Annotated in this window: 275 protein-coding genes, 5 tRNA genes and 1 other RNA gene (2 of these 281 running past the window's edge); 140 read left to right on the top strand and 141 right to left on the bottom strand. The window is 33.5% G+C overall.

Features of this window, described 5'->3' with window-relative positions; all coding sequences use genetic code 11:
- A protein-coding gene (locus ACQY2P_RS02425; protein WP_428326825.1) for a hypothetical protein crosses the window boundary here: on the top strand, window positions 1–44 show its 3' end. 163 nt of this gene lie to the left of the window's left edge; 44 of the gene's 207 nt are visible here — the last part of the coding sequence; the start codon falls outside the window, past its left edge; the stop codon is at window positions 42–44.
- Here ACQY2P_RS02425 and ACQY2P_RS02420 read toward each other — a convergent pair.
- Both ACQY2P_RS02420 and ACQY2P_RS02415 read right to left on the bottom strand, forming a co-directional pair.
- A complete protein-coding gene (locus ACQY2P_RS02420; RefSeq protein ID WP_428326824.1) occupies window positions 41–388 on the bottom strand; it encodes a hypothetical protein in 348 nt (115 codons plus the stop codon). The genes ACQY2P_RS02425 and ACQY2P_RS02420 overlap by 4 nt on opposite strands.
- Before the next feature lie 31 nt (window positions 389–419).
- Window positions 420–797: a DUF6659 family protein gene (locus tag ACQY2P_RS02415; RefSeq protein WP_428326823.1), complete on the bottom strand. Its 378-nt coding sequence runs from the start codon at window positions 795–797 to the stop codon at window positions 420–422.
- Between the two features lie 100 nt (window positions 798–897).
- Between ACQY2P_RS02415 and ACQY2P_RS02410 the strand changes: the two genes are divergently transcribed.
- Entirely contained in the window at window positions 898–1515 is a 618-nt protein-coding gene (locus ACQY2P_RS02410; RefSeq protein ID WP_428326822.1) for an O-methyltransferase, read from the top strand.
- Here ACQY2P_RS02410 and ACQY2P_RS02405 read toward each other — a convergent pair.
- Window positions 1507–3012 carry a hypothetical protein gene (locus ACQY2P_RS02405; RefSeq protein ID WP_428326821.1) on the bottom strand — a complete coding sequence of 502 codons (1506 nt, stop codon included), beginning with the start codon at window positions 3010–3012 and terminating at the stop codon, window positions 1507–1509. The genes ACQY2P_RS02410 and ACQY2P_RS02405 overlap by 9 nt on opposite strands.
- Window positions 3013–3144: 132 nt before the next feature.
- On the opposite strand from ACQY2P_RS02405, the gene ACQY2P_RS02400 reads away from it, so the two are divergent.
- Entirely contained in the window at window positions 3145–3357 is a 213-nt protein-coding gene (locus ACQY2P_RS02400) for a hypothetical protein (RefSeq protein ID WP_428326820.1), read from the top strand.
- Between the two features lie 76 nt (window positions 3358–3433).
- Window positions 3434–3859, top strand: a complete 426-nt coding sequence (locus tag ACQY2P_RS02395; protein WP_428326819.1) for a hypothetical protein — start codon at window positions 3434–3436, stop codon at window positions 3857–3859.
- Window positions 3860–3861: 2 nt separating this feature from the next.
- Here ACQY2P_RS02395 and ACQY2P_RS02390 read toward each other — a convergent pair whose 3' ends face one another.
- From ACQY2P_RS02390 to ACQY2P_RS02365, 6 genes are all read right to left on the bottom strand, one after another.
- The gene (locus ACQY2P_RS02390) at window positions 3862–4092 is read right to left on the bottom strand and encodes a hypothetical protein (RefSeq protein WP_428326818.1); all 231 of its coding nucleotides are present in this window, start codon (window positions 4090–4092) and stop codon (window positions 3862–3864) included.
- A gap of 34 nt (window positions 4093–4126) precedes the next feature.
- Entirely contained in the window at window positions 4127–4357 is a 231-nt protein-coding gene (locus ACQY2P_RS02385; RefSeq protein WP_428326817.1) for a hypothetical protein, read from the bottom strand.
- Window positions 4358–4400: 43 nt separating this feature from the next.
- Window positions 4401–4979, bottom strand: coding sequence for a hypothetical protein (locus ACQY2P_RS02380; RefSeq protein ID WP_428326816.1), 579 nt, complete (start codon window positions 4977–4979; stop codon window positions 4401–4403).
- A 120-nt stretch (window positions 4980–5099) separates the two neighbouring features.
- A complete protein-coding gene (locus ACQY2P_RS02375; protein WP_428326815.1) occupies window positions 5100–6134 on the bottom strand; it encodes a hypothetical protein in 1035 nt (344 codons plus the stop codon).
- Between the two features lie 129 nt (window positions 6135–6263).
- A complete protein-coding gene (locus ACQY2P_RS02370; RefSeq protein ID WP_428326814.1) occupies window positions 6264–8456 on the bottom strand; it encodes an elongation factor EF-2 in 2193 nt (730 codons plus the stop codon).
- 49 nt (window positions 8457–8505) lie between these two features.
- Window positions 8506–9411 carry a sugar isomerase gene (locus tag ACQY2P_RS02365; RefSeq protein ID WP_428326813.1) on the bottom strand — a complete coding sequence of 302 codons (906 nt, stop codon included), beginning with the start codon at window positions 9409–9411 and terminating at the stop codon, window positions 8506–8508.
- A gap of 84 nt (window positions 9412–9495) precedes the next feature.
- Between ACQY2P_RS02365 and ACQY2P_RS02360 the strand changes: the two genes are divergently transcribed.
- The 4 genes from ACQY2P_RS02360 to ACQY2P_RS02345 all read left to right on the top strand — a co-directional run bounded on the left by ACQY2P_RS02360 (window position 9496) and on the right by ACQY2P_RS02345 (window position 11429).
- Complete coding sequence (locus tag ACQY2P_RS02360; protein ID WP_428326812.1) at window positions 9496–10323, top strand: MqnA/MqnD/SBP family protein; 828 nt, start codon at window positions 9496–9498, stop codon at window positions 10321–10323.
- 27 nt (window positions 10324–10350) lie between these two features.
- The gene (locus ACQY2P_RS02355; RefSeq protein WP_428326811.1) at window positions 10351–10641 is read left to right on the top strand and encodes a hypothetical protein; all 291 of its coding nucleotides are present in this window, start codon (window positions 10351–10353) and stop codon (window positions 10639–10641) included.
- A 210-nt stretch (window positions 10642–10851) separates the two neighbouring features.
- Window positions 10852–11085 carry a hypothetical protein gene (locus ACQY2P_RS02350; protein WP_428327259.1) on the top strand — a complete coding sequence of 78 codons (234 nt, stop codon included), beginning with the start codon at window positions 10852–10854 and terminating at the stop codon, window positions 11083–11085.
- Window positions 11086–11123: 38 nt separating this feature from the next.
- Window positions 11124–11429, top strand: a complete 306-nt coding sequence (locus ACQY2P_RS02345) for an MTH1187 family thiamine-binding protein (RefSeq protein WP_428326810.1) — start codon at window positions 11124–11126, stop codon at window positions 11427–11429.
- Here the strand turns inward: ACQY2P_RS02345 and ACQY2P_RS02340 are convergent.
- On the bottom strand, window positions 11426–12523 hold the full coding sequence (locus ACQY2P_RS02340; RefSeq protein WP_428326809.1) for a radical SAM protein: 1098 nt from the start codon (window positions 12521–12523) through the stop codon (window positions 11426–11428). The two genes, ACQY2P_RS02345 and ACQY2P_RS02340, sit on opposite strands and share 4 nt — an antisense overlap.
- Before the next feature lie 76 nt (window positions 12524–12599).
- On the opposite strand from ACQY2P_RS02340, the gene ACQY2P_RS02335 reads away from it, so the two are divergent.
- On the top strand, window positions 12600–12773 hold the full coding sequence (locus ACQY2P_RS02335) for a hypothetical protein (RefSeq protein WP_428326808.1): 174 nt from the start codon (window positions 12600–12602) through the stop codon (window positions 12771–12773).
- Here the strand turns inward: ACQY2P_RS02335 and ACQY2P_RS02330 are convergent.
- The gene (locus ACQY2P_RS02330; RefSeq protein WP_428326807.1) at window positions 12760–13254 is read right to left on the bottom strand and encodes a tetratricopeptide repeat protein; all 495 of its coding nucleotides are present in this window, start codon (window positions 13252–13254) and stop codon (window positions 12760–12762) included. The two genes, ACQY2P_RS02335 and ACQY2P_RS02330, sit on opposite strands and share 14 nt — an antisense overlap.
- A 54-nt stretch (window positions 13255–13308) precedes the next feature.
- The gene (locus tag ACQY2P_RS02325; protein WP_428326806.1) at window positions 13309–13536 is read right to left on the bottom strand and encodes a tetratricopeptide repeat protein; all 228 of its coding nucleotides are present in this window, start codon (window positions 13534–13536) and stop codon (window positions 13309–13311) included.
- 123 nt (window positions 13537–13659) lie between these two features.
- Here ACQY2P_RS02325 and ACQY2P_RS02320 point away from each other — a divergent pair, with 123 nt between their 5' ends.
- The gene (locus tag ACQY2P_RS02320) at window positions 13660–14103 is read left to right on the top strand and encodes an Lrp/AsnC family transcriptional regulator (RefSeq protein ID WP_428326805.1); all 444 of its coding nucleotides are present in this window, start codon (window positions 13660–13662) and stop codon (window positions 14101–14103) included.
- 10 nt (window positions 14104–14113) lie between these two features.
- A complete protein-coding gene (locus ACQY2P_RS02315; protein WP_428326804.1) occupies window positions 14114–14662 on the top strand; it encodes a DnaJ domain-containing protein in 549 nt (182 codons plus the stop codon).
- Here the strand turns inward: ACQY2P_RS02315 and ACQY2P_RS02310 are convergent.
- A complete protein-coding gene (locus ACQY2P_RS02310) occupies window positions 14659–15063 on the bottom strand; it encodes a hypothetical protein (RefSeq protein WP_428326803.1) in 405 nt (134 codons plus the stop codon). The two genes, ACQY2P_RS02315 and ACQY2P_RS02310, sit on opposite strands and share 4 nt — an antisense overlap.
- A gap of 94 nt (window positions 15064–15157) precedes the next feature.
- Here ACQY2P_RS02310 and ACQY2P_RS02305 point away from each other — a divergent pair, with 94 nt between their 5' ends.
- From ACQY2P_RS02305 to ACQY2P_RS02290, 4 genes are all read left to right on the top strand, one after another.
- The gene (locus ACQY2P_RS02305) at window positions 15158–16471 is read left to right on the top strand and encodes an HD domain-containing protein (RefSeq protein WP_428326802.1); all 1314 of its coding nucleotides are present in this window, start codon (window positions 15158–15160) and stop codon (window positions 16469–16471) included.
- 9 nt (window positions 16472–16480) lie between these two features.
- Window positions 16481–17923: an FAD-binding oxidoreductase gene (locus tag ACQY2P_RS02300; protein ID WP_428326801.1), complete on the top strand. Its 1443-nt coding sequence runs from the start codon at window positions 16481–16483 to the stop codon at window positions 17921–17923.
- A 63-nt stretch (window positions 17924–17986) separates the two neighbouring features.
- Window positions 17987–18415, top strand: a complete 429-nt coding sequence (locus ACQY2P_RS02295) for a hypothetical protein (RefSeq protein WP_428326800.1) — start codon at window positions 17987–17989, stop codon at window positions 18413–18415.
- 179 nt (window positions 18416–18594) lie between these two features.
- Entirely contained in the window at window positions 18595–18738 is a 144-nt protein-coding gene (locus tag ACQY2P_RS02290; RefSeq protein WP_012215116.1) for a DUF5679 domain-containing protein, read from the top strand.
- Between the two features lie 16 nt (window positions 18739–18754).
- On the opposite strand, the gene ACQY2P_RS02285 is transcribed toward ACQY2P_RS02290, so the two are convergent.
- The 4 genes from ACQY2P_RS02285 to ACQY2P_RS02270 form a co-directional block, all read right to left on the bottom strand.
- Window positions 18755–19006 carry a hypothetical protein gene (locus tag ACQY2P_RS02285; RefSeq protein ID WP_428326799.1) on the bottom strand — a complete coding sequence of 84 codons (252 nt, stop codon included), beginning with the start codon at window positions 19004–19006 and terminating at the stop codon, window positions 18755–18757.
- A gap of 55 nt (window positions 19007–19061) precedes the next feature.
- Window positions 19062–19436, bottom strand: a complete 375-nt coding sequence (locus tag ACQY2P_RS02280; protein ID WP_428326798.1) for a hypothetical protein — start codon at window positions 19434–19436, stop codon at window positions 19062–19064.
- A gap of 108 nt (window positions 19437–19544) precedes the next feature.
- Window positions 19545–20828 carry a DUF7482 domain-containing protein gene (locus tag ACQY2P_RS02275; RefSeq protein ID WP_428326797.1) on the bottom strand — a complete coding sequence of 428 codons (1284 nt, stop codon included), beginning with the start codon at window positions 20826–20828 and terminating at the stop codon, window positions 19545–19547.
- A gap of 51 nt (window positions 20829–20879) precedes the next feature.
- A complete protein-coding gene (locus tag ACQY2P_RS02270; RefSeq protein ID WP_428326796.1) occupies window positions 20880–21503 on the bottom strand; it encodes a superoxide dismutase in 624 nt (207 codons plus the stop codon).
- A gap of 78 nt (window positions 21504–21581) precedes the next feature.
- Here ACQY2P_RS02270 and ACQY2P_RS02265 point away from each other — a divergent pair, with 78 nt between their 5' ends.
- Both ACQY2P_RS02265 and ACQY2P_RS02260 read left to right on the top strand, forming a co-directional pair.
- Complete coding sequence (locus ACQY2P_RS02265) at window positions 21582–22145, top strand: hypothetical protein (RefSeq protein ID WP_428326795.1); 564 nt, start codon at window positions 21582–21584, stop codon at window positions 22143–22145.
- Between the two features lie 34 nt (window positions 22146–22179).
- Window positions 22180–22794: a hypothetical protein gene (locus ACQY2P_RS02260; RefSeq protein WP_428326794.1), complete on the top strand. Its 615-nt coding sequence runs from the start codon at window positions 22180–22182 to the stop codon at window positions 22792–22794.
- On the opposite strand, the gene ACQY2P_RS02255 is transcribed toward ACQY2P_RS02260, so the two are convergent.
- Window positions 22795–24519, bottom strand: coding sequence for a DEAD/DEAH box helicase (locus ACQY2P_RS02255; protein WP_428326793.1), 1725 nt, complete (start codon window positions 24517–24519; stop codon window positions 22795–22797).
- Window positions 24520–24755: 236 nt separating this feature from the next.
- Here ACQY2P_RS02255 and ACQY2P_RS02250 point away from each other — a divergent pair, with 236 nt between their 5' ends.
- Complete coding sequence (locus tag ACQY2P_RS02250; RefSeq protein ID WP_428326792.1) at window positions 24756–25436, top strand: PAC2 family protein; 681 nt, start codon at window positions 24756–24758, stop codon at window positions 25434–25436.
- A gap of 192 nt (window positions 25437–25628) precedes the next feature.
- On the opposite strand, the gene ACQY2P_RS02245 is transcribed toward ACQY2P_RS02250, so the two are convergent.
- On the bottom strand, window positions 25629–26288 hold the full coding sequence (locus tag ACQY2P_RS02245) for a hypothetical protein (RefSeq protein WP_428326791.1): 660 nt from the start codon (window positions 26286–26288) through the stop codon (window positions 25629–25631).
- A 152-nt stretch (window positions 26289–26440) separates the two neighbouring features.
- Here ACQY2P_RS02245 and ACQY2P_RS02240 point away from each other — a divergent pair, with 152 nt between their 5' ends.
- Both ACQY2P_RS02240 and ACQY2P_RS02235 read left to right on the top strand, forming a co-directional pair.
- Complete coding sequence (locus tag ACQY2P_RS02240; RefSeq protein ID WP_428326790.1) at window positions 26441–27397, top strand: carboxypeptidase-like regulatory domain-containing protein; 957 nt, start codon at window positions 26441–26443, stop codon at window positions 27395–27397.
- 268 nt (window positions 27398–27665) lie between these two features.
- Entirely contained in the window at window positions 27666–28001 is a 336-nt protein-coding gene (locus ACQY2P_RS02235; RefSeq protein ID WP_428326789.1) for an arsenate reductase family protein, read from the top strand.
- Between the two features lie 2 nt (window positions 28002–28003).
- Here the strand turns inward: ACQY2P_RS02235 and ACQY2P_RS02230 are convergent, their stop codons facing one another.
- Both ACQY2P_RS02230 and ACQY2P_RS02225 read right to left on the bottom strand, forming a co-directional pair.
- On the bottom strand, window positions 28004–28246 hold the full coding sequence (locus ACQY2P_RS02230; RefSeq protein ID WP_428326788.1) for a hypothetical protein: 243 nt from the start codon (window positions 28244–28246) through the stop codon (window positions 28004–28006).
- A gap of 18 nt (window positions 28247–28264) precedes the next feature.
- Window positions 28265–28573 (bottom strand): hypothetical protein, encoded by a 309-nt coding sequence (locus tag ACQY2P_RS02225; protein ID WP_428326787.1) that lies wholly within the window; start codon window positions 28571–28573, stop codon window positions 28265–28267.
- Window positions 28574–28777: 204 nt separating this feature from the next.
- On the opposite strand from ACQY2P_RS02225, the gene ACQY2P_RS02220 reads away from it, so the two are divergent.
- The gene (locus ACQY2P_RS02220) at window positions 28778–29827 is read left to right on the top strand and encodes an ABC transporter permease (RefSeq protein WP_428326786.1); all 1050 of its coding nucleotides are present in this window, start codon (window positions 28778–28780) and stop codon (window positions 29825–29827) included.
- Window positions 29824–31191 (top strand): ABC transporter permease, encoded by a 1368-nt coding sequence (locus tag ACQY2P_RS02215; protein ID WP_428326785.1) that lies wholly within the window; start codon window positions 29824–29826, stop codon window positions 31189–31191. Before ACQY2P_RS02220 ends, ACQY2P_RS02215 begins: the two co-directional genes overlap by 4 nt.
- On the opposite strand, the gene ACQY2P_RS02210 is transcribed toward ACQY2P_RS02215, so the two are convergent.
- The 4 genes from ACQY2P_RS02210 to ACQY2P_RS02195 form a co-directional block, all read right to left on the bottom strand.
- Window positions 31192–31503, bottom strand: coding sequence for a hypothetical protein (locus ACQY2P_RS02210; protein WP_428326784.1), 312 nt, complete (start codon window positions 31501–31503; stop codon window positions 31192–31194).
- 5 nt (window positions 31504–31508) lie between these two features.
- Window positions 31509–31772 (bottom strand): hypothetical protein, encoded by a 264-nt coding sequence (locus ACQY2P_RS02205; protein WP_428326783.1) that lies wholly within the window; start codon window positions 31770–31772, stop codon window positions 31509–31511.
- A 140-nt stretch (window positions 31773–31912) separates the two neighbouring features.
- Window positions 31913–32311: a Mov34/MPN/PAD-1 family protein gene (locus tag ACQY2P_RS02200; RefSeq protein WP_428326782.1), complete on the bottom strand. Its 399-nt coding sequence runs from the start codon at window positions 32309–32311 to the stop codon at window positions 31913–31915.
- Window positions 32312–32342: 31 nt separating this feature from the next.
- Window positions 32343–33623 carry an exonuclease SbcC gene (locus ACQY2P_RS02195; protein WP_428326781.1) on the bottom strand — a complete coding sequence of 427 codons (1281 nt, stop codon included), beginning with the start codon at window positions 33621–33623 and terminating at the stop codon, window positions 32343–32345.
- A 73-nt stretch (window positions 33624–33696) separates the two neighbouring features.
- Here ACQY2P_RS02195 and ACQY2P_RS02190 point away from each other — a divergent pair, with 73 nt between their 5' ends.
- Both ACQY2P_RS02190 and ACQY2P_RS02185 read left to right on the top strand, forming a co-directional pair.
- Entirely contained in the window at window positions 33697–34158 is a 462-nt protein-coding gene (locus tag ACQY2P_RS02190) for an SRPBCC family protein (protein ID WP_428326780.1), read from the top strand.
- A 63-nt stretch (window positions 34159–34221) separates the two neighbouring features.
- Window positions 34222–34554 carry a hypothetical protein gene (locus ACQY2P_RS02185; RefSeq protein WP_428327258.1) on the top strand — a complete coding sequence of 111 codons (333 nt, stop codon included), beginning with the start codon at window positions 34222–34224 and terminating at the stop codon, window positions 34552–34554.
- Window positions 34555–34702: 148 nt separating this feature from the next.
- On the opposite strand, the gene ACQY2P_RS02180 is transcribed toward ACQY2P_RS02185, so the two are convergent.
- The 9 genes from ACQY2P_RS02180 to ACQY2P_RS02140 form a co-directional block, all read right to left on the bottom strand.
- A complete protein-coding gene (locus ACQY2P_RS02180) occupies window positions 34703–35080 on the bottom strand; it encodes a hypothetical protein (RefSeq protein WP_428326779.1) in 378 nt (125 codons plus the stop codon).
- Between the two features lie 64 nt (window positions 35081–35144).
- Window positions 35145–35321: a hypothetical protein gene (locus ACQY2P_RS02175; protein ID WP_428326778.1), complete on the bottom strand. Its 177-nt coding sequence runs from the start codon at window positions 35319–35321 to the stop codon at window positions 35145–35147.
- 21 nt (window positions 35322–35342) lie between these two features.
- Window positions 35343–35576, bottom strand: coding sequence for an Lrp/AsnC ligand binding domain-containing protein (locus ACQY2P_RS02170; RefSeq protein WP_428326777.1), 234 nt, complete (start codon window positions 35574–35576; stop codon window positions 35343–35345).
- Between the two features lie 52 nt (window positions 35577–35628).
- Complete coding sequence (locus tag ACQY2P_RS02165; RefSeq protein ID WP_428326776.1) at window positions 35629–36276, bottom strand: nitroreductase family protein; 648 nt, start codon at window positions 36274–36276, stop codon at window positions 35629–35631.
- 38 nt (window positions 36277–36314) lie between these two features.
- Window positions 36315–36500, bottom strand: a complete 186-nt coding sequence (locus ACQY2P_RS02160) for a hypothetical protein (protein ID WP_428326775.1) — start codon at window positions 36498–36500, stop codon at window positions 36315–36317.
- A gap of 38 nt (window positions 36501–36538) precedes the next feature.
- A tRNA-Ser gene (locus tag ACQY2P_RS02155) sits at window positions 36539–36620 on the bottom strand.
- A 40-nt stretch (window positions 36621–36660) separates the two neighbouring features.
- Window positions 36661–36924 (bottom strand): hypothetical protein, encoded by a 264-nt coding sequence (locus ACQY2P_RS02150; RefSeq protein ID WP_428326774.1) that lies wholly within the window; start codon window positions 36922–36924, stop codon window positions 36661–36663.
- 6 nt (window positions 36925–36930) lie between these two features.
- Complete coding sequence (locus tag ACQY2P_RS02145) at window positions 36931–37581, bottom strand: response regulator transcription factor (RefSeq protein ID WP_428326773.1); 651 nt, start codon at window positions 37579–37581, stop codon at window positions 36931–36933.
- Complete coding sequence (locus ACQY2P_RS02140; protein ID WP_428326772.1) at window positions 37578–38573, bottom strand: matrixin family metalloprotease; 996 nt, start codon at window positions 38571–38573, stop codon at window positions 37578–37580. Before ACQY2P_RS02140 ends, ACQY2P_RS02145 begins: the two co-directional genes overlap by 4 nt.
- A gap of 189 nt (window positions 38574–38762) precedes the next feature.
- Here ACQY2P_RS02140 and ACQY2P_RS02135 point away from each other — a divergent pair, with 189 nt between their 5' ends.
- From ACQY2P_RS02135 to ACQY2P_RS02120, 4 genes are read left to right on the top strand one after another with little or no spacing between them, the layout of a single operon-like run.
- Window positions 38763–39617, top strand: a complete 855-nt coding sequence (locus tag ACQY2P_RS02135) for a TrmB family transcriptional regulator (RefSeq protein WP_428326771.1) — start codon at window positions 38763–38765, stop codon at window positions 39615–39617.
- Window positions 39607–40410, top strand: coding sequence for a hypothetical protein (locus ACQY2P_RS02130; protein ID WP_428326770.1), 804 nt, complete (start codon window positions 39607–39609; stop codon window positions 40408–40410). The genes ACQY2P_RS02135 and ACQY2P_RS02130 overlap by 11 nt, the downstream gene beginning before the upstream one ends.
- Before the next feature lie 39 nt (window positions 40411–40449).
- On the top strand, window positions 40450–41472 hold the full coding sequence (fen, locus tag ACQY2P_RS02125; RefSeq protein ID WP_428326769.1) for a flap endonuclease-1: 1023 nt from the start codon (window positions 40450–40452) through the stop codon (window positions 41470–41472).
- 41 nt (window positions 41473–41513) lie between these two features.
- Window positions 41514–42038 carry a PAS domain S-box protein gene (locus tag ACQY2P_RS02120; RefSeq protein WP_428326768.1) on the top strand — a complete coding sequence of 175 codons (525 nt, stop codon included), beginning with the start codon at window positions 41514–41516 and terminating at the stop codon, window positions 42036–42038.
- Here the strand turns inward: ACQY2P_RS02120 and acs are convergent.
- Together acs and ACQY2P_RS02110 are read right to left on the bottom strand one after the other, a co-directional pair.
- A complete protein-coding gene (acs, locus tag ACQY2P_RS02115) occupies window positions 42035–43951 on the bottom strand; it encodes an acetate--CoA ligase (protein WP_428326767.1) in 1917 nt (638 codons plus the stop codon). The two genes, ACQY2P_RS02120 and acs, sit on opposite strands and share 4 nt — an antisense overlap.
- A 55-nt stretch (window positions 43952–44006) precedes the next feature.
- Window positions 44007–44885, bottom strand: a complete 879-nt coding sequence (locus tag ACQY2P_RS02110; protein WP_428326766.1) for a CdvA-like protein — start codon at window positions 44883–44885, stop codon at window positions 44007–44009.
- A gap of 133 nt (window positions 44886–45018) precedes the next feature.
- Between ACQY2P_RS02110 and ACQY2P_RS02105 the strand changes: the two genes are divergently transcribed.
- The 5 genes from ACQY2P_RS02105 to ACQY2P_RS02085 all read left to right on the top strand — a co-directional run bounded on the left by ACQY2P_RS02105 (window position 45019) and on the right by ACQY2P_RS02085 (window position 48980).
- On the top strand, window positions 45019–45312 hold the full coding sequence (locus tag ACQY2P_RS02105; protein WP_428326765.1) for a hypothetical protein: 294 nt from the start codon (window positions 45019–45021) through the stop codon (window positions 45310–45312).
- A 32-nt stretch (window positions 45313–45344) separates the two neighbouring features.
- Window positions 45345–46961, top strand: a complete 1617-nt coding sequence (locus ACQY2P_RS02100) for an FAD-dependent thymidylate synthase (RefSeq protein WP_428326764.1) — start codon at window positions 45345–45347, stop codon at window positions 46959–46961.
- Between the two features lie 35 nt (window positions 46962–46996).
- Window positions 46997–47404 carry a peptide-methionine (R)-S-oxide reductase MsrB gene (msrB, locus tag ACQY2P_RS02095; protein WP_428326763.1) on the top strand — a complete coding sequence of 136 codons (408 nt, stop codon included), beginning with the start codon at window positions 46997–46999 and terminating at the stop codon, window positions 47402–47404.
- Window positions 47405–47496: 92 nt separating this feature from the next.
- A complete protein-coding gene (locus ACQY2P_RS02090; protein WP_428326762.1) occupies window positions 47497–48507 on the top strand; it encodes a homoserine dehydrogenase in 1011 nt (336 codons plus the stop codon).
- On the top strand, window positions 48504–48980 hold the full coding sequence (locus ACQY2P_RS02085) for a PUA domain-containing protein (protein WP_428326761.1): 477 nt from the start codon (window positions 48504–48506) through the stop codon (window positions 48978–48980). The genes ACQY2P_RS02090 and ACQY2P_RS02085 overlap by 4 nt, the downstream gene beginning before the upstream one ends.
- Before the next feature lie 4 nt (window positions 48981–48984).
- Here ACQY2P_RS02085 and ACQY2P_RS02080 read toward each other — a convergent pair whose 3' ends face one another.
- A complete protein-coding gene (locus tag ACQY2P_RS02080) occupies window positions 48985–49581 on the bottom strand; it encodes a proteasome subunit beta (protein WP_428326760.1) in 597 nt (198 codons plus the stop codon).
- Between the two features lie 95 nt (window positions 49582–49676).
- Here ACQY2P_RS02080 and ACQY2P_RS02075 point away from each other — a divergent pair, with 95 nt between their 5' ends.
- On the top strand, window positions 49677–50093 hold the full coding sequence (locus tag ACQY2P_RS02075) for a DoxX family protein (protein ID WP_428326759.1): 417 nt from the start codon (window positions 49677–49679) through the stop codon (window positions 50091–50093).
- Here ACQY2P_RS02075 and ACQY2P_RS02070 read toward each other — a convergent pair.
- From ACQY2P_RS02070 to ACQY2P_RS02060, 3 genes are read right to left on the bottom strand one after another with little or no spacing between them, the layout of a single operon-like run.
- Window positions 50090–51442 carry a M20/M25/M40 family metallo-hydrolase gene (locus ACQY2P_RS02070; protein ID WP_428326758.1) on the bottom strand — a complete coding sequence of 451 codons (1353 nt, stop codon included), beginning with the start codon at window positions 51440–51442 and terminating at the stop codon, window positions 50090–50092. The two genes, ACQY2P_RS02075 and ACQY2P_RS02070, sit on opposite strands and share 4 nt — an antisense overlap.
- 4 nt (window positions 51443–51446) lie before the next feature.
- Complete coding sequence (locus tag ACQY2P_RS02065) at window positions 51447–52310, bottom strand: NAD(P)H-hydrate dehydratase (RefSeq protein ID WP_428326757.1); 864 nt, start codon at window positions 52308–52310, stop codon at window positions 51447–51449.
- Between the two features lie 44 nt (window positions 52311–52354).
- Window positions 52355–53224, bottom strand: coding sequence for a tRNA (adenine-N1)-methyltransferase (locus tag ACQY2P_RS02060; RefSeq protein WP_428326756.1), 870 nt, complete (start codon window positions 53222–53224; stop codon window positions 52355–52357).
- A gap of 202 nt (window positions 53225–53426) precedes the next feature.
- On the opposite strand from ACQY2P_RS02060, the gene ACQY2P_RS02055 reads away from it, so the two are divergent.
- The 4 genes from ACQY2P_RS02055 (at window position 53427) to ACQY2P_RS02040 (ending at window position 54933) form a co-directional block, all read left to right on the top strand.
- The gene (locus ACQY2P_RS02055; RefSeq protein ID WP_428326755.1) at window positions 53427–53615 is read left to right on the top strand and encodes a hypothetical protein; all 189 of its coding nucleotides are present in this window, start codon (window positions 53427–53429) and stop codon (window positions 53613–53615) included.
- 223 nt (window positions 53616–53838) lie between these two features.
- Window positions 53839–54180, top strand: a complete 342-nt coding sequence (locus ACQY2P_RS02050) for a hypothetical protein (RefSeq protein WP_428326754.1) — start codon at window positions 53839–53841, stop codon at window positions 54178–54180.
- A gap of 57 nt (window positions 54181–54237) precedes the next feature.
- Window positions 54238–54375, top strand: a complete 138-nt coding sequence (locus tag ACQY2P_RS02045; RefSeq protein ID WP_182126749.1) for a hypothetical protein — start codon at window positions 54238–54240, stop codon at window positions 54373–54375.
- A 48-nt stretch (window positions 54376–54423) separates the two neighbouring features.
- On the top strand, window positions 54424–54933 hold the full coding sequence (locus ACQY2P_RS02040; RefSeq protein WP_428326753.1) for a hypothetical protein: 510 nt from the start codon (window positions 54424–54426) through the stop codon (window positions 54931–54933).
- Window positions 54934–55043: 110 nt separating this feature from the next.
- On the opposite strand, the gene ACQY2P_RS02035 is transcribed toward ACQY2P_RS02040, so the two are convergent.
- Both ACQY2P_RS02035 and ACQY2P_RS02030 read right to left on the bottom strand, forming a co-directional pair.
- Window positions 55044–56930 (bottom strand): arginine--tRNA ligase, encoded by a 1887-nt coding sequence (locus ACQY2P_RS02035; RefSeq protein WP_428326752.1) that lies wholly within the window; start codon window positions 56928–56930, stop codon window positions 55044–55046.
- A 1-nt stretch (window position 56931) separates the two neighbouring features.
- Window positions 56932–57627 carry a phosphoglycolate phosphatase gene (locus tag ACQY2P_RS02030; RefSeq protein ID WP_428326751.1) on the bottom strand — a complete coding sequence of 232 codons (696 nt, stop codon included), beginning with the start codon at window positions 57625–57627 and terminating at the stop codon, window positions 56932–56934.
- A 92-nt stretch (window positions 57628–57719) separates the two neighbouring features.
- Between ACQY2P_RS02030 and ACQY2P_RS02025 the strand changes: the two genes are divergently transcribed.
- The 4 genes from ACQY2P_RS02025 to ACQY2P_RS02010 all read left to right on the top strand — a co-directional run bounded on the left by ACQY2P_RS02025 (window position 57720) and on the right by ACQY2P_RS02010 (window position 59749).
- The gene (locus tag ACQY2P_RS02025; RefSeq protein WP_428326750.1) at window positions 57720–57947 is read left to right on the top strand and encodes a DUF504 domain-containing protein; all 228 of its coding nucleotides are present in this window, start codon (window positions 57720–57722) and stop codon (window positions 57945–57947) included.
- A gap of 2 nt (window positions 57948–57949) precedes the next feature.
- Window positions 57950–59059: an OBG GTPase family GTP-binding protein gene (locus ACQY2P_RS02020; RefSeq protein WP_428326749.1), complete on the top strand. Its 1110-nt coding sequence runs from the start codon at window positions 57950–57952 to the stop codon at window positions 59057–59059.
- A 56-nt stretch (window positions 59060–59115) separates the two neighbouring features.
- Window positions 59116–59253: a hypothetical protein gene (locus ACQY2P_RS02015; RefSeq protein WP_187146586.1), complete on the top strand. Its 138-nt coding sequence runs from the start codon at window positions 59116–59118 to the stop codon at window positions 59251–59253.
- Window positions 59254–59368: 115 nt separating this feature from the next.
- Window positions 59369–59749: a hypothetical protein gene (locus tag ACQY2P_RS02010; protein WP_428326748.1), complete on the top strand. Its 381-nt coding sequence runs from the start codon at window positions 59369–59371 to the stop codon at window positions 59747–59749.
- Window positions 59750–59885: 136 nt separating this feature from the next.
- Here ACQY2P_RS02010 and ACQY2P_RS02005 read toward each other — a convergent pair whose 3' ends face one another.
- Window positions 59886–61517 carry a collagen-like protein gene (locus ACQY2P_RS02005; RefSeq protein ID WP_428327257.1) on the bottom strand — a complete coding sequence of 544 codons (1632 nt, stop codon included), beginning with the start codon at window positions 61515–61517 and terminating at the stop codon, window positions 59886–59888.
- Window positions 61518–61637: 120 nt separating this feature from the next.
- Here ACQY2P_RS02005 and ACQY2P_RS02000 point away from each other — a divergent pair, with 120 nt between their 5' ends.
- Window positions 61638–62759: a tetratricopeptide repeat protein gene (locus tag ACQY2P_RS02000; protein WP_428326747.1), complete on the top strand. Its 1122-nt coding sequence runs from the start codon at window positions 61638–61640 to the stop codon at window positions 62757–62759.
- Here ACQY2P_RS02000 and ACQY2P_RS01995 read toward each other — a convergent pair whose 3' ends face one another.
- On the bottom strand, window positions 62760–63557 hold the full coding sequence (locus ACQY2P_RS01995; RefSeq protein ID WP_428326746.1) for a sulfurtransferase: 798 nt from the start codon (window positions 63555–63557) through the stop codon (window positions 62760–62762).
- Entirely contained in the window at window positions 63554–65362 is a 1809-nt protein-coding gene (locus tag ACQY2P_RS01990; protein WP_428326745.1) for a nitrite/sulfite reductase, read from the bottom strand. The genes ACQY2P_RS01995 and ACQY2P_RS01990 overlap by 4 nt, the downstream gene beginning before the upstream one ends.
- Window positions 65363–65552: 190 nt before the next feature.
- On the opposite strand from ACQY2P_RS01990, the gene ACQY2P_RS01985 reads away from it, so the two are divergent.
- Together ACQY2P_RS01985 and ACQY2P_RS01980 are read left to right on the top strand one after the other, a co-directional pair.
- Window positions 65553–66371 (top strand): sulfide-dependent adenosine diphosphate thiazole synthase, encoded by an 819-nt coding sequence (locus ACQY2P_RS01985; protein ID WP_428326744.1) that lies wholly within the window; start codon window positions 65553–65555, stop codon window positions 66369–66371.
- A gap of 24 nt (window positions 66372–66395) precedes the next feature.
- A complete protein-coding gene (locus ACQY2P_RS01980) occupies window positions 66396–67169 on the top strand; it encodes a DUF6775 family putative metallopeptidase (protein WP_428326743.1) in 774 nt (257 codons plus the stop codon).
- Here ACQY2P_RS01980 and ACQY2P_RS01975 read toward each other — a convergent pair.
- The 3 genes from ACQY2P_RS01975 to ACQY2P_RS01965 are packed head-to-tail and all read right to left on the bottom strand — an operon-like array spanning window position 67160 to window position 68854.
- Complete coding sequence (locus ACQY2P_RS01975) at window positions 67160–68062, bottom strand: malate dehydrogenase (RefSeq protein WP_428326742.1); 903 nt, start codon at window positions 68060–68062, stop codon at window positions 67160–67162. The two genes, ACQY2P_RS01980 and ACQY2P_RS01975, sit on opposite strands and share 10 nt — an antisense overlap.
- A 13-nt stretch (window positions 68063–68075) precedes the next feature.
- Window positions 68076–68507 (bottom strand): universal stress protein, encoded by a 432-nt coding sequence (locus tag ACQY2P_RS01970; protein ID WP_428326741.1) that lies wholly within the window; start codon window positions 68505–68507, stop codon window positions 68076–68078.
- 5 nt (window positions 68508–68512) lie between these two features.
- Window positions 68513–68854, bottom strand: coding sequence for an HPF/RaiA family ribosome-associated protein (locus ACQY2P_RS01965; RefSeq protein WP_428326740.1), 342 nt, complete (start codon window positions 68852–68854; stop codon window positions 68513–68515).
- 112 nt (window positions 68855–68966) lie between these two features.
- Here ACQY2P_RS01965 and ACQY2P_RS01960 point away from each other — a divergent pair, with 112 nt between their 5' ends.
- Entirely contained in the window at window positions 68967–69821 is an 855-nt protein-coding gene (locus ACQY2P_RS01960) for a CBS domain-containing protein (protein WP_428326739.1), read from the top strand.
- A gap of 1 nt (window position 69822) precedes the next feature.
- Here the strand turns inward: ACQY2P_RS01960 and ACQY2P_RS01955 are convergent, their stop codons facing one another.
- On the bottom strand, window positions 69823–70245 hold the full coding sequence (locus tag ACQY2P_RS01955) for a universal stress protein (RefSeq protein ID WP_428326738.1): 423 nt from the start codon (window positions 70243–70245) through the stop codon (window positions 69823–69825).
- The gene (locus tag ACQY2P_RS01950) at window positions 70242–70673 is read right to left on the bottom strand and encodes a universal stress protein (protein ID WP_428326737.1); all 432 of its coding nucleotides are present in this window, start codon (window positions 70671–70673) and stop codon (window positions 70242–70244) included. The genes ACQY2P_RS01955 and ACQY2P_RS01950 overlap by 4 nt, the downstream gene beginning before the upstream one ends.
- A 111-nt stretch (window positions 70674–70784) precedes the next feature.
- Here ACQY2P_RS01950 and ACQY2P_RS01945 point away from each other — a divergent pair, with 111 nt between their 5' ends.
- The 3 genes from ACQY2P_RS01945 to ACQY2P_RS01935 all read left to right on the top strand — a co-directional run bounded on the left by ACQY2P_RS01945 (window position 70785) and on the right by ACQY2P_RS01935 (window position 72997).
- The gene (locus ACQY2P_RS01945; protein WP_428326736.1) at window positions 70785–71222 is read left to right on the top strand and encodes a CBS domain-containing protein; all 438 of its coding nucleotides are present in this window, start codon (window positions 70785–70787) and stop codon (window positions 71220–71222) included.
- A gap of 49 nt (window positions 71223–71271) precedes the next feature.
- Complete coding sequence (gene trxB / locus ACQY2P_RS01940) at window positions 71272–72276, top strand: thioredoxin-disulfide reductase (protein ID WP_428326735.1); 1005 nt, start codon at window positions 71272–71274, stop codon at window positions 72274–72276.
- A 244-nt stretch (window positions 72277–72520) separates the two neighbouring features.
- Entirely contained in the window at window positions 72521–72997 is a 477-nt protein-coding gene (locus tag ACQY2P_RS01935; RefSeq protein ID WP_428326734.1) for a hypothetical protein, read from the top strand.
- Here ACQY2P_RS01935 and ACQY2P_RS01930 read toward each other — a convergent pair.
- The 5 genes from ACQY2P_RS01930 to serB form a co-directional block, all read right to left on the bottom strand.
- Window positions 72994–73986: a cysteine synthase family protein gene (locus tag ACQY2P_RS01930; RefSeq protein ID WP_428326733.1), complete on the bottom strand. Its 993-nt coding sequence runs from the start codon at window positions 73984–73986 to the stop codon at window positions 72994–72996. The two genes, ACQY2P_RS01935 and ACQY2P_RS01930, sit on opposite strands and share 4 nt — an antisense overlap.
- 8 nt (window positions 73987–73994) lie before the next feature.
- Window positions 73995–74231, bottom strand: coding sequence for a sulfurtransferase TusA family protein (locus ACQY2P_RS01925; protein ID WP_048068830.1), 237 nt, complete (start codon window positions 74229–74231; stop codon window positions 73995–73997).
- A gap of 66 nt (window positions 74232–74297) precedes the next feature.
- Window positions 74298–75212 (bottom strand): PHP-associated domain-containing protein, encoded by a 915-nt coding sequence (locus tag ACQY2P_RS01920; RefSeq protein WP_428326732.1) that lies wholly within the window; start codon window positions 75210–75212, stop codon window positions 74298–74300.
- Between the two features lie 56 nt (window positions 75213–75268).
- Window positions 75269–75994, bottom strand: a complete 726-nt coding sequence (cofE, locus tag ACQY2P_RS01915; protein ID WP_428326731.1) for a coenzyme F420-0:L-glutamate ligase — start codon at window positions 75992–75994, stop codon at window positions 75269–75271.
- Between the two features lie 34 nt (window positions 75995–76028).
- Window positions 76029–76679, bottom strand: a complete 651-nt coding sequence (gene serB, locus ACQY2P_RS01910; protein WP_428327256.1) for a phosphoserine phosphatase SerB — start codon at window positions 76677–76679, stop codon at window positions 76029–76031.
- Between the two features lie 103 nt (window positions 76680–76782).
- Here serB and ACQY2P_RS01905 point away from each other — a divergent pair, with 103 nt between their 5' ends.
- Both ACQY2P_RS01905 and proS read left to right on the top strand, forming a co-directional pair.
- Entirely contained in the window at window positions 76783–77067 is a 285-nt protein-coding gene (locus ACQY2P_RS01905) for a hypothetical protein (protein WP_428326730.1), read from the top strand.
- 54 nt (window positions 77068–77121) lie between these two features.
- Window positions 77122–78564: a proline--tRNA ligase gene (gene proS / locus ACQY2P_RS01900; protein WP_428326729.1), complete on the top strand. Its 1443-nt coding sequence runs from the start codon at window positions 77122–77124 to the stop codon at window positions 78562–78564.
- On the opposite strand, the gene ACQY2P_RS01895 is transcribed toward proS, so the two are convergent.
- Entirely contained in the window at window positions 78561–78926 is a 366-nt protein-coding gene (locus ACQY2P_RS01895) for a DUF6659 family protein (RefSeq protein WP_428326728.1), read from the bottom strand. The two genes, proS and ACQY2P_RS01895, sit on opposite strands and share 4 nt — an antisense overlap.
- Window positions 78927–79023: 97 nt before the next feature.
- Here ACQY2P_RS01895 and egtB point away from each other — a divergent pair, with 97 nt between their 5' ends.
- Window positions 79024–80334 (top strand): ergothioneine biosynthesis protein EgtB, encoded by a 1311-nt coding sequence (gene egtB / locus ACQY2P_RS01890; protein ID WP_428326727.1) that lies wholly within the window; start codon window positions 79024–79026, stop codon window positions 80332–80334.
- Here the strand turns inward: egtB and egtD are convergent.
- Window positions 80331–81353, bottom strand: a complete 1023-nt coding sequence (gene egtD / locus ACQY2P_RS01885; protein WP_428326726.1) for an L-histidine N(alpha)-methyltransferase — start codon at window positions 81351–81353, stop codon at window positions 80331–80333. The two genes, egtB and egtD, sit on opposite strands and share 4 nt — an antisense overlap.
- Before the next feature lie 96 nt (window positions 81354–81449).
- On the opposite strand from egtD, the gene ACQY2P_RS01880 reads away from it, so the two are divergent.
- Entirely contained in the window at window positions 81450–82415 is a 966-nt protein-coding gene (locus ACQY2P_RS01880; RefSeq protein WP_428326725.1) for an ABC transporter ATP-binding protein, read from the top strand.
- Here the strand turns inward: ACQY2P_RS01880 and ACQY2P_RS01875 are convergent.
- A complete protein-coding gene (locus tag ACQY2P_RS01875; protein ID WP_428326724.1) occupies window positions 82412–85936 on the bottom strand; it encodes an AAA family ATPase in 3525 nt (1174 codons plus the stop codon). The genes ACQY2P_RS01880 and ACQY2P_RS01875 overlap by 4 nt on opposite strands.
- Before the next feature lie 170 nt (window positions 85937–86106).
- On the opposite strand from ACQY2P_RS01875, the gene ACQY2P_RS01870 reads away from it, so the two are divergent.
- Complete coding sequence (locus ACQY2P_RS01870) at window positions 86107–86844, top strand: carbon-nitrogen hydrolase family protein (protein WP_428326723.1); 738 nt, start codon at window positions 86107–86109, stop codon at window positions 86842–86844.
- On the opposite strand, the gene ACQY2P_RS01865 is transcribed toward ACQY2P_RS01870, so the two are convergent.
- Entirely contained in the window at window positions 86845–87939 is a 1095-nt protein-coding gene (locus tag ACQY2P_RS01865) for an inositol-3-phosphate synthase (RefSeq protein WP_428326722.1), read from the bottom strand. It abuts the gene before it with no gap.
- A 103-nt stretch (window positions 87940–88042) separates the two neighbouring features.
- Between ACQY2P_RS01865 and ACQY2P_RS01860 the strand changes: the two genes are divergently transcribed.
- From ACQY2P_RS01860 to ACQY2P_RS01850, 3 genes are read left to right on the top strand one after another with little or no spacing between them, the layout of a single operon-like run.
- Complete coding sequence (locus ACQY2P_RS01860; protein WP_428326721.1) at window positions 88043–88984, top strand: deoxyhypusine synthase; 942 nt, start codon at window positions 88043–88045, stop codon at window positions 88982–88984.
- Between the two features lie 36 nt (window positions 88985–89020).
- Complete coding sequence (locus ACQY2P_RS01855; protein ID WP_428326720.1) at window positions 89021–89734, top strand: proteasome assembly chaperone family protein; 714 nt, start codon at window positions 89021–89023, stop codon at window positions 89732–89734.
- 51 nt (window positions 89735–89785) lie between these two features.
- Window positions 89786–90406 (top strand): LysE family transporter, encoded by a 621-nt coding sequence (locus tag ACQY2P_RS01850; RefSeq protein ID WP_428326719.1) that lies wholly within the window; start codon window positions 89786–89788, stop codon window positions 90404–90406.
- Here ACQY2P_RS01850 and ACQY2P_RS01845 read toward each other — a convergent pair.
- The 3 genes from ACQY2P_RS01845 to ACQY2P_RS01835 form a co-directional block, all read right to left on the bottom strand.
- The gene (locus tag ACQY2P_RS01845) at window positions 90403–90534 is read right to left on the bottom strand and encodes a hypothetical protein (protein WP_428326718.1); all 132 of its coding nucleotides are present in this window, start codon (window positions 90532–90534) and stop codon (window positions 90403–90405) included. The two genes, ACQY2P_RS01850 and ACQY2P_RS01845, sit on opposite strands and share 4 nt — an antisense overlap.
- An 88-nt stretch (window positions 90535–90622) precedes the next feature.
- Entirely contained in the window at window positions 90623–91378 is a 756-nt protein-coding gene (locus ACQY2P_RS01840) for a DNA-binding protein (RefSeq protein ID WP_428326717.1), read from the bottom strand.
- Between the two features lie 41 nt (window positions 91379–91419).
- Window positions 91420–91668: a hypothetical protein gene (locus ACQY2P_RS01835; RefSeq protein ID WP_428326716.1), complete on the bottom strand. Its 249-nt coding sequence runs from the start codon at window positions 91666–91668 to the stop codon at window positions 91420–91422.
- Between the two features lie 72 nt (window positions 91669–91740).
- Between ACQY2P_RS01835 and dinB the strand changes: the two genes are divergently transcribed.
- The gene (dinB, locus tag ACQY2P_RS01830) at window positions 91741–92835 is read left to right on the top strand and encodes a DNA polymerase IV (RefSeq protein WP_428326715.1); all 1095 of its coding nucleotides are present in this window, start codon (window positions 91741–91743) and stop codon (window positions 92833–92835) included.
- On the opposite strand, the gene artG is transcribed toward dinB, so the two are convergent.
- The 4 genes from artG to ACQY2P_RS01810 all read right to left on the bottom strand — a co-directional run bounded on the left by artG (window position 92819) and on the right by ACQY2P_RS01810 (window position 95376).
- Window positions 92819–93760 carry a thaumarchaeosortase gene (gene artG, locus ACQY2P_RS01825; protein ID WP_428326714.1) on the bottom strand — a complete coding sequence of 314 codons (942 nt, stop codon included), beginning with the start codon at window positions 93758–93760 and terminating at the stop codon, window positions 92819–92821. The two genes, dinB and artG, sit on opposite strands and share 17 nt — an antisense overlap.
- Before the next feature lie 244 nt (window positions 93761–94004).
- A complete protein-coding gene (locus ACQY2P_RS01820; protein WP_428326713.1) occupies window positions 94005–94484 on the bottom strand; it encodes a hypothetical protein in 480 nt (159 codons plus the stop codon).
- Window positions 94485–95147: a DsbA family protein gene (locus ACQY2P_RS01815; protein ID WP_428326712.1), complete on the bottom strand. Its 663-nt coding sequence runs from the start codon at window positions 95145–95147 to the stop codon at window positions 94485–94487.
- A 31-nt stretch (window positions 95148–95178) separates the two neighbouring features.
- Window positions 95179–95376, bottom strand: coding sequence for a hypothetical protein (locus tag ACQY2P_RS01810; protein WP_428326711.1), 198 nt, complete (start codon window positions 95374–95376; stop codon window positions 95179–95181).
- A 50-nt stretch (window positions 95377–95426) separates the two neighbouring features.
- On the opposite strand from ACQY2P_RS01810, the gene ACQY2P_RS01805 reads away from it, so the two are divergent.
- On the top strand, window positions 95427–95720 hold the full coding sequence (locus tag ACQY2P_RS01805; RefSeq protein ID WP_428326710.1) for a hypothetical protein: 294 nt from the start codon (window positions 95427–95429) through the stop codon (window positions 95718–95720).
- Here ACQY2P_RS01805 and ACQY2P_RS01800 read toward each other — a convergent pair.
- Entirely contained in the window at window positions 95711–96079 is a 369-nt protein-coding gene (locus ACQY2P_RS01800; protein ID WP_428326709.1) for a C2H2-type zinc finger protein, read from the bottom strand. The genes ACQY2P_RS01805 and ACQY2P_RS01800 overlap by 10 nt on opposite strands.
- Before the next feature lie 81 nt (window positions 96080–96160).
- Here ACQY2P_RS01800 and ACQY2P_RS01795 point away from each other — a divergent pair, with 81 nt between their 5' ends.
- The 3 genes from ACQY2P_RS01795 to ACQY2P_RS01785 are packed head-to-tail and all read left to right on the top strand — an operon-like array spanning window position 96161 to window position 98244.
- Window positions 96161–96547: a hypothetical protein gene (locus ACQY2P_RS01795; protein WP_428326708.1), complete on the top strand. Its 387-nt coding sequence runs from the start codon at window positions 96161–96163 to the stop codon at window positions 96545–96547.
- A gap of 3 nt (window positions 96548–96550) precedes the next feature.
- Window positions 96551–97429 (top strand): NAD(P)-dependent oxidoreductase, encoded by an 879-nt coding sequence (locus ACQY2P_RS01790; protein WP_428326707.1) that lies wholly within the window; start codon window positions 96551–96553, stop codon window positions 97427–97429.
- A gap of 53 nt (window positions 97430–97482) precedes the next feature.
- Window positions 97483–98244, top strand: coding sequence for an SDR family NAD(P)-dependent oxidoreductase (locus ACQY2P_RS01785; protein WP_428326706.1), 762 nt, complete (start codon window positions 97483–97485; stop codon window positions 98242–98244).
- Here ACQY2P_RS01785 and ACQY2P_RS01780 read toward each other — a convergent pair.
- Window positions 98233–98814, bottom strand: coding sequence for a DUF99 family protein (locus ACQY2P_RS01780; protein WP_428326705.1), 582 nt, complete (start codon window positions 98812–98814; stop codon window positions 98233–98235). The two genes, ACQY2P_RS01785 and ACQY2P_RS01780, sit on opposite strands and share 12 nt — an antisense overlap.
- Before the next feature lie 198 nt (window positions 98815–99012).
- Between ACQY2P_RS01780 and ACQY2P_RS01775 the strand changes: the two genes are divergently transcribed.
- On the top strand, window positions 99013–99219 hold the full coding sequence (locus ACQY2P_RS01775; RefSeq protein ID WP_428326704.1) for a hypothetical protein: 207 nt from the start codon (window positions 99013–99015) through the stop codon (window positions 99217–99219).
- A 51-nt stretch (window positions 99220–99270) separates the two neighbouring features.
- On the top strand, window positions 99271–100479 hold the full coding sequence (locus ACQY2P_RS01770) for an NAD(P)/FAD-dependent oxidoreductase (protein ID WP_428326703.1): 1209 nt from the start codon (window positions 99271–99273) through the stop codon (window positions 100477–100479).
- Here ACQY2P_RS01770 and ACQY2P_RS01765 read toward each other — a convergent pair whose 3' ends face one another.
- On the bottom strand, window positions 100480–103392 hold the full coding sequence (locus ACQY2P_RS01765; RefSeq protein WP_428326702.1) for a hypothetical protein: 2913 nt from the start codon (window positions 103390–103392) through the stop codon (window positions 100480–100482). It lies immediately after the preceding gene.
- Between the two features lie 444 nt (window positions 103393–103836).
- Here ACQY2P_RS01765 and ACQY2P_RS01760 point away from each other — a divergent pair, with 444 nt between their 5' ends.
- Window positions 103837–104460, top strand: a complete 624-nt coding sequence (locus tag ACQY2P_RS01760) for a class I SAM-dependent methyltransferase (protein ID WP_428326701.1) — start codon at window positions 103837–103839, stop codon at window positions 104458–104460.
- A gap of 37 nt (window positions 104461–104497) precedes the next feature.
- An RNA gene (gene rnpB, locus ACQY2P_RS01755) (RNase P RNA component) lies at window positions 104498–104778 on the top strand.
- Window positions 104779–104782: 4 nt separating this feature from the next.
- Here rnpB and ACQY2P_RS01750 read toward each other — a convergent pair.
- Both ACQY2P_RS01750 and ACQY2P_RS01745 read right to left on the bottom strand, forming a co-directional pair.
- A complete protein-coding gene (locus ACQY2P_RS01750) occupies window positions 104783–105082 on the bottom strand; it encodes a hypothetical protein (RefSeq protein ID WP_428326700.1) in 300 nt (99 codons plus the stop codon).
- Between the two features lie 32 nt (window positions 105083–105114).
- Window positions 105115–106500, bottom strand: coding sequence for a hypothetical protein (locus ACQY2P_RS01745; RefSeq protein WP_428326699.1), 1386 nt, complete (start codon window positions 106498–106500; stop codon window positions 105115–105117).
- A gap of 115 nt (window positions 106501–106615) precedes the next feature.
- Here ACQY2P_RS01745 and cofD point away from each other — a divergent pair, with 115 nt between their 5' ends.
- From cofD to ACQY2P_RS01730, 3 genes are all read left to right on the top strand, one after another.
- Entirely contained in the window at window positions 106616–107536 is a 921-nt protein-coding gene (cofD, locus tag ACQY2P_RS01740; RefSeq protein ID WP_428326698.1) for a 2-phospho-L-lactate transferase, read from the top strand.
- Between the two features lies 1 nt (window position 107537).
- Complete coding sequence (cofC, locus tag ACQY2P_RS01735; protein ID WP_428326697.1) at window positions 107538–108176, top strand: 2-phospho-L-lactate guanylyltransferase; 639 nt, start codon at window positions 107538–107540, stop codon at window positions 108174–108176.
- A 118-nt stretch (window positions 108177–108294) separates the two neighbouring features.
- Complete coding sequence (locus ACQY2P_RS01730; protein ID WP_014962921.1) at window positions 108295–109203, top strand: transcription initiation factor IIB; 909 nt, start codon at window positions 108295–108297, stop codon at window positions 109201–109203.
- Here ACQY2P_RS01730 and ACQY2P_RS01725 read toward each other — a convergent pair.
- Complete coding sequence (locus ACQY2P_RS01725) at window positions 109192–110181, bottom strand: CPBP family intramembrane glutamic endopeptidase (RefSeq protein WP_428326696.1); 990 nt, start codon at window positions 110179–110181, stop codon at window positions 109192–109194. The two genes, ACQY2P_RS01730 and ACQY2P_RS01725, sit on opposite strands and share 12 nt — an antisense overlap.
- Window positions 110182–110187: 6 nt before the next feature.
- Window positions 110188–110496 (bottom strand): translation initiation factor, encoded by a 309-nt coding sequence (locus tag ACQY2P_RS01720; RefSeq protein WP_428326695.1) that lies wholly within the window; start codon window positions 110494–110496, stop codon window positions 110188–110190.
- A gap of 102 nt (window positions 110497–110598) precedes the next feature.
- Here ACQY2P_RS01720 and ACQY2P_RS01715 point away from each other — a divergent pair, with 102 nt between their 5' ends.
- From ACQY2P_RS01715 to ACQY2P_RS01705, 3 genes are read left to right on the top strand one after another with little or no spacing between them, the layout of a single operon-like run.
- A complete protein-coding gene (locus tag ACQY2P_RS01715) occupies window positions 110599–110922 on the top strand; it encodes an Sjogren's syndrome/scleroderma autoantigen 1 family protein (RefSeq protein ID WP_428326694.1) in 324 nt (107 codons plus the stop codon).
- A gap of 42 nt (window positions 110923–110964) precedes the next feature.
- The gene (locus ACQY2P_RS01710) at window positions 110965–111129 is read left to right on the top strand and encodes a preprotein translocase subunit Sec61beta (protein WP_141975998.1); all 165 of its coding nucleotides are present in this window, start codon (window positions 110965–110967) and stop codon (window positions 111127–111129) included.
- Between the two features lie 7 nt (window positions 111130–111136).
- Window positions 111137–112882 (top strand): DUF2070 family protein, encoded by a 1746-nt coding sequence (locus ACQY2P_RS01705; protein WP_428326693.1) that lies wholly within the window; start codon window positions 111137–111139, stop codon window positions 112880–112882.
- Here ACQY2P_RS01705 and ACQY2P_RS01700 read toward each other — a convergent pair.
- Window positions 112866–113519: a hypothetical protein gene (locus tag ACQY2P_RS01700; protein ID WP_428326692.1), complete on the bottom strand. Its 654-nt coding sequence runs from the start codon at window positions 113517–113519 to the stop codon at window positions 112866–112868. The two genes, ACQY2P_RS01705 and ACQY2P_RS01700, sit on opposite strands and share 17 nt — an antisense overlap.
- An 80-nt stretch (window positions 113520–113599) precedes the next feature.
- On the opposite strand from ACQY2P_RS01700, the gene ACQY2P_RS01695 reads away from it, so the two are divergent.
- A complete protein-coding gene (locus ACQY2P_RS01695; RefSeq protein WP_428326691.1) occupies window positions 113600–116062 on the top strand; it encodes an ABC transporter substrate-binding protein in 2463 nt (820 codons plus the stop codon).
- Here the strand turns inward: ACQY2P_RS01695 and ACQY2P_RS01690 are convergent.
- From ACQY2P_RS01690 to ACQY2P_RS01675, 4 genes are all read right to left on the bottom strand, one after another.
- Entirely contained in the window at window positions 116047–116538 is a 492-nt protein-coding gene (locus tag ACQY2P_RS01690) for a DUF367 family protein (RefSeq protein ID WP_428326690.1), read from the bottom strand. The genes ACQY2P_RS01695 and ACQY2P_RS01690 overlap by 16 nt on opposite strands.
- A gap of 34 nt (window positions 116539–116572) precedes the next feature.
- Window positions 116573–119860 (bottom strand): lamin tail domain-containing protein, encoded by a 3288-nt coding sequence (locus ACQY2P_RS01685; protein ID WP_428326689.1) that lies wholly within the window; start codon window positions 119858–119860, stop codon window positions 116573–116575.
- A gap of 138 nt (window positions 119861–119998) precedes the next feature.
- Window positions 119999–120244, bottom strand: coding sequence for a hypothetical protein (locus ACQY2P_RS01680; protein WP_428326688.1), 246 nt, complete (start codon window positions 120242–120244; stop codon window positions 119999–120001).
- Between the two features lie 136 nt (window positions 120245–120380).
- Window positions 120381–120457 (bottom strand) — tRNA-Pro (locus tag ACQY2P_RS01675).
- A gap of 72 nt (window positions 120458–120529) precedes the next feature.
- Between ACQY2P_RS01675 and map the strand changes: the two genes are divergently transcribed.
- Window positions 120530–121423: a type II methionyl aminopeptidase gene (gene map / locus ACQY2P_RS01670; protein ID WP_428326687.1), complete on the top strand. Its 894-nt coding sequence runs from the start codon at window positions 120530–120532 to the stop codon at window positions 121421–121423.
- A 1-nt stretch (window position 121424) separates the two neighbouring features.
- Here map and ACQY2P_RS01665 read toward each other — a convergent pair whose 3' ends face one another.
- Window positions 121425–121604 carry a hypothetical protein gene (locus ACQY2P_RS01665; protein ID WP_428326686.1) on the bottom strand — a complete coding sequence of 60 codons (180 nt, stop codon included), beginning with the start codon at window positions 121602–121604 and terminating at the stop codon, window positions 121425–121427.
- Window positions 121604–122725: a DUF1512 domain-containing protein gene (locus ACQY2P_RS01660; protein WP_428326685.1), complete on the bottom strand. Its 1122-nt coding sequence runs from the start codon at window positions 122723–122725 to the stop codon at window positions 121604–121606. The genes ACQY2P_RS01665 and ACQY2P_RS01660 overlap by 1 nt, the downstream gene beginning before the upstream one ends.
- A 137-nt stretch (window positions 122726–122862) precedes the next feature.
- On the opposite strand from ACQY2P_RS01660, the gene ACQY2P_RS01655 reads away from it, so the two are divergent.
- A complete protein-coding gene (locus tag ACQY2P_RS01655; RefSeq protein ID WP_012214981.1) occupies window positions 122863–123423 on the top strand; it encodes a TATA-box-binding protein in 561 nt (186 codons plus the stop codon).
- Between the two features lie 161 nt (window positions 123424–123584).
- On the opposite strand, the gene ACQY2P_RS01650 is transcribed toward ACQY2P_RS01655, so the two are convergent.
- Together ACQY2P_RS01650 and ACQY2P_RS01645 are read right to left on the bottom strand one after the other, a co-directional pair.
- Window positions 123585–123914: a tRNA-binding protein gene (locus ACQY2P_RS01650; protein WP_428326684.1), complete on the bottom strand. Its 330-nt coding sequence runs from the start codon at window positions 123912–123914 to the stop codon at window positions 123585–123587.
- A gap of 38 nt (window positions 123915–123952) precedes the next feature.
- Entirely contained in the window at window positions 123953–124150 is a 198-nt protein-coding gene (locus tag ACQY2P_RS01645) for a hypothetical protein (RefSeq protein WP_428326683.1), read from the bottom strand.
- Window positions 124151–124323: 173 nt separating this feature from the next.
- On the opposite strand from ACQY2P_RS01645, the gene ACQY2P_RS01640 reads away from it, so the two are divergent.
- From ACQY2P_RS01640 to ACQY2P_RS01615, 6 genes are read left to right on the top strand one after another with little or no spacing between them, the layout of a single operon-like run.
- Window positions 124324–124740: a type II toxin-antitoxin system RatA family toxin gene (locus ACQY2P_RS01640; protein WP_428326682.1), complete on the top strand. Its 417-nt coding sequence runs from the start codon at window positions 124324–124326 to the stop codon at window positions 124738–124740.
- A gap of 3 nt (window positions 124741–124743) precedes the next feature.
- Window positions 124744–125952 (top strand): glycosyltransferase, encoded by a 1209-nt coding sequence (locus ACQY2P_RS01635; protein WP_428326681.1) that lies wholly within the window; start codon window positions 124744–124746, stop codon window positions 125950–125952.
- A 37-nt stretch (window positions 125953–125989) separates the two neighbouring features.
- Window positions 125990–127153, top strand: a complete 1164-nt coding sequence (locus tag ACQY2P_RS01630; RefSeq protein ID WP_428326680.1) for a S1C family serine protease — start codon at window positions 125990–125992, stop codon at window positions 127151–127153.
- Window positions 127154–127194: 41 nt separating this feature from the next.
- Entirely contained in the window at window positions 127195–128364 is a 1170-nt protein-coding gene (gene cofG, locus ACQY2P_RS01625; RefSeq protein ID WP_428326679.1) for a 7,8-didemethyl-8-hydroxy-5-deazariboflavin synthase subunit CofG, read from the top strand.
- Window positions 128361–129620 (top strand): 5-amino-6-(D-ribitylamino)uracil--L-tyrosine 4-hydroxyphenyl transferase CofH, encoded by a 1260-nt coding sequence (gene cofH / locus ACQY2P_RS01620; RefSeq protein ID WP_428326678.1) that lies wholly within the window; start codon window positions 128361–128363, stop codon window positions 129618–129620. Before cofG ends, cofH begins: the two co-directional genes overlap by 4 nt.
- Complete coding sequence (locus ACQY2P_RS01615; RefSeq protein ID WP_428326677.1) at window positions 129621–130979, top strand: TldD/PmbA family protein; 1359 nt, start codon at window positions 129621–129623, stop codon at window positions 130977–130979.
- A gap of 16 nt (window positions 130980–130995) precedes the next feature.
- Here the strand turns inward: ACQY2P_RS01615 and ACQY2P_RS01610 are convergent, their stop codons facing one another.
- Window positions 130996–131931: a calcium/sodium antiporter gene (locus tag ACQY2P_RS01610; protein ID WP_428326676.1), complete on the bottom strand. Its 936-nt coding sequence runs from the start codon at window positions 131929–131931 to the stop codon at window positions 130996–130998.
- Between the two features lie 218 nt (window positions 131932–132149).
- Window positions 132150–132455 (bottom strand): hypothetical protein, encoded by a 306-nt coding sequence (locus ACQY2P_RS01605; RefSeq protein WP_428326675.1) that lies wholly within the window; start codon window positions 132453–132455, stop codon window positions 132150–132152.
- A gap of 90 nt (window positions 132456–132545) precedes the next feature.
- On the opposite strand from ACQY2P_RS01605, the gene ACQY2P_RS01600 reads away from it, so the two are divergent.
- The 3 genes from ACQY2P_RS01600 to ACQY2P_RS01590 all read left to right on the top strand — a co-directional run bounded on the left by ACQY2P_RS01600 (window position 132546) and on the right by ACQY2P_RS01590 (window position 133678).
- Window positions 132546–132824 (top strand): hypothetical protein, encoded by a 279-nt coding sequence (locus ACQY2P_RS01600; protein ID WP_428326674.1) that lies wholly within the window; start codon window positions 132546–132548, stop codon window positions 132822–132824.
- 141 nt (window positions 132825–132965) lie between these two features.
- Complete coding sequence (locus ACQY2P_RS01595) at window positions 132966–133109, top strand: hypothetical protein (RefSeq protein WP_428326673.1); 144 nt, start codon at window positions 132966–132968, stop codon at window positions 133107–133109.
- A 5-nt stretch (window positions 133110–133114) separates the two neighbouring features.
- On the top strand, window positions 133115–133678 hold the full coding sequence (locus tag ACQY2P_RS01590) for a DUF6338 family protein (protein WP_428326672.1): 564 nt from the start codon (window positions 133115–133117) through the stop codon (window positions 133676–133678).
- Window positions 133679–134067: 389 nt separating this feature from the next.
- Here ACQY2P_RS01590 and ACQY2P_RS01585 read toward each other — a convergent pair whose 3' ends face one another.
- Both ACQY2P_RS01585 and ACQY2P_RS01580 read right to left on the bottom strand, forming a co-directional pair.
- Window positions 134068–134436 (bottom strand): DUF6659 family protein, encoded by a 369-nt coding sequence (locus tag ACQY2P_RS01585; RefSeq protein WP_428326671.1) that lies wholly within the window; start codon window positions 134434–134436, stop codon window positions 134068–134070.
- Window positions 134437–134451: 15 nt separating this feature from the next.
- Complete coding sequence (locus tag ACQY2P_RS01580; RefSeq protein WP_428326670.1) at window positions 134452–135759, bottom strand: ammonium transporter; 1308 nt, start codon at window positions 135757–135759, stop codon at window positions 134452–134454.
- Window positions 135760–135876: 117 nt separating this feature from the next.
- Between ACQY2P_RS01580 and ACQY2P_RS01575 the strand changes: the two genes are divergently transcribed.
- A complete protein-coding gene (locus ACQY2P_RS01575) occupies window positions 135877–136206 on the top strand; it encodes a P-II family nitrogen regulator (RefSeq protein ID WP_428326669.1) in 330 nt (109 codons plus the stop codon).
- A gap of 231 nt (window positions 136207–136437) precedes the next feature.
- Here ACQY2P_RS01575 and ACQY2P_RS01570 read toward each other — a convergent pair whose 3' ends face one another.
- Window positions 136438–137019 (bottom strand): P-II family nitrogen regulator, encoded by a 582-nt coding sequence (locus ACQY2P_RS01570; protein ID WP_428326668.1) that lies wholly within the window; start codon window positions 137017–137019, stop codon window positions 136438–136440.
- Window positions 137020–137206: 187 nt separating this feature from the next.
- On the opposite strand from ACQY2P_RS01570, the gene ACQY2P_RS01565 reads away from it, so the two are divergent.
- Entirely contained in the window at window positions 137207–137554 is a 348-nt protein-coding gene (locus ACQY2P_RS01565) for a hypothetical protein (RefSeq protein WP_048069940.1), read from the top strand.
- A gap of 7 nt (window positions 137555–137561) precedes the next feature.
- Here ACQY2P_RS01565 and ACQY2P_RS01560 read toward each other — a convergent pair whose 3' ends face one another.
- Window positions 137562–139244 (bottom strand): hypothetical protein, encoded by a 1683-nt coding sequence (locus ACQY2P_RS01560; protein ID WP_428326667.1) that lies wholly within the window; start codon window positions 139242–139244, stop codon window positions 137562–137564.
- 400 nt (window positions 139245–139644) lie between these two features.
- Here ACQY2P_RS01560 and ACQY2P_RS01555 point away from each other — a divergent pair, with 400 nt between their 5' ends.
- The 8 genes from ACQY2P_RS01555 to ACQY2P_RS01520 all read left to right on the top strand — a co-directional run bounded on the left by ACQY2P_RS01555 (window position 139645) and on the right by ACQY2P_RS01520 (window position 147375).
- Window positions 139645–140370, top strand: coding sequence for a proteasome assembly chaperone family protein (locus ACQY2P_RS01555; RefSeq protein WP_428326666.1), 726 nt, complete (start codon window positions 139645–139647; stop codon window positions 140368–140370).
- A gap of 49 nt (window positions 140371–140419) precedes the next feature.
- The gene (gene purM, locus ACQY2P_RS01550; RefSeq protein WP_428326665.1) at window positions 140420–141442 is read left to right on the top strand and encodes a phosphoribosylformylglycinamidine cyclo-ligase; all 1023 of its coding nucleotides are present in this window, start codon (window positions 140420–140422) and stop codon (window positions 141440–141442) included.
- A gap of 74 nt (window positions 141443–141516) precedes the next feature.
- Complete coding sequence (locus tag ACQY2P_RS01545; protein WP_428326664.1) at window positions 141517–142767, top strand: cation:proton antiporter; 1251 nt, start codon at window positions 141517–141519, stop codon at window positions 142765–142767.
- Window positions 142768–142813: 46 nt separating this feature from the next.
- Window positions 142814–143134: a hypothetical protein gene (locus ACQY2P_RS01540; protein ID WP_428326663.1), complete on the top strand. Its 321-nt coding sequence runs from the start codon at window positions 142814–142816 to the stop codon at window positions 143132–143134.
- Between the two features lie 56 nt (window positions 143135–143190).
- Window positions 143191–144774: an elongator complex protein 3 gene (locus tag ACQY2P_RS01535; RefSeq protein ID WP_428326662.1), complete on the top strand. Its 1584-nt coding sequence runs from the start codon at window positions 143191–143193 to the stop codon at window positions 144772–144774.
- 9 nt (window positions 144775–144783) lie between these two features.
- Window positions 144784–146373 (top strand): lysine--tRNA ligase, encoded by a 1590-nt coding sequence (gene lysS, locus ACQY2P_RS01530; RefSeq protein ID WP_428326661.1) that lies wholly within the window; start codon window positions 144784–144786, stop codon window positions 146371–146373.
- Window positions 146374–146376: 3 nt separating this feature from the next.
- Window positions 146377–146577: an LPXTG cell wall anchor domain-containing protein gene (locus tag ACQY2P_RS01525; protein ID WP_428326660.1), complete on the top strand. Its 201-nt coding sequence runs from the start codon at window positions 146377–146379 to the stop codon at window positions 146575–146577.
- A 39-nt stretch (window positions 146578–146616) separates the two neighbouring features.
- Window positions 146617–147375 carry a coiled-coil domain-containing protein gene (locus tag ACQY2P_RS01520; protein ID WP_428326659.1) on the top strand — a complete coding sequence of 253 codons (759 nt, stop codon included), beginning with the start codon at window positions 146617–146619 and terminating at the stop codon, window positions 147373–147375.
- Here the strand turns inward: ACQY2P_RS01520 and ACQY2P_RS01515 are convergent.
- On the bottom strand, window positions 147370–147813 hold the full coding sequence (locus ACQY2P_RS01515) for a pyridoxamine 5'-phosphate oxidase family protein (protein WP_428326658.1): 444 nt from the start codon (window positions 147811–147813) through the stop codon (window positions 147370–147372). The two genes, ACQY2P_RS01520 and ACQY2P_RS01515, sit on opposite strands and share 6 nt — an antisense overlap.
- 224 nt (window positions 147814–148037) lie before the next feature.
- Here ACQY2P_RS01515 and ACQY2P_RS01510 point away from each other — a divergent pair, with 224 nt between their 5' ends.
- The 3 genes from ACQY2P_RS01510 to ACQY2P_RS01500 are packed head-to-tail and all read left to right on the top strand — an operon-like array spanning window position 148038 to window position 148715.
- Window positions 148038–148181 (top strand): hypothetical protein, encoded by a 144-nt coding sequence (locus tag ACQY2P_RS01510; RefSeq protein WP_428326657.1) that lies wholly within the window; start codon window positions 148038–148040, stop codon window positions 148179–148181.
- 26 nt (window positions 148182–148207) lie between these two features.
- Entirely contained in the window at window positions 148208–148510 is a 303-nt protein-coding gene (locus ACQY2P_RS01505; RefSeq protein ID WP_428326656.1) for a hypothetical protein, read from the top strand.
- 31 nt (window positions 148511–148541) lie between these two features.
- On the top strand, window positions 148542–148715 hold the full coding sequence (locus tag ACQY2P_RS01500; protein ID WP_428326655.1) for a hypothetical protein: 174 nt from the start codon (window positions 148542–148544) through the stop codon (window positions 148713–148715).
- A gap of 289 nt (window positions 148716–149004) precedes the next feature.
- Here the strand turns inward: ACQY2P_RS01500 and ACQY2P_RS01495 are convergent, their stop codons facing one another.
- From ACQY2P_RS01495 to ACQY2P_RS01475, 5 genes are all read right to left on the bottom strand, one after another.
- Window positions 149005–149337 carry a hypothetical protein gene (locus tag ACQY2P_RS01495; protein ID WP_428326654.1) on the bottom strand — a complete coding sequence of 111 codons (333 nt, stop codon included), beginning with the start codon at window positions 149335–149337 and terminating at the stop codon, window positions 149005–149007.
- 41 nt (window positions 149338–149378) lie between these two features.
- Entirely contained in the window at window positions 149379–149897 is a 519-nt protein-coding gene (locus ACQY2P_RS01490; RefSeq protein ID WP_428326653.1) for a ferritin, read from the bottom strand.
- Between the two features lie 64 nt (window positions 149898–149961).
- On the bottom strand, window positions 149962–151260 hold the full coding sequence (locus tag ACQY2P_RS01485; protein WP_428326652.1) for an NRAMP family divalent metal transporter: 1299 nt from the start codon (window positions 151258–151260) through the stop codon (window positions 149962–149964).
- Window positions 151232–151603, bottom strand: coding sequence for a carbonic anhydrase (locus ACQY2P_RS01480; RefSeq protein ID WP_428326651.1), 372 nt, complete (start codon window positions 151601–151603; stop codon window positions 151232–151234). The genes ACQY2P_RS01485 and ACQY2P_RS01480 overlap by 29 nt, the downstream gene beginning before the upstream one ends.
- Before the next feature lie 28 nt (window positions 151604–151631).
- On the bottom strand, window positions 151632–152183 hold the full coding sequence (locus tag ACQY2P_RS01475; protein ID WP_428326650.1) for a DNA-3-methyladenine glycosylase I: 552 nt from the start codon (window positions 152181–152183) through the stop codon (window positions 151632–151634).
- A 141-nt stretch (window positions 152184–152324) separates the two neighbouring features.
- Between ACQY2P_RS01475 and ACQY2P_RS01470 the strand changes: the two genes are divergently transcribed.
- Window positions 152325–152660: a hypothetical protein gene (locus ACQY2P_RS01470; protein WP_428326649.1), complete on the top strand. Its 336-nt coding sequence runs from the start codon at window positions 152325–152327 to the stop codon at window positions 152658–152660.
- Here ACQY2P_RS01470 and ACQY2P_RS01465 read toward each other — a convergent pair whose 3' ends face one another.
- The 6 genes from ACQY2P_RS01465 to ACQY2P_RS01440 form a co-directional block, all read right to left on the bottom strand.
- Window positions 152661–153059 (bottom strand): CBS domain-containing protein, encoded by a 399-nt coding sequence (locus tag ACQY2P_RS01465; protein ID WP_428326648.1) that lies wholly within the window; start codon window positions 153057–153059, stop codon window positions 152661–152663.
- Between the two features lie 56 nt (window positions 153060–153115).
- Complete coding sequence (locus ACQY2P_RS01460) at window positions 153116–153751, bottom strand: hypothetical protein (protein ID WP_428326647.1); 636 nt, start codon at window positions 153749–153751, stop codon at window positions 153116–153118.
- Window positions 153752–153899: 148 nt separating this feature from the next.
- Window positions 153900–154232, bottom strand: coding sequence for a hypothetical protein (locus ACQY2P_RS01455; RefSeq protein WP_428326646.1), 333 nt, complete (start codon window positions 154230–154232; stop codon window positions 153900–153902).
- 58 nt (window positions 154233–154290) lie between these two features.
- Window positions 154291–155037, bottom strand: coding sequence for a class I SAM-dependent methyltransferase (locus ACQY2P_RS01450; RefSeq protein ID WP_428326645.1), 747 nt, complete (start codon window positions 155035–155037; stop codon window positions 154291–154293).
- A gap of 41 nt (window positions 155038–155078) precedes the next feature.
- Window positions 155079–156269, bottom strand: a complete 1191-nt coding sequence (locus ACQY2P_RS01445) for a cation:proton antiporter (RefSeq protein ID WP_428326644.1) — start codon at window positions 156267–156269, stop codon at window positions 155079–155081.
- 201 nt (window positions 156270–156470) lie between these two features.
- Window positions 156471–158504, bottom strand: coding sequence for a S8 family serine peptidase (locus ACQY2P_RS01440; RefSeq protein WP_428326643.1), 2034 nt, complete (start codon window positions 158502–158504; stop codon window positions 156471–156473).
- A gap of 159 nt (window positions 158505–158663) precedes the next feature.
- On the opposite strand from ACQY2P_RS01440, the gene ACQY2P_RS01435 reads away from it, so the two are divergent.
- Window positions 158664–160124, top strand: coding sequence for an ATP-binding protein (locus ACQY2P_RS01435; protein WP_428326642.1), 1461 nt, complete (start codon window positions 158664–158666; stop codon window positions 160122–160124).
- A gap of 107 nt (window positions 160125–160231) precedes the next feature.
- On the opposite strand, the gene ACQY2P_RS01430 is transcribed toward ACQY2P_RS01435, so the two are convergent.
- The 3 genes from ACQY2P_RS01430 to ACQY2P_RS01420 all read right to left on the bottom strand — a co-directional run bounded on the left by ACQY2P_RS01430 (window position 160232) and on the right by ACQY2P_RS01420 (window position 163433).
- Complete coding sequence (locus tag ACQY2P_RS01430; protein ID WP_428326641.1) at window positions 160232–161854, bottom strand: hypothetical protein; 1623 nt, start codon at window positions 161852–161854, stop codon at window positions 160232–160234.
- A gap of 111 nt (window positions 161855–161965) precedes the next feature.
- On the bottom strand, window positions 161966–162991 hold the full coding sequence (locus ACQY2P_RS01425) for a hypothetical protein (RefSeq protein ID WP_428326640.1): 1026 nt from the start codon (window positions 162989–162991) through the stop codon (window positions 161966–161968).
- Between the two features lie 76 nt (window positions 162992–163067).
- Complete coding sequence (locus ACQY2P_RS01420) at window positions 163068–163433, bottom strand: response regulator (protein ID WP_428326639.1); 366 nt, start codon at window positions 163431–163433, stop codon at window positions 163068–163070.
- Between the two features lie 101 nt (window positions 163434–163534).
- Between ACQY2P_RS01420 and ACQY2P_RS01415 the strand changes: the two genes are divergently transcribed.
- Window positions 163535–164056, top strand: coding sequence for a hypothetical protein (locus tag ACQY2P_RS01415; RefSeq protein ID WP_428326638.1), 522 nt, complete (start codon window positions 163535–163537; stop codon window positions 164054–164056).
- Between the two features lie 83 nt (window positions 164057–164139).
- Complete coding sequence (locus ACQY2P_RS01410; RefSeq protein WP_428326637.1) at window positions 164140–164349, top strand: YlcI/YnfO family protein; 210 nt, start codon at window positions 164140–164142, stop codon at window positions 164347–164349.
- A gap of 25 nt (window positions 164350–164374) precedes the next feature.
- On the opposite strand, the gene ACQY2P_RS01405 is transcribed toward ACQY2P_RS01410, so the two are convergent.
- The 6 genes from ACQY2P_RS01405 to ACQY2P_RS01380 all read right to left on the bottom strand — a co-directional run bounded on the left by ACQY2P_RS01405 (window position 164375) and on the right by ACQY2P_RS01380 (window position 168762).
- Window positions 164375–165190: a hypothetical protein gene (locus tag ACQY2P_RS01405; protein ID WP_428326636.1), complete on the bottom strand. Its 816-nt coding sequence runs from the start codon at window positions 165188–165190 to the stop codon at window positions 164375–164377.
- Complete coding sequence (locus ACQY2P_RS01400) at window positions 165190–166605, bottom strand: integrase (protein ID WP_428326635.1); 1416 nt, start codon at window positions 166603–166605, stop codon at window positions 165190–165192. The genes ACQY2P_RS01405 and ACQY2P_RS01400 overlap by 1 nt, the downstream gene beginning before the upstream one ends.
- A 51-nt stretch (window positions 166606–166656) precedes the next feature.
- A tRNA-Arg gene (locus ACQY2P_RS01395) sits at window positions 166657–166731 on the bottom strand.
- Between the two features lie 38 nt (window positions 166732–166769).
- Complete coding sequence (locus ACQY2P_RS01390; RefSeq protein WP_428326634.1) at window positions 166770–167588, bottom strand: hypothetical protein; 819 nt, start codon at window positions 167586–167588, stop codon at window positions 166770–166772.
- Window positions 167585–168010, bottom strand: a complete 426-nt coding sequence (locus ACQY2P_RS01385) for a hypothetical protein (protein ID WP_428326633.1) — start codon at window positions 168008–168010, stop codon at window positions 167585–167587. The genes ACQY2P_RS01390 and ACQY2P_RS01385 overlap by 4 nt, the downstream gene beginning before the upstream one ends.
- A 38-nt stretch (window positions 168011–168048) precedes the next feature.
- Window positions 168049–168762, bottom strand: a complete 714-nt coding sequence (locus ACQY2P_RS01380) for an MIP/aquaporin family protein (protein WP_428326632.1) — start codon at window positions 168760–168762, stop codon at window positions 168049–168051.
- A 100-nt stretch (window positions 168763–168862) separates the two neighbouring features.
- Between ACQY2P_RS01380 and bcp the strand changes: the two genes are divergently transcribed.
- The gene (gene bcp / locus ACQY2P_RS01375; RefSeq protein WP_428326631.1) at window positions 168863–169327 is read left to right on the top strand and encodes a thioredoxin-dependent thiol peroxidase; all 465 of its coding nucleotides are present in this window, start codon (window positions 168863–168865) and stop codon (window positions 169325–169327) included.
- Window positions 169328–169349: 22 nt separating this feature from the next.
- Here bcp and ACQY2P_RS01370 read toward each other — a convergent pair whose 3' ends face one another.
- From ACQY2P_RS01370 to ACQY2P_RS01360, 3 genes are all read right to left on the bottom strand, one after another.
- The gene (locus ACQY2P_RS01370) at window positions 169350–170282 is read right to left on the bottom strand and encodes a trans-sialidase (protein WP_428326630.1); all 933 of its coding nucleotides are present in this window, start codon (window positions 170280–170282) and stop codon (window positions 169350–169352) included.
- Between the two features lie 123 nt (window positions 170283–170405).
- Window positions 170406–170597 (bottom strand): hypothetical protein, encoded by a 192-nt coding sequence (locus ACQY2P_RS01365; protein ID WP_428326629.1) that lies wholly within the window; start codon window positions 170595–170597, stop codon window positions 170406–170408.
- Window positions 170598–170665: 68 nt separating this feature from the next.
- A complete protein-coding gene (locus tag ACQY2P_RS01360) occupies window positions 170666–171418 on the bottom strand; it encodes a trans-sialidase (protein WP_428326628.1) in 753 nt (250 codons plus the stop codon).
- A gap of 95 nt (window positions 171419–171513) precedes the next feature.
- Between ACQY2P_RS01360 and ACQY2P_RS01355 the strand changes: the two genes are divergently transcribed.
- Window positions 171514–171888, top strand: a complete 375-nt coding sequence (locus tag ACQY2P_RS01355) for a hypothetical protein (RefSeq protein WP_428326627.1) — start codon at window positions 171514–171516, stop codon at window positions 171886–171888.
- 83 nt (window positions 171889–171971) lie between these two features.
- On the opposite strand, the gene ACQY2P_RS01350 is transcribed toward ACQY2P_RS01355, so the two are convergent.
- Window positions 171972–174182: an ABC transporter substrate-binding protein gene (locus tag ACQY2P_RS01350; RefSeq protein ID WP_428326626.1), complete on the bottom strand. Its 2211-nt coding sequence runs from the start codon at window positions 174180–174182 to the stop codon at window positions 171972–171974.
- Between the two features lie 169 nt (window positions 174183–174351).
- On the opposite strand from ACQY2P_RS01350, the gene ACQY2P_RS01345 reads away from it, so the two are divergent.
- Window positions 174352–175794 (top strand): menaquinone biosynthesis decarboxylase, encoded by a 1443-nt coding sequence (locus tag ACQY2P_RS01345; protein WP_428326625.1) that lies wholly within the window; start codon window positions 174352–174354, stop codon window positions 175792–175794.
- Here the strand turns inward: ACQY2P_RS01345 and ACQY2P_RS01340 are convergent.
- Window positions 175789–176907 (bottom strand): radical SAM protein, encoded by a 1119-nt coding sequence (locus ACQY2P_RS01340; protein WP_428326624.1) that lies wholly within the window; start codon window positions 176905–176907, stop codon window positions 175789–175791. The genes ACQY2P_RS01345 and ACQY2P_RS01340 overlap by 6 nt on opposite strands.
- A 135-nt stretch (window positions 176908–177042) precedes the next feature.
- Here ACQY2P_RS01340 and ACQY2P_RS01335 point away from each other — a divergent pair, with 135 nt between their 5' ends.
- The 10 genes from ACQY2P_RS01335 (at window position 177043) to ACQY2P_RS01290 (ending at window position 186590) form a co-directional block, all read left to right on the top strand.
- Window positions 177043–177825 carry a 2-amino-3,7-dideoxy-D-threo-hept-6-ulosonate synthase gene (locus ACQY2P_RS01335; protein WP_428326623.1) on the top strand — a complete coding sequence of 261 codons (783 nt, stop codon included), beginning with the start codon at window positions 177043–177045 and terminating at the stop codon, window positions 177823–177825.
- Window positions 177818–178879, top strand: a complete 1062-nt coding sequence (locus ACQY2P_RS01330; RefSeq protein WP_428326622.1) for a 3-dehydroquinate synthase II — start codon at window positions 177818–177820, stop codon at window positions 178877–178879. The genes ACQY2P_RS01335 and ACQY2P_RS01330 overlap by 8 nt, the downstream gene beginning before the upstream one ends.
- 1 nt (window position 178880) lies before the next feature.
- Window positions 178881–179552, top strand: a complete 672-nt coding sequence (gene aroD, locus ACQY2P_RS01325; RefSeq protein WP_428326621.1) for a type I 3-dehydroquinate dehydratase — start codon at window positions 178881–178883, stop codon at window positions 179550–179552.
- Between the two features lie 49 nt (window positions 179553–179601).
- Window positions 179602–180423: a shikimate dehydrogenase gene (gene aroE, locus ACQY2P_RS01320; protein WP_428326620.1), complete on the top strand. Its 822-nt coding sequence runs from the start codon at window positions 179602–179604 to the stop codon at window positions 180421–180423.
- A complete protein-coding gene (locus ACQY2P_RS01315; RefSeq protein ID WP_428326619.1) occupies window positions 180423–181277 on the top strand; it encodes a shikimate kinase in 855 nt (284 codons plus the stop codon). Before aroE ends, ACQY2P_RS01315 begins: the two co-directional genes overlap by 1 nt.
- The gene (aroA, locus tag ACQY2P_RS01310) at window positions 181267–182535 is read left to right on the top strand and encodes a 3-phosphoshikimate 1-carboxyvinyltransferase (RefSeq protein WP_428326618.1); all 1269 of its coding nucleotides are present in this window, start codon (window positions 181267–181269) and stop codon (window positions 182533–182535) included. Before ACQY2P_RS01315 ends, aroA begins: the two co-directional genes overlap by 11 nt.
- A 324-nt stretch (window positions 182536–182859) precedes the next feature.
- Window positions 182860–183957 carry a chorismate synthase gene (gene aroC, locus ACQY2P_RS01305; RefSeq protein WP_428326617.1) on the top strand — a complete coding sequence of 366 codons (1098 nt, stop codon included), beginning with the start codon at window positions 182860–182862 and terminating at the stop codon, window positions 183955–183957.
- A gap of 4 nt (window positions 183958–183961) precedes the next feature.
- On the top strand, window positions 183962–185332 hold the full coding sequence (locus ACQY2P_RS01300) for an aminotransferase class I/II-fold pyridoxal phosphate-dependent enzyme (protein WP_428326616.1): 1371 nt from the start codon (window positions 183962–183964) through the stop codon (window positions 185330–185332).
- Window positions 185329–186180 (top strand): prephenate dehydrogenase/arogenate dehydrogenase family protein, encoded by an 852-nt coding sequence (locus ACQY2P_RS01295; RefSeq protein ID WP_428326615.1) that lies wholly within the window; start codon window positions 185329–185331, stop codon window positions 186178–186180. The genes ACQY2P_RS01300 and ACQY2P_RS01295 overlap by 4 nt, the downstream gene beginning before the upstream one ends.
- A 5-nt stretch (window positions 186181–186185) precedes the next feature.
- On the top strand, window positions 186186–186590 hold the full coding sequence (locus ACQY2P_RS01290) for an NUDIX domain-containing protein (RefSeq protein WP_428326614.1): 405 nt from the start codon (window positions 186186–186188) through the stop codon (window positions 186588–186590).
- On the opposite strand, the gene thiC is transcribed toward ACQY2P_RS01290, so the two are convergent.
- The 3 genes from thiC to ACQY2P_RS01275 form a co-directional block, all read right to left on the bottom strand.
- Window positions 186573–187901, bottom strand: coding sequence for a phosphomethylpyrimidine synthase ThiC (gene thiC / locus ACQY2P_RS01285; RefSeq protein WP_428326613.1), 1329 nt, complete (start codon window positions 187899–187901; stop codon window positions 186573–186575). The two genes, ACQY2P_RS01290 and thiC, sit on opposite strands and share 18 nt — an antisense overlap.
- 232 nt (window positions 187902–188133) lie before the next feature.
- Window positions 188134–188352, bottom strand: coding sequence for a hypothetical protein (locus ACQY2P_RS01280; RefSeq protein ID WP_428326612.1), 219 nt, complete (start codon window positions 188350–188352; stop codon window positions 188134–188136).
- A gap of 1 nt (window position 188353) precedes the next feature.
- Window positions 188354–188545 carry a hypothetical protein gene (locus ACQY2P_RS01275; RefSeq protein ID WP_428326611.1) on the bottom strand — a complete coding sequence of 64 codons (192 nt, stop codon included), beginning with the start codon at window positions 188543–188545 and terminating at the stop codon, window positions 188354–188356.
- Between the two features lie 101 nt (window positions 188546–188646).
- On the opposite strand from ACQY2P_RS01275, the gene thiD reads away from it, so the two are divergent.
- From thiD to ACQY2P_RS01260, 3 genes are read left to right on the top strand one after another with little or no spacing between them, the layout of a single operon-like run.
- On the top strand, window positions 188647–189948 hold the full coding sequence (gene thiD, locus ACQY2P_RS01270; protein ID WP_428326610.1) for a bifunctional hydroxymethylpyrimidine kinase/phosphomethylpyrimidine kinase: 1302 nt from the start codon (window positions 188647–188649) through the stop codon (window positions 189946–189948).
- Window positions 189949–190003: 55 nt separating this feature from the next.
- Window positions 190004–190705 carry a nucleotidyltransferase family protein gene (locus ACQY2P_RS01265; protein ID WP_428326609.1) on the top strand — a complete coding sequence of 234 codons (702 nt, stop codon included), beginning with the start codon at window positions 190004–190006 and terminating at the stop codon, window positions 190703–190705.
- Between the two features lie 3 nt (window positions 190706–190708).
- Window positions 190709–191146, top strand: coding sequence for a GNAT family N-acetyltransferase (locus tag ACQY2P_RS01260; protein WP_428326608.1), 438 nt, complete (start codon window positions 190709–190711; stop codon window positions 191144–191146).
- Here ACQY2P_RS01260 and ACQY2P_RS01255 read toward each other — a convergent pair.
- On the bottom strand, window positions 191143–191589 hold the full coding sequence (locus ACQY2P_RS01255; protein WP_428326607.1) for a hypothetical protein: 447 nt from the start codon (window positions 191587–191589) through the stop codon (window positions 191143–191145). The two genes, ACQY2P_RS01260 and ACQY2P_RS01255, sit on opposite strands and share 4 nt — an antisense overlap.
- 39 nt (window positions 191590–191628) lie before the next feature.
- On the bottom strand, window positions 191629–192645 hold the full coding sequence (locus tag ACQY2P_RS01250) for a galactose-1-phosphate uridylyltransferase (protein ID WP_428326606.1): 1017 nt from the start codon (window positions 192643–192645) through the stop codon (window positions 191629–191631).
- 237 nt (window positions 192646–192882) lie between these two features.
- On the opposite strand from ACQY2P_RS01250, the gene ACQY2P_RS01245 reads away from it, so the two are divergent.
- Window positions 192883–194169, top strand: a complete 1287-nt coding sequence (locus tag ACQY2P_RS01245) for an alkaline phosphatase family protein (protein WP_428326605.1) — start codon at window positions 192883–192885, stop codon at window positions 194167–194169.
- Here the strand turns inward: ACQY2P_RS01245 and ACQY2P_RS01240 are convergent.
- On the bottom strand, window positions 194153–194713 hold the full coding sequence (locus ACQY2P_RS01240) for a DUF309 domain-containing protein (protein ID WP_428326604.1): 561 nt from the start codon (window positions 194711–194713) through the stop codon (window positions 194153–194155). The two genes, ACQY2P_RS01245 and ACQY2P_RS01240, sit on opposite strands and share 17 nt — an antisense overlap.
- A gap of 82 nt (window positions 194714–194795) precedes the next feature.
- On the opposite strand from ACQY2P_RS01240, the gene ACQY2P_RS01235 reads away from it, so the two are divergent.
- Together ACQY2P_RS01235 and ACQY2P_RS01230 are read left to right on the top strand one after the other, a co-directional pair.
- Window positions 194796–195218 carry a hypothetical protein gene (locus tag ACQY2P_RS01235; RefSeq protein ID WP_428326603.1) on the top strand — a complete coding sequence of 141 codons (423 nt, stop codon included), beginning with the start codon at window positions 194796–194798 and terminating at the stop codon, window positions 195216–195218.
- The gene (locus tag ACQY2P_RS01230; RefSeq protein WP_014962835.1) at window positions 195218–195391 is read left to right on the top strand and encodes a 30S ribosomal protein S27ae; all 174 of its coding nucleotides are present in this window, start codon (window positions 195218–195220) and stop codon (window positions 195389–195391) included. Before ACQY2P_RS01235 ends, ACQY2P_RS01230 begins: the two co-directional genes overlap by 1 nt.
- Before the next feature lie 12 nt (window positions 195392–195403).
- Here the strand turns inward: ACQY2P_RS01230 and ACQY2P_RS01225 are convergent, their stop codons facing one another.
- The 6 genes from ACQY2P_RS01225 to ACQY2P_RS01200 form a co-directional block, all read right to left on the bottom strand.
- Window positions 195404–196117, bottom strand: coding sequence for a hypothetical protein (locus ACQY2P_RS01225; RefSeq protein ID WP_428326602.1), 714 nt, complete (start codon window positions 196115–196117; stop codon window positions 195404–195406).
- 169 nt (window positions 196118–196286) lie between these two features.
- Window positions 196287–197429 carry a tRNA pseudouridine(54/55) synthase Pus10 gene (locus tag ACQY2P_RS01220; RefSeq protein ID WP_428326601.1) on the bottom strand — a complete coding sequence of 381 codons (1143 nt, stop codon included), beginning with the start codon at window positions 197427–197429 and terminating at the stop codon, window positions 196287–196289.
- A 25-nt stretch (window positions 197430–197454) separates the two neighbouring features.
- Complete coding sequence (locus ACQY2P_RS01215; RefSeq protein ID WP_428326600.1) at window positions 197455–198783, bottom strand: signal recognition particle receptor subunit alpha; 1329 nt, start codon at window positions 198781–198783, stop codon at window positions 197455–197457.
- Window positions 198776–199465: a diphthine--ammonia ligase gene (locus ACQY2P_RS01210; RefSeq protein WP_428326599.1), complete on the bottom strand. Its 690-nt coding sequence runs from the start codon at window positions 199463–199465 to the stop codon at window positions 198776–198778. The genes ACQY2P_RS01215 and ACQY2P_RS01210 overlap by 8 nt, the downstream gene beginning before the upstream one ends.
- A gap of 111 nt (window positions 199466–199576) precedes the next feature.
- A complete protein-coding gene (locus ACQY2P_RS01205) occupies window positions 199577–199987 on the bottom strand; it encodes a translation initiation factor IF-5A (protein WP_012214912.1) in 411 nt (136 codons plus the stop codon).
- A gap of 34 nt (window positions 199988–200021) precedes the next feature.
- Entirely contained in the window at window positions 200022–200630 is a 609-nt protein-coding gene (locus ACQY2P_RS01200) for a hypothetical protein (protein ID WP_428326598.1), read from the bottom strand.
- Window positions 200631–200730: 100 nt separating this feature from the next.
- Here ACQY2P_RS01200 and ACQY2P_RS01195 point away from each other — a divergent pair.
- Window positions 200731–200857, top strand: a tRNA-Tyr gene (locus tag ACQY2P_RS01195).
- Between the two features lie 93 nt (window positions 200858–200950).
- On the opposite strand, the gene ACQY2P_RS01190 is transcribed toward ACQY2P_RS01195, so the two are convergent.
- Both ACQY2P_RS01190 and ACQY2P_RS01185 read right to left on the bottom strand, forming a co-directional pair.
- Window positions 200951–201142, bottom strand: a complete 192-nt coding sequence (locus tag ACQY2P_RS01190) for a cold-shock protein (RefSeq protein ID WP_014962828.1) — start codon at window positions 201140–201142, stop codon at window positions 200951–200953.
- A 44-nt stretch (window positions 201143–201186) separates the two neighbouring features.
- On the bottom strand, window positions 201187–201498 hold the full coding sequence (locus ACQY2P_RS01185; protein ID WP_428324541.1) for a translation initiation factor eIF-1A: 312 nt from the start codon (window positions 201496–201498) through the stop codon (window positions 201187–201189).
- Window positions 201499–201583: 85 nt separating this feature from the next.
- On the opposite strand from ACQY2P_RS01185, the gene ACQY2P_RS01180 reads away from it, so the two are divergent.
- Window positions 201584–202147, top strand: coding sequence for a YkgJ family cysteine cluster protein (locus tag ACQY2P_RS01180; protein WP_428326597.1), 564 nt, complete (start codon window positions 201584–201586; stop codon window positions 202145–202147).
- Between the two features lie 37 nt (window positions 202148–202184).
- Here the strand turns inward: ACQY2P_RS01180 and ACQY2P_RS01175 are convergent, their stop codons facing one another.
- Window positions 202185–203237: an alcohol dehydrogenase gene (locus ACQY2P_RS01175; RefSeq protein ID WP_428326596.1), complete on the bottom strand. Its 1053-nt coding sequence runs from the start codon at window positions 203235–203237 to the stop codon at window positions 202185–202187.
- 94 nt (window positions 203238–203331) lie between these two features.
- Here ACQY2P_RS01175 and ACQY2P_RS01170 point away from each other — a divergent pair, with 94 nt between their 5' ends.
- The 10 genes from ACQY2P_RS01170 to ACQY2P_RS01125 all read left to right on the top strand — a co-directional run bounded on the left by ACQY2P_RS01170 (window position 203332) and on the right by ACQY2P_RS01125 (window position 209726).
- Window positions 203332–204009, top strand: a complete 678-nt coding sequence (locus tag ACQY2P_RS01170) for a chromosome segregation protein ScpA (RefSeq protein ID WP_428326595.1) — start codon at window positions 203332–203334, stop codon at window positions 204007–204009.
- A 53-nt stretch (window positions 204010–204062) separates the two neighbouring features.
- Entirely contained in the window at window positions 204063–204641 is a 579-nt protein-coding gene (gene scpB / locus ACQY2P_RS01165) for an SMC-Scp complex subunit ScpB (protein ID WP_428326594.1), read from the top strand.
- A 67-nt stretch (window positions 204642–204708) separates the two neighbouring features.
- On the top strand, window positions 204709–205092 hold the full coding sequence (locus tag ACQY2P_RS01160; protein ID WP_428326593.1) for a 30S ribosomal protein S8e: 384 nt from the start codon (window positions 204709–204711) through the stop codon (window positions 205090–205092).
- Window position 205093: 1 nt separating this feature from the next.
- Window positions 205094–205393, top strand: a complete 300-nt coding sequence (locus tag ACQY2P_RS01155) for a signal recognition particle subunit SRP19/SEC65 family protein (RefSeq protein WP_014962819.1) — start codon at window positions 205094–205096, stop codon at window positions 205391–205393.
- A gap of 95 nt (window positions 205394–205488) precedes the next feature.
- Entirely contained in the window at window positions 205489–205737 is a 249-nt protein-coding gene (locus ACQY2P_RS01150) for an H/ACA ribonucleoprotein complex subunit GAR1 (RefSeq protein ID WP_255430859.1), read from the top strand.
- Window positions 205734–206690, top strand: a complete 957-nt coding sequence (locus ACQY2P_RS01145) for a transcription initiation factor IIB (protein ID WP_428326592.1) — start codon at window positions 205734–205736, stop codon at window positions 206688–206690. The genes ACQY2P_RS01150 and ACQY2P_RS01145 overlap by 4 nt, the downstream gene beginning before the upstream one ends.
- A 96-nt stretch (window positions 206691–206786) precedes the next feature.
- Complete coding sequence (gene sufC / locus ACQY2P_RS01140; protein WP_428326591.1) at window positions 206787–207557, top strand: Fe-S cluster assembly ATPase SufC; 771 nt, start codon at window positions 206787–206789, stop codon at window positions 207555–207557.
- A 71-nt stretch (window positions 207558–207628) separates the two neighbouring features.
- Window positions 207629–208306 carry a chlorite dismutase family protein gene (locus ACQY2P_RS01135; protein ID WP_428326590.1) on the top strand — a complete coding sequence of 226 codons (678 nt, stop codon included), beginning with the start codon at window positions 207629–207631 and terminating at the stop codon, window positions 208304–208306.
- Window positions 208307–208381: 75 nt separating this feature from the next.
- Window positions 208382–209380 carry an aldo/keto reductase gene (locus ACQY2P_RS01130; RefSeq protein WP_428326589.1) on the top strand — a complete coding sequence of 333 codons (999 nt, stop codon included), beginning with the start codon at window positions 208382–208384 and terminating at the stop codon, window positions 209378–209380.
- Window positions 209381–209387: 7 nt separating this feature from the next.
- On the top strand, window positions 209388–209726 hold the full coding sequence (locus ACQY2P_RS01125) for a hypothetical protein (RefSeq protein ID WP_428326588.1): 339 nt from the start codon (window positions 209388–209390) through the stop codon (window positions 209724–209726).
- Here the strand turns inward: ACQY2P_RS01125 and ACQY2P_RS01120 are convergent.
- Window positions 209723–210739: an Lrp/AsnC family transcriptional regulator gene (locus tag ACQY2P_RS01120; RefSeq protein WP_428327299.1), complete on the bottom strand. Its 1017-nt coding sequence runs from the start codon at window positions 210737–210739 to the stop codon at window positions 209723–209725. The two genes, ACQY2P_RS01125 and ACQY2P_RS01120, sit on opposite strands and share 4 nt — an antisense overlap.
- A 101-nt stretch (window positions 210740–210840) precedes the next feature.
- Between ACQY2P_RS01120 and ACQY2P_RS01115 the strand changes: the two genes are divergently transcribed.
- The 4 genes from ACQY2P_RS01115 to ACQY2P_RS01100 are packed head-to-tail and all read left to right on the top strand — an operon-like array spanning window position 210841 to window position 214076.
- A complete protein-coding gene (locus tag ACQY2P_RS01115; RefSeq protein WP_428326587.1) occupies window positions 210841–211494 on the top strand; it encodes a precorrin-2 dehydrogenase/sirohydrochlorin ferrochelatase family protein in 654 nt (217 codons plus the stop codon).
- Window positions 211491–212756, top strand: coding sequence for a glutamyl-tRNA reductase (hemA, locus tag ACQY2P_RS01110; protein WP_428326586.1), 1266 nt, complete (start codon window positions 211491–211493; stop codon window positions 212754–212756). Before ACQY2P_RS01115 ends, hemA begins: the two co-directional genes overlap by 4 nt.
- 31 nt (window positions 212757–212787) lie before the next feature.
- Window positions 212788–213768: a porphobilinogen synthase gene (gene hemB, locus ACQY2P_RS01105; RefSeq protein WP_428326585.1), complete on the top strand. Its 981-nt coding sequence runs from the start codon at window positions 212788–212790 to the stop codon at window positions 213766–213768.
- On the top strand, window positions 213765–214076 hold the full coding sequence (locus ACQY2P_RS01100; RefSeq protein WP_428326584.1) for a hypothetical protein: 312 nt from the start codon (window positions 213765–213767) through the stop codon (window positions 214074–214076). Before hemB ends, ACQY2P_RS01100 begins: the two co-directional genes overlap by 4 nt.
- On the opposite strand, the gene ACQY2P_RS01095 is transcribed toward ACQY2P_RS01100, so the two are convergent.
- Together ACQY2P_RS01095 and ACQY2P_RS01090 are read right to left on the bottom strand one after the other, a co-directional pair.
- The gene (locus tag ACQY2P_RS01095; protein WP_428326583.1) at window positions 214073–214693 is read right to left on the bottom strand and encodes an HD domain-containing protein; all 621 of its coding nucleotides are present in this window, start codon (window positions 214691–214693) and stop codon (window positions 214073–214075) included. The genes ACQY2P_RS01100 and ACQY2P_RS01095 overlap by 4 nt on opposite strands.
- On the bottom strand, window positions 214694–215314 hold the full coding sequence (locus ACQY2P_RS01090; protein ID WP_428326582.1) for a hypothetical protein: 621 nt from the start codon (window positions 215312–215314) through the stop codon (window positions 214694–214696).
- A 185-nt stretch (window positions 215315–215499) separates the two neighbouring features.
- On the opposite strand from ACQY2P_RS01090, the gene ACQY2P_RS01085 reads away from it, so the two are divergent.
- Window positions 215500–215622 carry a hypothetical protein gene (locus ACQY2P_RS01085; protein ID WP_428326581.1) on the top strand — a complete coding sequence of 41 codons (123 nt, stop codon included), beginning with the start codon at window positions 215500–215502 and terminating at the stop codon, window positions 215620–215622.
- A gap of 33 nt (window positions 215623–215655) precedes the next feature.
- Here ACQY2P_RS01085 and ACQY2P_RS01080 read toward each other — a convergent pair.
- A tRNA-Leu gene (locus tag ACQY2P_RS01080) sits at window positions 215656–215757 on the bottom strand.
- A gap of 121 nt (window positions 215758–215878) precedes the next feature.
- Between ACQY2P_RS01080 and ACQY2P_RS01075 the strand changes: the two genes are divergently transcribed.
- Window positions 215879–216193, top strand: a complete 315-nt coding sequence (locus ACQY2P_RS01075; protein WP_428326580.1) for a DNA-binding protein — start codon at window positions 215879–215881, stop codon at window positions 216191–216193.
- On the opposite strand, the gene ACQY2P_RS01070 is transcribed toward ACQY2P_RS01075, so the two are convergent.
- Together ACQY2P_RS01070 and ACQY2P_RS01065 are read right to left on the bottom strand one after the other, a co-directional pair.
- Window positions 216187–216792 carry a hypothetical protein gene (locus ACQY2P_RS01070; RefSeq protein ID WP_428326579.1) on the bottom strand — a complete coding sequence of 202 codons (606 nt, stop codon included), beginning with the start codon at window positions 216790–216792 and terminating at the stop codon, window positions 216187–216189. The two genes, ACQY2P_RS01075 and ACQY2P_RS01070, sit on opposite strands and share 7 nt — an antisense overlap.
- A gap of 60 nt (window positions 216793–216852) precedes the next feature.
- On the bottom strand, window positions 216853–217824 hold the full coding sequence (locus tag ACQY2P_RS01065) for a histone H1-like repetitive region-containing protein (RefSeq protein WP_428326578.1): 972 nt from the start codon (window positions 217822–217824) through the stop codon (window positions 216853–216855).
- Window positions 217825–217960: 136 nt separating this feature from the next.
- On the opposite strand from ACQY2P_RS01065, the gene ACQY2P_RS01060 reads away from it, so the two are divergent.
- Complete coding sequence (locus ACQY2P_RS01060) at window positions 217961–218272, top strand: hypothetical protein (protein ID WP_428326577.1); 312 nt, start codon at window positions 217961–217963, stop codon at window positions 218270–218272.
- Here ACQY2P_RS01060 and ACQY2P_RS01055 read toward each other — a convergent pair.
- Window positions 218261–218929: a phosphatase PAP2 family protein gene (locus tag ACQY2P_RS01055; RefSeq protein WP_428326576.1), complete on the bottom strand. Its 669-nt coding sequence runs from the start codon at window positions 218927–218929 to the stop codon at window positions 218261–218263. The two genes, ACQY2P_RS01060 and ACQY2P_RS01055, sit on opposite strands and share 12 nt — an antisense overlap.
- A gap of 118 nt (window positions 218930–219047) precedes the next feature.
- Here ACQY2P_RS01055 and ACQY2P_RS01050 point away from each other — a divergent pair, with 118 nt between their 5' ends.
- Window positions 219048–220274 (top strand): phosphoglycerate kinase, encoded by a 1227-nt coding sequence (locus ACQY2P_RS01050; RefSeq protein WP_428326575.1) that lies wholly within the window; start codon window positions 219048–219050, stop codon window positions 220272–220274.
- Here ACQY2P_RS01050 and ACQY2P_RS01045 read toward each other — a convergent pair.
- The 5 genes in view from ACQY2P_RS01045 to sufB are tightly spaced (at most 19 nt apart) and all read right to left on the bottom strand, a layout consistent with a single transcriptional unit that may run on beyond the window.
- Complete coding sequence (locus ACQY2P_RS01045; protein ID WP_428326574.1) at window positions 220267–220611, bottom strand: hypothetical protein; 345 nt, start codon at window positions 220609–220611, stop codon at window positions 220267–220269. The genes ACQY2P_RS01050 and ACQY2P_RS01045 overlap by 8 nt on opposite strands.
- A gap of 1 nt (window position 220612) precedes the next feature.
- Window positions 220613–221056 (bottom strand): iron-sulfur cluster assembly scaffold protein, encoded by a 444-nt coding sequence (locus ACQY2P_RS01040; protein ID WP_141976197.1) that lies wholly within the window; start codon window positions 221054–221056, stop codon window positions 220613–220615.
- Complete coding sequence (locus tag ACQY2P_RS01035; protein WP_428326573.1) at window positions 221053–222297, bottom strand: cysteine desulfurase; 1245 nt, start codon at window positions 222295–222297, stop codon at window positions 221053–221055. The genes ACQY2P_RS01040 and ACQY2P_RS01035 overlap by 4 nt, the downstream gene beginning before the upstream one ends.
- A gap of 16 nt (window positions 222298–222313) precedes the next feature.
- Window positions 222314–223714, bottom strand: coding sequence for a Fe-S cluster assembly protein SufD (gene sufD, locus ACQY2P_RS01030; RefSeq protein WP_428326572.1), 1401 nt, complete (start codon window positions 223712–223714; stop codon window positions 222314–222316).
- A gap of 19 nt (window positions 223715–223733) precedes the next feature.
- Window positions 223734–224907, bottom strand: the 3' portion of a protein-coding gene (gene sufB / locus ACQY2P_RS01025) for a Fe-S cluster assembly protein SufB (protein WP_428326571.1). 227 nt of this gene lie beyond the right edge of the window; the window shows 1174 of its 1401 coding nt (coding positions 228–1401); its start codon lies off the right edge, out of view; the stop codon is at window positions 223734–223736.

Below are 224907 nucleotides of genomic sequence, written 5' to 3'. Positions count from 1 at the left end.
TCAAAGTTATAGACAAAATATTAAAAAACTTGATAAGATTTTAAGAATCTTGAGTTAAATCATAAAGAGAGTTACAAAAAGAATCAAGATTTTTTGTGGAAACACCATCAAACCATGCCAACTCAGAAGTTATGCTAAATCCTTGTAATTCAGGCTCAGAAGTTGACATTAAAAATTCATTTTCATGTTTAACCATTTCTTGTAGTTTTTCTTCGTCATCTTTTGTCAATTTGTAATTGCACGGCATCAAATCAATTTGAACAAAATAATTTCCGTGTTGAGGATTGATTTTTGCTTTGATGAATGGTTTATCAAATTGTTGGCAATCTCTATAATATTTATCATATTCAAACATCTTTGAGTCCCCAAGATATTTTTGAAAAGTCATGTCACATAAAATCTAGAATATCTAAATTTGTTTAAAGACCTACAGTGAGTTTTTTGATTTTTGTGATTAATCTAATCTTTGTGTTGATTGGCATTTCAGGCTCCATCGTGAAATAAATGATATTTCTTTTGGCATAAACTACCATCTGGGAAACTTTCTCTCTTTCAACATGGACGTAACGAACCTTACCAAGAGACCTATCAAACTCTCTTCTCATTGCACGCCTTTGTGCTACCTGCTTGCAAAAATGCTCTTCTTCTTTTTGAGATTTGAGATTAGTTTTTCCTGTTTTCATAATTGCCTCTCTGATGTTACCTTTAGAATCAATTATTGCTGCAAATCTCATTTTAGAATCCAAATTGATGATTTTTTGTACGATTTCAAGCAGATCGATTTTCTTTGCTGCCATTATAATGAAAAAATTATCAGGCAAATATAATCTAATAAAAATAATTCAAGATGCTAGAACCACTAATACAGGAAGAGTTTGTAGATAGGTATAGAATAACATGAAAACATCAATTTTTGAAGTTCTAGAAAAATTAGAAAATCAATCATCATTAGAAAAATCAAGAAAGGTAGATGTGCCTGCGAATGAGAGAATGTTGGCCATAACAAAAGACACAGGTGAACTTCTCAATATGATGATACGACTAGGAAATGCAAAAAATATGCTGGAAGTTGGAATGTCGACAGGATATTCTACCATATGGTGTGCTGAAGCAATCATTGAAAACGGAGGTAAAATCACAACAATAGAACAAAACCCAAAGAAGATCAAAATGGCAAAGAAAAATTTTCAAAATGCAGATGTATCAGATGCCATAACCATCCAAGAAGGAACAGCAATGCAGATTCTAAGAGAATTCAACTTACACGCAAAATACAACAAATTTTTTGATTTTGTGTTGATTGATGCAGATAAAGAAAATGTTATTGAATATTTTGACATGATCGTACCATTAGTATCAGTCAGAGGTGTGATTATCACTGACAATATCCTATATCCTGAAAAATACAGAGAAGATATGAAAAAATATTCAGCACACATACAAGCAAATCCAAATGTCAGAACCATAACATCACCAATAGGAAACGGTGAAGAGATTACTGTAAAATTAAGATGATTTTTTCTTTAGCGTTATTTTTTTAGTTGTTTTTTTTTTGGTTGTCTTTTTAGATGGTTTTTTGGTAGGTTTTTTAGTAGAAGATTTTGTACCTAATGATTTTAATTTTTTGTCTTTAGCAGCAATTTGTTTTTTTAATTTTTGTTGTTTTTCTTTTAATTTTTGATTTTTCAATTTTATTTGTTGTTCTGTCTTTTCACGTTTCTTTTTGAGAGATTCATAGTTTTTTTCTTCTTTTTTGAGTTGTTTTGCTAAATTTTCTTGGGATTTCAAGCGTTCTTTCTCTTCATTTGCTTTTTTGGTGATCAATTCTTTTTCTTTTGAGATGGTGTTTATCAAATTCAGGCGTTCTTCTTTTGCTTTGATCAAGTCAGATTCTTGGGATTTGATTAGATTTTTGAGTTTTTCAGATTCAGCAAATTTTGCCTTTTCTTTATTTACTTGAGAAACAATAAACTCATAATCTTTTTTGGTCTTTTCCAAATCAGCCTGTTTAGATTTAATTTCATTTGCAATTGATGCCTGTTCAAGTAAGCGTGATTTTTGTTCTTCAATCATCTTTGCAAGTAAAGTTTGTTCAGTTTCCACTTGTTTTTCTATTTTCTCTTGTTCTAGTTGTGCTTGAACTAATTGTCTTTTTTGTTGTGCTAATTCTTTGGAAATTTTTGTCTTTTCTGCATTGATGTTTTTGATAATTTTGGCTCGCTCTTTTTTCACTTTATCTAGTTCTTCTTTTTGAGTAATGATTTCTTCAGAAAGTTTTGTTTGAGATTCAATTTTTAGTCGTTCTTCTTTGATTTGTGCTTCTAATGTTGCTTTTTCTTGAGTTACTTTTTGCTCATACTCTTTTCTGTGAGACATTAGTTGGGTTAATTTTGAGCGATGTGCATCAATTTCACTTGAAATTAATTTTTGTTTTTCAATTTTTTCTTCTTCACTACGTATATCTTTTGAAATCTTTTCAACTTCTGCGGAATCAGGTAAGGAATTCCAACCTTTTGGCATTGTTCCTTTAGAAGAAGGTCTTGTTTCAGGAGCAGGTTTAGGAGGGGGTGGAACAAATTCTTTTTGTTTTGGTTCAGTAACAGTCACAGTTTCTGTTTGTTTTGGTTCAACAATAGCTACAGTTTCTTGTGGTTTTGGTGGAACAGGTTCGTTTAGTTTTGATTCCAAATATGAAATATCAGAATGGTACAAAGTTTTGTTATTTGAAATCATATCATAGATGTGTTGTAATCTTCCAGGATCACCATTCCCAGTATTAATTAATTCCTGAATTTTTGGTAAAACATCGCTTTCTCCAGATGGTTGTTCTTTTTCTTCAAGTGTAATTAATGAATCTAGTTTTTTCTCAAGATATTTTTGATCAGAATGATAAAGAGAGCGATTGTTTTTTAGACATTCAAGGATGTGATAGAGTCTTCCAGGATCACCATTCCCAGAGTCAATTAGATCTTGAACATTTTCGATTGTTTGGGAAAGAGTTAGTTGTTGCATGTCAATTCGTCTTTGGTTAATTTTGTTCTAATCTAGTAAAAATAACTTTTTAAAAAAAATTTACCTGTGCATAAATTTTAGGTGATTTATTAATTAGAAAATTTACGCTAAATTGTGAGAGCAGGGATCCTAATGTTCATCATAGGGGGGGCGATGTTTTTAGCAGGATTAGTCATGTTTTATTCAATAGAGTTAGATCCTACTGAGCCCATATGGAATCACATCAAGAATATGGGTACATTTGTAGGTCTTAGTGGAATTGGAGTAATAGTAGCAGGGATCTTACTATATCTAATTAGTAGAAATCAACCTCCAATTCAAGAAAATTTTGAACATAAAGAATAATTTTCAATCATTAAAAACAATTCAAAAATAATTTTGGTGATAACTAAATTATAGCACATTGGTTATGATTTTGTAAATGACTGAAAAAATATGGTTGGGTGCAATCTTTTTAAAAGATGAAGGAGGATATGAGATTCTTTTAAAATCATTAGAGCATTATAGAAAAAGATTAAGAACCATTGGACAAAGTCCAGAGTTAAAAGATTCTGCTGCAATGTTTGCATCCGTGTTAAATCAACAAGCGATGAAAACAGTTCCAAAAATTGATGAGATTATTGAAAAAATAACAAATAGTATTAATGACATTCAAGAAGTCAAAAAACTTAGCGAGGAAGTTCCATTTTTTGAAAAAGCATTGATGTGTTATGAATCAGATATTGATAAAGCACAAAATACAGGACATGAATATTTTGTAAAACTGGTTGGAGATTTGGCTGAGGCCAAAAATGATTTAGATATCATAAAAACAGCATTAAAGAAAATAAAAGAATATTCTGAATAGTTTTAGAGACCTTGCAAATACCAATCCAAATAAGGAGTTAATGCTTTGCATTGTTTCTTTTTTTCAGATTCATCTTCAGCATCTGAGATTTTTTGAATTTTACCACCAAGATATTCAGAGGTCAAATCACTCTTAAACTGAGGCTGAATTTGCTTTAAAACATCAACAATTTCACTTGAAGATGTGTTTTCAAAGTTTTCTAAGATTCTAGAAACCTGCTCATTCAAAGACATAATTGTATTTTTAAAAAAGCCCATTATAATTTTTCTAGTCTAAAATGTCTTCATCATCCCAAGTTAGTCTAAATCTTCCAGTAACTCTAAACATTCGGATTTGTCCACCTTTTTTAAAATGGAGTTTGTAAAAGTTATGTGAAGCATCATCAATTTCTAAAGAGACATTTTCTTTTTTTGTTTGAAAAATTATAGGATCATTTGAAATTTGATTCCAATCACTATCATCAAAATCCATGTAAAATTTTGTGTATAATAATCCCATAGAATAGTCTAAAATGAACCAGAATAAATAACTAAAGAATGTGCTATTTATCTGATGAATTTTTTGGCACTGTAACTCCCAGAAAACTAACAATTGTAGGAAGTAATAATTCAGAATCCTTGTCATTTTGAATTACCTCATAAACTTGGAAAATTAATTGCTGTATTGTCAGATGTTCATCTCGATACAGGGTTTTCTTTGGATTTTTTATAGAATCTAAAATTGTAAAACCATTATCAGTTTGCAATAATCGTCTTAGAAGAGAATTTGCAGTGTGTATCTTTTCATCTACATCCTTGTGAGGAAAATCAGTCTCCAGTCGTTTTATTTGGATTTTTAGATCATGAAAAGAGTTGTTTGTAGTCTGTTCAATATGTTGTGCAGTTTTGTGAGCATAATTTTCAGTAACATGATAAAATTTCATATTTTTTTCAGAATTTACAAAAATGATTTCTTTTTCAATAAGAGAATCACGAGTCTTTTCAAAGGTAGTCTTTGCCATGAATTTTGGAACTACAAGTTTCAGAAGGGCATTATGATGTAACTCAGGATTATCTTTGATATGCTCTAGAATTATCCTTTCACGCTCATACATCATTAGGGTAGGCTCAGAATGACTCATTTTAACTAGGTCAACCTATTATTAGTAGGTCAACTATTAAAAAATTTCGAGGCCACTATTCAAGACACAGTCGCAGGAGAAAATTTAGAAATTTAGGCAGTAATGATTTTTCTAGTACTATCAAACTTGAATTATTCCAGATTTTACAAGAAATTGCAATCCTTTTACAAACTCTTCAGATGGAATCAAATATTCTGACCACCATTTTGCATTAGATTTTACCCAATCAGGAATCTTTTGCTCTGTTGAAAATGAATTTGTTCCAGTTATCTCAACTGTTATGATGTCATTTTTGATCATGAATTCTATTCCTGAAGCAAAGTCTTTGTCTGAAATTATTCCATCTGACCACCATTTTGCATTATTACGAATCCAATCAGGCAATGCTACTCTTTCATGACCAATTTTTGATTCGTAAATTTCATCTACGATTTCTTCAGAATAAAATCCATCTCTGCCATAAATTTGAATTAATTTTTCAACATCTAATGGTGTAATATCAGCTGAAATAACTTTGGTAGGCTCTATTGGAATCATAATTGATGGAGGTCTTTGAACACCATCTTGCCACTTTTGAAGAGCATCATCATCATATGATATGTAATGTCCTAATCCCAAAGCATGACCAATTTCATGTTTGATTGTCATAGTTAACGGTTCAGAAGGAATTAGATAATCAGCATAACTTGGAATCCATTCTACAATTGAATAATAATATCCAGGATCATTAGCTGGTTCTGTATAGTCTACCCTTTCTAGTTCAATGTTTAGAAAGTAAATTACAATATCTGCATCATTCTGTTTGTTGTTGATGGTATATCCTAATACTACAAACTCTTCTTCTTTGTTTTGAGGTTTTGGAAGGAATTCTATTGTAATGTCACATTTTATTTCATGTGTTTGTTTTTCTAATGGGATTAACTGAAGTTCCATATTCCAAACATCTCTAGTTCTAGTTTGTTGATTTAGTTGGGTTTCCCAATCAAGGACTGCTCCTCTAGTATATTTTGATAATTTTTTCCAGGCATCTAGAATTGTCGTGTTGGGCTCTAACGCACAAATTGTGGGATCATGGGTCATGGTTTGTCCTATAATTTCAAATTTATCTTGCTGAGAAAATGATTGATATGGAGAGAAAAGTAAGATTGTACTCAAAAATACAAATAAGATGAGTTTCATATATTTTTTTGAAATAGTTTCATTATAACAATTTTCCAACAAACAAACTTACATCATAAAGCCAATTCAATTGTATTTTTGTCATCAACGAACTGAGTTCTATTTTTACTCTTTATCGATGAATTCATTTGCACCAGGTGGTTCTGGAGCAAGTCCTTTTCTCTTTCTAATATCAGCAACAGCTGTTGTCAACATTGATTTTGGAACTTCAGTCCATTCTTTAAATGATGTATTCCATGTAGCACGTCCAGCAGTTTGACCTCTCATCTCTTCAGACAAGGTAAATGTCTCAGAAGCTGGAATTTCACCAGTAACAATACTTGATGCACCTTTTTGAGACATGTCCAAAACTTTACCACGTTTTCCAGAAAGAACTGTTGCAACGTTTCCAACTAAATCAGTTGGGACACGAACTTCGATAGCTAAAGTAGGTTCCAAAACAGCAGTTCCTGCAGTGAGTAGTGCACCCATGCATGCTCTACGAGATGCAGGTCCTAATTGAGACAAACCTCTGTGTGCAGTATCCTCGTGAGGTACAAAGTGAGTAAATGTGAATTTACAATCTCTCATCTGTTCTTTACATAGAGGGCCTTCTTTCATTACTTCATCAAAACCAGAATTAATAGAATCAGTTGACTCTTGTACAAATTGAACACCTTTTGTTCCGTTAATCAAAACATTACCACGTGAATCAAATTTCATAACTCTCTTGATTGTGTCAGTATCCCAACCAGCACCTTTGAGTAAATCAGATACTACTTTCTTGTCTTTCATATCGCTGATTTCACCAGTTCTAAGCATATGTGCAATTTCAGGCTCTAAGGGCTCAACCTTCATGAAAATTTTGTTGTGTCTATTTGGAGATTTTGCCATGATTGGTTCACAACCAGCCTTTACAGTTTCTCTATAGTTAATCAAAGGTTCAGAGGTGACAATTTCACATTTTGCATCTTGAATTCTATGTGTTGCAACATCCAAATGCAATACACCCATACCGGCAACAATAGTTTCCCCACTTTCTTCATCGATCTTTACGATAAGGTTTGGGTCTTCAATTGTAAGCTGTCTTAAAATTTCAACAAGTTTTGGCAAGTCTTTAGGATGTTTTGGTTCAATTGCAACTTGAACTACAGGTTCTGAAACATATTTGACACCTTCAAACATGGGAATGTCTTTAACAGTAGATAATGTGTTACCTGCTCTAGCTTCAGTTAATCCCAATAGTGCAGGAATATTTCCAGCTCCAAGTTCTCCAACTTGTTCTCTTTGGTTTCCCATGAAAAAGTTTACAGATTGAACTCTTCCCTCACGTTTTTCATCAATAATTTGAATTGATTGTCCATCTTTGATAGTACCAGAGAATAATCTTCCAATTGCAACAGGACCTGCGGCAGGATCTAATACCATATTTACAATCATCATAATCGTTGGACCACTGTCATCACATGCAAGCAATGCTTTTCCAACATCAGAATCCAAATCACCTTTCCAAATTTGTGGAATTCTGTATTTTACGGCTTCAGCAGGGGCAGGATGATGTTTTACGACCATGCCAAGAACTGCATCAGCTAAAGGTGCTTTCTCAACCAAATCTGCTACCTTTTCATTTTCATAAGCATCGATAACATCTTTGAATGTAATTCCTCTCTCTTTCATTAAATCAACATTGATTGCCCATCTGTCTTTTGCAGAACCAAATGTAACGCTTGCATCCTGAATAGATACTTTCCATTTTTCTTTGTATTCAGGTTCAGCATAAGTGTCAATTAATTGATTAAAATTAGAAACGACTTCTGCAAGTTGTGCTTGCATTTTTTCAGGGGTTAAACGTAATTCTTTGATGAGTCTGTCTACTTTGTTGATAAACAGTACAGGTTTTACTCTCTCTTCAAGTGCCATTCTAGTTACAGTTTCAGTTTGAGTCATGATACCTTCAACTGCATCACACACAACAACTGCACCGTCAATTGCCCTAAGACTACGAATTACCCTTCCACTAAAGTCGACGTGTCCAGGAGTATCAATCATGTTAATGACATATTCTTTGTCTTTTTGTTGAAAGAGTAAAGTGACATTTGCCTGATAAATTGTGATACCTCTTTGTTGTTCTTCTTTATCAAAGTCCATTGCAAGTGCTTTACCAGCAGCTGAGGGGGCAATAATTCCAGAATAAGCTAAAAGGCTGTCACTCATGGTAGTTTTTCCATGGTCAACGTGTGCGATTACACCAAAGTTTCGGATCTGATCCTTATTTTTGATAATTTTCATAACGTCACTTGTTGACTTGAATTTTACCATATTCGCAAACCCTAGGATTCAGCTATTAAACCTTAGCCTTGTAAAAAGATCAATAGATCATTTGGTTACTTACATTACGAATATTTTTTGCAGTTACAAAATGACAGTCTTTCTTGTGTTTCTTTTTTGCCTCATTTAGCGCAATGAATTGAGAGAAAAATGTACAATACAATACCTGAGATAGTTTTCCAGGTGGAAGGTTAGGGAGAATTACATTGATTCCAATTTTCTCGAGGTTTTTGACTAGTTGCCTATTGTGAGTGTTTTTTTCTTCAAAAATTATCACAGTATCCCCACGTTTTGCAGAAAATAACTCCATATGAGAAAATTGCTCTATTCGGGAATAATGTACATCATACCCCATTACTTCATAGAATTTTGCTGCGCAGAACATGGCAATAGGAAAAGTAAAAAGATTACCTAAAACATAGATCTTTTTTGAAATTTTGAATTTTTTAGAATCAGATTTTGCATTTCTAAAGATTCCATCAGATTTTGGAACAGAAATTGGTTTGACTAGAGATATGCATGTAAGTGCACTTTCTAAAAATGAGATACTGCCTGCGGTGAACACATGGTGAGTGGGGGAGTTTAGTAAAATGACATCATCAGATATTTTGGCCAATCTACTGTCAGATTTTGAAGTAATGGCAATAGATTTTTTTGCAAATTTTGAAACTTTGATGTTAGTGACAGTATTTCCAGAGATTGAAACAAAATAGACATGTTTTGATTTCACTAGATGTTTGTTCTTGTACAAATCTAAAGGATCCATGGCACATGTCAATCCTTCTGAAAATGATTCAGCTAACATTGAAGAAATTAAAGAGTCACCACTACCAGTAAAAAGAGTATTTTTTTGAAGGGTCTTTGAAATAGGTTTTTGTTTTTTGAATGATTTTAGAAAATCAACTTGAAGATGAATGTCTTTTTCAAAAGCATCAATAGTATTCATTAATAGAAATGAAATTTTGGCATATATTAGAAAATCTGTTATGATCATGTTTTGATTTTTATTACGACGATCTTACGGGAAAATATGGAAATTTCAGTAGGCCATACTCCTGACTCAGATGATGCATTCATGTTTTATGGAATGTTTACAGGCAAAGTTCCATCACCAGATTTTAAAGTAAACCATGTAATTGAAGATATTGAAAAATTAAATCGAAAAGCTACAGATCCTCAATTAGATGTGACAGCAGTTTCAGTTCATGCATGTGCATACATTCCAGGATATACAATATTGCGCAGTGGGGGAAGTTTTGGGATAGGATACGGACCAATTGTTACTGCAAGAGAGAAAATGACCATTGATGAGATAAAAAAATGTAAAATTGCAATTCCAGGAAAGATGACTTCAGCATTTTTGCTGCTTCAATTAATGATTGGAAAATTTGATTATGTAGAAATGAATTTTAGTGATATTCCAGAGGCAGTAAAATCAGGCAAAGTTGATGCAGGATTGGTAATTCATGAGACCCAGTTATCATATGAGCAAGAAGGAAATATCAAAATTTTAGATGTTGGAGAATGGTGGCATGAAACCACAAACGGATTACCAGTCCCACTTGGAATTAATGTTATGAAAACAGATTTGGGAATGGATACGATTCATAAATTTGACCAGTATCTACAAACATCAATAGAGTATGGTTTAGAGAATTTAGAAGATGCTCTAGAATACGCAATGCAATACTCTAGAGGAAAACCAAGAGACCTGATTGAAAAATTTGTAAAAATGTATGTAAATCAAGTAACTGTCAATATGGGAGATTCAGGTGAAGAATCTATAAGAAAATTGTTTGAGATGGCAAAAGAAAAAGATCTTGTACCAGATTTTGAATTAAGCATAGCCATCAAGTAATTATAGAACAAAAATAGAAAAAAATCAATGGGAGACGGTATTGGTGGTGCAGTTATCAACATTCTTACAAACAATGCATTTGAATTGTTAATCAGTCACACTAGAAAAGACAATCAGGAAGAATATGGGAAAGTTGAAAAAATTATCATGAGTAAAATAGACGATCCCGAACAACCACAATATGAAGAAAAAACAAAAGAAGATTTAGAAAGAGCACTGAAAGGAAAATTTGTTTCATGTAATGTGCAATACAGAGATAAAAAAACAGATGCACTTGTTTGTAATGTATTTGTACAAAAACCGCCAGAAGGATTTTAGAAAAATATACAAAAATTACCTGTGACGTGGTAGATTCTAGAAATATGTTGATGATTAATTCAAGAGATCAAGCTAAAATTTCTCCAAAAATATACCTAAAAGAGTAATAAAAATAGAAATTTTCACAATCCAATTTCCTAATATATGATAGACTCAAAATAATATCAGTTGGTACTAATCGATAAGAAAATTTTTGCAGGAGGCATTGCAATGATTATTGCAGGAGTTATAATCGGAGTTACAACAGGCCAGGCACCAACAGGTCATGCCGGAATGACTGAAGAAGAAATAATCGATTTGATGGTGGCAGAAGATGAAAATCAGGCTTTACAGTTATTGTATGGGTTATTGATTGGTGTGGGATTTTTGTTAGTTTTGATAAGTTTTGGGGCAAGACGCAAAAAAGGCAGTGCAAAAAGAACAGAAAAAAAACCGGCAAAGTAATTCAAACTTTTTTTATCTTAAAGAATTAGAAAAAAGAAATGATTCATGCAGAAATTAGTGTTTATCCAATGGCCACAAAAACTACCAGTGCCAGTTTTTACATTGCAAAAGCAATAGAATCAATTCAAAAAATTGAGAACCTCAAATATGAAATTAATTCAATGGGAACTATTTTAGAATCAGACGACATGGATCTGATTAACAAAGCTACAAAACAAATGACTGAAACAGTACACAATCTAGGAATGGACAGGGTAGAAGTAGTAATCAAAATAGATTCAAGAAAAGACAAACAACAAAGTGGTAAAGAAAAATTAGAATCTATTAAAAAGCATCTAAATTAAAAATTCTTTAAAATCCCAAAATGAGTATTTCTTTGTGCAGGAGTACGACCTATTTCTTTTACCATAGTTGCAAGTTCATCTACTGAAGAACTGGTTGCTTTTCCAGCAGCACGGTAGATTTCTTCAGAAAAAGCAGTTCCGACTAAATCACTACCGCCATTAGATAACGCAACCTGAGCAAGCTTCTTTCCATATGCCACCCAGTAAACAGAAATATTGTTTAGATAATTTGCAAGCATAAGTCGAGATAATGCAATTACTCTCAAGTCATAAACAGAAGAACATTCATTATTTACCAAGTGTTCTTGTTCTAGTTCAGTATTATCTAAACTGAATTTTAAAGGAATAAGTGTGATAAAGCCATTTGTTTTCTTTTGTAAGTCACGAATTTTGATGAGATGATCAACAATGTGTTCAGGTTTTTCAATATGACCATAAAGCATAGTTACATTACTTTTTATTCCCATGTTATGTGCTTCTTCAATTACATCTAACCATTCTTGTCCAGTACATTTTCCTCTTACAATCTTTTTTCTAATTTCTGGATGAAATAATTCTGCACCACCACCAGGCATTGAATCTAACCCTGCATCTTTTAATCGAGATAAAATTTCTTTAGTAGAATTTTTTGTAAGTTTTGACAAATAGAAAATCTCTGCAGCAGTTAACGCTTTGATGTTGAGTTGTGGATGATGTTTCTTTATTACTTTCATCATGTCTTCATAATACTCAAGAGGAAGTTTGGGATGAAATCCTCCAACAATATGAACTTCAGTTGCCCCCATTTGTTTTGCAATTCCAACTCGTTGTTCAATTTCTTGAGGGGTTAATGTGTAGGCATCTTCTGCACCATCTTTTCTATAAAATGCACACATTTGACAACTTGCAGCACAAACATTTGTGTAATTCATGTAGTATGATGCAGCAAACGTTACAGTATCACCAACTAGTTCTTTTCTTCGGGCATCAGCTACTGCTCCTAGTAAATGTAAATTATCGTAATTCATCAATTCCAAACCATCTTTGTAGGACAATTCTTGGCCAGCAATTGCGCGATCTAATGCCTGAGAATCCCCCACCAGTTGTTCCAGCATACCCTAAGGCATCTTCATCATGATATATTCCTTAGTCAGGCTCAAGAAATAAGTAACCAAATAAGAATATCACAATATGGTGCTTCCGTTAGTAGATGAACACAAGCCAAAATGCTATCTATGCCACGAAGGGTTTGAAGATATAGAGAGACTCAGAGAACATCAAAATTCTAAACATAAGGAGTTTTTTGAGTCAAATGAAAAAGAAATGAATAGAGAGCCTGCACCTGGCGATGTTACGGTGTTTTGACTTTATTGTCATTAATGGATTTTAGTAAATCTTGAGCCATTTCTTTTGAAATACTGGCCAAATCAAATTCTTTATCAATAGATAACGCTTTTTTAAAATGTTTTAGAGCATTTTGTAGTTTTCCAGTTTCTCCCAAGGATAGACCTTTGTAAGCTAATGCCATTGCACATTTTTTATCAATTTTTAAAACAGCATCATAGCAATCCATTGCTTCGTCATATTTTTGAGCAGAATGTAATGCAGTACCTTTGTTTAGTAATGCATCGATGTTTGTTGGAGAGATAAGTAATGCTTTGTCATATGATCGAATTGCAAGTTTTATTCTACCTATATTCTGTAAAGTTACTCCTTTATCGATTAGGGCACTAATGTTTGAGGGTTCTTTTTTCAGTACAAGATCATAAAGATTAAGGGCATCATGGAAATCTCCATCCTCAACACATTCATAGGCTTCAGCTAACATTCGATCTGTGTTATTCAATATGGAAGATAATATTTTGTTAATAATATAGATTCACTATTTGTCAACACTAGATCAAGAAGAATTTCTATCACGAGGATCAATATTGAGGGATTTGTTAAAACAATCCATTGCCTCTTCGTATCTTCCAAGACTTCTCAAAGTGATACCCTTGTAATTCCACAAATCAGGATCATCTTGATTCAAAAGTAATGCTTGTTCAAAGAAACCAAGGGCATCATCAAATTTCCCGTCTTCTAGCAGAACCTTACCTTGAGATACAAGTTCTTGGATTTTTTCCACAAATGGTGTAGTTTTATATTTTTATTAAATTTGAAAAATATTAAAAAAAATTGAGCCTACCAAATTAAACAAATTTTCAGTTATTTAGTGAAAATTTAAATAAATTTTTTCATTACATAAAATGTGAATTTAGATAAAACAGATGAGAAAATTCTAAGAAACCTGATGGTAGATGCACGACTATCAGCAAGACAACTGGCATTAAAACTCGGAATGTCAACTGTAACAGTTCTATCAAGAATAAAAAAGATGGAAAAGGAGAAAATCATTAACGGGTATTCAGCAATAATTGATCATGAAAAATTAGGGTATTCTCTTACTGCAATAATTGAAATCATTGCAAAAAATGACAAAGTTGTAGATATTGAAGAAGAGATATCAAAATTTGAAAATGTTTGTGGGGTTTATGATATTACAGGTTCAACAGATACAGTAATCATTGCAAAATTCAAGGAACGAAACGGCCTAAGTAAGTTTGTTAAAGAACTTGCTGCGATTCCAAATGTAGAAAACACAATCACACATGTAGTATTAAATACTGCAAAAGAAGATTTTAGATTATCATAGTGAAGAAGAATTGAGAATTGCAAGTATTTTTCTAATTTCAATAGTTTTACTTTTGGTACAATCATCATATGGACAAGAAAAAGAATTAGATATGGATCTTGAGGTAACAGATGAAGAGAAAATCATACTGTTTGGAGGATTTGCAATAGTAGTTATTGGGTTGTTTTTGTTTTTAGCAAGAGACATCATTCTTAGGAGAAAGACATCCTATGATAAAGAAGAGTTAGAATCAAAAAAAGACAAAACGAATGAAAAGTATCAATCGGATTGGGGAGATGACTATGAAGAGATTGGAAAGAGAAGAAACACTGTAAAAGACAAAGAATTCAGAGATGCTGCAAGAAATGATGAACTTCCAAATTATTATGAAATGTTAGAAGTATCACGAGATGCAACACAAGAAGAGATAAAGAAAAAATTTAGAGAATTGGCAAAAAAGACACATCCTGATAGAACAAAAAAAGATTCAGAAGAAGAAATGTCAAAACTAAACAAAGCATATGAAGTCCTTTCAGATGAAGATAGCAGAAAAAGATATGACAAATATTTTGTAGATTAAACAGATTCTAGTTTTACAATAATCATGCTAAGTTCTATAGAATCAGGCGTCTGAACACTATTTGTTAGATTTGTTGAAATTTCCAGGTTTTTTTGATTCCCTTCCACATCTATAACAGTAGTAATTTTTAGTTCGCCAAATTCGGTGTTTGGGCCAAGCATTTTCTTTGTAAGTAACGGCACCACAGAAAGATCTTCAATGGTTCCTTTCATTTTATATGCAAATTTTTCTGAAAAATATACTCCTCCACGAGTTGTAGGTTCGTTTACGGGGATAGAAGAATGAGTTACTTGAACTTTAGTTAAAGGATATGAATTGTTTTTTAAATGAAGGATAAATCGAGATGAGGCTGATTTGGTAAAATCAATTAATGAATTTAAAAGATTTTCATCCACAGTCATTTAAAAATAAAAAAATCATAATTCTATTGAATCTTTCTACAAAAGAAGTTCTCTTTCAGATCATCTTTAAAAAGAACAAAAAGATCGTTTGGGTATGCAATTATTTGCAAATACACAAGTCATGAGAAATAACATTCTTGATTTGTTAATAGAAAACAAATTAGAAGATGATTGCTATGTTGAAATGTTAGATTACACCATTGATTTATTTGAAAGCAGAGGACTTGGAAGAGACTATTATGGATATCACAACATCAATCATGAATTAGAAGTAACATATTTTTCATTGTTAGCTTCAAAACAAGAAAAAATAAAATTTACACATGAAGATGTAAAATATCTATATGTTGCTGCACTGTTTCATGATTTTGATCCAGAAAAAAGTGTTGACAAGCCACATGAAGAAAGTGTGTTAAAATTTATTGCAACAGATAGAAAACTTAGTCAATTAATAAAAATTGCAAATATTGATTTAGAAATTATTAAAGTTTTGATTTTAAGAACAACATATCCTTGGATGGGAGAATTGAAAAAAAATGCTGAAGAACAAATCAAACAATGTTTTCATAATTCAGAATTAACAAGAAACAACGTAGAATTTCAAAAACATATTATGGATATCGGATGGTATCTTACAGTAGTAGATAGAATCAGCGGTTATGCATTAGGGGATTTTTCAAAAGCCATGGAGATGGCAAAGATGAACGCCCATGCACTTGCATGGAGACCATCATTAATTGTTAGAAGTGCGGTGGCATACTTTGAAGAATTACTCAACAAAGAAACAGATATGGTAAAACCAGTTCTCAAAATACTCTCAAATGAAATGAGAAAAAACTTTTTTGATACAGTTTTATCATTTATGAGAATTAGACAACAAGAAATTACCATTCAAGCAGATTGCGCATATAAGAATCTCAAATTGGTTCCAACCATAGAATGTATGGCAACTAGAAATGACCCAGAATTCATAAATTCATTACATGACATTTTGTTGGAGCTGCCAAGACCACTACAATTTTTGGACAATTTTGAAAAATCAGTGAAAGACCCAGATACAATCATCACCACGTTAAGATTGAATGGAAAACAGGGAGAAATTGTGGGGTATGCCAAAGGAGGATCTCTAGAAAATTACAATTTAAGAGAAGAAATCAGAGATGAAAATTATGGTTTAGGAAATACAGTATTCTTAGAACCAATTGCAGTAAAAATGGGATATTGGGGATTAAAAGGAGGTAGTGAAATGCGTCACATGTTTGTGATGCAGGCACATTCTAAAAAATTCAAGTATCTTACGAGTTTTGCATTAAGAGATGTGATTAATGCAAGAATTGAAAAAGAACAAGCAGAATTTGTGTCAAAATTTGATCCTGAACGATGGGATTATTATCGAATCAGGATTTAGATTCATTAAATGAATTCAATAGAGGCACAATTATCCAAAGTTATTCAAGGGGAAGTACATTCCGAAAAAGAGTTCAGAGATTTTTATTCAGTTGATGCAAGTTCATATCAAATCATTCCAAAAATAATAGTTGTTCCAGAAAATGAAAAAGATGTGATTAACACAATCAAAATTGCAAAAAAATTCAAAACGTCAATTACTGTCCGTGGAGCAGGCACAGGATTAGTAGGTAGTGCATTGAATAATGGAATTATTTTAGATATGAAAAACTTTGATTCAATCAAAATTAAAAAAAAATATGCAACAGTAGGCCCAGGCGTAATTAAGGGTAAATTAGACAAAGCATTAGCAAAAAATAAAAAATTTTTTCCACCAAATCCATCAGTAGGATCATTTTGTACAGTTGGAGGAATGCTTGGAAATAATTCTAGTGGGAGTAGGAGTTTAAAATATGGAAGTATGATTGACAATGTAATTGAAGTAACAATAATTGATGGAAATGGAAACAAGATTATTCTTCCAAAGGACAAAAAGTTTTCAAATAAAATTCAAGAAAAAATAAAAATGAATACCAAAAAATTCCCAAAGGTTTCTAAAAATTCATCAGGGTACAGGATAGATAAAATTATGTCAAAAAATGACACTCATAAAATTATTATCGGTTCAGAAGGAACATTAGGAATAATCACATCTGCAAAATTAAAAATAAAAAACATACCAAAAAAAAGGATTCTATTTGTCATAGAATACAAATCAATAAAAAATGTAATTAAAGATTGCACGGTTTTAAACACGACAAATCCTTCGGCAATAGAGTTTGTAGATAAAACAACATTACGACAGATTGATTTTAAATTTCAAAAAAATACAACAAGTTTACTTTTTGTAGAGTATGATGAAAAAGTCAGTCAAAATGAAAGAAAGATCAAATCAATAATTTCAGGGAACATTGTAAAAAATGTCACAAAACAAAAAGAGATTTCTCAATGGTGGAGGTATAGAGATTCATCATTATATTTCAGTCTTAAAAAAATTAAGAAAGAAAATAGAATACCCCATGTAATTGAAGATGTTGCACTGCCATTAGAAAAATTATCAAACTTATTTTCAATGTTAGAAAATATCAATAAAAAATTTGGGACAAAATCAATCACATATGGTCACATAGGCAATGGAAATATCCATGTAAGATTGATTGCAAAAAGGCAAAAATCATTAATCAAAAACATAGCAACCCAATATTTTGATGAAATTATCAAAAATGGAGGCACGATAACAGCAGAGCATGGGGATGGATTAGCACGTACAGAATTTATCAAAAAACAATATGGAAAGAAAAATTATGAATCTTTTAAACAAATCAAGAAACTATTTGATTCAAAAAATACACTCAATCCAGGCAAAATAATTAGCAATAAGAGTACAATAGTAGAAAATTTAGAAAAATTTTAGAATTTTAGCAAAGCAGCAAAGATAACTAGAAACGCTTTATTAACAAAAAAATTTCAAATTGTTGTGTTAAAAATTTTTGAAATAATCATAGCGATTATGATTTTAGCTGCAAGTATTTCTCCAGTATTTGGAGCAGATGAATTAGATAAAGTCAGTATTTCAAAACCAACACTAGCAAATGCGTTTGGAATATCATTAGGAAATTCAATCAACGTAGATCAACAAATTCAAGTTGCAGCAGATATTACAAATAATCAAGAAAGATCCCAACAATTCAATTATCTTGTACAAATTAAAAATGAACACGGCTTAGTTGTGAAATTATCTTGGACAGGAGGAGAATTAAATCCACATCAAAAATGGAACACATCAGTATTTTGGTCACCAGAAGAATCAGGAGAATATATTGCAGAGATCTTTGTCTGGGAAAGATTTCCCATTGACAACAAGGCATTAACAGAACATACAACAATATCAATTACAGTAAGCTAAAAAAATTAATTTCAGCACGGTATTCAAAGTCTAACAAAATTAAGATAAACTTTTGTCAAAAACTACCCCCATTACGAAAAAAATAGTTCTAAAACACAATAATTAAGATCGGAGGTTTGCCTATTTGTGAAAAAAGTTCAACAAGTTCTTGCTAATAGAACCTTGAGCCTAGGGAACATATGACAATAGGATATTGCGTAAAGTGCCGAGACAAACGAGAAATCGGTGGCGCTAAACCATACACAATGAAAAATGGTAAACCTGCAATCAAAGGCACTTGCCCAACATGTAGTACAGCCATTTTTAGAATTGGTAGAGGATAAGTTTCTAATCAGAAATTTAATACTGCCATTCGTCAGTAAGGCCATTCCATAGCGAACGCATAGGGGATGGATCTTTTTCTATTTCTTCAGTAATTCTATTTTTTAATACAAAAAAGAAATTTTCCAAAGCATCAACACCACCATCATCATACAATTCACGTCCAATCTCAGTAATTCGTTTATGTTTTTCAGAAATTTCAGAGGAAACAGGATTCTGTAAACAAAATGTCATTAAATCGATCAGTTCTTCCTCAAGCATGAAATCCATACTGATTTTTCATAAATTTGATCAAATTTAGGTTTTAGTAAAAAAGAAAAAGAGATTATTTGAGGCGCTTGTAAATCTCTTTAAATTCCAAGGACAGATTGTAGGACATGTTGAGTAAATGAACAAGCTGATTCATTGATGTTTTGTCATGTCCAAGTTGTCTTAGAATGGTTAATGCTTTCTGAGGGGAACTTGACAGTAATTGATTTTGTCCAGACCAAGTCTTGAAAGCTTCTTCAACATCCAGACTAAAGTTCAAAACAAATTCTTTCCAATTAGGCATTGCTTTGAGAGCTTTTTCAGTTAACAAAACTTCAGACAATTCTCTAAATTCATTTTTTCTATCAATGTATAACATGTCTAAAGCTTGTTGGATTTTTTCTTCCTGATATTCTGGCACATTTAGCATGTACATTCCGGCAATACTCATAATGTGTTATTCACATAATTCAAGATAAACAGTGTAGTTGATTCTCTGAAAATTTGTTAGAATTTTCAAAATAAATCAAACAAATGTAAAAAAATAAAAAAAGAGATCTTATTGGAATGGATCAATGAATGGACAGTTGACAATATGATCACTGTCCATTGGACGTGCAATACCAATATCGATCAAGCCAGCTTCTCTGTATGCATTCAGATCATCAATGGTTTCTAACAATTGTGCATTTTCTGGACTAGCCCAATTTGTCATGAAAATTCTCCACATAGGAGAATAATTTTCATCACCAGGAGCTCCTGCAGCAATTCCTGCTTGGAATCCTAATGGACCAGAACCAATCAAACCATTTTTGAATTGAAATAGATCAACTGCTGCTGAATTTGCAATTAAACTTGCAGATGTCGGAGAACTAACAACACCCATCATTCCAGCAGGACCACTAGGGGTAGCATCTGTTACAATGTAATAGATGGTTCTACCATCAGGGCCCCATCCACGATGAGCTATGAAAGTTACATTCATCTCTTCTGTATCGATATCAAGAACTTGTCCACCACCATAAGGTGTTTCATCAGTCAAAGTTTTGTCTTCTTTAACCATCATCTGGCCTTCAGGCCAAATAATTTGTGGCATGTTCAAAACCACATCAACAGAAGTTAATGTGATTTCACCGTTGTCTGCAGCTTCCATTACCATTGCATCAGAAGTTAATACTCTAGGTGTTGCATCTTCATTCCACGTTACATGTACATGAGAAGTTAGTGCGCTGTATACATCTGATTGTGCAGGAGTGCTAGTGAAAACTTCTCCTTGGAAACCATGTACACCGTCACCATCTATTCCGTTAGTAAACATGTAAGTTTTTGAAAGTGCAGCATCAGGAGCATTCTTTAACAATGGAGCAAGCTCAACTTTCCAACCTTGATTATTTGTAATCAAATCTGCATGTGTTGGATCACTTGAATCAGTGATGATGAAATAAACATCTCCACCATCATAATATCCATGATGCATTGGGATAGTTGCAGGAACATTTGCTCTTGATAATCTAAGTACAGACCCCAAGTCAGCTTCAGTTATTTCTTCTTCATGATCATCATGTGCTTCCATTTTTGCATCATGTTTGTCATGATCATCTTCTTCCTCAATAACTGGAACTACAGGTTTGGATTTTCCTTGTTCAGCCATCCATGCGTCTTTTCCGCCTGGGATTTCCGAACATAGTTGCAATCCACAGATATCAGTACCAGAACCGTATTTTGAAGTTCCAACACCATTACCTTTTAGGGCTTCAGCATCTGTGAAAGAACCAGTGGTTATTCCAACTGTAAACAAGGGGAGAATTGCAAGTAATGCAATGTATCTTAGACTCTTGTTCATTAAGGAGAAAATTCAATTTTTATTTAAAAGAATTTGTCCAAATCAGATATTTTATCCAGAAAGTTCTGAAAAACGATTTTCCACATAATCCCAATTGACAACATTCCACCAATCGTTAATGTAGTCAGGTCTACGGTTTTGGTGTTTTAGATAGTAAGCATGTTCCCAGACATCCAACCCCAATAGAGGCATTTTTTGTAGAGTCCAAGGACTAGTTTGGTTTTCAGTAGAGATAATTTCTATTTTATTATAGGTAGAATTGAAAACCAACCAACACCATCCACTACCTTGAATACTAGTTGCAGTGTCTGAGAAAATTTGTTTAAAATTTTTAAAGCTATTGTAATAAACATCAATTGCATCCTCTAACTTTCCACCAGGAGAACCTTCACCATCAGGAGTCATGGTTTCCCAAAATAGTCTATGATTTTCAAATCCACCACCAAAAAAATTGATTTTGCGTCTCCCAGATTCAGGAATTAATTGTAGATCAGAGAGAATAGAAGTGATGTATTGAGGGTGAGATGCACTTCCTACTTCTTCAAGAGACTTGTTTAATCCATCAACATATGATTGATGATGTTTTTTATGATGTATTGTCATTGTCTCAGTATCAATGTAAGGTTCCAATTCATCATAATCATAAGGTAGTCTTGGAAGTTCATATTGAACCATAAAATTGTTCATTACAATCCACATATAATCTTCAAGAAAAGAATCAAGTTTTTATTCAAAATAATATCAAAAAAAATATTGGTTCATCCAGTTATAACAGAAATTTTTTCAGATAAGAGAGAAACAAATTCATTTTTTCTATGGATTTCTAATCATTTAGAAAAGAAAATGATGATTAGAGAGTTTTTTAGGTGGCATTTAGAAGTAATTTCAGAAGTAATTGATGAAATAGAAAATACTAAAAAAATTAATTTTTTAGAAAAAAAAGATGCAGAACAGTGGGCAACAATATTTTTGAAAAATTATGAAGAGAAAATAAGAAAGATGAGAAACATCAGTAACCAAATATTTGAAAGATTTCATGAATTAAAAGCAGAGTTTAAGAAAATTATTTCAAAAGAGCAAAAATTTGAAAAAGAATCAAAAGATATAATGCAAGTATTTCTTAACAAAGAAGAATTACTTATTGGAAAAATCATTTTTTCATATAGAGAATTATGGTTTGTAGCAAACCAAATTACCAATTCTAATTTCAAATTAGGTTCAATTGATAAATATCAAGAGTGGGTTGAAGGGAATTATTCAAATCTAAAAGGAGTGAAAAATGTGTTAGAACATATTGAAAAAGAAATTTCAAAGTAGAAAAGATGATAAGAGTTGAAAAGATGAAAAAAATATGAGGAAGTTAGGAACAATTGATTTAGAAATTTTAGATTTAGCAGTTAAAAAAAATGGAACGTTTGATGAGACACATCTTGAAAATTCCAAATTAAAGAGATTAGGAGTAGGAAAAATTTTAGATTCATTAGGTTCTTTAAAAGACAGAAAATTTATTTCACTTAACAATAATGGCTCATTTTCAATAACTCCAGTTGCAAAAGAAATCTTATGGGGAAGTAGCATTCCAATTTGGGCCAAAGTATTACGTTTACTTCAGATAAAATCATGCAGTATGGAAGAAATTACTGACATACTACAAATATCAGAAATTGAAATTCAACAAGAAATAGAGAAGTTAAGACAGAATCAATTTGTTTTAATGTCACCGCAAAGACAAGATGAAAAAATTATCAAAGTGTATGAAATACTACCTGAAGGAATACAAGAGATTGATAAAACAGAGACAGAGGGTTTCGATAAGATAAAATTTGGAGACATAAAACCTGAAATTGAAATTTTGAGTTTGATTGACGAAGTTACAAAAGATATTCAAGACTCTCAAATAGAAGTAGAAAATAAGACCAAAATTATCAATAAATTGGCAAAACTCAAAACAAAATTGGACGTTTAATTATTTTGAACGAATTTTGTCTTGAATTTGAGCGAGAATAAGTTCTGCTTTGTCTTTATTCTCAAAGTTCTCAACACTTTCATCCATAATTTCATCAATTTCATAGCTTTTGTCTACAAGAACATTTGCAACATGATCATCAAGAGTACCATTACCAATCAAATAATATGCAAATACAGTATTCTTTTGCCCAATTCTATGCAATCGGTCTTCAGCCTGTCTATGAATTGCAGGACTCCAATCAAGTTCTGCAAAAATAACATACTTTGCTCGAGTTAAATTAATTCCCACATTTCCTGCACGAATTCCTGCAATCATCAATTTTGATTCTCCTTTTTGAAATTTGTCTATTTGGTCTTGTCTTACAGAATCAGATTGACCACCAATAATTGAGACGGGTGAAAATTCCTGAAGGCTTTCATGAAGTAATTTGTGAATTACCTTGTGATGACAAAAAACTACAACACTTTCTTCAATTTCCATGATGTTTTTTACAAAGTTGATAACATGTGGTAATTTTGCTAGTCCAGCAATTTGTCTCTCGCTTTGTATAGCCCTATGATATGAAGCAGACTTTGAGAATTCAGATTCAGCATCTTTTTGCTCTTCTTCCAAACGTTTCCAAATTTTATCTAATTCTTCAAGATAGTAATCGGTATCTGCAGCAATTACTTCTTTGTAACGCACTTTATCTTTGAGTTCTTTTAATACATCAGATTTCTTTCTTCTAAGCATCACATGTTTTTGTAACTCGTTTCTTAATGACGCACGTTTATTTTCTAAAACTATGGCTTTGCCTTTTTCATTTACATAGCAAAAATACTCACAAAATTCTTTGAAACTTCCAAGAAGACCTGGTTTTAAGATATCAATTATTGGCCATATTTCAGAACCGCGATTGTAAATAGGAGTTCCAGAAAGACCAATTCGGTAAGAGACAGAGGATAACGCTGCCAATTTTTTTATCGACTTGTATTTCTGAGTAGTTTTTGATCTTAGATTATGGACTTCATCACACACAACTGTTTTGATTCCAACTTGAGCTAAATCATCATAACGCTTGAAAAGTAATTCATAATTTATTACATAAATGTCAGTTTTAGGAAGTTCTTTTTTCTTTCCAGTTCGAATCAAAGTAACACTAGGGGACTGAGATTCCAACAACCTACCATTCCTACTTTTCTTCTTTAGGAATTTTTCAATTTCTCGTTCCCAGTTGTTCAAGGTGACTAATGGTGCAACAACTAAAACTGGAAATGTTTGTTTTTCAGTGGCAACATAAGATAATGTTTGTACAGTTTTTCCAAGACCCATTTCATCGGCCAATAGTGCATTACCAGAAGATTTCATCAAAAAGTCCAGTCCTTCTTTTTGAAAATTCAGTAATTTTCCTCGGAATTGGTCACCTGTTTTTGCACGTTTTAGTTTGTGTTTGATTGGAGGCAACGTGGGTTTTGGAGCATATGTTTTTACAATTTTTCTTTGCCAAGTAGTTTTTGATAAAATCTCTAAAGGGTATCTATCAAGGATCAGTTTGATCTGTTTTACACTCTCAGTACTATCAGGAATGATAACTTCATTGACATTCTCACCGTACCATGCCTCAGGTACTAATCTAGAGATCATGCTTACAGCACGCTCACCAGTTATCTTCCAGCACCAGATTTTTGAGTATTTGTCAAGGACATACTCTAATGTTCCAATGTTTTCCATGGATGTTTCCATAATTTGTCGATAGAATGTTTTTTTGCCTTATGAATCTTCATGTTTTTCTCGATCATTAAAAAAAGAAGCAAAAATCTCCAAGAGTTAAAATATGATAATGTTTTTACGTATTAGAAAAATTGCAATTTTCTTACTAGGCTCAAAATTCATGTCGACATAATTCTTAAAAAATCTAGATTAAGTATTGATGGTTAAAACCAACATATGTTTAAAGTTCATTGAATTTTTAGTTAAACATGGATTTTGAACAAGAACAAGAGCCAGAGGTTGAAAAACCCATCATCATTGCAGCAATGCAAGACATGGGAAACGTTGGAAGTATTGTGATAAATTTTATCAATGAATCATTAAAAACAAAAACATTTAGAATTTCAAAAACCCCATTTCCAACATATGTTGTAGACAGAGGAGGATATGTTGATCTTCCAGACGAAAGTTGGGAATATAAATACACTGAAGACTTGATTATTTTTGGGGGAGGTAAAGGACAACCACAAAATACAAGTGAATTAAACGCATTGTGTCAAGACGTCATTGATGTTGCAAAGAAATATTCTGCAAAATTCATTTACACGTTAGGCGGATTTCATACAAACAGAGAATACAAAAACAATCCCAAAACATACATCACTACTACATCAAGAGAGTTAACAAAACAGATGGAGGGATTAGGAGTAGACATCACTCCACAAAAATCAATCATTACAGGCTTTAATGGATTAATCTTAGGGTTTGCAAAAAAGAATGAAATTCATGGAATTGGTATGTACGGAGAACTAAATGAGCCTGAAATACCTCAATATCGTGCGGCAATTAGCATAATCAAAACTCTTGAAAAATTAACTTATAGAAAATTTGGAGATATAAGCAGATTAGAAATGATGGCTCAAGAAATTGAAAGAAAGTTCAAAAATTAAGTTTTAGTGAGAACTTCCAACTGGGTGGGGTTCAGTATTTTCATCATGACAATCACACGAACATAGATGAGTTTTATGATTATTCATACAATCAATGCATTCAAAATGCTTTCGAGTTTCACAAGCAGCACAGATCATCTTATTATTAGTATTTTATTAGATGAATTTGAATTTTTTCGTAGGTTTTGTGTCCTAATAGTCTATTTCGCTTCGACTAAGCAGATCATTAGTCAAATCAACATATCCTTGTGGATCTAACTCTTTTACAAACCCACCATCGATATTAATCAAATAGATAGAGTGTAAATGAGCATTTAAAATATCATCATATTCTATTGGAGGATTTTTGTAATATCGATCACATAGGTTCTTTACTTTCTGAACATCTCCTTTCTTTCTTGCACTAGGAGGGAATAAGAAAATTTTTGGGATGGGTAAGATTCCAGTAGCAGGACTTGCTAATGAAAACTTTGAACAATGCTGACTATATCGTGCAATCTTACTCATTATTCTTGCAGTAAAATAATTTATTGTATCCATTGCATGTTCCGGAGGAGTAAAACCGGTTTCAATTTCAACAATAGTATTCCCCCCACCTTTCTTTGCAAAAATATCACAAACTAGAATTTCCGAAATATCTTTTTCAACTTGTACGTTATAGCCCCTAGAAATCAAATTACTTGCACAAATTAACTCCAAAACAGAATGGTTGATTTTGACCAAGTTTTTCTGGTACATTTCGATTAATTGTTGTTTTACATAGTTTAGTTTTGGAAGGTCCTTTTTTTGCAGATTTACAGATAATTTTTCAGTCATAACACAGACATCTTTTTGGAACTTCTCTAAATCCATAATTCAAGATTAGATAAATTTGGGGGTTTAAGAACAATCTGGAATCAAATCATCACAAGCATGGAAATTGTCAAGATTAATCAAATAAAATTGAAAATTAGCGAATTTTTCTTCATACTTTGTCTTAACAATAAAAATCAACACAACATGAAGTGTACAAAAAGATAGGAATTGTAGGAATATTTTCATTTTTAATGTTATTTTCAACCATTCAAACATCTGAGGCTGAATTATTGGAGTTAGTCATAGACCTCAACGTAGAGAAAGGAGAGATAATTTCAGGGGAAACATTAGCAATAACAGGTAAAGTGGTAGACCACGCATACAAACCTATTCGTGGTGCAGAGGTGTTGATTAGAACAGGTTCTGAAACAACAAAAGCATTTACCGACCCATGGGGAGTTTTCAGAGCAGAATTTGAAAACTTTGAAAGGGTTCCAGGAACTTATACAATTAACGTAATTGCAACATGGTATGGAATGACAGGCTTAGAAACTACACAAGTCAAAGTAAAAGGAGATGCATCAAATGCTTCACTATTACAACAAAAATTAGCCACTGAAGAAGCTAGAAAATATCTCAGTTCAGAGGAGAGTGATTTTGAGAAAGACCCAATAGGACAAACACTATTCAAATATTATCACGGATTACTGGAAGAATTAATTTTAGAAAATAAACATGATGAGGAAATTGCAAAAGAAGAAGCAATTTTAGAAAAAGAAAGAATCATTGCAGAGGGATTTAGAGAACATGCAATACAGGAATACAGTCCAGGTTATGGAGTGTTTGAAGGGTTAGATTATGAAATTTATGTAAGTAATTTAGATCCTAAAATAAAAGAGACCGTAGTCAACCAATTAAACTTTACAAAAAATATTTTTGAAAAAGCCCAAACAATAAAAGCAGAAATTTTGGCAAGTGGTGGAACATATGATGAAGCTCAACAGGCATATCTCGAAGCACTTACACTAACAAAAGAGTCATTAGAAAAATTCCATGAAGAATTAGAAAAATCAGAGGAAAGTTCTGAAGAATCAGAGGAAAGTTCTGAAGAATCAGAGGAAAGTTCTGAAGAATCAGAGGAAAGTTCTGAAGAAAAGAACAATTGATAAATTCTACGTGCGCCTTATATTCAAAATTCACCTAAATCATTTATGAAAATAGATATTCCAATACCATGTCCAAGTTGTGGTGGAAAAATGTATTCAGTTTGTTACGAATCATCTTTTTCTCTTCTAAAAAAGAGAAGTTGGCAAGTATGCAAAGAATGTAATTTTGAAAGAAATTCCGAAGATTTCAAAAAATCAATTTGTTGTGCATGACAGCACATTCTTTTTTCTAAACAATTTTTAAGCAGATCTAGGAGCAATTCCTAGATTGAAAATTTTTCACAAACCTGCTTGTATTACATGTAAGAAGACAATATCAGAAATTGAGAGAATGAATGTAGATATTGAGAAAAGAGATTTTTTCAAAGACCCGTTTTCAGAAACAGAGTTGAAAAAAATCATAAAAATGACAGATAAAAAACCATCAGAATTATTAAGGAAACGAGATAAAATGTACAAAGAGTTAGATTTAGAAAATAATAAAAAAACAGATGCTCAAATAATCAAATTAATGGTAAAATATCCAGGTTTGATTTTAAGACCAATAATAATATCAAAAAATAAGGCATATGTTGGAAAAGTAGATGCTGCAAAAATAAAATAATTTTATGGATTTTCTTTTTTGAATATCCTAATTGCTTCCAAATGAGAACAATTTGCCTTTAATCCCTTGCCATGATGAAATTTATAAAAATTTTTGAATCCAGGGCATTCACATGTATCAGAGGTTACAACATACGATTGTTCAGGATTAGAAGAAGATTTTACTTGGAAAAGATCATCTTCTAATTTAACAACACCGCCTGCTTCTACAAGTTTCTTGGCTTTTCTAATTGTATTTGCACTCATAACACTACAAAAAACATCTTATTTTTTATTCTTTAATTTTTTTAACATATTTGCCCAATCCTCATCTTGTGCCATTGCATTTTCATAAAGAAGTTCAAATGTCCATACAATAATTTCACCCCATATTGCTTTAAGAGACTCATCATCAGTCCACAAGATGCTAGTTTTGACAGCATTCATTGCAAGAATATTTTTTGCATTTTTTGAAGGATTTTTGTTCCATTTTTTTATCACCCTATCACAAAATTCTAGAATTTCATACTTTGTTAAGATTAATTCGTCAGGATCAAACAAATCTTTTGTTTTAGAATTACCAGTCTTTACCATATTGTACCAATGTTAAACGGAATTATAATTATATGGTGTAATATTTTCATAAAATCTTAAATAACTTTTTTACTATAATATACTGACGAGAGACCTGCTTTTCTGCCCAGATTATGCCTAGAGTTCGTTTCACTCTCGTCAAATTGTTTTTGAACCTGTTTTCAAATGATTATAAACTGATTTTCATATTCGGAGTTATTGAGTATGAAAAGATATGTTGCAACAAGAGCTGCAACAATGTTTGGAGTTTTAATGATTACCCTGTTAATCACAATTTCACTAGTTGGATCAAACATGGATACTATTCTAAAGCAAGGAATGATGTTTCAAGTTCGTTCTGAAATAACTGAAAATCCTGCAATTGCAGAAAGTTTTTCATCAGTAGAGGAATTTGAAGATTTTATTCAAAGTCAGATTAATCAAAGAATGGAGATTATGGGTCTAGATGAGCCATGGTATTCACCTCAAAGAATAGGCCTAACAATGTACAAAATTTTATTGTTAGATTTTGGGCATGCAACTTTTCTTACTAGTGATGCAGGTTCATCAGATGTAAAAGATATAATTTTTGAAAAACTCCCAAGAACGATTCTTCTGTTTACAACAGCAACAATAATTATTTCAATAATTGGAATATTTTTAGGTGCATTATCTGCAAGTAAAGTAGGTTCAATCATAGATAGAATAACATCAAGTTTTGCAATTATCAGTTCCAGTTTTCCAGTTTGGTGGATTGGAATGTTAATGATATTTCTATTTGCATTTACATATCAAATATTTCCTGCAAGAGCAACGCCAGATATCCCATCATCAGACCCAGGATACATTGGTTCACTGTTGTACCACATGGCATTACCATTGATCACAATTGTGATGATTGGATTTGGATCATGGGCATATTTGGTAAGAAATTTCATGGTAGGAATTATGCAAGAAGATTTCATCATGGCAAAAAAAACAATAGGAATAAAACAAAAAAAGATAATCTATACACATGCATTAAAAAATGCAGCACCACCAATTGTCACTATTTTAGCTCTAAGTTTATCAGGTTCACTAGGAGGTGCAATCATCACTGAAGCAGTGTTTGATTGGCCAGGAATGGGAAGGTTGTATTTTGAGGCAATCACAGTCATGGATTTACCAGTGATAATTGGCGCCACATACATTCTGACAGTATTCTTCTTAGTGAGTATATTCATTGCAGATTTGCTTTATGGTTACTTTGATCCAAGGGTGAGAACAGGTCAATGAGTAGCATAACTCCACAAGAAATCAAGCAAGAATTTCTCAAAAGCAAAATAGGAATTGCCGGAATCATCATCTTAGGAATTCTGATTGCCACATCAATAATTGCAATCATTGCAATTCCAGTAGAAACATTTCAAGAATGGAATAATCCAGGGAATTGGATTCTATATCCCAAAGTAGCAATTCCAGTTTGGATAAATCTGTTCATGACTGAAAAAATTCCAGAACACAAAATTCTTGACAATCCAAATATTCAGACAAATTCAGAAGGAGAAATTATGTTATCATCACACAAATTTGGAGTAAACTTTGAGTATGAATTTTTTCCAAATGATTTCATCTATGTTTTTGCATCAGAATATTCTGAATCAGTTTTGCTACAAATGTCAGTGATAAGACCTGATGGAATAAAACTTGAGTTACTATCAACATCATTGCCTTATTCCAACACAAAAACAATTCATAGTGAAAGGATTTTTTCAACGGATGAGGCAATAAAGAAGAATTTGTTGTTGCAGTCAGAAATATTTGATTTTAATCTAGAAAGATTATCCCCAGAAGATATTGTTTTTTCAAATACTAGAACAAATGAGCCTCTCAAAGGAAATTATATTTTTTCAATTGACATGTACTCTATTAATTCAGAAATTAAAAGTCATGAATCAAAATTGATCATAGGAGGAAAAGCATTTGGAATGATGGGAACAGATGAACTAAGACGGGACCTTGCAATAGGATTGTTGTGGGGAACGCCACTTGCTTTGTTTATTGGATTAGTAGTGTCAATTGCATCAGTAGTAATGGGATTACTATACGGAGTATATGCGGGATTCAAAGGTAAAAAAACAGATGAAGTAATGATGAGATTCAATGATGTAATCTATGCATTACCAGCATTGCCGTTTCTCATTATTTTATCAGTCACAATAAGTAATAGCATATTCGTTTTAGTAGGATTTTTAATGATTTTTGGTTGGGTAGGCATTGCAAAGGTTGCTAGAAGTATGTCTCTTCAAATCAAGACAAGAGGATACGTAGATGCTGCAAATATGATGGGGCAAAAAAATTCGAAAATTGTACTTAAACATATCTTGCCACAATTGCTTCCATATGCATTTGCAAGTATTGCAATATCAGTTCCAGCTGCAATTACAACAGAAGCAGGTTTGAGTTTCTTGGGATTAGGTGATCCATCATTTCCCACATGGGGACATATCCTTCATGATGCAAATACATTTGGAGCAGCAGCAAGAGGATTATGGTGGTGGATTATGCCACCTGGAGTAATGATTGCAATTGCAGGATTAGCATTTGTGTTTATAGGAAATGCACTAGATGCAATAGTTAATCCAAAACTTAAACGATAATCAAAAATAACTTCGAATTATTCCTATTGCAGAATCATTTAGTTTGATTGTATAAGTTTGGGAATTTGGATCAGTGGCTTTTGTTTCAGCTAGAATTTCAGTAAATTTTGTTTTTTCTTCTTCAGTAGCCCCTGCTTCATGAGTACAAAGATTGAATGCTTTGAGATTAAGATTGTTTTTTAGTAAATGGGCTATGAATTGTTTGTAATCTTCAGGATTTGTCCAATCTTTGTTTTTTTCACCACATGCAGAAATCCAAACATCAACTGAATTATGAAAGATTACCTTTTGGCGAATTTCATCAAGAGACATTTTTGTTAGAAGTCAGCACGTTGCATCTTGGAACCACAGCGTGGACAAGAACCACCTTTGTGTTTGTTGTTACATACTAGACAGACGTAACGGACACCACCAGAGCCACCTTGTGAACCCATTCCAAAGAATCCACCACCTCCAGTACCTGAATCACTACCACCATAACCACCTCTCATGCGGTTCATGTATCGTCTTCTCAAAATTAGTGGAAATGCGATAAATATTGCAAGTGCAGCGCCTAATCCATATGGAAACGGTAAAACCATTTGCAAACCAATGCTTATAGCTAGTGATGCAAATAAGAATATCAAATAAGTTTTGTAATTAAACAATTCATAGAAAGTACCTTCAAAAAGGTTATAAAGTTTTGTCAGTTTTTTTGAGGTTCCACTAGAATTTTGAACTATTATTTTATTGATAATGGAATGGAATTTCCTCCACTATCCCAAGCAAAAATAGAATCATCAGAATAAGGGGATTTTACAATTATGGAAACTAATCCAAAAAAATTATTCAAATCAGTAACAGACGGTTCAGCAGAACCACTAGGATGTGAATGGACAATTCCAACATAGCTCATATCAAAAGGTAAAAAGGAATGCGGAAAACCGGCAAATGTCGGTCCAGTATAATTAAACGGAGGAATTACGAGTCCATCGATGTTAATTTCACCATTTTTTGATTTCCCTTTAAGAATCAATATTCCTTCGTTTGGATGTTTCATTTGACAATAAGATAGGATACTATCAAGAACCTCTTTTTGCAATATAACCTTACGTTCAAATTTTTTCTTTTTGAACAACATGAGAATTATCAGGACTTGAACTAATTTAATTTTAAGACATCAAAACGGTATATTTGGTATTGGAGAATAAACGTAATTTTTTCTCAATTTCAGATACGAGTTTAGGTACATTAGAATCAATTTCATCAACTTCACCTTGAAATGTTTCAGATTTTAGTTGTAAATCATCTTTATTTTCAGAAGTTTTAGTCAATTCAGATTCTAATGAGATTAACTTTTCAGAACGTAGAGAATCTAGATCATCAGACATTTTTTGATATGTTTGGAAATATTCTGAAACTTTAGTGATAAATCCATCTAAGGTCTCTTCAGTTTCAGTAATTTGAGATAATGTTTTATCAACATCTTTTACCGAAATAGAACCAGAAGTAATGCCTTTTCGAACATTTTCTAAAATCACAATTATAGAATCCTTGTTTTGAGAAATTAATACATCAAATGGGTTTTCTACCAATTTTGTGAGAATACTTTTTTGTTCTTTGTCAAGAGATGATGCATATTCATATCGACCAAGGGGTCTAGAAATTTTTGTGAATTGGGAATTGATTTCATCTTTAATTTTTGACTTTTGATTTTCAAATGATTCAAGGGATTTTTTTGATTCAATATATTTTCTATATTCATCAGAAGATTTGATTTCTTCAATTGATTTTTCCAAAGAAGAAAGATGTGTTTTTGCAGATTCTAATTCATTATTAGTATCAGTAATTTTTTGAGTTTTTTCTATCTTTGTAGATTTGAGTGTATTAATTTTTTTTAATGCATCAAGAATTTCAATAGAGTTTGATTTTGTATTTTCAAAATTTTTAAGAATATCACGAATGTTAGAATGATTTTGATTCATCACTTCCAAATTATCTTTTAATTGCGTAGCATATTTTTTTGCAAAGATATGGATGACTCTAGTCTGACGTCCTAAAACATCTCCCACTTTTTTGAGAATTTGGTTTAATAGAGTATCAAGTTTTTTTGCGTTGTCGATGGTAAACACTTCGGGTAGAGAAACAACTCCCTTCTTAATTACATCGATTACCTGTTTTTTTCCCCTAACAACAATTATTGCAAGATGTTTATCAATATCATCAACATTTAGAGTATCTTTTTCAAGCATTTTTCCAATCTTGATCAAGTCATCAATTAGAGGGGCAGTGGTATTTCGAAGATGTTTTACCTCAGAAACTGTTTGAGACTCACGTAATTTCTCAAGATCTGAGACAATTTTCTCCACATCATTTAGAGAGACTTCTTTTGTTTGAGGTAGTTCATCTACAGGTTTTTCTTCTTGTTTCTTTTTTCCCCATCCAAAGACCATTTGATAATATTTGTTAGAGGGGAATTAAAAATGGTTGTACAAAATTTAAAACTCACAAGATTCGAGGACTCATATGGCAAAAATCTTGAAAAAATCATTTCATACAGGCACAGTTAAAAAAACAATAAAGATCAAAGCATCAAAAGACAAAGTCTGGAGAAAAGTCAGCAATATTGTAGGTCTTCCAACATGGCTAGTAGATGTAAAAAAAACAGTGTATCTCTCTAAAAAGAAAAAAGGTGTGGGAGCAATTAGATTAATCACATTTGCAGATGGAAATCAAATTGAAGAACATGTGGTAGCATGGGACACAGGGAGATATTTCACATATGTTGCAACTGAAGGATTACCATTAAGAGCATATGTTGCAACAATATCCATTAACCCAAAATCAAGAAATCTTGTAGAATTGACATGGCAGTCATATATCAATAGCAAAAAAATGTCAGAAAAACAGTTCACAGATTTCCTTGTGTTTATGGGATCATTTTATGAAGCATCACTTGAAAATCTAAAAACTTTGTTAGAAAAATAACACTAGATCATTTTTAGGTTAAAATGTAAATACTGTGAATCGACAAAAAATAACATGACAGATATGCGATTTATCCTTATTGGAGTAGGTCTAACGTTTGTAGGTTTTTTGGTTTTGGGAGTAATGGGAGGACAGTATCAAGCTGCAACATTTGAGCAAAATGAATTTGGAACATGTTATGAGTATTTTGAAGACAGGCCTCCACAGGAGATTAATTGTTCATTTAAGGTAATGGACCAAACAGTGTTTTTTGCACTAGTTATAGGATTACTTGGAGCAGGAATAATTGCATTAGTTAAAGGTGTAAGAGGAGATTGGGACAGTAAAGTAAAGTCCGAAGATGTTGTTGGTCCTGGAAATTCACAAAATGAGGATTCCGAAGGAAAACAAGATTAAGAATCTTTTTTAGATTTTAACTTTGCATATGTCTTAGGATCATCTTCTTCCAATCTTTGAAAATATACTTCTTCATATGGCATTTTTATCAATACAACATATCCAAATTTACTTTTAAGCTTAAGGAATGATTTCTACGTATACAGGCTCAGGAAGATTCTACGATTTGTTTCATGTTGTTAACCATCTCACCAATCTCATCCACTCTTTTATTGAATTGTTCATCAGTCAATTCATCAGGTTGGTTTAAAGTAATCAAAATCTCAGAATAATCCCCATTTGAAACAACTCTCATAGGGACATCCCATACAGACTCTTCATCGATGTATTTATGGTCTAAAATTCCAAGGTCCTTGTTTTCATTGAATTTCAGTTTAGATTTACCATGAGGTCCAGTAAAAGACCACCACCCATCATCATGAAATTTTGCATCAGGCATCATTTTAGGGGGAAGTTGTAAAATTGCATCAAATGCATCTCCTGTTTTCTTTTTTACAGTAATGGTAATTGTTCTAGATCGTGACACGATTTCAAATTTGAATAATGATTAAAAAGGATATAGTAGTAATGATATGATTCAATTTTGAAATCTATTTGTTAAGAAATTCTTTTATTTTTTTCAAATTTTCAACATTTGATTCATGAAACATGACCATGGATTCCGCAAGAGAGTTTGGTAAGACTGTTTTGAGATTATCTACTAGTTCATCTCCGCTAGTTATCATATTATCAATGAGTTTATCTATCTCATTTTTCTCGTCAACCATCTAAATTAGATTAATGTCAATCTAATTATCTTTTTTTATGAGAGTGGCAGTAGAACGAACTTTAGGCAATTTTTGAAGATTCCATGAAACAATCTCACGAATCTTCTCAAAATTCTCTGCTTGTAATTTTACTAGCATGTCATGAGTTCCGATAGTTTCAAAGACATCAACAACTTGTTCAAGTTCTTTGAGTTTTTCAATAATTTCAGCCTCTGCGCCTAACTCACAATTTAGCATAACATAAGCATCAGTCATGAATCTAACAAATAGTATTGATTATTTAAAGATGGATAATTTTAGGTACAGCTTACCACGTTACATGGACCAAGTCTTTGAGGTTTCGTCTTGGTTTTGGGAATTTAGTTTGTTTAGGATATCCAATACACAATACAGAAGAAGGTACTAAATCAGTACCAATAACATCCATTACCTTTTGTTCATCAAACATTCCAATCCAAATAGAACTTAATCCCAAAGCCTGTGCGGCTAATTGAGAATATCCAGCTGCCAAAGTAGCGTCCTGAATGGCAAATTTCTTTAAAATGTATTCAGGAAAATCAAATTTGACTCTAGAAGGGTTTTTACAGAAAACCAATACCACAGGGGCATTAACATAAGGTTGATTGTTACATGCTTCAATTAGTTGTTTTTTCTTTTCAGGACTTTTAACATAAAAAATTTCAAATCCTTGATAGTTTCCAGCAGTCGGTGCAGTGTCGGCGGCTGCAATAATTTTATCAACCTTTGCAGTTTCAACAGGTTTATCTAAAAATTTTCTTGTAGAACGCCTCTTTGCCATAACAGCAAACAAATCAGTATCTACAACTTCAGTTGGTCCAGATTTTAAAATAAAGTCAATTAATTGATTTCTTACATTTGGATCAGTTGATTCAGGAGTTATTTCAGGTTCATATCCCAACGGATAAATTTTTTCTTCTTTTACGTCAGGAGGCATAAAAGAACTAGAGAAAATAAGTATTAAAGAATTTGAAATTATTCTGCTTCAAATTTGTCACAACCAGAAGTACAAGGTTTGTTCATAACGCCTTCGCATTTTCCGATTGCATCATGCATGATTCTGTGATGACCACAAATTTTGCATTTTTCTCTAAAATGTGAAATCAGTTCAGATGTAGAAATATCAGATTTCTCAATTTTTGATTCAGTGTCAGCAGTCATGTTGATTTTCTTTTGATGTGCTTTAAAAAGTATAAACACGCCGGGAAAGGGATTCGAACCCCTGCACGCTTGCGCGTAGCCGTTTTCGAGACGGCCGCCTTACCACTTGGCTACCCCGGCAATTAGCATGAGATTTTCTCCATAATAAAGCAAATCAGAGTTAGAATTTTTTATCAATATCAAAAAGTTCATCATTGAATCTTTTTTTAATTTGGTCTTTAGTACGAATCCATTCTTCCTCAGAAACAGTATCAGTAAAAATGGAATAAAATCCAGAGAAATCCATATTCAAAACAGAGGTAATTTCTTGTTTTTCAGAATCAGATAAAGGAAAATAAGAGATTATTTTAGAAACAATATCAGAATCATACTTTATTTCAAATATTTTATCTTCTAGATGAGGAGATAGGGTAAGTTTTGACATTTCAAGTCATTCATGTAAATTTGAAATGAAATTTTTAGTTGAATTATGAGATGAAATTTCTTTCATATTAGTTCTGAGAGATTGTAAAATCTCATCATATGATTCACCGAATAAATCTTGCAAAACATGTTTTAGATCTTCAGGATTATCATAACAATCATCTAATGTTAAACTATAGTCTTTTTGTAGCATAGATATCACTTTGTCAAGTTCATCAGGACCTAACTCAAGTAAAGTGTTTTTTAATGCCAAGGTAACCATAGTTTTTTGCATATTTTCCAATTCATCTTTAGGAGGCAAACAAAAGCGATGAGTATTTTGAATGATGTCATCTACATCAAGAGGTTCTCTAAATACAAAAGACGGATTCAATCTATTCATCTTCATTTCAGATCTTAATGACATTTTTTCAACAATCAAGAAAATTACTGCGTTTGGATTAATTTCTCTAATTTTTTCTAAGGCATATAATCCGTCATATACAGGCATTGAGACATCAAGATATACAACATCAGGTTTTAATTTTTGAAACAAAAATAATGCTTCCTGACCGTTATGCCCCTTACCCACAATTTGAATACCATGAGTGGTCAAAAGTTCGCAAAACAAGTCAAGTGTCTCTTTTTCATCATCTACAACAAGTGCACGTATACTCATTTTTTACAGACCGCCAATCCTGATTCGTGCCCATTATACAATACACGCATAGCATCCACATTGCATTCTGAGATATAAGGGAATTCGGTCAATATTGTAGGGGCCATAAGATCTTCTGGATCGGTAGAATGCCCAAGTCCCAAAGCATGTCCAAATTCATGGCGGACAATTGTTGCCAATTCAGAAGCATCCAAGTTATCAACATCATAAATTGTGATGTATGATTTTAGTATTTCACCATCTTGTATGACAGATCGAGTATACCCAGTAAAACCATCAGTATCAATCAAATTTGAAAAATTAATTATGATGTGACCTTCACCATTTACGGATTGGAAAATATTGAAAGTTGTAGGAACGGTGTAAGCTGTATCAGTTTTTGCAGCTTCTTCCATTGCACCAGCCCAACCTAGAAAATACACAGATTCAGAACCAGGAGGTCCTCGATTAATTATATGATCATCCAACAGTATAGAATCAGTGGAATTTATGACTTTTAGTACAGCATTATGTTGTTTAGATGTTAAAACATCACCATTAATCAGATTAACGTTTAATGCATCACCATCTAATATTCGCCAAGACTTTACAGTATCTATTGTATCACCACGTAAATTCTCGATTACAAATTTTGTTTTCATAGGAGAATCAGCCAAAACATCATCAGTCATAAAATAATTATCAATCAAAAATGGAATCATCATTGAGAAAAATATCAAAGAAGAAAAAAACATCAAATGTTTTAGTGAAATTATTTTTGTGTCAAAATTAAATCGCAAAAAATTTTGATTATGTTTTTTGTTATTTTTGAGACGATTATGAGATTCAGAATCATCAAATGAATTAATTTCATAGGTATTAATTTGGGAATTAGTTTCAGTTAGTTCATTTTGTAATAATTTAGATTTTCTTTGAAGTAATTGAAATTGTTGATTCTCTATTTCATCTAGAACATCAATATAGTACTTTTTGGCAAGTCTTTTTTCAACCATGAAATTTGAAAGAAAATATCAATTAAGAGCAATTGTATGTAATTTTTCAAACAGACAAAAATGGTAAAAAAAGCATAATTTAACCAAATATCAAAGTATGAGCCTAAGGATATAGTAAATTATCAAAATAATGCTAAATGCGATCAAAATAATCAAGAAAAATTCACATACGGATGATAAATTGCAGTAATGCCCAAAAATGGGAATATGGTTACAGGCACAAAGAATGTGATACTAGAAGAAAATCAGGATTTATCACTAAATAATATTGAAAAATCCTTTGAGAAGATCCAATCAGAATTAGAAAAATTTGGACTTTCTGCAAATCAATCTAAAGTTTACATGTTCTTAGGAAAATATGGTACCAAAACAGCATCAGAGATCAATCAGGCATTAAAAATTCCCAGAACAGAGACATATCATATTTTGTCGACATTACAAAGTAAAGGAATTGTGTCTGCAATGTTCGGACACCCAGTAAAATTTACAGCGATAGAGATTACAAACGCAATGACACAAATAATTAATTCTGAAAAACAAAAAATTAGAAAACTAGAGAACCAAAAAACATCATTAATCAAACTATGGGAAACAATTCCAGTTGGAAGTAATGAAGAGAAAATAGAAGAGAAATTTCAAATGCTTCAAGGAGAAAATCAAATCAATTCAAAAATCAGTGAAATGGTAAATACGCAAGAAGAGGTATTAATAATCGGTAACGAAAAAGACTTTGCTAATTTTTATCATACAAATATCTTAGATGAGGTTAAGGGATTAAAAAAATTTAGAATGCTAACAACATCTACAAAAACAAATCATGTTTATGAAAATATAAACAAAGACAATATCAAAGCTCTTCCACAACAGATTATGAATAATCTATGTTTCATTATGAAAGACATCGAGGTATTATTTTATTTGAAAAACAATTCAAAAAAAGAATCAACTGCAATGTGGACAAATTCTAGTGCAATGAATTATTCAAAAAAACTACTTTTTGAAGAGTTGTGGAAAAAATCAAAGGAGATAAAAAATGGCTCATAATTTAAAAAAACAAGATTCAATGGGAATCATTGCAGCAATTACAATTACAATAATTTCTGTAGGATTTGTAATGGTTGGAAATACACCTACAGACATGCCTCAAAAACAAGCAGAAAATATAGAAATAATTGGGTTTGGAGGAATCACAGATACTAAAGAAAGTATCAAAATTTTACTTGAAAGCAAATCAATTGATCTAGATACATCAAAAGGATTTCTCAGAGGAAATGTGGTTTATGAGGGATATCAACCACAAATGGGGATAGTCTTTCTAGAGGTATTCTCACCTACAGGTGAAAAAGTCAATGATTCAGAGTTACAACTTAGACAAAGAGGAAATGAAGTGTATGAAGCAGAATTTACTCAATACTTTGACAAAAATGAATTTTCAAACAATGATGAAAAGATAGGACAGTACATGATGCGTATTAGTACACAATATGGTATGTTAGCAAAACAAACGCCATTCAATGTAGGCATGTCAAGTCAGGAACAACCAAAAATAAACACCGTAGTTATGGAACCAAATGAGGACATAGGTTTAGGTGGAATTTTACCTGAAAAAAATACTATGACGGGATTTGATATAGGAGTTATGGAAAAAGATCTAGAAAATACAATACTTAAAAAATATCTCACCAAAGTTCTCAAAGGATATCATAGTGGAGAGATTTCAAAAGATGACGTTGATAAATTAGCAGAATTTAAGAGCATTGATTGTAATTTCACTGATCAGACACCTCAAAATAAAGAAGTCTTGCAGTTATCCTGTGAGATAATTCCAGAAAACTAATCTTAACATCAAAATACCATTAAAAAATAACAGTAACTCATGGGATTAAATCTTAAAGATTTAGTTGTCAGAGAGAAAACTACACTAGACGCATTTTCAAATAAAGTAATTGCAATTGATGCATACAATGCAATCTATCAGTTTTTAGCAAGCATTAGAGGTCCTGATGGACTACAATTATCAGACTCAGAAGGCAGGATTACTAGTCATCTTAGCGGATTATTATACAGAAATGTAAATTTTCTATCCTTAGGAATAAAACCAGTTTACGTATTTGATGGAAAACCTCCATCTCTAAAAACAGCAGAAATTGAGCGTAGAAAACAAATCAAGATGGATGCCACAATAAAATACGAAAAAGCAATTGCAGATGGAAACATGGAAGATGCCCGAAAATATGCCCAACAAACTACAAGCATGAAAGATGGAATGGTAAAAGAATCAAAACAACTTTTGACACATTTTGGCATACCATACATAGAAGCTCCATCAGAAGGAGAGGCAACTGCAGCTCACCTTACAAACACAGGTCAAGCATATGCTTCTGCAAGTCAAGACTTTGACTCAATTTTATGTGGAGCTAAAAGATTGGTTAGGAATTTTACAAATAGTGGTAGGAGAAAGATACCAAACAAAAATACGTACATCGACATTGTTCCAGAGATTATTGAGACACAGAAAACATTGGACTCGTTAGAATTAACACGAGAAGAATTGATAGATGTGGGAATCCTAATTGGCACAGACTTTAATCCAAATGGATTTGAAAGAATAGGTCCAAAAACAGCACTCAAAATGATCAAACAACATTCAAGATTAGAAGACATACCACAAATACAAGAACAATTAGAGGAAATTGATTTTCAAGAAATTAGAAAAATATTTTTGAATCCAGAAGTTGCAGATGTAAAAGAAATTGTTTTTGAAAATGTAGATTATGAAGGAATGACCAACTATCTTGTAAAAGAAAGAAGTTTTTCTGAAGACAGAGTAAATTCAACATTAAACAGATTAAAAAAAGCGTTAGAGAAGAAAAGTCAAAATTTAGATCAATGGTTCTGAAGATATTTCAATTTAATAACTAGTTATTACATTTTTAAAAAATGGCACAAACGGAAGCAAGAAAGACACTCAAAGATGCGCCAGTAATGTGGAGAAGAATTAATTCCATAGGTGCAATTCTGGACTGTAATTCCACATATGCTGCAAACCTTGGATACGCAAAATCAGAGATTTTAGGAAAGACAATCTTTGAGCATGTTCCTAAAGAAGAGTGGCAGGACATGAATAATTCTCTCAAAACATGGTTTGAAACAGGAAAAGTGAGAGATAGGAAAATCATATTCAAGAGGCAAGACGGCAGCACATTTCCAGGAGTATTACACGCAACTAGTCTATATGATGAAAACAAAAATCTTCTTGGAAGTAATACAGTAATTTTTGATTTAACTCAAATGAGTGATGAAAAAATTAACGAGTACGAACAATTTTTCAAAGATGCAAACAATAGATTAGATGAAATTAAGGAAAAAGAATACAATGAATTAGATGAAGAATCAAAATCAGAGTATGACGGACTTAAAGATATGTTTGAAATGTTATCTACAATTGATTTGAAAAAAATTTAATTTGATTCTTTTATTGATTTTTGAATCTCATCAAAAGCAGTTTGTACTTCGGTAACAGCAGCGCCATCTTCCAGAGTACTGACATCACCAATTTTTTCATTATTTCCAATTGCTTTGAGTAATCTTCTCATAATCTTCCCACTTCTTGTCTTTGGTAATTTTGAGACAAAATAGATTTGTTTTGGAGTAGCAATTGCACCAATATCAGTTCTAATTTTTTCAACAAGTTCTTTTTCTAAAACTTTAGTTTCAGTATTGACCCCTTCTTTAAGTACAACAAATGCAATTATTACTTCACCTTTTACTTCATCAGGAATACCACATGCAGCTGATTCAGCAACATCATTATGAGACACAATACAACTTTCGAGCTCTGCAGTACCAATTCTATGTCCTGCCACTTTGAGAACATCATCAGCTCTTCCTAATAACCAAAGATACCCATCAGAGTCTTTTAGAGCATAGTCACCGGGATAATAGCAGTTCTCATATTTTGACCAATACACTGTCTTGTATTTTGCATCATCTCCCCACAGAGTCAAAAGCATTCCAGGCCAAGGATTCTTTATTACAAGATAGCCTTTGGTGTCAGGTGCAACATCATCTCCGTTTTCATCTACAACGGTAATATTTACGCCTGGAATTGGCCGTGTGCCAGAACCAGGTTTTAGAGGAATTGTCTCCAAGCCAGGCAAAGGTGAAATTAACATTCCTCCAGTTTCTGTTTGCCACCAAGTATCAATGATAGGACATTTTTCTTTGCCAATTGTTTTGTAATACCATTTCCAAACTTCAGGATTAATTGGTTCACCAACAGTTCCAAGTAATCTCAAGGAAGAAAGATCAAATGAATTTGGAATATCGTCGCCAAATTTCATAAACATTCGAAGTGCAGTAGGAGTGGTGTAAAAAATTGTTGCTTTGTATTTTTGCAAAATGTCCCACATTCTTGATGCATCAGGAAAATCAGGAGCTCCTTCATACATGATTTCTGTTGCACCATGCAACAAAGGTGCATAAACTACATAGCTGTGACCCGTAACCCACCCAATATCAGCAGTACAAAAGAATACATCAGTGTCTTTAATGTCAAATGCCCATTTGAAAGTTGAATGTAAATGAGTCAGATAACCTCCTGTTCCATGTAAAACTCCTTTTGGTTTTCCAGTGGTTCCCGAAGTATACAAAATGTAAAGTGGGTGTGAACTATCTAATTTTTCTGCAGGACAATTATCAGATGCATCCTCCATTAGTTCATTCCAAAGTTTATCTTTTGAAGACATTGAGATTTCATTTTTTGTTCTCTCTACAACAATTACATTTTTAACAAAATCAAAATTTTGGATTGCCTCATCAACTACTTCTTTGAGTTTGACAATTTTTCCACGACGATAGCCACCATCTGCAGTTACTATTACTTTGGATTTTGAATCATCTACTCTATCTCTAATGGAGGTTGCACTAAATCCTGAAAAGATTACAGTATGAGTTGCTCCAATTCTAGCACATGCCAGCATTGCAATTGGCAGTTCTGGAATCATTGGAAGATACAAAGTTACACGGTCTCCTTTTTCAACACCTAGAGATTTGAGAATATTTGAGAATTTTTGAACTTGAGATAACATCTCTGAATATGTGATAATTTGAGAATCACCATTCTCACCCTCCCACAAAATAGCAGGTTTTTGAGATTTTGTCTCCTGATGAACATCTAAGGCGTTGTATGAGGCGTTAATTGTACCTCCAACAAACCATTTTGCAAATGGAGGCTGCCAATCTAGTGTTTTGTTCCAAGGAGAGAACCACGAGAGGTTTTTTGCTTGATCGTCCCAAAAAGAAACGTAATCAGAATCAGCCTTTATTCGGGCACCAGTATCATTATTTCCAAGTCCGATATTGTAGGTCTCAGACATCAAAAAGTGTATGAACTAAGATCTTTCTAAATGTTAAAAAAATAATTTAAAAAAATTATTGTGCTTCCATTCTAGCAAGCCAATCATTATCGTTGTCGTCTTTTGGAGTTTCTGCTGTCACCTGTTGGGGTGGTTCTGGAAATGCAAATGTTACTTCAGACTCTGTTGGAGGTTCTGGCATAGGGGCTGCACTTGCCTCAATTGGTTCTGAAGGTGTTGTAACGGGTTCTGTTGGTGCTTCCGGAAGACTTGTTTGAACTACTTGTTGTGGTTCATTTGTCTCCAGATATGAAACGGCTGATTCTTGGATGTCTGGTGTAGGAGGGGCTGTTATCTCTTGTACTTCTAATCCCAAGTCTGCAATTCTACTCTTAACATTTTCAATTTCTGATACTTCGTGAGTCACATGCTCAATTACCTCAGTTGTGCATGCTTTCACAGTTTCAAATGTTTCTTCAGAGATTTCATTGCTCTTGAATTGTACTTTTGCATCAAATGATAACATTTTTGCAGACTTCATTTGTTCATCTAGCTCTGTCAATCTTGCCTCAAGTTTGGCTTTGATTTCACTTTCTGTTTCATCTAATGATACAAGTTTTGACTTGTATTTTTCATGAATTATTTCTGCATCTTCTTTCATGTCATCATTTTCTGAAACAATATCAATCAAGGCCTTTAGACGACGTAGAGTTAGTTGCTTTTCACGAATGAGTCTTTGAGAGTCAAGTCTCCATTTTGGAATATAGATAACTACATCGCCTTGAACTACTAGTTGCTCATATTGGATTTGCTGTAATCCTTGAGAACCGCAGTCAACGCCAACGGATTGAATACTTCCGTCAATGTCAGTTATTGTTCCTGCGACTTTACCCATGAATGTTCCGTACATGTCTTTGACGTTTTTACCGATTATCTCGATATCGTCTTGGGTCATGTGAATAACTTTAGAGATTTGTATAACCAGCAAAGTGTAAGGATTCTTTTTAGTTTTAGTAAGATTATTTTAACTAACTCAAAATCACGGATTTTGTAGAAATTTTAAAATTTAGAGGCTAACTAGTAGGCACATGATTCAAAGAGAAGAACTTGAACAAATTTTGAATTTTGTTTCAAACAGATGGTCAGAAGTCGCTAAAGAAAAAGACAGTAAAGTTATGGAGAATTTACCAAGTGATTTTTGGATGAATTCTGTTGGAGGAAAAACTGCCAACAATGGTTTTTGGATAACCACTTTGATGTATACTGAAAATGAAGCTGATGCAGCTGCATTCAAAGAAGTATTACTCAGATGGCAAGCAAAAGGTCAAGAAGGCGATAAAGACAAAACCCCCGATCTAATTCAAATTGGAAAAAAGAAATAGACTATTAATAATTGAAATGCCTGACACCAATATTGTCAGAATTTTCAGTTAAAGAGAAAAAGATTCTATCAGATCATTTTTCAAATACTGATGGCAATGTGTTTGCCATAATCACACCACAACAAGTTGATCGTGGTGCATTGATGTCAAGATATAGTAGAACTGACAAAAGTATGAGACGGATTTTTCTTGATGAATTTTTGAAAAATAAAAACAGAGGAGAGGAATTTTACAACAGAGTACTTTTAGAATATGGTGATGATTCAGTTGCAGAACTTGGAGAAGCACAAATTGCAATTGAAGGGTTATCAAACATTGCAGTAAAAAAAATTGAAGATAGAAGAATTGGTTTATCATATTTAGAAAAATCATCAAGATATGTTGCATGGAACAAAAAAGAAAATGGAAAATACAGATTTTACAGAGAACCTGAAATTATGAAATCAAAATTTGCAGACATGTATGAGGAGACATGTAATTTTTCATTTGATGTTTATTCAAGAAACATTGAACCCATGATAAACTATGTAAGAGAAAAATATCCAATTGAAAAATATAACTTTAAAGATTCAAAAGATGGAAAAGAAAAATCATTTTCCAAATTAAAAAGTGAAAGCGACATAAAATCTGCAAACATGATTTACAAAGGTTCAACAAAAGCTAAAGCGCTAGATATTTTGAGAGGATTGTTACCTGCATCAACTTTAACAAATGTAGGAATTACAGGCAACGGAAGAGCATTTGAATATCTCCTAACAGTTTTAGGCTCATCTGACCTCAAAGAAGAGCAAGATTTAGCCTCAAAAATCAAAAAAGAACTTGATAAAATCATCAAATCATTTGTTAGAAGAGCAGATGACAAACATGGAAAAGCGTTTCAAAAATATCTTAAAGATGTAAAAAATAAATCAAAAAAAATCGCTGTCAAAGAAATCAAGTCAAACCCAAGAAAAGGAACAAGAACAAAACTTGTAGATTATGAATCAGAAAAAACTGCAATAGATAAAATCATTACAAGTATAATGTACGAACAATCTCCAAGTACATCATACCAAGACATTTTACAACAAGTCAAAAAAATGCCATTAAAAAATAAAACAAAAATCATTGATGAATTTGCAAAACTGCGAACAAATAGAAGACATAGACCATCACGAGCATTTGAAAATATATACTATACATTTGATTTGTATAATAATTTTGGAATGTTTAGAGATTTTCACAGACATAGAGCATTAACACTAGAAAGGCAACTACTTACAACAGATCATGGATACAACATTCCTAATGAGATAAAAATTCTTGGAATTGAAAACGACTTTAAAGATTGTATGAACAAAACAAAAGAAACATTTGATAAAATTAGAAAAAAATATCCTGAACAAGGTCAATACGTAGTAAATTTTGCATACAATTATCCATACTTTATGAAATTTAATCTAAGAGAAGCATGTCATCTAATAGAATTAAGAACTGTACCGCAAGGACACGTAGATTACAGAAGAGTGGCACAACAAATGTTTCAACAAATTAACAAAGTACATCCAAGTCTAAGTAAAATTATGAAATTCGTAGATATGAAAGAATATGATCTAGAACGATTCGAGTCAGAAAAAAGAACCGAAGAAAAAAGAAAGAAACTAAAATAGAAAATATTCAAATAATTTCAGAGATAGATAAAGTCATGTCAGAAAAAATTACAAAGACCCCTGAAGAGTGGAAAGAGCAGTTAACCCCTGATCAATACGAAATTTGCATAAATCACGGAACAGAACCGCCATTTTCTGGCAAATACAACAACTCAAAACTTGAAGGCAAATTCAAATGCACGTGTTGTGGGGAAGAATTATTCTCATCAGATGCAAAGTTTGATTCAGGTTCTGGATGGCCAAGTTTCTGGGAACCAATTGAAGAAGACAAAATAGAGTACATTTCAGACACATCATATAGCATGGTGAGAACTGAAGTCAACTGTAACAAGTGTGGAGCACACTTAGGACATGTATTTGATGACGGGCCCAAGCCTACAAATCAAAGATATTGTATTAATTCAATTTCATTACAACATGAAAAAGATGAACAAGGTCAATAATTTCAAAAATTATTAATAAAACACAATTAATGATAAGAAAATCAAATGAAAAAGAAAATGAGCAACAATCATGAGAATAGGAATGACGTAATTTGAGGATAATATTATGTGGATTTGGTGTTGTTGGCCAAAGTTTAGTGAAATTATTTGAGTCTAGAGCAGAAGACCTGTATGCAAAATACGGACTCAAACCTAGAGTAGTAGGAGTTTTTGATAGTAAAGGAAGTGCTGTCAGTCCATCAGGGTTAGAATTAAACAAACTCATCGAAGTTAAGAAAAAATTTGGAACGGTAAAAAATTACGCTAATACAAAAAATACAATGTCAGGAATTGAGATGCTCAAAAATGTCGAAGCTGATGTTCTCATTGAGACTACTGCTAGTAATTACAAAGATGCAGAACCTGGAATGACACATATCATTACTGCAATGAAGAAAGGAATGCATGTAATCTCAGTGAATAAAGGTCCACTTGCACTTGCATTTCCTTCCTTAATGGAACTTGCAACGTACAATCGAGTTATGTTCAAATTTAGTGGAACCGTAGGTGGAGGAACTCCAATTCTAGATTATGCTAAAAACAGTCTAAGTGGAGAGAGAATCACATCATTTGCAGGTATTCTCAATGGAACTACAAATTACATTCTAACTAACATGGCAACAGGTACATCATATGAAGATGCACTAAAAGACGCTCAAGACAAAGGATACGTAGAGGCAGATGAGTCCTTAGACTTGGATGGTCTTGATGCTGCAGCCAAATTAGTAATTCTTGCAAATTGGATTATGGGAATGAAAGTAACAATGCCAGACATCAATTGTACTGGAATTCGTAAAGTAACAACAGAAGATATTAAAAAAGCAGCCAAAAATAATTGCGCAGTGAAATTAATTGCATCATGTAACAAAGAACTGATAGTGGCACCAAAAGAAATTCCAAACGATGATCCACTGTGTGTAAATGGAACACTTAATGCAATTGCATTTACATCAGAGCATTCAGGCACACAGACAATAATTGGAAGAGGTGCAGGAGGCATGGAAACTGCCAGTTCCATTCTAAGAGATTTGTTAGACATTAGACAAGAGATTGCTAGAACTTGAAGTCAAATCTAATTTCAAAGAGTGAGACATCTGCACTCTTAAAGACAGTTTCAGAACAATGGGGAATTGAATTTCCTAAAATCAAAAATCTTAAAGTACATCAAATCTTAGATGATGCACAAATCATTACAGGTAAGGGAATTAAAATTCTAAAAATTATTGATGATTATTTACCATTTTTATCAGAAACAGATACTCTAGAAAAATTTCCCAGTGTCACAGTAGACATGGGTGCTGTCAAGTTCATGTGTAAAGGTGCAAACTTGATGAGACCAGGGATTAGATCATTTACAGAATTTGAAAAAGACAAACTAGTTTGTATTGTTGAAGAGTCTCAACACAAATTTTTGGCAGTAGGAAAATCAGTTGTTTCAAGTGAAGAACTAGAAAAGATGGATAAAGGAGAAGTTCTAAAAAACCTCCACTATATTTCAGATAAATTCTGGGAAACTGGAAAAATGATTTACGATTAAAATTTTATTTTATTTCTTCTGTAAATTCTTCAGTACCGTCTTTGGTAATAACAAGAACATCCAAACCATCACCACTTGCAGAATCTCTAAGTGATGCTGCACGAACTGCACGTTTTGCTAAATCAATTGCCTCATCTTTAGTCATGTTTGGTTTGAATTGAGGATCAAGTACACCTAATGCCATTTCAGCACCAGTTCCAACTGCGGCATATTCATCAGGAAGAACAGAGCCTAATGGGTCCAAAGTATACATGATTGGTTTATCGACAACACCACCAACTATTACCTGAGTCAATAATGGGAAGTATCTTCTCTCATACATCATATTTGACATCATTTTGGCAACAGTGTTTGGAGGAATATCTCTTTTGAGTTCCATTTTTCTAATTTTAGCAAGAGCAGAAATTTGTAATGATAAAATCTGCATATCGGCTACAAGGCCTGCACAGGTTGCTCCAACTTTAGGAGTAATAGGAAATGTCTTTTTTGTTGTTTTACTTACGAGAAAGTTTCCAAATGCGATCCTTTTCTCGCTGGCAAAAACTACGCCACCATCAAAAGTAATTCCAACAGCAGTTGCTCCTGGCATATACATTGACATATTTCAAATAATTTTGCAGCATAATAAAGGGCTTTCTACATTCTACGAATAAACTATGGGCAAAATAGTTATACTAAAAAAAATCGTATAACATCATGGCTACAAGTGAGATTAAAGGAAAAGTTCTCAATGATGTAGTCTTTATGGGTTTAAGATCTGCAATAGGAGTAATTTTCATCCTCCATGGAATGATGAAATTCAATCCGGGCTTTGCAAATGCCTTACCAAACATGGGATTACCTCCAGAGATGCAAATTCCAATTGCACTTGCAGAAGTTGTACCAGGAATTTTGTTAATAATTGGAGTTCTCAGTAGATTTTCAGGAGCACTACTTTCAATTGTTATGTTAGGTGCAATATTCCATATCAAGGGAGCACAAAGTATGACAGGAGATGGAGGAGTAGAATTGGATGTAATTTTACTTGCAGCATCACTAGTGATTATGATTGCAGGGCCAGGAAGAATATCATTATCACAAGCAATTAAAAAACTCCCTAGGTGTATTCACTAAGATTTTGCAAAATTCTCCATTATTAGACAGGCACATTTTGTCATTTTTTTGAGCAAATCAATTCGTGCAAATTCATTTGGAGAATGAATTCTTGAAAACATGTATGTGCTTCCAATTGAGATACAAGGAGCTTTTAGAATATCAACAAAAGGATACATCGGACCAGTACCAGCATTAGATACGTTTAGGATAGATTTTCCAAATGACTTGTCAGCTGCATCTTTTACTTGAGAAACAAAAGGGTTAGAAGAATTTGTTCGTGCAGCTGCCTCTCCATGAAATACCTTGATGCCAATATCGGAGAATCCATGGGATTTTAGATGTTTTTTCAAACGCATAACTTGTTTTTTTGGGTCCATTTTAGGAATCAACCTAAAATCAATTTTCACAAGAGATTCAGAAGGAAGTACCGTTTTAGCTCCATCACCAGTGTATCCAGAGATAAATCCTGCAATATTACACGTAGCACCTCCAACTAGAGCCTTTTTTGCGTCAATTCCTTTCTTATTTCCAACAAAAGATTTGATACCAAACTCTTTTTTGAAATCATTTTCATCAAAGGGTTCACTTTTGATTAATTTCAAATCTTGTTTTGAGAAAGGAGTTACTTCTTTGTACCAATCTTTGATGAGTATTTTTCCATTAGAATCACGTAAAGTGTGAACTGCTTCAATCAATCTCCATGCAGGGTTTTTTATTAAAACTGCCAAACTAGAATGTGCATCTCTAAGAGATTCTTTTACAGATAATTCAACAAAGAGTAATCCTTTCATTCCAAGTCCAACGATTGGCCTGTTTTTTGCGTCAACGTATCCAAATTCCCAGATAACACCATCACATGAAAATTTCTTTTTGTATTTTTTTAGATAGTCTTCAATATGAGCACTGCCAGTTTCCTCTTCACCTTCAATTACAAATTTTATGTTACAAGGAACATCGCCAGTTGTTTCAAGACAAGCCTCAACTGCTTTGATTCTAGTAATTAGTTCACCTTTATCGTCAGTTGCTCCACGTCCAAAAATTTTGTTTCCTTTACGGGTTCCACTAAATGGTGGAGAGTCCCACAATTCAAATGGTTCAGCTGGTTGTACATCGTAATGATTGTAAAACATTAGAGTTTTGTTTGGGTTTTGTTTTGATTTAACTTCGCCATAAACAATAGGTGCCACACCTTTTTTCAATCGTAGAATTTCAGATTTTACTCCAGATTTTTTTAATAATTTTTGAACTAATTTTGCACATTCTTCAATTCCTTCATTTTTTGCAGACACGCTAGGCTGCCTAATTAGCATTTGAAGATCTGAAATTAGATTTTCCATGTTAGTGTCAACATGTTTTAGAGGATTCATGATATCACACTATTTTATCAAAGGGCTTCATTACAGAAGGAATCTCAGTTAGGAGATCCATCGAAGTCATGTGCAGTCCCAATTTCTTTTGGACTGCTTTTCCGGCTAATCCATTGATGAATGAAGCTGCTGCGGCAGATTCCAATGGCTTTCTATTTTTTGATAACATTCCTGCAACCAACCCAGATAACACATCCCCAGTACCACCAACAGTCATTGCAGGTATTTTTTTCTCATAAAGATAGGTAGTGTTTCCATTTGAGATAACATCAGTTGCACCTTTTAGTAAAACAGTAATTCCAAATTTTTTTGCTTTTTCTTCTACTAGTTTTATTCGATTAGTTTTAGAATCAGGAGGGGCTTGGCCAAATAGTCTTTTGAATTCTCCTGCATGAGGAGTAACAACTACATTCTTGTTTGCCAAAAGAGGTAAAACTTCAGGAATTAATGCACTTGCATCAAGAGACAATCTAACATCTCTATCCAAAAGAGATTTTACAAGATGCAAAAGTGAATTCTTTTCTTGAATAGCAAGTCCCATTCCAATTGTTGCAGAATCAAGTTTTCGTGGCAATGCACCTAAAAGTTTGTTCACAGCACCACGTGTTAGTTTTTGATCAACTAATGGAATTACAATCAAGTTAGGAGATACAGAACGGGTAGAGGATACATTGATTTTGGGAACAGAAGTGTAAACTAGATCAGTACCAGACCTCAATGCAGCAACTGAAGATAAGATAGGGGCACCATGATAAATGTAACTTCCGCCAACAATGAGAACAATACCATTTTCACCTTTTCGAGATTTTGCTTTTCTAGCAAGAATGAATTTTTTCACAAGTGCGGTTGTCAGTGTTTTTCGAACCAATATGATACCTCTAAAGAGTAGATGAATAAATCTTGTTTTAAGAATTAGGAGGTTTTCTTGGTTGTTTTCTTTGTAGTTTTCTTGGTTGTTTTAGAAACTGATTTTGTGGTTTTTGAGGAAGGTTTCTTGGATTCTCTTCCAAAAAATGCCTTTCTTGCAAAGCAAAGATAGGTTGTGTGACCTATGCCTTGAAATGAATGTCTTGTTTTTCCTTCACGAGCTTCAATTGTTCTTAGAATATGTTCAGTTGATTCAATATCAGTAAATTCATTCTCAACTAGAGCCATTGTTAATTTCTCTAATTGATTCATTGTAGGACATATTGCAAAGATAGAACCACTACCTTTGAGCATCTTTCGAACTTGAGGAATCACTACCCATGGGTCACCAAGATCAATTAGTGCCACATCCATATCTTCAAGAGGCATCTTCTTTGCTGTTTTCAAATCCTGATTATGTTGTGTGACATATTTTGAGACACCTGCTTTTTCGATATTTTTTTCAGCAATTTTCATAAACTTTTCATCAACATCAAAAGTGTAAACATGTCCACGAGGTTTTACAATACTAGCAACACAAGAAGTAAGTGAACCACTGCCAGTTCCAATCTCTAAAATTTTCTGACCACTTTCAATTCCTGCTCTTGCAATAATGTATCCAATATCTTTTGGATATACAATCTGAGTACCATGTTGTATTTTCATTACATAGTCATACATTGTTGGTTTGAGTAGATAGACATACTTGTCCTTGTTTGTAACAAGTCTAGAACCATACTCTTTTCCTATAGCATCAGAATGTTTGATAACTCCAATATGGGTATGAAGTGAATCTTTTTTTGATATTTTGACAAGCCATTTTTTTGAATGATTAAAGTAGAATAGTACAGGAGAGTTTTGCTTTATTTTGTCCATAAATTTTGCTGAGAAATTTTAGATAAGAATCTATGGTTTTAGAAATCAAGCACTATGCTTAAGTTTACAATTTGTTCACAAAAATCATGGATCTTAATGAACTACATCAAAGGGAGATAGATTCACTTCGTGACGAAAATATAGAATTACGAAAAAAAGTACAAGAACTTGAGGCTAAAATCAAAGAATTAGAGAGTAAAAATTGAATTTTAATTGTGTGTTTCCTAATTGCAAGTACAAAGAAAATAACATAGAAGAAGAGGAGTTTTTAAAACATTTGAGGGATAAACATCATAATGAAATAATATCTATTTCAGAAAAAGAAGAGATTCCAATTAACATGGTAGAAATGATAACAGTATCAAATTCCAAAGTATTCATTAATTCATAAAGTTAGCATCAGATGAGAATCAAGATCATTGTTAAATATCATTTTGACGTATACTATGTAACGAGAAAACCGTTGTTCTGCGTCGTAGAATGATGGTATGGAAAGCGTTTCATGTTAGGTCAACGTCCTAGGCAAAAGCACGCTTTCCGTGTGTCTCGTTGTTTTAGAAAATAATTTTACAGCACATATAGTATTTTAGTAACTAAAAAAAGAACAATATGAAATGGCAGAATTAAAAGTTCAAGGTTCTGGAGGATATGTTATTGCAGACCTTACTGATGAACAAGCAAAAAAAGCAGATTTGGGAGTAGGAAAATTGTTTCTAGCCCCAATAGGGAAAATTGAAACTGAAAAAATGCACAAACATTATTGTAATAATTGTGAAACAGAATTTGATAATCCTCCAAAAATCCAATTAGAAGAAAGTCCTAATGAAGAAGTTGCAGATAACTTGATCTTAATTGAAAGAGGGCAATATGTCTGTGAAAAATGCAATGGAGTAATAGGAGAATACAGAGAATTCCAAAAGAAAGGCGAAGTAGGTAACGCTAAACCAACAGAATGAAACATAGGCGTACAAATAACCCGTATTCAATAAATACAGTAGTTTTTCATTAAACCCATGGCAAATCAGAAATGCGTTTCTTGTGGCATAGGATTTTTCTCACCAACAGGTTCAGACAAATGTTCTAGATGTGCAGGAAAAGAAACAGAAGGTCATGGAGGACATGATTCCTGTGGTTGTGGACACAGCCATTAACTCTTTTTTCTATAACATGCATATATTACAGATATTCTGAGTGGTTTCATGACAAAGACATCTGAGGAAATGAAAAATCTTGTAGAAGAATTCATCAAAGTAACTAATATCAATTATGAAGATCAGACAGAAAAAGTCAGAGAGAAAAGCAATCTAATTGAATGGCAATTTCGAGTAGGAACTAATGTTATTGTAAGTAAAAATGCAAACAGAACAGACAGAATTCATTTGAATGTAAATATGAGATTTCCGCCTGAAGATGCAAAATTATTGGTGATGAAAAACCCATCATTTTCAAAAGCTGTTATGGATATTAGTGAAATATGTACAGTTTGCAATGTCGGACATCAATGGGTTAAAGACAAAGAAAACATTGCAGGTCTAGCAATATTTTCACATGTTGATGAACAAGTTTTGGACAGAATTTCATTTCACGATACATGGGACAATGTTGCAAGAGTAACTGCACATATTCAGAAAATTCTTCGTTCTAATTTTAGTGGATTTTCAGGACAGGCAAATTCTGATGAAACCACTGAGAAATCAATGTACGGATAATAGCAAAAAGTAAGGTTTATTGACTTAGAATTACTCAATTTTCTTAATTGGTTTGCACGCCAACAACCCAGTGAGACAGCCAGCATTCGTGTAGTGCACTCACTGGGACATTACATCTTATCAGGAGCAGTAATTCCCAAAAGATTTAGTGCCTTTTCAATAGTAATTTTAAAAGAATGAACCAAACACAAACGAGAATTTTCTAATTGTTCATCACCTAAATCAAGAACCTTTGATTTTTCATAAAAAGAATTGAAGGTAACTGCCAAATCATGACAATATCTAGAAATTACTTTTGGAGACAAGTTATTTGCAGCATCACGGACTTGCAAATTGAAAAGACCAATTGTTTTTACCAAATCAATCTCAGATTGTTCTTTTAGTAAAGAGAAATCAACATCAATAGAAGGAGTTCTGCCAGATTTTTCTAAAATTCTAGATGCTCTAGCATGAGTATATTGAATATATGGTGCAGTATCGCCTTCCAAACTAAGAGATTTTGTTAAATCAAATGCAATAATTTTGTCTAAATCTTGTTTGATCATCTCATAACGCAATGTTGCAACAGATACTGCATGGGAAATCTTTTCAATCTCAGAATCATCCATATCAGGATGTCTTTTCTTTGTTTCTTCAGTTGTTTTTTCTTTTAGCAAATCATAAACAGAATCAGCATTGACATACAATCCCTTTCTACCAGACATTTGAGCTTGTTTACCATCAGTTTCCAATCCAAGAATTTTTGCAGTATCAGAACTTAGAGTGACAGATTCGTATCCTAAATGAATATATGCATCAGGAATGGATTTGAATTTTCCCATCAAAGAAGTAATAATTTTTTGTAATCTTGCTTGACGTGAATCTATTACAGTGATTACTTTATCACCTGAAAAATTTTGAGAGTCAGAATCACCATCATTTAGTGTAGTTTGCCACAAAACACGTGAATTTGGTTGTTCTTTTTCATATTTTTGATAATGGAATGGATCATCAAGTAATCCCAATTTCCAAGCAGCATATGGAATATCTTTTGCAATGTATGTGGCAGTACCATTACTTCTGACAATTACCTTATCCTCTTCTTTTCCATCACCGCGAATAACCCAACAACCTGCATTTTTGCCATCATTTTCAAATTCTACAAGGTTCATTTCTTTGAGTTTTTCAAATATTCCATCCCATAATCCAGAACGAATTATTTGAGATTCAAAATTTAGACAGTCATAAGAAACTGCCAAATTCCAGCATGTTTCAAGTTGGTTAGACAATACGCGACGAGTAATTTTATCAGCAAATTGTGCAGTTTCTGACGTACCATCTTCTAATTCTTTTAGAACATTTTTTCGAATTTCCTCCAAACTAGAATCTTGTTCATATTTCTCAGTAGTTTTGACATAAACATCATCACCACAATAATGATCAAATTTCTTTCCTTGAGGAGGTTCTATTTCATATCCAAAATGTTTGAAACCAACAACAATATCTGCAACCTGTAATCCAGAGTCATCAACATAGTTTAAGACATTAACTTTGTAGTTTGCTTTTTGTAAAATTCTAGAGATAATATCACCAATTATGATATTACGTATGTGTCCTATGTGAAGAGCTTTGTTTGGATTTACACTGGTGTGTTCAACTACGATAGTAGAATTTTTTCCAATATCGACATCTCCAAATTCAGGCAAATTAGATTCAGATAAAATTAATTGATTGAGTTTTGTCCAATCAGCATAAAAATTTAGATAACCAGAGGGATGAGATTCAGATTTTGAAACTAGTGTGCGGACACATTGAGAGTATTTTTCAGATAACATTTCAGAAATTTCTTTTGGACTTTTCTTGAGTTGTTTTGCAAGTAAGAAGGAAACATTTGAGCTAACATCACCAAATCCAGGTTTTGCAGGTTCAACAGAAAATTTTACATCAGAAATAGATAGATCATCTAAAATCTTGTTAAGATTATTTTCAATTTCATCAATTATTGATTTGAAAGTCATACTATATCTCAGATAATCTAGGTGCTAATTTATCTAATGCTTCAAGTACACCATCACCTGCATGTGCAGAAACAGTCATTGTGGCCTCAGATTTTACATCATCAAATGCATTGCCCAATGCAACACTTGTTTTTGCCACTTTGAATAAGGGGATATCTGTAGCACTATCACCAATTGCAATAACATCATCTTTTGAGATAGAAAATCTCTTCATAACTTCAGTAAAGCCAGTTCCTTTGTCAATTCCAGGAGAGTTGATGTGATAGGCATATTGGCTATCAGACAATGCCACATCAATATTTTTTTCAGATAGAATCTCCCTAGCCTGATCGAGATCAAAGGTTCTTTGTAAAACAACTTCAGTCATTCTAGGAAAAACATACTTTTCTTCTACATTTTCTAGATTATTTTTTAAAATATCAAGAGCATTTTTGCATTCATCAAGATTACCTAACAGAATATGATCATTTGAGTCAAGAGTAATGCAACCTCCATTTTCACCCACAGCAACTTTTGTCGTACCACCAAACACTGAAAGTAGAAAGCCTTCAACAGAAGATCGACCAGTTACAAAAATTACATCATGTCCCATGTTAACAAGACGTCGTAATGCATCTAATGCGTCCAAATGGATTCGTCCTCCGCCATTTTCAGTAATCGTGCCATCAATGTCGACTGCAAAAGTTCTTTTTTTCACAACAGATATTTTTTGTACTGAATAATATTTGCTGCGTATGAAACAAAAAAGAAATACGTATTGTTCATTAATGCAATGATTTTACTCAAAATATGGCAAAAAAAGGAATTATTGAAGAGATTTTTAGTAAAGCAAAATTTGAAGATGAATCTCATTCATACAAAATTTTCTACAGGAATTTTGAAAGAATAGTTGAAACTAGTTTGCCAGAGTTTTTGGTTCAATCAGATAACCTGCAAACCATACCAATAAGCAGAATAAAGAAAATTAAAAATAATAATACGGTTTTATTTGAAAAGAAAATGGCAGATAGTGAATAGTAATGGGAATTCCTGAAAAAATTAAAGCCATTCAAGATGAAATGGCAAGAACACAAATCAACAAAGCAACAGAACATCATCTTGGATTACTAAAAGCAAAGATTGCAAAACTCAAAAGAGAGCAAGAAGATAACGCTGTAAAAAAATCTGGAATGAAACAAGATGGGTTCGATGTTAGAAGAACAGGAGATGCAACAGTTGTGTTTATTGGATTGCCAAGTGTTGGAAAATCCACATTACTAAACAAATTAACGGGAGCAAAATCAGCAGTAGGAGCTTTCCAATTTACAACATTGACAGTAGTTCCAGGAATGATGGAATATCGAGGGGCAAAAATCCAGGTGTTGGATTTGCCAGGGATTATCAAAGGTGCATCTACAGGTAAAGGATTAGGAAAGAGAATTCTATCAGTGGCAAGAACAGCAGATCTTGTGCTATTGGTTTTAGACGTATTTCAGCCATATCACGAAGATGTGTTAGTTAATGAATTAGGGAATATTGGAATTAGACTAAACCAACTACCTCCAAACATAACAATTGAAAAAGCATCAATGGGAGGAATTGCAATTGCCCAACAAGTCAAACTTACAAAAATTACAGAAAAACATTTGAAAGATATTTTACATCTTTACGGAATTGTTAGTGCACGTGTTGTTGTTAGAGAAGACATAACATCAGAGCAGATATCAGATCACATTGCAGGGAACATTAGTTATTCAAAAGCACTTACAGTTTTAAACAAAATTGATTTAGTTGATGAAAAGTTTTTGAAAGATTTGAAAACAAAAATCAAATCAGATGTAATTGAAGTATCAGCAAATTCAGATATCAATATAGAATTATTGCAAGAAAAAATTTACGAGAAATTAAAATTCATTAGAATATACATGCGTCCAAAAGGTGGTGAAACGGATTTCAAAGAACCATTAATTGCAAGAGAAGGAGACAGTGTTGAAGATATTTGTAACAAGTTACATCGAAGAATGAAAAGAGAGTTCAGATACGGATTGGTGTGGGGAAAAAGTGTAAAGTTTGGAGGACAAAGAGTAGGATTAAGTCATATTTTACAAGATGAAGATGTGTTAACAATAATCAAAAAGCGCGGAACATAATTAAAAAAAAGTTGAACATGGATCAAGAATTTGAACATCGTTGGTGTAAGTTTTGTATGACAAAAACAAAACAAGAGTTAATTTTTTTACCAGAAATGGCAACTTACAAGCGTAGAAGGAAATACAAATGTACAATTTGTGGAAAAACAAGTTGGTTACAAGGTAGAAGACCATCAGCTGAAGGGGTTTATTGAAAAATTTACGATCAAAAATAATTTTTTTCAAAAAAATTACTTGACAAATTGTAATCAAATTGTGTAAATTTCTTTAGTTTAACCACTGAAAAACAATGAAAATGTCGATCAAAACATGGCAGCTAAACGAAAAGCCGCTCCAAAGAGAAAAGCAGCTCCAAAGAGAAAGGCAGCTAAAAGAAAGGCAGCTCCAAAGAGAAAAGCAGCTCCAAAGAGAAAGGCAGCTAAAAGAAAGACTGCAGCTAAAAAAGCAGCTCCAAAGAGAAAAGCAGCTCCAAAGAGAAAAGCCGCAAAAAGAAAGGCAGCTCCAAAGAGAAAAGCAGCTCCAAAGAGAAAGGCAGCTAAAAGAAAGACTGCAGCTAAAAAAGCAGCTCCAAAGAGAAAAGCAGCTCCAAAGAGAAAAGCCGCAAAAAGAAAGGCAGCTCCAAAGAGAAAAGCAGCTCCAAAGAGAAAAGCAGCTCCAAAGAGAAAAGCAGCAGCAAAAAGACGAAGATAAACTCGTCAACAAATTAACAATCGTCACAAAGGCGAATTGTTTTCCATTTTTCTAAGAACAGTTAGTGAAAACTATTCAAAAAAAAGATTTTCAATTACAGAAACAATTTACAAAAAATAAAATTATTTTTAAAAAATCAATAAAGATAACTCATTAGTTTAATTTGTTCTTCAGTACTAATGACATTTTTCTCTGTTAAGATTTCCAATAAATCTTTGAACAATGCTTTTTGTTCAGAAGACATTCCACCTGCAGGGCCTTTTTCTCCGGGAGGACCTGGTGGACCTCTTGGACCTGGTGGACCGATTGGACCTTGTTCACCACGAGGACCTGCTTCACCAATAGAACCGATTGGACCTGTTGGACCACGTTCTCCTTGTGGACCTTGAATTCCTTGTGGACCTTGCGGACCTTTTTCTCCAGCTAGACCAGTTGGACCACGTTCTCCTTGTGAACCTTGCGGACCGATTGGACCTATTTCTCCGGGAGGACCTGTAGGACCTGTTAGACCTTTGTCACCGAGAGGACCAGGTGGACCTTTGTCACCTTTTTCTCCTTGAGGACCAGGAACACCTGTTAGACCTTTAGCGCCAGCGGGACCTTGCGGACCTTGCGGACCTTTTTCTCCAATTGGACCTTCAGTACCTTTTGGACCTTTGTCACCGATTGGACCAGGTGGACCGATTGGACCTTTGTCACCAGGAGAACCTTGTGGACCAGTTAAGCCTTTATCGCCATTAGGACCGGGCGGACCGATTGGACCTTTTTCTCCTGCGGAACCGATTGGACCTTTTTCTCCAATTGGACCTGGGCCACCTTGAATTCCTTTTTCACCTTGAACACCTGCTTGTCCTGTTGGACCTTTTTCTCCAGGAGTTCCAACGGGACCAGTTAAGCCTTTATCGCCGGGAGAACCTGCGGGACCTTTGTCACCTTTTTCTCCAGGGGGACCTCTTAATCCAGTTAAGCCTTTATCGCCGGGAGGACCTGTTGGACCTTTTTCTCCTTTTTCGCCTCCAGGACCTTTTAATCCAGTAGGACCTTTGTCACCAATTGGACCTGTTGCACCTTTGTCACCTTTGTCACCAACGGGACCAGGAATTCCTTTGTCACCTTTGTCACCTTTGTCACCAGTAATTCCTTTATCTCCAGTTAGTCCTTTGTCACCAGCAATTCCTTTGTCACCTGCTGGACCTTTGTCACCAGTAGGACCTTTGTCACCAGGAGATCCTTGTGGACCATCAGGACCTTTTTCTCCTGCTGGACCTACTTGTCCAGGAGGACCTTGCGGACCTTTGTCACCAGGAGATCCTTGTGGACCAGGAGCACCTTTGGTACCTGGAGTTCCTTGAATAGTAGGAACACTAGGACTTGATTTAGTAGAACGTTTTTGTTTTGGAGGTTCAGAACTTGATTTAGTTTCAGTTTTAGTTTCAGTAGAAGGTGTAGTTGATTGAGGTTTAGGTTTTGATAATGGAACATCAAATACAGAATGTAGTGATGAGAAAAGATCAGTTACAACAATCCAAATTGTTTCTAATTCTAATACAGATGAAGGAATTGGGTTTTCAGGAGAACCAATTGTTTCAGAAAAAATTCCATCTTTAACTCTAAGATGGAAATTTCCACGCCAAAGAGATGTAAATTGTTTTGATTTAATTTGTTCATCAGAAGGTCTGCTTCCAACAATTGCAATTTGAGCCTCATATACGCCTGATTGCTTAAATGGCGCCTGACCTCGGATTTCTAATCTAGATTGAGATGACACAATCGATTGTTTATACTTCAAGTATTTCTGTATTTAGATCGCATGATTAGATTCTAAATCAAACAATTTCTAGGCTCGCGAGGGATAGTATTTATCTAGATAAAAGTGCATTTTGAGCTAGTGAAGAAACCTTTCGGGAAAAAATCAGAGGAAAAAAAAGAAGAGCCTAAAATAGAAAAAAAGGCTGAAGAGACAGCATTAGTCGATATCGACTATAATCGTAAGAAACTGTTTAAGCAGGGAGTCAATCTGATGGCAGATGAAAAACTAGAAGAAGCCATCACAGTATTTGAACAAGCTCTAAGAATTGACCCAGATAATGTTGAAACATTATTGAAATTAGGATATGCAAGATTTCACATTGATGATCATCACGAAGCTTTGAGAGTTTATGATAGAGTTTTAGATATCGATGTAACAAATCCTGAAGCTTGGAATCTTAAAGGATTGGTCCATTATGAACAAAAAAATTATTCAAAAGCATTAGACTCAGTTGAAAAAGCAATTGAAACAGATCCAACATACGGAATGGCTTGGTATAACAAAGCATGTTTCTTGTCATTACTAAATCAAGTTCCAGAATCATTAGAATCATTGAAACGTTCAATTGAAATTGATGTGAAAAATGCTAGAAAGTCAATTAGGGATAAAGATTTTGTTAATGTTAGAGTTGAAGAAGGATTCAAAAGAATTCAAGAAGTTGTAGTTTTAGAATCCGTTAGACAAGGATACCATACAATTGGTTCAATTGTTTGGACAACATTTCTAGATAAAAAAGATGCAGAAGATGCATTAAGAAAATTATTAGAAAAAGGATTGATTGTTCAAAATGAAAAGAGGGACGGTTTAAGTAGAATTCCAGTATATGATCTTGCACCAAATGTAGCAGAAAAAATGGGTAAAGAAAAGAAAGGATTGTTTGGAATTACAAGAAAGAAATTACCAAAACCAGTAAAGAATCTAAAAGAGTTAAGTCAAGCAATTCAAATTGCAAAAGAAGCTATTGAAGAAGAGAATTCAGAAAAAGCAATTGAAATATTTGATGAATTTATTGATCCTAAAAAATCTGGAGAACAAATGATTGAAAACTTCTTTGATGAACACAGAGAAATTAGATTATGGAAAATCAGATTAAAAGATAGAGGTGATGATTACATTGCAGAAAATAAAGAAAAGATGATGATATTGTTTGATAACGTAGAAGTAACAATTACCAAGAAACTTAGAAACGAAATTTCTTAATTATTCAGCAGAAAGATCCCAATAGTTTGCATCTTCTTGTTTTGCAGTAGGTTTTTGAAGATTTTTCCATTCTTTAAAAGAACGAACATAGAGTTTTGCGTTTGGTAGCCCTGCAGTTTTTAATGCATAATATGCCAATCCAGAAAGAGTACCCACACTTCCACAGTAAGTGATAATTTCAGTATCTCCAGTAACACCACGATTATCAAGTAAGCGTTTCATGTCCTCTTTTGGACGTAAAATTTTGTCATTTGATGCAAGTGTTCTGTATGGAAGACTAATTGCACCAGGAATGTGTTGTTCAAGAAAGTTCAATCTCTCCCTATTATCAATTAAAATTACATCATCACGTTCTTTTGCAGATTCTAGATAATCAGAAGTGGCTAAGATATCAGATTGTAACTTCATAGAGTGTTCTTTACTTTGTACTTCAGGGGTTTGAGAATCACTTTCCAAGCCAAGAGATTTCCAATTACTGTAAGTAGTTTCAAGTAGGCTGACATCTGAATGTCCAAGATATTCCAATGTCCATGCAACTCTTGATGCTAATGCTCCAAATGTATCATCATAAACTACAACACGTGTCTCATCATCAATACCCATTGAATTTACTAATTTTACAACCCGTTCAGGACTATCATCGGACAAAAGATTTGCCAAAGGCAAGTTTACAGCAGTAGAGATGTGATCTTTTTTGTAATCATCTTCTCTTCGGACATCAATTACCCTAACACTTTTGTCTCTAATTTCGGAACGTAAAGAGTCTACATCAGTTGTGATGGCACCAGATTCGGTCAAGCAGCACACTCACCTTTTCCAGTTTTAGTATGGTAACTAGTATCACTGCCATAATCAAGATAGAAATCAGGATCATCTTCCTTTGTTGGAGGAATTGTTAATGGATCAATTGCTTTTCTAATATCATTAAGAGTTTTAATTTCAGAATCCTCAGTGTTTGTTGCAACTCTGTGAATCCAGGATTTTAGAGTATCATCAGGTTTCTTGTGTTCTTTAAACAGTTCTATGATTTTCAAAATTACAGGAATTACTCTTTTTGCAGGAACTCTATGACATATTTGTCCCAACATCGCATCACCATCAGAACGTCCACCTAACAACATCTGATAATTTGCATACATGTCTTTTCCAACACGTGCTCCCCCTCCAAAGAATCCAATTGTGGCAATTCCATGTTGACCACAAGAGTTTGGACATCCACTAATTTTGATAGATGCATCACGTAAATCATCATCTTCATCAAGTTTTAGTTCCAAAAATTTTCTTTGGATTTCTTTAGCTAGTCTATGGGAATTTGTTAATGCCAAATTACATGAAGTTGTACCAGAACATCCAATAGGAGCAGTCATGGTAAGGGCACCAGATTTTGCCAGACCAATTTCAAGTAGTTTAGAATACAAACGTGGCAAATCATCTTCATGAACATAACGTAATGCAATATTTTGTACAAAGCCAGCACGGGCCTTTCCTTCTGCAGAAAAGTCACGAATAATGTCTGCTAATGCAAGTAATTGACTTGAAGTGATATCACCTGCTTCAAGAGTGATATAGACAGTTCTGTAATCAGATTGTTTTTGTGTTTCAGTGTTAGTTTTTAGCCATCGGGCATAACCATCAGGGGTTCCACTTCCACTTTCATCACTTACTCTGATTGGGTGTTTGATTTCATCAGGAGTGTGATCAACATCAAGTTGTGTAATTACAGATTGAGTAGCTCTTACTACAGCTCTTTCTTTTAGTACAAGATTTTGGAATTTTTCCCAACCCATGTCATTTACAAGATAGCGCATTCTATTTCTTGCAAGATTTTTTCTATCTCCTAATCTATCAAAAATTTTCACCACAGCAATTGAAGTGTAAAGTAAATCTTCTTCAGGAGTAAAGTCTTCTAATTGATGTCCAACAAATGATCTATTGCCCAATCCGCCACCAAGGAATATTTTGAATCCTCTTTGAGTAGTTCCATCTACTTCTCTTATCTGGGGGATTAATCCAACATCAACAATTCTTACCATTCCATGTTTCTCACAACATGTAAAAGTGAATTTGAATTTACGAGGGAGGTTTTGACTCATAGGATTTCTCAAAAAGAATTTTGCAGTAGCACGTGCATATGGAGTTGAATCAAATTCTTCATTAGGACAAACACCAGTCATTGGACTACACATTACATTTCTTACACTATTTCCACATGCTTCTCTTGATGTCATTCCCACATCAGCAAGACCACGAAGAATTTCAGATACATCTTCAAGAATTACCCAGTGTAATTGAACGCTTTCTCTAGTTGTAATATGTGCACTTCCAATAGAATATTGTTCACTTAGTTGAGATAATTTTTCAATTTGATGAGGGTAAATTTCACCTGCAGGAAGTTTAATTCTAACCATGGCATAATCATTAGTCATTCTAGTACCATATGCACCATGTTGAAGTCTGAATCGTCTGAAACTATCTTCGTCGTATTTTCCCTGACGGAATAATTTTACAGTTTTTGCAAAATTATCAGCCTCTTCAATTCTTGCCCAATTGATTTTATGTTTAGGAGAATCAGATGCAGATTGTTTAAGATCAGATACTGTCAATATAATGAAATTTCTTTTTGTTGTGATATAAATTTTTGAGAAATGGAGGTTTTAGGACTCAAACTTTCAAGGCTGACGTAATATTTCCTATAATTTAGGGAAAAATCATTTTACAAATGTGGAATAATTAGTATCTCCTAACTTTTGAGAGGTGGCAAAGTATTAATGGGTTCTAGATAAGAAATTTTTCATGCAAGAAGCAACTGTAGCAGAACAATCATCAAAAATATTTACTGACGTACGTGAAGTTGAAATCACACAAGCCATTGCAAATGAGTTTCACGAAGTTCTAATTGACAGAGCAGAGTCAGATGTAATCATTATCGGTGCAGGTCCAGCAGGACTAACCGCAAGTAGAGAACTTTCAAACCTAGGTTTCAAAGTTCTAGTTATTGAACAAAACAACTACCTTGGTGGAGGATATTGGTTAGGAGGTTACATGATGAATCCAGTTACAGTTAGAGAACCAGCACAAAAAATTTGGGATGAATTAGGTGTTCCATACAAAAAAGTAAAAGATGGATTGTATTTGACACCTGGACCACATGCAGTATCAAAATTAATTGCAGGTGCATGTGATGCAGGAGTAAAATTCTTACAATTGACAAAATTTGATGATTTAGTTCTAAAGAATGGAAGAGTTGCAGGAATTGTTGTAAACTGGATGCCAGTTTCAGCATTACCGCGTAACATTACATGTGTTGATCCAGTTGCATTTGAAGCCAAAGTGATTATTGATGCATCAGGTCATGATTCTGTTGCAGTAAAAAGACTAGTTGACAGAGGATTAGCTGAATGGAAAGGCATGGAACCAATGTTTGTTAACGATGGTGAAGAGCATGTTGTTCACAAAACAGGCGAAATATATCCAGGACTGATTGCAGCAGGAATGTCAGTTACAGAAACTCATGGATTAGCAAGAATGGGACCTACATTTGGTTCAATGTTATACTCTGGAAAAAGAGCAGCAGAAATTGCAGCTGAGAAAATAAAAGAGTTAGAAAGATAAGCAATCAGAACTTTTGTTTTCTTATTGAAAATAAGTAAAATTATCATTTATGATGAACCGACAGTTCCTGAAATTCAGATAAATAGAATAGAAAAATTTCTCAAAGATACATTTCATACAGATGTAGAAGTAAGAAGGAGTTTTTTTGAAAATGTAAATGATGAAATATTTCAAAAAGTTGCCAGTACGAGAATTTTTGAATTAAAAAAACCATTTTCAAAACACATACCAACAGAATTAGAAATACAAATTGAAAGAAAAAATACGGATAACTCACAAAATGAAGAAAAGGTTCTTTATGATGGATTTGAGTTGCAAAAAACAATATCAAAATTCATTCCAACAGATGAGCAAAACCAAAATGTACTGCACATAATATTAACAAATAAACTGACATGTACGTTTGATGAAAGTGATTTTAGATATCATGCAAGAGCATTGATTGGAACAAATCCTTCAATAATTTCAACTACAGGAATTATAGAAGCTCCTGCAAAACCTAAAGAATACTATCTAGAGTTAATGACAGACTTTTCAAAAGAAAAAACTGATGAGATAAACAAAAAATACAAAGGAGAATTTTTAGAATACAATGATCCAAGATTGTCAGAGGTTTTAGAAGGCTACATCCTACAAGCTATCATGTACTATGAAACAGGGGAGGCATTCTGTGAAAACAAAGAATGTAGGCTGTATAATGCACATTGGCAAAAAGAATTATTGTATTCACAATTAAAAAATAAGAAATTCTGTAGTAAACATGAAGAAAGTTTTAGAAAAATAATCAATCAGTCATGAACAGATTTTATGTCATTGCGAATTTTTTCAGATGATTTTTTGAGAGAAGATGATTCAGTATCATCAAGTTTTATTTTTTGTATTTCAGACACTCCATTTTGATTAATTTTTACAGACACACCCATTGCAACATCATGTTCGCCATATTCACCATCAAGAACAATAGAAGCAGGAACGGTGATTTCTTTTTTAGTTCTAATAGCATCAATGACATCAAACGTATTTTTGGCAATACCAAATTGAGATCTGCTCTTATAATTTCTCAAAAGTTTCCAATAATTCCGAACGTTTTCAGTAATGACATCTCTACTATCAATCATAGAAAATAATGGATTGCCACCAACAGTAACACCTGAAAAAACAGGAACCATGGAATCGCCATGTTCCCCTAAAACAATCGCATTAGAAATTGAAGATTGTGGGACAGATAGTGTTTCAGAAATATAATAACGGAATCTACTGGTATCAAGACTAGAGGCAATTCCAATTACTTTGAATCTAGAAAAACCACTTTGTTTTTGAAAAAAATAAGTCATTACATCAAGAGGATTTGAAACTATCAAAACTATTGCAGAAGGACAATATTGTTTTATTTTTTCTGCAATACCTTTTATCATTTCAACTTGTAAATCTATATTTTCAGATCTATCCTTAGTGTAAACACCAACACTTGCAGTAATAACAACAATATCAGAACCAACTAATTCAGAATAATCATCAGTTCCACGAATAGAAAATTTAGAGGTGGCAGGGATTGCATTTGCAACATCTAGAGCTTCACCTATAGCTTTTTTCTTATTGGTATTGACAAGTAAAACGTCATCTAGGGCATTAGATGTGCAAAGAAAAGCAATTGATGTACCGACTCTTCCACTTCCCACTATAGAAATCAATAATATCACGTAATTATTTGACTATAAGAACTGGACATTTGGCTTTTTGAGATACACCATTTGCAATACTTCCCAAAAGAACCTTATCTAATCCTGTTCTGCCATGAGAACCAATTACAATAAGATCATATTTTCTAGACTTTGCGAAAATCACTATATCATTTACAACAGATTTTGATTTTATGATTTGTGATTTTACAGAAACGTTGTTTTTTTCAGCGATAGATTCTAGTTTTTCAAGATATTTTTCAGAAACTTTTTTTTGTTTTTTAATTAATTCTGAATCAGCTCTAGAGTCATAGTATTTGTGGTGCCAAGCATCACCTTCAAGGCAAGTCAACAGTGTAAGCTTTGAATCATATTTTTTTGCAAGATCAACTGCGACTTTGAAGGCTCTAGTAGATTGAGCAGACAAATCAAAGGGAATCAGAATATTTTCAAACATATTATCTAAATGCCCCTCTTACGAATACTATCTCTTTGACGTTTATCATCATGTTTAGGCATCTCTCTTTCTAATTTTTTAATTAATTGATCACATATTTTTAGAATGTCCCAATCAGACTCAGTATAGATTAGTTGATTTTTAGATGTTTTTATTGTTGCAGTGACATCATAATGAGTTCTAGAGCCCTCTGGATTTTGAGATTTTACATCAATTTTAGCCTCAATAATATCAGGCAGTACAGCCTGAACTTTTTCTAGTGCTGCTTCAAACTTTGAATATATGATTTCATTAGCAGAAACTTCTTTGGATAATCCGATTATGTATAATGGAACTTTTTCACTCATAAGGGATATTTTGAAATTATGATTAAAAACTCTATTAGTAATTATTAACTGTGATTTTCATCGGTGATATTGGCAAGGACATATTTTTAATCAACATTACAAACATAGTAATGTGAATTTAAAAAATTCCAAATTAACAAAACTTCTAACAAAGCCCATTACAGTAGGACCAAATTCAACACTTGTAAAAGTAAGAGAATCATTGCTGAAAAATAAAGTAAAAAGAGTAGTAGTCATAGATAAAAAAAATCCAATTGCAATAATTACTGAAAAAGATATTGCAAAGAAGATTTATGAATTGGGAAACAAACCGATCAAATCAGTTATAGCTAAAAGTTTCAAACCAAAAAAACTGTTCACATTAACTAGAGAAAACACTGTCAAAGAATGTGCAAGAATGATGAAAAAGCACAGAATTAGTGTTGTGATTATTTTAAATGATGATAAAACACTTGGAGGTATTGTTACCAAAACAGATCTAGTCAAAATATTCTTAACAAAAGGTTCTGAATCACTCAAAGTATCTCAAGTGATGAAAAAGAATCTAGTTACTGCATCTCCAAGTGATCCGATATTACATATTGAAAGTTTGTTGTTAAAATATGGAATATCCAGAGTGGTGATTAAAAGAAATCAAAAACCGGTTGGAATCATAACATTCAGAGATTTTGTGCCTGCAAAGATACCTCAATGGATAGCAGAATCAGCAGATCCAAAAGAAGTACAAGAATACAAATTCAAAAAAGGATTAGAAGAAGGCCATGCAAATCAAATGAGTTATCTTTTCCCATTTCACGCTACAGACATCATGGCTTCAAAACCAATCACAGTTGAAGCAGATAAAGAAATTAGAGCAGCAATAACACTTATGATCAAACACGATGTTAGTGGGTTACCAGTTGTAAAAAATTCAAAGTTAGTTGGAATTATAACAAAATCAGATATTGTCGGTGTTCTTGCTAGTTAATCTATTTGACAATTAACAAAGAACATTTTGCATGCTGAGCAAGTTTATTTGAAACGCTACCTAGCAAAAATCTTGTTACTGCACCGAGACCCTTATTTCCAACAATTATCAAATCACATTTTTCAGATTTTACAATTTTTTCAATTTCAGAAATAATATTTCCTTCTTTGAGTAAAGATTTTGCAGAAATTCCTTTTTTTCGAAGTGTTTTGTTTCCATCATCAAGGGTTTTTTTTCCAAATTTTCGAAGCATTTTGAGATATTCTTTACGATCTAGTAAATTAATTGAGGATTTTTCTATAACATAAACCAAAATTATCTTAGAGTCAAATGCATGAGTAATTTCACTTGCACGTTGTAATGCTTTTTTAGAGTATTTTGAACCATCAAGTGGAACAAGAATTGTTTTAAAATTGTTAGTCATTTTACAACAAGTACTGGTTTTTTGGACTTGTGCAAGACATAATTTGAAACGCTACCTAAGAATAATTCTTTAGCAGAACTTCTTCCACGAGCTCCTATTACAACTAAATCAATTCCATTTTTTTTATTATTTGCAAATCGTGCAATATCATAACCAGGATCACCAGACAAAGCTTTAGTAACTAACTTGATTCCTTTTTTTGCAGCTCGTAGTTTTGCATCATCAAGGGTCTTTTTCATTTCTTTTGAAGAATTAAAATCCAAAAATCCCAAAGGGTGAATAGCATAAATTCCAGGCACGGATTTCACTGTTAGGCCGACAACTACACCCTGAGATTGTCTTGCTATATGAATAGCCATATCCAACCCACGGATGGAGTTCTTTGAACCATCAAGAGGTACCAAAATTTTCTTAGTTTTAATGGCCATAATTTAAAATAAAATATTTGAACATTAAAAGGCTTTAGTAATTATCTTAATTGATTTTCAAATATGATAATTTAGATTTTAAATGATATAATTGAAAAGAGTCAGAAAAACATGGACAACACATTTGTCAATCAAGTTATGAGTAAAAATGTACTAACAACAGAAAAGTCTACATCATTACAAGACGCGGCACAAGAGATGAATCGACTGAATGTAGGATGTGTTATTGTTACTGAAGAATCCAAACCAATTGGCATTGTTACTGAAAGAGATTTTGTAACAAAAGTGGCAGCAGAAGGAAGACCTCTATTTACTGAAATTTCCGAAGTAATGTCATCTCCTCTAATAACAATAGATCCTGAGGAAACAATTTGGGAGGCCTCAGAAATCATGAAAGAAAAACTAATTCACAAACTTCCAGTTATAGAAGAAGAACGAGTTATAGGAGTAATAACAACATCAGATATTGTTAGAATTTCCAGTGTAGGATCTGATTCCCAAATGCGCAAAATATGTGATCAAATTCTTATGAGAATGAAAGACGACTAATCAAAAAAGGATATTCACTTAAATTATTGAAATTAAAAGATGAACTATCATGATGGCAGCAGATGATGGAGCAACAGTTCTAGAATCAAAAGACGAAGGTCCAAAGATTCCAGACAAGAAAAAAACAAAATTTGATGTTGTGATTATTGGTGCAGGTCCATCTGGATACACAGCTGGAATTTATTGTTCCAGAGCAGGATATGACACCTTAATTTTATCAGGAATCCTACCTGGAGGTCAACTAGTCAATACAACAGAAGTTGAAAACTATCCAGGATTTGAAAATGGAATCATGGGTCCAGATTTAATGATAGAGATGAGAAAACAATGCCAAAGAATGGGAACAACTATTGTAGATGATGAGGCTGTGGATGTAGATTTTAGAAGAAAACCACTCAAAGTACTAACAGCATCAGAAGAATACGAAGGACGTGCAATCATTATTGCAACAGGTGCAAATCCCCGAAAATTAGGATTAGAAGGGGAAGAGACTTTTGGAGGAAAAGGCGTTTCATATTGTGCAACATGTGATGGGCCATTCTTTAGAAATCAAGAATTAGTAGTAGTTGGAGGAGGAGACTCTGCCATTGAAGAAGCAACTTTTCTTACAAAATTTGCAACTACGGTTCACTTGGTTCACAGAAGAAATGAATTACGTGCAAGCAAAGTAATGCAAGAAAGAGCACTAAGCAATGAAAAAATAAAATTCCATTGGGATTCAGCTGTAATTGATATTAAAGGAGATCAAAAAATGCAGCAAGCAGTTTTGAAAAACATCAAAACAAATGAAGAATCAACATTAGACGTAGGAGGTCTTTTTGTTGCAATTGGACACGAACCAAATACAAAATTATTCAAAAATCAAATTGATTTAGATGATGAAGGATATGTTGTACTAAAAAATAAAACATACACTAACGTTGAAGGAGTTTTTGCAGCAGGGGACGTACATGATAGAAATTATAGACAGGCAATTACAGCGGCAGGTTATGGTTGTATGGCAGCAATTGATGTAGACAAATATCTAACAGAAAGTGCAGATAAGCAAGAATGAAAAATGCACAATGCAAAAAATGCTTAAACAAATTTTTTGAAAAAGAAATCTATACAATTCAACAATTTCAGTACAGAGAGGAACCACCATACAAATGGTCATTAGATTATTTTAAAAAAAATGGAATTGGGGAATGGGACTCATTTTGCGAAAAATGCCTATTAGAGCATTCAAAAGAGTCATTGGAATCTTGGAAAAAATCAGAAATCTAAACTCTTTATTGGAATAAAATTCATTAATTTTCATGAGTGATGAGGCAGAAAATAATCAAAAAAACATGAAAGAGTATAGTGATAAACTGGCAATATTAGGCATGGAATTAAGTAAAATTCAATTTAGTTACAAAGTAGAAGAAAAAACATCAAAAGAATATTGGCAAAAAAGAATTGAGAATTTTGAAAAATATAACAAAAAAGCTTTAGAATATTACAATCAAGTATTTTCTTTAATCAAAATTGCAGACAAAGAAGAATCAGAAAGATTCTTGTTGCAGATTAGTAAATTTCGACAATTATCAACATCATTAATAGAAATAATGGAGAAAATCAAAGAAAACCCATCAATTATCAATTCCAAAGACAAACAACAAAGTCAATGGAGTAGAGAAATCAAAAATAACATTACAGAAGAAAGTAACAAATGTCTACATCATGAAAGAGACATGAATTCACACTTTAGGGATTTTTATGAAAAACATTTGAAAGGTATTTTGGAGAATTAGTATGCCAATTCAGACATGTGTTTTGCATCTTTAAGGCAATTTTCGAAATTTTCTTCAGACATTACATTTTGTTTTGCATAGACACTCTTGAATTTTCTACCATCATCAGCAAAAATTCCAACCACACATGCATCTCCTTCAATAGGATATTTTTTCATACAAGCATAAACTGCAGCAGATGAAGGACTAATCAATAGTTGATCTTTTTCAAAAACTTCTTTTACAACAGAAAATGCTTCTTCATTATCAACAGAAACCCAATCATCAACAACATTTTCTCGTTTCAAAAACAAATCAGGTTTTGCAGATTCTTCAAAGTTTCTCCATCCTTGAATTAGGTGATTTTGTTGGGGTTGGCATCCAATGATTTTCACATCAGGGTTTTTTTCTTTTAGGAATGCACCGATGCCAGTAATAGTTCCACCAGTGCCCACACCAGTAAAGAAATGAGTTACTTTACCCTCAGTTTGTCGCCAAATTTCAGGTCCTGTTCCAATATAGTGACCCTTGAAATTTGCCTCATTAGCATATTGATTAGGAGAATAATACGTGTCAGGTCTTGAAGATGCAATAGAGGTTGCAAGTGCAATACTTTGATCAGTTCCTGCACCAACTTTTGGACACAGATCATCACTTGTTTCGAAGACTTTGGCACCTAAATTTCGGATAATATCTTTAGTTTCATTACTTGCCTTTTCAGGAATAACTATCTCAACTTTGTATCCCAACAAATTTGCAATTCCAGTTAAAGCAATTCCAGTATTTCCAGAGGTTGGTTCAATGATAATGCTCTTGCCTTTTGTTAAAATTCCTTTTTCTTCTCCATCTTTTATCATCCAGTATGCAGCTCGGTCTTTTACAGAACCAAATGGATTATGACCTTCTAATTTTGCAAAATAATCTGCATTATCATGTGAAAGAGAATCTAACTTTACAAGAGGAGTGTTACCTACACGATTCAAAACATCTGTGTCAGTTACAGTAGTCATAATTTTGGTTATTTCACCTTTTTAATTTGAAATGTAATTACATCTCCGTCTTTAGACATATCTAGTAATTCATGACCTTGTCTTGTTACCCATCTAGATATGTCATCTTCAGCTGCAGGATCATCGGCAGAAACTGTTAATGTTTCACCTACTTGCATTCTTTCGATTTCAATTTTGGTTCTAAATACAGGTTCTGGACAAAATAATCCAGTAGCATCTAATTTTTTTTCTGTTGATTCGGACATTTACTGATTGAAAAAGGGCGTTTTGTCATATTAAAATCTATTTGAGTTTTTCAGATTAATTATTGCTCATAACGCCATTTTGAACATAGTTGCAAGATTTCTATCTTTCATAAAACTTGGATCTTGATTCTGGAAATTGATTTTTTGAGAAATCCTCTTCATCAAGTAAATTGCAATTTTGTAAAAAAGTGCCCACATGTGACTATTTTGATTTGAATCGTAGATTCTCAATAACAATGTCAAAAGCCATTTTGCATTTGGATAATGTTCTGAAATATAATCTATCAGATATTCTTTTGAATTGTTAATTTTGTATCGTAGATGATCAAGTGTTTCAGCTTGATGAGCATAGCCTGTTTGAGAAATTTCTATTCTTCCATGTTTCATAGCAGATAAAATATCATCCAAGTTATTTTCAGAATCAATCATATTGACACATCGCCCAAGAGTAGACAAAACATGTGAATCGCTTCCTGCAACTTGAATCATATTATTATCTAGAGCAAATTCTGTTGCTCGAGCATTAGATAAAATATCAACATTATTGCTGTTAAAGACCTCCACCATGTCACATTTTTTGGCACCATCACGTAATGCATCAAGCAAACTAAATGGGTGAGGAGCAGATGAAACACCTCCTTGTTTTCTAACTTCGTCAATAACTTCCTCAAGTGAGAGACCAGGAGAGATCACATCATGAATTCCATAAGCCAGAACATGGGCACCTGTATCAGTGGTAATTTCTTCGGCAGGAAAAACATCAATGTTTTTGAATTTTGAATGATCATTTTTGTATTCTAACAATTGATGGTATCCATCCAAAGTATTGTGATTGGTAACAAAAATTGCATCCAATCCTAAACTATATGATCGCTCAAGTTGATCTCGTATAGAGACATCACAATCGTAAGGAGGTTCATCGTCACCAACATGAAAATTTGAAAAAGAATTATGGCAATGTAATTCAGCATTTATTGGCATTTTCAAATGAAATTTTTCATCTTTAGGTAATAATCTTATGGAATTAGAATGAAATGCTATCGAAAAAGATCTTCATCTTCAGGGCGAATTAATTCATTAATTTCATGTTCACCTTTTTGAAACGAATAATTTCGAATTATTGTTACAGGAGTCTTCAATGTTTTACCCATCACTAATTCAGACGCTGCTGAAAGTTCATCAGCAATTGCAATTGCGGTAACTCTCAGAGTTTTTCCAAACGTATCTTGAGTACCCTCATAATCAATTATAGGAGTTAATCCCGAAATACCTATAGCGCAATTAGTTTGTCCCATCCTAAACGGACGACCAAAGGTATCAGATATTATTACAGCAACATCTTTTTTTGTGTGTTCAAAAATTTTTTTACGTATATTGTTGGCAGAAGTGTCTGAATTCAATGGCAATAGTGTTGCAAAGCCTTCTTTTACATTACTTTCATCAATACCAGCATTAGCACAAATTGTTCCATTATTTGTTTCAACAATCAAAATTCCATTTTTCATACGAATGATTCGTTTTGATTCAGATAAAATCAATTCAGTAATTCTAGGATCCTTTTGATATTGAGAACTGATACCTTCAGAAAGTAATGAAGGTTTTACTGTAGACAAATCAATTAAGCGTCCTTCTTGTTTTGAAATTATTTTTTGAGCAATTACTAAAATGTCGCCATCTTGGATTTGATTTGAAGATATGATTAATTCTGAAAGATCATCTGATGGTTCAATTTCTTTTTCAATATGAACAGGTATAATTTCCAATTATAATATGTCAGAGTATGGACTAAAAAATTGTTTATGCAGGAGTTGGAGCTTCTAATTCTAATTTGTAATGTTTGTTAATAATATCCAAAATTTTTGAAAGATCTTTTTCTTCCAAAGTAGTAGTTGCCAAGTCTTTAACTAAATCTTGTGCACGATATGCGATTCCCAATCCACAAATATCAAACAATTTAACATCATTTGCCCCATCTACAACACATACAATATTTTCTTTCTTTTCACCCCATTCTTCGATTTTGATTCTTGCAGATTTTGATTTATCAGAGTCAACGTTGATTTTTACGCCATCAAGTTTTCCGTCTTTGAAAATTAATTCATTAGAATAAACATAATCTAATCCTAATTCTTCTTTTAATCTGCCCATCATCAGTGTAAACCCACCTGAGACAGCCATTAACTTCCAACCAGCAGCTTTTAGTGCTCTGCAGGCTTCCTTTGCACCAGTCATGATAGGTAGTGCATCTGAAACTTCTTGACATGTTTTTTCATCAAGTCCCTTTAGTGCAGCAACTCTTGTTCGAAGTCCTTCTTCCCAATTGATTTTTCCTTGAATTCCTTGTTTGGTTATTGCCCAAATCTCATCTTGTTTGTTGAGTTTTTCTGCAAGAATTGGAAGATATTCTTCATCATACAATACACCTTCAACATCAAAAATTACTAACAATTGATTTCTGTTTTGCAAAAATTTGCTAATTATATTAAAGTTTAAACTGATTTGAGATCCAAAAAAACGCTAGTAATAAATCACCGAAGTTAATTGTATAGTTATGGGCGAATTAGAACACAAATACGAAGTAGATATCAAAGAAAGAGAAGGAAGACAAAAACTACCTGACAATGTCAAAGCAGAACTAAAAGCATCAGGAATGATGGATGATAAAGGAAAATTAAAGCTTAAAGGAGTCAGTCCAAAAATGCTCAAAAGAATGAAACAAGAGTTTGTGGAATGCCCAGTTTTAAAGGACGATATACATTTTATCCAATGTTTTGTATGTCCAAATTTCCAAAGTAGAGTCACAGGACAAGTACTTTGTAAAGGCGATAAATTATAATCAAAAAATTTCTCACGAAAAGCTCATTAGTTAACTTATTCTTGGAATTTTAGTTTGAGTAAAGAAGACGTAGGGATCACAGTTTCAAAAAAAGATGACTTTAGTGAGTGGTATACTCAAGTTGTACTAAAAGCCAAATTGGCAGATTACGCGCCAGTAAAAGGATTAATCGTGCTCAGACCAGATGGAAATTCCATTTGGGAATCATTGAAAACAACATTTGATAGAAAATTTGCAAAAAACGGAATTAGAAATGGGTTTCTTCCAGTATTAATTCCAGAATCATTGCTAGGAAAAGAACAAAAACATTTTGCAGGATTTAATCCCGAAGTATTTTGGGTAACACATTCAGGAACAAATGAGGTTGGCGACAGATTAGCATTAAGACCAACATCTGAAACACTAGCATATACGCTGTATTCAAAATGGATTCAAAGTTGGAGAGATTTACCTTTAAAAATTAATTTTTGGAATACTGCATTACGTGCAGAGATCAAAGCAACAAAACCATTTCTAAGAACATCAGAATTTTTGTGGCAAGAAGGACACACAGTACACATAACACAAGAAGAGGCAGAAAAAGAAGTAATGAAAATTTTAGATATTTACAAAAACACGGTTGAAGAAGAATTAGCAATCCCAGTTACAACCGGAAAAAAAAGTGAAAAAGAAAAATTTGTTGGTGCAGTGTATACTACCACAATGGAATCAATTATGCCAGATGGAAAAGCACTACAAATGGGCACTTCACATTTCTTAGGACAAAATTTTTCAAAACCATTTGAAGTAAAATTTGCGGATAAAGATAACGTAGAACATTTTGCATGGCAAACATCATGGGGAGTTTCATGGAGATTGATTGGTGCAATGATAATGGCACATGGGGATGATCAAGGTCTTGTTTTGCCACCTAAAGTTGCACCAACCCAAGTAGTAATTGTTCCAATTTACAGAAACGATGAGGGAAAAGACAAGGTATTACCAAAAGTAAAAGAGATTCAAGAAGAATTAGAATCAAAAGATATCAGAGTTCAAGTAGATGAAAGAGAAGGACTTTCGCCAGGATACAAATTCAATGACTGGGAGATGAAAGGAGTCCCAATACGTATAGAAATTGGACCAAAAGATATTGAAAAGCAAAGTATTGTTGTTGCAAAAAGATACAATCGTGAAAAAATAAATTTGCAATTTAATGAGATAGAAAAAATTGTTTCAATTCTAGATGAAATACAAAAGAACATGCTTGAAAATGCAAGAGTACAGTCAAAAGAAAATACAAAAGATATTTCAGATTATGGAGAATTCAAATCACAGATTGAGGAAGGGGGATTCTTCAATGCACCTTGGTGTGGCAAATTGGAATGTGAAGAGAAGATAAAAGAAGAAACGGGTGCAGATATACGAGTAATTCCATTTGGTAGCGAGAATACGGATTTAAAATGCATGTATTGTGGTGAACAAAGCAAATCAATTCCAATTTTTGCTAGAGGCTACTAGTTATTTTCAATAGAACAAATATCCATTATTTTGTATGCTGTTTTGTCAATGTCCACAGTAGGTTCTGCAGATACAAAGAGAACCTTATCATCTAATGGAAAAGTAAATGTAACAACGTTTTTTCTTCTTGCAGCAGCATAACTCACAGGGCCCAAATTATCGTTGAAATCTTGTCGGGTTCTGATTCGCAGTACAGCTTCAATGAACATTTTTTTGCGTTCATCTTCATTCTTTAGAGGTGTAACATCATCACGAAATGAACCTACAACCAGATTCCCCATCATATCTAAAAATCCTGCAAAACGGATTTCAGGTTCTTTGAGTAAAAGTTCACATTTTGAAGATAAAGAATCATCAGACATGAATTTTTGAAAGGATATTAGGAATAAAAAGAATATTCAAATTTTCAGTAATGAAATCATGGTCAGATATAATAGTGGAAAAAAATGATTATTGATTGTGACTAGCAATCCACAATTAGAGGAAAAAAAGCCACTCTTAGAACAATTCAGAAAAACCAGAAGTAGAACATTAGAACTAGTAAAAACTTTAGAGAAAGACGATTTTGTGGTACAAACTGCATTTTTCATGAGTCCACCAAAATGGCATATTGGTCATGTTAGTTGGATTTACGAAGCAATTATGAGCAAATTAGACAAAAATTACGAGTTTTATTCAAAGGAATTTTCAGAATATCTCAATTCATACTATCAACAATTTGGAGTTCCGCATGACAAAGGATTACGTGGAGTAATTTCCAGACCCACAGTTGATCAAATTTTTCAATATTTCAATACAATCAATCAAAGAGTAGAGAAATTTATTGAAACTCAATCTTTGAATGAAGATGCAATCAGGTTAATCATAATGGGATTCCATCACGAATGCCAACATCAAGAATTGTTAGTGTATGATTTACAACATCTTCTTGCAGAGCAATACAGACCAGTAAAGAAAAATCAAATTCAAAAACAAAACAATATGGAAAACACAGTTGTTAAGATAAATGGTGGTTTGTACACAATGGGATTTAATGGAAAAGAGTTCTGTTACGATATAGAACTTCCAGAGCACAAAGTTTACCTTAATGATTACAAAATAGATGTTTTTCCGGTTACAAACAAACAGTATATGGAATTCATAGAAGATGGAGGGTATGAGACATACAAATATTGGTTATCAGACGGATGGGAAAAAGTAAAAGCTAACAAATGGAATGCTCCAATGTATTGGGAAAAGATTGATGATAAATGGCATGTCAGAGACTTTTTAGGAATTAGAGAGATAAATCCAAATGAACCAGTTTGTCACGTCAGTTTCTATGAAGCTGATGCATACTGTAAATGGGCAGGAAAAAGATTGCCAACAGAAGCTGAATGGGAAAAGGCAGCTTGTTGGGATGAAAGCAAGCAAGAAAAAACGATTTTCCCATGGGGAAATGATGAGTCAATTGAGAACAAATGTAATCTCTTAGAATCATATCATTGGGCATGTACAGAAATTGGAACGTATCCAGAAGGGAAAAGTCCTTCAGGGTGCCAACAAATGATAGGAGACGTATGGGAATGGACATCATCAGAATTTACAGGATATCCAGGATTCAAGACAGGATTTGATGAATATAATGACAAATGGTTTACCAATCAGAAAGTTTTGAGAGGAGGCTCATTTGGAACACCAAAAATGTCTATTCGTGGAAGTTATAGGAATTTCTTTAGACTAGATGAAAGGTGGTTGTTTTCAGGTTTTAGATGTGCTGAAGATATCTAATTTTTAGATACAAGAGTTAATGAAAAATATTTTTTATCATCAAACCAAGTATGTTTTAACTCAAATCCCACATCATCAAGTAGATCATGGATTTGAGATAGTCGGTATTTATGAGAATATTCAGTATGAATTAGTTCATCTTTTTGTAATTTCAACTCCAAATTAGATTTTGAGATAATTACAGATTGTTCAGTTAAAGATTTCAAATACATTTCAATTCGTTGATCTTTTTCGTTGTAAATGGCATGATGTAAGAAATTTTCGAGATTAAAATCAGCATCAAGTTCATCGTTAATTCTAGATAAAACATTAAGATTGAATTTTGCAGTTACACCTTCAGAGTCATTGTAAGCAGATTCTAAAACAGTTTTATCTTTTACAAGATCAAGACCAATCAAAAACAGATCACCAGGTTTCATGGTAGAGTAAATTTTCTCTAAAAATTTGTAGCCATCAATCGGTGAGAAATTACCAAAACTAGAACCTAAGAAAATGATCAAATTGTTTTTGTCATCATATGTTTTTAAAAATTCCAAACCGCCTTCATAAGTATCAATGATACCAGTAATTGTCAGATTCTTGTAATCAGTTAAGAGTTCTTCAGAACTTTCAGTAAGGATTTCAGATATATCAATTGGAAAATATTCAGTAGTTTTTTGCGAAGTTGTCAAAAAATCTAAAATTAATCGTGTCTTTATTGATGAACCACTTCCTAGTTCAACTAGTCTGAAATCCTCATCCAGGTATGAAGATAGTTCAGTTTGTAGTTTTTTCAGAATAGAGATTTCAGTTCTAGTAGGATAATATTCTGGAACAGAGCAAATTTGTTCAAACAAATCAGAGCCCTTTTTGTCATAAAAAAATTTAGGAGAAATAGATTTTGAGTTAACACTTAGACTCGTAGAGATTTCTTCAGCAAATGTTTTTTCAATTTTTGTAGCATGAGGTTTGAAATATTGTAACCTAGAATCAACAACAAATTTTTTGTATTCTTTATTTTTCTGTAATGTGTCGTTCAAGTATTAAAATCACCTTTAATCAACTTAAAAGCTTTAACCCAATTCCTTACGCATAAACTATATTTCTTGATATACTTCTAATTTCAACAATATTTGTTGGAAGAAATTCTTAGAATAGACCATTTGAAAAAACATTTCATCAAAAAAGGAATGTTTGGAAAACAATCAGATACTGTAAGGGCAACAGATGACATTTCTTTTTCCGTAAAGAAAGGCGAAGTGTTCGTGTTGGCAGGAGAATCAGGTTCAGGAAAATCAACGATTGCAAAATTAATTTTAAGATCAATACAACCAGATTCTGGGAAAATATTTTTTGAAGATCAAGAAATTGATAACAATCCAGAAAATTTACAAAAAATTAGAATGGGATGTCAAATGATTCATCAAGATCCATACGATTCAATAAATCCAAGAATGAAAATTGGAGATATTGTTTCAGAACCACTAGAAGTTCACAACATTGGAGACAAAAATGGGAGAAAAAAGAGAATTATCGAAGTTTTACATGAAGTTAAACTAGAACCAGCTGAAGAGATTGTTAAAAAATATCCACATATGCTTTCAGGGGGTCAAAGACAAAGAGTTGTTCTAGCAAGAGCTTTGTCATTAAAGCCAAAAGTCATTTTAGCTGATGAACCAGTTTCAATGCTTGATGTATCAATAAGAGCTGAAATGCTTGAACTGTTGCATGAATTACAAAAAAAATACAATATTTCCTTCATCTACATCACACATGATTTAGCAACTGCAAGATATTTTGGTCAAAGGATAGGGATTTTGTATTTAGGAAAAATTGTAGAGATAGGACCAATTGATCAAGTTCTACTTAGTCCAAAACACCCATACACACAGGCACTAATTGATGCAATATCAGAGCCAAATCCAGACAATCTACACAAAGAAAAACAAATCAGAATCAATGAGCCCTCAGATATAGACATCCTTCAAGGTTGCAGATTCAGAAATAGATGTCCATACGTTATCGACAAATGTGAATCAGAGCCAGATTTAGAGAAAATAAGAGATGAGCATTTTTCAGCTTGTCATGTAAAAATTAACTAGGTTGTTCTAACAGAAGGCATACGTTTGTCTTTGTAAGTAACAACATTAGATACACCATTTTTTGGGAAAACACCATAGATCAGTTTTGCTTTTTGAACTACAGAGTCTTTTAGAGAAACCATAATGAATTGGCTTTCTTTTGCTCGTTCTTCCAAAATGTTTGATAATCTCTCAGAGTTTGGAGCATCAAGGTGGGCATCTACTTCATCAAACAAATAAAATGGTGAAGGTTTTAGTTTTTGCAAAGCAAGTACAAATACAATTGCAGCTAATGTTTTCTCACCACCACTAATGGAAGTAGATTCTCTTTTTGGTTTGTTTGGAAATTGTATCAAGTAAGAAATTCCAGAATTAAAGATATCATCTTCATTTTGTAACTCTAACCAAGCATTTCCACCAGTCATTTTATTGAAAATTAATTTTATTTCTTTATCGACCTTGTCAAATGCATCCAAGAATGTCTGACGTTTGTCTTTTTCAATATCTTCAATGAATTTTACTATAGAGTTTCTTTCTTCTTCAAGAGAATTCTTTCTAGTGGACATTGAACGATAGCCATAAGAAACTTCAAGGTAGGTTTCAGGAGCTTTTGCATTTAGTGCATTAAGTGAAGCGAGTTCTGCAGATAATCCTTGAACAATTGATTCTACATCAAATGTCTCCATGTCCTTATCAAAGCCAAATGCAGAGAGAATTTGTTGTAATTTAGTCTCATTTTCTATCAAATCACGCAAATCTCTATTCAAAGAATCAGATTGTCTTTCCAGAGTGTTGATTTGTTTAGTTAATTCGCGGTCTTTTTCAGACAAAACTTTTAGTTTATCATCAAATTCTTTGAGTTGACCAATTGAGGAACCAGATGTCTCAATAAGTTCTTGTTCTTTTTCTCTTAATTTAACAAGAATCTCATTCTTTGATTCTTTTTGTGTTTCTAATTCATTGATTTTTGTTTGTAATTCTTCTTTTTCCAGATTTAATGAACTCTCTTCATCATGAAGACGGTTAGATTGAGATTTTTCACGGTTATCTTGTGTTTCTAATGTTGTTAGTTGTGAAGATTTGTCACGATATTCATTTGTAATAGTGGTGTATAATTTCTCAACTTCTGCTTTTTTTATATTGATTCTAGATAATTCATTTGCAATACGTGTTTGTTCGCCACTTGCATAATTGTCTTCTACAATAGAAATACGTTCTAGTAATGATTCAACATGAGATTCATTTGTAAGAACTTCAGATTCAATATTTTGATCACGTGAAGTCAAATCAGAAATTCTGTCAATAAGTTGTTTTTTCATATTCATTGCAGATTCAATTCTAGGTGTAAGAGTGGAATAATGTTCATTAGTAGATGCTAAAGACTGCTCAGAAATTGAAAGTCGTTCAGAATTTGATTGAATAGAGTCATCTAATTTTTTAATAGAGTTCTTTTTCAGTTGAAGATATTTCTTTACAGCGTTAATTGATTGGAATAATCCATCAACATCACTACTCATTGAGATTAATTTTGTGAGTTTTGATATCTTTGAATTAATATCAATAACAACAGTTCCACCCTTTGCTTCAAAGTATTCACCATCCAGGGTAACTGCCTTGTAGCCAGATTGAGAAACATTGTATGCAGACTCTCTAGTTTTTGTGAGAACAATATTGCCAAACAGGAAGGTTTTGAGTTCAGAATAGGCAGGTTTACAGCGAACAAAGTCTGAAAGTACGCCTATTACTCCTGATTCAGTTGGTAATTTTAGTTTGAATTTAGGAATTGCATCCATAGGAATAATCTTGAGTTTTGGTAATTTTCTAGAGCGTGCAAACTCTGCAATTCCAAGAAGTGTTGCAAAGTCTTTTACAACTATTGCTTTTATCCAATCAGAACTTACAGCCATTATAGAACGCTCGTATTCTTTATCCCAAGAAATCATTTCATAAACTAGTCCTTCAATGCCGAGTTGTTCTGCATCTTCTTTTAATTTTGCAACAGTGTAATCTTCATGCATGAATCCTTTTACAGTTTTAATTTTTGATTCATAACGTGTTGCAGCTTTGTTAGATTTTTCTAGAATCTCACCCCATTCATCCATTTCAGAAATAATTTTAGATTTTTTTAGTTGTAGTTTTTTTATTCTGGATTTTAATTCAGTGATTGTTGCGTTATGATTCTTAATCATTGATTCTAATTTTGATTTTGAAGAAGTTAATTCTTCAATTCCATGTTCAAGATCTTGAAGTTTTACAGTATTTGATTCAACTTTAATTTTTGATTCTTCTTTTTCATGTTGAAGTTTAGAGAGTTTGAGTTTTGCATCATTTAGTTGAGCAGTTAATGTTTTAATTTTTTCATCAATTTCAGATTTTTTAGCAGCAGCTTCTGATTGTTCATCCAATATTTTGTTTCTTTGAGAGTCAACAATTTCTAAATCAGAATTGATTTTATTTTTCTTAACATTAGTTTCTTCAATTGATTCTTTAATTTTTAAAATCTGAGTGTCGATATCATTTCGTGCACTATCAACATCTTCAAGTTCTTTTTGTATTTCAGGAATTCGAGATTCAATTTGTTCAATTCTTTTCTTTGATGCAGATATTGCGCTGTTATCAATTTCATATTGTTCCATTGCAGTTGCAATTTCAGTATCAAGGGCAGATTTTGCTTGAGTGTAATCATTAGCTTTTGCCATCAGTTTTGATTTTTCAGATTCCAAAGTTCCAATTTCAGTTCTCAAACCACTTCTTTCACCATCAAAAGTGGTGATTTCAGCAGTAATGGAGTGTAAAGTAGAGTCTTTTGTTTCTTTTTGACCAGAAATGACCTTGAGTTTATTGGCAGCAGCTATTGCCTTGTATCGGTTTAGTTCACGTTCAAGAATATCATGACGTAATTTCTGATTACGTTCTTCTTCAAGTTCATCAATACGTTTCTTAATTTCACCCATTTTTGCCAAAGCAATCTCCAACCTCCTGTCTGCCTCATCAAGTTGTTTTACTGATTCTGCTTTTTTCTCATCAAAATATGACAGTCCAATCAAATCTTCAATTGTTTTTCTCTTTTCTTCAGATGTAAATTCAGAAATTCTTGTAACAGTTCCTTGTTGTACAGCGTTAAGTTGACCCAATCCAGCATTTGCCATATCAAGTAAATCAAGGATGTGACTTCGGTTAGTTTTCTTTTTGTTTAGATAGTAGGTGTTTTCACCATTGGCATCCATTTCTCTTGTAATCTCAACAGTGTCGGTGTCAACAGGAATCTTTCGATCAGAATTATCAAAGTGCACACTAGATCGTGCCATTTTTGGTCCACGTCGATTTCCTTCAATATCATGAATTAGTGATCGTAATTTATCAACTCTCATAACTTTTGGTTTATTCTCACCCATCGCAAAAATGATTGCATCCAAGATGTTACTTTTACCAGAACCATTAGGACCTGAGATCGATACAAGTCCTGGTTCAAACTGGACAGTGGTATTCTTAAAACCAAATGACTTGAAGCCGAAGATCTCAACTTTTTTTACATGAACCAATAACAATATTGTCTCAAATGGTGAGATAATCGATGTTTAACAAGTTTAGTTGACACTATTGCATAATTTTTCTTGTTTTAGTATGATATTTTTCGTAACGGTAAAGAAAAAATATTTTACAATAACCCTCTTGTGCCTACTTATAATTACCAAGTAAGGGGTTTACAAGTATGACAAAATTAGGATTGATTCAAACTAGATCATATGATACGGATCAAAAAGCCATTTCAGAGGTTGCAAAAATTTTAAAAAAATTAGGCAAAAATGAGACTGAGATCGTATGCTTGCCTGAGCAATGGTTAAAAAATAATCACATTTCAAACTGGGATTTACAATTTGCGGAATTCAAGGCAATTGCCAAAGATTTCGGGATGACCATAATTCCAGGTGCATTTTATGAAACGATAAGAGACAAGTCATCAATTGTATCACCAATTATCGGACCCAAAGGAGAATTCATAGGAAAACAAGAGAAAATACATCCATTTGATTATGAGCGAGATAACATCAAGCCTGGAAAAGAGGCTAAAATTTTCAAAACCGCATGTAAATTTGGCATAGTTGTCTGCTATGACATGGTATTTCCCAAAGTAGCAAACACTCTAGCAAAAAAAGGAGCCCAAGCATTACTATCCCCAAGCAGAATTGTACGAAGAGGCATTAAACCATGGGAGATGTATGTTCAAGTAAGAGCATTAGAGAACAGAATTCCAATTATTGCAGCCAATGTAGAGAATCATAAATTTGGAGGCAATAGTTTGATAGTAGATTTGAGTCAAAATAACAAAGTAGTCACTACAAAAATCACTAAATTAAACGGAGAACAAGGCGCATCACGTAAGTTTGATCTTAAAAAATATGAAACGATAAGAAAGAGTAGATTTTCAGATTCTAATAAATTTCAGTGATTAGCCGCCTGCAACAAACTTTTCACAAGCAGCTTTTGCTTTAACATCAGATGTTTGTTCAATTGGATGTTTCATGAGATAAGCACTTGCAGGTTTAATTGGTCCGCCAACACCTCTATCAAGTGCAATTTTTGCTAATCTAATTGCATCAATTACAATTCCAGCAGAATTTGCTTTATCATCTACTTCTAAACGAACCTCCATGTTGTAAGGAATGTTTGCCCATTGGCGTCCTTCAATTCTCATAAACATGAGTTTTGTATTACCTAAAAATGGGATAAAGTCAGAAGGACCAACATAGATTTGATCATCATCTAATCGTTCATCAAGTTGACTTTGAACACTTTCAGTTTTTGAAATTTTCTTTGAGACAAGTCTATCTTGTTCTTTCATATTTAGAAAATCAGTATTACCACCAACATTGATTTGGTATGTCTTTTCAATTTTAGTTCCTCTATCATTACATAGTTTAGCTAGTGTTCTGTGAACAATAGTTGCGCCAACTTGTCCTTTGATATCATCACCAATACAAGGAATATTTTTTTCAGCAAATTTCTTTGCCCAATTCTCATCAGATGCGATAAACGAAGGAATACAATTTACAAATGCAGTGTTTGTGTCAAGGCAAATTTGTGCCCAATATTCAGTTACTTTATCAGAACCTACAGGCAAATAAGACACAATTATTTCAACACCAGTATCTTTGATTACTTGTTTTACTTCTTCAGTGATTTCTTCAACAGACTTTGGATTATCAATAGGTTTGATTCTGTTTTCCACCCATAGTCCAACACCGTCTAGAATTGGACTTTCATAAATTTTAGCATCTGTTTTTGGCAATTCATCTTTTGGAATCCAGTCAACCATGTTTGGAAATGCATAGATTGCTTCATGAAGAGGTTTTCCAACTTTATTTTCACCAACATCAAAACCGCAAACAAAATCAATGTCATGAATACCATAACCAGCTAATTTATCGTGAATAATTCCAGTAACTTCTTGGTCAGGATTTTTTCTGTAATATTCAATACCCTGAATTAAACCTGAAAAACAATTACCAATTCCTACTAATCCTACCTTAATTCTATCTGCCATTCGAAAATTGGTGTAATTGGGCGGGTTTAAAGTTTTCTTAGAGAAATTAAAACAACAACAAGATTAAGGCAGAATTTTATACTTGACATCTACGATTAAGATCATGTTAGAGTCAGGCCGTCCTGTAAAAGACATAGAAATTGATTCTAATACATCTATTGAAAAAATATTTGAAGAGTTATCTCAATCAGGAGGATTTGAATCAGTCAATCTATCAGCAGGAGTAGAAATTTTATCAGAAATGATTTCAGACAAACAATGTCTTAGATTCATCTCATTTGTAGGAGCTGTGGTATCTACAGGGTTAAGAGGGATTCTAAGAGACATGCTCAAAAACAAATGGTTTGATGTTGCAATAACAACTTGTGGTGCATTAGATCATGATATTGCAAGACACTTTTCACATTACAAAGAAGGATCATTTACAATGGATGATAAGGAACTGGCAGACCAAGACATCCACAGATTAGGCAATGTACTTGTGCCTATGGACAGTTATGGACCACTAATTGAAGAGAAAATGCAGGCATTCTTAGAGGAAGAATATCAAAACGGCGTAAAGGAAATGACTACAGCCGAAATTTGTAAAATGATTGGAAAACATCTAGGAGAAGATTCATTTCTTTATTGGGCATACAAAAATGATATCAGTGTTGTAGTTCCAGGAATTATGGATGGAGCAGTAGGAAGTCAGATTTGGTTATTCACACAAAAACATAATGACTTTAAGTTAAACATGGCAGGAGATGCAGATTTACTTTCAGGATTTATTTTCAAAGCTGAAAAATCAGGAGCATTCATGATTGGTGGAGGAATTTCAAAACATCACACTTTGTGGTGGAATCAATACAGAGAAGGGTTAGATTATGCATTTTACATTACAACAGCACAAGAGTTTGATGGTAGTCTAAGTGGGGCATTAGTTAGAGAAGCAATTTCATGGGGCAAGGTAACACAAAAAGCAAAACAATCCACATTGCATGCAGAAGTTACAACAATTTTACCATTTATTTATGCAGCACTAGTATCAAAATTACAAAAATAGACAAACCCTATTATCTGATAAAAATAGAAAACAATTATGCTTCCTAAAATAAGAATTAAAGAATTCAAACCACTCAATTTAGAAGGGGGTTATCTTATTGACGGATTTCCATCAGCAGGTTTTAGCAGCGCAATTGCAACAGAGTCAATGGTACACACATCAAATTTTGAGTTAGGAGGAATTATTGATTCAGACATATTTCCACCAATCAGCGTAATCAAAGATGGAAAGCCAAACTATCCATCAAGGATTTTTGTAAACGAAGAATTGAAAGTTAGTGTATTTTTATCATATCTCACACTTGATCAATCATTACACAAAATTACAGCTAAAACTATGCTCAAATGGGCACAAAAACACAAAATTGGATTAGTTGTAAGTAGTATTGCAGTAAAATCTCCTAACGGAGATGAAGAATTGATTGGGATTGGAAGTACAGATTCTGCACGAGAAAAAATAAAAAATGCAGGACTAAAAGTTTTAGAACACGGAACAATTCCAGGAATCCCCGGAACCTTATTGAATGAAGCAAGTGTATCAGGACAAGATGTAATTGTAATTATTTTTCATACAAATGGTCAAGGACCTGATTTTAAATCAAGTGCGCAATTATGCATGGCAATGTCAAAACTTATCCCAGGAACATCATGTGACATTCCTGCATTACAGCAAGAAGCAGAAAAAGCTGAGACAGTAATCAAAGAAGCTGAAGAAGAATCAAAGCACCTAAAAGACTCTATGTACATGTAAATTCTCTTGACTATGTTTATTTCATAATCAAAATAATAAAATTTGAATTAGATGGAACAGTTTTTTGAATTTACAGTACTAGTGATAGTTATCTCAGCATCAGGAGTAATGGCTCCAGGACCACTTTTTGCAGCAAACATATCATATGGGTTAAGAGAAGGTGCAAAATCTGGCATCAAAATGGCTACAGGTCATGCAATGGTGGAGTTGCCTTTAGTGATATTGTTAGGAATTGGTGTTTTTTCGTTGGAAAGTTTTCCAGAATTTAGAACAATCATTTCAATTTTGGGAGCAATAACGCTTTTTGTTTTTGCAGCATTGCAAATCAGAACAGTTCTCAAAAATAAAGAAGTTTCAATTAAGAATCAAAAACAAGGGGCGTTAATTACAGGAGTGCTGTTAAGTGGATTAAATCCATTTTTCATAATTTGGTGGCTGACTATTGGATTCAAATTGATTTCAGACGCGATGTTGATTTGGGCATTTTCAGGTATGCTAATCATGTTTGGATTACATATTTGGATGGATTTTGCATGGTTAGGAGCAGTTTCATTTTTGGCATCAAAAAGTACAAAAATTCTTTCAAATAGAAATTACAAAATATTGATGGTAGGATTAAGCGGAATGCTAATTTATTTTGGAATCACGTTTTTGCAAGAAGTACAATATTAACCACAATCAAGAATTTCCACTTGGGGTTCACAACTATCATTAAACAAATCTATTTTTTCAACAATCACTTCACAAAATTCTGGATCAAGTGTTTCCTCATAGGAATTAATTTCATTTAAAATCATCATGTGTTGTACACCACAAGAAGAATTTGAAAATAATATAACAATTATTAAAATTAAAATTCCGCTTAGAATTATCAGAGGGATTTTAAAATTATTCTTTTGAAATGTCAATTTCCATGGTAGAGACATTACGTTGCTTACCATCTTGAGAAGTTAAAGAATCAGATGAAATTCTTACATCACTAATCACATAACCAACAGTATCCATCCTCTTTACAATCATTTGAGAAACATCAACTGCTTGAGTAATTCTTTTTCCTCTAGCCTTTATTGTGACTGTCGGTCTTGTTGAGAGTTGAGTTAGAGTTGCAGAAACATAAGTCATGATAGGTTTTGTTCCAACAAAAATTACATCACGCTCTTCTGATGGTTTAGAAGGTTCTGGTGTTGGTTCAGGTTCTGGTGTTGGTTCAGGTTCTGGTGTTGGTTCAGGTTCTGGTGTTGGTTCAGGTTCTGGTGTTGGTTCAGGTTCTGGTGTTGGTTCAGGTTCTGGTGTTGGTTCAGGTTCTGGTGTTGGTTCAGGTTCTGGTGTTGGTTCAGGTTCTGGTGTTGGTTCAGGTTCTGGTGTTGGTTCAGGTTCTGGTGTTGGTTCAGGTTCTGGTGTTGGTTCAGGTTCTGGTGTTGGTTCAGGTTCTGGTGTTGGTTCAGGTTCTGGTGTTGGTTCAGGTTCTGGTGTTGGTTCAGGTTCTGGTGTTGGTTCAGGTTCTGGTGTTGGTTCAGGTTCTGGTGTTGGTTCAGGTTCTGGTGTTGGTTCAGGTTCTGGTGTTGGTTCAGGTTCTGATTTATTTCTAGAGTCAAATTCTGATAAAATGTCTTCTGCGTCTTTTGATTTTTTATTAGTACTCAATTCATTATTCCTTTTATAACAAAATTCTCTCTCGCTTTTATTTAATTTTTCAGGTCTTGCCCTTGAAGATACTCCTCAAACAATTTTTCCAGATCGTCATCACTGCTAATTTGCTTGATTTTTTCAACAAGATCTTTTTCTTCAATCTCATAACAGTTCATTACATCTTGAGAATCTTTGAAAACCAACATTGCTTTCTCTTTGAAAATACAATGATAGAGTTTCTCTTTTTCCATTTTCTCAGGTTTTATTTTTAATCCGTTTTCATCAACAGATACAGGGTAATCCATGAAAGTAGTATGTCAATTGAGTATTTAGATGAATACACAATATAGTAATAATCTAAAGTTCATTGAACAGTATTGGAAACAAGAATCGTTTTCCACATAGACTTTGATTATTTTTATGCCCAGTGTGAAGAGATAAGATCACCAGAATTAAAATCAAAACCAGTTTGCGTATGTGTCTTTTCAGATAGAGGAGGCGATAGTGGAGCCATTGCAACTGCAAACTATACTGCAAGAAAATATGGTGCAAAATCTGGAATACCAATAGTATTTGCCAAAAAAAGATTAGAAGAAAGAAAAGATGCAGTATTTTTACCTGTAGATTTTGATTACTACTCTGAGATGTCTGAAAAAGCAATGAAGATCATGGAAGAGTTTTCAGATGTTTTTGAATATGTAGGAAGAGACGAAGCATATTTGGATGTAACAAAAAGAACAGAGAGAGATTTTCATAAAGCTAGTCATTTAGCCCAACAGATTAAAAACTCCATCAGAGAAAAAACAAAGCTAAGTTGTTCAATTGGGATTTCACCAAATAAATTAATTTCAAAGATTGCATCAGACTTTCAAAAGCCTGATGGACTAACAATAGTGTCACCAGAAAAAATTGATGAGTTCTTAGAGTCATTAAAAATTAGAGACATTCCAGGGATTGGGAAGAAAACAGAACAAAGATTTGTTGAAATGAATTTAGAAACAATTGGAGATGTAAAAAAACTAGATGTCTTTACTTTGAATAAAGAGTTTGGAAGGAAAAGTGGAACTTACATCTACAATGCAGTTAGAGGAATTGATGATGAATCAGTAAAAGAAAGAGAACCCAGTATTCAACACGGAAAGATTGTAACTTTGAAAAAAGATTCAAAAGACTACAAATTTCTTTTAGAGAATCTATTAGAATTATGCAAAGAAGTGCATGAAATAATCCAAAAAAAGAATCAAATGTTCAAATCAGTTGGGATAAGCTTTGTTCAATCAGATTTATCAAACAAATCAAAATCAAAGATGCTCAGAAATCCCACTATGAGTCTAGATGAATTAGAAAAGACTGCAGAACTATTACTAAAAGAAGCACTAGAGAGTCAAACAACTACAATTAGAAGACTAGGAGTAAAGGTTTCAGAACTTTCAGAAAATCAAGGGCAAAGAGACATTACGAGTTATTTTTAGTTCCGTTTCGTTCTTCTTGTTTTTTGAGACGTCGAGATTCTATTAGTATGACTACCAAGATGAATGCAAATAGCCACGGCAAGAACATGATTTCACCTGCAATTTTGTGATATTCCTCCCAGGCAACAGGATCAGTTGTAACTTTGAGGGCATACCAAGATAGAGAGAAGATACGAATCAGGTTTACAGTAATAGTTCCAATAATACCTAAAACAAAATACATTGATTTTCTAGCTCTAGGAATATTCATCTTCAGCATGAATGCACCAATAACTAGTGAGAAGATGATAATGCTGTGAACACCGGCAGATGGCCAAAATACTTGAAGTGCCATTGAACCGTGATCTCCTCGTAAGAACATGACATTGTCTCTTGCAACTGCAGTGCCAAGATCAAGTACAGTGATTACCCAAACATTAGCTTGTACAAAATACGGAACAATGTATTGTAAAGGACCCAGTGTATCATAGGGGAAGAATGCATCAAGAGACAAGATAATTGCAGTACCAGTTAGGAAGATAGGTCCTGCAGGTGCAATTCGAATCCATCTCTTTCCAAAGAAAATAGTTAATGCAACAACAATGAAGATAGCCATAACAATAAAGTCCCACATCCATGTCCAAGAATAGATTAATTGAACATCAAATTGTTCTGCAGATGCAGTGAGGTAATCTCTTAAACCATATTCTAAAGATACAAGGTAAGCAATAGTTAGTAACGCAATGGGAATTACTGCAAGTAATCGTTTTTTTGAAATTACAATCTTTAGACCAATGAGTTCAGCAACAACAAAAACAAGCGCAAAGAGATATCCACCACGTCCTTCATTCCAACTCCAAGCTACAGAATCAGGATATGCGATCATTGAAAATAGAATCGGACTGGCAATTATCAAAATCCCAGCAATCAAATTCCAATTTTGCATTACGTTAAACTTGAAAAAGGCAAATAAATAGCTCGACCTTGGAAATTTTCAAAATTCATTTATTCATAATCAAATGGGAAAAAGATGCTAATCTTCAGCATCTTCAATTTCGTCAGCGTCTGGATCTCTCCTACTTGGCCTAATTGGAACATAAATGAATGTCACACAAGTAATGCATTAGACTTTAAGATACGTCCAAAGGTCGAAAACGTTTGCCTAAATGGTAATTTCTAGTGAATCAAAATCAAGGATCGAATTTGCACTCAGTTTTTAGAGATTTTACGGTTGTAAAGTAGGTGATTACCAAAACTCCAATTGCAATTAGTCTCAAAGGTATTTCATAATTTGTCAAAAAGGCAGTTGCGGTTGCTCCAACAGAACCAAATGTTGAGATCACAGCAAATCCAATCGGACCACAACTACATGCTCCAGCTGCTGCTCCAACAAAAGAACCAATAACGCTACCACCCATTTTTCGGGTTGAGCTTTTCAGTACGTTAATTCTAAAAACATTCATCGGTAAAACTAGTGCAGATAATGCCGAAATGATCACAATAAGTGCAAATCCAAATTCAGTACCAGTAGGCAAATGACTTACAACATATGGCTCTAGGAAAACATACTCAGATAATATCAGCAACCCAAAAAGCATTGGGACAAATATTGCAAAAGAAAGTGCGACATATTTTGGATTCGAAAAGACAAATGTAATTGTGTTTGTCATCTACACCATTGGATCCAGAACTTGTTTAAAGACAGAAAATGGTTGTGCACCACCAATCTGTTGTTGGCCATCTGGACCCACAATAAAGAATCCAGGTGTTCCTCTTACACCGTGGTCTCTTGCTTGTTGAGTGTTATACTGAACACGTTTGGAATATTTTCCAGAGTCAAGACAACTTTCAAACAATTCCATGTCTAATCCCATTGAAAATGCAAATGCCTTTAGTCTTTCAGTGTTAGCCCAACCACCATCAATTTTTGATTCTTGTGTGTTGTACAACATATCATGATATTCCCAATACTTTCCTTGATCTTCTGCACAGTAAGTGGCTTGAGCTGCAGGACCTGAGTCTCGTCCCAAGAATGCCATGTCAACAAAAACCAAGTTTGCTTTTCCAGTGTCAATATAATCACGAGTTATAGCAGGTTTTGTGTTATGGAACCAGTTGTAACATTGGTGACATTGATAATCTCCAAATTCAACAATAGTTATTGGAGCTGAAGGATCACCTAAGATAGGAGAGCCCATAGCAGTGGAGATAGTTCCATGAGTTCTAGTCATATCTAGATTTACAGTTTCAGCAGGAGTGGAAGACAAAGATGCTGCCACACCAGCAATAATTGCAATAACAACGACGCCTATAATCACGCCTTTTTTGTTCATGTTCAAAAGAAATTAGATGAGTTAAAAAAACTTATTCCAAATTATGGGATGATTTTCGTTTAAACAGATTGGTGAACTTTGCAATTACAGTGTCAATTGGACAAACCTCACATTGAACCCCAGAAGAGTGGCTATCAAGATGTTTTTCAAATCGTTCCCTGGATTCAAACACTAGATCACATTTTTCACAATAAACCTTTGAGACATTATTTCTTGATGGTTTATCCATAACAAATTACAGGAATTAGTGCTTATAAAGATCCTGTTGAAAATCAACATATGCAAAAAATTCTGGACAAATTTGTAACAGGATTTTTTGTAGTAATATTAGGAATTGCCTGGTATTGCAGTACAAAATTCTACATCAAACCAGACAGACACTCAATAGTAATCTATGATGTTTTTGGAAAAGAAGTCAAATTAGAGGGATTGAGAGTTGATTTTAAAACACAAAACGTAGCACAGAGTTACATTTCGGAATACAAAAAGAGATTTCCACATTACAATTTTGTAATGGCAATAGAAATTAGAAAAAATACAATACCTAGAATTTTTAAAAAAATTCAGAGATAATGGATTTTCATATGAGTTTCTAGTTCAACTTGATATTGAGTTACAAATCCACAATGAGAACATGAAAACATTTCTTGGGGTTGAGAAGGCTCTCTTTCAATTACTTTTCCAGATACAGAAGTAATACTGATCATGTGATTATTTCCAATAACAGCAAAATTTCTACCCTCACCAATAGAGTCTAAAAATTCCTTAATTGCAGTAATTACAGTATTTGTGTCAATTACCTCATCATCATCTAATGTAGATAGAGTAAATTGATTATTTTTTAGAGTAGGAATGGCTGCAACTTGATCTGACACATAAACCACAAGTTCATGTTTGATGGACAATACATCTGTACAGTCAATTGTAAGCATGAATGATTTGAATCAAATGAATATTTTAGTTTAACAATTATCGAAAATGATTATTATGGTTCGATATTGTGGTTTTTGTAGATGAGTGATTCAGAAACTTTTGGGATAGAGAAAGGTCACGGTGAAGAAGTAATAGCATGGCTAAATGAACATGCAAAAACTCAGAAAATAAAACTTGAAGCAAGACTGTACGGATATAGTGTATCTACAAAGAATTTTGGAGATTTTGAGATGTTTTCATGGATTGGTGATGTACAGGTTGCAAGGAAACTGATAATCAAAGCAAGTAAAAGATTCAAAGTCAAAGTTATCGAGGGAGGATACAAACCAAAAGACAAAGTATTCAGTATGAAAAAATTTGATTTTGCAAAAGTCAAAAGAGGTGATAAAACAGTAGGTCAGTTAAAATTTGCAGCAACAAGATTTGGGAATGGACATTGGGAAATTGAAGACGAGGAGCGTCATTAAGATATGAAAAAGATAGGAATTATAGGATTAGGAATGCTAGGAAATGCAGTAGCATTGCATTTGTTAGACTCAGGATTTGAAGTAACAGTGTTTAACAGAAACAAAGACAAAACAATTCAAACAAAAGAAAAAGGTGCAGTTGTTGTAGATTCGCCAAAAGATGTTGCACAAAAATCAGATTTAGTAATCATAATCGTAAAAGATGCAGATGCCGTAAAAGAAGTATCATTTGGAAAAAATGGTATTGCCACAGGAGAAAATAAAGAATTGATTGTTGCAGATATGAGTACCATAGACCCTTCAGAATCCAAAAACATTTCAGAAAAATTTCAAGAGTTTGGCATTAACAAATTAGACATACCAGTCATGGGAGGTCCAAACGTAGCAATAACAGGAGATTTAGTCATGATGGCATCAGGAGACAAAGAAAGTTTTGAGGAATGTAAAAGTGTGTTTGAAAAGATTGCAAACAAAGTTTTTTTCTTGGGAGAAAAAGGAGTTGCACATTCCATCAAACTTGCTATGAATTTGCAAATAACCATGCTTGCACTTGCATTGTCTGAAGGAATTACACTAGTCAAAAAAGCAGATGTAGATCCCAAAATTTTTCTTGAGATTTTAAACTCCACATATTTCAAAACAGGAATGAGTGAAAACAAGGCATTCAAGATGATAGACGGGAAATACGAGCCAACATTCACACTTGAAAATCTCAAAAAAGATATTACAACAATGACTAATGCTGCAAAGTCTTTGGGAGTTGAATTACCCATGATAGAAAAGGCTGAAGAAGTTTACAAAAATGCAGTAAATGAAGGATTAGGTGGTATCGATTACACAGGGATTATTGAATATATTAAAAGAATTAATGAATCTAAATAATCAAGAGCGAAATTTAACAAAAATTCTATAAGTTATTAGAATTATACCAAATTATGGGATTAAATGATAAAGTTGCAATTGTCACAGGAGCATCAAGTGATATTGGAAAAGGCATTGCCAAGAAATTTGTTGAGGAAGGGGCAAAAGTTGTTCTTGTTGCAAGGAATTTAGAAGGATTAGAAAAAACAAGAAAAGACATAGGAAATGAAGATTCCACAGTACCAATTACTTGTGATTTAACAGATGAATCTCAAGCTTTACAAGCTGTAAATCAAATCATGGACACATATGGAAAAATAGACATTCTTGTAAACAATGCAGGTGCAATTAATGATCCAGTACATTTTCATGAAATGTCAAATTCAGAAATTCAAAAACTAATTGATGTAAACTTGATGGGAGTTTTCAACATGACAAAAGCTGTTTTAACAAAGATGGCAGATGTCAAAAGTGGTTCAATTGTGAACATTGGTTCAATCTCTAGTGAGAGAGCAATTCCACGAGTTCATTTAGCAGTTTATTCTGCCACAAAAGCAGCAATTCCAATGTTTACAAAAGCAATTGCAGTAGAATATGCAAGAAGAAACATTAGATGTAACTGTGTTAATCCTGGAATAATCAATTCAGGCTCGATTAAACCATATCTTGATGATCCTCAAGCAAGAAAAGTCTTAGAAGAAAGGTTGCCACTAGCAAGAGTTGGAGAACCAGAAGATGTTGCAAATGCAGTTGCATATTTGGCTTCTGATGAAGCAAGTTGGGTCACTGGAACAATTCTAAATGTAGATGGCGGAAAGACAGCTTCAGAAGGATAATCCTTTCTCAAGTAATGTTTTTGCCAAAAGTTGAGAAATTCTAATTGGTTCAGGAGTAGAGCCGTGTGATGTCAAATCATCAAGAAGATGTTTTACTTCATTTAATGTACAGCCTTCTTTTCGAACATAGACATCATGAGATGTATTTAGAGTAATTTTTTCACGTTTACCTAATTTTTCATATTCGTTTATTTTTGATTCAAAAGAATTTGGAAAGTGGTGTTTCAGTGAATCTTCAATTCCTAATGAATCATTATAGGACACACCAATAATTGGAATTTGTAATGTATCATATAGTTTTTTGATGTCAATGATGTTGTACATTGAAACAATTAGTCCAGAAATCAAAACGTAGTTGATATCAGGTCTCTCTAAGTCGTCATACATTTTCAATATAGTATCAGTTGCGTCATCTCCTTCCAGAGTAGCACTTCCAAAAACAAATCCATCTATAACAAAATCCCTTCTCATTACAACTCCAGAAAAAATAGATTTTTCAGAATTTTGTTTAAAACTCTCAGCAATTGCTAGTCCACGTAGGCCCTTTTTTTCAAGATGAAGAGATCTCATGATTCTTTTTCCTCATATATGCACGATAACTTAACCCGGTAACAAGCATGATGATTCCAGTGACTGCAGACCACATTACAAAAGATGAGATTTCAGATTCATCCATGAAGAATGAGGGATTTTTAAACATCTAAAGTTTCGGATCAGCAGACGATTTTGTTCTGAAACATCTAAATAGATTTGATACTGACGAAACTCATGCCTGAATGGACATGTCCTGAATGTGGAAAAAGATTATTTCATGAAAATGAGACCACATTAAAAGTAGAAGAAACAATTCATTCAAAATTCTGTAGAAAAGAAGGAGGCACACATAGTTACATGCACAGAGACCTACAACACATGCAGACATTTGATCCTGAAAGAGAAAATGATTCAAACGGTGTGCCTGTATTGAAAAAATAGTATTCTTGCATACCTCAAAATTATATCCTAGATGTTATTGATTCAAACCAATTGTCAGATACTTATGATTTAGTAGTTGTCGGAGGTGGACCTGCAGGATCATCAGCTGCATATGTTGCCTCAAAGAACGGATTGAAAGTAGCATTAATTGAAAAAGAAGAATCAATTGCAGAATCAGTTCGAACCAGTGGAGTAACTTGGATTAAAAATATCAAAGAGTTTGGAATTCCAGATGATTGTTATAATCCAGTAAAGAATTTTGTATTTTATTCACCAAACAACAAAGTCAGTATCGGAGACAAAGTTGCTCGTTCTGCAGTACTAGACGTAAGAAAGACGTATCGATGGTTAGCATCTCAAGCAGAAAGTAAAGGTACTGAAATTTTTGTCAACACCACTGTAAAATCTGCAATCAAAAATGATTCAGGTAAAATAATTGGAGTAAAGGCAACACAAAATGAAAAAGAGATAGAGTTTCATGGTAAAGTAATCATTGATGCGAGTGGTTTTCAATCAACTGTTGCAAAATCAATGGGATTTGTAGAGCAATGGGAGAGATTTGGGGCAGGTGCAGAATATGAGGCAAAAGTAGAACATGTTCAAGCAGACACGTGGTGGTTGATGGTTGGAGAGAAATATTCACCTGCAGGATATGCATGGATTTTTCCATTAGGAGACAACATTGCAAGAATTGGAGTAGGTATTGGAAAACCAGACTCCCCAGTAGACCCAACTGCCAGATTAAAAGAACTCATTGAAAACAAAGAAGGTCCGATTGCAGATTTGGGTAAGATTGAGCCAATAGAATTTCACTACGGGTTGATTCCAAATGATGGGCTTTCAAGAAAAACAGTGTATGATAATCTGATTTTAGTTGGAGATTCAGCAGGACAAGCAAATCCATTGGTTCTGGAAGGGATTCGTTATGCAATAAAGTTTGGAAGGATAGCAGGAGAGGTAGCATCAAAAGCAATCAAGGCAAATGATACATCAGAAAAGAAACTATCAGAGTACGAAGAGAATTGGAAAAAAGCAATTGAATCTAAAATAAAATCAGCAGGCAAAGTACAAGACAGATGGATTGGGTTAACGGATGAGGATTGGGACAAAGAGTTAGACATTATCAGTGAGTTAAAGCCAGAAGAGTTTCTTGATTTTATCAAAGCAGATTTCGGATTATCTAACATGCTAAAGCTTGCAACCAGTCATCCAAAACTAGCAGTAAGACAATTGTTCAATCTAGTCAAAGGTAAAAGCTAGTCAAGGCACTTTGAAGAAATCAGTTACTATCAAATCATGGTATTGTAACTGAACAACATAAACACCATTCTCAAATGATTGATACACTACCTCATTGAATAATCCACTAGGATCATCTTTTAGAGCAATTTCTTCTACACGTTCTCCACGTTGATTGTAAATATCAATGAAGAGATCTTCACTGAATGGGACAGTTTTTAGGATACGTCCAGTAATTACCAGTTCATTTCCACTGTATGTAGCTTCAATAGGGGCATTAGGATTTCTTATTGGAAGATAACGCTCAATGATGGTACGTAATTCACCAAGGTTATCTCCTACATTTTTAGCATTCTTATCTTCAAATCCAGCCTTTACCTCATTAATTACAGATGCAAATCTAGGATTGTTATCAAAGTTTTCGCCACCAAACTCTTGTGCAAATGATTCTAATTCTTCAAATTCACGTGCCAAATCAACCATATCCAAATCAGATGAATTGTATGCGTACTCAAATTCTTCTTCAACATGAACAATTTGAGTAGCTTTGGAATCTTTGTATTGTAACATTACAACATATAGTCCCGGTTCTGCAGGAGCATTCCATTGTGTGAAAAAGTTTCCTTGTTTAGTGTCAGTAAATTCTAGATTGCTATGAGTACTTCCATCCATGTGATACACTGTAACATACAAATTCTCACGTCTATCAAATACAGATTTTTCAGTAGCACCGTTTAGAATCCAAATGTCTTTTTCATGATCATATGAAATATCATAAATTATACTTGAATTCTTTAATGCCAAATATTCACTAAGATAATCTCCAATTTCTGTAATTTTAGATTCAGCATCTACAAAATTACCAAGATCAATTAATGAATATGCATCTTCCATCAACTGATTGTATCCATCAACATGGTTTGCAAAATCATTATTGTAAAATGTAGAGGTCACATCTGAAAATGTGTCTAACTTTTCACGAAACTCAATACGTTTGAGTTCATCAACATCATATCCAACGTCAGAACCATAAGGATCTTCAACATATTTTTGAGATACAAGTGTCCATTCATCAAATAATTCACGAACTAGTTTGTCTGCTTGTTCAAGATCATTTTGAATAACCAAGTCTCGAACATCATCTATTTTTTCATTAAGTTTGTCTGTAAATTCAGTGTATCCTGGCAAGAATCGGTTCTTAGTTAGGCTCAATTCAACTAGGTTTTCAAGAGATTTTGCTCTTTGTAAAATATCACTTGCTCGAATCTTAAAAGCATCTTTATCATAAGAGTCCAAATCCTCTTTGATTTGAGGAGCTTTTTCACTTGCCCAATTTAGTAAAACTTCGATTCTATCAATTCTAGTAATGGATGGATTTCCAGATTCCATTTGTTTGGCAGTATCTAATATCTTCAAAGCATTATCAATTAAGAACAAGTTTTGGTAATCTGCTTGCAACTCTGCCTTTTCTTTCATGCTTTTGTATTCAAATTCTAATACTACCAATGGATTTCGTTTTTCTCTTAGTTCAGTTATTGTTTCATCAAATTCTGAAACGACTGCTAAAATTTCGTCAATAGATTGAGCGTTTTCTACTGTTTCCAGAAGAGATTCCCAATCAGAAGTTAATGAAGAATCAACATTACTTGTTTGCGAAATTTCAATTATTTTACTTAATCTAGATGAGATTTCAATGACCTGAATCATTTGATTAATTTCAGATTCAGACTCTAAGATTTCATCAACAGAAGTTGCAAAAACTAGTTTGGATTCCAAATTATCCCAATCAGGTTTTACTAGATTAACAAGATCAGTGTTTTCTTCAGACTCTGAAGAAACAAATCTCTCAACATCAGCTAGTTCTCGTAAAATAATTGCTGCCTGGTGTAATTCAGATACACGTGATTTTGATTCAAGTAAATCTTGAATAGAATCTTTGTTTTCAAAAGAAGGTTTCAAACGTTCCCAATCATCATTTACAAGTCGATATAAGTCACTTTGTTTTCTAGAAACAATATCAAGATATCGTGCTTTTGAGAGAACATCAATTAATTCAGTAAGTTCATCAGAATAGATTGGGGCAGTGCCTCTTGCAAATATAAAACCGATTTCTGTTTTTACAGATTTGTTCATGATAGTGTCAGATTTTTTCATCAAGTTTAGTAGAGTTTCTTCTAGTTCATCAAAAGAAGGAGCTCTGACTGTAATGGTTTTTTCAGGATTTACATTTGTAATGTCTACAAAGATATCTGCAAGTAAATTGATTGCAGTTGTTTTATCGTTGATTTCGTAATAGAATATTGCTTCATAGATTGTTCTTTCAATAGATTTTGCAATTTCAAAAGATATCTCATCTTGATCTAAGAGTTTTTGTACAGAATCCAAAGAATTTGCAACTGCAGGTCTAATCAAAGGGTTTATTTCAAAAATTAACTCATCAACAAAAAATTCATCCAACAAATCCACATACACGGATTTTAACTCAGATAAATCATTAGGAAGTTCATCAGATATTGGATTTGGAATATCAAATGTGTTACTAATCAAGGAGGATTGTTCAGAGACCAAATTTTGTGCCAAGAGAACTTTTTGTTCAGAATTTGATTCAGAATATGCATCTGCTAAAACATTGAATTTAGTAGATTTTGAATAATCTCCATAAAATAATTTAATTTCATATTCGCCAGGAATTCCACAGATTCTACCCTTTAATGGAATAACATCTGTAAGGAAGACACCATTTTGTTGGGGGATCAATTGTTGAATTTGGCACAAATCCCCATGAGGATTTATGATCTGCATTATCAAAAATGAATCATCAACCAGACTTGCAATTTGTCCATAAACAAACAATGGTTCACCATGTTCATAATCTCCAAAATTATCAAGAATAGTGATCCTATCAGGACTCTGAGCTGAAGCATATACAGGCATCAATAAAATCACAGACAAGCACAAAACAATCGGAATTTGTCTCACAATTATGAAAACCGAGGCTCATTATACTTAAGATTTGGGCAGTAATCATCAGTAAGGAAGGTTATTTCTAAAATCAAGCCATGGCAACTACTCTAGAGTAGTTGCCAGACTTGAAAAAGGGCACGGTATGGATCTGGTTTGTCTCAGCAGACATACAAATTGAATGGAATTGCTCAGTAGTGCTAAGAGCACAATCTTGACAAATCATACTGTTTGGTTTCATACAATGAGCACACTTTGTATGCTCGGTTAGTTTTCCACCACAATTTCTACATGATTCATCAGGCATTTCTATTCAAATAATATTTGTAAAAATTGGATATAAGGCACACGTAGAAATTATTCAGCTTAATGATCAGTAAGACGAAGATTATAATGTAAAATAAAAAAACAAAACACATGGATGGAGTCAGAAAAACATTTGACGAGTGGGCTCAAAACGGCAGAGCAGAATTAATGGAAGTAGAACATGGAAAAAATGTATCAAAATTTTTGAACACCATATCATTTGAGAAACCATTTAATTTCTTGGATGTAGGATGTGGAAACGGATGGGTTGTAAGAAAGATTTCCAAAGAAAATAATTGTAAAAAAGCAATAGGAATAGACAAAAGCAAAAAGATGATAATTCAAGCAAAAAAGAAGATAGATGGTAAAAAAGAAGAGTTTGTTCATACAGATATAGAATCATGGAAATATAGAGGAAAATTTGATTTTATTTTTTCAATGGAGGCGTTATACTATTCAGATTCCATAGACAAAGCTCTCAAAAAAATACACAAATTGTTAAAGCCAGGAGGACAGTTTTTTTGTGGTACTGATTTTTACACAGATAACAAAGCAACTGCAAGATGGGCAGACATCATGAAAATCCAAATGCACCTTCATTCAAAAAAAGAATGGAAAGAGTTTTTCCAAAATGCAGGATTCAATGTAAAAACAAAACACATCAAAGATTTGAAGAGCAGAAAAAAATGGAAACGAGAATTTGGAACTTTGTTCATCATAGGCACAAAAATTTAAGCAATATTCAAATTTGATAAATCAAAAGTATTGTTATGTGAGCTGGAGCACGACACGCTGCTACGGCAGAGGAAACTCCTCCCTCCATACAGGATATGTGATCTGGAGATAGATAATCAGAGATGATTGGCAACGGAGCAGAAAAAAATCCAATATGGCGCACTATGATGGTGAAAACCTGAGGTTTCCATAAAAGGAATGAAAAAAGCCGACCCACATGGAGCAAAGCCAAACAGAACTTTAAGTTCCTGTACCAAGTTCAGGTAGGCTGCAAAGCGAAATATCGTGAAAACAGAAGGAGGGTTACTCCCAGCACACATTTTTAATTTTTAATTTCGTAATATTCAACCGGATGAGTAAACTGTCGGTTGTAATCAACTTCTCTCCAAAACTTTTCTTCATCAATTTTTTTTCCTTCGTCAATCCAAACGTTTAGGACTTTTTGCATATACATTCTAGTTGTATCATCAATTTCAGGACGAGTTCCAGTTTCTTTTTCTATCCTGTCTCGCTCTTCTTTGAATGTTTTGAGTAATCCTTTGAGATTTTTACCGTTAATTTGAGCTGCTTTTTTTGCTTTAGCAGATTGTAATTCTTTTTTAAAATTTGATAAAAAGCCCATAGTGAAAACTAGAAAAGATTTTTTCTAAAAATCTAACTCATAGAGTTGACTTGTTCTTTACAGACATCTGCGTTACATGGACAAGATGCATCACACAAACATGCGCCTTGCATTGCACAATCACATTCAGAGCCCATCTCAGCTGATGCTGCACATCCACATGCTGCTTCTTGAGCTGCTGTAGTTGCGGCTTGTGGTGGAGGAGATTCTGTTTGTGGAGGAGGGGATGAATTCGAAGAGTCATCATACATACTTCTTGTTTGTTGATAATCAGAACCATCTGCTAACTGTGCTTCACCTCTATTGGTTTGATAGCCACCAGATGAGGCGCTAGTTTGGTAACCAACTAGTCTAGTTGGATCAATTCCTTGCTGACCAGTCTTCTCATTCTTGAGAGCACGGTTACTGAACATAAAGAATGCACCACCAGCAATACCTGCAATAGCTGCCATTCCATAAATGATCATAACAGGGAAGTCACCTGTTGAAGTAGTAGCATAATCTTCTGGAGGAGTTGGAGTTACACCTGCAATCTCAACACCATCAAAAACATCCAAAGCACCAAATCCAATTGCGTACAAGTTTCCTTGGTCTGATGATTGAACACTTCTAACAACATATAGTTGGTCTGCCATAACTTCGGCTTCAAAGACTCTTTCTACTTGTCTACCTTCTCTGATACTACTTTCACCCATAGTCCAACTTGAAACAACATACCCAGCAATCTCATCACTTAAACCAAATGTTCCAGCATCAACGTTGATACCAGTTGGGTCAAACAAAAAGTGCCAGTTTGTTAGTGGTTGTTCTAAGATAAAGTTAGCATCAATAAGATTTCTTTCCATAACACTTTCAGCTTCAGTTCCTACAAAGAATGCGGCAGCTTCTGGTTCCATTTCAAGTAAAATGTTAATTGGGTAATTGAGTTCATGTCCATCAACTACAATATCACCAGTTGCAGTTAATCCTCTCCATCCTAAATCAATCAAGGTTTTCTGAGAGTCTTGGGTAATTACATAGTTTGAAAGAGTTCCTTCAAGGATTACTCTATAATCAACAGATGTGTTGATGTTTCTTGCTTTAAGGTGAATATCATAGGAGACGGTCAAATCGGAAATTTGGGCTTGACTGCCATCTGCTTTAATTTTTTGATTAAGTTGATTCATTAAATCTTGGACTCCAGGATCTGAAGAATCGGCAACTCCTTCAACAGTCCATTCTTGTCCTCTCAAGACATCAAATAGTTGTCCACCATTTTGATACTCTATGAAGATTGTCTTTTGATAATTCATCTTAAATGGTGAAGTTTCAGTATTTGGGTTAATTCGTGCATCCATTTGGGCACCAAAAACAGAACCAGTTGAACCTACTACGATAAGACCAGCAAGTAAAACGGTTAAAATTGCTACCCTAGACACGATCTAGAGAACAATTATTTGCAGTAATAAACTTATCCAACATAAAGATCGCAATTTTTTGAAAAAGTAATATGGAGTAAGCGTTGCAGACTTTGCAGTTTTAGGAGAAAATGGCATGATTACAGTTTTAGCAGGAGGGACAGGTTCAGTTAAACTAGTCAGAGGATTAGTTTCTCAAGAATCCAAAGTCAATGTCGTTAGTAATGTTGGAGACAATTACTGGTTGTATGGACTATACGTATGTCCAGATATTGATACAATCGTATACGGATTAGCAGATTTACTAGATTCAGAAAAAGGATGGGGAATCAAGAAAGACACATTCAACTTTTTGCGCCAAATGGAAGTGTTTGGAGAAGAGACATGGTTTAGAGTAGGAGACAGAGATGCAGCAACACATCTGATTAGAACTAACATGTTAAAGAACGGAAAAAACCTAAGTGACATTACAAAATGGATGTGCGAAAAATTTGCAGTTAGTGCAAACATTATACCAGTTACAGACAACAGTATTGAAACAAGGATTATCACAGACAAAGGAGAATTACACTTACAAGAATATTGGGTAAAACACAGAGGAAAAGATCCTGTTGAAGGAATTCAATATATCGGTGCAGACAAAGCCCGTCCAAACCCTGAAGCAGTAAATGCAATACATGATGCAGACATGGTAATTTTAGCTCCAGGAAACCCACTAACATCTATTGGACCAATGCTTCAGATTAAAGGAATCAGAAAAGAGTTATCAAAAATCAAGAAAAAAGTAGTAGCAATAAGCCCACTAATTGGAGATAATGCAATTAGCGGTCCTGCTGCAAAATACATGCAAGCTGCAGGCATAGAATCAAACGCTTATGGGTTGGCAAAGATGTACTCAGATGTATGTTCTAACATAATTGTAGATACTAAAGACAGAATGCTATCAAAGAAGATTCAAAGTTTAGACATGAAAGTGTTTGAAACAAAAATCACTATGAAAAATAAATTAGCCGAAGATGCATTAGCAAATTTCATCCTAAAACAAGTACACGTATAATTTGAAAATAGCTGCAATAATTCCTGTAAAGACTTTCTCTAATGCTAAAACACGTTTAGAATTATCTCCACAAAAAATAGAAGATTTGTGTAAAGTGATGTTAGAAGAAATTCTGCAGACAGTTACAATCTCACCTCAAATTGACAAAGTAGTGATGGTTACAAAAGAACAAAAAGCAATTGAGATTGGAGAGAAATTCAACATTCATACAATAATTGATGAGAAAGAAGAAAGTGTCAATGGAGCAGTTGCACTTGCAGACAAGTATCTATTAGAAAATAATTTTGATGCATCAATTGTGTTTCCCCAAGACATACCATACATCAAAACTCAAGACATTGATTTTATGTTAAACTACAAAGCACCGCCAAATTTTGCAATAATTGTTCCATCAAGAAGATTTGACGGAACAAATGCATTAATCCGAATGCCAATTGATTTGATGGAAACTCATTACGATGAAGACAGTTACAAAATTCACATGAACACTGCAAAAGAACACACGCTAAATGTTGCAATGGTGTTTGTAAAGAGAATCATGTGGGACGTAGATAATGCAGAAGATTTGAAATTCCTTTTAGAACAAAAAGAAAAACCACACATTGCAGAAAAAATTAAACAGATTTTAGAAACAACGTAAAAAAATCAAAAAAAATACCCAAAAATAGCCATTTTTTAGGTACGATCACCAACAGACTTATAAGTAATGATTTAGAAAATGTTAAATATTATCATAAAAGGTTTTGGGAGATATTAAAATGGTTAAAACAGTAAATCCAAAGGACAGATGTCCAAGATGCGGAAAGGGTACGCTAGTTACAGATGCAAATACTGGCGAGAATTTTTGTGGTAAATGTGGATTTGTAATTACAGATAAAGTAGAAGAGTCAGGTCCTGAATGGAGATCATTTTCAAACGAAGGTGAAAACAAAAGCAGGGCAGGAGTTCCAACATCACTTGCTATGCATGACATGGGTTTAGCAACAGTAATCAATCCTCAAAACAGAGATGCAACAGGTAAACCACTAACAGCTTCTATGAAAAGTACCATTGAGAGGTTAAGAACTTGGGACAGTAGAAGCCAAGTTCATGAGCCAGTGGATAGAAACTTTAGACAAGCATTTAGTGAATTAGATAGACTCAAAGACAAACTTGCAGTAGGTGATGCAGTAATTGAGAAAGCAGCTTATATTTACAGAAAAGCATTAGAGAAAGGATTAGTTAGAGGACGTTCCATTTCAGCTTTGATTGCATCAGCATTATATGCAGCATGTCGTGATACTGAAACCCCAAGAACATTAAAAGACATTGGACAAGCAAGCAACATCAAAAGAAAAGACATTGCGAGATGTTACAGATTATTGTTAAGAGAACTGAATTTGAAAATGCCAGTAGTGGATCCAATCAAATGTATTTCAAGAATTGCAAGTAAAGCTGGTCTCTCAGAGAAGACAAAAAGAAAAGCAACAAAGATTTTGCAAACTGCTGAAGAAAATAAAATTTCAGCAGGAAAAGACCCAATGGGATTAGCTGCGGCTGCATTGTATGTGGCATGTGTTACAAATGGAGAAAATAAAACTCAAAGAGATGTGGCAGAAGCTGCAGGAGTAACAGAAGTAACAATTAGAAATAGATACAAAGGCTTGAAAGTAGCCTTAAATCTCTAGTGCAGATTCTTTTCTTGAATAATATCTATTTAGAAACACCATTACAACAGACAATATGCCTGATGCCAAAAGTAACAATTCCAAAGTAGACATTAGTGAATGAGAGAACGCACTTTCAATAGATATAGAATTAATTTGAGATAAGAAAGTCGCATAAGAGAATATGAAATAGTTTGTTGCCCAATGAATCAATAAAGATGCAACAAATCCAAACCTAAGATAGACCCATCCTAGAATAATTCCACCAGCAGTGGCTTGAGCAAATTTTCCTTCACTCCAAGATTCTGCAAATGCAATATGAGCAAATCCAAACAAAACACCAACAAAGACTATCAAGAGTATTGCTTTTTTGGAATCATGAATGTCAAGATTTCTAGGAGACCAGAGACATTTGATGAAATATTTTACAGATGATCTACTAGAATAAAGTGCAAACAACGGAATTCCAACCAAAATTAAACGAAAGCCAATCTCTTCTATCAAAGGTGCAAGTGAGACATAGAAAAATTGTATCAAATCATTATCATCAAGAGGGGGAACAGTAACAATTCCAAATTGTTCCTGTACAAAATTAATCAATACAGAAACTAAAACTAGAATAGATAACCACTTGGTAACACCTACCATATAGTTTGAAGTAGTATCGTATTTTCCAAAAGAGATTATAGATGTAAATGATTTCAAAAACCCTGTCTTTGGACCAAGAATAGCAATTACAAATAACACCACATAAAAAATCCACAAACCCACAAAAACATCGCCAATACTGATGTCAGATGCTGTTTGATAAACTGAAGTTCCTTCAAACAATTCCAAATGAGTTAGAGGAAAATCATAGTTGATATCACCACCGATATCACTTTCAAAAATAACAAAGATCCCTATTGGGAACGAAACAAGGAGTAATCCAAAAATTACTGAAAGTAATGCAGTGAAAGGAATTCCAACAGCTTGGAGTAATTTATTTGGATTTTGCAATTTATTTTAGTGTAATTCTATAGTTTCTTCAGCAAAACCAAGATCAGTTAAAGTTTCTTTGATGGTATCACGATGATCACCCTGTAAGAAAATATAACCTTCTTTAGCAGTTCCACCACAAGCATATTTGCTTTTGAGTTCTTTTGCAACAGTTTCTAAATTATTTAGTTTAGGATCCAAGCCTTCAATCATAGTACCTTTTTTCTTAAATCGTCTTGTTTCTAATCGAATTATAATTTTGGTGCTATCTTTGGCAAGTTCACCGCATGCACACAAGTCTTCTGGAAGACCACAAGTATTACAAATTACTGCCATTCGTTCGAAATGAATTCAATTATACGCACTATTAAGCCTTGTTTGAAATGCTACATTTTAGAAAATAATTGGATTTTTTAGATAGAAAATTCAAGAAAAATAGTGTCAAAAGATCTCACAAAAAAAGCAGCAGATATGCTACTACAAGGAGCAACATTACTTAGCGAACCATGCCCATATTGTAAGGGTGTAAGAGTAATGAAAGAAGGTCACGCATTATGCATAAGTTGTGGCAGGGAACCTGAAAAAAAAGAGATCCCAGAAATCAAACAAAAAGAATCCCAATCACCACTAGTTGAAACTCTAGAGAAAAAACTTGCAGTATTATCAAAAGAACTCGAAGAAGAAAAAGATCACACAAAGCAGCAAGAGATACTAAAATCAATCAATTCGCTATTAGAGACAATAGATAAGACAAAAAAATAGACAATAAAGTATTTATGTCAAAATCCTTGTTTTCGAATTAGAATGGCAGATAAGAAATCAGCACCACTTCCAGCATCAAGTGGAGGTCTCATGAGATTCTTTGAAGATGAGACAAAGGGATTCAAATTAGATCCAAGAATCGTAGTATCAATTCCTATTAGTTTAATTTCAATATCATGGGTAATCGATATCTTCTTAGCTCCCTGAATAAGCAATGGAAAACGCACCAGACGATGTTTCAAATATCCACAACAGGTTTTCCCTTACATTAGTTAATCCATCATCACATTACTTTTCATTATTTGTGTCATTAGGTGTTGCAGCAATAATTTCACTGTCAACACTTTTAGGATATTTGGGAAACACTATCGAAGAAATATGGTATGTGGTTCCTGCAGTAATCGTAGTCCTTTTTGTAACACAATTACTCGATACACGATTCACAAAGAAAAAAGAATATTCAAAATCGTTGCATTCATCATTATTTGCAAATATGTTATGGGCCGCAACTGTATTGCTAGGATTACTTGCAAGTTTTGTATTAGGTAAAGAGACATCATTGTTCTTTGTAACTTTTGGAATGTTCTTGTTTGCAAGTTTTAGAATTGGAATTTACACCACAACACTGGGAGTAAGCCTCAAGCGAGCATGGGCAATTTGTTTTGTTCAACCACTAGCAATGTTTGCAGTTCTAGTTCCACAAGATTTGTGGATTCCAGCGTTAAGTGATCCAATGTCATTATTTTACGGAATTTCATTTATGATAATTGCAAGTGTGTGGTCAGTACTTACAGATAGAGCAGGAAGACCGGGGATGGAAAGTACTCACAAAACAATTCAAGCATACCTTGCATCACAAAAAAATGATCATACAGAAGCCGAAGAAATCATGGAGGAGCGTTCTAGTGAAACCAAAGTTGCGACTTCACAAATTAGATTATCTGCAAATGAGGGGGACAAAGAATTCAGAATGGTTCTGCCAGAAATTCATCCTGGTCCATATCATCCCGTAGGAGGTAGCAATATACCATATCTGATTTACAAGAATTTGTCATCTTCAGCTATGGTAATGCATAGTATATCGGATCATGCATTAAACCTACCATCAAAAAACGAGGTGGAGAACTATCTAAAGAATCTAGAAAACAGTAAAGTCAAAGAAGAAGGCATACAATGTACAGAACCAGTAACTGTACAGATTAACAAAGCAAGGGTTATTGGATTACTCTTTGGAAAGAATCCCCTACTGTTCTTATCATTATCACCACATGGAATGGAAGACATTCCAAATTACATGAAAAATGATATTGAACAATATGCTAAAAACAGAAATTACTCAAAACCACTAATCGTTGATTGTCACAATGCAATGGGAGAAGAAATTTCAAATGAAGATGGAGAAGATATGCTAAAAGCTGCAAAATCTTGTTTAGATACTCTAATTACAAAAGACAGTTTTCCAATTGAATTTGGATATGCAAATTCAGACGACATGGATGTCTGGACTGAAGATTTAGGGATGGGAGGGTTAGGAATTGTGTGTTTGAAAATAAATGAAAAGAAATACTTTCTTGGATGGGCAGATGCGAACAATATGGAAAATGGCGTAAGAGAAAAAATCATTGATTTGTTTTCAAAAAAAGACCTCCAATTACTTGAGATTTGTACATCAGATACCCATTATGCACCAGTTAAAGCCAGAAATAGAAACGGATACTATCAACTTGGACTAATTACAAGTGCAGACAAACTTGCAAAGTGGTTCTTAGAGATTGCAAGTAATGCAGAATCAAATACAACAACTGCAAAGTTTGAGATTTTAGAAAACGAAACAGAGGTTAAAGTCATGGGACAAGGAATCTATGAAGACTATTCCAAGGCATTAGACAATTCATTAAAAATTACCAAAGGATTCATGATTGGCGGAGTAATATTCTTCATAACTAGTCTTTTCCTATAGTTTTCATTTGATCAATATTTCCATAAAATTCATCAACAAATGATGAGAATTGAAATATTGGGACTATAGGCACGTTTTCAATAAAATCTACTTTGTCTTGGTATAATGTAACTATAACAGGTACAGCAACAGATCCTTCAGTTTTTGCAACATATTGTTTTGTTCTTTCAATTTGTTTTTTGACAACAGATGAAAGAGATGACAGGTTGTAACGTTTCCAATGTTTGCAGTCAATTAGTATTGCAATACCCAACCTAATTCCAACAACATCAATCTCCATTCGGGGTTTTGTGAGCATCATATTTTTCATAACGGCGAAATTTTTTGAAGATAATATTTCTGCAGTTAGTCCTTCAAAGTCTTTCCAATCCAAAGCAATAGAGATTTCATCAATGGGAAATCCTTTTTCAAGTAATGATATTGCTATTTTCAATTTGTCACCTTCTTCAAAATAGTAAAAATCACCTTGTTTTGTTCCAATTTGATTTTTAAGAAATTCATCTAGAATTGATTTTGATTCGTCTTCAGTCATTTTAGTTACAACAGAAAAATCTTTTGCAGATACACCGCCAGGAATAATTCCTTTTAGACCAACAATCATTTTTGGGTTAGTTTTCAATTGGATTTCATGAATCATGAAAGGAATTTAGGTTTTAAGAAATAAAAGAACAGGGTATTATGATATAGGTTTTATTATGAGCCTCGTAAATTATTGATATGAAAAAATTGCTAGTTATCATACTAGCTCTTTCAATTGTTATTATTGGAAACACATACGCATTTGCAGAAAAAAATGTATTTTTTGATTCTGTGAAATTCATTCAATACCTAGATGAAAATACAGCGTTAGAAGAAGTTCGAAATGGCAATCTGGATATTTATTATTACAGAATTTCATCAGACAGATTAGAGAATAATCAAGCAAGGGAAGGGTTGCAAGTTTTTGATTCGACTGGCGGATCATATAGTATTCTAGTTAATCCTGCAGAATCTGAAGAGTTTAACCCATTTTCAATAAAAGAAATTAGATTTGCTCTAAATTACTTGGTAGACAGAAAATTAATTGTAAATGAATTGATGGGAGGATATGGCGCACCAATAATTTCTTACTATGGTCCATCAGATCCAGAATACCTAACAATATTAGAAGAATTGGAGAGATTTAATTTCAAATACAATCCTGCACTTGCGGAAGAAATCATAACTAATGCACTAAAGGAAAGAGGAGCAGTAAAAATTGAGGGGGAATGGCAAGTAAATGATACACCAATAGAAGTCAAAATTTTCATTAGAAGTGATGACCCAGTTAGAAAATCAATTGGAGAGATTTTGACAGTAGAGTTAGAGCGAATTGGATTTTCAGTCAAGAAGGATTTTGGGGATTTAAACAAGGCATTTGTTGTTGTGTATGGTTCAAACCCATCAGATTTAAAATGGAACTTGTATACAGAAGGATGGGCGCGTTCAGCATTTGTAAAATATGATTCAGTAGGATTGAGTCAAATGTATTCTCCATGGTTTTCAAATATGCCAGGATTCAATGACCCATCATACTGGAATTATAACAATACAAAGTTAGATGAAGTAACCCAAAAAATTTACACGGGGGATTTTGAAACTGCTGAAAATAGATCAAAGTTAATTCAAGAAGCAATTGTTGAGGGGATTAACGAATCTGTAAGAATTTTTTTGGCAAGTAAAACTGATCAGTATGTGGTAAATGAAAAAGTAAGGGGGATTGTCAATGATTTTGGAGCAGGAGTTCCAAGTAGATTCACTCCAATTAATGCACAAAGTCAAAATGATGAATTAGTAATTGGTGTCAAACAAATCTATCAAGGGGCATGGAATCCAATCATGGGTTTAACAGATAGTTATAGTAGACATATTTGGGGAATAGTGTCAGATCCTGGAACATTCAAGCATCCATTTACTGGAGAGACATTTCCAATTAGAACAAGTTGGCAAGTAGAAACTGCAGGCCCAAATGGAAATCTAACAGTACCAACAGATGCAATAATGTGGAATCCAATATTACAACAATGGGAAAATATCAAACCAAATACAGTGTCTAAAAGTAAAGTTATTTTTGATTTTAATTTTGGGAATTGGCATAACGGTCAAAAAATAGACATGAATGACATTATGCATTCGTTATATTTTACAATTGAATGGGGAACACAAACAGATGAAAATGACAGAACATTTGACACAGAGTTTACACCAAGAGCTGCTCAAAACATCCAAACAATAATTGGAGTAAACCAAATTGATGAGGATACAATAGAAGTTTATGTAGACTATTGGCATTTTGATGAGGGAGAAATAGCAGACTGGGCAGTCATATGGAATACAATACCTTGGGAGATTTCTGCAGCAATGGAAAAAACAGTTCTAGATGGCAAAGTATCATTTTCTAGATCAGGTGCAACAAGTAAGAATGTAAATTGGTTATCATTAATTATTCCAAATGATGCAAATCTTATCAAAGACTATTTGCAAGAATTCAGAGATTCTAATCACATACCCAAATCATTAGAGAAAAGTGATTTAGATTCAAAATATTTCCAAGAAAGATTTGATTCATCCATAAAATGGATTGATGAAAACAATCATGCAGTAATTAGTAATGGTCCATTTTATCTAAAATCATATTCGCCTGAATCACGAACAATTTCAGTAAATGCTTTTGAAGATAAGTCATACCCATTTAGAGTTGGAACTTGGTCTGAATTTGAAAATCCAGAATTCCCAACAATTACAGGAATAGAATCAGACAACGTAATTGAGAAAGGAAAAGCATTCTCAATACAAATTGAGGCTAAAAACACTGATTCAATACGATATTTTCTAACAAACAGTCAAGGTAAGATGATATCATCAAAATCGATAGATGTGATTGAGGATAAAATTAACATCAACATAGATTCAAAGGATTCAGAAAAATTGAAAACAGGAACAGGTAAGGTAAAGATTTTTGCAGTATCGGATTCAGTTCTCAAACCAGACTTTTATGAAACAAGTTTCATCGTAACTGAAATGAAAACAGAATTACCAAATAGTTCTTCTAAAGAAGTAGAATTTTTTGAGAACAAAACAGGTTATGAAATTTGGATAATTCCAATAGTGATAGTTGTAGGAATCATCATTGTACTAAAGAAACATTATAGCAAGCCATAATCTTTTAGAATTAATTCAATTTGTTCCTCATTTTCTAATTTCAAGTATTCATCAAATAGATTTTGATTTAATTCATAGAAAGTATGTCCCCACTTGAATTTTTCAAGTAATTCTAAACCTTGTTCTTTTTGTCCCAAAATGAATAAAGATGCAGCCAAAGCTTCAACAGTTGTTAATTTGTTTAGTTTTGCATAATTTACAGGGTTTCCAGCAAGCAATGGTGGAAGTTTTCGTTTTATTCCATTAAATTTTTTTGAAAATGCCTGATCAGCTAAATTCCAAGAACAGTCAATCCCAACAATAGAGTTGATTGAGGATTTATCTTTAGGCATCAAAGTGTTTTTTGAAAAAGGATCTAAGACTAAACCTTTAGTGCCAATTTTTTTGATGTTTTGTGCAAGACCAAACTTTACCATTTTAGCAGCTGTGCATTTTTTTGGATCATCTTGATAAAACATCAAAACTTGGAGTTTCATTTCAAATAATTTCAGAAGGGATAGTATTTTGAACTTACTCTAATGTTTTGTATGTTACTTTATAGTAGAATCTAGAAACTTGCTCATCCTTGAGCACTTCAACATTCCAATCAGAATCAGGTAAAAATGACTCAGAAGATTCAGGTAAAATGCTGAACTTTTCCAGGCGTACATCAGGACCACTATACCTTACATTTAGACTCATTCCATCGACTTCAACAACATCATAGATTTGTCCAGGTTTTCTAGTAGATTCACTAACAAGACAATCAGCATCAGGTCCAATTATACACACCCCACTTTCAGAAGAAACTTTGAGATTAACGTTAGAGGCTTCATCTTTTATTGGAGTAATCAAAGAACCTGAGACAACTCTTGGTGAAAGAATTACATCATCCACAGTTTTGTCTTGAGTAGAAACAGAAATTGTTTTGTCAGGAATTCTATTTTCTTTTTCAATTAGTCTTTCCAATTTTGGTGCAGGTGGCTCTTCAACAACATTGAACTGAATATGTTTTGCTTCAAAGTCAGCATCAACAGTTACTTCGTATGTTCCAAGGGCAGATGAATCATCAGGAATTGCAAATTCATGAGTAAATGAACCAGATGGTCCAGGTTGAATAGATACAATGGGTCCAGTATGAATTCCACACACAAAAGATCCACAGGAAATTTCTGTATCAGATTTTTTGATAATACTTACATCATATGCTTCAAGGTAAATTAGTTTGTTAGGCTTTCCTGAAATTATTACAGTTTCCCCAGGATAGTATTCTAACTTATCAGTGGAAGTATCCAAAGATACAGGATCATCAATACCAAAAGTAAAATCATTACTTACACCAAATGTAGAAGTTGTCTGTACAGATGAATAAAGTGCTTTTACAGTATAAACTCCATTGCTAAAAATAGTGGCAGGCAACTCAAACAAGCTTGAAAAGTCACCACCTTGATTTGGATAAACTGAGGATTCGTGAATTTGGTCATAGGGCCAAGCACCATCCAGAACTTTAATAGTTACACGATCAGGAACCACTAATCCTTCATCACCTTGTTCACGTGGAATGACATTGCCAATTACTTTGAGTTTGTCTCCTGCTTTGTATAGAGATTTTTCAGTAGTTACAAAAATAGGAGTTGTGGATATAGAGTCATTTTCAGGATCATCAGAGACTTTGAAAAGAAGATCTTCACTAAAAGTGGTGGTGGATACTTTGATTTTGTAAATGCCGATATTGGTTTTTGTTACATCTCGTCCATCATCTTCTTTGATATTTTGATATCTTTCAGAAACAGGGGTGGTCCAAGACCAAGAGAATCTTTGATTATCAATAGATTCACCATAAGTTGTCTTTGTACCATCAGGTCTAGTTAACGAAATATCTACAGCAGAATCACTGGTAGGAAGAATACCACTTACGTGAACAGTTTCTCCAAATCCATAAACATCCTTATCAAGAGTGATACCAGCCCCATCCTTCAAATCATCATGGATTTGAAATGGTGTTGTTGCTTTCAAGCCTCCGGCGTATTCAGCCTGAACAACATAGGCTCCTTCAGAAAATATCAATCTCTCTAAACTAATCTCTGTTCTAAAAGTTCCAGAAGCTTCTGGAATTGCAGTAAATTCATATCCCACAGAAATTCCTCCCGTAGAAAGACGTTTTGCACCTTCAGGTAATCCAACTATTTCAAGAGGACTTCCGTCTTCAGTAGAAATAATAATTTTAACAGGAGTCAATTCAAAACTAGTACGTTCTACAGGATTTGCAATAGCGCCACTTATGATAAGTTGTTTATCAAATGTGAAATCATAATCAGATTTATCCGTAGTGACAATCAAATCCTCAGTTATTGGAACATAAGTCTCAGGGTTTTCAACTGCAACTATAGATTTTGTAACAGAACCAATATCTTTACTGATTTTGATACGGTAATCACCTAATCTAGATTCTCCATCAGGAATGGTAAAAGTATACTCGAATTTTCCAAGCCCATCAGGTCTTATAGAATCTTGTATTTTGAAAAGTGAGCCACCACCAGATGTACCCTTTACACCCAATGACAAAGATTTAGTTTGAACTATTTCCAAATCAAGAGAATCAATCCAATGATCATTTAATCTACCTGAAATCGTCACAAGATCTCCTAGACCGTAAGCATCTTTATCAGTCCATAGGGAAATAGGAACATCTTCTTTTACATCTTCAACTACTTCAAATGTAGTAGTTGTCGATTTGCCAACATAGGTTCCAACTATTTCATAAGTACCATAAGTAGGATTAACAATGGATAGAAAAATACTGGTGTTAAATTCGCCATCGGTTGGAAACAGATTTCCAGTATAAACTACATCTCCATTTGAATCAGTAACAGAAAATTTTATTCCTTGAAATTCGATTATTTCTGTAGCAAGACCAATGATTGAAACAGTTTCACCAGGCATATATTGAGACTTGTCAGTTATCAGACTAAGAGAACTTTCTTCTTTTTCTTCTTCCAAAATTAATTCATGACCGACGTTAAATGATGTGTTTGCAGATACACCTGCATAGCTTACAACAACGTCATATTTTCCTTCGTTGATTCCTAGAACTTGATGAAGATTCAAAGATGTTTCAAAATTTAAATGAAAATCAGGATACATTGTAAAAGTTTTATCATAATTAGGTCCAGTAATATGAATAAAAATTGTTTCAGGTTTGAAAGTTGGTTTTTCAATAAACACTTCTTCAGACACACTTCCTTGAATTATTGCGGTTTCACCAAATAGATAGGAAGGACTTGTAGATGAAACATCGACAGTAATTTCTTCCGCTACTTGTGTTTCAATTAATTTTCCATTAGTTGAACCAGAAGTAGATGTTACAAACTTCCAATCATCAGAATTGTCCAAATCATAACCATCGTAGATTCGCTGCCAAGAGGTAAAATCATTTTGAATATCTGAAAGCAGCGGTGTTTTATCAACTACAATTCCATTTTCATTTCTTAGTTCAATAGATTCATTGTAATCGTTAAACCATACTTTTTGATATGAAAATGTTAAGAACTGTCCAGGTTCAATTACTGTTCCAGTAGAGATACTCATAGGCGTTTTAAAATCAAAATAAAGTGGAGCAATTTCCCATCCACTTAGATCAATTTCAGAATCAGTAGGGTTGTAAAGTTCAATCCATTCAGAAACAGAATGAGAATCATCTCCGGGGGGATTGATATCAACTTCATTGATTACCACATTATCTGCAGTTTGAGCATATGCAGGAATAGTTACTCCTACAAGTAAAATTATAGATAATACTATGGGTAGATTCTGATTCATTGTTGTTTCCTCTTTTTTTTGGCTAAAAGAGTCATTTTAGAATGAAATTGAGGAAAAGTTGAGCTTATTGTTAAAGTCCTATATCTTAAAACCATCAAAAATTTTGCTCGTTTTTCAGTTTTAAGCACTACGTAGGAATCATTCCTGAGAATAGTCACAGTTTGGGCATTTTTTTTCATGGATTTTGGCCCCACATTCCAAGCATATTCCTTCACCCACATCTTGTGCAATTAATTGACGTCTCTTTGCAACGTAGAATTTTATTCCAAAATACATGAGTATTACAATTATTGCAGCATATGCAGGACTCATGAAGGGAATCAATCCAATCATGAAAAGTAAAAGTCCTACAATCAGAATTATGTCTCGTCTCTCAAATTTCAATAAAACAAGACCTCAAAGAATTGATAAAAACATGCCGGAGCTCAGAGCCATTAGTTTACTTCATATCAAAGTCATTACTCTAACTCTTCCTCATTGCTCGGCAATAGTAATAGTGAATGATTTGATAATAAGATAATGGTGGGATCGGCGAGATTTGAACGCGCGACCTCTGCGTCCCAAACGCAGAATCATACCAAGCTAGACCACGATCCCAGTAAATCGTAAAAGTTGCCCAATTTAAGCTTCACAGATAATCATTTTAAAGGCACACAAAGGAGCAAAAATGTGCAAATAGAAGACTACATCAGAGCAGGAAAGATTGCATCAGAAGTAAGAGAGATGGTCAGAGTGAAAGACTGGGTTGGAAAAACAGTCTATGAAATTTGTGAATGGGTAGAAGATGAGATTAAAAAACGTGGAGCAAAATGTGCATTTCCAGTTAATACAAGTATCAACGAAGTTGCAGCTCATTATACTGCAGAGCCAAATGATCCGATTACCATCAAAGATACAGATTTAATAAAAATTGATCTTGGTGCACAGATTAATGGATACATTGCAGACACAGCAGTAACAGTGTGTTACAATCCACAATATGATGGATTAGTACAAGCAGCTGAAGAAGGACTTGCAAATGCAATGTCAATGATCAAAGCAGGAGTAAAAGCAAGTGATATTGGAAGAACCATAGAAACTACAATTAAGCAAATGGGATACAAACCAATTGCAAATCTTAGTGGTCATTCTTTAGAACAATATACGATACATGCAGGAAAATCAATTCCAAATATTTGGTCAATTGGAGGATTTTCACTTTCAGAGAATTCTGCATATGCATGTGAACCCTTTGTTACAACGTCTGATGGAGGAGGATTTGTAAGAAACGGACAAATAAAAAATATTTTTGCGATAAACTCTAGAAAGAAAACAAAAGATCAAGAGGCAGATAAACTACTTGATTTTATTTGGGAGAACTTTAACATGTTACCATTTGCATTAAGATGGATTACAAAGGAAAGAGAAGAAAAAGAGGCAAGGGATTTGTTGAATGTTTTGATAAAGAAAAAAGCAGTACAAGCATACCCAGTTTTAATTGAAGTAAATGAGCAAAGAGTAGCTCAAGCAGAGCACACATTTATTCCAACAGAAAACGGAGTCACAGTAACTACCAAGGCATAAGTTACTGTTCTATAGTTTCGCCAAATATTTTATCAATTACAGTCATTCCATCACAGGAATTACATTTTGATGTTTTTGCAAACAACACATCACCTTCAGAGAATTTTCTTTTCTTTTGCATTCCACATTTTTCACATTTTTCTACAGTATAAGCAACAGTAATCTTTTCTTTTGAAAACATTATTGAGGCACCCCCACTGTGTTTCCAACTCCAATAACAGCCACAGATTGGCCTTCCTTTGTATTTTCTTTAATCATTTCATAGACTTGTGAGCGCACATCATCTGCTTGGTCTGCAATTTCTTTTGTCATTAAGGTAATGGCTTCTTTTACTGATTGTTTTATTACAATAGAAAATATTGGGATTTGTTTTTCAGTTGCAACTGCCTCAATATGGAATTTTTCGGTTCCAATACCACCAATAGCAGCACCAAATCCTCGTGCAACAGATGCAGAATCTTCACCTTCCATTTTCAATGCAGCGTCAATCATTATTACTGCATCAATTTTGTTTTCAGAGACAATAGATTGTAATGCATCAGCAGGCCTGCCAACAGTTGATCCAGGGCCTTCTGCTTTTAATAAAAACAAGTTTCTGTTTTCAAATTCAATTTTTGCAAGAGATGTTTGAAATGAAATTACTTCTTTAGGACTATTTAACATCATTTTTCCAACAACCATAGGTCCAATTCCATCACCTACAGGTTGTCCTGTTTTAAATACAGGAATTGCTTCTTTCATTGCCTCTGCCTGCTCCATTATAAAAGGGAGGATCATCTGTAGCGGTAAAATTAAAGGGTAGTTGTTTTGTTTTTTTGCAGTTAAAAACATGTGATTGATAATTTTATGAATCATTTGTAGTGAAGATGCAATTTCAAGTAAAGTTTGGACTTTGGATAATTCGACATCATTGATTTCTGAAAAAAGAGATTTCACATGTTCTCTAGTATAATCTTCTCTTGACCTTACAGTATGTTGAACTTTTTCAACAATACCATTAGGATCCATATCAACTGGCATGATAGTAAAATATTCTAAGAATTGATCAATTCTTTTTTCAGGGTTGTTTTTTGGATTCAGATGTTTATTGATGTAAGTGATTAATTCGTTTCTTGATTCTTTTCGGAATTCATCAAGTTTTTTGATTCCTTTTTTTATCTCACCAGATGTTACGTACAATTGAATTCGCTGACCATAAAAAATGAAAATAACAATTGGCAAAATCCAAATCAACATCATCAAGGGATTAGTGTCATCTTTCATCCCAAACAACTGATCAATGTCAAAATTTGTAAAATCCACTAAATTCCCCGATCGTCAGATCTCAATTAAACCATTCGCACATTACAAAATATGCCAAAAAATTGCACAAAATGCCTACAGACGGGAAAAAATATGGCGAGTGCTTTTATTATAGTTAAAATACAAAAAAATCGAATATGCCACAAACCAAACCTATTGTAAGTGTGGAAAATGTAGTAGCTTCAGCATCTGTAGACCAAAAGATGGACTTGAATGAAATTACAAGAACATTTCCAGATGTAGAATATCATCCTGATCAATTTCCAGGATTAGTTTTCAGATTAAAGAGTCCAAAAACTGCAACATTGATTTTCACTTCAGGTAAAATGGTCTGTACTGGTTCTAAATCAGAAGAGATGGCAAGAAAAGCAGTAAAGACAGTTGTTCAAAAACTTCGAAAAGGAGGAATTAAAGTTAAGAAAGATGCAGTTGTCGAAATTCAAAATATTGTTGCATCAATTAATCTTGGTGGAAAAATTCACTTAGAGCAAGCTGCAAGAACATTGCCAAGAAGTATGTACGAACCAGAACAATTTCCAGGACTTATTCATAGAATGCTAGATCCTAAAACAGTCATTTTGTTATTTTCATCAGGAAAACTTGTCTGTACAGGAGCAAAGAAAGAACCAGATGTTTACAGATCTGTAAATAACTTACATGCATTACTAGAAGAAAAAGATCTAATGATTTATGACTAGTCATAAATCAAACATATTTTCATTAATTTTCTAAATATTTAGTTATAAAGACAATCAAATTTGCATACAAATTTCACAGTATCAAGCATACAATTCAAGAAGGTATAATCCAAAAAAAACTATAAAAACTAAATCAAAAAATGATTGGTTCCTTTCTAAAGTTATTTAATAGGACTTCCAAGTGGAACATCTTCTTCCACAGTTAACCAAAATGGTTTATCATCAACATCTGCAGCTAAAAGCATTGCATTAGATTCTACCCCTGCCATTTTTTTAGGTTCTAAATTTGCAAGAACAATCACAGTTTTTCCAACAATATCTTCAGGTTGGAAATATTGTGCACCACCAATAATGACATCACGTTGATCATCATTTCCTAAATCAATTTTACCTTTGATGATTCGAGATTTCCCTTCAATAGATTCTGTTGCAATAATTTTTGCAACTCTGATATCGAGTTTTGCAAAATCATCATATGAAATATTTGACATGAAATGATGCTAATTTTACCTGTTAAATGAATTTCGAATTACTGTAAATCTTTTTTATCAATCCCACTAGTTTCAATTTCATATCGTAGTGGAGCAGGAAGTTCCATGTACTTTTTGTTGACCAGATCAATTATTTGATCCTCAGGAACATTAACTTTTTTTAATAATTTTCCACGTTGATGAGCATATGCATTTTTCCAAAAGCCTGCACCATCAAAGGTTCCTATTTTTGGCATGTATTTCGAGGGTTTCATTTTCTTTCAAAGATTAATTGACTGTGACGGAAGAATGGCAAATGCCATTAGAACTGGAGTTACTGTTCTGGATTTTAGGCATGTTGCCCATCACAGTCTATTTGCAATAGAACTGGAATCTAATATATTTAATGCGGAACAAGTAACAGCAAGTCATGGCTACAATTGAAGTCAAAGTACAGATTAATGCCCCAGCAGAGAAAGTTTGGGAAGTCGTTTCAGACATTGATAATGAACCAAAATTTTGGAAAGGAACAAAGGAAGTGAAAAATATTTCAAAAAACGACAATGTAATCAATAGAGAAATAACAATAGCATTTCGAGATCAAAAATGTATACAAGAAGTTACACTAGAACCAGAAGAAAGAATTCATGCAAAATTCACTAAAGGGATCATTAATGGTGAAAAAATCGTATCTTTAATTCCAGAAGGAGAAACAACTACTCTTCAAACAATATGGGATATCAAATTAACAGGAATGATGGGAATGTTTACTGGAATGATAAAAAAGCACATCAAAAGTGGTACAGAACAAGCCATGAACAGCATTAAAGAAGAAATCGAGCGATAGTTTATGGATATAGCATTTGATGTTTTTAATTATTCATTATCTGCAATACTAATTGGCATATGTGGGGCTTGGATATTTCTCATAAAAACAATGATAGACTCATTCAGATTAACACCGTATCTAGACAGATTTGAAAATACTTCAAAAACATCACCCAAAGTATCAATAATTCTTCCAGCAAGAAATGAAGAAGAGTTTCTAGGAAAATGTTTAGATTCATTAATTGATCAAGATTATGAGAATTATGAAATCATTGTAATTGATGATTCATCAGAAGATTCCACTGGGAAAATAATTTCAGAATATGCCAAAAAAAATTCTAAAATAATTCATGTTTCTGCAAGATCAAAACCAGAGGGTTGGATGGGTAAAAACTGGGCATGTATGGAAGGATACAAACAAGCAACAGGAGAATTATTGTTATTTACAGATGCAGATACAACACATAAAAAAAATGTAATATCACTTGCAGTATCACATCTCACATCATTTGAACTAGATGCATTATCAACCATCCCAAAAATGCTAACATTTGATTTTTGGACAAAGATTACACTTCCAATGATTTCTACATTTTTGCACACACGATTTTCTGCACTAAACGTTAACAATCCTTCAAAAAAGACAGGGTATTTTTTCGGTAGTTTTTTCATTTTAAAGAAAAAAACATACGAACAAGTTGGAATGCATGAAGGAGTAAAACATGAAATTATCGAAGACGGGGCACTTGGAAAAAAAGTAAAAGAATCAGGCCATAAAATGAAAATGGTAAGAGGAGAGCATCTTATCGAAGCAGTTTGGGCAAGAGACAAAGTCACACTTTGGAATGCACTAAAAAGACTAATGATTCCATTATATCTTCAAAGTGGAAAAATTGCAATAGGAATTTTCTTTGCAGTGTTGTTTTTACTTTTCATACCATTTCCGATTTTTGCCACATCAATTTTATTTCCAGTTGAAACAATATCTTCAAAAATTCTTTGCATAACTGCATTTGCAGCATCGTTGTTAATTTACATTGGAGCCATAATTGAAGCCAAAATTGGATTAGAGTTAAAACTTGTTCATGCGTTATTTGCACCACTTGGAAGTCTTGTAGTAGTTTTAGGATTTTTGAGTGGATTACTCCAAGCAAAGAAAACATCATCAGTTACATGGAGAGGAAGAAGTTATTCTATGAAAGATCATTCTCAAAGTTCGATTAGCGTATAGCAATCCTTTTACATAGAAAATAGAAAATTACCAAATCATGGATAAATCTGGAATTGTAGTAGGGGGAGCCATAGGTGCAATAAGTGTAATGGTAATTTTCACAGTATTCTTCATTTCGCCTCCAGGAACAACTAATGCAGAATCAATAAAACCGATAGAACCAGAACTAGAGGTTCAGGTAGGAGATGGTCAAAGACCAATAGCAAAAACTACTCCACTTTATTCAAAAAATCTATCATTAATTGAGATATTTGAAAAATCAGAACCAGGTGTTGTCAGAGTTAATGTTCAAAGAGAAGAAGCTTCAGAGACAGGAGGGGTTGGTTCAGGTTTTGTGTTTGACAAACAAGGCCACGTTATTACAAATGAACATGTTGTGGATAATTCAAAAAAAGTCATTATAACATTTCTTGATGGCAGATCATATAATGCAGAAGTTATTGGAACAGATGAATTTACAGATCTTGCAGTAATCAAAGTAAATGCAGATTTAGCATTATTACACCCATTATCAATTGGAGATTCTTCAAATCTCAAAGTAGGGGAACCGATAGCTGCAATAGGAAACCCATTTGGATTATCAGGCTCTATGACATCAGGAATAGTTAGTCAATTAGGACGATTACTTCCTTCAGGTTCAGGATTTTCAATTCCAGATGTTATTCAAACAGATGCAGCTATCAATCCAGGAAATTCTGGGGGACCGCTATTGAATATGAGAGGAGAAATAGTTGGAATCAATACAGCAATTCAATCAGCAACAGGTGAGTTTACAGGCGTAGGATTTGCAGTACCATCACAAACAGTTGCAAAAATAATTCCAACATTAATTGAAGATGGAGAATACAAACATCCATGGATAGGAATTTCTGGAAGAGATATTGATCCGGATTTGGCCAAAGTGTTAGAACTCCCAGATGCAGTTGGTTTTTTGGTTGTTACAGTAGTAGAAGATAGTCCAGCATCAAAAGCAGGGTTAATTGGATCAGATAAAACAATAGATGTAGATGGCGTAAACTATCCAATGGGAGGGGATATTATTTTGGCAGTAGATGGAATTGAGGTAAGAAAAATTGATGATATTTTGATTCATCTTCAAAGAGCAAAATCAGTTGGAGATGAGATGATTTTGGAGGTTTTAAGGGACGGTAGAACTACAAATGTCTCAATCATTCTTCAAGAAAGACCAAATGGAAATTAGTTCTATACAAGCATAAATACTCATAGTCAAGAATCATTTTGTTGAGTAAACTCGTATTAAATTCTGAGAGTCTAAACAATGTTTTAGACAACAAAGAAATTTCACGACACAGTATTTTAGAAATTTATCACAATGCAATAAAAAACCCAAATGAACTTTTTTCAGCAGCACAGATTTTAAGAAAAAAATACAAAGGAAACACAGTAACGTTTTCAAAAAAAGCATTTTTTAATATTGTTAATCTCTGCAAAGATAGTTGTTCGTATTGTACATACAAAGCAGAACCAGGAGAAGAAAAACTATCATTAATGTCAAAGCAACAAATTACAGAATTATTAGAACTTGCAAAAAAATACAGATGTGTTGAGGCATTATTTGTAACAGGGGAACAACCTGAACAGAGATATCAAGAAGCAAGAGATTGGTTAAAAGAAAATGGGTTTACATCGACATCTGAATATCTGATTCATGTATCAGAAATAGCGTTAGAAAAAGGGCTTTTCCCACATACTAATGCAGGGAATTTAAATTTTGAAGAGATGAAGGAACTAAAGAAAACAAATGTTTCGATGGGATTGATGCTTGAAAACATTAGTGACAGATTAACAGAAAAAGGAATGCCTCATCATTTGGCATCAAGTAAAAGACCAAAGTCAAGATTAGAGATTTTAGAGAATTCTGGAAAATTACACATTCCGATGACTACAGGAATACTTGTAGGGATTGGAGAGACAATAGAAGAAATTATTGATTCATTGTTAGCAATCAAAGAATTAAACCAGAAATACAGGAATATTCAAGAAATAATTTTGCAAAATTTCCAACCAAAACAAGACACTAGAATGAGAGATGAACCATCTGCTGATGAAAAATATTTCAAAACAATTGTTGCATTATCTAGAATAATCATGCCAGAAATGAACATACAGATTCCTCCAAATCTATCTCCAAGATCATATCAGAGTTTTTTGTCAGTAGGAATTAATGATTGGGGGGGAATTTCACCATTGACTCCGGATTTTGTAAATCCTGAATTTTCTTGGCCAGAAATAAGTAAAGTTAACGAAAATTCAAAAAATGCAGGGTTTGATTTGAAATGCAGATTTCCAATATATCCAGAATTCTTTTCTTTTATTAGTAAAGAACTACAAGAAAAGATGAAAGAGATTCAAAATGAGGAAAGATTAGTCAAAGAGGAGTATTGGAGATGACGACAAATATAGATGCACTTTTCAAAAATGCAGACCCAATTGTTTCAGATATTCTAAACAAAGCGTTGTCAGAAAAAGAAATCACTTCAAAAGAAGGATTAGAGCTTTATGACACATCAGGTATTGATTTTCATCTAGTAGGACTAGTGGCAGATGAACTAAGGAGAAGGAGAGTAGGAGACATTGTATCATATGTAGTAAACAGAAACATCAATTTTACAAACGTCTGCATAAAACAATGTGGATTTTGTGCATTTAGTAGAGATTTCAGAGAAGAGGAAGGGTATTTTCTTCCAACTGAAGAAATTGTTCGTAGAGCAAAAGAAGCACATCAATTAGGGGCAACAGAAGTTTGCGTTCAAGCAGGTCTTCCCCCAGATATGGAAGGAGACGTGTATGAGAATATCTGTAGAGAAATAAAAAAAGAAGTTCCAGATATTCACATTCATGGTTTTTCACCTGAAGAAATTCTGTACGGAGCTACACGTTCAGGAGTAGACATTGAAGAATTTCTAAAGAGAATGAAAGAAGCAGGAGTAGATACCCTACCAGGAACGTCTGCAGAAATTCTAGATCAAGAACTCAGAGATAAAATTTCACCAGGCAGAATAAGCGTGAAAGACTGGGAAACAGTCATCAAAAATGCCCACAAAATGGGAATAAACACTACATCAACTATGATGTTTGGACATTTAGAATCACATGAAGATAGAGTAAAACATATTGAGAAATTAAGAAATATCCAAAAAGAAACTGGAGGATTCACGGAATTTGTTCCGCTCAATTTCATTCACACAGAAGCGCCAATGTACAAACATCAACTACATGAAGGAATTAAACAAGGTGGAAGTGGAAATGACGTTTTACTTACACATGCAATTGCAAGAATAATGTTGAATAATCATATTAACAATATACAAATGTCATGGGTTAAAGAAGGACAAAAAATGTCACAGTTGTTATTGATGTGGGGAGCTAATGATTTTGGTGGAACATTAATCAATGAAAGTATTTCAACGTCTGCAGGCTCAGAACATGGACAATTATTAAAACCAAAAGAGATTAGAAGAATGATAAGAGAAATCAAAAGAATACCCGCAGAGAGAAACACAAAATACCAAATATTGAAAAAATTTGAAGGTGATGTTGAGCCAGAAGACAAATTAGATAAAGTTACAAACACATCACAGTTTGGGTCATACGTAGAATTAATTAAAATAAATAAATTCAATTATGAAAATCCAAGGAGAAAATAATTGTCTGCCTTAGAAAAGGCATTACAGCATTCAAAGAAAAAACAAATTGATGAATGTGAAATAGTTTCAGTTAAAAAAAATATCACAACAATAAGAATTACAGATTCAGAAATTGCAGAAATTAAACAAAATTTTGATGAGAGTTTTGGAGTTAGAATAATTCATGAGAAAAAAATTGCGTCAATTCAAACAACAAAAAAAGAAAATATTGAGAATTCAATAGATTCAGCACACTCAACAATTCCAAATCTAAAACCAAGAGAATTTTGGGAAGGATTGCCCACATCCGTTTCAAGTAGAAATCTAGAGAGCACATTTGACGAAAGGTTAAAGGAAATTTCAGGATCAGAAATGATGGATATCGCACAATCTATGATAAATTCAGCAAATTCTGATAAAATCAATACGATTACAGGCTCATTAAATATAGTTTCAGAGTTTTTTGAAATTGAAAATTCTAATGGATTGTGTTTTGAGGACAAATCAACATACATTTCAGGAATCATTAATGCAGAATCAGAGCAAGGGATTTTGCCAGTTTCAGGAATAGGGCATGCTAGTGGCAGAACTCTGTCAAATTTTGCAGCAGAAGAAATTGGAAAAGATGCAAAAAAGATGTGTATAGAGTCAATAAATCCTAAAAAAATTGATTCGGGCACTTATTCAATAATTTTTGAGCCATACTCTGTAGGGGAATTATTAGCATTTGTTGTTTCATCAAATTTTAATTTTAAAATATTTTCAGAAAAGAAGAGTTGTTTTTCAAACAGCTTTGAAGATGAAATAGCAGTTAATAATTTCAATTTAACAGATGATCCACATATCCCAGAAGGTGTCGGAACAAAATCAGTAGATGATGAAGGGGTAATTACACATAAAAACAACTTAATTGAAAAGGGTGTTTTTAAAAATACATATTCGAATCTTTTTGATAGTTACAAAGAAAATAAAAAATCAACAGGGAATGCTTCTAGAGTTGGATCTCCTATGGGAAGAAGTTCAGAGCCAATTACAATTTCATCACCACACAATCTAAAAGTTGATTCAGGTAAATCATCTCAAGAAGACATGATCAAAGACACAAAACACGGAATATTAATTGGAAGATTATGGTACACGTACGCAGTGAATCCAATTAAAGGAGATTTTTCATGCACTGCAAGAAGTGGGGTTAGAATTATAGAAAATGGAGAAATCTTAAGTCCTGGAAAATCAGTTAGAATTATTCACAATCTTCCAACTATGTTAAAAAATATCTCAGAGATTGGAAACAATCAACAAAACGTGATACAATGGGCATCAATTCCATCAATAACACCATCAATCAAGGCAGAAAAGATCAAAGTTACGTCCATCTAAAGCGAATAGTTACAAATTATTTGAAAAATGTCAATACCAGGTATGCAACATATCCAATTGCAAGACAGACACCCATTACCCTGTTAATCACGCCTGTTTTGAGGCCAATTAGCAATGAGAGACTGAATAAAATCATAATTGCATAATCAACATAAACATCAGCAGAAATCATTACACCACCAAGTGCAGCACCTACTCCCATAATCATCAAAATGTTGTAGATGTTACTTCCAATGATATTTCCAACACCAATATCGCTATGCCCCTTTCTAATTGCAATAAGTGAGGTAATTAATTCTGGAAGAGAGGTTCCAATTGCAATTACTGTTAAACCAATAATTTTTTCAGATAAACCAAACTCTTTGGCAAGAATCACCGCATTGTCAACTGTCAAAAATGCTCCAATATACAAAAGACCAATACCAAGTCCAATTAGACCAATGGATTTTAGATATACATTACCTCCGTTTTGTTTTACATCTTCTTTATCATCTTGTCTTTGTTTCATTGCGTCTTTGAAAGTATAATATCCAAAGACACCCAATCCAACAAGAAGTAATATTCCATCATAATGAGACAATTCACCGTCAATTGAAATCAAAATTAACAAAACAGAAACACCCAACATGATTGGAATTTCTTTACGAAGTACAGATTTTTTAATTGCAAGAGGAACAAGTATTGCTGCAATACCAATCACCATACCAACGTTTGCAATATTACTTCCAATGATATTTCCCAAAATAATTGCACTGTGGTCTCCGGCAGCTGCAATACTTGCAGCAAGTTCTGGTGTAGAAGTACCATACGCTACAATAGTCATTCCAATTACAAGATTACTTATACGAAATTTTCGGGCAATAGTGACACCACCGCTAACTAACCAGTTACCACCAAAACATAACATCACCAATCCTACAACAGTAAGAATGGCACTGATTACTACTTCCACAAGAAAGTTTCAAGGTTTAGGGGTTTAAAGGGAGCCATTTACTATAATTTTACAATTCAAGCAATTAGAGTTAATTTCTACCCACTTTCTGCGTAAAATAATTGAAAACTTCATGCAATTAGGCTCAATATGAACATAGTTGGGAGGAAATTTGTTAGTTTAAAGACTACGAGTATTTTTCCATATTCTGGCTTCCCTCTAAACTGTTTTTGTTAATTTCATTTATCTTTCCATAATTTCACTGAGGATATTTTTATTATCATGAACCCTAACACGATAAATCCCACTATCATAGATCCTATTGAAATCAATGCGAAATCTCCAACTGCATTACCAATCGTAATGTAATCTAACAATGCAAGAACTGATGACATCACAAATGGTATGACCGCCCCGCTTACGGCTTTTGGCATCCAGAATCCTTCTATTCTTTTGACTAAATTAGTAATTGTAAGAAGTATCAAAAGACCCGTTATCACTGTAGCGTTTATTTGTACAATTGCCAAAGGATCAATCTCAGTCATATGATGATTTATAGTGACTTTGATTTAATACTTTAAGAAAATCGTTTTTTATGATAATTAATTTTTATTTCATGAGTGTTTTAGAACAATATGGCTAATTATATGGGACATCTCAAAAAAATATCCGAAGTTTCAAAAATTCTGGAAAAACAAGATCTAGATTGGCAAAAAGAAGCAATCAGTGAAATTCTTGAAATTGTAAAATCCACACAAACAAAACTTGATGAACAAAGTAAACTTCTTACAAAAATTGCCATGTTTGTAAGTAAGTTATATCATGATGGAAAATTGAATCAAGAAACCTTTGACAAACTAGATGAATTTCTCAAAGAGTATTATGATGATTCGAATCTAACACAGAATTATTGAAATGAGAATAGAGTTCATTTCACCCACTTTCTGCGCAAAATAATGAAAACTTCACAAAATTAGGCGTGAAATATGCTTAATTGGTTGTTGAATTTCTTGTTTAATACTTGTCTTTATATGGTAATTGTATCAACTAAGAATATGGTAGAAAATGAATCATCTAGTAAAAAAGAAAAAACAGAGACAAAATTTTCACAGTTATCTGAATCTGTAAGTTTTAAAGTTTCAAGTGCAACACCTGAACCTCCAACACCATCTCCAAAAAAGAAAGAAAAATCTGAATAAGTGGCATGGCATTACCATCCTTAGCAGATGCATTAATTGTTGTAATTTTATTGATTCCAGGTTTTATCACATTTACAATAATTAGATGGTTAGGACATTATGGAAATAAGCAAACAGAATTCAAAATTACAATTTCAAGTTTTAGTCTTAGTATGGTAATAATATTTTTCTACACATTGATTACGGGTATCACAAGTCTAGATATTTTACGAGACAAATTCTTTATTCCAACAAATTTCTTGATTTTATTTGGAATCACTTTAGCAGTTGGATTTGGAGTTGGAATGATTTTAAGACGTCGAAGATCTAATCGATTTCGTCTTGACACATGGGAAAAAACGGCTACAGAATATGATAATGCTCCTTGGATAATTGTGATAACCATAGCAGGTACTGAGTATAAAGGTCGACTTTTTAGACTAGATGTTGAAGATAAAAAAGACATAGTTATTGTAAACCCTAAACAAATAATTCGTGATGAAAAAAATGAGATTACGTCTGAAATTGAATTTGGAGAAAAAATGTTTTTTCATGAAAGAGATATTGCCAGAATTGCATTTCTGACTTAATTATGTAAATAAAAAAACACAAGCCACCACTACTTGATCAAGGTTTACAACAGGGCGGTCATGACCTTGTGTTTCAATTTACCATGAACTTCACGGCTCATGAAACTGGCTAATTTTTGATATAAATTCAAATTGGTTATGATACAAGGTACATAACTTGCCGGATAAATAGAGTTAATTTCCAAACTACCAAAAATCAAAGACAATCAGGTGTGCAAAAGGAGTAAAAAATGAGCCTAAAATGCTATTTTAGTGCACGTTTCAATTGCAAATTGATGATGTTTGAGAAACTAATGTGTTTTTGAGATTTTGTGATTTCTTTGGCTTGAAGAAGATAGATTTTTTTTACTAATTTATCATCCATGGTGACTGTAATTCTTCGTACTAAATTAATCACCAGATAAACCAAGTTCAGAGCGAACAGTGTCAATGATTTTCAAATAATCTGCACGGGGTTCAGTGCTGATTAAGAATAGCTCACTAGAGTTTATTGGGATAGTTATCATTGTGACTTTTTCATATTCTGTAATGGAAGAAGTCTCATTACCAATTTTGTATGCCAAATTTGTATACAAATCTCGTTTTTGTAAAGCATAATGAATGGACATTTTTACTTCATCACCAACCAATAGTTTCTCAACATCATCTTTCTGCCCTCCTGCAGCAAGTTCACCCTTATTGTTTGCAACACCAGCAAATCTTACTTGAGGATCTAAATCGAGGATTTTTTTTGTGATGTCATTATAATTAATTCCCAAGAAAATACACCAAACCTATTTTCTCTTTCTAAAGATTTCGTCTTTTTCTTGTAACTCATCAGTATATGTATCCATATCCAACATGAATTCTTCTTCGTCAGAGTACGCAGATTCAGCATGCTCACTTATGTCAAGACCAACATCTTCAACTTCAGCACTGACTCGTATTCCCATCAAGTGTTTTATTATCTGCATCAGAATCCACGTTCCACCAAATCCAATTGCGGCTGCAACTGCAACACCTACTGCTTGAATCCATAATTGATCAGGATTACCAAATAGTAATCCATCAACACCGCCAGGGTTAATCATAGTACTTGCAAATATACCGATTGCAAGAGAACCCACAATACCTGCAACACCGTGGACTGAGCTGACATCAAGTGCATCATCAATGTGTAATTTTTCTTTGAATAGTACTACACCAGAATAAGAGATTACACCGATTGCAATTCCAATTACAAATGCATGTTCAGCACTTACAAATCCTGATGCAGGAGTAATTCCAGCAAGACCTGCAATTGCACCATTGATGGTAGCAACAACAGATGGTTTTCCTGTTCTTACCCATGAAAGTCCTGCCCAAATTAAAGCAGAAACAGAAGAAGCCATATGAGTTACAATTACGGTGTTACCTGCAACACCACCTGATGCTGCAAGTGCACTACCTGCGTTAAAGCCAAACCATCCAAGCCATAGCAAAGATGAACCAAGAACTGCAAGGGGGATACTGTGAGGAATCATTATGGCAGGACCGTAATTTCTTCTCTTTCCAAGTACCAATGCAGCAGCTAAAGCAGCCATACCAACACTAGTGTGAATTACAATACCACCAGCAAAGTCTACAACACCTAATTCAGATAGCCAACCTCCACCCCATACCCAGTGGACAAGAGGATAGTAGATCAACATAGACCATGCAGATATGAATACAATAAAGGAACTAAACTTCATTCTCTCAGCAATTGTTCCTGTAAGAAGTAATGGAGTAATACATGCAAACATCAATTGGAATTTTACAAACAGTACACCAGGAATGGTTGGAGCAAAGGGTAATGAATCATCAGAAGGTACACCCTTGAGGAATACCCATTCCATATCTCCGATTAAACCATGTTCTGAAGGACTGAACGATAAACTAAATCCAAATACAAACCACATCACACTCAAAAGTGCCAATCCGAAAAAGATCTGCATGAAAATTGAAGCTGCATTTTTCTTTCGTAACAAACCAGATTCAAAAAGACCTAATGCAGGGATCATAAGTAATACAAGACTTCCAGCTACAAGCATCCACGCTGTATCTCCAGAATCAAGTACCATTATAGAAAAAAATTAGTTTTTAATTAATAACAATATCCTAATTTGATTGTCAAATGATAATCATTTGGTATACAAAATCAGAAATTATATTTATCAAGTTGAAATTACAATTATCAAATGCTCAAAATAGAAGCTATTCTTGGCGAAAATGACGTCATGTCAATAAGTGAAGCACTAAAGAATATCGGAATAGGCGGTCTCACAGTTACAAAGGTAAGAGGTAGAGGAAAGAGACCAGGACCTGAAATTCACGCATCAAAAGGAAGTGAGATTTTTGTGCCTCAATTTAATGACAAATATTTCATCGAAGCCATCATACCTGATTCAAAAGAAGATGAAGTGGTAAACATCATCAAAGAAAAAGGCAGAGTAGGTAAGATTTTTGTCACACAGGTATTGCGTGCAGTAGATATCGCAACAGGTGAAGAGGGCGAATCAACAATCTAATGTGATTTTGGATGAATGTTCGTAAAAGCAAATTATTCAAAAGAGAAAAAATGCAGCCAATCAAGCCTAAAGATTACCCAAAGGTAGCTGTAATCATTGGAATAATTGTTATACCACCGATATTATTATTCTTCATATGAAAACATCTAAGAAAATATCCATTGCAAAAGTGATAATGGCCGCAGTTGGCCTAACTTTAGTTGGATTATGGTTGTTTTCAGATTATATTTTTTAAAAATCACCAAAATTGTTTTCATAAACAATTGTAGGATTCTTTAGTTGTTTTTCTAATGTTGGAAGGTATTTCATGATACAATGATTTACAAAATCACTAAATGATTTTATTCTGTAATCAGTTCTAAGAGTTTCTTTATTTTCTTCATAAATTACTTGGAGTTTATGTAAAGTGAATTTTTGTAATGGGACAAATCTACTGCGTTTTGGTAATGTTATTGGTTCTGGTTTTTCATCTAAAACAAGTTCAAGATCTTGTGTAGCATCATTTGTTTCCATGTCTACAACTTCTTCCATTTCAGAAACAAAGATTTTTCCTCCATGAGTTGCAGACAAACCAGAATTTTTGGAAATCATCTCAACTACCTTTCTTGCATCTTTGTCAGGTACTACCATTTCGATTTTTGCAAGAGGGATTGATTTGAGACCAGTAGAACCTACACGTGAGCCTTTAGACTCATCATAGATGTTGCTATCTTCTAAATTTCGTTTATCTATAATGTAACTACCAATAATATGTAAATGAGATTTAATTGTTGGAAAATTCTTTCTCCTAATTACAGCCTCTATTTTTTTCACAAATAATTTTCAAAAAAATGGGCTATTTATGATATTAGGCCATTATCACAGATAATAGTAGATCGTATTCAGATCATATGTGATGAATTGATGGGTAGTCGTCAAATACAAGTGTAAAAAAATCAGCTAGAAAGATCAACAAAGCTCAAGTTAAAGACTAATAAAGTAATGTACCGTACCATACGGTATGATGCGAGCAAGACTAACATATGTACCACTAGAAGTGGCAGAACAATTCGAAGATTTCATAATCAAAAGGGATGAAGAAATCCTAGGTGCAGTAAAAGCAAGAACCAGGGATTACAGTACTTTGTCTTTGTTGAAATTATTGTATCAATTAAGAGGAAATCCAATGACATTTTCAGAATTGTATTCAAAATCAAAGATCAGAATGAAAAAGTCATTTCTGAACTATCTTCATCTATGTGTTGATTACAACTTTGTTAAAAAAGAGGCAGTTGGATCAAACATGATATACACAATTACAGACAAGGGACATACAATGTTGAATCTCTTTATGCAGAAAAATAACTGAAGAATAATTAGGATGAATGATCTGAAGGAATTACAGAAATTGAAATGGTTTCTGTATTAGATACAAAGTCTAAGCTAGTTCCAATAAAAACATCTGCATAAAAATTGCCAGTGTTTTTTGGGACCCAAGATAATCCCAAGTTAAGAGTTTGGTCTGAATCAAGTTGTCCTGTAATCCATTTTAATGGTTGAACAATTTGATTTTGCTCATCTCTAATCTCAACTAGATAAGCAAATTTTTTTGAAATATCATCATGATTTGTAATGTCCGAAGTCACTTGAACTAGTTGGCCAGGTTTCAATGAATGTATTTTTTCACCAAATGCATTTTTTAGACTTGCATTATCAACAATAAAACCAGAGACATCATCATCAAAACTAGTCTTAATTATAGAATTTGAATCAGAGTTTTGTGGGAAATAGTATGCAGAGGGATAAAAAATAGGATAGTCATGATTCCATTCTATCTTAAGGTCATCATCAGAATTGTGAATATCTACAAATTCCTCTATTGAGGTTAGATGTTGATCTTCTAAAATTTTCAACACGTCATCTTTTTCATCCAGAATGTTTTTTTCAAATTCATCAAATTTTTCTCTAATATTGGCAATTTGTTGACTCGTTATCTTTTTTGAAGCATCATCAGACTGAATGAGATTTTCAAGAATTTGTTTTTCTTCAGCCTGTTTTTCTGAGACGATATCATCTATAAGAGAGGCATATTTTGCAATAGTTTCTGAAATCCGTTCTTCATAATGAATTTGCATTGATTTGATTTTCGAGTTTAAGTTATCTGCTTTTTGCAAAATTCTGTCTTTATTTAATTTCTGTTCAGTTAGCACAGCATAAGATTCTCCATGTGAGCCATCAACAATTTTTCCCATATTGTGTCGAACCCACATCTCAGCTGTGTATTCTGTTGTACAAACATAATCGTCTGCATGAGTTCTGTAAACTAAAACATGCCCAGGTCTACATTCAGTACTAGAATTTGTTCTACCAAGATCCTCCCAAGAGATTTCATCAAAAGGGTTTGCATTTAGATATTCTGGATTTGTTCTAAAGTCTCGATAATATTTCCTTAATTCTTCTCCAGAGAGTTCATAATTGAATCCACCATCAGAATCAAAAAGTACTTGTTGGTTGTAGTAAGCATTATTGTTTAGAACATTATAAAGGGCATTTGCAGACACCATTTCAGCTCTTGTTATTTTGGCAGCTTTGACAAATGCATCTCTTGCTTCTTCAGGACCTCCACCAGCCAAAATAACTTTTTGTAACGCTTCTCGTCCAGCATCAATCTTTGATGCAGTGAATTTTAAAGGATGATCATAAATGCTAGATGTGTCTTTTGCAGGACTATTTTCCAATACCCTTGCAATCATATTGTCAAATGTGTAATAACCCCAGAGTTCCTCCCATTTTCTTAAATCTTCTTCCAAACTTTGTAGTACTTCTGTGCGTTTTTGTTCTAATTCTAATTGTCGTTTAGAATCTTCAAAATTTCGTTGCTCAATTTTTTCAATCCATTTTTTGCTTTGCTCAATTTTTTTGAGAATGTCCTGAGCAACAGGATTGTTTTGTAGATCTCCTGACAAAGTAGTCTGATCCCCCATAGTTTGAGCATAGGCAGAATTTAGGAAAAATGTGCAAAATATCCCAACTGCAAACAGGTATCCCGTGCCCACCATGTACAAAAATCTGAGATTTTGATATTTAGCGGGCACTGATGAATCATTAGTAAAATTTCAAGTTTTACGAACAAAGTAAAGTAAAAAGCCAGGTCAAAAATGACCTGACAGAAACGCTATGGTCTGGCACACGGTTGATGAATGACTCCCATCAATTGTACAAATCTACTAAACAGAATTTGCATAAAAAAGACACGTAGAAATGATTCATACAAATCATCAGAATATACTAAATACTATTTTTGTAAAAGTACCCATAATTGGAACTGTCACCAAGAAACTAATTGTTTTTGGTCTTAAGTTCTAATTATTACAAAAAGATTACTAAATTCTGTCTAACAAAAAGTGTACAAAATACTTATTCAGTAAAGTAATTAGACAGAACAAATCGACGTAAACAGTGTCAAAAGAATTTCCAGAAGCTGAAGTCTTTGAGATAAAAGAAATGGAATTGAAAAGTCCTGTAATTTTTGCAGGGTTTGTTGGCGCAGGTCTTGTAGGGCCAGTTGCAATTAATCATATAATTGAGAAATTAGAGATGGAAGAAATTGCAGTGATGAGATCAAAATATCTTCCACCATCAACAGTGTTTATGAGAGGGAGATTACGTCATCCATTTAGATTCTATGCAAACAAAGAAGGAACAGTTTGTGCAATAATTTGTGAAATTACATTAAAAATGGAAGGACTTTATTCATTAGTTGCATCAATTTTAGATTGGGCAGCAATAAAAGGATCAAAAGAGATTGTAATTTTAGATGGAGTTGCAAGTACTGAACATGATGACAAAGCATACTGTGCTGCAGAAGAAGATTTGGTAAGAACCATGGCAGATAAAGACATCAGTATGATTCCACAAGGATTCATCACAGGGATTCCAGGAGGAATACTAAACGAATGTTTGGTAAGAGAAATTCAAGGATTAACATTATTGGCAAAGGCAAGCAGAGATACTACAGATTCTGCAGCCGCAGTAACTCTAATTGAGGCTCTAAATCGATTCTACGATATGAATATAGATACAACAGATATGCAAGAAGAAAAAGAGAGAATTCATTCAGAATTTAGTGAATTATCTCAAAAATATGTAGAGCACAGAGAAGAGATAGCTGGAATGTACATGTGATCGAATCGAGGGGCAAATTCTTTTATTCACAGCAAAAGGGCAACAAACTATGGCTCTAACATACAAAAAAGCAGGAGTAGACATTTCTAAAATTAAACAAAGCCAGATGGCAATAGGCAAGTTAATTTCATCAACTCATAAACTTCAGAAAAAAGCAAAGATAGCTCATGGGTTTGGACATTATGCAGGAATTGTGGAAATTCCAGGAGGAAAACTTTTAGCAACACATACTGACGGAGTTGGAACAAAAGTGGTAATTGCAAACATGATGAAAAAATACAATACAATAGGAATTGATTGTGTTGCAATGAATGTTAATGATATAATCTGTATTGGTGCAACACCAATATCATTTGTAGATTATATTGCAGCAAACAAAAACGATGTTCCAATTTTCAAAAAGATTGTAGAGGGATTAGTAAAAGGTGCAAAGAAATCTGCAATGCCAATTGTGGGTGGAGAAACTGCCATCATGCCAGATGTCATAGAGGGAAAAGGTTTTGCGTTTGATTTAGCAGGAATGGTTGTAGGATTAGTAGAAAAAAAACAGATGGTACTTGGAAATAAAATAAAATCAGGAGATGTAATAATTGGTGCAAACAGTACAGGGATTCATTCAAACGGATACTCTCTTGCAAGAAAAGCACTGTTGAAAAAATATTCAGTTAAAGACAAGGTAAAAGGAGTAGGGACCATAGGGGACGCATTGCTAAAGCCAACTGAAATCTATACAAAACCAGTTTTAGAAATGGTGGAAAAATGCAAGGTTACAGGTCTTGCCCATATTACTGGAGGCTCATTTACCAAACTATTACGCCTAAAGAAGATAGGTTATGAGATAGACTCTTTGCCAAAAATACCACCAATTATGGGGCTTGTAGAAGAGCAAGGAGTAAAATCTGAAGAAATGTACAAGACATTCAATATGGGAGTAGGATTCTGTGTGATTGCACCAAAAGAACAGGCAACAAGAATCAAATCAATATTCAAAAAATACAAGATTTCAAGTCAGGAAATTGGGCAGATCATTTCCAAGAAAGGTGTTTTTGTAAATTCACAAAAAATTGCTTAATTTAACAATAGTAAAATAATTTTCAACCTAGTATCGCCTTATATTACACATTTCTCCAGAATTATAAGAGAAAGATGGCTGCAGATGCACATTTTATTGAAACAATCATTGGTATAGGAATACTTCTTTTTGCAGCTAAATTAATGGCAGAGCTTTTCTTGAGATTAAAACTGCCAATTGTGTTAGGGGAATTATTAGCAGGAATGATTGTAGGACCATTTGCGTTAGGTCAATTTTTCATTTTAGACGGAAAACAATTGTTGCATATCAACGATGAGATAAAAATTCTAGGAGAGATGGGGGCAATTGTAATTTTGTTTATGGCAGGATTAGAAATGACACCCAAGGAATTTCTTAAAGGTGGAAAGGCGTCGTTTACAGTTGGCACGTTAGGGGTGGTCGTCCCGTTCTTTGCGGGTTTTGTAATTTTCGGATTGTTTGGATTTGAAGCATTAGAGTCAATGTTGATTGCGACGGCGCTTACAGCTACCAGTATTGCAATTTCTATTCAAGTACTTAGTGAATTTGGAAAACTAAAGGCTCCTGAAGCTAGATTGATTATCGGTGCAGCAGTAGTAGATGACATTTTAGCAATTGCAGTTTTGTCAGTGGTGATTTCAATTACAGGTTCAGATGCAGGAATTGAAAGCATAGTTATCACAGACGTAATGATAACGATTCTACAAGTATTAGGATTCTTTGCAATTATGTTAGTTGTAGCAGTAATAGTAATTCCCAAAGTCATCACTCCAAGATTATGGAAGGCAAAGGGCAGTGTTGAAGGAATCGCGACAGCGTCATTCTTTGGTGCTGCAGCGCTTGCAGGCTCGATTGGGTTATCACCAATTGTAGGTGCGTTTGCAGTGGGAATGGCATTATCAACAACTAAAGTGTTTGAAAAGGTTGAAAATTACATTGGAAAAATTGGATTAATTTTTGCGCCGTTATTCTTTGCAATTATTGGAGCGCAAGTGGATCTTCGTGCAGTAGATTTGAATATTTTGATGATCAGTGGAGTGATCATTGCAGTTGCAATTGTTACAAAACTATTAGGTTGTGGATTGCCAGCAATGTTCTTCTTGAAAAACAAAGCTCAGGGAATGAGAGTGGGAATTGGAATGATTTCAAGAGGAGAAGTAGGATTAATTGTTGCAGGTGTAGGAGTGACTGCAGGAGTATTAACATCAGAAGTATATTCTACAATTGTAATCATGGTTGCAGTCACAACAATAATTACACCAATTTGGTTGAAGATGGAATATAGAAAAGAACAGAGAAGTGGAAATAGTGAACCAGAACAAAGTATAGAACAAAAACCTGAATAGTCCAGCAAAGTCTTAAATTCTACAAAAATTCGTGAAAATCAGTAACATGTCAGTTGATGCAAACAGTCAATCATTCAAAGAAAAAATGGTTGCAGAGATCAAGAAAATTCAAGAGGAGTTAAATGAACTAAAGAATCTCAAAGTAACCATTTCAAAGAAATCTACTAGAAAGCCAGCTAAAAAGACAACAAAGAGAAAGACTGCTGCAAAGAAAAAGACTGTAAAGAGAAAGCCAGCTAAAAAGACAACAAAGAGAAAGACTGCTGCAAAGAAAAAGACTGTAAAGAGAAAGCCAGCTAAAAAGACAACAAAGAGAAAGACTGCTAGAAAAACATCAAAATCAAAAAGAAAAACTAGGCGTCGATAGCCTCAAAATCGGCCAAATTATTTAACGAATTTATGTCCAATTCAGTGTGAGTACCCATGAGTAAGTTAGATTCAGTGTTTTCAAAGGCATGTAGTGAAATCACTCAAAATCTACTAACAATTAATGAGCCTAGTAAAAAACAAGTCAAAGAAGAAATCAAGAAAATTTGTGCCAAATATTCACTAGAAAGAATTCCAAGAAATCATGAAATACTTTCAATGGCAAAAGAATCAGAATTTAAAAAACTAAGAAAAGTTTTGTTAAAAAAACCTGCAAAGACTGCATCAGGTGTTGCAGTAGTAGCATTAATGCCAAAACCATTTGCATGTCCACATGGAAGATGCACGTATTGTCCAGGAGGGATTGAATTTAATTCACCTAACAGCTATACAGGAAATGAACCATCAACACTAAATGCAATTGAAAATGAGTATGATCCAAAATTACAAATCACAACAAAAATTGATAAACTAATTGCATTTGGTCATGACCCATCTAAGATGGAAATAGTTATTGTTGGAGGAACATTTCTATTTATGCCAAAAGATTATCAAGAAAATTTTATCAAGTCATGTTATGATGCACTTAATGGAACTGATTCTAAAAATTTGCAAGAAGCAAAAATAAACAATGAACATGCTGCAATCAGGAATGTGGGATTTACAATTGAAACAAAACCAGATTATTGTAAAAAAGAACATGTTGATTGGATGTTAGATTATGGGGTAACAAGAATAGAGATTGGAGTTCAATCATTACAAGAAAGAGTATACAATATTGTTAATCGAGGACATAATTACAATGATGTTGTAGAATCATTTCAAATTTCAAAAGATGCAGGATACAAAATTGTTGCACATATGATGCCAGGATTGCCAACAATGACTCCAAAAGAAGACATTGAAGATTTTAAGAAACTGTTTTCAGATTCACAGTTACGGCCAGATATGCTCAAGATATACCCATCATTAGTTATTGAAAATACTCCGATGTATCAAGAATACAAAGATGGAAAGTATGCCCCATATTCAGATGAAGATATGATTCAAGTTCTAACAGAGGCAAAGAAAAACATCCCAAAATGGGTTAGAATCATGCGTGTTCAAAGAGAAATTTCCCCAAATGAGATTATCGCAGGCCCAAAATCAGGAAATCTAAGACAGATTGTACATCAAAATTTGGCAAAACAAGGAATGAAATGCAAATGTATTAGATGCAGAGAAGCCGGCTTGAACAAAAAATCAGAAGATAAAGACATCAATCTAACTAGAATAGATTATGATTCTTCAGGAGGCAAAGAAGTGTTTTTGTCATATGAAGACAAAAATGAATCAATTTACGGATTTTTGAGGTTAAGAAAACCAAGTGATAGTGCACATAGAGATGAAGTCGGTAAGAACTCTTGTATCGTAAGAGAACTTCATGTTTATGGAAAATCACTAAAGATTGGAGAGAAAGAAGAAAGTGAAATACAACATTCAGGTTTAGGAAAAAATCTGATGAGAGAAGCAGAAAAAATTTCAAGAGAAGAATTTGATGCAAAGGAATTATTGGTAATCAGTGCAGTTGGGACAAGAGAATATTATCAAAAGTTAGGGTATTCGTTATATGGGCCATACATGTCCAAAACATTAGATTAGTGAGGAGGAATGTCAGAACAAGAAATTATCGGAAAAGGAACTTGGATTGACAAGTTAGCTTCAGAGTTACTTGACCGTGAAAAATCACTTGGAAGAAATTTAGAACTTCTTAGAGTAGAAAGCGGTCTTGGCGCATCAGGAATTCCACATATTGGAAGTTTAGGAGATGCAGTTAGAGCATATGGTGTAAAATTAGCATTAGAGAATTTGGGTTACAAATCTGAGCTTATTGCATATTCAGATGATTTAGACGGATTACGGAAAATTCCAGAGGGAATGCACGAGTTTGGGTTAGAAGAACACTTGGCAAAACCCGTATCATTGATTCCAGATCCATATGGGTGTCATGATTCCTATGGCATGCATATGAGCAGTATTCTTTTGGATGGACTAGACAAGGTTGGAATAAAATATGAATTCCGGAGAGCAGTTGACACATACAAGCAAGGATTACTCAAAGATAACATACACACCATTTTGCAAAACAGCACAAAGATTGGAGACAAGATATCAGAATTAGTCGGACAGGAGAAATATCAAAAATATCTCCCATATTTTCCGGTTTGCGCAAACTGTAATCGTCTTTACACAGCAGAAGCAACAGAGTACATTGCAGATGAAAAGAAAGTCAAGTACAAATGTCATGATGCAGAAATTGGCTCACAAATGATCAAGGGTTGCGGTCATGAGGGAGAAGCAGACATTGGAAAAGACCTTGGAAAATTAGCATGGAAAGTAGAGTTTGCAGCAAGATGGGCAGCATTTGATATTAGATTTGAAGCATATGGAAAAGATATCATGGATTCAGTTAAAGTAAATGACTGGGTAGCAGATGAAATTTTAGATTTCCCACATCCTCACCATGTAAAATATGAAATGTTCTTAGACAAGGGAGGAAAAAAGATTTCAAAATCATTAGGAAACGTATTGACTGCACAAAGATGGTTAGAATTTGGCAGTCCAAAATCAATTTTATTATTACTTTACAAAAGAATCACAGGCGCACGTGAGCTTGGTATAGAAGACATACCATCTTTGATGAATGAATACAATGAATTAGAAGATATTAACTTTGGAAGGATCAAAATAGATAACCAAGCAAAACTTGTAAAATCAAAAGGACTTTATGAATACGTAAATCTTCTAGATCCTCCAAAACAAGCTAGCACACATGTAAACTATAGATTGTTAATTGAATTGTCAAAGATCTTCAAAGAAAACAGAAACGAAAGAGTGATGAAGAAATTACTTGATTATGGAGTAATAAAAAATCCAGAACCAGAAATTGAAAAACTAATTGAGCTTGCAGGGAATTATTCAGATGAATTTGATGAACAAGAAAAAACTCAAGTTGATTTAGATGAAACAGCAAAAAAAGCATTAAAGATCTTATCAGAAGCACTTGGGGCAGATGAAGAGCCAGTGGACATTCAAAATACAATTTACCAAATTGCAAAATCAAATGACGTGCAACCAAAAGATTTCTTCAAGATACTATACCAAATTATTCTAGGGACATCCAGAGGACCAAAAATTGGACCGTTCATTTCAGATATAGGAAGAAAACAAGTAGCAAAAACACTTTCAGAGTATACGTAGAAAATGGTCCATTCTGAGCACAATAAATCAAAAAATAGTGGAGGATTTGCATTAATCATTCTAGGTGCATTATTGCTCATCATAGGTCCACAAGAAGCAATTGTGCCAAAAAGCATGAGTGTAGTAACATGGGTTGGAGGTCTGTTAATTGGAGGGTTAGGATTTTATCTCAAATTCATCAGACATAGAACAAAACAACAATAAAGAAAGATTCATCTTTTAGAGAAAGGCGGTGAGAAATGAATGGGACTTTTTGGTAAAAAAGAGGACACAGTATCAGAAAATAGTGAAGAAAATGTTCTAAAAGAAGAATTAGAGACTGAAGTGGAAAGTCTACAAAATGAGTTTAGGGGAAAGCAAGATGAATTAAATGGTATTCAACAAAAAATTGATTCAGTCAAAGAAGAATATGAAACAGCAGTAAGTAATTTGATGTTGGTAAAAAAAGAGCTCAATCAAAAGAAAATGGAATTAGATATAGTTATTCGAGAACATAAAGAAATCAAAGAAAAAATTAAAGATGCCGAACAAATCAAAGATTCAAAATCAATTGAAGAATTTAGTAGAACAGAAGAAAACCTATCAAAAATAAAACAAGAGTTAGAAGAGATTACAAAAGAATATGAAGAAACAAAAGAAAAAATTTCAACAGAACAATCAGCATTATCTCAAATTAGAAAACAACAAGTAGAGGCAGAAAAAGAGTTAGATGAAGCAAATTCACGACTATACAATGCAAAAGAAGAACTAAACAAAAAAGATGAATTTCAAGATACAAGTATCCTTACACCAAAAGAAAGGGAGTTCATTCAAGGTGAAAACAAGAGTTCGGCAGGAGTAATTGAGGCAGCAAGTGTTGTTGTAGGCTCATTAAAGTCAAAACTAAGCATGACACAAAAGGAATTAGAAGCACTTCAATTACTTTTAGAAAAAGAAAGAGAAGAGCACGAAGAAACAAAAAAAGAATTAAACAAACTCAAATCAAAAGATCAGGAATCATAAATTATCAAAATGTTTTTTCCATTTTGATTTGATTTCTTCCTCACTAGCACCCATATCATATAGAGGAGATGTCACTTCAGAGATTTCAGTCACATCAACTAGTACAATTGCATTAATGGGACTCTTGATGCCATTATCTCTATAACGTTTCAAAACATCATCATAAAGAGTATCATGTATGGTTTTGGCAAAGCCTTTGAACAAAAATCCCTTTCTCAACAAGGGATCAATTACATTGATTTCCACATTAGGATTAGTTTTCAGATTTTGCATAGTGTCAGGTGAACGAATATCTGCAAATACTAGTTGTTTTTTTGACCATTTCATAATGGTACCTTTAGGAGAAAGATTTGGGGTTCCATCAGAAGATACAGTTGCAACATAACCTAATTTTTGTAAATCTAAAAAGCGCTTGATCTCATCAGTAATTTCAGGCAATATTTTTAGAAATCAGTACAATGTAATTAATTTTTGAAAATTATCTCATAAATTCAGCAGCTTCTATAGAGAAGAAGAAGAATCCTATTCCTCCCCCAATAATTCCAATCCAAATAGCAATTTGTTTAATTCTAGACATATGAAATGAATTATTCAATCTCATTATTGAATCTAATCCAAATCATTTAGACAATTATAATTAGAATGACTACGATTAAGCATCATTGGCAAGCATAAAAGATGTAAGGAAATTTTTTGTATTCATTGTAGGAGGATTGGTAGCCATAATTGTAGGCTCATTTATGATAAGAGGAACTATGCATATGTGGGACAATCCAGAAGATGATAAAGGTAAGAAAAAGGACTAAAGCCAAGTATTCTAAAGAAATTACTATTGCTTCAAGATTCATCAATAAGAAAATCACTTGATCAATACATAAAAAATAGAATTTTAGAAATAGAATCAGAGATTAAACAGACATTTCCAAACATTAAAAAAATTTGGAAGTGTGAAAATGAAATAGATTTTTTGTATGGATATTATGTTGGAAAAATTGAAGAAGGGGCATTACATTATTTGCTAAAAGCAACCCGTGCATCAGCAGGAGGATATGTAGATTCATTTGAGATAAGAGGAATAATTGAAGAACACAAAAATGAATTGTACGATGCAATAAAATCTGCAATTAATCAGTGAACTAGAAATACTACATCATACGTGTAAGGGTATGGTAGGACCACAAGATGGGGGTTTTGGATTTGATCAATCAAAAAAATACACCAATGTAGAGAATATTGATGAGATTTGTGTCCAGTGTCAAGCAGGACAACACAAGAACTGCTTGAAAAAAGCAAAGAAACAAGATGTTTGCGAATGCGAACATTGTATGATTTATGGATAAATCAAACCAGAATCAAGAAATTTTTTAAATAATATTATGTTCCAGAGTTATTCTTGTCAAATGAGTATACATTTCATTGCAAGTTTTGCGGAAAGGATTTTGGAAATAGTGTAATTGACCTTGCTACTCATATCGGCAAAGACCACGATGAATCAAAATAATTTCTAATTTGAGGGTCTAAAATGAAATGCAATAACAAAGAGGTTGGATGTTATCATGACAATTCAATTCACATGGATGGGAATGGAAAATGTCTAGTTCGAGGCTGCAAATGTGAAAAATACAAATCTTAGAGTGCAGATAGTTTGTTTTCAAGTTCCGTTATTTCTTTTTGATAAGAATCAGCAATGGTTTTTGCAAAATCTTTGTGTGCAGAAATAATTGCAACAAGTGCATCCTTGTATTCAGGATGACCATTCTTTAGAACATCACATGACTCTAAAGAAGTAACGTGTCCAGTTATTGTTGCCATTGCACCTTTTTGATTAAACTTTACAATTCCCCCAAATGCTTCAATTAACATGTAAGCTGAATCTGCCTTGCATTTGTAAGTCACACGTCCAGTGTCAGTGTTGAATAGTTGTGTCATTCCACCAGGTTTTCTTGTAACAGTTACTGTCATGGAATGATTGAAAACAATAGAGTATTAATTATTTTAGAAATTTATGCTGCAGGTTCTGCTGGAGGGGCTGCTGCATCTGCTGCAAGAATTTTATCAATTTCATTTACTGCAATTTTATCTCGTCCAATAAGATCAAACTTTTGTAAGATTGTTTCAAACTTTGTTTCTTCTTGAACCTGTTCATTTACAAACCATTCCAGAAATGCATAAGTTGAATGATCTTTTTCTTTTTGCGCAATCTCTACCATTTTGTGAATTGCCTTAGTAACAGTCTGTTCGCTCTTTAGTGCAGATTTGATTAATCCTTCTAAGGATTTGTAAGTTGCAGTTGGAGCTTTAATTGCAGGAATTGTTGCAGTTGCACCCATATCATTGAGATAATGAACCACTTTGATCATGTGAGTTCTTTCTTCATCGGACTGAGCATAGAAATATGCTGCACCACCCCGATATCCTGTTATTTCACACCAGGATGCCATTGCCAAGTAACTATTTGACGCTAATCCTTCAAGTGCCACTTGGTCTTGTAGTGCTTTTTTCATTTTAGTAGAAATTTTCATGATTTTCATAAATAATCAGTCTGCAGTATTAAAAAAACTTGCTAAGGCTAAGCTTATGATCAGATTATGACATGAATTTCGTCACTAGGAAGAATATTGCAAATCCGCTAAGGAAGGTAATTCCAGTAAAACTCAAAATTCTCAATAAAGTAGAAGGTTGAGATTCTTTTGGAAAATATTTTCCAGTAACTAATCTGAAATTAAATATTGCAATAACTGGTGCGACTACAAAAGACAAAACAGTAGCAAAATCAACTAATTCTTTTAGATTTCCTGCAAATTGAAAAATCACAATTAATGAACCAACAGAGAGAACTATCAAAAAAATAACATAAAATGTCTTGAATTTTGTTCGTATTGTTTCTTCTTTTTTAGAAAAAATCAACTCTACGGTTCTTTGCAAAGAGCGAGAATACCCATCAAATAATGCAATTATGGTTCCAAACATTACAGAAAACGCCGAAGCAGCAATAACAACATAGCTCCACTCACCAATAGTCTGAGTATACAATGTAACAACTTTGTGAGCAAAACTAGAATTACTATTTGGCAATTCTTCACCTGAGCCATAAAAGATGAAAGTACCTAAAACAACAAACATTACAGCCAAAATACCAGTTATCAGATAAGCTAATCTGAATTCTAGTAGTGTTTCTTTTAATTTTGGTCGATAACTGGTTTGTTTTGATCTTTCAAGTGTCCACAGACTATTCCATGTAGAAAGATCAAGAGGGGCAGGCATCCAACCCATTAATGCCAACAAGAAAAAGATTCCAGTTAAATTCCAAAGTTCCCTTGGGGAAAATCCAGGAACTTCTTCTATTGGACCATTGTATAATGCCAGTAAAAATGCAGAAACAGTTGAAACTAGCAAAACAATTGCTATGATCTTAATTAGACTGTCAAGAATGTTGTATTTTCCAACAGCCAAAATTCCAACACAAATTGCAAATAAAATAACTACAGTAAACTCTTCAAGAAAATCGATTCCAAATAAATTCTCAAAAAAACCTGCAGTTACAAATCCTACTGCACCAGTTACAAAAAACATGGAGCAGATTGTAATTATAAAATACATCCACAATGCAGGTTTTCCAAGTTTTTTGTAGCCATCAATGATACTTGTTTGAGTAGAGTTTGCATAACGAGAACCGTATTCAAAGAAAGGATATTTGAGCACAGTTGCAAGCACAACAAATCCTAATATCATTAAACCAAAATCAGCACCAGCACGAGTTGATTGAATCAAGTGAGATACGCCTATTGCAGTACATGCAAATAAGATTCCAGGTCCAGCGGTTTTTGAAAAATGAGAGAGTTTTGAATCCATTATTCTATAACACGTTGATATTCCAAGTGCCATCAACCCAAACGCCGATAACTTTAGCACCAGTGTTCCAAGAGGAAATTACTTCAACACCTTTTTTGATTTGTGATTTGTGTTCTTCATCTGAAACGGGGTTTCCAGCACAGTCATAGTGACCAGACACTACGATTAGTTCAGATTTGTGGGCATTGATTGAAATTCCAACTTTGGTCTTTATGGATTCAAGATCAGAATTGTCTGCAACTTTTTTATCAACACCTGGTTCTGTGATTGCATCAACATAATCAACAGAATAGTTTTCTTTGATCCATTTTGCAAGAGGTAGTTGTATTCTACCATCCATACAAGTTACAGATGTTGCAAATGTTCCTTCTGCCATGATTTGTCAAGATTATAGAAGAATAAAATTATTTTCCATGCAAAAAACACTCAGTCGTGTGGTCATTGACCATTCCTATTGCCTGCATTAGTGCATAGCATATTGTAGGCCCAACAAAAGTAAATCCGCGTTTTTTGAGATCTTTGCTGAGTTTTTCAGAGATATAAGTAGATGCAGGCAAATCAGATAGTTTTTTGAAATTATTTTTGATTGGTTTACCATTTACAAAACTCCATAGATATTTATCAAAAGAACCAAACTCGTCTTGGATTTTGATAAACTGTTTTGCATTGTTAATTGCAGAATTGATTTTGAGTTTGTTTCGAATTATTGATTCATCTTGCAATAATTTTGATACATGTTTTTGAGAGTATCTTGAAACTTTGAGGGCATCAAAATTAGAAAATGCCTTTTTGTAGCCACCTCTACGCTTGAGAATAGTTACCCATGAAAGACCAGCCTGGGCACCTTCCAATATCAGAAATTCAAATAATTTTTGATCATCATGTTGAGGTCGTCCCCATTCTTTATCATGATAGGTGATGTTTGGTTCTTCTACCGCCCACTTGCATCTTTTCATGATTTTTCAAAGGTCTAACAAAATATTAGTTATCAAATTTTTAAAAAACTGATGAAAGTAAATCAACAATTACTGAGAATCAACCGAAGTTTTCTCATTTGTTTTATAATTTCAGCATCACTTTCTGCGGCATTTGCCCAAATGTTAGCAGATTATGACAGTTATCTTACTACAACATTTACGATAATTTTTGGATATGTAGTTTATTTTGGAATTTTTTCGGGTTTATTCTATTGGGATAACAAAGAACGGTACAAATCAATGAAGAGAGAATTAATCAGAAGAGAATTACTTGCATTAGTTTCATCATTTGGGGTAGGAGAGATTGTTTATCTTGGAATAAGGTGGCCAACTTTCTATTATTTCTTAGAAATTGGAATAGAACCATTCTTAGCATCATTAATTTCAGAAATAATTGCTACTGGATGTTATATGGCATCAGTTACATTATTTCTTAGAAAAACAAAAACGTACTAGTTATTTTGCTAGTTGATTTACTAAATCAGTTGATGTAACAATTCCAGTAATTGTGCCATTATCAGATACTGCAAGTTTTCTAATTTTTTTACTAGCCATTGTTTCAGCTGCAACAGAAATTGGCTCTCCCTGATTAATTGTGATTAGTGGGGAAGACATTATTTTTTCAACAGTAGTGTCAAATGGAAGATTGTTTGCTGCAATCTTGGTAGCATAATCTCTATCAGTTACAATACCCACAAGATTGTCTCCTTCTTTTACAATAACTGCCCCTATTCCACCTTGTTCCATCATTTTAGCAACTTGTAGTGCAGTTGTGCTGGGATTAACAGTAATTAGTGCACGCGTCATAATATCTTGTACTTTGATTGATGAATAATTGAAATCTTCGCGACTCATTATTGTTATATTATGTTATAATATTTAAGATAATCACATCATGGGAGTTTTAGATTCTAAATTGCAGCCTTGACATACAGTTGGCTTGTTGCAGTAGAAATCTTTCTCCTAAAGGAAACTCTATAAAAAATTAGAATTCCCAACAACTCTAAATATTCTACAAATCCTACAGTGTAAAAATGCATTAACCATCCGTCAAGGGATTGATCAATAGATGCAATTGCAGCACTCATTTTAGGGAATTCTGTTAGTAATGCAGAAGGAGCTAACAAAAATCCAACAACCCAATCAGTAGGAGCCATTTCATTTGTCATTTCTAAAACTTGCTCGGAGGAATTTACTACAGGTACATTAGAAGAATTTTGTAACATGTATTCAGAATAGACAGAACTACCTTGATCAATTGCTACAATCATTGTTCCTAGAATTAAAAGCAAAAATACAGATTCTCCAAATACTACAATTCCACATTTCCCTTTTTGGAATTTGTAGATTTGTCTCTCAAGCATAGGACCAAAAAAGCCTAATTTTTTCTTTTTTGCTAAAACTATGACAGACATAGAGATAGCAGTAATTACTCCAAATGAGCCCAACCAGTCATCAGAAACAAATTCAACAAAGAGTAGTCTTGCAGGTAACAATAAACCAGTCATTATGCCAAATACAATTAGTGATTCAAATATTCCTCGCAAATGCAGGTCCCCTTGAAGTGTATATCTTCACATCATAAAAAAATGCAGGATCACATTTAACTAAATTAAAAAAATATTTTCTAGTGCCAAAAATAATTGAAGGGATATTCGGGATTTTTATGAAAAAATAAAATGAGATCGTCTAGTATCAGTATGATGCAGGAGTTGCTTTACCAGAAATGAATTTGATATCTCTATCTTTAGAGATTTCTTCGATTAATGGTATGTCCATTCTGCTAACTAGAGTTAATCCATGTTCACCAGCATTCATTGGGAATCCATATTTTGCTCTAATTGCTTCTTGTTTGTTTTGAATATTTGTGCCAGAATTATAGTCAATAGTCAACTCTACCATAGGTGGTGCGTCAGGAAGTTTTCTTTCAAGATACATTATCTTGATCAAGAGATCAACATCAACATTTGAGAGTGTCTGAGTTATTGCATTTGTGAATTCGTTGTATTGTGCTTCTATTTGAGACATTAACGGAAGTAATTGAAATTTTGATTTAACTAGTAAGACTGCATTGTCTTGCAAAAATCTAATTTTCTATGAATCTATCTACAAACACATGTCCAAGAACATGAGGGACGTCATTAATGAACACTTTAATTGGAATAGGGTTTATCTCAGATTTTAGAAATGCTTGAAGTTGTGTTTTTTTGAACCATTGACTATAATATCCAAGACTATTTCTAAATGCTAATTTTTCTTCATCAAACGAGTCAGCATCTATTTGTTTTACCATGCTTTTCATTGGATGATAAATTTGTGGAGATGCAAAGGCAAAATCATCTCCATTAAATGCAGATAATAAAACAAATCCCTCGTTTCCTGCAAGTTTTTTCATATTTTCAAAAAATTGCTCTCTTTTTTGAATTGGAATAACACCTATAGTGTTGTACACACATATTGGAATTTTAATAGAGTCATCATCAAATAGTTCATCTATTTTAGTATTGGTAACATCATAATTTTGAAAAGAAATATTTTGTAAATTCAATTTAGATTGTTTTGTTTTTGATAGTTGGATCATAGATTCTGATGCATCAAGACCACAGTAAGATAAAGAATTACCAAAAATATTTTGTAAAGAAAACAACACTCTACCAGTTCCAGAACCAAGATCAATTACGATATAATTTTTGTCAGGTTTGATGAATTTTTTGAAAAGATTAGAAATAATTTTGATTTCTTGATTGATAAAATTTGAAATTACATGGTTTGGATTGTTTTCTACACAATTATCATATTCTGAAGACATGTCATTCCATGCATCACCATACATAATATGCGGCTATATGGACGGTTTAATGAATTTTGTAAAAATTAAATTTTTTTCAAAAATGGTTTTGCAATAACTGGAGTCACCATAGTAGTGATGACACAGATAAGAACACAGACAGAGAACAATACAATATCTAAAATTCCTAGGGCGTATGCAACTGCAGTTATTGTCAACCCAACAGTTCCACGACCATTCAATAGAGCAGATATTGCAAATCCCTGCATATTGGAAAACTTGGAAATTTTTGTTCCCAAAAACCCTCCAAAGGTTTTACCGAATATACCCAATATTACCAACAAAATGAGAAATGGGATGTAATTTTCTAAAGATTGTGCACTGAATTTTATTCCAATTATAGCAAAAAACAAGGGTGCAATAAAACCAAATGTCATTCCAGACATTGTACCATATGTTTTATCAGATTCCTTGTTACCAAGAATTTTTTTACTAAATATTAAACCAGCAAAAAATGCGCCTAAAATAAAATGCAGCCCAACAAGATCAGCTATTAACGACAAGGTGATTGCAACAACAATGAATATACCAAATTTTGCTTCATGGGTTTTTGCTTTTTCAAAAAATAGTTCAAATCGTTTTGGGAACCAATTATCAATTCTATAAACAATAAAAGCCAGAAAAGTAATTCCAATTAAATAAACAGATATTTGGAATATGGAAATTCCAAGTTCTTCAAAATTAAATGAAGCATGATCAGCTGCATGAAGTTGTAAAATTATTGCCAAAATTATTAAAGAGATTATATCATCAATTATTGCCACAGATATCACAGTAGTTCCAATTTTTGTTTTGAGAATTCCTAATTCACGTAAAATCATAGCACTAACAGGAACAGACGTGACAGATAGTAACAATCCAATGAACAATGATTCAATTAACTCTAAACCAAAAACAACGGATAATTGATATCCTATGAAAAATGGAATTATTAGAGAAGTTATGGATATGAGTAAAGCGTATTTTCCAGTTTTTCGAATTTCACTTAAATTCATTTCAAGTCCAATGAAAAGCATTACAAAGAATATGGCAATTGTGGAAATCAATTCTAATCCATCTGAGATTTGAACAATTCCAAACAGTGTAGGACCAAGTATAATACCAGCAAGAATTTCACCGCCTAAAGATGGTTGTTTTAGTTTTCGAAATAATTCACCAAGAATCTTTGCACCAGCAAGCAAAATCACAATTGCAAAAAATATTTCAGTTAAGTCCAAATAATTAATTTTTCAAAATTATAACAGAGTATAAATTTTACATAAATTAAAGCGGACCCGACCGGATTCGAGTCTGTGAAGTTCCATTTTGGTTCCAAATCATTATGAAAATATTAGTAATGAAGAGTATTATTCAATAACAAAACTCTCGAAAATAGTGTTTTGGACGTCATTTATGCCCAGAAATCCTATTTGTGTATGTTAAAAACCCCAACCACGTTGTATTAATGATTCAGACGTAGTTTCTGTCACACATACATAATCCGATGTGGATTTTTTTAGGATTTTCACCATATCTGACTTGCATGTTATTTTGTTTGATTTCTCTTCATTATCTGTGAATTTGATTGGAAAATCATGTTCCGTTGAATCAGATTTCAAGGATTCATACCAATCCATACTATTAGACGATTTGTTTGCATCTAGGTTTCCCATATACGTCATTACAGACAGGTTTGAATTTTGAGTGGAGTTTGATAAGAGCATGTTTTCATTTAGTATAGACGGAATGTTGAACGGATCAATGTCTTGTATTTCAGAATACAGTATTGTAATCAAACCTGATATGTATGCTGCAGATGAGGATGTTCCGTAAAATGGTTCGCCATTGTAAACTTTGGTTAGAAATCCATCTTTTGCCAATATGTTTGGAACATTTAATCCGTTATCTGTTGGGCCAGTCGAGCTATATGTTTGTCTTTTAGTATCATTCCCAATTGATCCAACAACTATGGCTCCCTTTGCATCCGATGGAACCGCTACACTTCCGTTGACATGATAATACTCTAATTTGTCATACACACTAAAGAGGTTCATCTTAGCATTTGTTTGTTTTCCAAAATTTGAGATTCCTATGTAATATTCGCCTGGAATTTCAGGCATGTGGTACAGATATTCTATAGATTCATCAGATTCACGTTCTTGTGTGTTGTATGAATAATCTAGAATTCTCCCACCAGGATCCATCAAGGTTATGTCAAAATCAGATACGTTTTCCATATCATCACTCCATCTAAGGTAAACTAGTATGGGTTTTTCTTCAAAAATTCGTTCATAATCTATAGTAATAGTCAAACCCTCATCCAAGTTCTCAAATTCATGCCATTTGTCCCCATCAGTATCTACAAAAACACCTTCCCAGTGATTTTCAGCATAGTTTCCGGAGGGCACAACTACAGTGATTTTTGAATTTATTGCGTCTTCTACCTTTTTTGTGATTGAACTTGCGCCATCGGTATTATAATCAAGCCAGGTATACGAAATTGTGACAACATCGACTTCTTTTGATATAGCATAATCCATTGCATCAATAAATTCCAATTCAGTTCCCGCAGAAAGAAGATACAAGTTTACATTTGGAGATATGGATGCAATGATCTGTGCCATAGCAGTTCCGTGTAAAGATTCTGTTACATTTTGCATTTGTTCTGAATCTTCAAAGGTATTTCTAAATGAGATATTTTCAACGACATTATTAGCAATTTGTTCATTTGTTCCATTGAATGCAAGATCTATAACTGCCACATTTGCAGATCCACTTGGTTTTGTGTAATTAAAAAATACAGATTCTTCTATAATTTTCCCATCTATGACTATATCCCTATTTTGAATTGCAGGAAGTGTAGGTTTGATATTGCTTATTTCATCAATTAGACTCAATTCAGATATTTTGTTGGCAGGTATGCTAATTTGCATACTATTTCCTTTTGTTACTTCAATTGTAGATGTTTCCTTTATTTTGGTCATTATTGAATCATTTAATTCATTCATGTTTATCATCAATCGGATCATCCCATCATGATAATCAAAACCTTTGTTTTTTGCAAATTTTTGCGGTGCCTTACTAGAAATTAATTTTAAAATTTTCCCGTCCACTTTTTTATTTTTATTGTTATTTTTATCAGGGTTTGTATTCCAATTATCAAATTTTTCTTTTTTTTCCTTTTGATTTTTGTCTAGGATGTTGTTCTTACTTTTTTTCTTGTAGTTTTTCTTTAGTTCGTCTATTTTTTCAGATTTATCGTTGTTTTTGTTTTTGCCTTTTTTCTTACCATTGTCATCTCCATTACCGTTGCCGCCTCCATTACCGTTGCCGCCTCCATTATCATGTCCAGATTTATGATGAGCAAACACATAATCAGTACTAGTAAAACCCCACGTGAGAAGTAAAACGGATAAAAAAATTATTGCTACACTTGACTTTGATGTGATAAACATATGTATCCTTTGTTTCATTTTATTTATTTTTTTTTTTTGTTGAATTCTGGCAAATTGCTATTAAATTAATCAAGTTTTCATAAAAATCAAAAAAAATGTGCGCATTACATCTTTTACTATTTTGAGTCACAAATACATGAAATGCTTATTTTATTCACAATATCATTCTGAGTCATAATGCAAATTAGAACAAAGTTCATTTTTGAAATATTGGTTTTATCGGCTATTTTGGCAGTTGCCTCAATTATGATATTATATTATGCTTCAGAGGTTGAAGAAAACATTTCATCTTTGAACGATGATCTTATTCCACGTTCAAGCATCTTGAAAGACATGAGATTAGCAGCTTCTAACATTTTGACATCATCTATTGAATATGTTGTGTTTGAAGAAAATTTTGTTTCGTCTCATAGAACAGTTTCAGATATAGATGTTAAAGATAATGAAATTATTTCTGAAATTCAGATAGATAAAACCCAATTTTCTCAGTTATTGGAATTATATACACAAAAAACATCGGAAACCATATCTGCAGATTCAATTAACACCATAGAACAACAATGGGAAGAGTTTGATATTATTTCAGATAAATTTGTGGATTATGGGAAAAGAGGGATTACGGGTGATGAATTCATTAAGATAAAAAATGAATTAAAAGATTCGAAGAATGCGTTAGTTAAAGAAATTGATCTGGTGTTAATTGAAAATGAAAAAGAGGTAAAAAATAAAGAACAGATAGTTTCTGAACTTATTAGAAATACTACTTTAATCATATCTTCTATAGTCTTAATCTTTGTGATTGTTTTTATTATTCTGCGCTACTATTTTTTAAGATCAATTTTAATACCACTTTCCAAAATTCGTCATGCCACAAAAGAAATTGCCAAAAACAATCTTGACACTAAAATTGATGACATTTCAAATGATGAGATAGGCGACTTGTCTGCAGATGTTAATAAAATGACTTCTGAATTAAAAGAGATTCGAAATAAACTGCTAAAATCAGAAAAACTTTCTACTGTAGGGCTTTTATCAGGAAGACTGGCACATGATATACGAAATCCACTTGCAATCATAAAGCTGAATATAGAATACCTTAAAATCAAATACGTCAACAACGAGGAGAAAAGATTTGACAGAATAGTTGATGCTATTATGCGTATTGACCATCAGGTTAGTGAGGTTCTTGATTTTATCAAAACATCTTCCTTAAAAATAGAAAAAGTGTCTTTATTGACAATTCTCAAAAATGTCATATCAACTAAAAAAATTTCAGATAATATTGAAGTTATTTTGCCACAAAATGATGTAGTAATTGAATGTGATTCCCATAAAATAGGAGTAGTGTTTTCAAATTTGTTTTTAAATGCAGTTGATGCTGTTAAAGATGATGGGAAAGTCAAGATAAGGTTTACTTCGATTCCAGATGCTATAAAAATAGAGTTTGAAGATTCTGGTGACGGTATAGATCCTGAAGATCTTGATCAAATTTTTGAACCATTGTTTACTACCAAACAAAAGGGAACTGGTTTGGGTTTATCTAGTGTTGAGAGCATTATACATCAACACCATGGCAAAATATCGGTCTCTTCTCCACCAACTATTTTTACAATAACCTTACCAAAAACTTTAGATTAGTGTTTCAAACGATCTGGTATTTACAATAATTCAAAATTTTAAAGTTGTTAGAAGTGTAAACTAGAATTAACATATACAAATGTGAGTGAGGGAAACACATAGAATGTTTATTTGTACAAAAATTCAGGATTCATTATAGAATTTATAATATTTTGAGCCTTGTTCTCTTCCCAAATCAATTTATTTTTTATTTCTGGTGTGTTTAGTTTATTCAAAGTAACAATTGAGAAGGCATAACTTTCAGGTTCTTTAAAATCTGCAAAATGTTCTTTGCAGTGAGGACATATTACTTCTAATTTTTCCATAGCTTTGTTGTGCTCAATCTCTTTTAATGCTTCAAAATCAGAATGAGTTCTAGTCATAACATCAGTGTCTGAATCGGGTTGTTTGTTCTTTATGAAATCTTTGTGCCATTTACCGTATTGGAATGTCCATGAATCTCCAAACTCATCAACGGCAGTAGTCTTGCTTGTTTCAGTCAAATGATAGATGTGACCTTTATCGATTCCATTGTATTCATTTGGAGGGTTTAGTGATTCCCCAACTACCTCAATTCCATGATTGTAGTAATTTTGCCAAGATTGTCTTGAATAATCCCAGACATCAGTTCCTACAATGTTAAAGTCCAATGGTTCTCTGAACATATGATTAATTGTGATTTCAAGACACGGTGTAGGCCCTCCATTACATGAGACTTTGTCAGTCGTGACAGATACGTTATCCAGGGCATTTTCAGGATCAGTAATGGTTATGGTTTGAGTCCTGTCTCTTGCAAAGTCAACTTCAATCATTGCTTTGCTTTGACTGATTATTTCCCCCTTACCTAGGCCAAATGCAAATGAAAAGTGGGCGATATTATCAGGGCCGTTGTTTTCATAAATCTTGAATTGTGCAGTATTCTGCTTTCCAACTTGAGCTGTGATTAATGGATATGGTGTGAAGAATCTCTCAACATCAACAGAATGTCCGTTGTATGTGAAACCATCTTCAACAATTCTTTGTCCATCGGGTAGAACACCTAATGTTGGTTCCTCACAATCTCCATCACATCCACTACCATTACTAGTTTCAGGAGATAATCCATTAGAAACTGATTGATTTGTAAAATCTGCGACATCGTTTAATGTACCTGTATCTTCAAGCTCGTTTGCTTCTCCATCAAAAGTTACTGTTACTGTTTCACTAGACAGTATTGAGTATCCATTAGTAGTAAGTGTGAGTACGGCTCCTGTTACTGATTTTGCACTAATATCAGAACCTCCTGTAACTCCATTTATTGTATAATCATCCAAATCCGAAGCAGTGTCAACAATGTCTTCTGAAAATGTAATAGATATTGTTGTTGATGATGTAACAGTGGCAGATGAAACCACTGGAGAAACACCATCAGTTGATTCTGCATTTACTGCTCCGTTTAATGTAACTGCACCTGTTCCAGAAGTTACGCTTTGGCCTACCAACAACTCGACATCGGGAGTATCATCTGTAGGCATAGTGTTTGCTGTAAGTGTGATGACTGTTTGGTCATTTCCCCCAGCTCCCGTTCCATCACTAAATGCTACATTGAAATTTGCAGAGGTAATCACAGTAGTATCGTCTAACGTTATTTCAAAATCGGTATCAGCTATGCTTCCTGTATCCATATTAGTTACATCCCAGGTAATCGTAATTTGAGTAGTGGATGTAGTTTGAGCAGTAAATCCTGTAACTGCATGAGCCTCTTGTACCATAAAATTTGGAAAACCACTGGTGAGTAAAACAGCAAAAAATGCGATTAATAAAAATCGGGAATACATAGATGTTTGATTTTTAAAATAATATTTCAAAGTCATGAAAATACCCTAAGTTTTGGACTCCAAATCAACAACAAGCATATGATTAGTTGTAAGTTCTGCACAAGTAACTTGCACGAAATAGGTAGCATTATCAGAAATAAATTCAATAGGAACAAAAAATTCTCCTTCAGAAGTAGTATTCACATCCAGAGTTGAAAGTTCATCAGAGTTTGATGAAGTGTAACTAATGATTACATTAGTGTTTTCTGGAAAATTCTCCCCAACAAAGACAGATAACTCTTCATTTACAAACTCTTTTGTTTTTATTAATACTATTCGTTCTTTTTCAACTTGTTCATTAACAGGATCTTTGAATGTGGGTTTATGTTCAATAACATAGTTGTATATTTCTAAAATTATTTCTTCTTCAATTTGCATTATCTGTTTAATGTCTTTAGAGTTTCCAAATGCATAAAATAATTTTGTGAACTTTGCTTCCGTGTTACTTTTGAATTCTGGAGGTAGGTACTGGATAGCATCAATAATCATGTGGGCCCTTACTGCAAAACCAAATGCATCTTGGTATTCCAACAAACTGTATTCCCCAGATGAATTCTCAGACTCTATCAATTCTATTTTAGAGGATTCAAGTAATGAGCTTGCAGTTAATAGATTAAAATATTTGTCATGGAGCAAGTCATCATCAATAATTACCTTCTTGCCTTGTTTTGCCAGGAACAGTATCTCTTTTGCTTGTTGATCAAACACATCTTTATCATCGTCATGCATATTCGAAACAACATACAAAATATACTCTGCTTTGCTTTCAAAGTCCACATAATGATCATAAAAAGATCTCATATTGTCAAATTCTTCTTCGAATGGATGCGTTAGGTGTAGTTTTGCCAATCGATCATTGCCATCGCTTATGTTTTCATAGCTTGCAATTACATGCCCTGTCATTTTTTCAGACAGGGTAGCATACCGTAATTGTTCAGAATATGAGAAAGATTCCCCATAGGCATTTGTTATTTCAATTAACCCAAATAAAAGCACAGAAAAAACAACAAGTGAAAGTAGAGGAATGTTCATAACATAATAGTATGTTTTTGTCATATAATTACGAGGTTTACAATCTGATCAATTGTATACATCTAGGCACAAAAAATTATGTTTTTGGAGATGTGCAAACACATTTGATTACTTCAATAAAATCATCAGTGTTCGTAGGTTTTTGAACTACAGCAGATATATCTTCTAAATCAGGCTCAATTTCAGGATATGCAGTTAATACAATAATTTTTGCATTATGATCAAGTTCTTTGATATGTTTTATTGCATAAGACCCATCATATTTTGGCATTTGCATATCCAAAATAGTCACACATGGTCTATGTTTCTTAAACAAGTCTACAGCAGATTTCCCATCATGACATACAGCCACAACTGAGATTCCATTAAGTGTTAAAATGTCTGAATATGAATCAACTAAAGGTACATCATCATCAACTAGAATAACATCACATGAATTCATAAAATACATATGCAATAATATTATTTAAGAATCTCATTTCAATATCTTTTGATTTTTTTTAACGCGTATCTTTAAAAACTATTTTTTGATAAATGTGGAAGATGGAGAAAAAAACAGATGTAATGAGCATACGAGTAAATGAAAAGATTAAAGAAAAAATATCTAAAGAGGCAGATTCAAAAAATATGACAGTAAATACACTAGTAAATCAAATAATCACAAACCATGTAGAAGAAGGGACAGTATTTCAAGATCTTGATTTTACATCAGTTAGAAAACAACTACTCAAAAAACTGTTTAATTCCATGCCTAAAGAAGAGGTAACAAAAATGGCAGGAACTATGTGTAAAGAATTTTTCAAAGATACAACAATGTATCTTTATGGTAAATACGATTTAGAATCAACAGTTAGGACTTTGGAATCATGGTTTAATTCTTCAAACATCCCATTTAAAGAAATTAAGAGTGAGGACAGCATAAAGATGGTGATACGCCACAGATTAGGAAGTAATTGGGCAATGTATTTTGAAACAATGATAAAAGCAGTATTAGAAGAACTAGAGGTAAAAACAGACAGTTATGTAAAAACCATAGATAGTTTTTCCTTTAGGGCATATTACTAATGTAATATTTGTTCGAATCTGTTGAGTTCCACATTTTTGAGTATTCTTAAAAATCAAAAAATGATGTAAACTACTGTAAACAAATGTCTCGAACTGTTTCTGCTCGCATACCAAATGATTTGCATGAAGAACTAAGGGAAAGGTGTAATCTTCTTGGAGAGTCAATCAATGATTTTGTCAAAGCATCTCTGGAGATGTGTCTACACAATTCCTGTGACTTTGAATTTGGGGACGAATTAGTGGAAGAATTAGAGAGACAAAGGTCAGAATTCAAGAAAAATTCTGAAAAATGAGTATCTGTCTTTGGACAGTGTGTATCTATCTTAAGTCATCGATTACTTTGTCAATTCTGAAAATTTGATTGTAGAAAAATACCAATTCATCAATATCTGTTAGTTTTTCTATCATCTCTGAAACTTCTTCTTTAGTTTTTTCATTAATGATGTTTTTACGACGTTCTTCATAGATTATTTTTTGTTTGTTTGAATCATACCAAAATGATGAGTGCGCTATTGCATTTCTTATTTCTTCATTCCACCCATCAAAAAGACATTCTGATTTTTCAATATTTTTAAAATATTCTATAATTTCACCTAGTTTCATTCTTTCAATTTTCCGATAATCAACTTTTTCGTTCTTTGATAACATATCAAATATTACAACATCTTTCAGATTTTTTCCATAAACACCATCAATGCTTGCAAGATACAAGTAACTAATACTGATACATTTCTCTTCTTCAGTATGAGATCCATTATGTAAAATATTATCTAGTTTGATTAGAACATCTCTTGATTTTGCTCTGTATCTAATCATATTGCCCCAAATTTTGTCTAGTCTTATATCGTTCAATCCTTGTACATTGAATTTTATCGTTACATTGACACGTTTTTTAAAAAATGTACTACAAAGTACCCTGTGAGGATTTGTATTGTATTCTGTAACAAAAGTAGTTTGTAAAACTTTGAAAGTTGAATTTAATATCGAAAAATTCTTTGTATCATTTAACTCACTTTTTATTTTTACCACTTCGTTACTACTTTTTGGGAAATTGAATTTACTAAGTAATTGTATTACTTGATCAAGTGTTGCATTACCTTGGGATAATGTAAGTTTGCCCATTGGTTTAACCATTATTCATCTTTAACTGAAATATTAGATAATGAAATTCTTTCCAGATACTCTCCAATATCACCATCATGTTTTGAAATTAAATGTTCAACAATGTCATCAATATCCATTTTGCCCAAACCTGTTTTTGCTATTTGTATTGCATTTGCTTTGTCTGGATTTTCTTCAGCCCATTCTATGAATCTCTTTTTAAGAGCGTCTGAAATTTTGTTTTTGATATCTATTCGCTTTACCTCTAGTTTGAGATTTTCAATTTCTTTTTGCTGTTGTTCCAGTTTTTCAATCTTTTCTGTTTTCTTTTTGTTCTCTAACCTCAAACGTTTCTCATTTGATATCGTGAGATTTGGAACTACTGAAAGATATTCTTCAATCAGTTCTGAGATTTGGGTTTTAAAGTAATTCTTGTTAGTTTTAACCAGTCCGGAATGTCCCATCAAGTATTCTTTTTTGATCAATGATGCCAAAGGAGAGTCTTTGGAAGTCGTTTCATTACAGGTCTTGTTCCAAAATCTTCTAAAGCCATTCATAACAGGAACATCGTGTCTTCGTTTTCCTGTTACCAAAGGCATTCGAATTCCTGAGCGCCCAAGTATTCTTTCCATTCGTTGTTTGATTGCAGTAGGTTTTGCTGGAATTGGGAGAATTCCTTCACGTTTGAAAATGGGTTCATCTGGCTTGGGTTCTCGTCCAACTTCTTTTATCCATTCCATCTTGTAGTTCAGGAGTGCATCATATGCTTCAGGAGTAATAAAAGCAGGATATTTCTGATTAGAATCATTATAGATGCTTATCATGGCACAAACAATCTCTGCTTGTTTTTCTTGAGATTCTGTAATGTCAAAAGTTATTTTTTCATCAACTTGGTATACAGGAACAATATCTTTCCATTTTAATTCAAAACCTCCAACCCGAATTCCAGAGCTTGATGCAATCAAAATAATTGCCCTATCTATTGCACCGTTTGCATGTTGTAACAGTTTTTGAATTTCTTGTAATGTATAACCTCTTGATTCAGATACATTATCTAGTTCAGGAAATGTTGCATAGATTCGTTTCCATGATACTGGAATGTCATTCATGTCCAGTAATTTTCTCAAAGGTTTGAAGTAATTATTAACAGATGTAGGATTCAGATAGTCTGCATGATCTGGTGAAAGTTCTGTCCTTTTTCGGAGTTTTTCAGATAATTGCAGTAAAACACCTTGAATCCATTTTGGGTTTTCTTGAGAATATGATACTAACTGGTTTGCTCTCTGTTCAAATGTTCCTTCAAGGACATCCTCAAGAACATCACACAAAATTTTGTTCAATGTCCTAGTGTATTTTTTCTTGGTTTCAGGAGATTTACATCCAGCATAGAATAGTTCGATCGGCAATTCTTCTCTTTGTTGTTGCAATTCTTCTCTGTGTATCTTCAACGTGAATCAGCTATTTTTGCATGGTGGAACTTAAAAAGAACGTGAGAAAGGCGGACCCGACCGGATTCGAACCGGCGACCTAACGCTCCGCAAGCGTTCGCACTATCCAAGCTATGCAACGAGTCCGAAAACTTTGGCAAATCTGCGCTTAATTTGGATTGCGATTACAAAGATTCAGCAAAAATGTATGGTGTTTCATCAGTTTCATGAAACGTCCAAACAGTTGGTAGAGAAATCGTGTATATCTTACGTAGTTTGTTATTTCCAATCAGAGTTCCCCAACCAGCCTCATTTTTAGGGTCTGGGGCGTATTTTTGAGAATACGTACCTGCAAAAACCCATCCAGTTTTTTTCCAAAACTCTTGAGACACAATCTTGTCAATAACTCCAGTTGCCAAAGCAACACCACCCATTTGAGCAAGCCCCCCAATGAAAAATACAGAGTTGTTCAAATTCAAAGATGCATAATCAAATGTTATAGCATCAGAACAAAAGGGATGAAAGTCAAGTATAGTGACAAGCATTTTTTGAAGGTCTACTAATTGTTCATCAAGTTCAATACTGTATGCTTCCATATCCAATACTTTTGCACAAAAAGCAATTCTGCCATCACCTGAACCAATATCAATGACTTCAGAATATCCAAGATCTTTTGCCATCAATACTGCAATATATGCAGACATTATCCAAGTTGGAGAAAAAGGGGCGTTACTAGAACCATGTTGAATACTATTCAACCAATACTTGTTGATGTCACCTTCATAGACAATGCATTTTGTATTATTAATAGTGTCTTCATACGAGTTGTAATAGATAGGATTCTTTGTAGCAAATTGGTGCAGTAATTCTAAATCTTGTTGTTTGATTGGAAATAGTTCAGAAGTAGAAACGGGTATGACTTCTTGCATTTGGCTTTTTCCAGAATATGTTTTTTCAAATTCTTTTTTTAGAGAGACAAGATGTTTTGCTAGTTGTTCAATCATGCCAATCCTTTGTCATATTGTTCAACAAACTCTTTGGTACTCATTTTTTTTCTTAGGTCTTCAAACATTTGAGATTCATTTTCAATTTCTTCTTTGGTTTTTTCACCAGAGTTTGACTGGAGTTTAGTGGTTGTTTCTTGAATAGAATTTGAAAGGTTTTCTAAGATTTTGGGATGTAGTATAGTGTTGAATTTTTCTGAAATGAGTTGTTCAGTTTTATCAATTTGTTCTAGTAAAGCCTTGTGAGTGACAGAATCTAATTGTTGTTTAAGCATGGAAATCATTGAAGATACATTCATGACCTGATAGTATGTCTCTACGATTTCATGAATTCCCATCTCATCAGATATGTTTGAGATGAGATTTTCAAGTTTTTGAGATTCGGTATCAAGCATTGAAGAAATTTCATCAGTAGAATTCATAATGGAAAAAGGATTTCAAATTTTTAAAAATGTTGGGATTATGCTTCTTTTTCTGTTTTGTTGACATAGATGTAATTCATTATCAACCCAGCAATAATACCGCCGACTATTGGACCAACCCAATAGAGCCATTGAACTTCCCACAATCCAGCATCTCCAGAAAGTAATGTAGGAGACAAAGATCTTGCAGGGTTCATAGATGCACCAGTCAAAGGCACTCCCACCAAGTGAAGTAAGAAAACCATTCCACCAATTACTGCACCATAAACACTCTTTGGAGCTTTCTTGTGAACTGCGGTCATAAAGATTACAACAACTAAGAAGAAAGTCATAATCATTTCAAGTACTAATCCAGACATCAAACTACCACCAAGTAAATCACTTGGACCGCCATGTGCACCCCAGAAAACAGGTTTTCCGATTTCAGGGAATAAAGCGATTAAAGTACCAGTTGCAATAACTGCACCAATTATTTGAAATACAATATATCCAATTCCGTCTGCGATTCCAATTTTTCTGGTAATCATCATAGGAATAGTGACAGCAGGATTAATGTGAGCACCAGAAATATGTCCAAATGCATATACCATAAATGCAATTGCAGTACCGTGACCCAAAGATATCATAATAATTCCTTCAATGGTTAATCCTTCACCAAAAACTGCTGCAGCCAAAATTACAGACAATGGACCAAAGAAGACCAATGCGAATGTGGAAATTGCTTCTGCAAGCCAATTTCGTGGTGATACCATATGCAACAGCCCCGCCAATTACCATATAAAAGATTCGGACTAGATTAGTGATTATACCAGGTCAAAAAGTAATTAATTATAGAAAATCAAATCACAGAACATGATCGAAGAAGGAGAAAAAGTTCCAAAATTTCAAGTCAATGATTCAAATGGAAATAAAGTAAAATCATCAGATTTTAAAGGTAAAAAACATGTCATCTATTTTTACCCCAAAGATTTCACTCCAGGGTGTACAACTGAAGCAGATGAGTTTGCAAAAGACTACAAAAAATTTCAAAAAGAAGGAATCGAAATTGTGGGAGTCAGTTCAGACGATGTAGATTCACACAAAAAATTCTGTGATAAAATGGGAATTAAATTTCCACTTTTAGCAGACGTAGACAAAGAGATTTCAAAATCATTTGGAGTTTGGGGTTTGAAAAAATTCATGGGTAGAGAGTACATGGGAGTTATGAGAAGTACTTTTCTAGTAGATGAAAAGGGAAAGATTTTCAAAATATATCCAAAAGTAAAGCCTGCAGGACATGCCAAACAAGTGTTTGAAGATTTTAAAAATTTAGAATAAAATAAAGTAAAAAGGTGAAAGGTCAGAAACCTTTTGGAAGTGTACCTTTTGGTTTTGCAGGTTCGGGTTCTGGTTCCGGTGCAGGTTCAAAACCTTTTGGCAAGCTACCACGTGTTTGTTTAGCTCTTGATTCAACTTCTGCTTCAAGTGCTTCTTGGTAAGCTTGTTCACGTTCTGCTTTTTCTTGTTCAATTCTTTGCAAGTAATCTTTTTCGTAGTCTTCTAGTTGTTCTTGTCTTGATTTTCCATCTCCACTACTTGCACTAGTTTGTGGTGCATCACCCATTCCTTTTGGAAGTGTACCAGAAGGTTTTGGTGGTTCTTGTGGTGGTGGGGGTGCTTGTTGTGTTTGTTCTTTAATTTCAACACCATCAAAACTCATGTTTACTCCACTAAAAGATCCAAATCTTTTATCAGCAGGATGATATGCCAATCTTGCTCTTGTTGCATAGTATTGGTTTGAACATGCTGTGTAACCAGTGACTGTAGCTTTTTGTTGGTTCCAATCAGTTGTTGGAACTTTACCAACAGGAGCAGTCATTCTAACAAAGTATCTGTTAGGAGCTGGAGAATAGCCTGTTACTTTTGCTCGGTACTGATGGAAGTCAGATGTTGGAGCATCATAATATGCAGATTCTAAAGCTTCGTTAGGAGTTGCTGGAGGTTGTGCTGTTGTCTCAGCTGGTTTTGGAGCTTCCTGTGGTTTAGGAGATTCTGCTGGTTTTTCTGCTGTACCTTTTGGCAAGGTTGGTTTTGGTTTTGCTGTTTCAGCAGGTTTTGTCTCAGCTGGTTTCACTTCTGCTGGTTTTGTCTCAGCTGGTTTAGTTTCTGCTGGTTTTGCGGTATCAGCTGGTTTGGCATCAATTTCTGATGAGAGTTTAGATAGTTTTGCTTCGAGTTCGGCGATCTTTGCTTCAAGATCTTTCTTTGTACTTGCTTTTCGCTTTGCTGCCATTTCTTACAATAGAGAATACATTGTTTATTTACATTTTGTTCATGACCCAATCATTGATGAAAAAAATTCGTAAAATCAATTGATAATGTGTAAAAATTATAATTTCAAAAAATCAATTTTCATCTAATCTGGTTCCCAAAATTGCATCACATACATGCAATTGTTACATCTCCAAATTCTCACATGAGTTCCATTTTCAGTATCAGCAGCATACTGTCCATTATCCAATTTTATCACTCTCGGAAGATAACCTAGTTCTTGATTTTCAAGCCATTCGTTTTGTTTACAATTAGGACAGATAGTTTTTGGAGGCATGTAAAGTGTAGAATATGATCAAAGAAAAATATTATTATTAAAAATAGAAAATAAAAGATGTTTTTGAATTAGAATCCTTTTGGAAGTGTACCTTTTGGTTTAGGTGGTTCTGGTGTTGGTGCTTGTTGTGCTTGTGCAGCAACGCCTTCAACACTCATGTTTACTCCACTAAAGGCTCCAAATGTTTTGTCAGCAGGATGATATGCCAATCTTGCTCTTGTTGCATAGTATTGGTTTGAACATGCTGTGTAACCAGTGACTGTAGCTTTTTGTTGGTTCCAATCAGTTGTTGGAACTTTACCAACAGGAGCAGTCAATCTAACAAAGTATCTGTTAGGAGCTGGAGAATAACCTGTTACTTTTGCTCTGTACTGATGGAAATCAGTCATCGGGGCATCATAGTATGCGGCCTCTAAAGCATCTTGTACTGTTGCTGGAGGTTGTGCTGTTGTCTCAGCTGGTTTTGGAGCTTCCTGTGGTTTAGGAGTTTCTGCTGGTTTTTCTTCCATACCTTTTGGCAAGGTTGGTTTTGGTTTTGCTGTTTCAGCAGGTTTTGTCTCAGCTGGTTTCACTTCTGCTGGTTTTTCTGCAGTACCTTTTGGCAAGGTTGGTTTTGGTTTTGCTGTTTCAGCAGGTTTTGTCTCAGCTGGTTTTGTCTCAGCAGGTTTTGTCTCAGCAGGTTTTGTTTCTGCTGGTTTTGTTTCTGCTGGTTTTGTTTCTGCTGGTTTTGAAAGCTGAGATGAAAGTGAGTTTAGCTTTGCTTCTAATTCGGCAATCTTGTCTTCAAGATCTTTTTTAGTTTGCTTTTTAGCAGCTGCCATAAACTGGATGGATAATCCGGGGTTTATGAGCATTTGGGTTATTACCATAGACAAGTTTGATCAAGTTTTATAAGCACAAATTGATAATGGATCACATGGACGACTTTGAGAAAGAGTTTCCAGATTTTGACTGGAAAAATACACCTGCATACAAACACCCAGGTGGAAAAGATTGCCCATGCCCAAAACACGAATACATTCGAGAACAGATCAATTTTACAAAACAAGTAAACGAGAAGGGTAAAGAACCTGCCAAAGTTACGCTGAAGTTTTGTCCCGATCACTATAGAGTTTACATGGATGAAGTAATTCCAGCAATGCCACTAAAGTACAAGATTCTTACAAAAATTGCACTAAAACTTGGTGCAATCCAAGTGGAGCAACTAAAATACATGGAATCAGAATTATGCTTCTACTGCAAATTTGGTTCTGGCGGACATGATAAAAAGAAAGAACTACCTCCAATGTAAAAGAGATTTTCAGTAGATATTTTGTCCAATTTCGATCTAAGAAGTATCGCTATGGAAAAAGGATTAAGGGATTGAAAATGATTTTAAGAATTAGGATGTACTGGGATTGAAAAATGAAAAGTAGTTCCTAGAAAAGAAACACTTTCAATCCAAATTTTACCACCCATATCTTGAACTAGTTCTTTTGTTGTCATCAATCCTAAAGGACCATTATTTTCATCAAATACTTTATCTTGTTCTTCTTTTGAAATTCCATTTCCGTTGTCTTTGACAAAAAATGTAATGTCCTCATCATCATTGACACCAATCTCAATTTGACCATAAGATCCAACCAAATGATGAGAAGCACGAATTAAATTTGAAAAAATTTCTAAAATCGATTTTTCATTAGATACAAACTTTATATTTTTGATGGATGAATCTGAAAAATCAATTTCTTTATCAGTCATAAGTGTTGAATGTGTTTGAATACATTTTTGGAGAATTTCCTTAGAAGACAATAATTTAACAGAGTCTTTGGGTTCAACTGGTTCCGGTGTCGGTTCTGGTTCCGGTGTCGGTTCTGGTTCCGGTGTCGGTTCTGGTTCCGGTGTCGGTTCTGGTTCCGGTGTCGGTTCTGGTTCCGGTGTCGGTTCTGGTTCCGGTGTCGGTTCTGGTTCCGGTGTCGGTTCTGGTTCCGGTGTTGGTTCTGGTTTCGGTGTTGGTTCTGGTTCCGGTTCAATTTTTTGCGTATGAATAGAGTTCTTCATCTTTAGTGATAGAGTTCGAAGTTTCCAAATGGCAAATCCCGCTATTGCAGATATCCCAATAATCAAAACAATTAACAAGTTTACAAGAATAGATAGTTCATCATCTGTAGTAGATGTTTGTTCTATAGGGATCTCATCATCTGTAGTAGATGTTTGTTCTATAGGGATCTCATTGTCATCGATAGGGGACGATTTTTCCAAAATAGTTTCTTGAGAAGCAATTTCTTCTAAATCAGTTTCAACAAGTTCGATTAGTCCAGATTCCATATTTTTTGCATAATTGCCTTTGTACCAAACACCATCCACAATAGACCAAATAGCGTAATTATCAGAGACTAAATCACCAGCGTCGTTTAATTCTAAATTCCCCAGAGCACCGTTGTAAGAAGGGATAGTAGATGGAATTTCTAATGCTAAATCATTTGGATTAGTGCTTGCTGCATTTAACATACTCAAGCCCAATATCCATACAGCATCATATGCAGTAAATGCATAAGTGTCTGGTAAGTGCCCTAGTTTTCCAAAAAGTTTTGTTTCGATTTCTTGATAAGCAACACTTTCAGTGTCAGCTGAAAACTGAAGTGCTCTAAATGAAACCTTTTGTGCAAATTCAACGGCTTTTTCATTTTCAACTATTTGTTGCTCATTTGCATTAGAATCAGTTCCAATCCATCGAACATCATCAAGTATATCAAATTGAGTTGCACGAGATAAAAATTCAGCAGATTCACCAAATCCAATCATACCAACTCTAACATCGGAGGTAGTTATTTCGGAGGCGGTTATTTCGGAGGCAATTAATTCAGATAATTGTTGTAAAGTTTGTTCATAGAGAGGAGACACTGGATCATAACGTATCATCAAAATATCTCCCGAATAAGATTCATCGAAAGCATTTGCAAATTCATTACCCCATGTATCATCACGAACTAAAAGAAACAAAGTAGGACTGCCGGCAGATTCTGCAAGAAGAGCAAGTAATCGAGTCTGATGGGTATCATCAGGAACAAGTCGGAAAATATTATCTTCTATTGCCAAAGAAGGAGCAGTTGAAGATGTGCTAATAATCAATAGTCCTTCAGAATCAACATAAGGTTTGATAAATTCAAGTTCTGCACTTGTTTCAGGTCCAATGAAAACATCTACTCCATCAAGATGCAGTTTTTTTACTTGTTCCAAAGTATGTTCAGGATCACTTTGGAGAGAAACTACTTCAGGAATTAAGAGTGTTTGTTCATTTTCAATGTATTTCAAATATTCATTGAAATCATCAATAGCTAATAATGCAGCATGTTGGCTTTCAAGTCCATATGTAGAGTAATCACCAGAAGTTGAAAATAATAATCCAACACGTAGATTTTCTTGGGTTGCAATAGGAAGTGTGTATCCTCTATTAAGAAAATTCTCAACACTTGAAGATTTTACACATATCGAAGAATCGCCAGAAGGTTTGAAGACTAGTTCATAATCTTCAGAGCACACAACTGTTTCAGAAGATTGTTCATTATCAGATTGTCCATATACATCAACAAGAGTAAAAGACATTGTAAAGAATATCAAAAAACTCAGAAAGACAATGTTTTTCATATAAGTTCTGATACATAGAATCTATTATGTACTTTGAGAGGATTATTTAATAAAAAAATAAAAACAATTCAAGAGTTTTTTCCTAAAATCCAGTTAAGCTTATACTTGAACCAGATTCAGAATTAATGTGCCAATAGAAGATATTCAAGAGTTTATTTCAGAACTTGAAAAAAATGGAGAATTAAAGAGAGTCAAGACACAAGTTGATTCGAATTTAGAGATTGCAGAAATTATGAGAAGAGAGATGTATTCAGATGGACCTGCAATTCTTTTTGAAAATGTAAAAGATTTCGATATGCCAGTTTTAGGAAATGCATTTGGTTCTATGAAAAGATTAGAGATAGGACTTGAAATGACAGACTTTATTGAAATAGGACAACGCATTGCTGACATGACAAAGATGGATGTACCATCAGGTTTGTTAAACAAAATAAAAAAACTTCCAGAACTATCAAAGATGACAGCATCTTTTCCAAAATCAGAAGTTGGTGGACCCGTAACAGAAATCACATCTACTGATGCATCATTTGAGGATTTGCCAATATTGAAATCTTGGCCAAATGATGCAGGACGATTCATCACATTGGGTTTAGTTGCAACAAAACATCCAGAAACAGGAGTTAGAAATCTCGGAGTATACAGAATGCAGATTGTAGATAAGACACATGCATTAATGCATTGGCAAAAACACAAGAGAGGAGCTCATCATGGAGATATTTCAAAGGACAGGGGAGAAAAAATTCCCACTGCCATAATTATTGGAGGAGAACCTGCAACAGTATTTTCATCTATTGCCCCAGTGCCAGAAGGACTTGACAAATACTTGTTTGCAGGAATCACAAGAAAAGAAGGCATTAAAACTGTAAAATGTAAAACAATTGATTTGGATGTTCCAGCAAATGCAGAAATTGTTTTGGAAGGATATGTAGATCCAGCAGACATTAGAGATGAAGGCCCATTTGGGGACCATACAGGATATTATACACCGGTTGAACCATACCCAACTTTCACATTAACAGGAATAATGAGAAGAAAAAATCCAATCTATGTTACAACAGTTGTGGGAAAACCAATTCTTGAGGATGCATACATTGGAAAAGTAATTGAGCGTTCATTTTTGCCACTAATTCAAATGTTCCATCCAGAAGTAGTTGATTTCAGCATGCCAGCAGCTGGTTGGTTCCAAGGATTTGCAATAATTTCAATTAAAAAGAGATACCCAGGTCAAGCAAAAAAAGTAATGATGGGATTATGGGGAATGGGACAGTTATCACTAACTAAGATGTTTGTAGTAGTAGATGAAGACATCAACGTTCATGACATCAATGATGTGATTTGGGCAATTACAACAAGGGCAGATGCAGCAAGAGACACTACAATAATCAACAATGCCCCAACAGACACACTTGATCCAGCATCACCACTTGTCAATTTGGGTTCTAAGATGGGAATTGATGCAACGCAGAAAACAAAAGAAGAAGGTTATGAAAGAGAGATTCAACAACAAGTAAAAGTTGATGAAGAGACAAAGAATCTAGTTGATTCTAAATGGTCGGATTATGGACTATGATACAGATATAGGATTATAGAAATTATCTCTCTCTTCTACAGAGTACCCAATTTGATGAATTGCATCTATGATTATTTTGTCAGTAAGTTCAGTTGAGCGGGCACCAGTACAAGAAACTACTTCTTCTCCAATCAAAGTTCCACCAAAGTCATCAGCACCATATTGTAGTGCCAGTTGAGCCATACCAATACCATTTGTCAACCATGAGGATTGAATGTGAGGGATAAGACCATCAAAGATTAATCTAGATATTGCAATCATTTTCAAGAGTTGAATTCCACCAGTACCATATTCAACTAAACCCTCTTCATGCATCAGTGTATTGTTTGGCTCAAAGTTCCAAGGAATAAAGGCCATGAATCCTTTGGTTTTTTCTTGTAGTTTTACAAGTTTGAAAAAGTGTTCAACAATATCGTTTTTGTTTTCTACATGTCCATACATCATTGTTGCAGAAGACGGAATTCCAAGAGAATGAGATTCATCCATAATTCTAATCCAATCATCACTAGAGATTTTCTTTGGACTGATGATTTCTTTAACAGAGTCAGTTAAAATTTCAGCACCTGCTCCAGGCATTGATTGTAAACCAGCATCTTTGAGTCTTGACAAAATTTCCTTTGTAGAGGATTTTTCAACTCTTGCAATCATATCAATTTCTGATGTTGATAATCCATGAACTCCAACTTTAGGGAATTTCTCCCTAATCATTCTAAATGCATCTTCATAGTATTCAATTTTCAGATTTGGGTTATGACCGCCTTGAATCAGAACTTGCCTGATCTTAAACATATCCCATGCAGTTTTTACACGTGATTCAATTTGATCTAAAGTCAATGTGTAAGAATCATCAGCACCAGGGGATCTGTAAAATGCACAAAACTTACAATCAGTAATACAGACATTAGTATAATTCAAAATGATATTATTCACAAAGGATGCTTTTTTTCCAAATTGTTTTCTTGTCAAATGACCAGATACAAGTCCCATCAAATGAACATCATCAGATTCCAACAATCTCATACAGTCTTCAGGTCCAGGCCTTTTACCATTAAGAGAATTTTCTAGAATATCTTTAATGTCACTTTTTTGCAGTTGTTCAGTTGTCTGACTCAATTGTCTTTCATCCTTTGGAATTTCTATTTAATCCTTGATAGAAAAAACAATTGAGGATTTGTGCTCAAATCTTAATGAATCTGAGATTAATGGTTCACGTTATTTTTAAGTAGGGCACAAAAAGCAGATCAACTCATGGTATCCGGTAGCCAAATTAGACTTAATCGAATTCTTAGAAAAGGAAGAATGTTATGTATTCCAATGGATCATGGAATTTCAAACGGTCCTATTGAAGGTCTTGAAGACCCAGCATCAACAATTTACAAATGTGAAGGTCATGGCCTTACAAGTGTAATAATTAACAAAGGAATTATCAAATCACTACCAAAACCACCTAAAATAGGAGTCTTAGTTCATTTTTCAAGTAGCACAGCATTATCATTATCACCTAATCGAAAAATGCTCACTGGCACTGTAAAAGAAGCAGTTGCATTAGGAGCAGACGGAGTATCATTGCATATCAACATTGGTGGAAAAGAAGAACCTGAAATGTTAGAGCAATTAGGATTAACTGCAGACCAATGTCACAGATGGGGCATGCCACTTTTAGCAATGATGTATCCAAGAGGTGAGAACATCAAAGATCCACACGATCCTGAAATTGTTGCACATGTTGCAAGAATTGGTGCAGAATGCGGAGCAGATATTGTTAAGACGTTATACACAGGAGACATTGATTCATTTTCAAAAGTTGTAAAGAGTACACCAGTTCCAATTGTAATTGCAGGTGGACCAAAAGCAAAAACAGATTTAGATATTCTTCAAATGACTGAAGATGCCATAACTGCAGGAGCAAAAGGTGTCACATATGGAAGAAACATCTTTGCACATAAAGCACCTGAGAAAATGGTAGAAGCATTAGCTGAAATAATTTTCAGAAAAGGTACAGCAAAGGAAGCAATGAAGAAAATTGAGTAAAAGTAGAGAATTAATCATATCCCCCAAAGGCTCACAGGCACAATTATCCAAACTATTACCACAGTTAGAAGAAGAGGGTATCAAAATGGTATACCTTGATCCAAAAAAACTAGGTAAGAAAAAGACAAAGTTACAAACAGTTTATCCATCAAACAATGCAAATTATGTTGTTCTTGAAAAAGAAAATGCAACAAAACCAAAGGGTAAAAAAGTTGGAAGGAAATTCCAAGTGTTATCAAATACAGACATTGAAGACATTCTAACTATAGCAAAAAAAGGCCTTGATTTTGTAATTGTAGAAGTTAAAGACTGGAAAATAATCCCATTAGAAAATATCATTGCAAAACTACACAAGATACACACCAAAATTTTTGCAATTGCAAGAACTCCTGAAGAAGTCAGAAAGATGTTTTCGATTCTAGAAGTAGGAGTAGATGGGGTAATTTTCAGCACATCTTCAATTAACGAAGTCAGAGAAGCCATGGTTTACTTGGGAACCAGAAGTTTTGATATGAAACCTGCAAAAATTATCGATATTAAAGAAGTAGGGGACGGAGAAAGAGTTTGTGTAGATACTGCATCAATGCTTCATAAAGGAGAAGGAATGTTAATTGGAAGTAGATCAAACTTTTTGTTTCTAGTTCACAATGAATCAGTTGGCTCATCATTTACATCACCAAGACCATTTAGAGTAAATGCTGGTGCAGTACACTGTTATACCCTATCCCCAGATGGCACAACTAACTATTTGTCAGAGGTAGAAACAGGCTCAGAAGTATTAATTCTAAATTCTAAAGGAAAGGCAAGAAGAGCCACGGTAGGAAGATCAAAAATTGAAAGAAGGCCAATGTTAATGATCAAGGCCAAGGCAGGAGGAGAGATAGGTGGAATTATTGCACAAGATGCAGAGACAATTCGTTTTGTAAAACCAAACGGACAACTAGTATCAGTTACACATCTCAAGAAAGGAGACACAGTAATGGTTCATTCAAAACCTGCAACAGGCAGACACTTTGGTATGGAAGTTTCAGACGAATATATTTTAGAAAAATAAGATGAAATACAAAACTTGTGTGTCCATTGCAGAAAAAACACCTAACAAAGTTAAACAGACATTAAAGATTGCTTTAAAAAAATCAGATTTTGTGGAGATAAGATTTGATTTTCTAAAAATGGAACAAATCCCAGAAACATTAGAACTAATCAAAAAAGATTTGAATAAATCAGTATGCACATTAAGACCAAAAACAGAAGGGGGTCAATTTCCAGGAAATGAAAAAGAAAGAATTGCAATAATAAAATTAATTGCAGAATATAATCCATTTTTACTAGATGTAGAGTTTAACACTTTGAAAAGAAATTCATCATTAACAAAATACCTAAAATCAACAAAAACAAAATTGCTTGTTTCGTGGCACGATTTCAAAAAGACTCCAAGTTCAACAGAATTAAAAAAGAAAATAAGTCAAATGAGTAAATTCTCAAACTTTGTCAAAATTGTGAGTACTGCAAAATCAACTGACGATTCAACAAGAATGTTAGAATTGTACAGCAAGAGGGGTAAAAACAATCTAATCTCATTTGCCATGGGGGATTTTGGTAGAATTTCAAGGATTTTGTGCCTGTATTTGGGCAGTCCATACACATATGTCTCACTAGGAAAACCCGTTGCACCAGGTCAGTTTAGTGTTGATGAAGTAAATAAAATCACAAATTTGAAAAAATAATCACCGTATCAATTGAGAGTTTAAATCAATCATATTACGCGAAGGTATTATGGGAAAAACATTTGCAGTAATTGGAGATCCAATCAATCATTCTTTATCTCCTAATATTCATAGTGCAGCATTTAGAGAATTGAATCTAGATTGCTCATACATTGCATATAGAATTCCTAAAGATGAATTAGGAGAGGGGATTGATGGGTTAAAGAAAGTCAAGATTGATGGGTTTAATGTTACAATTCCTCACAAAGTAGAAATGATGAAATATTTGGACAAAATAGATGAGTCCTGTAGTTTGATTGGTGCAGTAAATACAGTAGAAAACAACGATGGAGTACTAAAAGGATACAATACGGATATGGATGGTTTTCTAGAACCATTAAAGAAAAGAGAGATCGATATTGCAAATTCTAACGTATTGTTATTAGGTGCAGGAGGAGCTGCAAGAGCAATTGTAGCAGGTTTTGCAAAAGAAAAAGCAAAAAAAATCACAATTGCAAACAGAACAATAGAGAATGCAAACAGTCTAGTAGAATTTGCACAACAAATTAGTCTTGAAGCAAGTGCCATAACTATTGATCAAGTTGAAGAATCTGCAAAAAATTACGACATCATTGTCAATGCAACATCAATAGGATTGCAAAAAGAACCCAGTCCAATATCACTTGAAGGAATTGATGAAAAAACAGTAGTTTATGATATAGTGTATATGCCAATGCACACAGATTTTCTAAAAAAGGCAAAAGAAAAAAACGCCATTATTATTTTTGGATATGAGATGTTATTGGGTCAAGCAGTAAGAGCATTTGAGATTTGGCACGGTATGGAAGCACCTTATAATGCCATGAAAAAAGCACTGTTAGGAGGATTTTGATGGCAAAAGCAAAGGCAACAGTTCATGGTGCAGTTTCAATAGTAAATGCAATTGCAAACCAAAAGGGAGCAACATTAGGAATAGACCTAAAGGTTGAAGCCATAGTTGAGACATCACCAGGAAAAGGAATAGTCATTCAATCAGAGAACAAGACACTTAGTTCTCGTTTAATTAACAAAACAGTTGAAAAAATTGTTTCAAAAAAAGACCTAGAACAAAACAAAATAACAATTACACTAGAATCAGAAATACCTACAGGGTATGGATTGAAAAGTTCTAGTGCAATATCTTCAGCAGTTGCATTAGGTTGCGCAAAAATTTTCAAATCAAAGTTTACTGATCAACAGATTTTACTTGCAGGTGTTGATGCATCAATTGAATCAAAAGTGAGCATAACAGGTGCATATGATGATGCATGTTCTTGTTATTATGGAGGGTTTAATGTCACAGACAATGCAAAGAAAAGAAGAATGAGTTATGAGAAAGGCCCGTCAAATTTAATTGCAATAATTTTTATTCCAAAAAACAGAAAACGTGGAAACTTGAAAAAGCTCAAAGTTTTATCGTCAGTCTTTGATCATGCATGGAATTTAGCAAAGAAATCAAACTATTGGGAAGCAATGATAATCAATGGATTAGCTACTGCATCAATTCTTAGTTCAAATCCTGAAGTCATAACAGGATTAATTGAAAAAGGAGCTTTGGGAGCATCGGTTTCAGGAAACGGTCCAGCAATTGCAGCAATTACAAAAAAAGAAAACGAGGCAAACATCAAAAAAGCATTTTCAACATTAGAAGGTAAGATCATAGTTTCAAAAATCAGTAACAAAAAGGCTGAAGTTCATGAAGTGTAAAGTTAAAAAATCAAAAATCTCTGGAGAGATAGTTTGTCCTCCAAACAAAAGCTATACCCATAGAGCAATCTTTCTTGCATCACTTGCAGGAAACAACAGTAAAGTGGAAAACGTATTGTTATCAGCAGACACCATTGCAACAATTGAAGCATGTAAGAAATTTGGAGCAGTGATTGAGACAGAAAATTCATCAATAGTTGTGAAAAATCCCATAAAATTTGACAAAATCGTGCCTGAAATCAATACTGAAAACTCTGGAACAACAATCAGAATAGCCTCAGGAATTGCAGGTTTGTTTTCAGAAGAAATCACTTTGACAGGAGATGATAGTCTTCAAAAAAGACCCATGCAGCCCCTCTTAGATGCACTATCAAGTATAGGGGCAGAATGTCAATCAACTGATGGAAAACCACCAATCAAAATCAAAGGAAAAATTTCAGGAGGGGATGTAACAATTCCAGGAAATTTCTCTAGTCAATTTATTTCTGCATTGTTAATTAGTGCACCATTGACTGAAAATGGAATTAATATTTCAATTAAAGATAATCTAGTATCAAAACCATATCTTGATGCAACAATTGCAACAATGAGAAAGTTTGGCGTAAGTGTTCAAACATTGATTCCATATAAAAGATACAACATTTCACCACAAGTGTACAAGACAGCATCATTTACAGTTCCAATTGATTTTTCTAGTCTTGCATTACTTTTGTCTGCAGCAGTACTAAATGGAGATGAAACTGTAATCAAAGGAAACATTGGAAATTTACCACAAGGAGACGAAGTATTCATTGACATATTAGAGCAGTTAGGAGTTACAGTTGATATTGATGAAAATGAAATTAAAATCAAATCTCCTGAAAAACTAAAGGGAGGCAGATTTGATTTAAGCAACTCACCAGATCTTTTACCACCACTATCAATACTTGCATTAAATTCAGAAAATCCAATTGAAATCGTCAATGTAAAACATGCAAGACTAAAAGAAACAGATAGGATTGCAATAACATCAAGAGAACTAACAAAATTAGGAGTTAAAATTCAAGAAAAAGATGACGGCTTAATTTTGAAATCATCAGGAGAACTTGTAGGAGCTGAACTAAATTCAGAAAATGATCATAGACTTTTCATGGCATTTTGTATTGCTGGGATGTATATCGGAAATTGTGTTGTTACAGATCCAAAATCAGTTCAAGTGTCATATCCTAATTTTGTTGAAGAGATGAACAGAATTGGGGCATCAATTCAAACAGAGTAATTTTAAAAAAATCAACTAAATGGGGTAAAAGGCGCGACCTTGTATAGGGTGAAAAGCATTCTCCACACCCTCAACGCTTTTGCGTAGATAACATGTCTTTTTCGCAAGGCCGCGCAAATTATGCAGTAAAATTTGCACGTTTTTCCATATATCCTGTATGTTATTATTATATTTAAGAATATATTATAATAATTTCATAAAATAACTCAATATTGTATAAATTGTAATTATACCTAAATTATATTAAAAAAAATAATCCAGAGATACATGAAAAATTGAAAAAATCAGAATGAGGAATTATAAGCATCATTTAGCTTTGATAGTGTGTTGCCGGGAAGTTCTATTGGTCAGCGTCTTGTGTTGACAAGTTTTGGTGAAAGTCATGGAAAATCTATTGGTGCAGTTTTGGATGGATGTCCAGCAGGATTAGAAATTGATGAAAAAGATATTCAAAAAATGTTAGACCAAAGAAAACCAGGTCAGAATTTAATTTCAACACAAAGAAAAGAAGGAGATATTGTAGAAATCATCTCAGGGGTTTTCAGAGGACATACAACGGGTGCACCAATAACAATGATAATTTGGAACAGTGATCAAAAATCAAAAGATTATGAGAATTTGAAGACAAAACTTAGACCAGGACATTCTGACTATCCAGCCATGATGAAATACAATCAATACAATGATCATAGAGGAGGGGGAAGATTTTCAGGAAGATTAACTGCAACACATGTGATGGGGGGAGCAATTGCAAGAAAACTTCTCAAAGTAACATTAGGAATAGAAACAAATTCGTTTACATCACAAATTGGAAAAATAAAGATGGAAAGAGAATTCAATGATAAAATGATTAATTCAATTTATAAAAATGAAGTAAGGTGTCCTGAAACTAAAACAGCAAAGATGATGAGGTCAAATATCTTAGATGCAAGAAAAAAAGGAGATTCATTAGGAGGAATAATCGAATCAGTTACAACAAATGTTCCAGTTGGTTTAGGAGAACCAATTTTTAGTTCACTAGAATCAGACTTGAGCAAAGCAATGTTTTCTATTCCATCAGTAAAAGGAGTGGAATTTGGGTCAGGATTCAGAGGTTCAGAACGTTATGGTTCTGAAAATAATGACTTGTATACTGTAAAAAGAGGCAAAATCATAACAAAGACAAACAATTCAGGAGGAATTTTAGGAGGAATTTCCAATGGCATGCCCATTACTATGAGAATAGCATTCAAACCAGCATCATCAATTTCACAAAAACAAACTACAGTTGACATTAAGACCAAAAAAGAGACCACATTACAAGTAAAAGGGAGACACGACCCGTGTGTTGTTCCAAGAGCTCCACCAGTGGTAGATTCACTTGTAGCATTGACAATTGCAGATCATGCCCTAATTTCAGGTCAAATCAAGCCTGTTTTGTAAGAAAATGTCAGATATCAACGACCTTCGTAACAAAATGGACGAAGTAACACTTCAGATGATAAAGTTACTCAAAACAAGAACAGACATTGCAAAAGAAATTGGAGAAGTAAAGAAAAATATAGGTAAAGGAGTAACTGATGAGACACGAGAAGACAATCTACGTGGAAAAGTAATTTCACTGTGTCAAGATGTCGGATTGGATGAAAAAATTGCTACAAAATTTTTGAATTTTCTATTAAATGAATCAATCAAAGTTCAATCCTCAAACAAACAAACACATCTCTCAATATTTCTTAAAGCAAAAGAATTGGAACAGCAAGGGAAAAATATTATCCATATGGAAGTAGGAGAACCAGACTTTTTGCCACCAACAATTGTCAAAGATGCATTAGATGAAGTATTTGACAAGGGATTTCTAAAGTACGGACAAGCAAAAGGAATGCCAGCATTTAGAGAGGCATTAGCAAAACATGCAAGTAAAAAATTCAATGCAAATGTATCTCAAGAGAATATCATAGTAAGTCCAGGTGCAAGATTCTCAATATTTACAGCAATTACTACACTTCTAAATCCAGGAGATGAAATGATTGTAATTGAGCCTGCATGGCCTGCCTACAAAGACTGTGCACTAAATGCAGGAATCAAAGTTAGAACAATAAACACATCATTTGAAAACAAATGGGAGCCTCCCATTGAACAAATACAAAATACAATTAATACAAATACAAAAATTATTGTTTTGAATTATCCAAACAATCCAACAGGGAAAATTCTTCCAGAGAAATTACAAGATCAGATTATTGAAATTGCAAAGAAAAACAATCTCTATGTCTTAAGTGATGAAATTTATTCAGAATATGTAAAGTCAAATTGGAAAAGTATTCTGAGTTACAAGTATGAAAAAAGTATTGTAACACAATCATTTTCAAAATCTCATGCTATGACAGGGTTTAGAATCGGATATGCAATTGCAGATCCAAAAATAATTGAAAAAATGGCAAAACTAGAAGCTTTATGTCTAACTAATGTATCAGAACCAATTCAATACATTGCCATGAAGGCATTAGATGCAGATACGTCTAACAATAATAAGACAGTCCAGGATAGACTAGATGTGTTGATTCAAAAAGCAAATGAAATGAATTTGGATATTGTTATTCCAGATGGGGCAATGTACATTTTTGCAAGGGTCAATAAAGAAGGATTTGACGGAGTGCAATTTGCAAACAGTACACTTGAGAAAGGATTAGCAGTAGCACCAGGGGAAGGATTTGGCGATTACAAAAATTTCATTAGAATTTCTGCATGTCAAGACGAGAAGACACTAATTGAAGGAATGAATATACTAAAGGATATCATGAGTGAAAATCAATGAAGAAAGTTACAGTAATTGGAGCAGGAGGACAAATGGGGCAATGGTTTGCCAAATATTTTGCAGATAAAGGATTTGAAGTAACAGGGTTTGATTCAGAAAATAAAATTCCAGGCAAGGGAATCATACAATCAGATTCTCTAGTAGGAGCAATTCTCAAGGCGGATTACGTGGTACTCTGTACACCTACAAGAAGAACACCAGAAATCATCAGATTAATTGCGAAAGAGATGAAAAGAGGGACATATCTAATTGAAATTTCATCTGAGAAATCCAAAGTTGTTTCATCACTATCAAAAATGCCTGCAAAAATTAATCCGATTTGTATTCATCCAATGTTTGGACCAGGTGTGAAAACAATAAAAGGTCAAAATATAATTTCAGTTCCAATTAAAGATGCAAAAAAAGAATTAACTGTAACAAAATCATTGTTTGAGGGAGCTAACTTTGTCACGATTGATGCAGTAGAACATGACAAAAAGATTGCAGTTATTTTAGGATTAACACATTTGATGAATTTAGTTTTTGCAAACATTGTTTCAAAGGATGAAAAAATGCTACTTACAGAAAAAATGTCAGGCACAACTTTCAGAGTTCAAAAAACATTAGCAGAAAGTATTATGACTGAATCACCTGAATTAATTGAGACCATAATTGCAAATCCAGAAATCCGTAGAGTTGCAGAAGAATTATGGAAAGACATTGGAAGACTACTAACTGCTGTTCAAGAATCTAAAACAGAAGAAGTTGTAAACTATATCAAAGATTGCCAAGATAGATTGGCAAAACATACAGACATCAATGATTCTTATAAGAAACTAACAAAGATGGTCAAAGCCGTTGAAAAATAACGGAAATGCGCTCAACAAAGATAGTTACTTCTTTTATCAAAGATAATGATAAATTACTAATTCTAAAGCGAAGTGACGAAGTTAAAACCATGAAAGGCTTATGGGCAGGGGTAAGCGGAATTATAGAAAAAAATGAAGAGCCACTCAAGAGAGCAAAAATTGAAATTTTTGAAGAAGTGGGAATCACAGAAGATAAAATTACTTTACTAAAATCTGCTGAAGAGATGAGAGTTAATTCGCCACAATATCAAAATCATGAATGGGAAATTTTTCCATTTTTGTTTGAAGCAAAAAATCCAACCATCAAACTCAATTGGGAAAATTCTGATTTTAAATGGATTAAAATAGACGAGTTAAAAGATTATGAAACAGTTCCTAGTCTTGAAAAAGTATTATTCAATTTGTTGTAGATTTTCGTTTTCTTTCTCGTATTTTTTTTGTTGAGGCAACATCATGTAAACACATGCACCGCCACACATAGTACAGGGTACATTATTACCCGGATGTTGTCCGGTTCTGCTGTGAATTTTTGCGGCTTCTTCAGGATCAATAGACAAAGCCAATTGTTTTTCCCAGTCCAATGTACGACGAGCTTCAGTCATCTCCATATCCCATTTGATCGCTTTATCACGAATTTTTACAAGATCACCAGCATGTGCTGCAATTCGATATGCAATTAATCCAGCCTTTACTTCATCAGCATTAGGTAATGCAAGATGTTCTGAAGGAGTAAGATAACATAGAAGATCAACACCCTCACTTGCAGAAACAGCTGCACCAATTGCACTTGCAATATGATCATGGCCAGATGCAACATCAGTTACTAATGGACCTAGAACATAATATGGAACATCACCAATCAAAGATTTGGCAAGTCTAACATTTGCTGCAACTTCATTTAGCGGAACATGTCCAGGTCCTTCAACCATTACTTGGACATCTTGTTCATGTGCACGTTTAGTTAACTGCGAAATGTTAATCATTTCTTGAACTTGTAGTTCATCATGAGAGTCTAAAATTGAACCGGGTCTAAGAGCATCTCCAAGGCTAAAAGTAACATCATATTTTTTGGCCATCTCCACAAGATAGTCATAGTGAGTCAGGTATGGGTTTTCTTTGTCATGTTTTAGCATCCATGCAGCAGTAATGGTACCACCTTTGCTAACAACTCCACCATATCTTTGAACTTTAAGGATTCTTTTTGCAATATCTTTTGTAATTCCACAATGGATAGTGGTATAGTCAACACCATCTTTTGCATTATTTTCAAATGCGTTGAGATAATCGTCTTCAGTAAGATTCAAGGGATTTTTGTGAACTTCAACACCATAATTGTATGCTTCATAGATTGGAACAGTACCAAAAGTTATTGGAGCAGTTTCTAACAGGGTTTTTCTAATATGTTTTACATCGCCACCGTCACTAAGATCCATCATAGTGTCTGCATGATATTTTACCGCAACCTTTGCTTTTTCAATCTCTTCTTCAAGATTTACATTTAACGTGGAAGTTCCAATGTTTACATTGACTTTAGTTTTCAAACCTTTACCAATTCCAACATTATGAATTTTTTGAGGTCTGCAATTGTTACTTGGAATAATAATAGAGCCCTTTGCAATTTTTGGGATTAGCCAATCAAGAGTAACATCCTCATCTTTTGCAACTTGCTTCATCTCATCAGTTGCAATACCGCGTCGTGCAGCAGTCATTTGAGTGGTCATAAAATATTCTAGGCTTTTGCCTGATTTAAACAATCACGAAATTACAGAAATTTATTGATCGCTTGAGATTTTATTAACACTATATTAAGAAAATAGATCGGCTTTAAATGAAATGTACGGTATAAGATCTCATGAGAACTATAAGAGAATGCAGACATTGTGGAAGAGAGTTTTACAGTATGAAAGATGAATTTTGTTCATTTGATTGTGTGACTCAGTCATCAGCATAATCTTAGTTTAAATTCAGTTCTTTTTGTAGAGATAATTTTTCAGATTGAATTTTAAAAATTCTGTCTAAAATCGGCCGGATAATACGCTCAGAATCAGGGGAATTTGCAAGATTTTGTTTTATCTCAGAGATTCTTTGAGACAATTCCAGTTCAGCATTAATCAACGACACACACTCACGTAGTTTTTGATTTTCAGATTGTAGTGAATCAATTTCAGACATTTTATCTAGGAGGACTCCAACTTTCTTCTACAGAATCATCAGTGTTTCCAGGTACAAGATATTGTTTACCACATTTGAAACATTGCCACAAGAATTTATCATCTTTTTTTGTTTGGTATTGCATTGGCAATAAACATGCAGTACAACGTAACTCTTCAGGAGGAGAATCATTAATCATTGGAATCTCAGTCAATAGTAGAAAATAAACTTCAAACTATAAAACAAATATCATAAAATTGCATATTCAATAAATTAAAAAGAAAAATAGATTAGTATAGAAAATAAGAAAATATTGTGAATATACTTTCCATTGGAGGTTCTGATCCATCATCAGGAGCAGGAATTCAGAGTGACATCAAAGTATTTTCAGAATTAGGAGCACACACATTAACTGCAATAACTGCAATTACTAGTCAAAATACTTCAAAATTTGGAATTACTGAACCAGTGTCACCAAACATGTTAAAAAAACAATTAGAGTCATTGTTTTCTGATTTTAAAATTGACGGAATTAAAATCGGTATGGTATATAATTCAAAAATCATCAAAGTGATATACAAACAATTAAAGAAGTTAAAAATTCCAATTGTAGTTGACCCAGTAATAAAATCAACAACAGGGGGAAGTCTAATAGAAAACAATGCAAAGAGTGATTTTCAAAAATACATTATTCCTCTTGCCACAATAATTACACCAAACAAATCAGAAGCAGAATTTCTAACAAAAATGAAATTTTCAACAAAAAACACACCTGAAAAAGTAGCGAAGACAATTCAAGATATGGGGGCAAAAAATGTTGCAATTACAGGGTTTGAAGAAAAAAAAGATAAAGTATTAGATTTTGTTTTAGAAAAAAATACAAAATATACCATTTCAGGGGAAAAAATTCCAAAAATAAATCACGGTAGTGGATGTAATCACTCAGCTGCAATAGCGTATTCGCTTGCAAAAAAGAAAACAATCAAAGAATCATTATATTTTGCAAAGAAATTCACACAGAATTCAATAAAAAATGCAAAAAAAATTGGAAAAGGGATTGTAATAACCAATGTTGAAACCAAAAAAGGAATTAAAGAAGAACTAGAATCAGCAATAATCAAATTTACAAACATGAAAGGAATTTACAAAAATATTCCAGAATGTCAAACAAACTTTGTTTTCTCAAAACAAAAACCAAAATCAATTAAAGATGTTTTAGGTATTTCGGGGAGAATTGTCAAAGCGGAGAAAAAAGTTCTAGTTGCAGGAGATTTAAAATTTGGAGGATCAAAACATGTTGCAACTGCACTACTATCTATGAATAAAAAGTATCCAGAGATTTGTTCTGCAATTAATCTGAAATATCAAAGTACAACACTATCAAAAATTAAAAAATCAAAATTAACAATTAGTAGTTACGATCGTAGTAAAGAACCTAAAAATGTGAAAATTCAAGGCTCTACAATTAGGTGGGGAATAAATTCTGCAATTACAAATTCTAAAAAAATTCCAGATGTGATTTATCATAAAGGTGATTTGGGAAAAGAGCCAATGATTATTGTTTTTGGAAAAACACCAGAAAATGTTTTGAAAAAAATATCAAAAATCAAAGGATAGTATTTTAGAATAAAATTATCCTTGAACATAAATACTCACTTGCAAAATGATACTTGTGAAGGCAGTAATTTTAGCAGGGGGTTTAGGTACAAGATTACGTCCACTAACACTCAAAACTCCAAAGCCCATGTTGCCGTTAGGCAAAAAACCAATTCTAGAGCATTTGATAAACTGGAATAAAAAAAATGGTGTAAAATCAATAGTGTTGTGTGTAAGTTATCGTAAAGAAAAGATTCAAGATTATTTTAAAGATGGAAAGAAATTTGGAGTCAATATAGAATATGCGGTTTCAAAAAAACCACTAGCTACTGCAGGCCAACTTAAAACTGCTGAAGAGTTTATCGATGATACTTTTGTTTGTGTGTATGGCGATTCCATTTTTGATTTTAGTCTTAGAAACATGATAAAGCAACACAAAGCAAAGAAAGCATTTACAACAATGAGTCTATACGAATACAAAACTAATTTGGAATATGGAGTAATCAATACTTCAAAGACAGGCAAAGTAACAAGTTGGGATGAGAAACCAGAAATTAAAGCAAATATCAACATTGGATGTTATGTAATGGAGCCAGGAATTTTGAAATACATTCCAAAAAACAAGCCATATGGAATGGATGGTGTAATCAGAAAAGCTATGAAGAACAAAAAATTGGTTAATAGTTTTATTACAAAAAAAGGCTTTAGGGATATTGGAAACAATGAATCATACAAACAAGCAAACACAGAATTTGCAAAAAAATCTAAAAAGAGGTAAAAAATGAGTGAACCGACGATTAGAAAACTAAGAACAGATGATTTGCAAAATGGATTTCTTACGACATTAGATTCATTAAGAAAAACAAGCGATATTGACAAAAACAAAGCAGAAGAGATTTTTAAAAAAATTGATTCAAATCCAGATTATGTGATAGCAATAGCAGAAGTGGATGGAAAGATAGTTGGTTCAACTACGTTGTTAATTGAACAAAAATTCATCCATGACGGCGGATTGGTGGGGCATATTGAGGACGTAGTGGTGGATAAAAATTTCCAGGGACAAAAAATTGGAGAGAAAATCATGAAATATCTTCTAGACATTGCTAAAAATCAAGGCTGCTACAAGACAATTTTGGATTGCACTGAGGATGTAAAGCCATTTTATGAAAAATTAGGCTTCAAACAAGTTGCAAATGAGTTAAGATTTGATCACATTTAGAAATATTCTTTTTTTGGACGAGGTTTTCTGACTTTCATCAAACGTATTCCAAAATAGATGACAGGTGCAGACAATACCATAAACAACGGAGGCATAATCAAAACAGTATCTGTGATGTATGGTTCTGCAATTTTATCAATAAGGGTTTGACAAAATGCCATTCCTGCAAATAAGATAAGTCCATCCACGATAAGCATGGTGCCAATTTTTTTGGAACCATAATATTTTGACAAAATGAATGTAACTGCAGCTAAAATTCCCCCAGGGGCAATAGTGATGGAAATGAACTGGAGTAGTTTTGGATTTGCAAAATTATCAGGATCAATTGGAAGATCAGAAGTGTTAGGGTCATCAAACATGAAAAAGTAAAGCGAACTAACCACTAGAACAAACAGTACAAAAAATGCAATACTACCTAGTCCTAACCAGTATTCAAGTTGCATGATTCATCAAAGATTTAGTTAAATAATAAACTATTCAGATTATACAATTCCGACTAGATTGGCGAGTTCTTTTCTACAGGCAGCGCCTAATTTTTCTGCAGCTTCCTCAGGAGAAATATCATTTAAGAAAATTCCATACCCACGCTCTAAGCCAGACCATGGTTTTGTTATTGGGTAAATTTCAATATGCCAATGAATCTGTCTACTATTTTTTTTCTCAGGAGAAAGGTGAAAGACTAGATTGTAAGATACATTTTTGATAGTTTGGGAGAGACCTCCAAGTGTTGCTCTTAGAATTAGAGATAAATCATTAATTTCTTTTTGAGTGATTTTAGAGAAACTTGTGGTGTGCTTCTTTGGCGCAATCCAAAATTCATAGGGGTACGATGGAGACCAAGGGCAATATGCGATAAAACCTTCAGTTTGAAGAACCTGCCTAGGACCACTAATTTCCTCATTAACGGTCTGACACATAGGACAAACACCCTTTTCATTTAGAATTTTGTGAGATGCCTCTGCTTCCTCCTCAATAATTGGAGGGATTGTAGAAAATGTCAAAATGTTAAGATGAGGATGTGAATTAGTACTGCCAGAAAGTTCTCCCTGATCAGCATAAATTGAAACGTATGTAACTCCTTTTTGAGTATAAAGCCATCTTAGTCGGTCTTGAACAACTACCAAAACGTTTGACCATTGTTCAGTGTCAATTGTTGCAAAAGTATCCTTTTGATTTGGAGAAGCAACAACAATGTAATGATATCCATATGCAGGTTCACTGTAAAACGGTCTATCACTGTAAGAGTTTTCAGTATCAACAGATACAATCGGATTTTTACTTTCAAAAACTCGAATCGACCATCCTTCAACAAATTCATCATCGCTGTCTTGTAATCTTTGTAGCATTCCATCTTTTGCAACAAGAGACAAAACAGAAGGGTTTGTCATAGATTCATTACCAGGAGCAAAAGGAGATTTTTTTGAATCTTTAACTTTATCTTCTTTTTTTGAGACAATCATGAAACGCTCAGAAACATAATCTTTGCGCATATCTCCCATAATTGTAATTGGCAGTAAATGTCTGTTAAAACGTTTACTAAGATCCAATGAAATACCAATTTGAAAAATATTTTTGGAAAAAATTTGGAAAAATAAGAAAATACGAATTTCATCAAAAAATATTTCTGTTTAGAAATGAAAAAATAGAAAAATAGAAATTCCATTGTCATTCTGATCGCAAAATTTGTTGCAAGCTTTAAAGGAGAGCATCAGGTCTGGATTAATCAGGGGAAGATCATGGATAATTCTGATGTTCATATGATTTACGTTCTTTTAGATGGTGTAGGAGACCTTCCACATCCAGATTTAGATGGAAAAACACCATTAGAGGCTGCAAATACCCCAATTTTAGATAAAATTGCCAGCAATGGTGCAATCGGAGAAGTGATTTCTGTAGGAAAAGGTATTGCTCCTGAATCAGATATTGCAGTTTTCAACATGTTAGGATACAAATTCAAACATGAAGATTATGCAGGAAGAGGAGTAATTGAAGCAATAGGAATCGGTATTGATTTCAAAGATGGGGATCTTGCGTTAAGAGGGAATTATTCTACATTAGATGATCAAGAGGTCATTATTGATAGAAGAGCAGGACGACATATTGAAAAAGAAGACGCAGATGGAATTGCAAAAGAAATTGAAGAAAAGGTAAAGTTCTCAAATCCAGATACATCTGTTGTAGTATCACCAACAATTGGCCACAGAGTAACTGTTAGAATTAGAAACGGTTCAAAAAAATTATCATCAAAAATCACAAACACTGATCCGGCATATAGTAACATTGGAGGTATGGGAGTAGCAAAAGCTGTTGGAGACTTTTTGAAAATTGAAAAATGTTTGCCTTTAGAAGATGTTGAAGATGCGAAATCTACTGCAAATACAGTAAATGAATTTTCAGAGCAAACAATCAATATTTGTAAAGAAAGTCAGATTAACAAAAACCGTGAAGAACAAGGAAAAAAGAAACTTAGTTGTATTTTACTTAGAGATGCAGGAAACAAATATCCAGATGTCATACCAATCAATGAAAAGTATGGCATGAATTTTTCATGCATTGTAGATATGCCAGTAGAGTTAGGAATTTCAGAAGTACTAAAGATGAAAGCCTTTGAAGCTGGAGGATTAACTGATTATGAAGAAAAAGCAAGAGTTGCAGCAAAAGCAATGGAGACTCAAAACTCAATCTATGTTCATCTAAAAGGTCCTGATGAGTTTGGACATGATGGTGATGCCATAGGTAAAATGAAGAACATAGAAGAGATTGATCAGAGATTCTTCAAAACACTTGTTGAAAACATTGATACTAACAAAGTAGCAATCGTGATTTCTGCAGATCATTCAACTCCATGTATTAACAAAGGACATAGTGATGACCCAGTTCCAGTATTAGTTTCAGGGGATTTTATCAAAAAAGATGGAACAACAAGAATGACTGAAGCCCAAGCAAAGAAAGGAAGTATTGGACTACTTCAGGGAGCAGACGTAGTTACAAAGTCTCTAGAATTAATCAAATCTCAAACGTAGTTAACTTATTTTCTTGTTGCATTTCTACTGCTTTAGTTCTAATCATATCTACATCAATAGAGTGGTACATGGAAGGGGAAGTTCCTAATTTTTCTAAGACTCTTCGAAGCATTCCAATTCCAATACTTAGTTCATCTTTTTGAGCATGTGCAAAAGCAACAGCCATTAGGATAATTCCTTGGACAACTTCTTTTTCTCGTCCAAAACATTTTTTCCAAACACCCTCAAATGCTTCATGGCTTTCCCAGAATCTTTCATTGTTAAAATAAAATATTCCATCAGTAATTCCTTTTTCTTTGTCTATTTCTTCTTCAAAGACATGGCGGATATTATCAATAGGACCAATAGGAGATAGTTTTTCAATTAATTTATCAAGATCGTTTTTTTCAACTGAGACATCGAGTTCAACAAATTTTTGGGCAATTCTAGCAACTCTGATTGAGGCATTCATGTCAGATGCAAGATCTCTTGCCTTGTAAACAACCTCACGTGAATTCTCAGGCCCATATCTAGTATTTTTCAAATGCAGCATATAGCGTTCCATAGTTGAATTTACCTAGATTTTCTTAAATTTCTTATCTATTTCAATCAAGGTTTATATGAAATGTCTAAAGGATTTTGGATACATGTCCCTAATTGAGACTATTACAGACGTAGATAATACCTTCCTATCCAGAAGAGAGCTTACATGTAATTTTGCAGGATTGGCAGGAAAACTCAAAAAACTCGAAGCAGTAGACATGGTTACTAAAGAATTCAAACTTGATGGCAAAGTAGTAATTCCAATGAGATTACAAACTCATGTTGGAAAACCAATTGTAACAGGGACTTTCTTTGTTTATGAAGATGAAGGATTAGCAAAAAAACACGTCAATCCAACAATTTTCTCAAGATTAGAAAAATCAAAAGCAAAACTTGCAGAGGCTGAAGCAGCAGAAGCTCCGGCAGAAGAAAAAGCAGCAGAAGCTCCGGCAGAAGAAAAAGCAGCAGAAGCTCCGGCAGAAGAGGCACCAGTTGAAGAATCTAAAGAAGAGGGGAAATCTGAATAATGGCCGGTAAAAAAGGTTCTAGCCCAAATGTTTATGCATATTACAAAGTAGATGGCGACAAAGTTTCAAGAATTAAAAAAATCTGTTCAAGATGTGGCAAAGGTGTTTTCATGTCTGAACACAAAGATAGACACACATGTGGAAAATGTGGGTTAACTGAATTTAATCAATAAAGTATTTCCAAATTAGTATAATTTCTTTTTACGAATTTTAGAACTCTTCTCCTCTAACTGTTCAATTTTAGAAACAAATGAAGGGTCAAGTTTAATTTTTGAAAGAGCATCAGCAGGTAATTTTACAGTGTTAGAATCTAAAGAAATATTTGTTTTAGGAAGATTTTTGTCAATCCAAAATTTTGTAACCTTATCTTCAAGTTTATAATCACGGAATCCAGCGGGAAATTTTTTTGTGATGTGATTTAACAATGTACGATCTTTGAATACAACTCTAGGTTCAAACAATCTAGTTTCATCACTGTATACATTTTCAAATAAATTTCCAGAGATTTCATCAGAGAGTATTTCCATTTTTGAAATTTTTCGGATTAGTTCTAAAAAATGTAAAAATTCATGTGCTAAAATTGCATGTATTGTGCCTTTAAGACCATAAGCAACTAAAGGTGTGGAAATTTGAATTACAACCTGAAATTTATCTTCAAATACTACAGGAATGGTTCTTGCAAACAAGATTCCATATTCATAAGAGTTAGGATGGGGGGCAGATATTACAAGTGAAGGTTCCACATAGGCAACAGGATATCGTATTCCAGAGGCTTTCTCAATTCTATTAATTCCTGCAACAGTAATTGGAAAACGTTTGACTGTAAGGTCATACACATTATCAGGAATTATTCCTTTAGAGTGCGCATCTTTGAAACGTACTAGCGGATCCAATATCATCCCTCGACAATTTTCAATGTAAAAAGGTTGATTTGATTAGGATCTAGGTTTTCCAGATTTTGCCTTCTTTTTTCTTCGTGTTTCTGCTCTTTGATCAGCATGTCTTTGATGTTTACCTTTTTTTCTTATTGGCATGATTTTTAAAATATTCAGAGCTAGTTAATTGTTATCATTTTACTTCAACGTTATGAAAATCAAATTCAAGACACTTGCACGACATACCGAGAGTTTGACTCATTCCAGGAGAAACATCATCACCAGTAACAAAACGTTTTACAGGCAACCCACCTTCAAATTTGAAAAATAATGTAAAGGAATTATCATCATACTTTTTAGATTTTATTGAAAGTATTCTTTTTTCAGATCGTTTTCCAGATTTTTCATAAACAACAACAGGATTTTTGAGGAGATTTTTTAGTTTACGCAAAAGTTTTGAATCAATTTTTGAAGATGTAGAAATTTTTGCCTCAACTAAGGAATTGAATTTCAACGGTTTTTTTGGGGAATTTAAAACAATTTTGAAATTACGAACTTTAACATGTTCTAAATTTGCAGATGTTCTCAATTTTCTTTTATGAGGATTTTGAATTTTAACAAAAAATGGTCTTCCCGTGCCTAGAATCAAGCTTGATTTATCCTCACTCCCAATCCAAGTAAATTTAGCAGTTGTTCCACCTAACTTTTTAAAAAGAAATTGAGATATTTCTCCTTCAACACTATCATATTCGGTAATTCCATGAAAATCACAGATTCTGCATCCCTTACCAGAACAGTTTGAACAAGACTTTTGTTTTTGTGAAAATCCTCGTATAGATTTGACATATCTACCAGAAAGAGTCAATGACTTAGATCTGATATCACAAGATTCGTTTTTTAGATTTACAGTAAAAACAATTTCAGGATCTAAATAATCAAATGTTTTCTTTGTTTTTTTAGAAAATAGTTTTACTAATTCCTTTGTGATGTCAGTCTTTATTCCATCAATTCCCTTGAGTTTGTATTTAGAGCGAATTGCATCATCTCTGTCAATTATTGATGGTTTTATTATTGCGCCAACACTAAATGAGGAATAGGAATAAGGGGAAACAGTATCAAGCATCATATTTAAAAAATAATTCAAATTCTCAAACAGATTTTTACAGATATAGCATCTTTGAGTAGATTTTGAATTTTTCTTTAATTTTTTTCCAAGAAGTTTATTTGATGAAAGATGAAGTTGTTTAGAAAATAATCGCCCCAGACAATGGTCACATAAATCATATTTTTTTAATATTTGATTTGCAATGGGAATAATTTTTTGATAAGTAGTCATTTTAGATGGGAGTTTATTTGGGATACTAACCTAATCCCATTCTTCTAAGAGTACCTTGCATTTGTCTACCCTTTGATGCCTTCATCATACTCTTAGAATTTTTGTAATTTTTCATCAATTCTTTAACTTCACCCTCAGGCCAACCTGAACCACGTGCAATTCTTTTGATTCTAGAAGAGTTCAATAGACCTTCAGGATCTGCCTTTTCTTGAGTGGTCATACTTTGGATAATGTATCTCCATTTTGTAACTCTGTCCTCCATTTGATTTACTTGATCATCTTTTACCATTCCAGAAAGACCAGGCATACTTTCAAGAATTCCTTGCAATGAACCCATTTTAGTTACCTCTTCTAACTGAGAAAGAAAATCTTCCATGTTCATTTTTCCACTAGAAATTCTTTTCATTCGGTCATCATCATTTTCACTTTCCAAACGTTTTGCCAAATCCAATACAGCTTGAACGTCACCCATTCCCAATAGACGTCCAACAAATCTTGTTGGAGAGAATTTTTCTAGATCATCAATTCGTTCACCAGTACCAATGTACATAATTTGTGCACCAGTTGCAGCAGATGCAGCTAATGCACCACCTCCCTTTGCAGAACTATCTAATTTTGTAATTATTACACCGCCTACAGGAATCGTTTTATGAAATGCTTCAGCTTGATTGAAGCATTGTTGTCCAATTGTTCCATCAATTACAAGTAATGCCAAATCAGGATCGGCAACTTTGTTGATTCTATCCATCTCTTCAAGTAAGTCTTGTTCTTCTTTGTGACGTCCAGCAGTATCAATTAAGATGACATCTAAGGATTGGTCTTCAAAATATTTTAAACCGTTTTTTACAATATTAGGGGAGTCTTTGTTGTTTTCTTCACCATATACTTCAACATTAGATTTTTCACACATTGTCTTGAGTTGCACCAATGCACCAGGTCTGTAGGTATCTGCACCAACAACCCCAACTTTGTATCCTTGTCCAGTTAGAAATTTAGCAAGTTTGGATGCAACTGTGGTTTTACCACTTCCTTGAATTCCAAGTAGGATAATTTTATTTTGTTTTCCAGGTTTAAAATCAAACTCAGATTCATTTCCAAGCAGATTTGAAAGTTCATCATATAGGATTTTTACGATATGATTCTTCCTAGATAGGCCAGGAGGAGGAGTTTCATTGAGTGCACGCTCTTCTAGGTGTTTAGTGATTTCAAGTACCAATCTCACATTAACATCAGATTGTAATAATGCTCTCTGAACGTCCTTTGATAGTTCCTTGATTAGTTCCTCATCTATTCCCGATGATTTTACAATCTTTTTGATTGCATCACCCAAACTACTCTTAAGTCCATCAAGCATTGTAATTCAATTCTGCATCCACTATTTCAAACCTTCCTCTATAACCATCCCATTTTTTTTCACTTTGATTAATCTTGATCGAGTTGGAAAACAAAGGACAGTCAATAACAAATGTTTCAGCTTCACCACCTTCAAAATTTAGATTAAATCCAAATTTATCAGAAAATTTTTTCAGAGTTTTAATTTCGAAATCCCCAATTGTTTTTCCTAACCAAGAATCATCTAATCCATCAGAAGACACAGTAATCATAATAAAAATAAAATTTGCTTGTAGTAAATCATTCATGTATTGTTCAGGTTCTAAATCCCACAAAGGTGCAACTACAGTTAACCCATACTTTGAGCAAACTTGTTCAAATTTGTCTTTTTGGAAATTACTTTTGATACCACCATGGACTAATCCTTCAATGCCATAATCATCTTTTGCAGTTTTTAGTAAATTTTCTAATATAGAAAGTTCATTTTTTGTATCATCAGAACGAGAGTCAATGGTAATTTGTGGAATTTGCATCGATTCTGCTTGTAGTTTTGTCCATTGTATGTTTGGATGGTGAAGTAAGTGGCTTTCATCAGATTTTGTAAAGATACTAAGAAGACATTTAATTTCATGCCCACGTTTTTTTGCTAGATAGGTAGCATAAGTACTGTCTTTTCCACCTGAAAAGAGAGAAGCAAGTTTCATTTTATTAAAAAAACAATCCAACAATTGTTAAAGTTTATTCAAAGGACGCTTCAACACTCATAATCGTCATCATAAATCAGACGGCTTTTCCGATAATCATCAGCATCCGCACTATGTCTTAATGCGCATGATTTTAGTTTTATCCATGACAACCCAGTATTCTACATTTTGTCCGTTTTCTAATTTTCCTTGAACCTCATCATCAATTAATGTAACATCAATTGTTTCAAAAGTTTCAGAATCCATCAACTGAACAGTGTCACCGGTCATGGAGATAATTTGTCCTACCTTTTTGTTGATCATAGGTACATGAATTTGCATACTGACAGGTCCTACATGAGGTCTTTTTTGACCATCAAAAATTCCCTCAGCAACAATTCTTGCTTTTGCTGCACCGTGTTTTCCTGGTTTTGATGTATCATATTCTACAATTCTACATGGTTCGCCACTTGGTTGATCTGAATGTGGCAATAGAATGTAAGAACCGATTTTTAATGAACCAAGATCAGAAGGTTTGCTCATGCAAAAACAGTTTTTGGTCGAATATTTAACTTTTCTACTTTAGTTGTTCTAAAATTGAAAGACTCATCAAATTGGTTAATGTTAGTCCCTTTCTGTTTGCATCACGTCTTGTTTGATCACAGTATTTTTTGACACTTTGATGGCTCTTTTCACTTGCAACTTCAATTACAACAATGCTTTCAGAGTATGGAAATGTGAATTTAGAAGGATTTGAGCAAAAAGTTTCCATGTTACCTATTCCGGCAGTACCAATTTGATCTTTTTTTACTAATAATTGAGCAATTTCAGATATATCTTCATCTTCACCATATTCCATATAGTATACAGATACAAAATTCACATTACCTTGAACCTCGTGATGAAATAGATCATCTTTTACATTAAAGACAAATGATGTTTTTTCTTGATTGTGTTTAACAAGATCGTTTGTGATTTTTTCGCTGTCTCTGAATTTAGCTAAAATATAGTGATTTGTAGAATCTGCAAAGTAGGGTTTGCTATCAGACGAAAATGTGCCAGTGACAAAATATAATTTTTCAATGTTTTTTGATGTGGTCCATAACTCTTTGAGTTCAATTGATTCATGATTATGAAGATAAGGTGCACAAACATAACCAGAATAAGACAGTTTAAGTTCAGACATTGATCAATGAACCACGTTAGAGACTATTTATGCTTATATCGGTTAGTCGATCAAATCTCTACGATAGTTTTTTAATAGCAGGAAACTTCGTTTTTCTTGTCCCGTGGTAGCTCAGCCTGGTAGAGCTTCCGGCTGTAGTTGTTGGCTTTAGATGGCTGACCGAATAACAGCATATCAGGCATACAGAAACCGGGTTGTCGGTGGTTCAACTCCGCCCCGCGGGACCACAAACTTTTGATTAAAAATAATTGTAAAAATAATAAAAAGATAGACTAGGTTAAGAAAACATAAGATGAAATCTTAAATTAAAAATTCATTGTCTACTCTGTTTTTTTGACTTTTTGTGCTGCTGGGCCTTTTTTGCCTTCACCGATTTCAAACTCGACTTTATCGCCTTCGTTGATGAATCCGTCAACATCTGTTTTGTGAACAAATAGATCGTCTCCACCTTCTCTTTCAATAAACCCAAAGCCCTTAGTACGGTTAAACCATTTTACGGTACCTTGTTCCATTTGGTTTTGAAATAATTTATTCACTATATTAACTAAGGCATTAATCAGAAATCTTTTGGAATGTGTTCATTTGCCTTTAGCCATTCAACTTGAGGAAGTGTGAATCTCCAAACAATGTCTCCTTTTTCATCTGCATTAAAGTCCCAAGGGGCAATAATTACAATATCATTATCTCTAATCCAAACTCGTCTCTTTAGTTTTCCTCGAATTCTACCTCGTCTTGTGACATTATCAGTACATTTGATTAAGACGTTTTCACCACCAAGCATCTTGAGAACTCGACCAAAGAGTTCACCTTCTTCAGGAAGACGAATTTCTTTTAGTGCACTTTCACTTTTTACTTGGCGCTTACCCATGAAAATAATTCACATTATGAGCATATAACTGATAGGTTTTTGATTTTTCATAATGAGTTTTATGCGTTAAGATCAGAAAGAAGTTGTGGAATTCAGGTGTGTTGATGAATGTTCCCAATGCTGTATTGAAAGGGAATACTATCCAAGTAAAAAATTTGGAAAGATTGGGGTTTTGATATTACCAGAGGAAAAAGAAAGAATGGAAAAATTAGCAAAGGAAAACAATCTAGATGTTAAAATTTTACCCAGAATAGGAATTTCAAATGATAAAGATACAATTCCAACTAAAGTGTTAGCATACCAAATGATGGGAGTTGAAAAGAATGGAAACACTTGTCCTTTCTTAGATACAAAAAGTGGAAACAAATCTCCACATAATGGATTCCCATGTAAAATTTACAAAGACAGGCCTCTCGCATGTAGAACATATCCACTAATCGAATCAACCCCAATCACACTTGATGAAAAATGCAAGTTTTGTAAAGAGTACAAAACAGCAGATGAGAATTTAAATTCTGAAATAGAATCCTTGTTGGAAATTAAAGAACAAATGAATACAGAATACCCATTCATTTGGAGATTTGCAACAGAAGTTGGTGAAGTAGAAGATAAGAATCTGTTTGAATCAGGTTGGTTCTTAGAAGAATGACAGAGTTTTTTGATTCAACAAGAATTACAGTAGTTATCTAAGGATTGATAACTGCACGTCCAAGAATTTTACGTGCTTTAAGATCTTCTAATGCATTGTTTGCTTCATCAAGAGAATATCTTTTTGATATAACTGGATTAATTGTTCCTTTTCTTGCAAGTGCAAGTAATTCCACCATGTCGTTATAGTTTCCAGTGTATGCACCTTGAATTGTAATTGATTTGAGGGGAATTGTTACAAGAGACAACTCCAAAGAACCACCAAATAATCCAACTAGAACAAGATTTCCTCTTTTTCTTAATACTGCCAGACCAGTTTTTACAGTAGGAGGGGCATTTACAAAATCAACAACGCTGTCTGCACCTTTATCATTACATATTGACATGATTTTTTGAACCGTGTCAGGATTTTTAGAGTTCACAGTAAAGTGTGCGCCCATTTCTTTTGCAGTTTCTAATTTTGCATCATCTAAATCAACACAAATAATTTTTGCATCAGTAATCTCACTAGCAATTTGAACTCCCATTAGTCCCAATCCACCAGCTCCAACAATTACAATAAATTCAGGAGAGTTTTGATTTGCTTTTTTGATAGCAGTGTATGCAGTAAGTCCAGAACATGCAAGTGAAGTTGCAGAATCAGGATCAACGCCATCAAGTTTTGCTAAGTATTTTGAATTAGGAACTAAAACATAATCAGCATAACCACCATTTTGAAATAGCCCCATTGATTTTGGTGTATCGCATAGATTTTCATTTCCAACTTTGCATGCAGGACATTCACCACAACCCATCCATGGAAAAACTAGTACATCATCACCAACAGAGACATTAGAAACATTTTCTCCAACTTCTTCAATAGTTCCAACAATTTCATGACCAGGAGTTACAGGATATTTTACACCACGATCAGTAACTTTCAAAAATTGACCATCTCCAAGGTCGTATCCACCTTCCCATAGATGCAAATCACTATGACATACACCTTCAGATTTTACCTTTAGTAAGACCTGAGTTCCAGAAGGTTTAGGATTTTCAGATTCAGATATTGTTAGAGGTTCGTTGGGACCTGGAATTTTGGCAGATTTCATAAATGGATTTTTGATACTAACAATATAAGAGTTGACTGGATATGAGAAAAAAATAGAGCCCTTAGATATTATTGAATAGGAAGAAAATATTCCTGTGAGTGAGTCACCTACACCTAACAGTATTTCTCAAGAACCAGTAAACATTCTGTTTAGTCCTCAATCAGTTGTCAAAAAAGACGTGTGGGAGATTGATCTAATCCAAATTTTAGATTTATTGATAAAAATTCTTGAAAAATCAGGTAAGAAAGACCTCAAAGTCGCAGGAATGGCAGCACTGTCATCATCGTTAATTTACAGAATGAAAGTTGAAAGTATTTTCGCATTACAAAGAGCAGCAATGCAGAAAAAACCAATGCATCAAAGAACAGATGTAGATATTGACTTAATCGATATGCCATATAGACACGAGTCTACATATCCAGTTTCATTAGATGATTTACTAGGATTACTTCAAAATCTCATCGGCACAATTGCAAACCCTCAATCAAGAAGGAACAGACAAGTTGAGATTGAACCTATCGAAGCACCTGACTTTCAAGAATACTTCATTTCACTTGAAAGTATAATTGGAAAATACGAAGACTTGGTTATGAAAAAAATTGCCAATACAGGATATGGGTTACTTCAAAACATAATTGCAGAGTTAGATCCAGTTGATTCAATCAGATGTTTCTTTGCAATATTGTTTTTGGCAAGAGACCAAAAAGTAGATTTAGAACAGGTTGAAGACGATATCAAAATCACAATAATAAAAGAAGAATTAACAAACTGATCAAAAATGAAGAAAGGATTTCTTTAACTATATTTTGGAGATGTGAGCAGTAATTGGCTAAAATTGAAAACATCAATGAAGCAACAGCAAGAATAGAGGCTGCACTTTACTCAGCAGGCAGACCATTACGAATAGAAGATATTATTAGAGCTTCAGGCACGGAATCAAGAACAAAGACGTTAGATATACTTCAAAACATTATGAAGAAGACAAAGTCCACCTTCAAAGCACTTGAAGTAGTCATACTTCCAGATGGATCCTATGTAATGCAACTAAAACCAGAATACAGCGCCACAGTCAAAAGATATGCTTCAAAACCAGTTCTTCCAAATGCTACTCTTAAGACATTATCATATATTGCATATCAGCAACCAATATCATCAAAGCAACTTGTAGAAGTCAGAGGTTCTGGGGTTTATGCACACTTGAAAGAACTTAGACAATTAGATTATATCAGTCATCAAAATGTGGGAAGAATCAAAATTTACACTACAACAGAAAAGTTCCAAAAATATTTTGGAATTCAAGGAGACGTAGAAGATCTAAAACAGAGATTATTCTCAAAAGTTAGAAAAACTGCAAGTACAAGACATACAAATCCTGTCCCTCAAAGGACAACAGAAGTAAACTAGCAAATTTTTTGCTTTAAGGCTAATTTTTTGCGTTTTGTATAAATTAGAGTGATTCAGACAAGTTTTCGTGAGAAAATCAGTAGAGAATTTAGCAACCAGTAAAACAACTGGAGGAAGAAGACACCCACTTAGAATTAGACGAAAATATGAAACTGATAGATATCCAAACGAAGCTGTAACAGGAGCTCAAGTAACAGTAACAAGAACAGTTCGCGGAAAGAATAGAAAGACAGCTGTTAAGACAATTGATTTTGTTAATCTTGCAACAGGAGATGCAAAAGTAAAGAAAGCAAAAATTCTCAAAGTATTAGACAATGCAACAAACAATGATTACAAAAGACGTGGCATCATTACAAAAGGTGCAATTCTTGAAACACAAGAAGGTAAATGTAGAGTTGTTTCAAAACCAGGACAAAACGGAATCGTTAACGCAATTTTAGTTAAGGAATAAAATGAAAGATTACGAACATGTCGTAATCTGGTTGGATTATTTCAACAAGAATTTAAAAAAATCAAAAGGTAGAAGATTAGGATTAGAGAAATGTGTTTTTGATCCTTCATTAAAAGAATTAATGGATGCAACAAAATCAGCAGGATTTGAAATTACAGAATCAGATGACAAAGTAAGATTTCCTAAAAGACCATTTGTGAGGTCAGGATACGTTGTTTTACCAAAAGGATCCTCCAAGACAAAAATTCTTAACAAAATTTCCGAAAAACTTGTTGCAAAAAGGTCCAAACAATCAAAATAAAATCAAATCTAGCTCTTAGCTAAAGTAAAGTTGACAGAAGTCTATGATAAGAATATCATGATTAGTGTTTTTAATTGCAGGAGGTAGGCGAAATAATGCACCTAGCCGGTAGTGGCAGGGTAATCATTCAACTATCAAACAAATTAGTTGAAGGACAGATACTCTGTGACGAAAAGGGAACTAGAGTTGCAAAAGTAATGGAATTGATTGGTCCAGTAAGGAGACCATTTGCATCCGCAACTCCGTTAACAAACAACATCAAAAAATACATTGGCAAAAGTGTTTTCGCAACAGAACATTCTCCTGACAATTCAAAGAAAAAATTTAGGAGAAGAAGAAAATGAACATACTAGAAAAACAAAACTGTCCTGAATGTCAAGCAACAGTAGTTAATGACATGCAGAACGGAGAAATAATCTGCTCGGGTTGTGGCGTAGTAGTCGATGATCAAGTAGCAGATTATGGTCCAGAAACAATAAGTTCGAATCTCGAAGACAAAATGAAGTTAGCAAGAGCAACCGGACAAACAACTTATTCTCAACATGATTTGGGAATTACAACTGAGATAGCAATTAGTTCAAAAGACTTTAGTGGAAAAACAATCAACCACGAAGTTGCAAACCAAATGCACAATCTCAGAAAGTGGCAACAAAGAGTAAGAGTATCCACACCAAAAGAAAGACGACTTGCAAATGTTTTAACGAAAATGGGTGAAACATGTGATGGTCTAGGTCTTTCAAAAAATGTGTTGGAGACTGCTTCTATGATATACAGAAACTTGGATGGACATGTTGATGTGAAGGGAAAATCAGTAGTAAGCATTACAGCAGCTACAATTTACATGGCATGCAAACAATGTGATGTAGTAAGATCACTAGAAGAAATTATTCGTGGAATATGTCCACCAAAAGACGTTAAATCAAAAACAAAACTTGCAGCAAGATACTATAGAACCATGGTAATGGAAATGGGACAATTAACTGCCCCAGTAGTAACCATGGACAAATACATCTCAAAGATAGCAAACATGACACAAACTGAGGTCAGAGTCGAGAGACTAGCCTTAGAAATAGCAGAGAAAACCAAGGATAGCAGTATTGCAGATGGAAAAGCTCCAAATGGAATTGCTGCAGCATATCTGTATGTGTCATCAGTCCTGCTAGGTCAAAACGTACTCCAAAGAGACGTTTCAAGTATTGCAGGAGTAACGGAAGTTACTATCAGAAATAGATGTAAAGAGATTCTAACAAATTACAAACTCAAAATTACTTTGAGACCATCTCTGGCCAAATACTAACACCCCCCCCCCTCTTTTCATTTTATTATCAAAAATACACGTTAGGATTAGCTAAATTTCGTCGGTATTATATATAGAAACAAAACATTTCGCAACATGGCAGTTCTTGAAATCAAAGACCTTCATGTAAAAAGAGAAGGAAAAGAGATTCTCAAAGGTGTTAATTTGAAAACAGGACCTGGAGAAGTTCATGCCATTATGGGACCTAACGGTTCAGGAAAAAGTACACTAGCTTACACATTACTTGCACATCCAAAATACGAAGTAACACAAGGAGATATTTTGTTAGATGGTGAAAGCATTTTAGAATTAACTGCAGATGAAAGAGCAAAGAAAGGATTGTTCTTAGGATTTCAATATCCAACAGAAGTTTCAGGTGTAGGATTTTCTCACTTTCTTAGAACAGCTTACAATTCTCTAAGTAAAGCACTTGAAGGTGACGACAGAGAGGTATTCATCACAGTAAGAGAATTCCAAAAATATCTCAAAGAAAATTTGGAAAAAGTCGGATTAAAAGAAGAATTTCTTTCAAGATATCTTAACGAAGGTTTCTCTGGAGGAGAAAAAAAGAGAGCAGAAGTTTTACAGATGGCAGTACTAAAACCAAAAATTTCAATTTTAGATGAACCAGATTCTGGTTTAGATATTGATGCAGTTCAAGCAGTTGCAAAAGCAATCAGTCAAGTTTCAGGCAAAGATGCAACGGTAATTGTCATCACTCACTATGCAAGAATTCTAAAATTCTTAGACAAATTAGACTATGTTCATGTATTTGCAAGAGGTCAAGTTCTCAAAACAGGAGATGCATCCCTTGCAGACAAACTCGAATCAGAAGGATATGATTGGGTTTTAGAGCAAACTGCATAATCAAATTTTTAGAAATTTCACAATAGAAAATCTAGTTTTTGTTTAAATAGGGTTTTCAAATTGTACAGAACATGTCAGAATACAATGAACAATATTATTTCAATTTCTCATTTTTCAAAGTTGATCCTAAATGGAGATGGATGGCAGATTTAGCAAAAGAAGAATCTGCAAAAGAAGTAGAAAATATTTTAAAAAATTCAGGAATAAGATATAGGGCATATTCTAATTTAGGATTAAGAGATGATGCAGACTTTCTATTGTGGTTTGTTGGAGATTCATTAGAAGAAATCCAAAAAGCCATAGAAAAATTATACAAAACTGTTTTTGGAAAATACATCATTCCATCTAGAACGTATCTTTCATGTTCGAGACCATCAATCTATGTAAAAGGACAAGGAAAAGAACATGGATTCGTTACAGGAATGGATCCAAAGAAACATGTCATAGTTTATCCATTTACAAAAACTCGAGAATGGTATCTCTTACCTCAAGAAAAAAGGCAGGAAATAATGGATGAACACATCGAAGTTAGTAAAAAATATCCACAAGTAATCCTAAACACCACATACTCTTTTGGAATTCATGATGAAGACTTTATGTTAGCATTTGAAGTAGATAATGTTAGAGATTTTCAAGACCTGATAATGGATTTGAGAGAAACTCAAGTTTCATCATACGTAAAAAATGACATTCCCATGATTGTGTGTGTCAAAAAGGACATCGTACCATTAATTTCCAGTTTAGGATAGAATTTCAAAGGTGCAAATCTCGGATAAACATAAATGAAGAAATTTCAAATATATCTTAAAATCAAGGTGTAAAAGATGAAATACAAAAAACTAGGCAAAAGTGGAATCGAAGTTTCTGAGATAGGCTTTGGTGCATGGAGTATTGCCTTAGACTGGTGGGGGAAAAAAGTCGAAGAAGATGAAGCAAAAAGGATGCTGAAAAAAGCATATGATTTAGGAATTAATTATTTTGAAACCGCAGATATGTACGGTAAAGGGAAAAGTGAGAAACTAATTGGTGAAGTCTTCAAAGGAATGAGAGATGAAGTTGTTATTTCAACAAAATATGGTTATGATTTTTCAGATGTGGAGCAAATTGGACATGCAGAACTACCACAAAATTACAGCCCAGAATATACAAGAAAAGCAGTTGATGCATGCTTAGAAAGATTACAAACAGATTATCTTGATTCATTAGGATTGCACAATCCAAAATTACAACATGTCAGAAATGATGAGACCTTTAACACTATTGATGAATTGATGAGTGAGGGGAAGATTAGAGCAGCTCAAGTTGCACTTGGTCCAGCAATTGGATGGACGCAAGAAGGGTTAGAGGCAATGGATAGAAAGAGCATATCATCAATTCAAACAGTTTACAATATCTTAGAACAAACTCCAGGAAATGAGTTAATTCAAAAAGCAGAAAAAGAAGATGTCGGAATTCTTGTTAGAGTTCCAGATGCATCAGGGATTCTAACTGGAAAAGTAAAAGCAGATACTGTAATTCCAGCAAATGATCACAGAAAAGACAGAAAAATAGAATGGAGAAAATCTGCATTAGAAAAAGTAGAGCAATTCAGACCAATTGCAGAACGTAATGGGTTAAACATTACTGAATTTGCAATTAAATTCATCTTATCAAAAAATAAGATTGCATCAGTATTACCTACGGTTGTAAGCGAAGAAGAAATTGAAATGTTTGCAGCCATTTCTGATGGAAAATATTTGAGTTCTTCAGATATGAAAGAAATTGATGATTTGTACAATACATGGCCAGAGTACGAATTAAAAGCAACGCCACAAGCAAGCTAATTTGCAAATGGATTTTCCAATAGATTCTCAAAAAACTCTAGAAGTCATAGAAAGAATGAAGCTTGCCAAGATAGGCGAATACAAGAAATGGGAATCAATTATTAAAAAAATAAAAAATGATGTTCCCCTAAACCAAGGAGAATTAGAATACTATACCAATCTAACTAGAATCTACAAGGATTCTGCAATTACAAGTAGAAGTAAGATTTACCATATGAAATTATCAGAGCATGATGAAAGACCACCATGCAAAGAGTGTGGAGAAAATTCATCATTTTATTGCAACATGAATGACCAGTATTTTTGTACAATTCATGTCGTAGGACATGATGAAAATGAGATTTAGGAAGCAGGGACTGTTTCTTCTAAAGAGAATGAGTTCTCTACAAAGTACTCTACACGTGTTTTTTTGAATTCGCGTGAACTAAAGAGAATTTGGTAGTCATCAACACGGATTTGATCCTGAATTGTTTTTGCCATTTCATTTGCCTCATCATGTGTTTTACAATGAATCATTGAGAAAACATTGTAAGGCCAATCAGGATATGTGGGACGTTCATAGCAATGACTCACTTGAGGGAAAGCACCAAGTTGTGCCCCAACATCAGATATTTTATCTTCAGGAACTTTCCACACAATCATCCCATTTGCAGTAAATCCAACTTGTCTATGTCTTAAGATGGCAGCAAATCGTCTCATCACTCCAATTTCTTCATAGTGTTTCATCTTTTCAAATAATTCACTTTCAGTTATTCCAAGATTGTTTGCTGCTTTGAGAAATGGTTCATCAATGATGTCCATGTCTTTTTGTAATTCACGGATGAAGTTTTTGTCTTCTTCAGTAGGTTCAAATTTTACATTTTTGATTTCTTTCTTTTCTTCAGTAGGTGCAACATCATGTTTTTTTTCATCAACCATGTCAAGTTTTACACCAATTTTGAATAGTTGTAAGGTAGGAAGCATTCGTACTTTTTTAATTCCTTTTAGCACATTGAATTTTTCAAGTTCTATTTTTAAATCAGAACCAGGTGGAACTGCTAAAGTAAACCAAAGATTGAATTGGTGATCACGTTCATAGTTATGGCTAACACCAGGGTGGCGATTAATTTGACTTGCAACATATTCTAATTTATCGTCTTCAATTTCCATTGCAACCAATGAACTGGTATAGCCAAGTTTCCTAGTATCAAAAATTGCACTAAGTTGTCTTAAAACACCGATTTCTTTGAGTTGGTTAAGACGTTCTTTTACAATTTCAGGTGTAGTATCAAATTTCTTTGCAATTGCATCAAAGGGTCTAGTAACAAGTGGGAATGTCCACTGAATTTCATTAAGAAGTTCTTTGTCTAATTCATCCATAGATGTCATATGACAAAGACTCTTCCATTCAATTAAAAATGTAGCTGGGTACACATGTAGAAATTTTAATACATAAATAGAAATCGAAGGGCTTTTGATCGATGATAGTAGACCTGAACCTTCAAGATAAATCAGTAATAGTGATTGGAGGAGGGAATGAAGCACAAAAAAGAATCAAGTCTTTGATAAGACAAGAATGTAACATCATGGTTATCAGCGATAAAGTAATTCCACAAATTACCAAACTTGCCAAATCAAAAAAAATCCAATTAAAAAAACAAAAAATTCAAGATACCAAATTTATTTCAAAATTCAAACCAGACATCATAATTTCAACAACTAATGATAAAAAACTCAATCAAAAAATTATCAATGAAGGAAAAAAGAAAAAAATCATCACATATAGTTCAGATAATCCTGAAGAAAGTGATTTCTCAAATCCTGCAATAATTGATTTTGAAAAAATGATTCAAATTGCAATTTTTACTGGAGGGCGAAGTCCTGCAATGTCAAAAAAACTCAAGAAAAAATCAGAACAAATGTTTAAGAAAATTATCACAAAAGAAGACATTGGACAAATCAAAATTCAAAAGATCGCAAGAGATGCTGCAAAAGACGAGATTGAAACTCCAACAGAAAGAAAAGCATGTCTTCGAAGTATCATGGCTGATAATGAGATTGATCAGTTAATAAAAGACGGTCAGATGAAAAAAGCTGAAAAAAGAGCCATTACAATAGTGAGGAATTGGAAATGAATCAAAACATCATTAATGCACGTGTGACTTTTCGTAACTCACCAATCCATATTTTAGAACAATTTACAATAAAAGACATTGAAGAAGCATATGAGCAATTCAAAAAACATTCAGGATTAGATGAATGCGTTATAATTCAAACATGCAATAGAATAGAATTATTTGGAAAATCAAAAAGTCAGGAAGTAGACAAAATAAAGAAAACATGGGCATCACTGGCAGGATTAGAAGAACAAGTTTTTGATGAAAATATGGAAATCGAAGAGAATCAAAATGCTTTACATCACTTATTGAAACTAACATCTGGTTTGGATTCCATGGTATTAGGTGAAGAACAAATTCTAGGTCAAATCAAGAATTCCATTACTTCTGCAAGAGAGATAAAAGCATCTGGTCAGCATCTTAACACATTATTTGATAAAGCAATCAGAATAGGTACCAGAATTAGAAACGCTAGTGGAATTGGCAAAGGAGGGATATCAGTTGGATCAATGGCAGTAAAACTTGCTGAAGAAAACATTGATGAATTAAAAACAAAGAAAACATTACTGATTGGAACTGGAGAAGTTTCCACACTAGTTGCAAAGTCATTACAAAGACGTGGTTATGCATTTGATGTTACAAGCAGAACACTAAGCAGATCAAAAACATTTTGTGAAACAATGGGAGGAAACCCAGTTAAATTTGAAGAAGTTCTTTCAGGATTTGACAATTATGATGTGATATTTGTTGCAACAACTGCTCCATATTTTCTTGTAACATATGATCGAATTACAGAGGCAATGAATGACAAGAGTAAAGGCATGATGATTTTGGATTTATCAAATCCAAGAACAGTTGATGAAAAAGTTGCAACAATTGGAGGTGTAAAATTGATGAATCTTGATCAAATTGCAGAAATGGTTGAGAAGAACATGAATGCTAGATTAAACAAGGTAAAAACCGTTGAAAATATAATTAACGAGGAAGTTTCTGTATTAGAAGCCTCAATGAAAAGACTAGAAGCAGAACCACTGGTAAAAGACGTATTCAAGAACATTGAATCACTTAGAGCAAAAGAATTGCAAAAGGCACTTCAAATGCTAGATGAAAAAGATGAGAAAAGAATCAAGATTATTGACGAATTAACCAAAGCAGTAGTTGAGAGTATTGTTTCAACCCCAATGAACAATATACGAAAAGCTTCTGAACAAGGCAATCCAGAGGTAGTTGACTTGGCAAGCAAGCTCTTTGACTATAAAAAACAAGAACAGGCAGACTAGGATTATATTTTACCCAAAGAGAATTTCTAACATGTCATTTCCAACTAGACGTCTACGCAGATTAAGAACATCAGATAAAATGAGAGAATTGGTTCAACAGACAACACTTTCTCCAAAAGATTTCATTTGTCCAGTATTTGTTCAAGAAGATCTAAAGACAAGAACCAAAGTAGAATCAATGACAGCCATTGAAAGACTTCCACTTGATGATGTCAATGACGAGGTAGGAACCATTAGTGATTTAGGCATTCCTGCAATCATGTTATTTGGAATTCCAACTCAAAAAGATGACGCAGGAACTTCTGCATTTGAAGATAACGGAATTGTGCAAAAAGCAATTTCCCAGATCAGAGAAAACTTTGGAGACAAGATGGTAATTATGGCAGATGTATGTCTGTGTCAGTTTACATCCACAGGGCATTGTGGAATTGTTCAAGGAAATAAAATTGATAATGATACTAGTTTAGAAACCCTTTCAAAAATTGCAGTAAGTCAAGCAAAAGCAGGAGTAGATACAGTTTCACCTTCTGCAATGATGGATGGGCAAGTTGCAGCAATCAGAAAAGCACTAGATGATGAAGGTTATTCAGATGTTTCAATAATGTCTCACTCTGCAAAACATCGTTCAAACTTTTATGCACCATTTAGAGATGCTGCAGAATGTGCACCAAAATTTGGAGACAGAAAAACATACCAAGTTCCATACACAAATGCCAGAGAAGCAATGATGGAAGTAGAAACGGACATCAATGAAGGAGTAGACATTGTAATGATAAAACCTGCATTATCATATTTGGATTTGATTGCAGAAACAAGAAGAAGATTCAATGTTCCAGTTTCAGCTTATAGTGTTTCTGGGGAATATGCATTGGTAAAGGCTGCTTCACAGTTAGGATATGTCAATGAAAAAGACATGACTGAAGAGATACTGTATTCAATAAAGAGGGCAGGTGCAGACATGATAGTTACCTATTTTGCAAAATCTGCTGCAAAATTTCTTCAAGAATCATGAGAAACGACGAACGTTATGAGATTCAAAGGGCATTTGATTTACTACCACATGTAGTTGGTGCAAGTTGGGCATCTGTTGAGTTTAGAATGAAAGGCATCAAAAAACCCACAAGAGAGGAATTTCGTGAGAAAACCCTAGAATATCTAAAGATGGTAGAACCAGTCTTTGAATCATATCCTAAAGACGAGAAATTTGATGCGATTCGAAAGTACATTGATTTTAGAAAAAATGAAGAATACGAGAAAATAATTTCAGGATTGAATAAAGAGATTGAGAAAAGATATGACAGGTATGTCGATTACGGTTAAACTTCTTGTTTTAGTTGTTTAAGATAGTCTTTTAGAATTCTAGTTCTTCTTTTTGCTTCTATTTTTCCAGATTTTGTATTCATGAGAGATTCAAGTTTCAGTAATTTTTGAAAGAAATGATCCACAGTCCATGTTTTATCATCAGGAGTTCTTTTTTTGCAAAACGGGTCATCGATATTGTAAAAAGGTCTCTTCAAAGAACCGCCTGTAGCAAAAACCCGAGCAATACCAATTGCACCTAATGCATCTAATCTATCTGAATCTTGTAGAATTTTCCCTTCAATAGTTTTAGGAATTTTCTTTTGAGAAAAGCTATGGTCACGAATAGCATCTGAAACTATTGCAATTTCATTTTCATTAAAATCATATTTTTTTAGGATTTGTTTGGACTTTTTTGCACTTTCAACTGAAGACATTTTTGAGCGTTTGTCAGATTTTGGGTAAGAAACAATATCATGTAATAATGCAGCACTTAAAACCAATTTTTCATTTGCTTTTTCTATTTTACAGATTTTTTGTGCATTTTTGTATACTCTCATAATATGTTCAAAGTCATGAGCTGGATCATTTTCCATAATTTTTTTCACATCTTTTTTGAGTAATTCAAGAACCTTCATTTAGAATCGCCATATTTTTGGTTTGACAAATTTAATTTTTCTCTGAGTAATTAATACTGTCCAGTTTATTGATGCAAACAGAACGATTACTCCTATTCCTACACCATCAATTAACAAAATTCCAGTTAGACGATCCTCGAAAATTTCCAAGAAAGGTTGCAAAACAGCATTTCCAAAATAGATCATGATAATGTATGAAATTGTTCTACCAAACCAAAATCCAATATAGATTCCAATACTCTTTGCACGCATTAATCCATATGTGATAAATAACATATTGCTTGGAAGCGGAGTAGCACCAAAAAGAAATGATGCAAGTAGATAACCATACTTTTTGTGATTAAGATAATCACCAATTATGTCAAGATTTGATTTTTGTTCTTCTCCAACAAACTTTCTAAATAATCCACTGATTTTTTTGAGAAAGAATCTACCAATAGTAGCACCTGTTGCACCAACCATAGCAAGAAACACAATATTCAAACTGGGATCAAGAAGATAGAAAGATGTCAATACAATCCAGCTTGGCGGCATTAAGATTGGAGATGCATTTACAAGAATTAATACAAGAAAAATTCCAAAATATGATAATTCTCCAAAAATTTCAAAAATATCTACCATCTTTCAAAGAATATGCTAGTTTTTTTGTTTCTAAACCCTTGGATCAAGGGTTAGTCATGAAAAAATTTCATTCTGATCTGAAAAATTAAAAAAATTACATGTTTTTCAAAACAATGATCAGGTATTGTAACAAATTGGATCAATCATGCAATATCTTTATAAGCAAATTATGCCTATAGTTAGGCATGTCCGAAATGGTTTGGAAGTGTTTTAGATGCAATTTATCATTCAAGGACGAAAGTGTAGCAGAAATGCACAAACAGATTTCAGAGCATTCTGTAAGCAAAGTTAAAGCACTTGTTGCTTAATTTCAAAAATTTACAATTTTATAGAAAATTTAGTGCAGAGAGTGGGATTTGAACCCACGAACTCCTGAGAGAAGGGATTTCCTATTTTAGAAGATCTTGAGTCCCTCTCGGTTGACCGGGCTTCGATATCTCTGCAATGAGAATGGTAAAAGAGCAGTATTTTTCGATTACTATTTTGATAAATTTGAAAAATGATCTGTTAATTTGACAAAATTTTAACAAAGCTTATAATCGTGCGTAATGGACTCAAAAATACATGGCAGAATTCATACCAATTGCACAAGTAAAAAAAATGCGAAGTGGAATAAATGCTAAAGCCGAAGTAAAAAGTAAAGGAGACCCAAGAACTGTTAATCTAAAAAGTGGAGGAACAGTAGATGTCTGTGATGCGGTTATAGCTGATGGTGAAACTGAAGATGACCAAATGAAATTGACATTGTGGGGAGATGATATCAAAGCAGTAAATGTTGGAGATGTTGTTGTAATCACAAATGGATACACCAATGAATTCAAAGGTGAAGTGTCTTTAACAAAAGGCAAATTTGGTCAGATGGAAGTAAATCCTCAATAATTTCTTTTATTATCATAATTATTTTTCAGATCTACTAGTATTACTATAACCCCAATTATTGAAACAATAATTCCCAGAATTAATAGAAACCCAGAAATCATCAAAGGCAGAACCATATTCATTACAGGAGAATCAGGATTTGTAAAAGATTCAGAATTTTCAGGGTCTTCAGAAAACATGGTAACTACAGTAACATCACGAGTGCCAATATTATGAATTTCAAGATTTAATGTATCAGATTGAGATATTTGTAACGCTTCAAAAAGAATTGGTTCATCTTGAACAAACGTTCCATAATCATCTCCGAAAATATTTGAGATTGTGATAGACAGTTCATCACCAGCATGATAATCAATAATTTGAATACCCCACAAAATAGGCACATCAGAAGAATAAGTGGTGTAAGAGAAATAGGCTGAATCATCAGGCATGATTTGAATTTCATTAGAAATTTCATCAAACATATCTTCAAACAATGAAGAGACAAACAAATCACCAGGTCCAGTAACACTAGTTGGAATAGCAGACACTGCAATTGAAAGAGAAATAATTACTAAAACTATACCAAATGCAGTAATTATCGGTCCACGTTTTTTCATTGTAGAAATTTACATAAAACCTAGTTTAAGGATATAGGAAAAAGCTAAGAATGAGTTATTCTAACGTTTTCTTTTCTTTTTAGCTGCAGTTTTTCTTGCTGGTTTCTTTTTAGCTGCAGTTTTTCTTGCTGGTTTCTTTTTAGCTGCAGTTTTTCTTGCTGGTTTCTTTTTAGCTGCAGTTTTTCTTGCTGGTTTCTTTTTAGCTGCAGTTTTTCTTGCTGGTTTCTTTTTAGCTGCAGTTTTTCTTGCTGGTTTCTTTTTAGCTGCAGTTTTTCTTGCTGGTTTCTTTTTAGCTGCAGTTTTTCTTGCTGGTTTCTTTTTAGCTGCAGTTTTTCTTGCTGGTTTCTTTTTAGCTGCAGTTTTTCTTGCTGGTTTCTTTTTAGCTGCAGTTTTTCTTTTAGCTAAAAGTTCTTTTAATTTTGAAGATGCTTTTTCTAATGCTTTCTTTGCAGAGTCTTCAGATTTTGTTCGTCTTTCTAATTCTTTGACAAATTTTTCAGCGGCTTTCTTGCTTGAGGCCATTGTTTCACGAAGTGATGGTTTTGATTGAGATTGTTTTTGGATTTTAGTGGAAATTTTTGATTTTATGCTATCAAATTTAGCAACATCTTCAGCAATTTTCTTGGCAGTTTTTTGTCTGCTTTTAATTTCAGAAGTTAATTCTTCAACATGGTCTCTTAATGAGCGTAATCTGGATTCAGCATACTGTTTTTCTTCAGGATTTTCAGAAAATTCAATTTCTTGTTCAGTTTGTTCAATAGTCTCTTTTTCTCTAGATAAGCGCTCTTCAGCAGCCTGAACAAGTCTTTCAATACTTGCTAATTGTGAATTTTTTTGATTTAATACACCAGAGACATCTGAAACATTCTCTTTCTCAGATTCAATTTTTCTATCAATAGAGTTAAGACCTGATGAAGAACGTCTTTGAGTTGAAATAACATCTTTGAGTTGTTTTTCTGCTTTTTTTCTTAGTTTAGTTGCTTCTTGTTGTTTTTTACGTAGTTGCAAAACTGTTTTTTCTAATGATGCCAATATTCAAACAAATCAAAAGAGTCGATTAAGTTGTTAATATAATCAGGATTTGACTTACCAGTTAAGAAAATTAACTAATATTGATCGCAAATATCATTTTTTTAAAAAATATTAGTCAAGATATATGACAATTATCATGGATTTTCATCCAAAAGACTTGCCAGTTGCAAAAACATATGATCTCAAAGATGAAAAAGATGCATCAAATGCAGTTGAAGATATGGTAAGTATTGGCTTTCAGGGCAAAAATGAAGGATTTAGAGTTTTGATGCCAAAAGAATCAAAACTTGCAAAAAGAATTGGATATACTGTTACGACTGGAGTAACTCATGGATTAAGACAAAAAAATGAAATTCGTGATGTTAGATATTGGACATATCATCATGATGATGAGCATTATGCAATAGTTTTGATTAGCAATTCTGCATTAACAGAGTTAGGTTTTTGATTTATCAAAAATTTTGTAAAGTTTGGTTCTATTTGCCATCACACCAGCAAGCATGATTCCAATAACAGTTCCACCTATCACATCCATAGGGTAGTGCTGTAAAACATAGATTCTACTCAATGAAATCATTACAGGATACAAGAATAGCAAATAAGCTCCTCTAGGGAATCTCTCAGATAATGCATATCCCAAAATAATTCCAAATATTATGGCCCTAGCAGCATGGCCAGAGGGATAAGATGCATCATATCCACCTTCACAAAATAGGGCAAAGGTATCACGGCTAATCTCTACTGGAAACTCTACTCCTTCATAATCAAAATCAGGCCTATCACGGTCAATTCCACATTTTATGTATCCAGTAAGAAGAGTGGACAATACAATCAAGATCATAAGAGTAATTCCAATCCTACGAGTTTTTGGGATAATTAACATCACAATTCCAAAAAGTAGCATGTTAAAGACATCACCGCTTTCTGTAACATACTGCATTATGATGTCAAGTTGAGGATTTCCAACATTTTGAGAGAAAAATGAAATTACATTTTGATCAAAGCTTTCAGTAATTCCAGAATAGACTAACCCAGTTAAAATCAAAAATAAAATTGTCAATAAGACAAATGAACGAGACCTGATATCAAAAAGCCAGCTTTGCAATCAATCAAACTCCATATACACATCTTTTAATTTTTGTCAATAGATAAGTTTTGGAAATCATTATTTTTGAAAATAAAGTTAACCGAATAATTCTGATCGGCTCAAAGAATTTAACCAAGTGCATAATAGAAAAGTCGTGAAGGTACTCACACTGGATGATTTTGATTTAAAAGGTAAGACCGTTTTTTTGAGAGTGGACATGAATTGTCCAATCGACCCAGAAACTATGGAGATTTCAGGTACCAAAAGAATTGAAGAAGCCATAGAAACACTGCAATCACTAAAAGATGCAAAAGTAGTTGTTGCATCACACCAAGGAAGAGTTGGAAATAATGATTATACTGGAATGGATAAACATGCAAAAGTTCTTGAAAAACTAATGAATCGTGAAATAAAATATGTCGAAGATGTTATTGGAGAAGCTGCACAAAATGCAATTAAAAATTTAGAGAATGGGGACATTTTACTTTTAGATAATCTAAGATTATGTGCTGAAGAAAATTATGAGTTTACTCCAGAGAATGCAGCAAAAACAATAATGGTAACTCGATTAGCAAAGCTGTTTGATCTTTGTGTTTTAGATTCATTTCCTAGTGCACACAGATCACATCCATCAATTGTGGGATTCCCACAAGTATTACCTGCATGTGCAGGAAGAATTGTTGAAAGAGAAGTTAGAAACCTGGATGAAATCATGACTGTTGCAAAGGCACCCCATGTGATAGTTTTAGGAGGTTCCAAGGTCCCAGATAGGCTCGAGGCAATCAAATTACTTATTCAAAATGGCAGAGCTGATCATGTTTTACTTACTGGATTAATTGGAAATGTATTCATGCGTGCACAAGCCAGAGTCAAATCTGCACTGGGGATCAAAAGAGAAGAAGAAGTTGTTGCAAAAGCTCACACATTGATAGGAGAATATCCAGATGTCTTTGCAACACCAGTAGACATTGCAATTGACAAAGATGGTGAAAGAGTAGAGATGGATGTAAGAGAGATGGGCAAAGGAGACAAAATATTTGATTTAGGTCCAAAAACTGTAGAATATTATTCAAAATTGATTGCAGGTGCAGGAACTGTATTTATCAGTGGTCCAGCAGGGTTTTTTGAAAAAGAAAATTTTAGTTTTGGAACAAAAGCATTACTAACTGCAGTAGCAAATTCAATGGCAACAACAATTGTAAGTGGAGGTCACTTGACAACTGCACTAAAACAACAAGGATTGGCAGAAAAAATTAATCATATCAGCACTGCAGGGGGAGCATTGGTACTCTATCTTACAGGAGAAAAATTACCGATGATCAAAGCATTAGAAGATGCTAGAATTAAAAACCAATCTAAATAGTAGATTTACACGAAGAGTTTGGACAAAATCTATCTTCAGATTTCCCAAGAAAGATATCTTGGTTACAAGCATTACAATGAAGTTTTTCAACAGTGTCAAAGAGTTTGAGATGAATGGTGGTAAAATTCTGAGCAACATTTCTTGCAAGACCAGAATCACATAGGTCATTGACAAAAGTTTCAATATCATCAATTATCCATGAAGGGTCAATGTCACTATTTTCTTTAAGAATTTCAAAAATAGAATCATTTGTAAAAATGGCATCTGCCTCATTGAATTTTTCAAAGATTATTTTTCTAATTTGAAGTTCAACTGGAGTGTTAGGAGTAAAACTCATACTAGTATAGGTTTGCTGCCTCTTCTTTTAGTTTATCCACATCTTCTGAATTTTCAAGATGTTTTCCAATGTAGGTGTAAAGAGCAGATTTGAGCACCTTAAGAGAGAGCAAAGCGCATTTGATTCTGACTGCTTGCAAGTGTTCTAATCCTAATTCACTGAGAACGTCATTTTTCTCAATATTTCTTACATCATCAAGGCTTTTTCCTTTAGTGATTTCAGTTAAAACTGAAGAACAGGCCATACAAATTGCACACCCTTTTCCATGAAATTTAATGTCAGTTACTTTGTTGTCATCAATTTTCATATCAATATCAATACTGTCACCACATAGTGGATTAGAGTCATGAAAAGTTACATCATGATTTTCTATTTCACCATAGTTTACAGGATTTCTTGAATAATCTACAATCATTTCATGGTAAATGTCAGCATTACTACTCATAACTTGAACACCTTTGCCACCGTATTTAATGAATTAACAAGTACATCAATATCTTCTTTAGTGTTGTAAATGTAAAAACTGGCTCTTGACGTAGCTGCAACATTTAGTCTTTCCATCAATACCTGTGCACAATGATGACCAGAACGTACTGCAATTCCTTCTTCATCAATAATTTGTGCAACATCATGAGGATGCACATCTGCAAAATTAAATGAGATCACACCTCCACGTTTTGAGATGTCTTTAGTGCCATAGATATGAAGTCCTTTGACATTAGATAATTTTTCAATAGCATATTTTGTTAGTTCGATTTCGTGTTCACGAATATTGTCCATTCCGATTTTAGTTAGGTAATCAATTGCAGCACCTAATCCAACAACATCAGCAATGTTAGGAGTTCCAGCTTCAAATTTGTAAGGTAAATCATTCCAAGTAGTTTCGTATTTGTGAACTTCACGAATCATATCACCACCACCATGGAAAGGACTCATTGTGTTGAGTACAGATTTTCTAACCCATAGAGCCCCAATACCAGTTGGGCCCAACATTTTGTGCCCAGAAAATGCAAAGAAATCACAACCTAGGTCTTCAAGGTCAACTTTCATGTGAGGAACTGCCTGAGCTCCATCAACCAAAGTTGGAACGCCTGCGGCTTTGCATTTTTCAATAATTTTTTTGGCATCAGTAATTGTACCAAGTACATTTGACATTAAACTAAAAGTGACTAGTTTTACTTTGCCTGTTGCAAGATGTTTATCAAGATCATCTAGAATTAATTCACCATTATCATCCATTCCAATGTATTCTAGTTTTGCACGTTTTTCTTGTGTGAGAAGTTGCCATGGAACAATGTTACTATGGTGTTCATATTCTGTAGTGACAATAATGTCACCTTCATTAATGTGGGGCCTTCCCCAAGCATATGCAACTAGGTTAATTGCCTCAGTAGTTCCTCTAACAAAGATTATTTCTTGTCTATCTTTTATGTTGACAAATTTTGCAATTTTATCTCTAGTACTCTCATAAGCTTCTGTTGCTTCTTCAGCTAGTGCATAAACTGCTCTGTGGATATTTGCATTATGATTTTGATAATAGTCAGTAATTGCATCAATTACCTGATTTGGTTTTTGTGTAGTAGATGCATTATCAAGATAAACTAGGTGTTTGTTGTCCCTAACAGTTCGTTCAAGTATTGGAAAATCTTTTCTTAGATTTTCAAATGAAGATTGAGTGCTTTGCAAGTTCTAATTTCTCCTGTTAACGGTATTTGTAGTGTTGTTCAATTTCAGCATCTTCGTTATATCTTGTCTCTTCTATTTCGACGAATTTTGCTAGTTCTTCATCAGTGTTAATTGTCAATTCACGATTTTCCCATTTGGATTCAATAAGATATGCAATCCAGGCTCGTACTTGGAAAGACATTTTTCTTGATAATGGCTCCAAAAAGCCTTCAACAATGGTTCTTTCAGCCTCTTCATGGCTCAAACATCTGCTCTTAAGATAGAATATTTGTTCTTCATCAATTTGTGCAACAGATGCAGAGTGAGTTGCTTTAACATCATTTGTTAGAATCTCTAGTCCAGGAATTGCATCAGACTTTGCATTTTTGTCTAATAGAATAGAACGGCCTGACAAAAATGAATTTGATTTTGCAGCATTTTCTTTGATTCGAATCATTCCTTTGAAAAGAGATTTCGATCTGTTTCTTAGAATAGATTTCTCTACTACTCTAGCATCAGTTGCAGGGCTTTGGTGATTCATGTTTGTTTGGATATCAAAGTGTTGATCATTGTTTCCAAATACAACTTCAGATTCATTAGTAGATGCACCAGTTCCATTAAGATAATAATCAATTTTGTATCTAGATAACACAGAACCAAATAGTCCAGAATACCAGTTTACCTTAGAATCTTGTGCCAAGTCAGTTCTTCTAGTTGAGAAATTGACAGAGTTTTGATCCATCATCTGTAAAGTTGTGAGATTTAGTTCTGCATTTGCTGCAACATTTGTGTTAAGCAGTTCAAGATATGCTTGTTGAGTTTCAGTCTTTGGAGAATACAATTCCTGAACAACAGATGCTTTACTACTTTCGTCTGCAAATATGACGTTTCTTGAGATTGTGGATAATCCATCATCAGACAAACAAGATAAGAAGTGAATTGGTTTTTCTACAATTAGATTTTTTGGAATGTGAATAAACACGCCAGAGTTAAATGCAGCATTGTTCAAGGCTGTAAATTTATCATCATTAGAATTTGATGCTTCTAGTGCTTTTTTAACGAGTTCAGAATTGTTTTGAATTGCATCAGAAATAGGAGAAATCACCAATCCTTGAGATTTGAGATCATCAGGAAGGTTGATTTTGTGAATATTAGTTCCGATTTGAATAATACAAATTTCATTTTCTAATTCTCCAAGTCTCCTTTGAAGAAAATCAGGAATGGTATCTTTTGTTGAAGAAGCAATTGAGATTTTTTCAGGGTTTAGTCTTTTTGCATCAGTGTATTTGTTGTAAAGTGGAGACATTTCAAGTGGGAGAGTGCTGTAAATTGAAAGAGAATCTTTTCTGTAATCCTTTAACCAATCAGGTTCATTTCTTGATGAAGAAATTTCGTTGATGTGAGATTCATCAATTTTAGATAATGTTTCTTGAGACATTTTACCACAACCAATGGGATTATCCTACAGAATCATCCATCTCAAGTTTGATCAGACGGTTTAACTCGACTGCATATTCCATTGGAAGTTCTTTTGTGAAAGGCTCCATGAAACCATTAACAATTAGAGATAATGCTTCTTCTTCAGAAAATCCTCTTGTCATAAGATAGAAGATTTGTTCATCTCCAATTTTTCCAACTGTTGCTTCGTGAGTAATTGTTGCATCTTCTTGATTGATTTCCATATATGGATAAGTATCAGTCTTGGAGGTGTCATCAAGTAGTAATGCATCACATCTTACAGTAGATTTTACATTGGTAGCTCCTTTTGCTACATTAAGTAATCCTCTGTAAGTGGAACGGCCATCTAATCTGCTTACGGATTTGGATGTAATTTTAGAAGTAGTGTTTGGTGCCATGTGAACCATTTTTGCTCCTGTATCTTGATGTTGTCCTTTGCCTGCAAATGCAATGGATAATGTTTCACCATAAGCACGTTCACCCATAAGATAGACTCCAGGATATTTCATGGTAAGTTTACTGCCAATGTTACCATCAATCCATTCAACTGTTGCACCTTCATATGCATAAGCTCGTTTTGTCACGAGATTGTAAACATCATTACTCCAGTTTTGGATTGTGGTGTATCTTAGATGTGCGTCTTTGTGTGCAACTAGTTCAACAACTGCAGAGTGTAATGACTCTGAAGAGTAAACAGGAGCAGTACATCCTTCAATGTAATGTACATCTGCACCTTCATCTACAATGATCAATGTTCTTTCAAACTGACCAATGTTTTCAGCATTAATTCTAAAGTATGCTTGAAGTGGCATGTCAACTTTGACACCAGGTGGAACATAGATGAATGAACCACCACTCCAAACTGCACTGTTTAGTGCGGCAAATTTGTTATCCTCTGGAGGAATAATTTTTCCAAAGTATTTTTTGAAAATTTCAGGATGTTCTTTGAGTGCTGCATCAGTGTCTAAAAATAAAACACCTTGTTTTGCCAAGTCTTCTCTTAAACTGTGATACACAACTTCAGATTCGTATTGTGCACCAACACCTGCTAAGAATTTCTTTTCAGCTTCTGGAATTCCTAATTTGTCAAAAGTGTTTTTGACATCTTCTGGAACGTCATCCCAATTCTTTTCTGCTTTTTCAGATGCTTTTGCATAATAATAGATATTTTGA

Origin of the sequence: Candidatus Nitrosopumilus sp. (assembly GCF_965262695.1) — an archaeon.
Lineage (GTDB): Archaea > Thermoproteota > Nitrososphaeria > Nitrososphaerales > Nitrosopumilaceae > Nitrosopumilus.
The sequence above is the reverse complement of the archived record's forward strand: the minus strand, read 5'-3'. Positions and strand labels throughout refer to the sequence as shown.

Coding starts and splice junctions, on each gene's coding strand:
- ACQY2P_RS02365 (WP_428326813.1), bottom strand. CDS start 9,411: ATGAATACTATTGATGCTTTTGAAAAAGACATTCATCTTCAAGTTGAT.
- ACQY2P_RS01710 (WP_141975998.1), top strand. CDS start 110,965: ATGGCAGATAAGAAATCAGCACCACTTCCAGCATCAAGTGGAGGTCTC.
- ACQY2P_RS02410 (WP_428326822.1), top strand. CDS start 898: ATGAAAACATCAATTTTTGAAGTTCTAGAAAAATTAGAAAATCAATCA.
- ACQY2P_RS01090 (WP_428326582.1), bottom strand. CDS start 215,314: ATGGTAGATATTTTTGAAATTTTTGGAGAATTATCATATTTTGGAATT.
- ACQY2P_RS01205 (WP_012214912.1), bottom strand. CDS start 199,987: ATGAGCAAACCTTCTGATCTTGGTTCATTAAAAATCGGTTCTTACATT.
- ACQY2P_RS02175 (WP_428326778.1), bottom strand. CDS start 35,321: ATGGTTGACGAGAAAAATGAGATAGATAAACTCATTGATAATATGATA.
- ACQY2P_RS01635 (WP_428326681.1), top strand. CDS start 124,744: ATGGATATAGCATTTGATGTTTTTAATTATTCATTATCTGCAATACTA.
- ACQY2P_RS02420 (WP_428326824.1), bottom strand. CDS start 388: ATGACTTTTCAAAAATATCTTGGGGACTCAAAGATGTTTGAATATGAT.
- ACQY2P_RS01895 (WP_428326728.1), bottom strand. CDS start 78,926: ATGTCTGATGATTCTTTATCTTCAAAATGTGAACTTTTACTCAAAGAA.
- ACQY2P_RS02025 (WP_428326750.1), top strand. CDS start 57,720: ATGGCAAAAAAAGGAATTATTGAAGAGATTTTTAGTAAAGCAAAATTT.
- ACQY2P_RS01580 (WP_428326670.1), bottom strand. CDS start 135,759: ATGGTACTTGATTCTGGAGATACAGCGTGGATGCTTGTAGCTGGAAGT.
- ACQY2P_RS01845 (WP_428326718.1), bottom strand. CDS start 90,534: ATGATGATTTTAAATGAAATTAATTCCTATGAGGAAACACTTGATCCA.
- ACQY2P_RS01835 (WP_428326716.1), bottom strand. CDS start 91,668: ATGGATTACCCTGTATCTGTTGATGAAAACGGATTAAAAATAAAACCT.
- ACQY2P_RS01480 (WP_428326651.1), bottom strand. CDS start 151,603: ATGGCAGAAGGAACATTTGCAACATCTGTAACTTGTATGGATGGTAGA.
- ACQY2P_RS01650 (WP_428326684.1), bottom strand. CDS start 123,914: ATGTCAAATATTTCATATGATGATTTTGCAAAACTCGATATCAGAGTT.
- ACQY2P_RS01300 (WP_428326616.1), top strand. CDS start 183,962: ATGTCAGATATCAACGACCTTCGTAACAAAATGGACGAAGTAACACTT.
- sufD (WP_428326572.1), bottom strand. CDS start 223,714: ATGTCTCAAGAAACATTATCTAAAATTGATGAATCTCACATCAACGAA.
- ACQY2P_RS01120 (WP_428327299.1), bottom strand. CDS start 210,739: ATGGATGAATTAGACAAAGAACTTCTTAATGAAATTCAGTGGACATTC.
- ACQY2P_RS01535 (WP_428326662.1), top strand. CDS start 143,191: ATGAGTAAGTTAGATTCAGTGTTTTCAAAGGCATGTAGTGAAATCACT.
- ACQY2P_RS01390 (WP_428326634.1), bottom strand. CDS start 167,588: ATGATTGAACAACTAGCAAAACATCTTGTCTCTCTAAAAAAAGAATTT.
- ACQY2P_RS02380 (WP_428326816.1), bottom strand. CDS start 4,979: ATGAGTCATTCTGAGCCTACCCTAATGATGTATGAGCGTGAAAGGATA.
- ACQY2P_RS02220 (WP_428326786.1), top strand. CDS start 28,778: ATGAAAAGATATGTTGCAACAAGAGCTGCAACAATGTTTGGAGTTTTA.
- ACQY2P_RS01800 (WP_428326709.1), bottom strand. CDS start 96,079: ATGCTTACAATTGACTGTACAGATGTATTGTCCATCAAACATGAACTT.
- ACQY2P_RS01115 (WP_428326587.1), top strand. CDS start 210,841: ATGATAGTAGACCTGAACCTTCAAGATAAATCAGTAATAGTGATTGGA.
- ACQY2P_RS01565 (WP_048069940.1), top strand. CDS start 137,207: ATGATGCGAGCAAGACTAACATATGTACCACTAGAAGTGGCAGAACAA.
- ACQY2P_RS01750 (WP_428326700.1), bottom strand. CDS start 105,082: ATGGGCTTTTTATCAAATTTTAAAAAAGAATTACAATCTGCTAAAGCA.
- ACQY2P_RS01150 (WP_255430859.1), top strand. CDS start 205,489: ATGCACCTAGCCGGTAGTGGCAGGGTAATCATTCAACTATCAAACAAA.
- ACQY2P_RS01200 (WP_428326598.1), bottom strand. CDS start 200,630: ATGTCTGAACTTAAACTGTCTTATTCTGGTTATGTTTGTGCACCTTAT.
- ACQY2P_RS02305 (WP_428326802.1), top strand. CDS start 15,158: ATGCAATTATTTGCAAATACACAAGTCATGAGAAATAACATTCTTGAT.
- ACQY2P_RS02280 (WP_428326798.1), bottom strand. CDS start 19,436: ATGAGTATTGCCGGAATGTACATGCTAAATGTGCCAGAATATCAGGAA.
- ACQY2P_RS01280 (WP_428326612.1), bottom strand. CDS start 188,352: ATGTCTGAAATTGATTCACTACAATCTGAAAATCAAAAACTACGTGAG.
- ACQY2P_RS01920 (WP_428326732.1), bottom strand. CDS start 75,212: ATGCCAATAAATGCTGAATTACATTGCCATAATTCTTTTTCAAATTTT.
- ACQY2P_RS01540 (WP_428326663.1), top strand. CDS start 142,814: ATGTCAGTTGATGCAAACAGTCAATCATTCAAAGAAAAAATGGTTGCA.
- ACQY2P_RS01760 (WP_428326701.1), top strand. CDS start 103,837: ATGGATGGAGTCAGAAAAACATTTGACGAGTGGGCTCAAAACGGCAGA.
- ACQY2P_RS01415 (WP_428326638.1), top strand. CDS start 163,535: ATGGAGAAAAAAACAGATGTAATGAGCATACGAGTAAATGAAAAGATT.
- ACQY2P_RS02260 (WP_428326794.1), top strand. CDS start 22,180: ATGAGGAAGTTAGGAACAATTGATTTAGAAATTTTAGATTTAGCAGTT.
- ACQY2P_RS01820 (WP_428326713.1), bottom strand. CDS start 94,484: ATGACAAACACAATTACATTTGTCTTTTCGAATCCAAAATATGTCGCA.
- ACQY2P_RS02210 (WP_428326784.1), bottom strand. CDS start 31,503: ATGTCTCTTGATGAAATTCGCCAAAAGGTAATCTTTCATAATTCAGTT.
- hemB (WP_428326585.1), top strand. CDS start 212,788: ATGTCATTTCCAACTAGACGTCTACGCAGATTAAGAACATCAGATAAA.
- ACQY2P_RS01765 (WP_428326702.1), bottom strand. CDS start 103,392: ATGCCTGTATATGCTTCAGCTCAGAGTCCTGATAGGATCACTATTCTT.
- ACQY2P_RS01855 (WP_428326720.1), top strand. CDS start 89,021: ATGCTTCCTAAAATAAGAATTAAAGAATTCAAACCACTCAATTTAGAA.
- ACQY2P_RS02230 (WP_428326788.1), bottom strand. CDS start 28,246: ATGAGTGCAAATACAATTAGAAAAGCCAAGAAACTTGTAGAAGCAGGC.
- ACQY2P_RS02290 (WP_012215116.1), top strand. CDS start 18,595: ATGACAATAGGATATTGCGTAAAGTGCCGAGACAAACGAGAAATCGGT.
- ACQY2P_RS01365 (WP_428326629.1), bottom strand. CDS start 170,597: ATGCCTCCAAAAACTATCTGTCCTAATTGTAAACAAAACGAATGGCTT.
- ACQY2P_RS01250 (WP_428326606.1), bottom strand. CDS start 192,645: ATGGGAGATATGCGCAAAGATTATGTTTCTGAGCGTTTCATGATTGTC.
- ACQY2P_RS02415 (WP_428326823.1), bottom strand. CDS start 797: ATGGCAGCAAAGAAAATCGATCTGCTTGAAATCGTACAAAAAATCATC.
- ACQY2P_RS02185 (WP_428327258.1), top strand. CDS start 34,222: ATGCGATTTATCCTTATTGGAGTAGGTCTAACGTTTGTAGGTTTTTTG.
- ACQY2P_RS01225 (WP_428326602.1), bottom strand. CDS start 196,117: ATGATATTGGATCCGCTAGTACGTTTCAAAGATGCGCACTCTAAAGGA.
- ACQY2P_RS01370 (WP_428326630.1), bottom strand. CDS start 170,282: ATGGCAGCAAAGCGAAAAGCAAGTACAAAGAAAGATCTTGAAGCAAAG.
- ACQY2P_RS01190 (WP_014962828.1), bottom strand. CDS start 201,142: ATGGAACAAGGTACCGTAAAATGGTTTAACCGTACTAAGGGCTTTGGG.
- ACQY2P_RS01520 (WP_428326659.1), top strand. CDS start 146,617: ATGGGACTTTTTGGTAAAAAAGAGGACACAGTATCAGAAAATAGTGAA.
- ACQY2P_RS02105 (WP_428326765.1), top strand. CDS start 45,019: ATGATTCAAAGAGAAGAACTTGAACAAATTTTGAATTTTGTTTCAAAC.
- ACQY2P_RS01450 (WP_428326645.1), bottom strand. CDS start 155,037: ATGTATGGTGATGCATGGAATGACATGTCTTCAGAATATGATAATTGT.
- ACQY2P_RS01815 (WP_428326712.1), bottom strand. CDS start 95,147: ATGAACAAAAAAGGCGTGATTATAGGCGTCGTTGTTATTGCAATTATT.
- ACQY2P_RS01360 (WP_428326628.1), bottom strand. CDS start 171,418: ATGGCAGCTGCTAAAAAGCAAACTAAAAAAGATCTTGAAGACAAGATT.
- ACQY2P_RS01385 (WP_428326633.1), bottom strand. CDS start 168,010: ATGAATTCTACTGATGAAATTTCTTCAATGCTTGATACCGAATCTCAA.
- ACQY2P_RS01465 (WP_428326648.1), bottom strand. CDS start 153,059: ATGAGTCGCGAAGATTTCAATTATTCATCAATCAAAGTACAAGATATT.
- ACQY2P_RS01930 (WP_428326733.1), bottom strand. CDS start 73,986: ATGACTACTGTAACTGACACAGATGTTTTGAATCGTGTAGGTAACACT.
- ACQY2P_RS02225 (WP_428326787.1), bottom strand. CDS start 28,573: ATGGTAAAGACTGGTAATTCTAAAACAAAAGATTTGTTTGATCCTGAC.
- thiC (WP_428326613.1), bottom strand. CDS start 187,901: ATGACCACTCAAATGACTGCTGCACGACGCGGTATTGCAACTGATGAG.
- ACQY2P_RS02350 (WP_428327259.1), top strand. CDS start 10,852: ATGATTATTGCAGGAGTTATAATCGGAGTTACAACAGGCCAGGCACCA.
- ACQY2P_RS02130 (WP_428326770.1), top strand. CDS start 39,607: ATGGCTCATAATTTAAAAAAACAAGATTCAATGGGAATCATTGCAGCA.
- ACQY2P_RS01950 (WP_428326737.1), bottom strand. CDS start 70,673: ATGGCCATTAAAACTAAGAAAATTTTGGTACCTCTTGATGGTTCAAAG.
- ACQY2P_RS01045 (WP_428326574.1), bottom strand. CDS start 220,611: ATGAGTTTTACTCCTAACACTCCAGTTGAACTTCAAATTAGAAAAATA.
- ACQY2P_RS01440 (WP_428326643.1), bottom strand. CDS start 158,504: ATGAAACAAAGGATACATATGTTTATCACATCAAAGTCAAGTGTAGCA.
- ACQY2P_RS01095 (WP_428326583.1), bottom strand. CDS start 214,693: ATGAAGGTTCTTGAATTACTCAAAAAAGATGTGAAAAAAATTATGGAA.
- ACQY2P_RS01545 (WP_428326664.1), top strand. CDS start 141,517: ATGGCTGCAGATGCACATTTTATTGAAACAATCATTGGTATAGGAATA.
- ACQY2P_RS01525 (WP_428326660.1), top strand. CDS start 146,377: ATGGTCCATTCTGAGCACAATAAATCAAAAAATAGTGGAGGATTTGCA.
- ACQY2P_RS01290 (WP_428326614.1), top strand. CDS start 186,186: ATGCGCTCAACAAAGATAGTTACTTCTTTTATCAAAGATAATGATAAA.
- ACQY2P_RS02250 (WP_428326792.1), top strand. CDS start 24,756: ATGGATTTTGAACAAGAACAAGAGCCAGAGGTTGAAAAACCCATCATC.
- ACQY2P_RS01985 (WP_428326744.1), top strand. CDS start 65,553: ATGCAAGAAGCAACTGTAGCAGAACAATCATCAAAAATATTTACTGAC.
- artG (WP_428326714.1), bottom strand. CDS start 93,760: ATGCAAAATTGGAATTTGATTGCTGGGATTTTGATAATTGCCAGTCCG.
- ACQY2P_RS01785 (WP_428326706.1), top strand. CDS start 97,483: ATGGGATTAAATGATAAAGTTGCAATTGTCACAGGAGCATCAAGTGAT.
- ACQY2P_RS01355 (WP_428326627.1), top strand. CDS start 171,514: ATGGACGACTTTGAGAAAGAGTTTCCAGATTTTGACTGGAAAAATACA.
- ACQY2P_RS02035 (WP_428326752.1), bottom strand. CDS start 56,930: ATGACTTTCAAATCAATAATTGATGAAATTGAAAATAATCTTAACAAG.
- ACQY2P_RS01575 (WP_428326669.1), top strand. CDS start 135,877: ATGCTCAAAATAGAAGCTATTCTTGGCGAAAATGACGTCATGTCAATA.
- ACQY2P_RS01260 (WP_428326608.1), top strand. CDS start 190,709: ATGAGTGAACCGACGATTAGAAAACTAAGAACAGATGATTTGCAAAAT.
- ACQY2P_RS01245 (WP_428326605.1), top strand. CDS start 192,883: ATGGATAATTCTGATGTTCATATGATTTACGTTCTTTTAGATGGTGTA.
- ACQY2P_RS02300 (WP_428326801.1), top strand. CDS start 16,481: ATGAATTCAATAGAGGCACAATTATCCAAAGTTATTCAAGGGGAAGTA.
- ACQY2P_RS02245 (WP_428326791.1), bottom strand. CDS start 26,288: ATGGATTTAGAGAAGTTCCAAAAAGATGTCTGTGTTATGACTGAAAAA.
- ACQY2P_RS02080 (WP_428326760.1), bottom strand. CDS start 49,581: ATGTCAATGTATATGCCAGGAGCAACTGCTGTTGGAATTACTTTTGAT.
- bcp (WP_428326631.1), top strand. CDS start 168,863: ATGATCGAAGAAGGAGAAAAAGTTCCAAAATTTCAAGTCAATGATTCA.
- sufC (WP_428326591.1), top strand. CDS start 206,787: ATGGCAGTTCTTGAAATCAAAGACCTTCATGTAAAAAGAGAAGGAAAA.
- ACQY2P_RS02170 (WP_428326777.1), bottom strand. CDS start 35,576: ATGACTGATGCTTATGTTATGCTAAATTGTGAGTTAGGCGCAGAGGCT.
- ACQY2P_RS01605 (WP_428326675.1), bottom strand. CDS start 132,455: ATGACTGAGATTGATCCTTTGGCAATTGTACAAATAAACGCTACAGTG.
- ACQY2P_RS01380 (WP_428326632.1), bottom strand. CDS start 168,762: ATGGTATCACCACGAAATTGGCTTGCAGAAGCAATTTCCACATTCGCA.
- ACQY2P_RS02340 (WP_428326809.1), bottom strand. CDS start 12,523: ATGCTGGAACAACTGGTGGGGGATTCTCAGGCATTAGATCGCGCAATT.
- ACQY2P_RS02195 (WP_428326781.1), bottom strand. CDS start 33,623: ATGGTCTTTGGATGGGGAAAAAAGAAACAAGAAGAAAAACCTGTAGAT.
- ACQY2P_RS02160 (WP_428326775.1), bottom strand. CDS start 36,500: ATGACTGCTGACACTGAATCAAAAATTGAGAAATCTGATATTTCTACA.
- ACQY2P_RS02070 (WP_428326758.1), bottom strand. CDS start 51,442: ATGAATCCTCTAAAACATGTTGACACTAACATGGAAAATCTAATTTCA.
- ACQY2P_RS02275 (WP_428326797.1), bottom strand. CDS start 20,828: ATGAACAAGAGTCTAAGATACATTGCATTACTTGCAATTCTCCCCTTG.
- ACQY2P_RS01470 (WP_428326649.1), top strand. CDS start 152,325: ATGTTAGCAGATTATGACAGTTATCTTACTACAACATTTACGATAATT.
- ACQY2P_RS01705 (WP_428326693.1), top strand. CDS start 111,137: ATGGAAAACGCACCAGACGATGTTTCAAATATCCACAACAGGTTTTCC.
- fen (WP_428326769.1), top strand. CDS start 40,450: ATGGGATTAAATCTTAAAGATTTAGTTGTCAGAGAGAAAACTACACTA.
- ACQY2P_RS02255 (WP_428326793.1), bottom strand. CDS start 24,519: ATGGAAACATCCATGGAAAACATTGGAACATTAGAGTATGTCCTTGAC.
- ACQY2P_RS01560 (WP_428326667.1), bottom strand. CDS start 139,244: ATGGTGGGCACGGGATACCTGTTTGCAGTTGGGATATTTTGCACATTT.
- ACQY2P_RS02370 (WP_428326814.1), bottom strand. CDS start 8,456: ATGGTAAAATTCAAGTCAACAAGTGACGTTATGAAAATTATCAAAAAT.
- acs (WP_428326767.1), bottom strand. CDS start 43,951: ATGTCTGAGACCTACAATATCGGACTTGGAAATAATGATACTGGTGCC.
- ACQY2P_RS01060 (WP_428326577.1), top strand. CDS start 217,961: ATGGATTTTCATCCAAAAGACTTGCCAGTTGCAAAAACATATGATCTC.
- ACQY2P_RS01085 (WP_428326581.1), top strand. CDS start 215,500: ATGTCCGAAATGGTTTGGAAGTGTTTTAGATGCAATTTATCATTCAAG.
- ACQY2P_RS01500 (WP_428326655.1), top strand. CDS start 148,542: ATGGTAGGACCACAAGATGGGGGTTTTGGATTTGATCAATCAAAAAAA.
- ACQY2P_RS01255 (WP_428326607.1), bottom strand. CDS start 191,589: ATGCAACTTGAATACTGGTTAGGACTAGGTAGTATTGCATTTTTTGTA.
- ACQY2P_RS01145 (WP_428326592.1), top strand. CDS start 205,734: ATGAACATACTAGAAAAACAAAACTGTCCTGAATGTCAAGCAACAGTA.
- ACQY2P_RS02165 (WP_428326776.1), bottom strand. CDS start 36,276: ATGCCTCCTGACGTAAAAGAAGAAAAAATTTATCCGTTGGGATATGAA.
- ACQY2P_RS01335 (WP_428326623.1), top strand. CDS start 177,043: ATGGTATCCGGTAGCCAAATTAGACTTAATCGAATTCTTAGAAAAGGA.
- ACQY2P_RS01595 (WP_428326673.1), top strand. CDS start 132,966: ATGGTAGAAAATGAATCATCTAGTAAAAAAGAAAAAACAGAGACAAAA.
- ACQY2P_RS01430 (WP_428326641.1), bottom strand. CDS start 161,854: ATGGTACAAGAGGCTCATGCAGTTACAGGATTTACTGCTCAAACTACA.
- ACQY2P_RS01350 (WP_428326626.1), bottom strand. CDS start 174,182: ATGTCTTTTACTCTTGTTGATGTATATGGACAATCTGATAATGAACAA.
- ACQY2P_RS02060 (WP_428326756.1), bottom strand. CDS start 53,224: ATGGACAAAATAAAGCAAAACTCTCCTGTACTATTCTACTTTAATCAT.
- ACQY2P_RS02120 (WP_428326768.1), top strand. CDS start 41,514: ATGGCACAAACGGAAGCAAGAAAGACACTCAAAGATGCGCCAGTAATG.
- aroA (WP_428326618.1), top strand. CDS start 181,267: ATGAAGTGTAAAGTTAAAAAATCAAAAATCTCTGGAGAGATAGTTTGT.
- ACQY2P_RS02355 (WP_428326811.1), top strand. CDS start 10,351: ATGGGAGACGGTATTGGTGGTGCAGTTATCAACATTCTTACAAACAAT.
- ACQY2P_RS01210 (WP_428326599.1), bottom strand. CDS start 199,465: ATGAAACTTGCTTCTCTCTTTTCAGGTGGAAAAGACAGTACTTATGCT.
- trxB (WP_428326735.1), top strand. CDS start 71,272: ATGATGGCAGCAGATGATGGAGCAACAGTTCTAGAATCAAAAGACGAA.
- ACQY2P_RS02360 (WP_428326812.1), top strand. CDS start 9,496: ATGGAAATTTCAGTAGGCCATACTCCTGACTCAGATGATGCATTCATG.
- ACQY2P_RS01700 (WP_428326692.1), bottom strand. CDS start 113,519: ATGATTCATGAAATCCAATTGAAAACTAACCCAAAAATGATTGTTGGT.
- ACQY2P_RS01685 (WP_428326689.1), bottom strand. CDS start 119,860: ATGAATCAGAATCTACCCATAGTATTATCTATAATTTTACTTGTAGGA.
- ACQY2P_RS01425 (WP_428326640.1), bottom strand. CDS start 162,991: ATGAACATTCCTCTACTTTCACTTGTTGTTTTTTCTGTGCTTTTATTT.
- cofD (WP_428326698.1), top strand. CDS start 106,616: ATGATTACAGTTTTAGCAGGAGGGACAGGTTCAGTTAAACTAGTCAGA.
- ACQY2P_RS01405 (WP_428326636.1), bottom strand. CDS start 165,190: ATGGTTAAACCAATGGGCAAACTTACATTATCCCAAGGTAATGCAACA.
- lysS (WP_428326661.1), top strand. CDS start 144,784: ATGTCAGAACAAGAAATTATCGGAAAAGGAACTTGGATTGACAAGTTA.
- ACQY2P_RS01130 (WP_428326589.1), top strand. CDS start 208,382: ATGAAATACAAAAAACTAGGCAAAAGTGGAATCGAAGTTTCTGAGATA.
- ACQY2P_RS01475 (WP_428326650.1), bottom strand. CDS start 152,183: ATGAAAAGATGCAAGTGGGCGGTAGAAGAACCAAACATCACCTATCAT.
- ACQY2P_RS01690 (WP_428326690.1), bottom strand. CDS start 116,538: ATGAAACTCCAAGTTTTGATGTTTTATCAAGATGATCCAAAAAAATGC.
- cofH (WP_428326678.1), top strand. CDS start 128,361: ATGACGACAAATATAGATGCACTTTTCAAAAATGCAGACCCAATTGTT.
- ACQY2P_RS01665 (WP_428326686.1), bottom strand. CDS start 121,604: ATGTTTTCAAAAGAAAAGATTACTGTTGCTTATACTGTAGAAAAATGT.
- ACQY2P_RS01185 (WP_428324541.1), bottom strand. CDS start 201,498: ATGGGTAAGCGCCAAGTAAAAAGTGAAAGTGCACTAAAAGAAATTCGT.
- ACQY2P_RS02400 (WP_428326820.1), top strand. CDS start 3,145: ATGTTCATCATAGGGGGGGCGATGTTTTTAGCAGGATTAGTCATGTTT.
- ACQY2P_RS02310 (WP_428326803.1), bottom strand. CDS start 15,063: ATGACTGTGGATGAAAATCTTTTAAATTCATTAATTGATTTTACCAAA.
- ACQY2P_RS01410 (WP_428326637.1), top strand. CDS start 164,140: ATGTCTCGAACTGTTTCTGCTCGCATACCAAATGATTTGCATGAAGAA.
- ACQY2P_RS01235 (WP_428326603.1), top strand. CDS start 194,796: ATGTCCCTAATTGAGACTATTACAGACGTAGATAATACCTTCCTATCC.
- ACQY2P_RS02205 (WP_428326783.1), bottom strand. CDS start 31,772: ATGGTTTTACCGTTTCCATATGGATTAGGCGCTGCACTTGCAATATTT.
- ACQY2P_RS02050 (WP_428326754.1), top strand. CDS start 53,839: ATGGCAGAATTAAAAGTTCAAGGTTCTGGAGGATATGTTATTGCAGAC.
- ACQY2P_RS01155 (WP_014962819.1), top strand. CDS start 205,094: ATGAAAGATTACGAACATGTCGTAATCTGGTTGGATTATTTCAACAAG.
- ACQY2P_RS01420 (WP_428326639.1), bottom strand. CDS start 163,433: ATGAATTCATGTGATGTTATTCTAGTTGATGATGATGTACCTTTAGTT.
- ACQY2P_RS02405 (WP_428326821.1), bottom strand. CDS start 3,012: ATGCAACAACTAACTCTTTCCCAAACAATCGAAAATGTTCAAGATCTA.
- ACQY2P_RS02075 (WP_428326759.1), top strand. CDS start 49,677: ATGGCTACAAGTGAGATTAAAGGAAAAGTTCTCAATGATGTAGTCTTT.
- ACQY2P_RS01230 (WP_014962835.1), top strand. CDS start 195,218: ATGGCCGGTAAAAAAGGTTCTAGCCCAAATGTTTATGCATATTACAAA.
- ACQY2P_RS01070 (WP_428326579.1), bottom strand. CDS start 216,792: ATGAAAAAACGTGGACCGATAATTACTGCATTTGGTATAGTTTTAGTA.
- ACQY2P_RS01860 (WP_428326721.1), top strand. CDS start 88,043: ATGTTAGAGTCAGGCCGTCCTGTAAAAGACATAGAAATTGATTCTAAT.
- ACQY2P_RS01640 (WP_428326682.1), top strand. CDS start 124,324: ATGGCTACAATTGAAGTCAAAGTACAGATTAATGCCCCAGCAGAGAAA.
- ACQY2P_RS01495 (WP_428326654.1), bottom strand. CDS start 149,337: ATGACAGTAACTGTTACAAGAAAACCTGGTGGAATGACACAACTATTC.
- aroE (WP_428326620.1), top strand. CDS start 179,602: ATGGGAAAAACATTTGCAGTAATTGGAGATCCAATCAATCATTCTTTA.
- ACQY2P_RS02135 (WP_428326771.1), top strand. CDS start 38,763: ATGCCCAAAAATGGGAATATGGTTACAGGCACAAAGAATGTGATACTA.
- ACQY2P_RS01240 (WP_428326604.1), bottom strand. CDS start 194,713: ATGGAACGCTATATGCTGCATTTGAAAAATACTAGATATGGGCCTGAG.
- ACQY2P_RS02145 (WP_428326773.1), bottom strand. CDS start 37,581: ATGAGTATACGTGCACTTGTTGTAGATGATGAAAAAGAGACACTTGAC.
- ACQY2P_RS01925 (WP_048068830.1), bottom strand. CDS start 74,231: ATGTCCGAATCAACAGAAAAAAAATTAGATGCTACTGGATTATTTTGT.
- ACQY2P_RS02200 (WP_428326782.1), bottom strand. CDS start 32,311: ATGTTGTTCAAAAAGAAAAAATTTGAACGTAAGGTTATATTGCAAAAA.
- ACQY2P_RS01215 (WP_428326600.1), bottom strand. CDS start 198,783: ATGCTTGATGGACTTAAGAGTAGTTTGGGTGATGCAATCAAAAAGATT.
- ACQY2P_RS01645 (WP_428326683.1), bottom strand. CDS start 124,150: ATGCCAAAAATAGGAACCTTTGATGGTGCAGGCTTTTGGAAAAATGCA.
- ACQY2P_RS01075 (WP_428326580.1), top strand. CDS start 215,879: ATGGCAGAATTCATACCAATTGCACAAGTAAAAAAAATGCGAAGTGGA.
- ACQY2P_RS01965 (WP_428326740.1), bottom strand. CDS start 68,854: ATGAGTGAAAAAGTTCCATTATACATAATCGGATTATCCAAAGAAGTT.
- ACQY2P_RS02285 (WP_428326799.1), bottom strand. CDS start 19,006: ATGGATTTCATGCTTGAGGAAGAACTGATCGATTTAATGACATTTTGT.
- purM (WP_428326665.1), top strand. CDS start 140,420: ATGGCTCTAACATACAAAAAAGCAGGAGTAGACATTTCTAAAATTAAA.
- ACQY2P_RS02045 (WP_182126749.1), top strand. CDS start 54,238: ATGGCAAATCAGAAATGCGTTTCTTGTGGCATAGGATTTTTCTCACCA.
- ACQY2P_RS01630 (WP_428326680.1), top strand. CDS start 125,990: ATGGATAAATCTGGAATTGTAGTAGGGGGAGCCATAGGTGCAATAAGT.
- ACQY2P_RS01040 (WP_141976197.1), bottom strand. CDS start 221,056: ATGAGTAGTAATGCTGACATTTACCATGAAATGATTGTAGATTATTCA.
- ACQY2P_RS01135 (WP_428326590.1), top strand. CDS start 207,629: ATGTCAGAATACAATGAACAATATTATTTCAATTTCTCATTTTTCAAA.
- ACQY2P_RS01720 (WP_428326695.1), bottom strand. CDS start 110,496: ATGGCAGTAATTTGTAATACTTGTGGTCTTCCAGAAGACTTGTGTGCA.
- ACQY2P_RS01490 (WP_428326653.1), bottom strand. CDS start 149,897: ATGAAAATTTCTACTAAAATGAAAAAAGCACTACAAGACCAAGTGGCA.
- ACQY2P_RS01850 (WP_428326719.1), top strand. CDS start 89,786: ATGGAACAGTTTTTTGAATTTACAGTACTAGTGATAGTTATCTCAGCA.
- ACQY2P_RS01945 (WP_428326736.1), top strand. CDS start 70,785: ATGGACAACACATTTGTCAATCAAGTTATGAGTAAAAATGTACTAACA.
- ACQY2P_RS01795 (WP_428326708.1), top strand. CDS start 96,161: ATGAGTGATTCAGAAACTTTTGGGATAGAGAAAGGTCACGGTGAAGAA.
- ACQY2P_RS01600 (WP_428326674.1), top strand. CDS start 132,546: ATGGCTAATTATATGGGACATCTCAAAAAAATATCCGAAGTTTCAAAA.
- ACQY2P_RS02015 (WP_187146586.1), top strand. CDS start 59,116: ATGACAAAAACAAAACAAGAGTTAATTTTTTTACCAGAAATGGCAACT.
- ACQY2P_RS01970 (WP_428326741.1), bottom strand. CDS start 68,507: ATGTTTGAAAATATTCTGATTCCCTTTGATTTGTCTGCTCAATCTACT.
- ACQY2P_RS01955 (WP_428326738.1), bottom strand. CDS start 70,245: ATGACTAACAATTTTAAAACAATTCTTGTTCCACTTGATGGTTCAAAA.
- ACQY2P_RS01805 (WP_428326710.1), top strand. CDS start 95,427: ATGCAAAAAATTCTGGACAAATTTGTAACAGGATTTTTTGTAGTAATA.
- ACQY2P_RS01870 (WP_428326723.1), top strand. CDS start 86,107: ATGACAAAATTAGGATTGATTCAAACTAGATCATATGATACGGATCAA.
- ACQY2P_RS01655 (WP_012214981.1), top strand. CDS start 122,863: ATGCCACAAACCAAACCTATTGTAAGTGTGGAAAATGTAGTAGCTTCA.
- ACQY2P_RS02215 (WP_428326785.1), top strand. CDS start 29,824: ATGAGTAGCATAACTCCACAAGAAATCAAGCAAGAATTTCTCAAAAGC.
- ACQY2P_RS01100 (WP_428326584.1), top strand. CDS start 213,765: ATGAGAAACGACGAACGTTATGAGATTCAAAGGGCATTTGATTTACTA.
- ACQY2P_RS02150 (WP_428326774.1), bottom strand. CDS start 36,924: ATGTCAAAACTTACCCTATCTCCTCATCTAGAAGATAAAATATTTGAA.
- ACQY2P_RS01810 (WP_428326711.1), bottom strand. CDS start 95,376: ATGGATAAACCATCAAGAAATAATGTCTCAAAGGTTTATTGTGAAAAA.
- ACQY2P_RS02335 (WP_428326808.1), top strand. CDS start 12,600: ATGGTGCTTCCGTTAGTAGATGAACACAAGCCAAAATGCTATCTATGC.
- ACQY2P_RS01865 (WP_428326722.1), bottom strand. CDS start 87,939: ATGGCAGATAGAATTAAGGTAGGATTAGTAGGAATTGGTAATTGTTTT.
- ACQY2P_RS01485 (WP_428326652.1), bottom strand. CDS start 151,260: ATGGCACTTGGAATATCAACGTGTTATAGAATAATGGATTCAAAACTC.
- ACQY2P_RS01175 (WP_428326596.1), bottom strand. CDS start 203,237: ATGAAATCTGCCAAAATTCCAGGTCCCAACGAACCTCTAACAATATCT.
- ACQY2P_RS02345 (WP_428326810.1), top strand. CDS start 11,124: ATGATTCATGCAGAAATTAGTGTTTATCCAATGGCCACAAAAACTACC.
- aroD (WP_428326621.1), top strand. CDS start 178,881: ATGAAATACAAAACTTGTGTGTCCATTGCAGAAAAAACACCTAACAAA.
- ACQY2P_RS01730 (WP_014962921.1), top strand. CDS start 108,295: ATGGTTAAAACAGTAAATCCAAAGGACAGATGTCCAAGATGCGGAAAG.
- ACQY2P_RS02040 (WP_428326753.1), top strand. CDS start 54,424: ATGACAAAGACATCTGAGGAAATGAAAAATCTTGTAGAAGAATTCATC.
- ACQY2P_RS01905 (WP_428326730.1), top strand. CDS start 76,783: ATGGGCGAATTAGAACACAAATACGAAGTAGATATCAAAGAAAGAGAA.
- ACQY2P_RS02395 (WP_428326819.1), top strand. CDS start 3,434: ATGACTGAAAAAATATGGTTGGGTGCAATCTTTTTAAAAGATGAAGGA.
- ACQY2P_RS02270 (WP_428326796.1), bottom strand. CDS start 21,503: ATGGTTCAATATGAACTTCCAAGACTACCTTATGATTATGATGAATTG.
- ACQY2P_RS01590 (WP_428326672.1), top strand. CDS start 133,115: ATGGCATTACCATCCTTAGCAGATGCATTAATTGTTGTAATTTTATTG.
- ACQY2P_RS01935 (WP_428326734.1), top strand. CDS start 72,521: ATGAGTGATGAGGCAGAAAATAATCAAAAAAACATGAAAGAGTATAGT.
- hemA (WP_428326586.1), top strand. CDS start 211,491: ATGAATCAAAACATCATTAATGCACGTGTGACTTTTCGTAACTCACCA.
- ACQY2P_RS02385 (WP_428326817.1), bottom strand. CDS start 4,357: ATGGGATTATTATACACAAAATTTTACATGGATTTTGATGATAGTGAT.
- ACQY2P_RS01220 (WP_428326601.1), bottom strand. CDS start 197,429: ATGACTACTTATCAAAAAATTATTCCCATTGCAAATCAAATATTAAAA.
- msrB (WP_428326763.1), top strand. CDS start 46,997: ATGTCAGAAAAAATTACAAAGACCCCTGAAGAGTGGAAAGAGCAGTTA.
- ACQY2P_RS01790 (WP_428326707.1), top strand. CDS start 96,551: ATGAAAAAGATAGGAATTATAGGATTAGGAATGCTAGGAAATGCAGTA.
- ACQY2P_RS02010 (WP_428326748.1), top strand. CDS start 59,369: ATGGCAGCTAAACGAAAAGCCGCTCCAAAGAGAAAAGCAGCTCCAAAG.
- ACQY2P_RS02190 (WP_428326780.1), top strand. CDS start 33,697: ATGGCAAAAATCTTGAAAAAATCATTTCATACAGGCACAGTTAAAAAA.
- ACQY2P_RS01125 (WP_428326588.1), top strand. CDS start 209,388: ATGGATTTTCCAATAGATTCTCAAAAAACTCTAGAAGTCATAGAAAGA.
- ACQY2P_RS02390 (WP_428326818.1), bottom strand. CDS start 4,092: ATGTCTTTGAATGAGCAGGTTTCTAGAATCTTAGAAAACTTTGAAAAC.
- ACQY2P_RS01435 (WP_428326642.1), top strand. CDS start 158,664: ATGCAAATTAGAACAAAGTTCATTTTTGAAATATTGGTTTTATCGGCT.
- ACQY2P_RS02020 (WP_428326749.1), top strand. CDS start 57,950: ATGGGAATTCCTGAAAAAATTAAAGCCATTCAAGATGAAATGGCAAGA.
- ACQY2P_RS01695 (WP_428326691.1), top strand. CDS start 113,600: ATGAAAAAATTGCTAGTTATCATACTAGCTCTTTCAATTGTTATTATT.
- ACQY2P_RS01295 (WP_428326615.1), top strand. CDS start 185,329: ATGAAGAAAGTTACAGTAATTGGAGCAGGAGGACAAATGGGGCAATGG.
- ACQY2P_RS01780 (WP_428326705.1), bottom strand. CDS start 98,814: ATGAGATCTCTTCATCTTGAAAAAAAGGGCCTACGTGGACTAGCAATT.
- ACQY2P_RS01455 (WP_428326646.1), bottom strand. CDS start 154,232: ATGTCTCAAATAGAAGCACAATACAACGAATTCACAAATGCAATAACT.
- ACQY2P_RS02140 (WP_428326772.1), bottom strand. CDS start 38,573: ATGGTTGAAAAAAGACTTGCCAAAAAGTACTATATTGATGTTCTAGAT.
- ACQY2P_RS01315 (WP_428326619.1), top strand. CDS start 180,423: ATGGCAAAAGCAAAGGCAACAGTTCATGGTGCAGTTTCAATAGTAAAT.
- ACQY2P_RS02110 (WP_428326766.1), bottom strand. CDS start 44,885: ATGACCCAAGACGATATCGAGATAATCGGTAAAAACGTCAAAGACATG.
- ACQY2P_RS01775 (WP_428326704.1), top strand. CDS start 99,013: ATGCCTGAATGGACATGTCCTGAATGTGGAAAAAGATTATTTCATGAA.